Origin of the sequence: Photobacterium chitinilyticum (assembly GCF_004104355.1) — a bacterium.
GTDB classification, from domain to species: Bacteria; Pseudomonadota; Gammaproteobacteria; order Enterobacterales; family Vibrionaceae; genus Photobacterium; species Photobacterium chitinilyticum.
The window spans coordinates 172,208-402,893 of record NZ_RJLM01000001.1 but is presented as its reverse complement, the minus strand read 5'-3'; the positions used below and the strand labels follow the sequence as shown (position 1 = coordinate 402,893).

General features: G+C 47.2%; 197 protein-coding genes, 1 tRNA gene and 1 riboswitch (1 of these 199 only partly in view). Of the genes, 89 read left to right on the top strand and 109 right to left on the bottom strand.

All coding sequences use genetic code 11. The features are described from left to right. On the top strand, positions 1-339 hold the 3' portion of the coding sequence (locus EDI28_RS01830) for a hypothetical protein (RefSeq protein ID WP_128782131.1). Its footprint begins 207 nt before the window's first position; only the last 339 of its 546 coding nucleotides appear in the window; the start codon falls outside the window, past its left edge; the stop codon is at positions 337-339. Positions 340-413: 74 nt separating this feature from the next. Here the strand turns inward: EDI28_RS01830 and dsdC are convergent, their stop codons facing one another. Together dsdC and EDI28_RS01820 are read right to left on the bottom strand one after the other, a co-directional pair. Then, the gene (gene dsdC / locus EDI28_RS01825) at positions 414-1,319 is read right to left on the bottom strand and encodes a DNA-binding transcriptional regulator DsdC (RefSeq protein ID WP_128782130.1); all 906 of its coding nucleotides are present in this window, start codon (positions 1,317-1,319) and stop codon (positions 414-416) included. Between the two features lie 99 nt (positions 1,320-1,418). Next, positions 1,419-2,006: a TfoX/Sxy family DNA transformation protein gene (locus EDI28_RS01820; RefSeq protein ID WP_128782129.1), complete on the bottom strand. Its 588-nt coding sequence runs from the start codon at positions 2,004-2,006 to the stop codon at positions 1,419-1,421. A gap of 295 nt (positions 2,007-2,301) precedes the next feature. Between EDI28_RS01820 and EDI28_RS01815 the strand changes: the two genes are divergently transcribed. From EDI28_RS01815 to EDI28_RS01805, 3 genes are all read left to right on the top strand, one after another. Next, on the top strand, positions 2,302-2,901 hold the full coding sequence (locus EDI28_RS01815; protein ID WP_128782128.1) for an LON peptidase substrate-binding domain-containing protein: 600 nt from the start codon (positions 2,302-2,304) through the stop codon (positions 2,899-2,901). A 104-nt stretch (positions 2,902-3,005) separates the two neighbouring features. Further along, positions 3,006-3,929, top strand: coding sequence for an HDOD domain-containing protein (locus tag EDI28_RS01810; protein ID WP_128782127.1), 924 nt, complete (start codon positions 3,006-3,008; stop codon positions 3,927-3,929). Positions 3,930-4,070: 141 nt separating this feature from the next. Beyond that, entirely contained in the window at positions 4,071-4,970 is a 900-nt protein-coding gene (locus EDI28_RS01805) for a LysO family transporter (RefSeq protein WP_128782126.1), read from the top strand. A gap of 72 nt (positions 4,971-5,042) precedes the next feature. On the opposite strand, the gene ptsG is transcribed toward EDI28_RS01805, so the two are convergent. The 14 genes from ptsG to yceD form a co-directional block, all read right to left on the bottom strand. Beyond that, positions 5,043-6,473, bottom strand: a complete 1,431-nt coding sequence (ptsG, locus tag EDI28_RS01800; RefSeq protein ID WP_128782125.1) for a PTS glucose transporter subunit IIBC — start codon at positions 6,471-6,473, stop codon at positions 5,043-5,045. A gap of 433 nt (positions 6,474-6,906) precedes the next feature. Further along, the gene (locus EDI28_RS01795) at positions 6,907-7,683 is read right to left on the bottom strand and encodes a TatD family hydrolase (protein WP_128782124.1); all 777 of its coding nucleotides are present in this window, start codon (positions 7,681-7,683) and stop codon (positions 6,907-6,909) included. Positions 7,684-7,712: 29 nt separating this feature from the next. Beyond that, entirely contained in the window at positions 7,713-8,675 is a 963-nt protein-coding gene (holB, locus tag EDI28_RS01790; RefSeq protein ID WP_128782123.1) for a DNA polymerase III subunit delta', read from the bottom strand. Between the two features lies 1 nt (position 8,676). Continuing rightward, complete coding sequence (tmk, locus tag EDI28_RS01785) at positions 8,677-9,306, bottom strand: dTMP kinase (protein WP_128782122.1); 630 nt, start codon at positions 9,304-9,306, stop codon at positions 8,677-8,679. Further along, positions 9,306-10,319 (bottom strand): endolytic transglycosylase MltG, encoded by a 1,014-nt coding sequence (gene mltG, locus EDI28_RS01780; protein WP_128782121.1) that lies wholly within the window; start codon positions 10,317-10,319, stop codon positions 9,306-9,308. The genes tmk and mltG overlap by 1 nt, the downstream gene beginning before the upstream one ends. Next, complete coding sequence (gene pabC, locus EDI28_RS01775) at positions 10,313-11,122, bottom strand: aminodeoxychorismate lyase (RefSeq protein WP_128782120.1); 810 nt, start codon at positions 11,120-11,122, stop codon at positions 10,313-10,315. The genes mltG and pabC overlap by 7 nt, the downstream gene beginning before the upstream one ends. A gap of 93 nt (positions 11,123-11,215) precedes the next feature. Next, on the bottom strand, positions 11,216-12,451 hold the full coding sequence (fabF, locus tag EDI28_RS01770; RefSeq protein ID WP_128782119.1) for a beta-ketoacyl-ACP synthase II: 1,236 nt from the start codon (positions 12,449-12,451) through the stop codon (positions 11,216-11,218). An 86-nt stretch (positions 12,452-12,537) separates the two neighbouring features. Next, the gene (gene acpP / locus EDI28_RS01765; RefSeq protein WP_128782118.1) at positions 12,538-12,774 is read right to left on the bottom strand and encodes an acyl carrier protein; all 237 of its coding nucleotides are present in this window, start codon (positions 12,772-12,774) and stop codon (positions 12,538-12,540) included. Positions 12,775-12,931: 157 nt separating this feature from the next. Then, positions 12,932-13,666 (bottom strand): 3-oxoacyl-ACP reductase FabG, encoded by a 735-nt coding sequence (fabG, locus tag EDI28_RS01760; protein ID WP_128782117.1) that lies wholly within the window; start codon positions 13,664-13,666, stop codon positions 12,932-12,934. A gap of 56 nt (positions 13,667-13,722) precedes the next feature. Next, positions 13,723-14,646 (bottom strand): ACP S-malonyltransferase, encoded by a 924-nt coding sequence (fabD, locus tag EDI28_RS01755; RefSeq protein ID WP_128782116.1) that lies wholly within the window; start codon positions 14,644-14,646, stop codon positions 13,723-13,725. A 170-nt stretch (positions 14,647-14,816) separates the two neighbouring features. Then, positions 14,817-15,773 carry a beta-ketoacyl-ACP synthase III gene (locus EDI28_RS01750; protein ID WP_128782115.1) on the bottom strand — a complete coding sequence of 319 codons (957 nt, stop codon included), beginning with the start codon at positions 15,771-15,773 and terminating at the stop codon, positions 14,817-14,819. Between the two features lie 5 nt (positions 15,774-15,778). Continuing rightward, positions 15,779-16,804, bottom strand: coding sequence for a phosphate acyltransferase PlsX (gene plsX, locus EDI28_RS01745; protein WP_128782114.1), 1,026 nt, complete (start codon positions 16,802-16,804; stop codon positions 15,779-15,781). Positions 16,805-16,813: 9 nt separating this feature from the next. Beyond that, the gene (gene rpmF, locus EDI28_RS01740) at positions 16,814-16,984 is read right to left on the bottom strand and encodes a 50S ribosomal protein L32 (RefSeq protein ID WP_006231206.1); all 171 of its coding nucleotides are present in this window, start codon (positions 16,982-16,984) and stop codon (positions 16,814-16,816) included. Between the two features lie 23 nt (positions 16,985-17,007). Continuing rightward, positions 17,008-17,523: a 23S rRNA accumulation protein YceD gene (gene yceD / locus EDI28_RS01735; RefSeq protein ID WP_128782113.1), complete on the bottom strand. Its 516-nt coding sequence runs from the start codon at positions 17,521-17,523 to the stop codon at positions 17,008-17,010. A 363-nt stretch (positions 17,524-17,886) separates the two neighbouring features. Between yceD and EDI28_RS01730 the strand changes: the two genes are divergently transcribed. Then, positions 17,887-18,468, top strand: coding sequence for a Maf family protein (locus tag EDI28_RS01730; protein ID WP_128782112.1), 582 nt, complete (start codon positions 17,887-17,889; stop codon positions 18,466-18,468). A gap of 112 nt (positions 18,469-18,580) precedes the next feature. Here the strand turns inward: EDI28_RS01730 and rluC are convergent, their stop codons facing one another. Further along, positions 18,581-19,525 (bottom strand): 23S rRNA pseudouridine(955/2504/2580) synthase RluC, encoded by a 945-nt coding sequence (gene rluC, locus EDI28_RS01725; protein WP_128782111.1) that lies wholly within the window; start codon positions 19,523-19,525, stop codon positions 18,581-18,583. A gap of 447 nt (positions 19,526-19,972) precedes the next feature. Between rluC and rne the strand changes: the two genes are divergently transcribed. After that, on the top strand, positions 19,973-23,215 hold the full coding sequence (gene rne, locus EDI28_RS01720) for a ribonuclease E (protein WP_164918480.1): 3,243 nt from the start codon (positions 19,973-19,975) through the stop codon (positions 23,213-23,215). A gap of 258 nt (positions 23,216-23,473) precedes the next feature. Continuing rightward, positions 23,474-25,030 (top strand): SulP family inorganic anion transporter, encoded by a 1,557-nt coding sequence (locus tag EDI28_RS01715; RefSeq protein WP_128782109.1) that lies wholly within the window; start codon positions 23,474-23,476, stop codon positions 25,028-25,030. Positions 25,031-25,118: 88 nt separating this feature from the next. Here EDI28_RS01715 and EDI28_RS01710 read toward each other — a convergent pair whose 3' ends face one another. Then, positions 25,119-25,580, bottom strand: coding sequence for a low molecular weight protein-tyrosine-phosphatase (locus EDI28_RS01710; RefSeq protein WP_128782949.1), 462 nt, complete (start codon positions 25,578-25,580; stop codon positions 25,119-25,121). Positions 25,581-25,702: 122 nt separating this feature from the next. Between EDI28_RS01710 and EDI28_RS01705 the strand changes: the two genes are divergently transcribed. The 4 genes from EDI28_RS01705 (at position 25,703) to cobO (ending at position 29,300) form a co-directional block, all read left to right on the top strand. After that, positions 25,703-26,614: a D-alanine--D-alanine ligase gene (locus EDI28_RS01705; RefSeq protein WP_164918457.1), complete on the top strand. Its 912-nt coding sequence runs from the start codon at positions 25,703-25,705 to the stop codon at positions 26,612-26,614. Between the two features lie 257 nt (positions 26,615-26,871). Continuing rightward, complete coding sequence (cobT, locus tag EDI28_RS01700) at positions 26,872-27,900, top strand: nicotinate-nucleotide--dimethylbenzimidazole phosphoribosyltransferase (protein ID WP_128782107.1); 1,029 nt, start codon at positions 26,872-26,874, stop codon at positions 27,898-27,900. Continuing rightward, positions 27,897-28,670, top strand: coding sequence for an adenosylcobinamide-GDP ribazoletransferase (locus EDI28_RS01695; protein WP_128782106.1), 774 nt, complete (start codon positions 27,897-27,899; stop codon positions 28,668-28,670). The genes cobT and EDI28_RS01695 overlap by 4 nt, the downstream gene beginning before the upstream one ends. A gap of 24 nt (positions 28,671-28,694) precedes the next feature. Beyond that, a complete protein-coding gene (cobO, locus tag EDI28_RS01690) occupies positions 28,695-29,300 on the top strand; it encodes a cob(I)yrinic acid a,c-diamide adenosyltransferase (RefSeq protein WP_128782105.1) in 606 nt (201 codons plus the stop codon). A 56-nt stretch (positions 29,301-29,356) separates the two neighbouring features. Here cobO and EDI28_RS01685 read toward each other — a convergent pair whose 3' ends face one another. From EDI28_RS01685 to EDI28_RS01655, 7 genes are all read right to left on the bottom strand, one after another. Further along, positions 29,357-32,281, bottom strand: a complete 2,925-nt coding sequence (locus EDI28_RS01685) for a cytochrome D1 domain-containing protein (RefSeq protein WP_233353246.1) — start codon at positions 32,279-32,281, stop codon at positions 29,357-29,359. 43 nt (positions 32,282-32,324) lie between these two features. After that, positions 32,325-33,785 carry a hypothetical protein gene (locus tag EDI28_RS01680; RefSeq protein WP_233353245.1) on the bottom strand — a complete coding sequence of 487 codons (1,461 nt, stop codon included), beginning with the start codon at positions 33,783-33,785 and terminating at the stop codon, positions 32,325-32,327. Between the two features lie 6 nt (positions 33,786-33,791). Next, a complete protein-coding gene (locus EDI28_RS01675) occupies positions 33,792-34,379 on the bottom strand; it encodes a hypothetical protein (RefSeq protein ID WP_128782103.1) in 588 nt (195 codons plus the stop codon). A gap of 27 nt (positions 34,380-34,406) precedes the next feature. Beyond that, the gene (locus EDI28_RS01670; RefSeq protein ID WP_128782102.1) at positions 34,407-35,828 is read right to left on the bottom strand and encodes an FAD-dependent oxidoreductase; all 1,422 of its coding nucleotides are present in this window, start codon (positions 35,826-35,828) and stop codon (positions 34,407-34,409) included. After that, positions 35,825-36,643 carry an FTR1 family iron permease gene (locus EDI28_RS01665; protein ID WP_128782101.1) on the bottom strand — a complete coding sequence of 273 codons (819 nt, stop codon included), beginning with the start codon at positions 36,641-36,643 and terminating at the stop codon, positions 35,825-35,827. The genes EDI28_RS01670 and EDI28_RS01665 overlap by 4 nt, the downstream gene beginning before the upstream one ends. 48 nt (positions 36,644-36,691) lie before the next feature. Then, the gene (locus EDI28_RS01660) at positions 36,692-37,177 is read right to left on the bottom strand and encodes a hypothetical protein (protein ID WP_128782100.1); all 486 of its coding nucleotides are present in this window, start codon (positions 37,175-37,177) and stop codon (positions 36,692-36,694) included. Between the two features lie 133 nt (positions 37,178-37,310). Then, positions 37,311-39,332, bottom strand: coding sequence for a hypothetical protein (locus tag EDI28_RS01655; protein ID WP_128782099.1), 2,022 nt, complete (start codon positions 39,330-39,332; stop codon positions 37,311-37,313). Positions 39,333-39,726: 394 nt separating this feature from the next. Here EDI28_RS01655 and EDI28_RS01650 point away from each other — a divergent pair, with 394 nt between their 5' ends. After that, complete coding sequence (locus EDI28_RS01650; protein ID WP_128782098.1) at positions 39,727-40,161, top strand: phosphate-starvation-inducible protein PsiE; 435 nt, start codon at positions 39,727-39,729, stop codon at positions 40,159-40,161. 393 nt (positions 40,162-40,554) lie between these two features. Here the strand turns inward: EDI28_RS01650 and EDI28_RS01645 are convergent, their stop codons facing one another. Together EDI28_RS01645 and EDI28_RS01640 are read right to left on the bottom strand one after the other, a co-directional pair. After that, positions 40,555-41,877: an anaerobic C4-dicarboxylate transporter gene (locus tag EDI28_RS01645; protein ID WP_128782097.1), complete on the bottom strand. Its 1,323-nt coding sequence runs from the start codon at positions 41,875-41,877 to the stop codon at positions 40,555-40,557. A 307-nt stretch (positions 41,878-42,184) separates the two neighbouring features. Beyond that, positions 42,185-43,225 carry a metal-dependent hydrolase gene (locus EDI28_RS01640; RefSeq protein ID WP_128782096.1) on the bottom strand — a complete coding sequence of 347 codons (1,041 nt, stop codon included), beginning with the start codon at positions 43,223-43,225 and terminating at the stop codon, positions 42,185-42,187. 217 nt (positions 43,226-43,442) lie between these two features. On the opposite strand from EDI28_RS01640, the gene EDI28_RS01635 reads away from it, so the two are divergent. After that, positions 43,443-43,895: a CBS domain-containing protein gene (locus EDI28_RS01635; protein WP_128782095.1), complete on the top strand. Its 453-nt coding sequence runs from the start codon at positions 43,443-43,445 to the stop codon at positions 43,893-43,895. 77 nt (positions 43,896-43,972) lie between these two features. On the opposite strand, the gene EDI28_RS01630 is transcribed toward EDI28_RS01635, so the two are convergent. The 3 genes from EDI28_RS01630 to apbC form a co-directional block, all read right to left on the bottom strand. Next, positions 43,973-46,123: an AsmA family protein gene (locus EDI28_RS01630; RefSeq protein ID WP_128782094.1), complete on the bottom strand. Its 2,151-nt coding sequence runs from the start codon at positions 46,121-46,123 to the stop codon at positions 43,973-43,975. A gap of 209 nt (positions 46,124-46,332) precedes the next feature. Beyond that, positions 46,333-46,977 carry a uridine kinase gene (udk, locus tag EDI28_RS01625; protein WP_128782093.1) on the bottom strand — a complete coding sequence of 215 codons (645 nt, stop codon included), beginning with the start codon at positions 46,975-46,977 and terminating at the stop codon, positions 46,333-46,335. 205 nt (positions 46,978-47,182) lie between these two features. After that, positions 47,183-48,274, bottom strand: coding sequence for an iron-sulfur cluster carrier protein ApbC (gene apbC / locus EDI28_RS01620; RefSeq protein WP_199287370.1), 1,092 nt, complete (start codon positions 48,272-48,274; stop codon positions 47,183-47,185). Positions 48,275-48,440: 166 nt separating this feature from the next. On the opposite strand from apbC, the gene metG reads away from it, so the two are divergent. From metG to EDI28_RS01605, 3 genes are all read left to right on the top strand, one after another. Beyond that, complete coding sequence (metG, locus tag EDI28_RS01615) at positions 48,441-50,486, top strand: methionine--tRNA ligase (protein ID WP_128782092.1); 2,046 nt, start codon at positions 48,441-48,443, stop codon at positions 50,484-50,486. Positions 50,487-51,003: 517 nt separating this feature from the next. Further along, on the top strand, positions 51,004-52,326 hold the full coding sequence (locus EDI28_RS01610; RefSeq protein ID WP_128782091.1) for a dicarboxylate/amino acid:cation symporter: 1,323 nt from the start codon (positions 51,004-51,006) through the stop codon (positions 52,324-52,326). Between the two features lie 241 nt (positions 52,327-52,567). Beyond that, the gene (locus EDI28_RS01605; RefSeq protein WP_128782090.1) at positions 52,568-53,434 is read left to right on the top strand and encodes a hypothetical protein; all 867 of its coding nucleotides are present in this window, start codon (positions 52,568-52,570) and stop codon (positions 53,432-53,434) included. Positions 53,435-53,490: 56 nt separating this feature from the next. On the opposite strand, the gene serS is transcribed toward EDI28_RS01605, so the two are convergent. The 5 genes from serS to lrp all read right to left on the bottom strand — a co-directional run bounded on the left by serS (position 53,491) and on the right by lrp (position 61,056). Further along, positions 53,491-54,783 (bottom strand): serine--tRNA ligase, encoded by a 1,293-nt coding sequence (gene serS, locus EDI28_RS01600; protein ID WP_128782089.1) that lies wholly within the window; start codon positions 54,781-54,783, stop codon positions 53,491-53,493. 126 nt (positions 54,784-54,909) lie between these two features. Next, positions 54,910-56,250, bottom strand: a complete 1,341-nt coding sequence (locus tag EDI28_RS01595; protein ID WP_128782088.1) for a replication-associated recombination protein A — start codon at positions 56,248-56,250, stop codon at positions 54,910-54,912. 76 nt (positions 56,251-56,326) lie between these two features. After that, positions 56,327-56,941 carry an outer membrane lipoprotein periplasmic chaperone LolA gene (gene lolA, locus EDI28_RS01590; RefSeq protein ID WP_486875469.1) on the bottom strand — a complete coding sequence of 205 codons (615 nt, stop codon included), beginning with the start codon at positions 56,939-56,941 and terminating at the stop codon, positions 56,327-56,329. A 104-nt stretch (positions 56,942-57,045) separates the two neighbouring features. Continuing rightward, positions 57,046-60,168 carry a DNA translocase FtsK 4TM domain-containing protein gene (locus EDI28_RS01585; protein WP_128782086.1) on the bottom strand — a complete coding sequence of 1,041 codons (3,123 nt, stop codon included), beginning with the start codon at positions 60,166-60,168 and terminating at the stop codon, positions 57,046-57,048. A gap of 393 nt (positions 60,169-60,561) precedes the next feature. After that, positions 60,562-61,056 (bottom strand): leucine-responsive transcriptional regulator Lrp, encoded by a 495-nt coding sequence (gene lrp / locus EDI28_RS01580; RefSeq protein WP_007467256.1) that lies wholly within the window; start codon positions 61,054-61,056, stop codon positions 60,562-60,564. Positions 61,057-61,213: 157 nt separating this feature from the next. Between lrp and ald the strand changes: the two genes are divergently transcribed. From ald to cydC, 4 genes are all read left to right on the top strand, one after another. Continuing rightward, positions 61,214-62,335, top strand: coding sequence for an alanine dehydrogenase (gene ald / locus EDI28_RS01575; RefSeq protein WP_128782085.1), 1,122 nt, complete (start codon positions 61,214-61,216; stop codon positions 62,333-62,335). Positions 62,336-62,594: 259 nt separating this feature from the next. Continuing rightward, positions 62,595-63,557 carry a thioredoxin-disulfide reductase gene (gene trxB, locus EDI28_RS01570; protein ID WP_128782084.1) on the top strand — a complete coding sequence of 321 codons (963 nt, stop codon included), beginning with the start codon at positions 62,595-62,597 and terminating at the stop codon, positions 63,555-63,557. An 82-nt stretch (positions 63,558-63,639) separates the two neighbouring features. Next, entirely contained in the window at positions 63,640-65,412 is a 1,773-nt protein-coding gene (gene cydD, locus EDI28_RS01565; protein WP_128782083.1) for a heme ABC transporter permease/ATP-binding protein CydD, read from the top strand. After that, positions 65,405-67,126 (top strand): heme ABC transporter ATP-binding protein/permease CydC, encoded by a 1,722-nt coding sequence (cydC, locus tag EDI28_RS01560; RefSeq protein WP_128782082.1) that lies wholly within the window; start codon positions 65,405-65,407, stop codon positions 67,124-67,126. The genes cydD and cydC overlap by 8 nt, the downstream gene beginning before the upstream one ends. Before the next feature lie 94 nt (positions 67,127-67,220). On the opposite strand, the gene EDI28_RS01555 is transcribed toward cydC, so the two are convergent. Further along, positions 67,221-67,679 carry an outer membrane lipoprotein gene (locus EDI28_RS01555; RefSeq protein ID WP_128782946.1) on the bottom strand — a complete coding sequence of 153 codons (459 nt, stop codon included), beginning with the start codon at positions 67,677-67,679 and terminating at the stop codon, positions 67,221-67,223. A gap of 77 nt (positions 67,680-67,756) precedes the next feature. Here EDI28_RS01555 and aat point away from each other — a divergent pair, with 77 nt between their 5' ends. The 3 genes from aat to infA all read left to right on the top strand — a co-directional run bounded on the left by aat (position 67,757) and on the right by infA (position 69,579). After that, positions 67,757-68,461 carry a leucyl/phenylalanyl-tRNA--protein transferase gene (gene aat / locus EDI28_RS01550; RefSeq protein WP_128782081.1) on the top strand — a complete coding sequence of 235 codons (705 nt, stop codon included), beginning with the start codon at positions 67,757-67,759 and terminating at the stop codon, positions 68,459-68,461. Positions 68,462-68,465: 4 nt separating this feature from the next. Further along, positions 68,466-69,164, top strand: coding sequence for an arginyltransferase (locus tag EDI28_RS01545; RefSeq protein ID WP_128782080.1), 699 nt, complete (start codon positions 68,466-68,468; stop codon positions 69,162-69,164). Positions 69,165-69,360: 196 nt separating this feature from the next. Continuing rightward, positions 69,361-69,579: a translation initiation factor IF-1 gene (gene infA / locus EDI28_RS01540; RefSeq protein WP_006231244.1), complete on the top strand. Its 219-nt coding sequence runs from the start codon at positions 69,361-69,363 to the stop codon at positions 69,577-69,579. 115 nt (positions 69,580-69,694) lie between these two features. On the opposite strand, the gene clpA is transcribed toward infA, so the two are convergent. Both clpA and clpS read right to left on the bottom strand, forming a co-directional pair. Then, complete coding sequence (gene clpA / locus EDI28_RS01535) at positions 69,695-71,959, bottom strand: ATP-dependent Clp protease ATP-binding subunit ClpA (RefSeq protein ID WP_128782079.1); 2,265 nt, start codon at positions 71,957-71,959, stop codon at positions 69,695-69,697. A 47-nt stretch (positions 71,960-72,006) separates the two neighbouring features. Then, positions 72,007-72,327: an ATP-dependent Clp protease adapter ClpS gene (gene clpS, locus EDI28_RS01530; RefSeq protein ID WP_128782078.1), complete on the bottom strand. Its 321-nt coding sequence runs from the start codon at positions 72,325-72,327 to the stop codon at positions 72,007-72,009. A gap of 226 nt (positions 72,328-72,553) precedes the next feature. Between clpS and cspD the strand changes: the two genes are divergently transcribed. Further along, positions 72,554-72,775, top strand: a complete 222-nt coding sequence (gene cspD, locus EDI28_RS01525; protein WP_128782077.1) for a cold shock domain-containing protein CspD — start codon at positions 72,554-72,556, stop codon at positions 72,773-72,775. Between the two features lie 398 nt (positions 72,776-73,173). On the opposite strand, the gene icd is transcribed toward cspD, so the two are convergent. Beyond that, positions 73,174-74,424 (bottom strand): NADP-dependent isocitrate dehydrogenase, encoded by a 1,251-nt coding sequence (gene icd / locus EDI28_RS01520; RefSeq protein ID WP_128782076.1) that lies wholly within the window; start codon positions 74,422-74,424, stop codon positions 73,174-73,176. A 142-nt stretch (positions 74,425-74,566) separates the two neighbouring features. Here icd and rluE point away from each other — a divergent pair, with 142 nt between their 5' ends. The 7 genes from rluE (at position 74,567) to EDI28_RS01485 (ending at position 83,053) form a co-directional block, all read left to right on the top strand. After that, positions 74,567-75,202, top strand: coding sequence for a 23S rRNA pseudouridine(2457) synthase RluE (gene rluE / locus EDI28_RS01515; protein WP_128782075.1), 636 nt, complete (start codon positions 74,567-74,569; stop codon positions 75,200-75,202). A 368-nt stretch (positions 75,203-75,570) separates the two neighbouring features. Further along, on the top strand, positions 75,571-76,686 hold the full coding sequence (gene mnmA / locus EDI28_RS01510; RefSeq protein ID WP_128782074.1) for a tRNA 2-thiouridine(34) synthase MnmA: 1,116 nt from the start codon (positions 75,571-75,573) through the stop codon (positions 76,684-76,686). A gap of 14 nt (positions 76,687-76,700) precedes the next feature. Further along, positions 76,701-77,318, top strand: a complete 618-nt coding sequence (hflD, locus tag EDI28_RS01505) for a high frequency lysogenization protein HflD (RefSeq protein WP_128782073.1) — start codon at positions 76,701-76,703, stop codon at positions 77,316-77,318. A 149-nt stretch (positions 77,319-77,467) separates the two neighbouring features. Then, positions 77,468-78,838 carry an adenylosuccinate lyase gene (gene purB, locus EDI28_RS01500; protein ID WP_128782072.1) on the top strand — a complete coding sequence of 457 codons (1,371 nt, stop codon included), beginning with the start codon at positions 77,468-77,470 and terminating at the stop codon, positions 78,836-78,838. Between the two features lie 254 nt (positions 78,839-79,092). Beyond that, positions 79,093-80,622, top strand: coding sequence for an anaerobic nitric oxide reductase flavorubredoxin (norV, locus tag EDI28_RS01495; RefSeq protein WP_128782071.1), 1,530 nt, complete (start codon positions 79,093-79,095; stop codon positions 80,620-80,622). A gap of 11 nt (positions 80,623-80,633) precedes the next feature. Further along, positions 80,634-81,779, top strand: coding sequence for an NADH:flavorubredoxin reductase NorW (gene norW / locus EDI28_RS01490; protein WP_128782070.1), 1,146 nt, complete (start codon positions 80,634-80,636; stop codon positions 81,777-81,779). A gap of 140 nt (positions 81,780-81,919) precedes the next feature. Beyond that, positions 81,920-83,053 (top strand): ribosomal protein uL16 3-hydroxylase, encoded by a 1,134-nt coding sequence (locus tag EDI28_RS01485; RefSeq protein ID WP_128782069.1) that lies wholly within the window; start codon positions 81,920-81,922, stop codon positions 83,051-83,053. A 142-nt stretch (positions 83,054-83,195) separates the two neighbouring features. Here the strand turns inward: EDI28_RS01485 and oppF are convergent, their stop codons facing one another. The 5 genes from oppF to EDI28_RS01460 form a co-directional block, all read right to left on the bottom strand. Next, positions 83,196-84,185, bottom strand: coding sequence for a murein tripeptide/oligopeptide ABC transporter ATP binding protein OppF (gene oppF / locus EDI28_RS01480; RefSeq protein WP_128782068.1), 990 nt, complete (start codon positions 84,183-84,185; stop codon positions 83,196-83,198). After that, a complete protein-coding gene (locus tag EDI28_RS01475; protein WP_128782067.1) occupies positions 84,185-85,150 on the bottom strand; it encodes an ABC transporter ATP-binding protein in 966 nt (321 codons plus the stop codon). Before EDI28_RS01475 ends, oppF begins: the two co-directional genes overlap by 1 nt. A 72-nt stretch (positions 85,151-85,222) precedes the next feature. Beyond that, on the bottom strand, positions 85,223-86,134 hold the full coding sequence (gene oppC, locus EDI28_RS01470) for an oligopeptide ABC transporter permease OppC (RefSeq protein WP_128782945.1): 912 nt from the start codon (positions 86,132-86,134) through the stop codon (positions 85,223-85,225). A 15-nt stretch (positions 86,135-86,149) separates the two neighbouring features. Beyond that, a complete protein-coding gene (gene oppB, locus EDI28_RS01465) occupies positions 86,150-87,070 on the bottom strand; it encodes an oligopeptide ABC transporter permease OppB (RefSeq protein ID WP_128782066.1) in 921 nt (306 codons plus the stop codon). A 114-nt stretch (positions 87,071-87,184) separates the two neighbouring features. Beyond that, the gene (locus tag EDI28_RS01460) at positions 87,185-88,816 is read right to left on the bottom strand and encodes an ABC transporter substrate-binding protein (RefSeq protein ID WP_128782065.1); all 1,632 of its coding nucleotides are present in this window, start codon (positions 88,814-88,816) and stop codon (positions 87,185-87,187) included. A 59-nt stretch (positions 88,817-88,875) separates the two neighbouring features. On the opposite strand from EDI28_RS01460, the gene EDI28_RS26840 reads away from it, so the two are divergent. Next, entirely contained in the window at positions 88,876-89,022 is a 147-nt protein-coding gene (locus tag EDI28_RS26840) for a hypothetical protein (RefSeq protein WP_164918456.1), read from the top strand. A gap of 243 nt (positions 89,023-89,265) precedes the next feature. Here EDI28_RS26840 and EDI28_RS26835 read toward each other — a convergent pair whose 3' ends face one another. After that, positions 89,266-89,442: a hypothetical protein gene (locus tag EDI28_RS26835; RefSeq protein ID WP_164918455.1), complete on the bottom strand. Its 177-nt coding sequence runs from the start codon at positions 89,440-89,442 to the stop codon at positions 89,266-89,268. A 679-nt stretch (positions 89,443-90,121) separates the two neighbouring features. Here EDI28_RS26835 and EDI28_RS01455 point away from each other — a divergent pair. After that, positions 90,122-90,520 carry a MerR family transcriptional regulator gene (locus EDI28_RS01455; RefSeq protein WP_128782064.1) on the top strand — a complete coding sequence of 133 codons (399 nt, stop codon included), beginning with the start codon at positions 90,122-90,124 and terminating at the stop codon, positions 90,518-90,520. 118 nt (positions 90,521-90,638) lie between these two features. Here the strand turns inward: EDI28_RS01455 and EDI28_RS01450 are convergent, their stop codons facing one another. The 7 genes from EDI28_RS01450 to moaA all read right to left on the bottom strand — a co-directional run bounded on the left by EDI28_RS01450 (position 90,639) and on the right by moaA (position 95,820). After that, positions 90,639-91,721 (bottom strand): porin, encoded by a 1,083-nt coding sequence (locus tag EDI28_RS01450; protein ID WP_128782063.1) that lies wholly within the window; start codon positions 91,719-91,721, stop codon positions 90,639-90,641. Positions 91,722-92,150: 429 nt separating this feature from the next. Then, on the bottom strand, positions 92,151-92,687 hold the full coding sequence (locus tag EDI28_RS01445; RefSeq protein WP_128782062.1) for a hypothetical protein: 537 nt from the start codon (positions 92,685-92,687) through the stop codon (positions 92,151-92,153). A 367-nt stretch (positions 92,688-93,054) separates the two neighbouring features. Continuing rightward, positions 93,055-93,507, bottom strand: a complete 453-nt coding sequence (moaE, locus tag EDI28_RS01440; protein ID WP_128782061.1) for a molybdopterin synthase catalytic subunit MoaE — start codon at positions 93,505-93,507, stop codon at positions 93,055-93,057. Positions 93,508-93,509: 2 nt separating this feature from the next. After that, a complete protein-coding gene (gene moaD, locus EDI28_RS01435; RefSeq protein ID WP_128782060.1) occupies positions 93,510-93,755 on the bottom strand; it encodes a molybdopterin synthase sulfur carrier subunit in 246 nt (81 codons plus the stop codon). Then, complete coding sequence (gene moaC / locus EDI28_RS01430; protein WP_128782059.1) at positions 93,752-94,231, bottom strand: cyclic pyranopterin monophosphate synthase MoaC; 480 nt, start codon at positions 94,229-94,231, stop codon at positions 93,752-93,754. Before moaC ends, moaD begins: the two co-directional genes overlap by 4 nt. A gap of 4 nt (positions 94,232-94,235) precedes the next feature. Then, a complete protein-coding gene (moaB, locus tag EDI28_RS01425; protein ID WP_128782058.1) occupies positions 94,236-94,748 on the bottom strand; it encodes a molybdenum cofactor biosynthesis protein B in 513 nt (170 codons plus the stop codon). Between the two features lie 82 nt (positions 94,749-94,830). Then, the gene (gene moaA / locus EDI28_RS01420; RefSeq protein WP_128782057.1) at positions 94,831-95,820 is read right to left on the bottom strand and encodes a GTP 3',8-cyclase MoaA; all 990 of its coding nucleotides are present in this window, start codon (positions 95,818-95,820) and stop codon (positions 94,831-94,833) included. Next, positions 95,809-95,957: riboswitch (molybdenum cofactor riboswitch) on the bottom strand. (Overlaps the previous gene by 12 nt.) A 180-nt stretch (positions 95,958-96,137) precedes the next feature. On the opposite strand from moaA, the gene EDI28_RS01415 reads away from it, so the two are divergent. From EDI28_RS01415 to yvcK, 3 genes are all read left to right on the top strand, one after another. After that, positions 96,138-96,365: a hypothetical protein gene (locus EDI28_RS01415; RefSeq protein WP_128782056.1), complete on the top strand. Its 228-nt coding sequence runs from the start codon at positions 96,138-96,140 to the stop codon at positions 96,363-96,365. 167 nt (positions 96,366-96,532) lie between these two features. Further along, the gene (locus EDI28_RS01410) at positions 96,533-97,108 is read left to right on the top strand and encodes an LON peptidase substrate-binding domain-containing protein (protein ID WP_128782055.1); all 576 of its coding nucleotides are present in this window, start codon (positions 96,533-96,535) and stop codon (positions 97,106-97,108) included. Between the two features lie 190 nt (positions 97,109-97,298). After that, the gene (yvcK, locus tag EDI28_RS01405; RefSeq protein ID WP_128782054.1) at positions 97,299-98,195 is read left to right on the top strand and encodes a uridine diphosphate-N-acetylglucosamine-binding protein YvcK; all 897 of its coding nucleotides are present in this window, start codon (positions 97,299-97,301) and stop codon (positions 98,193-98,195) included. On the opposite strand, the gene EDI28_RS01400 is transcribed toward yvcK, so the two are convergent. The 4 genes from EDI28_RS01400 to pepE form a co-directional block, all read right to left on the bottom strand. Next, positions 98,157-98,516, bottom strand: coding sequence for an Hpt domain-containing protein (locus EDI28_RS01400; protein ID WP_128782053.1), 360 nt, complete (start codon positions 98,514-98,516; stop codon positions 98,157-98,159). The two genes, yvcK and EDI28_RS01400, sit on opposite strands and share 39 nt — an antisense overlap. Beyond that, positions 98,517-99,971 (bottom strand): quorum-sensing sigma-54 dependent transcriptional regulator LuxO, encoded by a 1,455-nt coding sequence (gene luxO / locus EDI28_RS01395; RefSeq protein WP_128782052.1) that lies wholly within the window; start codon positions 99,969-99,971, stop codon positions 98,517-98,519. A 408-nt stretch (positions 99,972-100,379) separates the two neighbouring features. Next, positions 100,380-102,404, bottom strand: coding sequence for an excinuclease ABC subunit UvrB (gene uvrB / locus EDI28_RS01390; RefSeq protein WP_128782051.1), 2,025 nt, complete (start codon positions 102,402-102,404; stop codon positions 100,380-100,382). Positions 102,405-103,076: 672 nt separating this feature from the next. Then, positions 103,077-103,814, bottom strand: a complete 738-nt coding sequence (pepE, locus tag EDI28_RS01385) for a dipeptidase PepE (RefSeq protein WP_128782050.1) — start codon at positions 103,812-103,814, stop codon at positions 103,077-103,079. A gap of 414 nt (positions 103,815-104,228) precedes the next feature. Here pepE and rsxA point away from each other — a divergent pair, with 414 nt between their 5' ends. From rsxA to gloA, 9 genes are all read left to right on the top strand, one after another. Continuing rightward, positions 104,229-104,810 (top strand): electron transport complex subunit RsxA, encoded by a 582-nt coding sequence (rsxA, locus tag EDI28_RS01380; protein WP_128782049.1) that lies wholly within the window; start codon positions 104,229-104,231, stop codon positions 104,808-104,810. A gap of 1 nt (position 104,811) precedes the next feature. Continuing rightward, entirely contained in the window at positions 104,812-105,393 is a 582-nt protein-coding gene (gene rsxB, locus EDI28_RS01375) for an electron transport complex subunit RsxB (protein WP_128782048.1), read from the top strand. 2 nt (positions 105,394-105,395) lie between these two features. Next, positions 105,396-107,807 carry an electron transport complex subunit RsxC gene (gene rsxC, locus EDI28_RS01370; protein WP_128782047.1) on the top strand — a complete coding sequence of 804 codons (2,412 nt, stop codon included), beginning with the start codon at positions 105,396-105,398 and terminating at the stop codon, positions 107,805-107,807. 2 nt (positions 107,808-107,809) lie between these two features. Beyond that, positions 107,810-108,859, top strand: coding sequence for an electron transport complex subunit RsxD (gene rsxD / locus EDI28_RS01365; RefSeq protein ID WP_128782046.1), 1,050 nt, complete (start codon positions 107,810-107,812; stop codon positions 108,857-108,859). 8 nt (positions 108,860-108,867) lie between these two features. Beyond that, entirely contained in the window at positions 108,868-109,503 is a 636-nt protein-coding gene (gene rsxG, locus EDI28_RS01360; protein WP_128782045.1) for an electron transport complex subunit RsxG, read from the top strand. Further along, positions 109,500-110,198, top strand: a complete 699-nt coding sequence (locus EDI28_RS01355) for an electron transport complex subunit E (RefSeq protein ID WP_128782044.1) — start codon at positions 109,500-109,502, stop codon at positions 110,196-110,198. The genes rsxG and EDI28_RS01355 overlap by 4 nt, the downstream gene beginning before the upstream one ends. Before the next feature lie 118 nt (positions 110,199-110,316). Further along, positions 110,317-110,958 carry an endonuclease III gene (nth, locus tag EDI28_RS01350; RefSeq protein WP_128782043.1) on the top strand — a complete coding sequence of 214 codons (642 nt, stop codon included), beginning with the start codon at positions 110,317-110,319 and terminating at the stop codon, positions 110,956-110,958. A gap of 234 nt (positions 110,959-111,192) precedes the next feature. Next, entirely contained in the window at positions 111,193-112,827 is a 1,635-nt protein-coding gene (locus EDI28_RS01345) for a methyl-accepting chemotaxis protein (protein WP_164918454.1), read from the top strand. 75 nt (positions 112,828-112,902) lie between these two features. Continuing rightward, positions 112,903-113,295, top strand: coding sequence for a lactoylglutathione lyase (gloA, locus tag EDI28_RS01340; protein ID WP_128782041.1), 393 nt, complete (start codon positions 112,903-112,905; stop codon positions 113,293-113,295). A 71-nt stretch (positions 113,296-113,366) separates the two neighbouring features. On the opposite strand, the gene EDI28_RS01335 is transcribed toward gloA, so the two are convergent. Beyond that, a complete protein-coding gene (locus tag EDI28_RS01335; protein ID WP_233353244.1) occupies positions 113,367-113,699 on the bottom strand; it encodes a hypothetical protein in 333 nt (110 codons plus the stop codon). A gap of 167 nt (positions 113,700-113,866) precedes the next feature. Between EDI28_RS01335 and EDI28_RS01330 the strand changes: the two genes are divergently transcribed. Continuing rightward, the gene (locus EDI28_RS01330; protein ID WP_128782040.1) at positions 113,867-114,481 is read left to right on the top strand and encodes a superoxide dismutase; all 615 of its coding nucleotides are present in this window, start codon (positions 113,867-113,869) and stop codon (positions 114,479-114,481) included. Between the two features lie 14 nt (positions 114,482-114,495). After that, positions 114,496-114,939, top strand: a complete 444-nt coding sequence (locus EDI28_RS01325) for a DUF2753 domain-containing protein (RefSeq protein ID WP_128782039.1) — start codon at positions 114,496-114,498, stop codon at positions 114,937-114,939. A gap of 103 nt (positions 114,940-115,042) precedes the next feature. Here EDI28_RS01325 and motY read toward each other — a convergent pair whose 3' ends face one another. Then, on the bottom strand, positions 115,043-115,933 hold the full coding sequence (gene motY, locus EDI28_RS01320) for a flagellar protein MotY (protein ID WP_128782038.1): 891 nt from the start codon (positions 115,931-115,933) through the stop codon (positions 115,043-115,045). A gap of 148 nt (positions 115,934-116,081) precedes the next feature. Between motY and rnt the strand changes: the two genes are divergently transcribed. The 3 genes from rnt to EDI28_RS01305 all read left to right on the top strand — a co-directional run bounded on the left by rnt (position 116,082) and on the right by EDI28_RS01305 (position 121,132). Continuing rightward, the gene (gene rnt / locus EDI28_RS01315) at positions 116,082-116,753 is read left to right on the top strand and encodes a ribonuclease T (protein WP_128782037.1); all 672 of its coding nucleotides are present in this window, start codon (positions 116,082-116,084) and stop codon (positions 116,751-116,753) included. Between the two features lie 602 nt (positions 116,754-117,355). Then, positions 117,356-118,600 carry an outer membrane protein transport protein gene (locus tag EDI28_RS01310; protein WP_128782036.1) on the top strand — a complete coding sequence of 415 codons (1,245 nt, stop codon included), beginning with the start codon at positions 117,356-117,358 and terminating at the stop codon, positions 118,598-118,600. A gap of 51 nt (positions 118,601-118,651) precedes the next feature. After that, on the top strand, positions 118,652-121,132 hold the full coding sequence (locus EDI28_RS01305; protein ID WP_128782035.1) for a VolA/Pla-1 family phospholipase: 2,481 nt from the start codon (positions 118,652-118,654) through the stop codon (positions 121,130-121,132). Positions 121,133-121,213: 81 nt separating this feature from the next. Here the strand turns inward: EDI28_RS01305 and EDI28_RS01300 are convergent, their stop codons facing one another. Then, positions 121,214-121,819 (bottom strand): peroxiredoxin C, encoded by a 606-nt coding sequence (locus EDI28_RS01300; protein WP_128782034.1) that lies wholly within the window; start codon positions 121,817-121,819, stop codon positions 121,214-121,216. 302 nt (positions 121,820-122,121) lie between these two features. Here EDI28_RS01300 and EDI28_RS01295 point away from each other — a divergent pair, with 302 nt between their 5' ends. After that, the gene (locus tag EDI28_RS01295; RefSeq protein ID WP_128782033.1) at positions 122,122-123,444 is read left to right on the top strand and encodes a Na+/H+ antiporter family protein; all 1,323 of its coding nucleotides are present in this window, start codon (positions 122,122-122,124) and stop codon (positions 123,442-123,444) included. A gap of 188 nt (positions 123,445-123,632) precedes the next feature. Beyond that, positions 123,633-124,958 carry a response regulator gene (locus EDI28_RS01290; RefSeq protein WP_128782032.1) on the top strand — a complete coding sequence of 442 codons (1,326 nt, stop codon included), beginning with the start codon at positions 123,633-123,635 and terminating at the stop codon, positions 124,956-124,958. Positions 124,959-125,352: 394 nt separating this feature from the next. On the opposite strand, the gene EDI28_RS01285 is transcribed toward EDI28_RS01290, so the two are convergent. Then, positions 125,353-125,694 carry a Grx4 family monothiol glutaredoxin gene (locus EDI28_RS01285; RefSeq protein ID WP_128782031.1) on the bottom strand — a complete coding sequence of 114 codons (342 nt, stop codon included), beginning with the start codon at positions 125,692-125,694 and terminating at the stop codon, positions 125,353-125,355. 372 nt (positions 125,695-126,066) lie between these two features. Here EDI28_RS01285 and sodB point away from each other — a divergent pair, with 372 nt between their 5' ends. Next, on the top strand, positions 126,067-126,651 hold the full coding sequence (gene sodB / locus EDI28_RS01280) for a superoxide dismutase [Fe] (RefSeq protein ID WP_128782030.1): 585 nt from the start codon (positions 126,067-126,069) through the stop codon (positions 126,649-126,651). An 84-nt stretch (positions 126,652-126,735) separates the two neighbouring features. Here sodB and asd read toward each other — a convergent pair whose 3' ends face one another. Then, positions 126,736-127,851: an aspartate-semialdehyde dehydrogenase gene (asd, locus tag EDI28_RS01275; RefSeq protein WP_128782943.1), complete on the bottom strand. Its 1,116-nt coding sequence runs from the start codon at positions 127,849-127,851 to the stop codon at positions 126,736-126,738. An 804-nt stretch (positions 127,852-128,655) separates the two neighbouring features. On the opposite strand from asd, the gene nhaC reads away from it, so the two are divergent. From nhaC to fldA, 5 genes are all read left to right on the top strand, one after another. Next, complete coding sequence (nhaC, locus tag EDI28_RS01270) at positions 128,656-130,095, top strand: Na+/H+ antiporter NhaC (protein WP_128782029.1); 1,440 nt, start codon at positions 128,656-128,658, stop codon at positions 130,093-130,095. A 397-nt stretch (positions 130,096-130,492) separates the two neighbouring features. Beyond that, the gene (locus tag EDI28_RS01265; RefSeq protein ID WP_128782028.1) at positions 130,493-131,629 is read left to right on the top strand and encodes a M20 family metallopeptidase; all 1,137 of its coding nucleotides are present in this window, start codon (positions 130,493-130,495) and stop codon (positions 131,627-131,629) included. Between the two features lie 481 nt (positions 131,630-132,110). Beyond that, a complete protein-coding gene (hcp, locus tag EDI28_RS01260) occupies positions 132,111-133,460 on the top strand; it encodes a hydroxylamine reductase (protein ID WP_128782027.1) in 1,350 nt (449 codons plus the stop codon). A 166-nt stretch (positions 133,461-133,626) separates the two neighbouring features. Next, positions 133,627-137,199 (top strand): pyruvate:ferredoxin (flavodoxin) oxidoreductase, encoded by a 3,573-nt coding sequence (gene nifJ, locus EDI28_RS01255; RefSeq protein WP_128782026.1) that lies wholly within the window; start codon positions 133,627-133,629, stop codon positions 137,197-137,199. 86 nt (positions 137,200-137,285) lie between these two features. After that, positions 137,286-137,780, top strand: coding sequence for a flavodoxin FldA (gene fldA, locus EDI28_RS01250; RefSeq protein WP_128782025.1), 495 nt, complete (start codon positions 137,286-137,288; stop codon positions 137,778-137,780). A 119-nt stretch (positions 137,781-137,899) separates the two neighbouring features. On the opposite strand, the gene EDI28_RS01245 is transcribed toward fldA, so the two are convergent. The 3 genes from EDI28_RS01245 to yejK all read right to left on the bottom strand — a co-directional run bounded on the left by EDI28_RS01245 (position 137,900) and on the right by yejK (position 141,472). Then, entirely contained in the window at positions 137,900-138,247 is a 348-nt protein-coding gene (locus EDI28_RS01245) for a nitrous oxide-stimulated promoter family protein (protein ID WP_233353243.1), read from the bottom strand. Positions 138,248-138,489: 242 nt separating this feature from the next. Then, positions 138,490-140,133: an Hpt domain-containing protein gene (locus EDI28_RS01240; RefSeq protein ID WP_128782023.1), complete on the bottom strand. Its 1,644-nt coding sequence runs from the start codon at positions 140,131-140,133 to the stop codon at positions 138,490-138,492. A gap of 325 nt (positions 140,134-140,458) precedes the next feature. Next, entirely contained in the window at positions 140,459-141,472 is a 1,014-nt protein-coding gene (gene yejK / locus EDI28_RS01235; protein WP_128782022.1) for a nucleoid-associated protein YejK, read from the bottom strand. Between the two features lie 74 nt (positions 141,473-141,546). Between yejK and EDI28_RS01230 the strand changes: the two genes are divergently transcribed. Further along, positions 141,547-141,765 (top strand): YejL family protein, encoded by a 219-nt coding sequence (locus EDI28_RS01230; protein WP_075764867.1) that lies wholly within the window; start codon positions 141,547-141,549, stop codon positions 141,763-141,765. Positions 141,766-141,811: 46 nt separating this feature from the next. Next, positions 141,812-143,680 carry a DUF3413 domain-containing protein gene (locus tag EDI28_RS01225; protein ID WP_128782021.1) on the top strand — a complete coding sequence of 623 codons (1,869 nt, stop codon included), beginning with the start codon at positions 141,812-141,814 and terminating at the stop codon, positions 143,678-143,680. Positions 143,681-143,748: 68 nt separating this feature from the next. Here EDI28_RS01225 and EDI28_RS01220 read toward each other — a convergent pair whose 3' ends face one another. Continuing rightward, complete coding sequence (locus tag EDI28_RS01220; RefSeq protein WP_128782020.1) at positions 143,749-144,024, bottom strand: hypothetical protein; 276 nt, start codon at positions 144,022-144,024, stop codon at positions 143,749-143,751. A gap of 214 nt (positions 144,025-144,238) precedes the next feature. Between EDI28_RS01220 and EDI28_RS01215 the strand changes: the two genes are divergently transcribed. After that, entirely contained in the window at positions 144,239-144,934 is a 696-nt protein-coding gene (locus EDI28_RS01215) for an SDR family oxidoreductase (RefSeq protein WP_128782019.1), read from the top strand. Between the two features lie 787 nt (positions 144,935-145,721). Further along, positions 145,722-147,344, top strand: a complete 1,623-nt coding sequence (locus EDI28_RS01210; protein ID WP_128782018.1) for a GGDEF domain-containing protein — start codon at positions 145,722-145,724, stop codon at positions 147,342-147,344. Here EDI28_RS01210 and EDI28_RS01205 read toward each other — a convergent pair. The 5 genes from EDI28_RS01205 to EDI28_RS01185 form a co-directional block, all read right to left on the bottom strand. Next, the gene (locus EDI28_RS01205; protein ID WP_128782017.1) at positions 147,341-149,326 is read right to left on the bottom strand and encodes a DNA topoisomerase III; all 1,986 of its coding nucleotides are present in this window, start codon (positions 149,324-149,326) and stop codon (positions 147,341-147,343) included. The two genes, EDI28_RS01210 and EDI28_RS01205, sit on opposite strands and share 4 nt — an antisense overlap. Positions 149,327-149,455: 129 nt before the next feature. Next, positions 149,456-150,550 (bottom strand): tRNA 2-selenouridine(34) synthase MnmH, encoded by a 1,095-nt coding sequence (gene mnmH, locus EDI28_RS01200; protein ID WP_128782016.1) that lies wholly within the window; start codon positions 150,548-150,550, stop codon positions 149,456-149,458. Beyond that, positions 150,550-151,587: a selenide, water dikinase SelD gene (gene selD / locus EDI28_RS01195; protein WP_128782015.1), complete on the bottom strand. Its 1,038-nt coding sequence runs from the start codon at positions 151,585-151,587 to the stop codon at positions 150,550-150,552. Before selD ends, mnmH begins: the two co-directional genes overlap by 1 nt. 138 nt (positions 151,588-151,725) lie before the next feature. Beyond that, on the bottom strand, positions 151,726-152,274 hold the full coding sequence (locus tag EDI28_RS01190; protein WP_128782014.1) for an NAD(P)H nitroreductase: 549 nt from the start codon (positions 152,272-152,274) through the stop codon (positions 151,726-151,728). A 228-nt stretch (positions 152,275-152,502) separates the two neighbouring features. Beyond that, positions 152,503-154,515 (bottom strand): NADPH-dependent 2,4-dienoyl-CoA reductase, encoded by a 2,013-nt coding sequence (locus tag EDI28_RS01185; protein WP_128782013.1) that lies wholly within the window; start codon positions 154,513-154,515, stop codon positions 152,503-152,505. Between the two features lie 264 nt (positions 154,516-154,779). On the opposite strand from EDI28_RS01185, the gene sppA reads away from it, so the two are divergent. The 3 genes from sppA to EDI28_RS01170 all read left to right on the top strand — a co-directional run bounded on the left by sppA (position 154,780) and on the right by EDI28_RS01170 (position 158,573). Beyond that, positions 154,780-156,633 (top strand): signal peptide peptidase SppA, encoded by a 1,854-nt coding sequence (sppA, locus tag EDI28_RS01180; RefSeq protein WP_128782012.1) that lies wholly within the window; start codon positions 154,780-154,782, stop codon positions 156,631-156,633. Positions 156,634-156,717: 84 nt separating this feature from the next. Next, on the top strand, positions 156,718-157,728 hold the full coding sequence (ansA, locus tag EDI28_RS01175; protein ID WP_128782011.1) for an asparaginase: 1,011 nt from the start codon (positions 156,718-156,720) through the stop codon (positions 157,726-157,728). Positions 157,729-157,901: 173 nt separating this feature from the next. Beyond that, positions 157,902-158,573, top strand: coding sequence for a glutathione S-transferase family protein (locus EDI28_RS01170; protein WP_128782010.1), 672 nt, complete (start codon positions 157,902-157,904; stop codon positions 158,571-158,573). 40 nt (positions 158,574-158,613) lie between these two features. Here the strand turns inward: EDI28_RS01170 and EDI28_RS01165 are convergent, their stop codons facing one another. Then, positions 158,614-158,907, bottom strand: a complete 294-nt coding sequence (locus EDI28_RS01165; RefSeq protein WP_128782009.1) for a YeaC family protein — start codon at positions 158,905-158,907, stop codon at positions 158,614-158,616. A 246-nt stretch (positions 158,908-159,153) separates the two neighbouring features. Here EDI28_RS01165 and EDI28_RS01160 point away from each other — a divergent pair, with 246 nt between their 5' ends. Beyond that, positions 159,154-159,981, top strand: coding sequence for a DUF2989 domain-containing protein (locus tag EDI28_RS01160; protein WP_128782008.1), 828 nt, complete (start codon positions 159,154-159,156; stop codon positions 159,979-159,981). Positions 159,982-160,065: 84 nt separating this feature from the next. Here the strand turns inward: EDI28_RS01160 and msrB are convergent, their stop codons facing one another. Further along, entirely contained in the window at positions 160,066-160,473 is a 408-nt protein-coding gene (gene msrB, locus EDI28_RS01155) for a peptide-methionine (R)-S-oxide reductase MsrB (protein ID WP_128782007.1), read from the bottom strand. 348 nt (positions 160,474-160,821) lie between these two features. Here msrB and gap point away from each other — a divergent pair, with 348 nt between their 5' ends. Beyond that, entirely contained in the window at positions 160,822-161,817 is a 996-nt protein-coding gene (gene gap / locus EDI28_RS01150) for a type I glyceraldehyde-3-phosphate dehydrogenase (RefSeq protein ID WP_128782006.1), read from the top strand. A gap of 307 nt (positions 161,818-162,124) precedes the next feature. After that, a complete protein-coding gene (locus EDI28_RS01145) occupies positions 162,125-163,000 on the top strand; it encodes a D-hexose-6-phosphate mutarotase (protein ID WP_128782005.1) in 876 nt (291 codons plus the stop codon). 115 nt (positions 163,001-163,115) lie between these two features. On the opposite strand, the gene EDI28_RS01140 is transcribed toward EDI28_RS01145, so the two are convergent. Then, a complete protein-coding gene (locus EDI28_RS01140; protein ID WP_128782004.1) occupies positions 163,116-163,496 on the bottom strand; it encodes a VOC family protein in 381 nt (126 codons plus the stop codon). 572 nt (positions 163,497-164,068) lie between these two features. Between EDI28_RS01140 and EDI28_RS01135 the strand changes: the two genes are divergently transcribed. The 3 genes from EDI28_RS01135 to EDI28_RS01125 are packed head-to-tail and all read left to right on the top strand — an operon-like array spanning position 164,069 to position 168,873. Then, a complete protein-coding gene (locus tag EDI28_RS01135) occupies positions 164,069-166,003 on the top strand; it encodes a PrkA family serine protein kinase (RefSeq protein ID WP_128782003.1) in 1,935 nt (644 codons plus the stop codon). 38 nt (positions 166,004-166,041) lie between these two features. Further along, the gene (locus EDI28_RS01130) at positions 166,042-167,313 is read left to right on the top strand and encodes a YeaH/YhbH family protein (RefSeq protein WP_128782002.1); all 1,272 of its coding nucleotides are present in this window, start codon (positions 166,042-166,044) and stop codon (positions 167,311-167,313) included. Positions 167,314-167,343: 30 nt separating this feature from the next. Continuing rightward, positions 167,344-168,873 (top strand): SpoVR family protein, encoded by a 1,530-nt coding sequence (locus EDI28_RS01125; protein ID WP_128782001.1) that lies wholly within the window; start codon positions 167,344-167,346, stop codon positions 168,871-168,873. Between the two features lie 111 nt (positions 168,874-168,984). On the opposite strand, the gene fadR is transcribed toward EDI28_RS01125, so the two are convergent. After that, positions 168,985-169,836, bottom strand: a complete 852-nt coding sequence (gene fadR / locus EDI28_RS01120) for a fatty acid metabolism transcriptional regulator FadR (RefSeq protein WP_128782000.1) — start codon at positions 169,834-169,836, stop codon at positions 168,985-168,987. A 470-nt stretch (positions 169,837-170,306) separates the two neighbouring features. Here fadR and nhaB point away from each other — a divergent pair, with 470 nt between their 5' ends. Together nhaB and dsbB are read left to right on the top strand one after the other, a co-directional pair. After that, positions 170,307-171,899, top strand: coding sequence for a Na(+)/H(+) antiporter NhaB (nhaB, locus tag EDI28_RS01115; RefSeq protein WP_128781999.1), 1,593 nt, complete (start codon positions 170,307-170,309; stop codon positions 171,897-171,899). Positions 171,900-171,990: 91 nt separating this feature from the next. Then, positions 171,991-172,512: a disulfide bond formation protein DsbB gene (gene dsbB, locus EDI28_RS01110; RefSeq protein WP_128781998.1), complete on the top strand. Its 522-nt coding sequence runs from the start codon at positions 171,991-171,993 to the stop codon at positions 172,510-172,512. 58 nt (positions 172,513-172,570) lie between these two features. Here the strand turns inward: dsbB and EDI28_RS01105 are convergent, their stop codons facing one another. Together EDI28_RS01105 and EDI28_RS01100 are read right to left on the bottom strand one after the other, a co-directional pair. Continuing rightward, positions 172,571-172,984: a (deoxy)nucleoside triphosphate pyrophosphohydrolase gene (locus EDI28_RS01105; RefSeq protein WP_128781997.1), complete on the bottom strand. Its 414-nt coding sequence runs from the start codon at positions 172,982-172,984 to the stop codon at positions 172,571-172,573. After that, the gene (locus EDI28_RS01100) at positions 172,984-173,631 is read right to left on the bottom strand and encodes a YecA/YgfB family protein (protein WP_128781996.1); all 648 of its coding nucleotides are present in this window, start codon (positions 173,629-173,631) and stop codon (positions 172,984-172,986) included. Before EDI28_RS01100 ends, EDI28_RS01105 begins: the two co-directional genes overlap by 1 nt. Positions 173,632-173,827: 196 nt before the next feature. On the opposite strand from EDI28_RS01100, the gene EDI28_RS01095 reads away from it, so the two are divergent. Continuing rightward, positions 173,828-174,526 (top strand): NAD(P)H-binding protein, encoded by a 699-nt coding sequence (locus EDI28_RS01095; protein WP_128781995.1) that lies wholly within the window; start codon positions 173,828-173,830, stop codon positions 174,524-174,526. 82 nt (positions 174,527-174,608) lie between these two features. Beyond that, positions 174,609-175,559, top strand: a complete 951-nt coding sequence (gene dusC, locus EDI28_RS01090) for a tRNA dihydrouridine(16) synthase DusC (protein ID WP_128782942.1) — start codon at positions 174,609-174,611, stop codon at positions 175,557-175,559. Between the two features lie 61 nt (positions 175,560-175,620). Here dusC and EDI28_RS01085 read toward each other — a convergent pair whose 3' ends face one another. Beyond that, positions 175,621-176,478 carry a VirK/YbjX family protein gene (locus EDI28_RS01085; RefSeq protein WP_128781994.1) on the bottom strand — a complete coding sequence of 286 codons (858 nt, stop codon included), beginning with the start codon at positions 176,476-176,478 and terminating at the stop codon, positions 175,621-175,623. Between the two features lie 465 nt (positions 176,479-176,943). On the opposite strand from EDI28_RS01085, the gene EDI28_RS01080 reads away from it, so the two are divergent. After that, positions 176,944-178,710 carry a bifunctional glycosyltransferase family 4 protein/polysaccharide deacetylase gene (locus EDI28_RS01080; protein ID WP_128781993.1) on the top strand — a complete coding sequence of 589 codons (1,767 nt, stop codon included), beginning with the start codon at positions 176,944-176,946 and terminating at the stop codon, positions 178,708-178,710. A 34-nt stretch (positions 178,711-178,744) separates the two neighbouring features. Here the strand turns inward: EDI28_RS01080 and EDI28_RS01075 are convergent, their stop codons facing one another. Beyond that, positions 178,745-179,230: a WbuC family cupin fold metalloprotein gene (locus EDI28_RS01075; RefSeq protein WP_164918452.1), complete on the bottom strand. Its 486-nt coding sequence runs from the start codon at positions 179,228-179,230 to the stop codon at positions 178,745-178,747. A gap of 83 nt (positions 179,231-179,313) precedes the next feature. Further along, a complete protein-coding gene (locus EDI28_RS01070) occupies positions 179,314-179,751 on the bottom strand; it encodes a YcgN family cysteine cluster protein (RefSeq protein WP_128781991.1) in 438 nt (145 codons plus the stop codon). Between the two features lie 228 nt (positions 179,752-179,979). Between EDI28_RS01070 and EDI28_RS01065 the strand changes: the two genes are divergently transcribed. Next, positions 179,980-180,228: a YkgJ family cysteine cluster protein gene (locus tag EDI28_RS01065; protein WP_128781990.1), complete on the top strand. Its 249-nt coding sequence runs from the start codon at positions 179,980-179,982 to the stop codon at positions 180,226-180,228. Between the two features lie 25 nt (positions 180,229-180,253). Here EDI28_RS01065 and EDI28_RS01060 read toward each other — a convergent pair whose 3' ends face one another. Both EDI28_RS01060 and EDI28_RS01055 read right to left on the bottom strand, forming a co-directional pair. Continuing rightward, positions 180,254-180,499: a TIGR02647 family protein gene (locus EDI28_RS01060; RefSeq protein WP_128781989.1), complete on the bottom strand. Its 246-nt coding sequence runs from the start codon at positions 180,497-180,499 to the stop codon at positions 180,254-180,256. Positions 180,500-180,691: 192 nt separating this feature from the next. Next, positions 180,692-181,564 carry a Tim44 domain-containing protein gene (locus tag EDI28_RS01055; protein WP_128781988.1) on the bottom strand — a complete coding sequence of 291 codons (873 nt, stop codon included), beginning with the start codon at positions 181,562-181,564 and terminating at the stop codon, positions 180,692-180,694. Between the two features lie 207 nt (positions 181,565-181,771). Here EDI28_RS01055 and EDI28_RS01050 point away from each other — a divergent pair, with 207 nt between their 5' ends. The 3 genes from EDI28_RS01050 to EDI28_RS01040 all read left to right on the top strand — a co-directional run bounded on the left by EDI28_RS01050 (position 181,772) and on the right by EDI28_RS01040 (position 184,927). Next, positions 181,772-182,167, top strand: a complete 396-nt coding sequence (locus EDI28_RS01050) for an NINE protein (protein WP_128781987.1) — start codon at positions 181,772-181,774, stop codon at positions 182,165-182,167. A gap of 276 nt (positions 182,168-182,443) precedes the next feature. Beyond that, complete coding sequence (locus tag EDI28_RS01045; RefSeq protein ID WP_128781986.1) at positions 182,444-183,040, top strand: TetR/AcrR family transcriptional regulator; 597 nt, start codon at positions 182,444-182,446, stop codon at positions 183,038-183,040. A gap of 12 nt (positions 183,041-183,052) precedes the next feature. Continuing rightward, positions 183,053-184,927, top strand: a complete 1,875-nt coding sequence (locus tag EDI28_RS01040) for an MFS transporter (protein ID WP_128781985.1) — start codon at positions 183,053-183,055, stop codon at positions 184,925-184,927. A 128-nt stretch (positions 184,928-185,055) separates the two neighbouring features. On the opposite strand, the gene menE is transcribed toward EDI28_RS01040, so the two are convergent. Genes menE through EDI28_RS01010 form a run of 6 tightly spaced genes read right to left on the bottom strand, consistent with a single transcriptional unit; the run spans position 185,056 to position 192,141 of the window. Further along, positions 185,056-186,459 carry an o-succinylbenzoate--CoA ligase gene (gene menE, locus EDI28_RS01035; RefSeq protein WP_128781984.1) on the bottom strand — a complete coding sequence of 468 codons (1,404 nt, stop codon included), beginning with the start codon at positions 186,457-186,459 and terminating at the stop codon, positions 185,056-185,058. Further along, the gene (gene menC / locus EDI28_RS01030; protein ID WP_128781983.1) at positions 186,447-187,421 is read right to left on the bottom strand and encodes an o-succinylbenzoate synthase; all 975 of its coding nucleotides are present in this window, start codon (positions 187,419-187,421) and stop codon (positions 186,447-186,449) included. The genes menE and menC overlap by 13 nt, the downstream gene beginning before the upstream one ends. Positions 187,422-187,437: 16 nt before the next feature. After that, complete coding sequence (menB, locus tag EDI28_RS01025) at positions 187,438-188,304, bottom strand: 1,4-dihydroxy-2-naphthoyl-CoA synthase (RefSeq protein WP_128781982.1); 867 nt, start codon at positions 188,302-188,304, stop codon at positions 187,438-187,440. 3 nt (positions 188,305-188,307) lie between these two features. Then, positions 188,308-189,096 carry a 2-succinyl-6-hydroxy-2,4-cyclohexadiene-1-carboxylate synthase gene (gene menH, locus EDI28_RS01020; RefSeq protein ID WP_128781981.1) on the bottom strand — a complete coding sequence of 263 codons (789 nt, stop codon included), beginning with the start codon at positions 189,094-189,096 and terminating at the stop codon, positions 188,308-188,310. After that, a complete protein-coding gene (gene menD, locus EDI28_RS01015) occupies positions 189,080-190,828 on the bottom strand; it encodes a 2-succinyl-5-enolpyruvyl-6-hydroxy-3-cyclohexene-1-carboxylic-acid synthase (protein ID WP_128781980.1) in 1,749 nt (582 codons plus the stop codon). Before menD ends, menH begins: the two co-directional genes overlap by 17 nt. Beyond that, the gene (locus EDI28_RS01010; RefSeq protein ID WP_164918479.1) at positions 190,825-192,141 is read right to left on the bottom strand and encodes an isochorismate synthase; all 1,317 of its coding nucleotides are present in this window, start codon (positions 192,139-192,141) and stop codon (positions 190,825-190,827) included. The genes menD and EDI28_RS01010 overlap by 4 nt, the downstream gene beginning before the upstream one ends. 452 nt (positions 192,142-192,593) lie before the next feature. Between EDI28_RS01010 and EDI28_RS01005 the strand changes: the two genes are divergently transcribed. The 3 genes from EDI28_RS01005 to EDI28_RS00995 all read left to right on the top strand — a co-directional run bounded on the left by EDI28_RS01005 (position 192,594) and on the right by EDI28_RS00995 (position 195,889). Then, positions 192,594-193,808 (top strand): pyridoxal phosphate-dependent aminotransferase, encoded by a 1,215-nt coding sequence (locus EDI28_RS01005; protein ID WP_128781978.1) that lies wholly within the window; start codon positions 192,594-192,596, stop codon positions 193,806-193,808. Between the two features lie 138 nt (positions 193,809-193,946). Further along, a complete protein-coding gene (gene yfbR / locus EDI28_RS01000) occupies positions 193,947-194,531 on the top strand; it encodes a 5'-deoxynucleotidase (protein WP_128781977.1) in 585 nt (194 codons plus the stop codon). Next, complete coding sequence (locus tag EDI28_RS00995) at positions 194,531-195,889, top strand: anti-phage deoxyguanosine triphosphatase (protein ID WP_128781976.1); 1,359 nt, start codon at positions 194,531-194,533, stop codon at positions 195,887-195,889. Before yfbR ends, EDI28_RS00995 begins: the two co-directional genes overlap by 1 nt. 58 nt (positions 195,890-195,947) lie before the next feature. Here EDI28_RS00995 and EDI28_RS00990 read toward each other — a convergent pair whose 3' ends face one another. Further along, positions 195,948-196,580 (bottom strand): tRNA-uridine aminocarboxypropyltransferase, encoded by a 633-nt coding sequence (locus tag EDI28_RS00990; protein ID WP_128781975.1) that lies wholly within the window; start codon positions 196,578-196,580, stop codon positions 195,948-195,950. A 10-nt stretch (positions 196,581-196,590) separates the two neighbouring features. On the opposite strand from EDI28_RS00990, the gene rrtA reads away from it, so the two are divergent. After that, entirely contained in the window at positions 196,591-197,163 is a 573-nt protein-coding gene (gene rrtA / locus EDI28_RS00985) for a rhombosortase (RefSeq protein WP_233353242.1), read from the top strand. 251 nt (positions 197,164-197,414) lie between these two features. Here rrtA and EDI28_RS00980 read toward each other — a convergent pair whose 3' ends face one another. The 7 genes from EDI28_RS00980 to tig all read right to left on the bottom strand — a co-directional run bounded on the left by EDI28_RS00980 (position 197,415) and on the right by tig (position 206,411). Then, positions 197,415-197,681 carry a ComEA family DNA-binding protein gene (locus EDI28_RS00980; protein ID WP_233353283.1) on the bottom strand — a complete coding sequence of 89 codons (267 nt, stop codon included), beginning with the start codon at positions 197,679-197,681 and terminating at the stop codon, positions 197,415-197,417. Between the two features lie 182 nt (positions 197,682-197,863). Beyond that, the gene (gene ppiD, locus EDI28_RS00975) at positions 197,864-199,753 is read right to left on the bottom strand and encodes a peptidylprolyl isomerase (protein WP_128781974.1); all 1,890 of its coding nucleotides are present in this window, start codon (positions 199,751-199,753) and stop codon (positions 197,864-197,866) included. 217 nt (positions 199,754-199,970) lie between these two features. Next, the gene (hupB, locus tag EDI28_RS00970) at positions 199,971-200,243 is read right to left on the bottom strand and encodes a nucleoid-associated protein HU-beta (protein ID WP_128781973.1); all 273 of its coding nucleotides are present in this window, start codon (positions 200,241-200,243) and stop codon (positions 199,971-199,973) included. A 224-nt stretch (positions 200,244-200,467) separates the two neighbouring features. Next, positions 200,468-202,840 carry an endopeptidase La gene (gene lon, locus EDI28_RS00965; RefSeq protein ID WP_128781972.1) on the bottom strand — a complete coding sequence of 791 codons (2,373 nt, stop codon included), beginning with the start codon at positions 202,838-202,840 and terminating at the stop codon, positions 200,468-200,470. A gap of 137 nt (positions 202,841-202,977) precedes the next feature. Further along, positions 202,978-204,258, bottom strand: coding sequence for an ATP-dependent protease ATP-binding subunit ClpX (gene clpX / locus EDI28_RS00960; protein ID WP_128781971.1), 1,281 nt, complete (start codon positions 204,256-204,258; stop codon positions 202,978-202,980). 114 nt (positions 204,259-204,372) lie between these two features. Beyond that, positions 204,373-204,996 carry an ATP-dependent Clp endopeptidase proteolytic subunit ClpP gene (clpP, locus tag EDI28_RS00955; protein WP_128781970.1) on the bottom strand — a complete coding sequence of 208 codons (624 nt, stop codon included), beginning with the start codon at positions 204,994-204,996 and terminating at the stop codon, positions 204,373-204,375. Between the two features lie 107 nt (positions 204,997-205,103). Then, on the bottom strand, positions 205,104-206,411 hold the full coding sequence (gene tig, locus EDI28_RS00950) for a trigger factor (RefSeq protein ID WP_128781969.1): 1,308 nt from the start codon (positions 206,409-206,411) through the stop codon (positions 205,104-205,106). Between the two features lie 593 nt (positions 206,412-207,004). Here tig and EDI28_RS26830 point away from each other — a divergent pair. Continuing rightward, a complete protein-coding gene (locus EDI28_RS26830) occupies positions 207,005-207,169 on the top strand; it encodes a hypothetical protein (RefSeq protein ID WP_164918451.1) in 165 nt (54 codons plus the stop codon). 81 nt (positions 207,170-207,250) lie between these two features. Here the strand turns inward: EDI28_RS26830 and EDI28_RS00945 are convergent. Continuing rightward, positions 207,251-207,327 (bottom strand) — tRNA-Arg (locus tag EDI28_RS00945). Positions 207,328-207,683: 356 nt separating this feature from the next. On the opposite strand from EDI28_RS00945, the gene folD reads away from it, so the two are divergent. Then, positions 207,684-208,541 carry a bifunctional methylenetetrahydrofolate dehydrogenase/methenyltetrahydrofolate cyclohydrolase FolD gene (folD, locus tag EDI28_RS00940; RefSeq protein ID WP_128781968.1) on the top strand — a complete coding sequence of 286 codons (858 nt, stop codon included), beginning with the start codon at positions 207,684-207,686 and terminating at the stop codon, positions 208,539-208,541. Between the two features lie 91 nt (positions 208,542-208,632). Here folD and galU read toward each other — a convergent pair whose 3' ends face one another. Both galU and rfaH read right to left on the bottom strand, forming a co-directional pair. After that, the gene (gene galU, locus EDI28_RS00935) at positions 208,633-209,541 is read right to left on the bottom strand and encodes a UTP--glucose-1-phosphate uridylyltransferase GalU (RefSeq protein ID WP_128781967.1); all 909 of its coding nucleotides are present in this window, start codon (positions 209,539-209,541) and stop codon (positions 208,633-208,635) included. A gap of 83 nt (positions 209,542-209,624) precedes the next feature. After that, the gene (gene rfaH / locus EDI28_RS00930; RefSeq protein WP_128781966.1) at positions 209,625-210,122 is read right to left on the bottom strand and encodes a transcription/translation regulatory transformer protein RfaH; all 498 of its coding nucleotides are present in this window, start codon (positions 210,120-210,122) and stop codon (positions 209,625-209,627) included. 411 nt (positions 210,123-210,533) lie between these two features. Here rfaH and EDI28_RS00925 point away from each other — a divergent pair, with 411 nt between their 5' ends. After that, a complete protein-coding gene (locus EDI28_RS00925; protein WP_128781965.1) occupies positions 210,534-211,925 on the top strand; it encodes a peptide MFS transporter in 1,392 nt (463 codons plus the stop codon). An 83-nt stretch (positions 211,926-212,008) separates the two neighbouring features. On the opposite strand, the gene EDI28_RS00920 is transcribed toward EDI28_RS00925, so the two are convergent. After that, the gene (locus tag EDI28_RS00920; protein WP_128782939.1) at positions 212,009-213,058 is read right to left on the bottom strand and encodes a response regulator; all 1,050 of its coding nucleotides are present in this window, start codon (positions 213,056-213,058) and stop codon (positions 212,009-212,011) included. Positions 213,059-213,406: 348 nt separating this feature from the next. On the opposite strand from EDI28_RS00920, the gene EDI28_RS00915 reads away from it, so the two are divergent. Next, positions 213,407-214,282: a LysR family transcriptional regulator gene (locus EDI28_RS00915; RefSeq protein ID WP_128781964.1), complete on the top strand. Its 876-nt coding sequence runs from the start codon at positions 213,407-213,409 to the stop codon at positions 214,280-214,282. 271 nt (positions 214,283-214,553) lie between these two features. Continuing rightward, entirely contained in the window at positions 214,554-215,153 is a 600-nt protein-coding gene (locus tag EDI28_RS00910) for a Yip1 family protein (RefSeq protein ID WP_128781963.1), read from the top strand. A gap of 156 nt (positions 215,154-215,309) precedes the next feature. Here EDI28_RS00910 and purF read toward each other — a convergent pair whose 3' ends face one another. From purF to fabB, 10 genes are all read right to left on the bottom strand, one after another. Next, the gene (purF, locus tag EDI28_RS00905) at positions 215,310-216,827 is read right to left on the bottom strand and encodes an amidophosphoribosyltransferase (protein ID WP_128781962.1); all 1,518 of its coding nucleotides are present in this window, start codon (positions 216,825-216,827) and stop codon (positions 215,310-215,312) included. A gap of 129 nt (positions 216,828-216,956) precedes the next feature. Further along, complete coding sequence (locus EDI28_RS00900; RefSeq protein ID WP_128782938.1) at positions 216,957-217,448, bottom strand: CvpA family protein; 492 nt, start codon at positions 217,446-217,448, stop codon at positions 216,957-216,959. Positions 217,449-217,512: 64 nt separating this feature from the next. Beyond that, positions 217,513-218,076 carry an SPOR domain-containing protein gene (locus EDI28_RS00895; protein WP_128781961.1) on the bottom strand — a complete coding sequence of 188 codons (564 nt, stop codon included), beginning with the start codon at positions 218,074-218,076 and terminating at the stop codon, positions 217,513-217,515. A 2-nt stretch (positions 218,077-218,078) separates the two neighbouring features. Next, complete coding sequence (gene folC / locus EDI28_RS00890; protein ID WP_128781960.1) at positions 218,079-219,350, bottom strand: bifunctional tetrahydrofolate synthase/dihydrofolate synthase; 1,272 nt, start codon at positions 219,348-219,350, stop codon at positions 218,079-218,081. Between the two features lie 161 nt (positions 219,351-219,511). Continuing rightward, on the bottom strand, positions 219,512-220,453 hold the full coding sequence (gene accD, locus EDI28_RS00885) for an acetyl-CoA carboxylase, carboxyltransferase subunit beta (RefSeq protein WP_128781959.1): 942 nt from the start codon (positions 220,451-220,453) through the stop codon (positions 219,512-219,514). A 168-nt stretch (positions 220,454-220,621) separates the two neighbouring features. Further along, a complete protein-coding gene (gene truA / locus EDI28_RS00880) occupies positions 220,622-221,407 on the bottom strand; it encodes a tRNA pseudouridine(38-40) synthase TruA (protein WP_128781958.1) in 786 nt (261 codons plus the stop codon). 214 nt (positions 221,408-221,621) lie between these two features. Beyond that, positions 221,622-226,499 (bottom strand): FimV/HubP family polar landmark protein, encoded by a 4,878-nt coding sequence (locus EDI28_RS00875; protein WP_128781957.1) that lies wholly within the window; start codon positions 226,497-226,499, stop codon positions 221,622-221,624. A gap of 229 nt (positions 226,500-226,728) precedes the next feature. Beyond that, on the bottom strand, positions 226,729-227,742 hold the full coding sequence (locus tag EDI28_RS00870; RefSeq protein WP_128781956.1) for an aspartate-semialdehyde dehydrogenase: 1,014 nt from the start codon (positions 227,740-227,742) through the stop codon (positions 226,729-226,731). After that, positions 227,739-228,911, bottom strand: a complete 1,173-nt coding sequence (locus tag EDI28_RS00865; protein WP_128781955.1) for a 4-phosphoerythronate dehydrogenase — start codon at positions 228,909-228,911, stop codon at positions 227,739-227,741. The genes EDI28_RS00870 and EDI28_RS00865 overlap by 4 nt, the downstream gene beginning before the upstream one ends. 546 nt (positions 228,912-229,457) lie before the next feature. Further along, positions 229,458-230,672 carry a beta-ketoacyl-ACP synthase I gene (fabB, locus tag EDI28_RS00860; RefSeq protein WP_128781954.1) on the bottom strand — a complete coding sequence of 405 codons (1,215 nt, stop codon included), beginning with the start codon at positions 230,670-230,672 and terminating at the stop codon, positions 229,458-229,460. Positions 230,673-230,686: the final 14 nt, after the last annotated feature.

Below are 230,686 nucleotides of genomic sequence, written 5' to 3'. Positions count from 1 at the left end.
TGGGATTTAGCACTGGGTGTCGGCTTCCATGCACCAATCAATAACTGGGCTGATATTACCGGTGAGATTAAAGCACGAAACGCTAAGAACAATAGCGAGTTTAACAGCTCTGGCGGGAAGCTAGGTATGGAAGTAAATGTTGGTGTCCGTCAGTGGCTTGGTCCTCAGCTAGAAGTTGGCGGCCAGATTGGTCACCTAAATATTAGTGACCATGAGAAAACAATTGGAATGGTTTATGGCCGATTCCATGCAACCGAACTGTTTTCTATTGGCGCTCAAGCACGCTTTAACGAAGTCTACGGCGACCAGATTATGCTAACGACTCGTTTCAAGCTCTAATTAGCGCTTGAACAGAAACAGCCCCTGCTGGGGGGTTGTTTCTTTGTAAAACCTCTCATATCGCCGTCAACAAGCTAGTCAACCTGTACTTTCAGCCAGTCAAAAAATGCCTCAATTCTTGGTGACGATGCCTGCTCGCGTCGGCAAACAATGTAATAACTCAGCGGCGACAGTACCGACATGGCAAAAGGAGCAACCAATCGTTCTTCTTCAAGCATCTCGGCAATAAAGCCCTTCCTTCCCATTGCTACGCCAATCCCTCGCTCGGCAGCTTGCAATGCCAAATCGGCTCTATCGAAAGTGCAGCCGGCTTCCGGCAATAGTACGCCATGTCGCTGCGCCCAATATTGCCACTCATCATTGCGCCCCGCTCGAGCCCACGGTGCAGCATCGTGAAGCAACATACAGACACTCAGCTTTTCCGGTTTTCCATACAAATCATGAGCAATCGCGTATTCATGACTGCATACCGGTATCATACTTTCATCCATGAGCTTTACCGAATGAAGGCCCGCATACTTGCCGTGGCCGAAATAAATTGCGCAATCAAATGTTTCAGTCTGAAAATCGATTAACTCATTGCGAGTACGTAGATGAAAACGCAGAGCCGGATATTTATCGATAAACAGCTTCAGCCTTGGCAACAACCATGTCTGGGCAAACGTCGGAGGAACAGCTACATTGAAATCACCACTCAGTTCGAGTGTTTTTAGATCCCTTATTTCATGGGCTATATCGCCAAAGTTATGAGCGACGACCGTTTTTAGGCGCTTGCCCTCTTCGGTCAATGTCAACTTTCTTGGCTGGCGAATGAAAAGCTGCACTCCAAGGCTATCTTCTAAGTTCTTGATTTTATGGCTAACAGCACTTTGGGTTAGGCACAGGATTTCTGCAGCCCGAGTAAAGCTCATTTGATCGGCAGCAATCAAGAAGCAATGTAACCCGGACAGAACCGGACCAGTCAGTTTGGGTAGTCGCATATGGGTTTATAAAAAAACAGGATATTGCGGCTATCTTACAATAAAAAAAGCCACCAAAATATGGTGGCCAATAACTACCTACTCTGTAGTAATTACGCGTTATTCAATATCGCGCAATAATCGCTCTTTATGATCATCTTTCAGCAACGTCCAATGGCAACCATCAATAGCTCCAGCAAACATCCACAACAGTTTTAAATCTAAATCCTTGCCATGTGAGCTACGTACTTTCCGGTAAACTTCCGCGGCACCAAGCGAAATAAAACTACTGACGTCCGGGACACCAGCCTTCTTGACCATACGCTCTAAGGTCAAGCGCATATTCGGCAAGTCGCGCAGACGCTTGCTCCGTTCTGATGATTTAAATTCTTTTTCTTTTGTTGAAACTTGTATGGACTCTTGCACCAATTCGTCACATTGAGCTCTGTAATCAATATACAGACGAGTAACATCATAATAATTAACAACAGCTGTCGTACTACGCTTTATGTGTTTGAATTTACTGCAGTCAAAAGACGCCAACTTTGTATCCAGCGTTTCACCTCCGCGCAGAAACATCGACTGATCTGTCAATATGGCATACATGGCACCTTTGATAAAAATACCGGTGCCACCAAACATTGAACGTTTTTCATAATGGCCAAATTCGCGAAGATAATTAAATAAGTCATCCTTGATCGATCGCACAGGCTTCTCCCCCCGCTAAACGTTATTGGTCGTCTAATTTCAAGTAACTTAAGACAAAATGCGTCAACAAATTGACAATGACACATTGAATTAATTATTTCCACATATGAAACAGCGAACATTTGAAATTGAGATTTGCTGCATATTATCTATCGCAAATTAAGTTAAAAGTGACAAAATTTGACCATTTTTTTTGCGTATAACCTCCCAAAAACAGCGGGACAATTCGCTATCACACTATCGTTATTCTTGTCAGTCGCGACTATGGTTATAAATAATAAGTGGAGGGTATATCATGGTAGGCATTGCACTCTTTCCGTCATCCAGCCATCTCCTGCCAAATGGAAGGCTTGAAATAACGATTGCTGAAGAGCGATATATCCGAATGATCAAGCAATCTTTGGCATCAGAAAGAAGCTTTGCCCTTTGTATGCTCAATGAGTCTGAAGAACACGATGAAATAAAGAAAATTCCAGCCATTTCGACCGAAGTTCATATCATCGATTTCAATGCTCTAGATGGAGGGTTGCTAAGTATCTTGGTTGAAGGCAGTCAAACGGTTCGCTTATTGGCCATTAAAGTAGAGGACGATGGGTTATTGCGGGCAGATTATGAGCCTTACCCACACTGGAAAGCGGCTCCCATTGAGCCAGCAACCTTGTGCCTATCCGAGAAGCTGAAGCTCTTTTATGCCACCATGCCTGAAATTGGCTCTTTGTACTCAAAGCCGGAGTACGACAATCTTACTTGGGTCTGTCAGCGATGGATTGAAATTCTCCCGTTGGAAGTCCACTACAAACAGTTGTTGCTCACCCAAGAAAATATAAAACTTACCGTGCGCTTTTTACTTAAATTGTTAGACAACGACAACCTTCCGATCGCAGAACTTGTATAAGCCTAACATTTAGAAACAATTTCAAATTTTTTTATATTATACATCTGTCTATCAGTTACAGCTCAAGATAGAATAAAGACCTCGATATCAAGTTAGTAGTTGTAATGGCACACGTATCTTTTTTTTGGCTCAAACCAGAGAATGACAAAATCGTAAAAGGACTGGAATCTGAATTCTGTTCTTTAGTAAAAGACGCAGTCAAACAAAACCGTCTTACCCTTCCCCCTATTCCTGATGTTCTCGTTAAATTGCACGCTCTGTGTAACGAAGAAGATACAACCATCCGTGATGTGGCTGATTTATTGCTGGATGATCCCGGTATGGCGGCTTCGATTGTCAAAATCTCGAATACCATGATGTTTAACCGACGTAATGTCGTTTGCCATGATATTCAAACGGCAGTAAGCCGACTTGGTATTTTAAGAGTTCGCGACATTATTACTGCCCAAGCGATAGAAGAGCTTAAACGTAAAAATAGCTTCAGCCTTGGATGCAATGCCCTGTTGAGACAGAGTGCAATGCGTTCACGGCAACTCGCTGCAACAATGGCAATTGTGAGTCAGGGGCTCATCAACCACCCGGAAACACCGGCAAAAGTTGAGCAGGAAAAATCACTTCTGGCTGGTTTATTTGCTGATATTGGTCTGTTTAGCCTGGTACACGAATACCAGAGCTATTTGGACAGTGGTAATTACCTCGATATTGATATCGCCAAGTTTGTATTTGAGCATTGCTGCCAGGATGTCAGCCTCATTATCCTCAAACACTGGGGCTTTGATGATGATTACCTTGAAGTCGCTAGCAATACAGCCTCGCCTTATCGCGGTCAGCGCTCAAAGACTAGCTATCTGGATATTGCCCGCATGGCGAATCACCTATTGCTATTCAAAAGTAATGACGAAGCCATCGAGGAGCATCATGTCGAACTTGATCTCGCAGGTGCCGAAGTCATGTACGAGCTCACCAATTTGCCTGAGGCTGAATTTGATTTCCAAATTCGCAATGTGATCAAAAATAGCGGCTTCTAATTTCTACCTTTGCTAGAAATATATCCCGCTTAATTCTTTGCCGGCATGTTGTATTGACCCTATCTTATTGATACTGATAAGCTGCTTATCTCATTAAGAAATAGTAGCTTATTTGAATAAATATTTGCCGTAAGGATACACATGTTTTCAGGGATGCTTTATATCTTCCTGCCACTGGTGATCGGATACCTTATCCCAGTCAGCAAGGACTCAGTTCTGACATTCATTAATACGCAGACTAGCCGTCTTGTACTGGTAATCCTCGCGTTGATGGGCCTGAGCCTGGCAGGGCTCGACAATTTGGGGCAGAACCTGAATCAAATACTGACCTATACTGCTGTTTTTTTTATTTCTATAAGTGCCTGTAACCTACTTGCATTACCAATCATCGACAAGATCTGGCCCACGGCTACCAGCCAAGATCACCGCCAGCTACCTTTCATGAAAATGATGATGGAATCAGTCAAGCTGGTACTAGTTGTAGCCGGGGGGTTGGTTGTCGGCCTCTTGGCTGGTATTGATCTCAGTTGGGTCGACCAGGCTAGCGAAGTTATTTTGCTGATCCTGTTGTTTTTAATCGGTATCCAGCTTCGCAATAGCGGGATGACCTTACGACAGATCTTGCTCAACAAAAAAGGCATGACCATCGCGCTGATTATTGTACTGACCTCCCTGCCTGGCGGTATCATCGCAGCCGCAATCCTTGGTATTCCTGTAACCCACGGCCTCGCAATGGCATCAGGGTTTGGCTGGTATTCGCTGGCAGGAATATTGATGGGAGACGGCTTGGGACCTATTTTTGGCGGTGCCGCCTTTCTCAATGAGTTACTCAGGGAGCTCATCGCATTAAGCCTGATTCCAGTTATGATCAGCCGTTACCCAAGTACCGCGATTGGCTATGCCGGCGCAACAGCAATGGACTTCACCCTGCCTGTGATCCAGAATTGTGGCGGGATCCGCTGCGTACCAATTGCAATTGTCAGTGGGTTTATTCTCAGCCTATCGGTACCGGTTCTGATGTTGTTCTTTCTGTCGCTTTAACGACGGGACAGACAATAAATACCAAAAGGGAAGCCGAAGCTTCCCTTTACAATCAGATAATTTGATATCGTCCTAGTGACTACGGATCCACTCGTCCATATCTGATTTCAGGTTGTCAGACTTAGTTCCGAAAATTGCCTGAACACCACCGCCAGCAACCACAACACCTGCAGCACCCAGCTTCTTCAACTGTTCTTGGTTAACTTTTTCAACGCTGGCGACCGACACACGCAAACGCGTGATACAGGCATCAAGCCCTGTAATGTTATCTTTACCACCAAAGGCCATGACAAGTTCTTTTGCCAACTCAGATCCTTCTGCAGCAACACCCACGTCTTCGTCTTCGTCTTCACGACCCGGCGTTTTTAGATCTAAAGTACGAATTACAGTGCTGAAAACAATGTAATACAGCACCGCGTAGCCAAGACCAAGTGCAACTAACAGTAACATGTTATCCGCACGTGGCGACTGTACTACGAAGTCAATGAAACCATTCGAGAATGTATGCCCGTGTACAACACCTAGTGAGTTAGTTAGCACGTATGCTAGACCAGAAAGTACGGCGTGAATACCATACAGCACAGGTGCGACAAACAAGAATGAAAACTCAATTGGTTCTGTAATACCTGTCAGGAATGATGTCAACGCTGCTGACGCCATGATACCCATGACTTTTGCGCGGTTCTCCGGCTTAGCACAATGAGCAATTGCGAAAGCAGCAGCTGGCAGACCAAACATTTTGAATAGGTAACCACCCGCGAGCTGACCGAAGCCGTTACCTGCAACTCGAGATGCATCATCAGCCGTCAGGAAACAAGTCATAATACCGTTGACTTGCTCACCAGCATTATTTGTGCAACTACCGGCTTCATAGAAAAACGGAACGTTCCAGATATGGTGAAGGCCAAATGGGATCAAAGAGCGTTCAATCACACCGTAAATACCAAATGCTGTCACTGGGTTCTGGTTTGCTGCCCAATCAGAGAATGCTGCAATTGCAGAACCAATTGGTGGCCAGATGAAAGAAAGAAGAATGCCTAGTGCAATTGAGACGAAGCCAGTGATAATTGGTACTGCGCGTTTACCAGCAAAAAAACCAAGGTACTCTGGAAGTTTAATACGGAAGAAGCGGTTAAATGCCCAGGCAGCAACACCACCGGCAAGAATACCACCCAATACGCCGGTGTCGATTTTGTCAACACCTAGCACGGTTGACATTACAGCCAGTGTCGCAGCCATAATACCATAACCAACGATAGCGGACAGACCTGCTACACCATCGTTATTTGTAAAGCCTAATGCTACACCTACTGCAAACAGCAGCGGCATCTGACCGAATACAGAACCACCTGCCTGCTCCATAATTTGAGAGACTACATCTGGCAGCCAGCTAAAATTAGCAGCGCCAACCCCCAGCAAAATGCCGGCGACCGGCAAAACCGATACAGGCAACATAAGCGCCTTACCGACTTTTTGCAGGTTAGCAAAAAGGTTCTTAAACATAGTGTGCTCCTGAGTGAGATTGTTTTAGTTAGATATCAAGTCAGTGCAAGCGACCTACCCCCGTAGTCATAATGCTAGCACCACTTTCCTTTTTTATTGCGGCAATAGTATAAAATGCCACATTTTATAAAACTTGATAACCATCAATAATACCCAAAAGGAATGAAATTAAATTTCATAACTATCAGTAAGATATAGACACTCATCTCAGGAAAACAACGATACCCCCATAAGCCATTGATAGTTAGGCATATAATAACTATTCGCGAGAAGTGCAAGATGTAACTATATTTCAGTTACGTAAGAAATATTTCTTCATGTAACAAAACTAACGCATCCTAATTTGTTTAGAAAACAAGCAGAAGAAGCAACAGCAATAAAAAAAGGAGCAAAAGCTCCTTTTTTATTCACTGGATGTTCGAAGATCGAACGACTAGCGTTCGGCCCGCGAAAAAAGAGTGAAGAAATTATTGGAGGTTATTTCTTCAACCTCTTCTACCGATACCCCTTTTAGCAGGGCAATATACTCGGCAACTTCACGTACATAGGCTGGCTGGTTTTGTTTTCCGCGGTACGGAATAGGTGCCAGGTAGGGAGAATCCGTCTCTACCAACAAACGCTCCAGCGGCAGGCTGCTAACAACATGCTTTAATTCGCTGGCTTTGTTAAAGGTGACAATACCCGAGATTGAAATATAAAACCCAAGTTCGATCGCTTCCTGAGCCATCTCCAGGCTCTCTGTGAAGCAATGCAAGACACCACCACACTTCTCGGCACCTTCTTCACGCAAGATCTGCATGGTGTCTTCTCGCGCCATCCGGGTATGAATGATGAGAGGTTTGTTCAGCTCCACCGCCAGACGTACATGCTGGCGGAAAATTTCTTGCTGCTGCTCGGCCAGCTCAGGCTGATAATGATAATCCAGGCCTGTTTCACCAATAGCAACCACCCGCTCATGCTGCGCGAACACCTTCAATTGTTCGAAGTCAAAACCAGCCTCAATATCTAATGGGTGCACACCACAGGAAGCAAACACATTCTCATGCGGCTCAATCATTTCCATCATAGCCGGGAAGCTTTCAAGGGTTACGCCAACAGACAGGAAATAATCAATTCCCCGTGCCTTTGCTTTGGCTAACACATCATCAATCCCTGTATGAAGTTTCTCATAGTCCAGTTTGTCCAGGTGACAATGTGAATCAACTAACACAATCCTTTCCTCAATTCTATTTATCTACATTAATCGGCAATAAAGCCAGTCAACCACTCAACAATCAGCAGCTCTTCATTCAGACCCGTATGTTTTTCCAGCTTCCGGTGCAACTCATTAGCCTTGCGTACCTGGCTCAACAGGACTGCCGGGTTTATCTGTGAGGCTACTGCTTGTACCTTATCAAGTGACTCATTATGAACAAAATGTGTGCTGACGCCTTGCTGTAGTTTAATACAATCGACAAGGAAGTAACTAAGCCACTTTAAGCTTACTATTCCCTCGCCGGTGCAAAGCGCGGCAACATCATAAATACCGGTAAAAGGCGGCAGCAGAAAGTTGCTCAAAGCCTCAAGCAGATTTCCGTGGCGAATATCCTGCCCTTGCTCAATGAACTGTTTTGTCGCCAACGGCGCGCCACCGTTCAGTCGTACCGACTCCAGTTTGACCGTTTGCATCATCTGCCGTTCGACCCAACGCTGTGTTTCCTGCTCATCGGGAGTAGTCAGGCGCCACTTGTTACAACGGCTATTGATCGTCGGCAGCAGACTATCCAGAGACTGGGCCGTCAAAATAAACTGACATCCCGACGGCGGCTCTTCCAACGTTTTCAGCAAAGCATTGGCCGCAGCCTCACCAAGTGCGTCAGCATGCTCTATCATGATCACACGCTGTCCGGCCAACTGCGACGTTTCGACTGCCCAACGGTTACATTGACGGACCGCATCAACCCCAATCTGCTTTCCTTCCTGCAGAGGGGCAATGATATGAAAATCGGGATGCGTCTTGGCGGCGAACAGCTTGCAGCTATGACACACGCCGCAAGGCTCAGTATCGCAATTTTGGCAAAGTACCGTTTGAGCTAACTGTTGTGCCAGGACTTCGCGCCCGCTCCCTCTTACCGCGAGCAGTAAGATTGCATGATGAAGGCGCCCCTGGCCAAGCAACAGCTGCCAGTTCTGCCACAAACTCTGCTGCCATGGGTAAAGCATACTATTGTTGCTCCAGCCAAGTCGTCAACGCCAGGGAAATATCTGCCGTAACGGCTTCCAACGACTGGCTCGCATCAATGATGGCGACGCGAGGATCATTCTCTGACAACTCGAGGAAACGAGCACGGGCACGATGGAAGAAATCAATATTCATCTGCTCAATACGGTCAAGCTCGCCTCGCCCGCGGGCACGTTCAAGACCTAGAACCGGATCGATATCCATATAAATAGTAAAATCTGGACGGAAATCGCCGAGGACGGTATTGCGCAGATTTTCCATCAAAGCGATATCGAAGCCACGGCCTCCTCCCTGATAGGCCTGCGATGACATATCGTGACGGTCACCAACCACCCAGCGACCTTGGGCTAAGGCTGGCTTTATCACATTGTCGACCAGTTGGATACGTGCAGCATAAAGCAGCAATAGCTCAGCCATATCGGTCAAAGGCTCATCTGGGTGGCCTTCCTTAACCAACGCCCGCATCTGCTCGGCAAGCGGAGTACCGCCAGGCTCTCGCGTTAGCTCCGGCGATTCAATCCCGTGCGCTGACAATACCGCAGCAACTTGGTTGATTGCCGTACTTTTGCCGGCCCCTTCAAGGCCTTCAATTACAATAAATTTTCCAGTCATTATTTTTTCTTTAATGTTCTTAGGTAGGCACGCACAGCACGATTATGCTCGCTTAGCGTTTTCGAAAACTTGTGGCCGCCCTTGCCGTCGGCAACGAAATAATAGTAATTGCTGTCTTCAGGCTTGACTGCAGCAAGAACCGACGCCTTGCTTGGCATTGCTATCGGCGTCGGCGGCAAGCCGAAGATGGTATAGGTGTTATACGGTGTAGGGGTGCGTAAATCACGCTTACGGATGTTACCTTTATATTTGTCACCCATGCCATAAATAACGGTAGGATCCGTCTGAAGCCGCATCCTTTTATTGAGACGGTTCATAAATACTGACGATACTACAGTACGCTCATCATCAACCGCCGTTTCCTTTTCGATGATCGAAGCCATGATCAAGGCTTCATAAGGTGTCTTCAAGGGGATATTCGAATCACGAATCTCCCAAGCCTCATCCAGCAAGCTCGTCATCTGACGATATGCACGCTTAAGTAACTCAAGGTCGGTGGTACCCGACGTATAGTGGTAGGTCTCCGGCAGCAAATAACCTTCCAGTTTGGCGATATCCGCACCGATTGCCTCGGCTATCTCGCCCTCGGACATGCCTGCTGTCTGATGGATCACCTCGGGTGCCGTACTAAGCTGCGCTAGCCAATCACTAAATCTGTCGCCTTCAACAAGGGTAATCGCAAATTGATGTTCCTTTCCTGAAGCAATCAGAGCCAGCACATCATGAAGCGTGCCGCTATTCGGAATTTGATAGGTACCTGTCTTAATACGTGTTAGTTCAGGTTCGATACGATAGATCCAACGGGTCCATTTAGAAGCCGGTACAATTTGCTTGCCGACAAGTTGATTCAGCAAGCCACGAAAACTGGTGCCCGGATTTACCGTAATAAATATTTCAGTATCATGAGTAACCGGTTGCTGGAGCGACCCCTTCACCTGCTGATATGCCCATCCAAGCCCACCGGCAGCAATCATTCCCATCAAAACAACTGCTATTACCAACTTCTTTAACACGTGTACAACCTCTTGTTTAACACTTTCAGCGCTGTGTGCGCTGCAAATCGAGTTCCGTTTATTTCTGTAACTGGCACCAACGCCATCAGGGCATTAGTAATAAAGACTTCATCGGCACAAAGCAATACATCAAGTGGCTTTTTGACAAACTCTATACAATAGCCGCAATCCGCTGCCAGTGTGATCACATGGGCACGCATCACCCCATGGACACCTGACATATCTAACTCAGGCGTATAGAGCGTCTGGCCCCTGCGCCAGAAAATATTCGAGGCCGTTGCTTCTACTACATCACCGTTGACGTCAAGCGCAACAGCATCCAACCAGCCGGCTTGCTCAGTTTCCTGCTTCAGTAACACCTGCTCGAGACGGTTGAGATGCTTGAAACCCGCCAACATGGGTGAAAGAGCCAATCGTTGCTGACAGACACCCAAGGCAATCCCCTGCTGCTGCCATGCCGTATAATGAGCAGGCCAAGCAAAATCGGAGATCACCACCTGAGTAGTCGTACACCCTACAGAGCTATATCCACGCCCTCCCGAGCCACGGCTAATCAGCACCTTCACACCACCGTGGTCCGGGTATTTGGCAGCCAAAAGGTGAACCGTTTCGGTTACCTGCGCCCAGTCCGGATCCGTGATATGAAATGCCGCCACATTGTTCTGTAATCGCTGCAAATGCAGAGGCCATAACCTCGGCTTGCCATGCTCAACAAGGATGGTCGTAAAACAGCCATCACCATATTGCATAGCCCGGTCAGTAACGGCAACGTTACTCTGCTCTATGCCGTTTACCAGTATCATTCCGATATCAACCCAGTCCCAAATAACAAAAGAGTAACCAAAAAAAACGGCCCGGTGCAAAACACCAGGCCGCTCAATGATAACAGGTTATCGTTAGATTTTCTTAAATAGCAACGAACCGTTGGTGCCGCCGAAACCAAACGAGTTACACAAAGCGTACTCAAATTTAGCCTGACGAGCCTCGCCTGGAACATAATCCAGGTCACAACCCTCATCCGGATTGTCTAGGTTGATTGTTGGTGGAACAACCTGATCAACCAGTGTCATTGCTGTAATGATGGACTCGACAGAACCCGCAGCACCCAGTAGGTGACCAGTCATAGATTTAGTAGACGAAACCATCACTTTATCTGCCGCCGAACCCATAGCACGCTTGATGCCTAGAGTTTCAGCCACATCACCTGCTGGAGTCGATGTACCGTGCGCGTTTATATAGCCAATATCTTCTGCGTTGATACCAGCATCGCGGATTGCCGCTTCCATCGCCAGCGCACCACCAGAACCATCTGCACTTGGTGATGTCATGTGGAAAGCATCACCACTCATACCAAAACCAACAAGCTCAGCGTAAATTTTTGCACCACGCGCTTTCGCATGTTCGTATTCTTCAAGCACCATCATGCCGGCACCGTCACCCAGTACAAAACCGTCGCGGTCTTTATCCCACGGACGAGAGGCTGCTTGAGGATCATCATTTCGGGTTGACAGTGCTTTCGCTGCGGCGAAACCACCCATACCTAGCGTCGATGCTTTTTCTGCACCACCAGCTAGCATTGCATCTGCATCGCCGTAAGCAATCATACGCGCAGCATGGCCAATATTGTGAAGGCCAGTTGTACATGCCGTAGAAATAGCGATGTTCGGACCACGAAGACCGTGCATGATAGACATGTGGCCGGCGATCATATTTACAATCGTTGACGGAACAAAGAACGGGCTAATTTTGCGCGGACCTTTTTCCATCAGAGATTTATGGTTAGCCTCAATGAGACCTAGACCACCAATACCAGAACCGATAGCCACACCAATACGTGGGGCGTTTTCTTCAGTTACTTCAAAACCAGAGTCTTTTAACGCCTGTACACCTGCTGCAATACCGTATTGAATGAACAAGTCCATTTTGCGGGCATCTTTTTTGGTCATGTAATCTTCACAGTTGAAGTCTTTGACCAGACCAGCAAAACGAGTAGCAAATGCGCTAGCATCAAAATGCTCGATAGTGCTAATACCGCTAGTGCCGGCCAGTAGGGCTTTCCATGAAGATTCAACAGAATTGCCAACCGGTGACAGCATACCCATGCCAGTAACAACTACGCGACGTTTTGACACGATTAATTTCTCCGGGAATTGAGGATAAAACAGATTTCGATATAAAATCAGGCGGTCATGGTGACCGCCTGGAGGGAGTTCTTTAATTACTCAGATGCGCCAACAACGTAGTCGATAGCAGCTTGAACTGTAGTAATTTTTTCAGCTTCTTCGTCTGGAATCTCAGTATCGAATTCTTCTTCAAGAGCCATTACTAGTTCAACAGTATCTAAAGAATCTGCACCTAGATCGTCAACGAAAGAAGCTTCGTTCTTAACTTCAGCTTCGTCTACACCCAGTTGCTCAATAATGATTTTTTTTACGCGATCTTCGATGTTGCTCATTAATCTATTTCCTTAAAACAAGAATTCGCTAATGCGATTTGCTGTAGTTTATTCATTACTGCAAAAGTTGCAATACTCAACACGCTGGTCAAACCACGATTTTCATTGAAAACAAGACGAGTTTGACCTGCATCATCAACTAATGCAACTTTTTTGGTTAAATCATGTACATGCCGCCGTTAACATGTAGTGTTTCGCCGGTTACATAACCTGCATCTTCCGATGCCAAAAATGCGACTGCTGCCGCAATTTCACGCGGATCACCCAAACGACCGGCAGGAACACCTGCTAGTGTAGCAGCACGCTGCTCATCGTTCAGTGCTTTGGTCATATCTGTTTCAATAAAACCCGGAGCAACGGCGTTTACTGTAATCCCGCGCGAAGCAACTTCACGTGCCATCGACTTGGTAAATCCAATCAAGCCGGCTTTCGCTGCTGCATAGTTTGTCTGACCTGCATTACCCATTGTACCGACTACAGAGCCAATACTGATAATACGACCATGACGCTTTTTCATCATGGCACGCAAAACAGCTTTAGACAGGCGGAAGATAGACGTCAGGTTAGTATCCATGATGTCTTGCCACTCGTCATCTTTCATACGCATCAGCAAGTTATCACGAGTGATACCCGCGTTGTTAACCAAGATATCAATGTCACCGTACTGTGCTTTGATTTCTTTCAGTACCGCTTCGATTGACTCAGGGGACGTTACGTTCAGCGCCAGGCCCTTGCCGTTGTCACCTAAGTATGCACTGATGGCTTCTGCACCGTTTTCAGATGTTGCAGTACCAATAACCGTAGCACCACGTTCAACCAAAATTTCAGCGATAGCACGGCCGATACCACGGCTCGCACCTGTTACCAGAGCAATTTTACCTTGCAGGCTCATTGTCATTCCTCTTCTATAAATAGCATGCAGCCTGCCCCCAGAAGCAGGCTACAACCTTACTTGGCAGCGTCCAGACTCGCTGGATCATTCACTGCAGCACTACCAAGTGCGCGATTAATACGTTTTGTCAGACCGGTCAATACTTTGCCCGGTCCCATTTCTAGTAGCTTCTCGATACCTTCTTCAGCCATGCGTTCAACAGATTCTGTCCAACGAACAGGACCATATAGCTGCTTAACCAAAGCTTGCTTGATTGCAGCAGGAGTGGTTTCCGTCGCAACGTCGGCATTGTTGATCACAGGAACTGTAGGCGTACTAAATTCGATGCTTTCTAGCGCTACTGCTAGCTTATCAGCGGCTGGCTTCATAAGCTCACAGTGAGATGGTACAGAAACCGGAAGAGGAAGCGCACGCTTCGCACCTGCTTCTTTACATAACACATTGGCGCGCTCTACTGCTTCTTTATTACCTGCAATAACAACTTGACCTGGCGAATTGAAGTTCACAGGAGAAACAACCTGACCTTCTGCAGCCTCTTCGCAGGCTTTTGCAATCGCATCATTGTCTAGACCGATGATCGCAGACATCGCACCAACACCCGCTGGTACGGCTTCTTGCATTAGCTGACCGCGAAGCTCAACTAGCTTCACCGCTGCTTTAAAGTCAATCACACCGGCACAAACCAACGCTGAGTACTCACCCAAGCTATGGCCTGCCAGAACAGTTGGCTGTTCGCCACCCTGTTGTTGCCATACTCGCCAGATTGCAACAGAAGCTGTTAGCAACGCAGGCTGGGTACGGTGAGTCTGGTTTAGAGCATCGGCAGGACCATCCTGAACAAGTGCCCATAGGTCATAACCAAGCGCATCAGATGCTTCAGCAAAAGTCTGCTTCACAACATCAAACTGCTCCGCTAACTCTGCTAGCATACCTACGGCTTGAGAGCCCTGACCTGGGAATACAATCGCGAACTTAGGCATTCGAGAATCCTTATTCGTTATTTCTGATTAATCAATATATTGACGAGCTATTCGCTTTAACAAAACATGCTGCTAAACAATAAGCCAAAATACGGCGGTGTAGCAGAAAGCGAATAGCTACCTAGTAATTTAAAAACTGCAAGCTGCTTTTTCTAATCCTGAGAACCGAATTAGAACTTCACCAATGCAGAGCCCCAGGTGAAACCGCCACCAAAGGCTTCCAGCAACAAGGTTTGACCTCGTTGGATGCGACCGTCACGAACGGCTTCGTCTAGCGCCGTTGGAACCGTTGCAGCAGAAGTGTTGCCGTGACGATCAAGGGTAACAACCACTTGATCCATCGACATCGACAGTTTCTTCGCTGTTGCCGAGATAATACGCAGGTTAGCTTGGTGCGGTACCAACCAATCAAGCTCAGACTTATCCATGTTGTTGGCAGACAACGTATCTTTAACAAGGTTTGACAGCTGCGTTACCGCTACTTTAAACACTTCGTTACCAGCCATATACAACCACTTGTCCTCACTAAAATCCTGACCGTGTTCGGGAATGCCAAGACTTAGCAGACCGCCAAAATGGCCATCAGCATGCAGGTGGGTCGAAATAATGCCCTGCTCTTCGCTTGCGCCAACGACAACCGCACCGGCGCCGTCACCAAACAGAATAATCGTCGAACGATCATCCGGATCACATTTATGTGATAGTGCATCAGAGCCAATTACCAAGATGTTCTTGGCCATACCTGTCTTGATATGCTGATCAGCGATACTCAGGGCATAAACAAAGCCTGAACATGCTGCTGCGATATCAAACGCCGGGCAGCCCTTTATGTCCAGCATGCCCTGAACCTGGCAAGCCGCAGACGGAAAAGAGTGACTCGCACTGGTAGTCGCTACGATAATGAGATCAATGTCATCTTTATCAATGCCCGCCATTTCGATAGCGTTTAAAGAAGCTTGATATCCCATTACAGCTACAGTTTCATCTGCAGATGCAATTCGACGTTCGCGAATACCGGTACGAGCTACGATCCATTCGTCTGTGGTATCAACCGTCTGTTCTAAGTCGGCGTTAGAACGTACCTGTGCTGGCAGATAGCTGCCAGTACCTAAAATTTTGCTATACATGAAGACTAATAATGCCTCTCGAGTAAGACTTCTTCCAAACGGTCACTGATTCTTGTCGGTATTTGCCGTTTGACCTCGTGCACCGCTTCACCAATTGCATTTGAGAAAGCGGCAACATCAGCACTTCCATGGCTTTTGACCACAATACCGCGCAATCCTAACAGACTTGCACCATTGTACTGGTCGGGGTTCAACTGTTTAAGACTAATGAACAGGTCATTAAACAACCACTTGGCAACTAAACGCTTAAGTGGATTACTGGATATTGCACTTTTGATGCTGTCTATGAATAAATTAGCGACCCCTTCGCTGGTCTTTAGACTCACGTTGCCGACAAATCCGTCACATACAATGACATCGGCTCGACCGCTATACAGTTCGTTACCTTCAAGATAGCCGATGTACTCTATATCGGGTGAGTTTGCCAACATTTCAGCGCAACGTTTGACTAAATCATTACCTTTTATCTCTTCCTCGCCGATATTAAGTAAAGCCACTCTTGGAGAAGCGGCAGTATTCTGTTCGGCCAGAACGGCGCCCATCACCGCAAACTGGAACAAGGTATCGGCATCGCATGACACATTTGCGCCCAAATCCAGCAGCCAAGTCTTATTCTCTGTTTTCGTCGGGATCGCGGTAACCAACGCAGGCCGGTCGACACCAGGCAGCTGCTTCAAGATATAGCGAGACAGGGCCATCAGAGCTCCGGTATTTCCGGCACTGATACAGGCATCAGCCTTCCCTTCAGAGACGGCATCTAGCGCCATACGCATCGATGTTCCCTGACTTCGGCGCAGGGCCTGAGACGGACGGGTATCATTGGCGATGACATGTTCACAGTGAACAATACGAATTCGAGGGTGTTGGAGCTGATTTAGAAGAGACAGTTGAGATGTGATCGCACTTTGATCACCATAAAGAATAACTTTGAGCTCTGGGTATTGTAACAATGCCTGCACGGAGGCAGGCACTATTACTTGGGGACCGAAATCCCCACCCATTGCATCGAGTGCAACGGCTAGACCACTCAAGGTTCAACCTTATTTGTTGATAACCTTGCGGCCACGGTAGAAACCGTCAGCTGTTACGTGGTGACGTAGGTGAGTTTCACCACTTGCAGAATCTACAGATACAGCTGCAGTTGTTAGTGCATCATGAGAACGACGCATGCCACGTGCTGCACGTGATTTTTTGCTCTTTTGTACGGCCATTAACCCTACTCCTGTTAAATTACTTACTTAGTTTTCTTCAATACTGCAAACGGATTCGGACGCTCATCAGCAACGGGGATCTCACCAAACGTCATGTTTCGTCCACTGGCTTTACACTCAGCGTCTTCATGCATGGCAATTTGAGGCAGTTCCAAAATCAATTCGTCTTCGACGATTTGAATCAGATTGATCTCTCCGTTTTCGTCGACGTCTGCCGGCTCATAAGCTTCCGGAAACTCATCAACTTCCTCTGGTTTGAGGAGCGGACTGTAACAGAATTCAACACTATAAGTGTGATTGAACCCTTCCTGGCATCGCTGACAGGTCAACATCACTTCAACATCTGCACTACCGCGCATAAATGCAAGGTGACGTTGGTCAAAGTCAAATGATAAGGTGACGTTTGCATCACGTGTTACGCTCTGTGTTGATTCGGCCAGTCGCTCAAGTAATTCGGCTTTGATGATGCCATCATAATCGAGTTTTTTTTGAGCTGCGCGAACCGGATCAACCGTTAGCGGCAATTTTACCTTTTGCATAGGGCGCGAATATTAGCCTTCTAATTTGTTTGAGTCAAAGGAAATGTGCGCGAATTAACAGCATTCAGCCAATTCACTTGCTTCCAATAAAGCGCACTTCGCCAATTGGGGACATTTCCACCTTTTTGTCTGTTATCTGCCTGACTCACAACAAGTTGACACCAGCCTTATGAGCGGTCAAATAACACACAAAAGATGACTAAATTACGAACATGCTTGTTCATTAGTAGACACACCTTCAGTATGGTGTGAGTTTGAAATTACAAACTGCTTTTCTTACATTAGTCAGAGTAATTATCAAACGTGGCCTCATGAAAGTTTGGCCGCTAGATTAACATAACCCTAGATAACCTTGGTACAACTATGACTCAACCTTTGCTCCTAGCCTCTACCTCTCCCTTTAGAAAGGCCTTGCTTGAGAAACTGCAGTACCCTTTCGAGACAGCCAATCCGGAAACAGACGAAGCAACGCTCCCCAATGAAACTGCCGAGCAGCTGGTCACACGATTAGCCGAAGCCAAGGCAAGAGCCTGTGCACATGATCATCCCGAACACCTAATTATAGGCTCAGACCAAGTGTGCGTAATTAACAACCGCATCATCGGCAAGCCCCATACTGTCGAAAATGCTTTCCTTCAACTACAGGCTGCCAGCGGCCAGGTTGTCACCTTTTATACAGGCCTTTGTCTGCACAATGCAAAAACCGACGACAGTGAGGTGATCTGCGAGCCCTTCCATGTTCATTTCAAAACACTGACCGAACAGGAAATTCGGCACTATATCAAACGAGAAAACCCATTAAACTGTGCCGGTAGCTTCAAAAGTGAAGGGCTTGGCATTGCCCTGTTCGACAGACTTGATGGGCGAGATCCCAATACTCTGGTTGGTCTGCCCCTGATTGCCCTGCATGAGATGCTCGCCAAACAAGGGGTCGCTATTCTGTAAACGAACAAGGGAATATTCCCGATAAAAAGGCGAGAAGCTAAAATCAGCCTCTCGCCTCGGTGAATACAACAGCCCATTACCAACAGCACGTAACAAACAACATCACGCGCGATTATTTTTTCCTTAGCTGTTCAATGGCTCTCGTCAGTATCTGCTCCATCGGTGCATTGATGTCCATCATCTCTTCCGTCTTAGGGTGCTTGAACTTAATGTTCGCCGCATGCAGGAAAAGACGGCTGAGGCCCGATTTTTTTGTGTAAGCATCGAAGCGAGGATCACCGTAGCGGTCATCCCAGGCAATCGGGTGGCCTGCATACTGGCAGTGAACCCTGATCTGGTGGGTACGTCCCGTCACAGGGCTGGCCTGAATCAAAGTTGCCTGCTCCAGACGCTCTATCACCTTGAAACGTGTGTCCGATGCCTTACCATTTGGATTAACTCGTACAATACTGTTCACTTCATTCTTGAGCAATGGAGCGGTCACTTTCTTACAGCTGGCTTTCCACTCCCCCATAACCAAAGCAAAATAATATTTCTGCACCGTCTTATTGCGGAACTGCTCCTGAAGCTGGCGCAACGCAGAACGCTTCTTCGCCACAAGGAGGATCCCCGAGGTATCACGGTCAATTCGATGAACCAGCTCGAGGAAACGCGCATCCGGACGCAACGCGCGCAACGCTTCAATAGCCCCGAACTTCAAACCACTACCACCATGAACTGCCGTTCCTGATGGCTTGTTCAAAATCAGCATCTGGTCATCTTCGTAGATAATGCACGATTCCAGCTCGGCAACCTTGTTCAGTTTGGTACTGACCGGAGCCTGATCTGCTTTTTCCGGCAATTTAACCGGCGGCACCCTCACCAGGTCACCATCCTGCAATTTATATTCAGGTTTTATACGTTTTTTGTTTACTCGGACCTCACCCTTGCGCAAAATACGGTAAATCATACTCTTTGGAACGTTTTTAAGCCGAGCTCGGAGAAAATTATCGATCCGCTGGCCTGCAAAGTCATCTGTAATCTCGATGAATTGCACTTTTGGTTTATCATCTTTCATAGGTTTTGATTGTATCACGCATACAAAGCAGATTGCCGCAAAAAAGTCACCCTGCTATCATTGCGTGCAGGAGTAGGAGAAAGTGCCTACTTTTGTAACACGGTGAACAGAATATCACCTAACAGACTATTATTCATACAGCTCTGGCGAGAAGCGCAGCAAATGGCGTAAGACGTTATAATCTCCGGAGTGTTTTTTAGCATGCTCGATTATAGATTTTTTATTGGTGTGACAGATACCGCCGCGTGAAACGGTGATGCCAGCTGTATATTTTCTGATCTAATCATCTTGATACTGTTGGACAATACGTGTTGCCAGATAGCACTCCTGAATTCCAGCCGTGAGGCTGCATTTGTAAATCAGACTTGGAGTCAGGCGCCACCAATACGAACTCACTAATCGAGTCGCTAGCACAACGACAAAAACGAGTACAATATAATGAAAAGAATGTTGATTAACGCAACTCAAAAGGAAGAGTTGCGCGTCGCATTAGTTGATGGGCAGAAGCTATTTGATCTCGATATCGAAAGCCCTGGCCACGAATCTAAAAAAGCTAATATCTACAAAGGTCGCATCACCCGTATCGAACCAAGCCTGGAAGCAGCGTTCGTTGACTATGGATCAGAGCGACACGGTTTTCTTCCTCTCAAAGAAGTTGCCAAGGATTACTTTCCTGCCGACTATAGTTACCAAGGCCGCCCGAACATTAAGGAAGTGCTTAAGGAAGGTCAGGAAGTCATCGTTCAGGTCGACAAAGAAGAACGAGGTAACAAAGGTGCAGCACTGACAACCTTTATCTCGGTTGCCGGTAGTTACTTAGTATTGATGCCTAACAACCCTCGTGCCGGTGGTATTTCTCGCCGTATCGAAGGTGAAGAACGTACCCAGCTAAAAGCGGCATTAAGCACGCTTGAACTGCCACAGGGTATGGGCTTGATTGTACGTACTGCAGGTGTTGGCAAGTCAGCGGAAGATCTGGAATACGATTTAAACTACTTGCTCAATCACTGGGAGCGAGTGAAAAATGCGGCTGATTCGGCACCGGCACCTTTCCTAATCCATCAGGAAAGTAATGTTATCGCACGTGCTATCCGTGACTACCTGCGCCGAGATATCGGTGAGATCGTCATCGACAGCCCGAAGATTTTTAACCGCGCACGTGACCATATCCAGCAGGTTCGTCCAGACTTCCTGTCTCGCGTAAAACTTTACGAACACAGCGAAACACCGCTGTTCAATCATTACCAGATTGAGAACCAGATTGAATCTGCGTTCCAGCGTGAAGTTCGCCTGCCTTCTGGCGGCTCAATTGTCATTGACCCAACAGAAGCATTGACCTCGATTGATATCAACTCCGCCCGTGCAACAAAAGGCGGCGACATCGAAGAAACCGCACTTCAAACCAACCTTGAAGCGGCGGATGAAATTGCTCGCCAGTTGCGTCTTCGTGATCTCGGTGGCTTGGTTGTTATCGACTTTATCGATATGACGCCTGTACGCCATCAACGTGAAGTTGAAAATCGCCTTCGTGAAGCTGTCCGTATGGATCGTGCCCGTGTTCAGATCGGTCGCATTTCACGTTTCGGTCTACTTGAAATGTCTCGCCAGCGCCTAAGTCCGTCTCTGGCTGAAGCGAGCCATCATGTGTGCCCTCGCTGTACTGGTACCGGTGTGATCCGTGATAGCGAATCACTATCACTGTCTATTCTTCGTCTAATTGAAGAAGAATCGCTGAAAGACAATACGTCTCAGGTTCTGGCTATTGTTCCAGTGGCGATTGCTTCCTACCTGCTAAACGAAAAACGCCGTTCAGTACAACACATCGAAAAATCTCATGATGTACGCGTTATTATCGTACCGAATGCAGAAATGGATACACCACACTTTGAAGTGCTTCGTGTCCGTAGCGGTGACGAGCCAGATACCTTGTCTTACCATCTTCCACGCACGCTTGAAGCGCTAAAAGAGGCAGAAGCCGCTGAAGCTCCTCAACAAGATCGTGTTGTGAAGAAACGTGAAGAACCTGTTTTACAGGGCTTTGCAGCACCAACAGAGCCAGCTGCCGCGAAGAAAATAGCTCCAGCGAAGAAAGAGATCACAGCGAAGAAAGAAGAAGAAAAACCTAACTTCTTCAACCGTATTTTCTCTGCCCTTGCAAATCTGTTCTCTGGCTCACCAGAAGCAGAAACAAAAACAGAGCAGCAGCCTAAAGAATCCCAGGGTAATCGTAACCGCCGTGACAATCGCCGTGGAGAACGCCAAGATAACCGCAGGGGTGATCGCCAAGACAAGCGCCGTGGTAAAGACGGAGCTCGCCAAGGCCGTAAACGCCAGGACACTGATCGTGATAGCCGTGATGGTGAACAGCGTCAACAGCGCCGTCGTAACGAAAAACCGAAGCAAGATCGCCAGCAGCAACAGCTAGATAAAACAGCTAAGCCGCAACGTCCTCAACGTGACGAAGAAGCAAAAGAGCAGAAACGCCAGTCTCGCCGTGAAGAAATTCAGGCACAGAAGCAACGTCGTCAGGAAGAGCAGCCAAACAAAGCTGATAAACCCGTAACGGAAGAGAAGCGTGAGCAAGAGCAGGAAAAGGCAACGAAAATAAAACAGCGTCGCCAACGCCGCCAGCTACGTAAAAAGATCCGTATCGGCGATGAAAAGGAAGCAGCACCAATTCAAGACCAGCAAGCAGAGCCTGTTGCTGAAGAGAATAAAGCTGCCTCCCCTCTGCAAGAGCTTGGTACTGCTGTAGCCAAAGAAGCGTTCGCTCAAGAACCTCAGGCTGAAGAGCAGACACAGGCAGAGCAAAACAACGAGCAGGAAAGCGGCCAGCGCCGTAACCGTCGTTCGCCACGCCACCTGCGCGCAAGCGGTCAGCGTCGTCGTCGTATTCGCGATACTCGCCCAGAGAAAGCAGAAAACGTCGATACTGCAGTAACAGAAGCTGTCGGCCACGCCGTTGAAGAAGCAACTGATACGCTGAATGATATGGAAAATGTGGTATCTGTAGTTGAGAAGCCAAAAGCTAGCCGACCAACATCAGGTGTTGCATCACCAGAAATGGCGATGGGCAAGGTATGGGCACCAGCTCCTAAACCAGCGGTTGAAGCCGTCGTTCCACAAACTGAAGCTACAGAGCAACCAGTTAGCGAAGTGAAAGCTGAAGCAGCGGTACTAGGTGGCGTTGCAATGCCTGAGCTTGCAATGGGTAAAACCTTCCCGTTACGCACGCCTGCTGATGTTGAGATTGTTTCAGAAGAAACAGCGAAAGAGGCTGTAACTGAAGAAGTGACCACGGAAAGCCCTGCAATTGCTGAAATTCAGGCTGAGCCTGTAATTGAAGCTCCTGTAGTGGAAGATGTTAAAGCTGAAGAACCAGTACGTGCATCAGAAGTGGCTGACGTTATAACACCAGTTGCTGTAGAAACGGCTGTTGCAGAAGAACCTGTAGCTGAATTGAACCTCGAAACAACATCTGAGGACAGTGCAGCAGTAACAGTAACCTCTCCGCGCGGTCGTCATGCCGTTGCACCTATGGCTAAAGCACCTGCACCTGAAAAAGCGACTAGCGGCACTGTTGTTGCGATTGCCTCTTTACGTGAAGAGCACATAGCAACCCGCCAGGCTGGTAGCCAAACTGCAACCAATGTTGCATCAGCACCAATGACTAAGCCTTCAATGGACTAAGCCGTCATAAACACAGCTAAGTTACTCAAAAAGCCATGCTTATAGCATGGCTTTTTTTTGCCTAATCTATTCCCAAGCAGAAATTGTAATTTAAGCCTGTTTTTCACAATTAACCCTATTGACATCAAAGTTTCCTATAGTTAATGACAATTATGTACTCAGATCACGCTTGAAAGTTGAACTAAATCACATATTTCTGTAGGATCCGCGTCTTTCCTACGCTCTTTACATAACCGAACCGGAACAAAACTAAATAAAATGTTTGAATTCCCACAATTTTCACGTCAATCCGTCAAAAATGACGTACTTTCAGGGCTTACCGTTGCCCTGGCTCTGATCCCTGAAGCCGTTGCCTTTGCCTTCGTGGCTGGTGTCGACCCAATGGTAGGCTTGTACGCAGCCTTCATCGTTGGCCTCGTTACCGCAGTGTTAGGTGGCCGCCCGGGTATGATCTCTGGTGCGACAGGCGCGATGGCTGTTGTGATGGTAAGCCTTGTTGCTGAGCACGGTATCCAATACTTATTCGCGGCCATCATGTTGGCAGGCGTACTGCAGATCTTTGCGGGTGTATTCAAGTTAGGTAAATTCATCCGTATGGTTCCCCATCCAGTGATGATCGGTTTTGTAAATGGTTTGGCGATTGTTATTTTCCTCGCTCAGCTTGGTCAGTTCCAAGTGCCGGATGCGGCAGGCGTTATGCAATGGATGCAAGGCTCACAGCTTTACATCATGCTTGGCCTTGTTGCTCTTACCATGTTCATTATCCACTTCTTGCCAAAAGTCACGACAGCCGTTCCGTCTTCGCTGGTTGCCATTATCACTGTAACCGCACTGGTTCACGGTTTGGATCTTGACTCTCGCACTGTTGTCGACTTTGTACGTAGTATGAGCGGCGATGAAAATGCCACTCTAGCAGGTAGCCTACCCACTTTTGCGATTCCTGAAGTCGGCTTCAATATGGAAACGCTGCAGATCATTCTGCCTTACTCCTTGGTTCTTGCTGCTGTTGGCCTGATTGAGTCACTACTAACTTTGACTGTCATTGACGAAATGACTGGCACTCGTGGTCAGGGTAACCGTGAGTGTGTGGGTCAGGGCCTCGCAAACATCACCTGTTCTATTTTTGGTGCGATGGGTGGCTGTGCCATGATCGGCCAGTCAATGATCAACATTAACTCTGGTGGTCGTGGTCGTTTATCCGGTATTACAGGTGCTGTTGGTCTGTTGCTATTCATTCTGTTTGGTTCAGCTCTAATCGAAATGATCCCGCTTGCAGCACTGGTTGGTGTCATGTTTATGGTAGTCATCGGTACCTTTGAGTGGGCAAGCTTTAAGATGGCGCGCAAAGTACCGAAGCACGACTTCTTCGCAATTATTTTGGTAACCTGCGTCACCGTTGCGGCCGACCTTGCGCTGGCTGTGATTGTTGGTGTGATTTACTCGGCTCTTGTTTTTGCCTGGGATCATGCAAAGCACATCTATGCCGCAAGCCACACCAACGAAGCTGGTTCAAAGATATACGCAGTTAATGGCCCGCTTTTCTTCGGCTCAGCGTCACACTTCCTTGAGCTATTCGATGCCAAAAACGATCCTAGCGATGTCATTATTGATTTTGCGGGTTCGCGAGTTTCCGACCATTCGGCAATCGAAGCCATAGATACCATCGCTGAGCGTTATGCCAGCCAAGGGAAAACCCTGCATATCCGCCATTTAAGCCCAGAGTGCCGCTCTCTGCTAAAGAAAGCTGGCAACTTGGTTGAGGTTAACATGATGGAAGATCCAACCTATAAGGTTGCTACTGATACCTTAGGTTAATCAGTACTTTTATCATTAAAAAGACGCCCGCAAATGTAGCGGGCGTTTTTATACCTGTAGCTCATAATCTTGTTACCATAAACAGGCCCTAGATCCTCTTCAACAAGCACTCTGTCGCTTCTTCTATCAAATCCAGCACATTCTCGAATCCATTCAACCCACCATAATAGGGATCTGGAATTTCGCTAATGCTGCACGGAGAATAACTAAGATACAAAGCCAATTTATTCTGGTATTCAGCTGGGCAAATGGCTTGTAAATCTCGCAAATTTGCTCTATCTGCTACCAATATCTGATCAAAATATTCAAAATCTCTGGCTCTCACCTGTCTAGCGCGGATACCAAAGAAGCTATAACCTCTCGCCTCAGCCGCTGCTTGGGCACGGGAATCCGGCTTTTCTCCCTGGTGGTAACCGATAGTTCCTGCGGAATCAACTTCTAAATTTATCCCCTTCTCAGCAGCTTTTGCACGAAGAACAGCTTCAGCAGAGGGAGAACGGCAAATATTTCCCATGCAGACCACAAGTACTCTGTAGGTATTATTAGACATATCAATTTCCAATGATAATATCCTTACTAGCAATAAAAAGTATGATTGCTTAGCTACTAATTGCATTTAATTTGACACTTTAAACACTATACCTTTCATCTTACCTAAGAGAGAACATCATCGTGGTAAAAAAAGTCGCTGTTTTATATGGTGGTTCTTCAAGTGAGCGCAACGTCTCACTAATGTCTGGCAAGGCCGTTTCTCAAGCCTTAAAGCGAAAAGGCTATGATGTGATAGACATCGACGTTGATCACAGCTTCGACATCACATCGCTTCCAAGTCTGAAAATCGAAAAAGCCTTTTTGGCTTTACATGGGGGGGATGGTGAAGACGGAACCCTGCAAGCTGCACTGCAATTGCTAAAAATTCCTTATACAGGAAGTGATCACAGGGCATCAGCTGTTGGCATCGACAAAGCCATGACCAAAAAAGTCTGGCAAGCCTCCGGAATTACGACTCCCCGCTTCTTTGAACTAAACCTATCAAGCTACAACCCGGATTCTCTACTTGAGCATATCCAAGATTATTCCTTCCCTCTCGTTGTCAAACCGGCCACCCAAGGTTGCAGCATTGGCATCAATAAAGCCCATAATATCGAAGAACTGCACAGCTTCATTGAAGAGGCTTTTATATATGAGGATAAAATACTGATTGAGCAGTATATTTCAGGGCGAGAGTTCACTGTGGGGATCCTTGATCAGCAGGTATTGCCAACTGTAGAAATCACCCATTCCCACTCCTTCTTCAGCCATGAAGCGAAGTTCAAAGCCGCAGACACCCAGTACCATTGTCCTGCTGAGCTATCCGCCGATCAGGAGGAGATTATCCGTGCCTTGGCTCTCTCTGCGTTCAGGGCGATCAACGCCTCTGGCTGGGGACGAGTTGATATCATTGCTGACGAAAATGGCTACTTTTACGCGATTGAAGTCAATACGGCACCCGGAATGACAACACGGAGTGTATTTCCTTTAGCAACAGAACAACTAGGTATCGACTTCGATGATACCGTTGAAGCTATTCTTCGTTGTGCTTAACACACTAGTTTGAGCGGGGAGTCATCCCTGCTCGCTTTCGTTCATCGTTACCCCACGAACAGAGCGTTATCCCACTTACAGGCTTATAGTTATATCGCCTCAAAGCTGTTATTGGCTTCAATTCAAAAATTTTATCGCTTTTCCATTGCCTTAGTTTCTGACCTAGCGCAGAATTTCAGCTCACTCAAAGTCGCACTGCAGGCTAACGCAAAGTTCAGCGTCAACGCCTATTGCCAGAAACAGGGAGAATGGCATCCATGTTCACCATCACTTCACCCAATACCGCAACCTTAGAGCAGATCCAGCATAAGATTGATGACAAGACCAAGCCCCTGGGAGCACTCGGTCAGCTTGAGGTTATCGCAACCCAACTCGCCCTTATTCAGCAAACGGACACCATCACTGTTAACCAACCACATTTACTCGTTTTTGCTGGCGATCACGGTATTGCGCAGCATGGGCTGAGCATTGCGCCAAGTGAGGTTACAACCCAGATGGTGATGAACTTTCTTGCCGGTGGCGCCGCAATCAACTGTTTCTGTCGAACTAATGGCATGGCGCTAAAAGTCATTGATGCAGGGACAAAGCTAGAAGCCGATGATCATCCCCAGTTGCTAAAACAGCGTCAGGGTAACGGTACCGAAGACTTCAGTCAGCAGGCTGCGATGTCAGTTGCCATCGCCCAGCAAGGGTTAGAGCTCGGGGGCAGTATTGTTGCTAATTTACACCAGCAAGGCTGTAATCTAGTTGGGTTTGGAGAGATGGGGATAGGAAATACCAGCAGTGCTGCCGCTATTATGGCTGCCATATTGAGTATTCCTGCCGATGAATGCGTTGGCCGTGGTACAGGAATTTCCGATGAGCAGCTAGAACGAAAACAGGCATTAATAACCCAAGCGCTGGATTTACACCAAGCACAGCTTGATAGCCCATTAAATATCCTTGCCTGTCTCGGCGGATTTGAAATCGCCCAGATCACCGGAGGTATGCTTAAAGCCGCCGAGCTAAAAATGACAGTATTAGTCGACGGCTTTATCTCGACAGCAGCAGCGATGTTAGCCACTGAGATGCACCCCGAGGCAAACCACTACTTCATCTATTGCCATTGCTCTGAAGAGTCCGGCCACCAACGAATGCTGCAGCACCTCAATGCCAAACCACTGCTTGATCTGGGCCTTCGCCTCGGTGAGGGTACCGGAGCAGCACTGGCACTACCGATGATCCGTTCTGCCTGCGAGTTTTATAACGAGATGGCAAGCTTTAGCGAAGCGGGAGTGACGGTGTGAGTACAAGCCTGAAACGGCAATGGCAAATTTTCCTGATCGCACTGGCATTTTTCACCCGAATCCCTATCCCGGCAGATACACCCTACTCTGCCAAACGGCTCAATCAGGCTAACCGTTACTTCGGTGTGGTTGGCATTATTGTCGGTATTGTCAGTGCCGTCGTCTACTTACTGGCTGTGGCCCTATTCCCTCCTGCTATTGCTGTTGCTTTGGCGATGATCAGCAGCCTGCTGGTCACCGGGGCTTTTCATGAGGATGGGCTGGCAGACGTATTCGATGGTTTTGGCGGTGGCTGGGAGCCGGAACAAAAGCTGGAAATAATGAAAGATTCTCGGCTCGGTACCTATGGTGCAGCCGCCCTCATAATGGCACTTGGTATGAAATGGCTCACACTGGCTGCTATTGCAGAAGCCGAACCATTCCTACCAGCCTTGATGTTGGTTGTCATGCATTCGCTCAGCCGGATCTGTGCCGCCAGCCTAATTTTTTCATACCCGTATGTCAGGGCCGATCAAAATAGCAAGGTGAAACCGCTGGCAAATCAGCAAAGCCAACAGGATTTGTGGGTTTTAATTGCGACAGGATTGATTATATTATTTCTTCTGCCTATCAATGTGGCGCTTGCAGTAACGCTGGTCATCACAGCCGCTCGCTTCCTATGCGGCAAATGGTTTGAACAGCAACTCGGCGGTTATACGGGTGATTGCCTGGGTGCCACACAACAAATCACGGAACTAGCGGGATATATAACACTACTCGCATTACTCTAGGTTCAGAAAAATTAAGGGAACCCTATGGTTGATCAAACCAATAAGGACGAAAGATACAAAGCACGCCAACAAAAGGTACAAGAAAAGGTTAATGCGCGGGTTGAAGCCGCTCAGAAAGAAAAAGGGCTTTTTCTGGTTATCACCGGCAACGGTAAAGGGAAGACGACCTCAGGGTTTGGTACCGTTGCCCGCGCAGTCGGCCATGGGCAAAAATGTGGGGTTGGCCAATTTATCAAGGGGACCTGGGACTGTGGCGAGAGAAACTTGCTAGAGTCACACGGTGTTACATTTGCAGTCATGGCAACGGGCTTCACCTGGGATACCCAGGACAAAAAAGCCGACACAGCAGCAGCACAGGAAACATGGGCTGAATGTAAAAAGATGCTGGCAGACGGCAGCTACGATGTAGTGCTACTGGATGAACTGACCTATATGGTCACCTATGGCTATATCGAGCTGGACGAGGTCGTGGCAGCGATTAACAACCGCCCGGTGATGCAATCAGTGATCGTTACTGGCCGCGGCGCGCACCGTACCTTAATGGAGTTGGCCGATACGGTATCCGAAGTTCGCAACGTCAAACATGCTTTTGAGAACGGGGTCAAAGCCCGTAAAGGCGTCGATTGGTAAATATCCTTTAAATCCAGTAGAGGTGCTCATAAGCACCTCTACTGGGCTAGATCTCCCTACTCTGTTACCGATAAGTAGGTTTTAACCACTTTCTGCAACTCAATCACTTCCGGCTCCGGAATATTCTCATCTGGATAGGCCCGGCGAACTTTGTCGCTCAGTCCCTTGGCAAAGACTTGGTAAAGCACTCGAGTTGATACCGTCAACGGGTACTCGGCATTCTTCGGCAACTCAAACACCTCATTACGGGTTTCACCCGACTTAATCCGGGTATCTTTACCAATTTTCACATAGCGCCAAAAACGCAGACCCACCGGTTTGCCATCCTTGTCGACACCGATCTTAATAAACTTATGGGCATCTTTAGGGATAACACCGTTTTTCATTACACCACTGCTGTAGACTTGCTGGCCGTTGACATCCGTAGCAATGACTTCCAGCCAGACCTGACGACGAGCACCGCCCGGCATGTCATGCCCCGAATTGACATTGGTAACCTTGGCAGTTAGCTGGCTCCCCTGTTTTTCCACCTCAAGACTCAGCGCCGTTTTCAAAATATCGATGCTCATCTTCTTATGTTCAGGATTTCGCATTCCGGTAAAGAAGTAGTTACCACCCACCAGATGGTGCGAACGAAGGTTCGACTTCATCGGGCCGTTATCGGTCGACTGACCACCAACTTTATTGTCAAAGTCAGTAACATCCTGGGTCATATGGCAGTCAATACAGGTTTTATGTTGCTTCGGATCATCCGGCGCATTAAACGGTGATGCCAGCCACTCACCAAAGTTATCGTTCACATTCGCACCCTGCCCAGTTGTAAACTCGTTATGACAAGTCGCACAATAGAGCGAGCTTTGGTACAGCTCAGGCTTGGAATACGACGCCTTATGCTGCTCCGGCAAAGCATTGATTTGTTTTTCCGATAGCCACTTCAGCATACTGTTCTTGGCATCTTCGAACACGTAACTATCACGGTCTTTGATGTTGACCGTCATATCAGTATTGCCTCCGGCATTTTCTGCCTTGGTGACCCGGTGGCAGAAAACACACCCTGTACCACGCTCGCTGACCGACTGACCGTGGGCAAAGGCTTCTTTAAGTGACGACCCGCCTTTTTCCCACATATCGCCAAAGTCAGTCATTGGCCCGTTGTCACCATTGATCACCATCTGCGGCGCATGGCAGCCACGGCAAAGCACCCGGAATTCCTCGCCTTCCGTTTTCGCGGCGAAATCCTCCTGGAAACGATAATAAGGATGATCCATGTTCATACCATGATTAGAATCGGCCCACTGATCGTAAATGGTGGTATGGCAATCAGAACACTCGGCAGAGTTAATCCACTCGTCTGGGTGGGTATAGCGCTTATCGTCATCAAGTCGTAACCAGGTTGAAAGATACGGCAAGTTCTCTGGTGCGCGGACATACTCGTTCAGGGCAGACATCATTTTTGCCGCTTCAAGCGGCGGGGTTTCAATATTGACAGGCGGTAGCGCTTCTTCTCGAGGATCACCGCCCATCCCGCCCTGAGTTTTCTGGATAATATCGATATAGGCACCAATCGGATCACCGGCAATCATTTTGCGGACATCGACATGGCCGGTAAGTGCATTGCTGAATCGATCCTTTTTACCATCTTCCATCAGCTGGCGATTAGTAAAATTAAAGCCATCAAGGTGGCATGAATTACAGCTCATCCAAAAGTCCCCGGCCATTGGGAAGTCAGGCGAATCGGCCATATTGGCACTATTGAACAATGTTTTGCCCTGGCGCAATTGCTTCGGTAACGGATCGGCTTTAACCAGATCGGCAAAATGTCCCTGAGTCAGTTTGACCTTGGCAAACGGCCCCACCGCACCGGTATCGAACTTGGCAATATCCAGCGACATCGCGTTCTGGACATACAGCTCACGTCCGGTTACCAGCAACCCGCGCGGGTTATCACCCGGAACATTACGATAAATTTGGGTTGCCTTCACCCCACCCTGAAATTTCTTACGACGGTGACGCTTTTTGTTTTTCTTGCCCTGACGCGACAAGTCGAACACCATCAAATCCTCGGAGCCCGCCAGGGTGAAAATGATTTTTTTACCATCATCGGTAAACACAGCATCATGCGGGTTAGAGACTATGCGGATCTTGTTGCCGCTTTCGATAATATTGATCTGCTTGAATAGCTGCTTTCGCTCGTCAATAATTTCTTGCTCGTTGCCCGGTTCTAGATCCACCAAAGACACGGTTGGAAAAACCGTTGATTGGAATTGGAAGTCATGTCCGAATGACCATAAAACATGGGGAAGCCAAGCCTGACGCCCGTCTGGAGAAATCGCAATATTGTCCAGCAGACGCGGTTTACCTTGCGGGTTCGTCTTGACAGGATCTGACTCACTGTCTGCTAGCTGTATCACTTTAATCAATTGAGGCTGCTCGCCACGTACGTTGTAGATAGAGACCTGACCAGATAGCGAGTGGGTCACCAGCATACGGCCGTCATCGGTCAGCGCCAGACCACGTGGTGTCGATGCCGTATCTAGAGTCTGGGTAATTTCACCTTCTGTATTGATAACCAGCAGCTTATCACTTTCAAAACTGGTAACGAAAAATCGTTGATGCAGAGAATCATAGACAACACCAAAGGGACGTGAAGGCACAGCAGTTACACGCTTGGTTTGTAGGTTTTTTGCATCAAGCAGCACAACTTGGTTGTTCAGATAGTCTGTCGCCAACAGCAGCCTGCCGTCATCCGTCAGCGCTATACGGCGAATATCTCGACCAATTGTCGACTCAGCAATTAGTTCGCCATTGTCTCTGGCAAGAATACTGACACTACCTGCATCAAAGTTAGCACTGATAATCTGTGTCTTGTCCAAATTAAACAGCATTGAGCTACTTTTCTCGATCGCCCATGCCGGTTGACTGAGCAATACTAGCATCAGCCAAATAAGTTGCTTCGCAGGCTTATATTTACTTATTAACATCATTCGCCTTTACACTCACACTACTTCAGGCCAGCAACCGGGGTCACTGACTAATTTGATATAAAAAGAGACGCCTTTCACCAATAAATCTTGGGCTGAACTCGGTAACCAATTGCTGATCAGTTAGCCGTGTACCCGACAACCGCCATGCACTCTGTGGAGTACGCTTATGCGCATTGACCAGAGCCAATTTGCTACTGGGGTAATACATGTCATAAATAGCATGGCTGCCGAGTTGGGCACGCAGCAAATTCACGCTGTAATTGGTTCCGACAACCGTCACTTTAGGGTTGGCCCTAATCCAGGACATTGCCTGCTGAATCGGTGCCTGCGACGGAGCGCTCTGAACATTCTGATAGCCTAAAATCAGGCAATAGAACACAGGGCAGATACCAAGCACACTAACAGCAACCACTCCCAATCGGCTAGCTTCGAATATTTTCTGTAACCCGGCTAACTGCACCGGCAGCACGGTCAAAAACAGAAAAAGTACCGGCGCCCAATGGCGCAGGTTATCAGGGTTCTGACCGAACGTGATCCAAGCCCAGTACAGCCAAGCAATTACGGCAGTGAGTGCCAACTGTTGTCTTCTGCTAGCCTGATTCCTAAAATTCAAACTCTTACTCATGGGAGCAGATGCAAGCCCAATAACAGCGCTAAATAGTGAAACCAACACCACGATCAAGCCAAGCCAGCCGAACCCTTTCCCCAGAGCCTCTACCCATTGCCATAAGCTGGCGTTATCACCTTCAACCGTATTGCCCCAAATCGTAAAATGTCCCTGGGTAAAACGGATCCCTTCCTCGAAATAGGCAGCGCCATCGTGAAACCAGATAAAACCCAAGCTCAGTGAACCAATCGCGGCAATGGCAATACTTGCCTGTAGGTATGCCCGGATTTTCGATCCGACGTAATTCCCCCAGCATGGCAACATCGCCATGCCCAACGCCAGTGGCAGGTAAGACGGTCGGGTGGCAAGCATAAGACCAATCCAGAACCCAACCATGCTATGTTTCTGCTGCAATGCTGCAATCAACGCCAACAGAAACACCATGATTGCAGCTGAATCCGACAACCCGCTCAGTGCCATTGAGGCAAGCAGCGGCTGCATCAGCGCCAATACACAGCCCAAGGTTGCCGCAGGCCACGAACTCGACAGCAGGTACACCAACCTGGCAACAAGGAGCGGGATCAACATTGCCGATAACATCGAGACCCAAATAGACGCAACAGCCGCTTCGATCCAGATTGCAGCCAGCCGGGATAAACCAATGAAGGCAGGATATCCTGGGAAGTGCGGTCGAAACTCCAGTACCGAAAAGCGCTCAACGCCCCGAGAGAAGTTAAGCGCATCATCACTGGTCAACTCCAGAGGAAAACGCCCCATCCACCACCACCAGCCCATGCAAGCCGACGCGATAATGATCACGTAGCATAGCTTACTGGCCGTCATTAAAACGGCAGCGTTGTTAACCAAAACACAGCTAGGAAAGGGACGGCTCATCTGGTGCTATTTCAACGAATTAATTGCATCAGTAAGCAACTCACGCTGCTGTTTGAACACCGCCGGATCAGCTGGTGCCTGACCCACACCAAATACGCCCGGGTTACCGATAGCATTCAGAACGCCCTGGATAGCTTCAGTCGCCTGTTTCCTGCTACTTTCATCGAGCTTTGGCATGATTAAATCAAGAAAAAGCTTACTTTTGACTACCAGTACTTTGGCTACCTGGTAATCGCCAAGGTTCTTCTCGGCACCGTCAAGGCGCCGGACGATCTCCTCTATCACGGCGTGATCCATCACCGCCTCCACCTTGGCCGCATCTTTATCAGCCAGTGCTTGATTCATCGGGGTTAACAGGTCGACCTGGTGCTCATTAAGCAGGTAGGTGAACTCTTCGTGTAAGCCATCAACAGCCACTTTCGCAGCCACAAAATCATTATCGGCCAACGCTTGCATTATCGCTTCACGCCCGTCGATAACAGGCTCCTTTCCTGCCGCCGCATACGAATACGCGTGGCTTGACGTACTGACAACCAAACCCAGCAAAATAGCCAGGCAGGTACGCAAAACACAAGTAAACGTTGTTAGTCTCATATATCTCTCCATGTGCAGCAAATAGCGCTAAGCCACGCTCTGAACTTCAATCACGGTTTTTTCATTACGAAAATCGAATATTTCACGTCGACGGTCTTTGCCGTCAATGACGGACTGTGCGGCCATCATGCCCATTTCCATTGCGGTATCGGTAAAAATGTAACGGAAGGTTCCCTGACGACCGGTCATGATCAGATTATCGAACTGTGACAAATGGGTGATCGCTTTTTCGCGCTTGGCCTGATAGGTCATATCCATCAGCGGATAGGCATGCTCGGTATAGGAGGTGAAGTACTCTCCCGTTGCCAGCTTAGGATCGACCCCCAGCGATTCGAGATCGTTAAAGACACGCTGCTGCAGGCTGTCGCCATCCATCGACCAGACGTCATCCCCTTTGTTGCATGGGATTTCAATCATCACCGATGAACGCCCCTCGGGAGCCATATACGATGAACGGCGTTTAGGCTCTTGCAATCGAGTACCTAATAACTCGGGATCAGAAAGGTACTGCCATGTGTTATCGGAGATATTTTCTGTTTCCATCGGCATATTTATAAAGCGTAATGCCCTAAATTCCAGTCCGCTATCAAACCCTGTGAGTTTACACATCAGCGGTAATGGCAAGGTTGATATCACCTCGTCGCAGTTTAATGAAATCACTTCATCCTGGTGCCGGTATTCAACCGCTTCAATTCGGTTGTTAGCATCGCGTGTCAATCCGCAGACATCGCTGTTAAGAACAATTTGAACCCCTTTCTTTTCCAGCTCTTCGGCCAAACGGGTATACAGCTGGCCAAACCCCCACTTAGGATAACGATACTGGCGGGCATAGGTACGAACCGACGAGCGACGTCCCGGCAATAAACGGCGGGCAACATCTTTGAGATCCATCAGACTAATTCGCTGCGATGCCCAGTCTCCCGACAAGAAGGCCGGATCAATCCCCCACAGCTTGGCGGTATAGCCTTCAAAAAAATGCTTGTATAACGTAGTGCCGAACCGGCTTTCAATCCATTCGGCAAAGCTGACCGCAGACTGATCTTGCGGTTTGGCCTTAAATAGCTGCTTGCCAAGATCAATAGCTCCTCCAACCAACAGAGGCAGAGGCGCGTTCTTAATTAGATCGACCATCGCCAACGGATATTGATAAATTCGACCACGGTAACGAATAACGCTTTTGCGCTGTGCAAAGAGCAGCTCGTCTCCCATCAACTCATCAACAAATTCAAGCAATTTGGGGTTTTTAGTGATGAAACGATGGCCACCGAAATCAAAACGGTATTCACCATGCTGGCCGCTGAATGTTTGGGTCGCACACATCCCGCCGACATGATCGTCTCGATCAAGAATGGTGACCTGATAACCGGCTTCGACCAGCTCCCATGCAGCCATCAAGCCTGCAGGTCCAGCCCCGAGTACAGCAATATGTTTGTCTGATGTTATGCTCATGCCTGTTTGTATCCACGATTCCAGAAAAAGACAAAGGTCAGCATATAGCCGCCCCAAACCACGAGCTGCAACAAGCCCGGTGACGAGTTATAGCCAAATAATGCGCGCAGGAAGGTGCCAAATACCCCACGGTCATCGAGAATATGCGAGATATCAAAAAGCTGAGCATGAACAATAGGTAGTACATGGGCGGCCTGTAACATGTTTATAGCAGATGACAACAAACCGGCCGCGATAATGATAATAAATAGACTTGTCCAACGGAAAAATGATCGTAGCGGCACATTTCGGGTACTTTTCAGCATCATCCAAACCAGTGCTATTGACAGGACTAGTCCAGAGATCGCACCGATCAGTGCATCTTGCGTACTGAACTCACCAAAGTTCGAATACATCAAGGCAGAGAAAAACAAAATCGTTTCGAAACCTTCACGCAGCACCGCAAGGGTCGAGAGGAAAACCAGCCCGAGCAGGTTACCGGTACTGACCATATCCGTCAGGTCTTTTTGTACTTGTGCAACTTGATTCTTGGCCTGCTTCTGCATCCAAATAGCCATATACGTCAAAACGACAGTGGCAAATATCAAGATCCCGGCCATCAAATAATTTCGGTAAAGCTCGTTGCTAAACTGATCAACCACCACCTGGAAGACAACCGCAACGGCTAAAGAAAGCAACAAACCGACAAACACGCCGAGGTAAATATACTTGTTGTAATGACGGGCATTCAGCTTGGCGAGATATGACAAAGCGATACCGACTAACAAAAACGCTTCTAACCCTTCGCGCAGGGTAATTAAAAAACTGGCTAACATGGGATCCCCAATGTAAATAAATTCAATGTAATACGGCCTTTCTGGCTCTTATCGACGACGAAACTTGTTCAGATTCAATACACTCCATCTCATCGCATGGCGAAACACGAGTGGTGCCAGCAGCCATGATGAATAAAAGTGCACGTCCTGAATGAAAACACCTAATGTATTTCCCGGATTACCATAAAAAAACAGATAAAACCCGCTGAGGCAGCAAGCAATCAGCAGCCATTCGATTGCAGTCCCAGTTTGGCGCAGGAAAGGCTTGTTGCTAGAGGTGATCAAACGCCGGTGTGCGGCCCAAAATGCGCCGACAATAACAGTAAATAACGTGGCACCAACCACCATATGTACCAATAATGTCCAGCGTTCTAGCTGCCAGCCGACACCAACAACATCCCACAGCAGCAATCCGCTAAAAAACATCACATACAGCAATGACTCTGCCCATTTATGATGGTAAGCCAAGCGTTGCCACCGTAGGTTAAATCCACCAGCAACAGGCTTTTGATCTGAACTCAGGGATACTGACATAACTACAACCTATGTATGAATGAACACTTTCTACGCGGATATCATTATAAATATCAATAATTTAAATAGTGACGAAACAACAAAGGCAGCGACTTAACATCGCTGCCTGATCAGTAACAAGTAAGCTTACCCTTTACTTAACGCTGGCCTTGTTGGCCATGGTCATTGCAGTACCGAACTTGCCACCAGCAGCGATAATCTGGTGAACACCGTCCTCGTCGGTATCAGTAGAACTGCTACCTTTGATTTGGTTTTCGCCAGAATCACCCATCCACTCGGCAAGCTGCATACCGCCGTTAATAACGCCACGGAACCAGCTTACATAACGGTCCGTTAGTGCTGTTAACTCCAGCGCAGGCTCGTTTTCGCCTTCTTCATTTTTCAGGTGAAGAATTGCTTCACGTAGACCGCCTGAGATAGCCGCTTCAGTATATGGGGTATGAATCGTTGCTTTACCCGGTACCGTTGCCCATGTGTCGATATTCTCATCAAACATGTTTTTCTCTACCGCAAGGTAAATTGAACGTGCTGCCTGCTTGTATTTCATATCATCAGTTGCAAGGTATGCCGCAACCAAACCACGAATCGCTGCAAACTGCGCATCCAGTGATTTTTCTTTTGTTAGCTTGTTAACGGTATTCAGAGTCAGGCCATCAAACACCAGACCGTCTTTGCCTGTTAGCTGGTTGACAATGAAATCAGCCTGGCCTTTGATCATTGCCAATGCCTCTTTACCAGCAGCCGTCTTCAGATCGACATCGCCAGATTCCGCCGAGGCGTAACCAACTGGCAAAGCATCTTTTGCACGCTGATAGATAGACAGTGCAACAAGAGAATATGCCGCGTCGTAGGTATCGACCTTGCTGCCCTGCTTGCCATTTTTGTACTCGGTAACAAATGTACCCTGCTCTTTGTTGTAGTGCAGAGCAGCAATATTTTTGAACAGCAGATTAGAGATATTGTTAGCCAGTGAGAATGCATCACCAGCGACTACATCATTGCTCTCGCTCGCATCGGTATTGGCTGCTGGCGCTGCAGCAAATGGCGCACCATCGAACACAGCCAGGAATGCAGGGTTCTGAGCGCTATTCGCCGTACGCTGATCACTGTATGCGAAGAATTCCGCAACAGGCCATAGTGCTGACCAAGTATCACGCAGTGTTGACGCGCTGTCTGTCACTTTCAGGCCGGTGATAGATTTCACACCGTTGCGAGTACCTTCAGTCACGGCAACTTTATGCGCAAACCAGATAGGTCCTTTGGCAGGGTCGTAATCCGGGCCAAATTTAACGCCCAGACGCTTACCGTCAAAGCCAAGCTGCTGTTGCATGATTTGCAGCTTATCAATAGACATTTCAGTCAGCATCATGCCGTTAAAGCCATCGGCAGCGGAAACGCCGAGGCTGTGCTTGCCATCGAGATCCATTGTCGCGGACTCAGCTTCAACTTCTTCGTCTGTCGCAGTAACGTGCATACCACCAAGGAAATCTTGAGACCACATCACTTCTTTCAGAAGAATGCCGCCTGTCGCTGCCGGATTAAACGACTTATCAAATGTCGTTTCATCCCAGGCTAATGTTTTGTAATCGCGGAAGTAGGCCGGAACAACCGTCTGAACGGTTTTGCTGTTGCCTTTTGCAGTAACAATTTCCACTTCGTCACCATTTACCGTGGTGATATCTGGTTTTTGTACAAACTCCGGGCTACCTGAAGCATAAGGGATAGAAATGGGGTACATGTTCTGCGGAATTTCGCTCGCCGGGAAGCCCACAGCTGCGGCCATTTCGATAACACGCTTACCTAGATCTGCCAACTGGCCGCCACGAGCACGGTTAACCGGACCATTGACAAGGTGTGGACCCATTGTCGATTGGTAGTTAAGTGCATACATCGCTTCTTCAGAATACTCGTAGCTTTCAATACCGGCAGCAAAATCAAAAGGTGTTGGATCATTGGCCAAATTTGGATCGAGTACATCCAAATCCAAGCCAAGTGATTCAGCTAGCGGTTCACCCGACAGCTCAAATTCGGTATAGGCTAAAAAGCTTCCTGCTGGTTGATGTGTTTTATCTAAGATTTTCACTTGGGCTGTCGCACTCGCAGCTGTTGTAAACACAGCAGCCGCAACAGCAACACTAAGAACTGACTTCTTCACTACTTTTCCTTCTTATTCTATCCATTTACAACGAATGTAAACTGAGAATTATTATTGGACAGGATCTAAAACGAGAACGATTTGCATTCTATATGTTTCAGAATGTAAATCAAGGTAGTGAGAGTAATTATCATTTTTATTCTTGATCAAAATCAACATTTAAAATACATGTTATAAATCAGCATGCATATTATTCATTTTCTTTCTATTTACGACCAACGCTCATCATTTCTTTAAAAAACAAACTAATAGGTAAAAAAATAGGGAGCCAAGCCCCCCTGCCATTAACCCACTGTGATATTCGAATATATATTCCTTCATCACATTTCCTTTGTACTGCAAAATACCTCTATATAATGGATTTATCATAATAATTACGCATAAGAGAGTTTAGATGCCTTCAAGTCTACCCAAAGGCTTTAGCCGCCCATTTTTAAAAGTATTTCACATTCTCGAGGCAATTCTCCTAGTCGCGATCACCCTTGCGACCATTGCCGCTATGGGAACAGAATTTATTCATGTCTATACGAATAAAGAAATAGCATTGACCGATATCCTGCTGATGTTTATTTACCTGGAAGTGCTTGCCATGGTCCAGCAGTTTGTCACCAACGGTAAAATCCCGGTCCGCTACCCGATCTATATTGCGATTATGGCTATCGCCCGATACATCACTCTCGGTATGAAAGAGCTCGATGGATTATTCGTCGTCTGGTTGGCATTGGCAGCGTTCATTCTGGCAGCGGCCACCTTAATGATCCGTATTGGTCACCATTACTGGCCGTATGAACGTGTTACAGATCCGACGAAAAACCTGCCTGATGACTAATTTTACAACATAGCATACTTAAAAAGTGCAAACTAAAGGGAGCCTCTGCTCCCTTTGTTATGATCAATTTGTACACGATCATTGCCTCACATTTTTCTGATGCTTCTTCCTGTAAAACTCCAGAGCCCGCTCCAGCGCCCTTTCGTGCATCTTTTCTCTTAATTTTTCGTAATCGACCTTTTTATCCATAAGCTTTCCCAGTAGTAAACAGAGAACATCTAACCTACAAGACTAAGCTTAGTATAATACGCTGAACTATATGACTTTTTCTTTATTTACTTAGTAGAAAATAAGACTGGCATGTCAAAATGGTATACAAACACTGTATTAAACAACAAAAAAATGCCAGCCAGATCAAACTGGCCGGCATTGAAAGCATACTTTTTTCTATGTTTATACAATCACTTGGGCAATGGTATAACCGATAGTACACGCCGACACCACACCAATAAGGCCCGGTGCCATAAAGCTATGGTTGAAATACCATTTACCGATTTTAGTCGTACCCGTTACGTCGAAATTACAGGTCGCAATATCAGACGGGTAGTTTGGAATGAAAAAGTAACCATAGGTCGCAGGCATCAAACCAATTAACAGTGCTGGATTTAATCCCATCGCCAAACCAACCGGCAGCATCATACGCGCTGTCGCTGCCTGACTGTTTACGACAACGGACACAATGAATAGTGCCAGCGCAAAGGTCCACGGATAGCCCTGAACCATTTCGGTAATGCCCGACTTAAAGGAAGGCATCGCATACTGGAAATATGTATCACTCATCCAGGCAATACCAAAGATCGCAATAGCTGCCACCATGCCGGACTTAAACACGACGCCTTCAGGTACTTTCTGAACATTGGTACGGGTAACCAACAAGATCAAACCACCGAATGCCAGCATCATCATCTGAATAATGACAGACATTTTAATCGGCTTGGCATCACCAATCGTTCGGATCTCAGGCACCATCGCCACAACAACGATAGAAGCCAGTGCCAGAATGAAAAGTAAGACCGCATGCTTAGCTGACGCCGGTAGCTTTTCATCAAGCGAGGTCGAAGTGGTATGCAAAATCTTATCACGCCACAGCGGATCTCTCAGACGGCGCTGATACTCAGGATCCTCATTCAAGTCTGCACCACGGCGAAGGCTGTACAATGATAGCAACAGTGTACCAATCAACGTCGATGGCACTGTTACCATCAAGATCGTTAGTAGATGAATGCTGTCTTGGATACCAGAAATCTGCGCCAGATAATACACAACCGCGGCAGAGATCGGGCTGGCAGTAATCGCCAACTGGGAAGCTACCGAAGAAGCAGCCATCGGGCGTTCTGGTCGGATACCATTTTTCAGCGCAACGTCACCGATAATAGGCATAATTGAGTACACCGCATGACCGGTACCCAGCATAAATGTCATGGTGTACGTCACCAACGGACCAAGGATAGTGACACGCTTGGGGTTGCTGCGCAAAATTCGCTCGGCAACTTGCAACATGTACTTCAGACCACCTGCCGCTTCCAGAATCGAAGCACAGGTCACAACCGCAAGAATAATTAGCATCACAGTGATAGGCGGTGATGTCGGCGGCATCCTGAAAATGAATACTTCAACCAACAGGCCTAGGCCAGAAACAACACCTAAACCGATACCACCAAAGCGACTGCCAGCATACAACACGAGAAGCAGGAATAAGAATTCCAAATACAGCATACTCGTTATCTCCCTATATCGAAAAACGCAGATCTCACAATGAGACCACCAATACTTTAGGGGTAGATTGCCAGCAGTATTAAGCTTTGATTTTGATGAAAGTCAAATAAAAACGGCTATTGACCAATGACTCACTGTTGTGTGAAGACCACCTAGAAAATGGCATACTGTAAAGATATATGTGCTACATGTTTTGCTGCATATATTCACCGTTTATTCAATTGTATGCAACATGCTGTAGGGTGTTTTTTTTGTGCTATATAATATATCGCCTGTCAGTATTGCAATCCATTGCTAGCGCTCAGGGTTAAACATCTGACTTACTTGGCTTAGAACACTCTTTGGCATGGCACAGGTTAGCATCTATATTTTGGTTTCCCAGCAACCGCAACCACAACGCCGGTAAGTGCTTAGGCCGGACATTAGGGCTCTCAAGCTGAACAGGGAGCGCAGAAGACCAAGTACCGTCACCTTCGAGGGTGGCGAACACAAACTGAAATGGCAAGTAATCGACCATCCCCAGACGCAGATCAGTGACAGTCAGGCTATCCCCTACCTGCTCATATTTTACAAACTGACGAGTAAAGTCCTCTAACATAACAAGATGCTGTGGTTTTTCTTCCAGCTTCCACTGCCCGCGTTCCTTGGCTATAAAATCGATAGTGACCTCGTCATCGAGCAAGGATGTTAAGCCTTCCCAATAGGTATCACCATCTAACACCACAACACGCCACAGTACGGTATTGACAGGCGTCGGGGTGATAAAAACAGGTTTACCTGCCATAGGAGTATCAGCCAGCTGACTCTGTACCCTATCTTCAATAACATTGAGTGCGATAACTGACCAGAGTAGGTACAGGCTGGATATCGCCAGTCCAATACCGCACAACCTTGCCATTTTTCTTCGCCATAGCAAACTCGCTGCAACCACCACCAGTAACGGAACAGTATAGAGCGGGTCGATAATAAAGATGCTGGAGACAGCCACACTAACCGAAAGAGGCCACAACAGTTGTGTACCGTATGAGGTAAAAGAATCCAATAACGGGTGTGTAATAAGACAAGCGGCCACTAAAAACCATAACTGGTTAAAGCTAAAGGTTGTGGCTCGCCACTTTTGCCAACACCATGCCAGCAAAAACGAAAACGGTAACAGGACAAGTATCGAATGGCTGAAGCCGCGGTGTTTCACCATATCCGATACGGGATCACCATAGCTCACAAGCACATCCAGATCTGGCAGGGTACCGAGGGCGGCCCCGGCCAATAATACTTTTGGCGAACATTTCTTGCCTGCCACCAAGCCCGCAACAGCGGCACCTAACGCGGCCTGAGTAATTGAGTCCAAATTTTCTCCTTTTCGACCAGGTTATATAATATTTTTATGGTCTTCATCCTCGGCTGATTCGGCACACCTTACCAAACTTACGCACCAAAGAACAAAAAGCTCAGTACGAGTAAAGTAAACAAAAGTAAAAATATGGGTTTGGTCGCAGTTCAGCCAAACTGAATTCGCTACTTTAAATCAGGCAACATCAATTCACTCTGACAAAGGGAAGATGTATATGCCAACAAAAGTTTCTGAATACATGACACGAAAAGTCATCACTATCCAGCCTGAAGCCGGTCTCCGTGAAGCCTTCTTTTTAATGCGCGATGAAGCTATCCGCCATTTACCCGTCACAAATGAAGCAGGCGAACTGATAGGTATTGTCAGTGACCGCGAACTCCGCCGACCGGGCTGGGTTGATGAATCACCGGATATCGGCCATGAATACGACCTAACCGATGATCTGCATATTGGTGATGTCATGATCAGAGATATTGTACACGTTCGTACCTATGACACGCTGACCAAAGCTGTCAGAACCCTGCTTGACTATCATGTGGGGGCGGCGCCTGTGTTGGATAAAACAGGGGATTTGGTCGGAATACTGTCAGCTGTTGACCTGCTCAAAGCCTTCCAGAACACACTGGAATCACAAAAATCGAGCAAAAAGAACAAGAGCCTTGCCTGACGCATTAATATCGTTAGACCATGCGTTTCACCAAGAAAAAAGGCTTGCCAGGATGGCAAGCCTTTCAGTTTAAAGCGTTAGTTAAATAACCCTTTCAATAATTTATCGGCTACCTTCTTAACATCGTCATCTTTGGCCTTGTCACCCAGTAACTTTTCAAGCCCGCGCTCGACTTCCTTATGGGCTTTTTCCTCCAGCTTGTTGTTTTGCTTCAGAAGCCCAGCTAGATCCATCGAGAACTTAGGTTCCGTCCAGTCACCTTTGACATCAATCGGCAGCGTTAAATCGGCAACTTCATCGACTTGCTTGCCACCTTGACCTTTGCTGGTTGCAACAACCGAGGTATTCACCTTGAAATCAATCGCTTCACTAACAAGATTAGTCTGACCTTTACCTGCTATACGCAGCAGCGGAGAATCAAGATCCAAATTAGTCGTTGATGCCTTGCCCGAACCCAGCTTGATCGTTGCTGTCAGTCCAGAGAAATCTGTTTTCTTCTCTTCTTTTACATACTCGGCTTTCTTGCCTTTCAATGTTGCTCTGGCTTCACGGATCATCTCAGGCACGTTCACCCCGTAAACCGCCCCATCGGCAAACTTGATATCCACAGTACCGGCAACATTCTCTCGGATACGTTTTTCGGCCAATCCAGTACCGGCCAGACTCATCGTGATATTACCTTTACCGGCGAGTACATCATTGTCGACAACATCGACCATCAGCGGTTGGATCTGTACTCCACTGATCTTGTTAGTCACTTTATAAGTTGGCAGCTTACCGTTGGCATTCAACATGGCTTGCATTTTAATGCTACCGTCATACAGTTCAGCGTCTAAGTGGTTAAGCTTAAGTACCCCTTTGGCTACTTTTACATCCACCAGCACATTGGCCAGCTTGGCGTTGGCGGCTTTAAATTTACCTAGCTTCACCGTGCCTGCAACATCAAGACTCTTCAGGGCCGACAGGTCTGGTTCTTGGTTCTTGTCCGCTGCAGAGGCAGTCTCCGGAGCGGTACCGGCGGTTGTCGAACCTACGTCTTCTGCTCCGGCTTGCGACGATGTTTCTTTCTTGTCGAGGCCGAGGAAAGCATCTAGGTCAATGTTGTCACTGTTAACGGCAAAGCGGATCACCGGAATATCAGCCGCCTTGAACGAAGCGTTTCCGTTCACACTGATCTCATCAATATCCGCCTTAAACTGCGACAAGGTCGCCATGCCCTTATTGACGTCATAGTCAGCATCGGCACTTAGCTTGACTGCCATTTCTGGGCGAGGCAATGTGGCCCCTTTCAGGCCTGACTCCAGTGCCAACGCCTGCAGCTGAACAAAATCAAAGGCCTCACTGAGCTTCAAGCGTGTTTCGCCCTTAGCATCAAAAGCAAGAGCAGGCACTTCCCCTGTTACAGCAAATGTGACTGCCGACCAATCACCTGCTTTGAACTTATCCATGGTTACTGTCAGCGACTGGATATCATTCAGTTTGTCTTTTGCCGTTGCAGACAATTGCATATTCTTCAGCTCGGCATTATTCATCTCCGGCACGATAAATAGCTCAGAGGCGCCGTTAGCAGTAAAGGCCAGCTCACCATTTTGGCCAGCCACATCAAACTCGGCCTGGGTCCATTCGCCAGGCGCAAACCGGCTCAGGGTAAAGTTCAGCGCGCTGATGGCAGTAAAAGTCCCGGCTTGATCATCACGGATCTCGGCACTGGCATTGACTAACTCAACGCCTTCAAGGCTGATTGTCCATGGCTCGGCGCCACCTTGATTCTGTGGGGCTGTTTCCGTAGCTGCAGTTGGCTGATCAGCGACTGTATTATTTTCAGCTTGCTTGCTTGATTGGCCTAAAGCATCAAGGTTATTCACCCCATCTTTGCGAGTCTGGATAAACACCCGACCATCCTGCAAGCTAATGTGCCCGATCTCAAGATGACGAGAGAACAAAGGCACAACAGATACAGAAAGCTCAGCGCTGCCCAGCTGAATCAAATTTGGCTCGGCAAACCCTTCCGGATTACGAAACTCTGTCTGGCCTAGCGTAAAACCTATACTCGGAAAGAAACGCCAGCCAATGTCACCGCGGATCACCAACTCTTGGCCTGTGGCTTTCTTTACCTGCTCGGCAAGTAATGGCTTAAACTGGTTAGGGTCGACCAATGCCAACAATGCACCAACCCCCACTACGATAACAATTACAATTGCCAGTACGGCATACAAAAGCTTTTTCATCGTGTCCTCGTGTTATCCGTCCACATTGAATTGGGTTATACCCAAGCGACATCTTCTTGGGGTTGCTTGGCTATACGACAGCGAATAGAACTATAAGTTTTTAATTATCTGTGATTAAAGCAAAAAAATAGGCAGCCGTTAAGGCTGCCTATTCAAATATCATCATTATCAATTCAAGACTGACAGTCTCAACCTTGTTTGGCTGGTTCTTATGATTTCAGCAATTTGGCAATATGCGCTTTCAACACGTCAATCGCAATACGGTTTTTTCCGCCACGAGGAACGATAATATCGGCATATTGTTTAGACGGTTCAATAAACTGCATGAACATAGGACGCACCGTCTTTTGGTACTGCTCAAGTACCGATTCCATTGTACGATCACGTTCAGCAACATCACGCTGCAAGCGACGCAGCAGACAGATATCCAGTGGAGTATCCATAAAGACACTTGCATGCATGATCTCGCGCAGGCGAGGATCAGTCAGTAGCAAGATACCTTCCAGAATAATCACCTTTTTCGGTGTCATTGGTGTGGTTTCTACCAGACGCGTGTGTTCGCTGTAGCTATACTGCGGCACTTCTACCGCATTACCTTCAACCAACATCTGCAGATGATCACAGAGTAAGTTGTGATCAAGCGCATTCGGGTGATCGTAGTTAGTTTTGACCCGCTCTTCCATGCTCAGGTGACTTTGATCGCTATAGTAACAATCTTCCGTGATAACACCGATCTGATGATCGCCGACCTTTTCTTTTAGCTCTTTGTAAACTGTACTGGCAATCAGGCTTTTACCGGACGCAGAAGCGCCTGCGATACCGATAATTACGCATTGGTGAGAGTTTTCAGACATATCAGAAAGCACCTGTAAGACAACGTAGCGAGGTGGAAATACTCATTTAAACAACTATCTGCCATTTGATGGCTAACCAGATAATTGTGCGAATAGGTATAATTAAACCGCCTGATTATAGGGATTTACGCGGCCAGATGCCAGCAAAAATGCGACATCTAGCACTATTGGTTATAAACCTTTCAGAATTGTTGCAAGTAAAGGTTTACATTGTACGAATTGCAATCTGCTCAGCAACAGGCTCACCCTGCCAGAATAAGCGGCTGGCAACCTGCCCAGCCAGGTCAATGTAGGCGCTAGCCTGCTCCGAATCAGGTGACGATGCGACCGTTGGTTTGCCGCTATCAATATCTTCACGAATCTTAATATGCAGAGGGAGTTGCGCGAGCAGTGGCACAGAGTAGTTCTTTGCCATGCGCTCTGCCCCGCCGGTGCCAAAAATCGCCTCGTGATGGCCGCAATTACTGCAAATATGATAGCTCATGTTTTCGACAACGCCCACAACAGGAACATTGACCTTGTTAAACATATTGATCCCCTTGATGGCATCAGCCAAAGCCAGATCCTGCGGAGTGGTAATAACCACAGCACCTGTTACCGGGATCTGCTGGGCCAGCGTAAGCTGGATATCCCCGGTACCTGGTGGCATATCAATCACCAGATAATCAAGATCCGGCCACCAGGTCTCTGTAATAATTTGGGTAAGTGCCTTTGAAGCCATCGGCCCGCGCCAGATCGTTGCACTGTCAGCAGGAACCAGATAACCGACCGAATTGGTGAACAATCCACACGACTCTATCGGCATCATCATCTTACCGTCAGGAGATTGCGGCTTCTCATCGACCGTACCCAGCATCATCGGCACTGATGGGCCATAGATATCGGCATCTAGCAAACCCACTTTGGCACCTTGTTTTTGTAGTCCCAATGCCAGGTTAACCGCTGTGGTCGATTTGCCTACCCCGCCTTTGGCAGAGCTAACCACAATAATATTCTTCACCCCTTTCAACGGTGACTTGTCTCCGGCAGCCAGAGGCGCAACTCGGGTAGTCACAGTAAAAGTCATGCTCTGCGCGACATGGTGGAGCTGCTGCTGTGTAATAATCCAATGCTCAAGCAGCTCGGTTACTGATCCCGCAGCAAACGGCAAGGTGATCGATACGACACCTTGTGCTGATACCGATACCACATTCGGTGTTTCGGCCCACTCATGATGCAGCCACGGATGCTCGAACTGATTAAGCCATCGGCAAATATCAGCAACACTCTCAAATCGGATCATTGAATCACTACTCATCGTTTTTAGCGCTCCATTCTTATCGTTCCCGTTCATCGTACCACCAAAGCCTATTTATCGCTGCTATTTAGCGGGATTATCACTGGATGATGCTAGGCAACACGCTGTCCATCAGGTAATATTTGAGGCTACGTTTTTTTACCCATCACGAGCGAAATAAGTAATTATGGCTGCAAATCCAAGAAAAATTCTGGTGACCTGCGCCCTGCCGTACGCTAACGGTTCTATCCACTTGGGGCACATGCTTGAGCATGTACAAGCGGATATCTGGGTGCGCTATCAGCGCCTTCGCGGCAACGAAGTTCATTTCATCTGTGCAGACGATGCACACGGCACTCCAATCATGCTTAAGGCCCAGCAGATGGGTATGGAACCTGAGCAGATGATTGCCGAAGTGAGCAAAGAGCACCAGGCCGACTTTGCTGGCTTCGATATTAGCTTTGACAACTACCACAGCACGCATTCCGACGAGAACCGTGAGCTGGCGTCGTTCGTTTACAATCAGCTAAAAGAGAAAGGCTTTATTACTAGCCGCACAATTTCTCAGCTATTTGATCCTGAGAAAGAAATGTTCCTACCAGATCGTTTCGTAAAAGGCTCCTGTCCGAAGTGTAAGGCAGAAGACCAATACGGTGACAACTGTGACAACTGTGGCGAAACCTACAGTCCAACAGATTTGATCAACCCGAAATCTGCAGTCTCTGGCGCGACACCAGTCATGAAAGATTCCGAGCACTTCTTCTTCGACCTACCTCAGTTCGAAGGGATGCTAAAAGAGTGGACCCGATCAGGTGCACTTCAGGATGAAACTGCCAACAAGATGCAAGAATGGTTCGAATCTGGTCTACAACAATGGGATATCTCGCGTGATGCGCCATACTTTGGCTTCGAGATCCCGGGAGAGACAGGCAAATACTTCTATGTATGGCTGGATGCACCTATCGGCTACATGGGTTCATTCAAGAACCTGTGTGACAAACGTGATGACCTGAACTTCGACGAGTTCTGGAACAAAGACAGCTCTACCGAACTTTATCACTTCATCGGTAAAGACATCGTTTACTTCCACAGCCTGTTCTGGCCGGCTATGCTCGATGGTGCCGGTCTGCGTAAACCAAACAATGTATTTGTTCACGGCTACGTTACCGTAAACGGCGCGAAAATGTCGAAGTCAAAGGGTACCTTTATTAAAGCAGGTACTTACCTACAGCACCTAGACCCAGAATGCCTACGTTACTACTATGCTGCGAAACTGAACAACCGTATTGATGATCTTGACCTTAACCTTGAAGACTTCACCCAGCGTGTAAACAGCGATGTAGTGAACAAGATTGTTAACCTGGCATCACGTAATGCTGGCTTCATCGCCAAACGGTTCGAAGGCAAGCTGTCAGACAGCTTTGCTGAACCAGAGCTATATGCTGAGTTTGTTGCGGCTTCTGACCGTATCGCGGAGCTTTTCGAAAACCGTGAATACAGCCGTGCTATCCGTGAAATTACAGCTCTGGCAGACAAAGCTAACCAATACGTTGATGAAAAAGCGCCTTGGGTTGTTGCTAAACAGGAAGGTAAAGATCAGGAACTACAGGAAATATGCTCTGTGGGAATCAACCTGTTCCGCGTCCTGATGACCTACCTGAAGCCTGTAATGCCACATCTGGCAGAACGCACTGAGGGCTTCCTGAACGAAACCCTGACATGGGAAGGTATCGCCCAGCCGCTGACAGGCCACGAAGTCACTAAGTTCAAAGCACTGTTCAACCGTATCGATCCTAAGCACGTTGAAGCAATGCTAGAATCTTCAAAAGAAGATGCAGCAGCAGAAAAAGCAGCCTCTGAAGCTGCAGCAAAGCCTACTGGCCCACTGTCTGAAGAGCCTATCGAAGCAGAAATCGAGTTTGACGACTTCGCCAAAGTTGATATGCGTATTGCGAAGATTGTTTCCTGCGAAGAAGTGCCAAAAGCAAACAAGCTACTTAAATTCCAATTGGATATCGGTGGCGAGATGCGTCAGGTATTCTCGGGTATCAAATCTGCCTACACGCCTGAAGAACTGATTGGCAAGCACACTGTTATGGTTGCCAACCTCAAACCTCGTAAGATGAAGTTTGGCATGTCTGAAGGCATGATCCTGGCTGCTGGCCCGGGTGGTAAAGATCTGTGGATCCTTGAGCCGCACGAAGGCGCACAGCCTGGTATGCGAGTGATGTAAGTAGCATCATCATTAAATAAGGAGCTTCGGCTCCTTTTTTATTGCGCTAAACCCACTCACAATAACCGACAGTTTATTCATAGGGGCGATAAACAACTAAATCATCCCTATTTACTTTCAAACTACTGATAGTTCACCGCTTATCTTATTCTCTTAACCTTCTCATTACCTATCAAAGTGCATATCGCTTTACAGAATAATTTATCGACAAGAACAGATGTTAACGACTACTTTTATCATGACGATAAATCACGCTTTTACTAGGTGTAAACGCAGGTAACATTCGCTAATTTCGAAGTGGCAGCACAAAAACTGTATAGTTATCAACCAACAGGTTAATATTTGGTTAATTTTGATGTTTTCAGAACAGCATTCTGTCGTAAAAAGTGTGATCTGAAACATACCTTTTAATTTTGTACGGCATTTTACTTCGCATTAACACCTAAACTGCTGTTAACCTGCTCCGCGCTCTGGTGAATGATTTACAGAGTGAATAATTATAAGGAGTGTTCATTTCATGCCAACACAAAAAAAGAAAATGTCCCTGACTGGCCGAGTGATCCTCGGCATGTTGATGGGCATCTTGACAGGATTCGCTATTCGCTCCCTTTTTGCAGAGACCTCATTTGTACACGAATATCTAGTGAATGGCCTGTTTGACGTTGGTGGTGCAATCTTCATTGCTAGCTTGAAAATGCTGGTTGTGCCTTTAGTCTTTGTTTCCCTAGTTTGCGGTACCAGTACGCTGAATGATATCAGCACCCTGGGACGTCTCGGGGGCAAAACGCTGTTGTTCTATCTAACAACAACCGCAATTGCTATCACCCTTGCACTAACCATGGGTAACCTGTTCCAACCAGGAGCCGGCGCCGATCTTTCCGCTGCAACGACGTTTGCAGCCAAAGAAGCACCTTCCTTGGGTGATGTGATCATCGGGATGTTCCCGACTAACCCAATCAACTCCATGGCACAGGGCAACACGCTACAAATTATCGTGTTTGCAATTCTATTCGGTGTCGCTATTAGTGCTGCCGGCAAACCCGGTGAACGTATTGCCGCGGTCTTCGCTGACCTCAACGAAGTCATCATGAAGCTAGTTGCCTTGTTGATGCACATTGCACCTTTCGGTGTATTCTTCCTGATGGCGAAATTGTTTACAGGAATCGGCCTTGATGCCATCTACAATCTATTTGGCTACTTCGTGGTATTGACTTGTACGCTGTTAATTCATGGCCTGGTTGTATACAGCACCATGCTTAAAGTGTTCACCGGTTTAAGTCCGAAAGTGTTCTTGAAAAAGATGGAGGATGCAATCATGTTTGCTTTCTCTACTGCTTCATCAAACGCGACAATTCCGGTAACCATGGAAACAGCGACCAAGCGCCTAGGTGTTTCTAACCGCATTGCATCATTCACCGTACCGCTTGGTGCAACCATCAACATGGATGGTACTGCAATCATGCAAGGTGTTGCGACGGCGTTCATTGCACAGGCATTCAATATTGACCTGACAATGGGCGACTACATGGCTGTTATCGTAACCGCCACCCTCGCTTCTATTGGCACAGCCGGTGTACCAGGTGTCGGTTTAATCATGCTGGCAATGGTATTGAGTCAAGTTGGCCTGCCTGTCGAAGGTATCGCGATTATCATGGGTGTCGATCGACTACTTGATATGATTCGTACTGCAGTTAATATCACCGGTGACAGTGCCGTAACGTGTATTGTGGCTAAATCGGAAGGTGAAATGGATCTTGACCGATTTAATGATCCAGCCGCTGGCGAGAAAGATGAAGAAGTACATCTTCACCCGCAAGCTAAAACAGCAAATTTCGACTAAAGACAATTGCTGGCTACGGTTACTTAACCTAACAAAAGCCCCGCAAGGGGCTTTTTGCACCACCCTCTTGCACCACGGCGATACAAACCTGCCCAATCAATGCGCAGTATTCTTTCCTTACAACAAACGCCAGCATTAAGATATTGATATTTAATAATAATTAATTTAAATATACAATTTTATCAGCGGCACAATTATTGCTGTTCTACCTCTACGATGCATTCTTTATCCTGGAGGGAATATGCTATTCATATCGCTATTCGTTGGGTTTGCTCTTGGCCTTGGCTACTACATCTACCATACAAGACAAAGCAATTCACTACTGCAAAACCGCTTTAATCAAGTGATCGGACTACGCCAGCTTATCCACCTACTACGCTTTCATCGCCGTCAGACCCACCTGCTACTTTATAGCGAAAGAGCAAATGCCGTCGTTGAGCAGCCCTTGAACGAGTCTCTGGCGATTCAGAACCTGCTTCGTACCCTAATAAGCCAGGCGGAACAGTCACAAAGGCCCATGTATCGAATACTGATGAAGCGTATCACCGTTCTGCTGGACGAGTGGCCGCGCTATTCAGTACAAAGAAATCAGGCTGTTCATGGAAAAACGATACGCCACGTCCTGTACCTGATTGATGATACTGTTACCCAGAGCTTACTAGTGACAGACAAAGAACAGCTATTTAAGCAATACCAGTCAGTCTGGCCCATCACCTTAAACGCTATCGATAGCCTAAGCCGCTTTCGACATACAATTTACAATTTTACCCCCAACAGTCTGGCTATGAAGCGCGAGCTCAGATTGCATAGCCAAATCCTACGACGACGCCTGGACCAAATGAGTATCCTGAACAGCGAGCCCGTATCACCGCTTATAGTTGAATCACTATTTGACCAATTCGAAAAAATTGACCTAGACAACTCAAACAATGCCCAAAGCAAAGAACAGCTTTATCACTTTTCACAGCTGGTTTCCGAGACACTTTTCAACCTGTTTGATTTGGTGCTTGCTGACATTGGTAAGGAGATATCAGTCCGGTTGCCTGAACTTCCTGTCGATGGAGGCAAGGTTGTACGACTATCACAACATAACCAAGCAGTTGATTAGCTCCATAAAACAAAAAACCCAGCCTAAGCTGGGTTTTTCTGACTCACAATTGGCAATTAACCGATGTGAGTTTCGCCGTTCATGTACTTACGTAGTACTTCAGGGATCATAATACGGCCATCAGCTTCTTGGTTATTCTCAAGAATAGCAACCATAGTACGGCCAACCGCAAGACCTGAACCGTTTAGTGTGTGAACAAGCTCAGGCTTCTTCTCTGCCTTACGGCGGAAACGAGCTTGCATACGACGCGCCTGGAAATCCCACATGTTTGAACAAGAAGAGATTTCACGATAAGTTTCTTGAGCTGGAACCCAGACTTCAAGATCATATGTTTTCGCTGAACCGAAGCCCATATCACCAGTACAAAGAATAACTTTACGATAAGGAAGCTCTAGCAACTGAAGAACTTTCTCAGCATGGCCAGTAAGCTCTTCTAGTGCTGCCATTGAATCTTCTGGCTTCGTGATCTGAACAAGTTCAACTTTGTCAAACTGGTGCATACGAATAAGGCCACGAGTATCACGACCATAAGAACCCGCCTCAGAACGGAAACATGGCGTGTGTGCAGTCATCTTAAGAGGAAGATCCGCTTCATCTGTAATGGTATCGCGAACCATGTTTGTCACTGGTACTTCCGCAGTAGGGATCAGTGACATGCCAACACCTTCTTCCGTTGCCGGCTTAGTGTGGAATAGATCTTCACCGAACTTCGGCAGCTGACCGGTACCAAACAAACTGTCTTTGTTGACCAGGTAAGGAACATACATTTCTGTGTAGCCGTGCTCATCGGTGTGAAGATCCAGCATAAACTGGGCAATCGCACGATGTAGACGGGCAAATTTGCCCTTCATCACGATAAAACGCGAGCCAGAAATCTTAACTGCGCTTGCGAAATCAAGACCGCCAGCGATTTCACCCAAATCAACATGATCTTTAACTTCAAAATCATAAGTCTTCGGCTGGCCCCAACGAGAAACTTCAACATTCTCGTCTTCGTCTTTACCTGTTGGTACAGCGTCATCTGGCAAGTTAGGAACAGAAAGCGTAATATCCTGAAGCTCATTTTGCAGATCAGCTAACGCTTTTTTTGCTTCGTCTAGATCGCTGCCAAGGTTGGCTACTTCAGCAAGAATCTTTTCAGCGGCTTCATGATCGCCTTTAGCTTTAGCTTGACCAATCGACTTCGATCGCGAGTTACGCAAAGCCTGTAGCTCTTCAGTCTTAACTTGAAGGGACTTACGTTGCTCTTCTAGGTTGCGTAATTTTTCAACGTCAAGGGTAAAACCACGACGCGCGAGTTTTGCAGCTGTTTCATCCAGCTCAGTTCGAAGTAATTTAGAATCTAGCATGCTAATCCTGTGCTCTTAATATTCTGAAATGCACGTTATTTAGACAATTCTTGTCAAAATAATCTTAGGTTTACGGAACGCCAGTCAATCCGGCGCCAATCCATCAACGATACCCAAAAAGCCTTATTATTGGTAGCGCTTTAATGCGCTTTTTGCATCTAAAGAAGCAAGATAATCCAACTTTTCGGTAATTTTAGTTTCCAAACCGCGATTTGTTGGATGATAGTAGCGAGTACCTTCCATTTCCTGCGGGAAATAACACTCTCCAGCCGCATACGCTCCCGGCTCATCATGGGCATAGCGATATTCTTCACCATAGCCCAAATCTTTCATCAGCTTGGTCGGGGCATTTCGCAAGTGGTTCGGAACTTCATAGTCGGGATGGTTCATGGCATCTGCCTTAGCCTGGCTAAAGGCAGTATAAACGGCATTACTTTTTGCTGCGCAGGCTAGATAGACAATCGCCTGGGCAATGGCACGCTCGCCTTCATAAGCTCCTACCCGGGTAAAACAATCCCATGCCGATATTGCTACCTGCATCGCTCGCGGATCGGCATTGCCTATATCTTCCGATGCAATTGCCAATAAGCGGCGCGCTACATAAAGCGGATCACAGCCGGCCTGCAGCATACGGGCAAACCAATACAGAGCACCGTCAGGGTTAGAACCTCGGATAGACTTATGGACAGCGGAAATCATGTCATACCAAAGATCCCCTTTGTTGTCGAAACGGGCAATTTTTTCTCCTGCCACTTCGGCCAGCAACGACAGAGTGATCGGCTTAATGCCTTTATCGTTCCCTTCCGCCATATCGATTAACTGCTCAAGGTAGTTCAACGACATACGCGCATCACCACAAACTAGCTCGGCCAATCGCTTCTTCACATCATCGACAAACTCAAGATTGGTTTCGCGGATCCCCCGATCTGAATCAGTTAACGCCTGCTCGATGACCTCAAGAATCTCTGCAGCCTCTAGTGATTTAAGTTTATAAACCCGAGCCCGGGATAACAGTGCGTTATTAAGCTCAAACGACGGGTTTTCCGTCGTCGCGCCGATAAACGTCACGGTGCCATCTTCGATATGAGGCAAGAAAGCATCCTGCTGACTTTTATTAAAACGATGCACCTCGTCGACAAACAGGATAGTCCGTCGTCCGGCCATCTTGTTATCACGCGCCTTCTCGATAGCAGCGCGGATATCTTTAACACCAGAGGTTACGGCAGACACCCGCTCAACCTCAGCATTGGCATAGTTTGCAGCCACTTCTGCCAATGTCGTCTTACCTGTACCCGGCGGTCCCCATAGAATCATCGAATGGAGATGTCCGGCTTCAAGAGCTCGCCTAAGTGGCTTTCCCTCACCCAGGATATGACGCTGACCAATATACTCCTCTACAGTTCGAGGCCGCATGCGTGCTGCCAGCGGACGAAAATCTGAAGAAAAGTCGAGGCTGAAGTTATTCAAAATAACGGCTCCTTAAAACAAAATTAGGTGGCACAAATGTGCCACCTAAAATAACTGTGCGAGTATCAGATAGTATTTAGTTGCGCTGGTCGTCAAGCTCAACACCTTTAGGGGGCGTAAATTTGAACAGATCATTCGACTGCGCTTGGCCACTGAATTTACTGAACGAGAAATTACTACGCTGCCCGTCTTGCTCAACAACCGAGAAACCGCGTACCTCACCACTCTTAGCGACTGTAACGACAAACTTGCCCATTGAAGAAGTGCGATCTTTTGGGGTCAGAGTGAAGGTATCGGCCGTCTGGGCAACATTGTACTTCGTCCAATCAGCTGCACTGTTACGAGTCAGCAGCACAAACGGGGTTTGTTCTGTCGCATCCGTTAGCCACATTGCTGTTACCTGCTCGATAAACGGGCTGTAATACCAAAGTGTCTTGCCATCCGATATCAAAAGATTTTCATCAGGTACAACAGTATTCCAGCGGAACAGATTCGGCCGCTGAATCGCCACGTCCCCTTCCCCTTCCACCAGCAAGTCACCTTCCGGGCTGATGACTTTCTGTGTGAAGTCAGCACTGAATGAATTCACTTTCCCCAGTCGGGAACTCAGCTCCTGCTGTGGGGTTGCCCATGCAGCAGAGGACAGAAAAATAGGTGCTGCAACCAGCAGGCTTACTAATACTTTTTTAATCATTATTACTTAACCTTCTCGGTTTAAATCGGTATTCAACCGTTTCCAGAACGATCCGGAAACGATTTTTGGCGCCTGTTGCCTATATGCAAGACTCAAGTTATTCAGTCCTGCGGTGGTGGCGGTGGTGCCAACACCTCACGGTTACCATTATGACCCGGAGCACTAACAATGCCATGGGCTTCCAGCTGCTCGACAATTCGAGCAGCGCGGTTATAACCAATCTTAAATTTACGCTGTACGCCCGATACCGAGCCTCGGCGTGACTCGGCAACAAAAGCGGCGACCTGATCAAATAACTGGTCAAGATCATCATCACCGGCTACGGCTTCACCAGGCAGCAAACCCTCTGCTCCCTGATCAGAATTCAAAATGCCATCAATATATTGCGGCTTTCCGCGCGCTTTCCAGTCATTAACCACATTATGTACATCATCATCCGAGGCAAATGCACCATGTACACGAACAGGGTGGTTTTTACCGGCAGGCAGATACAACATATCACCCATGCCAAGCAAAGATTCCGCCCCGCCCTGATCCAGAATCGTTCTCGAATCCGTTTTAGTCGATACGGTAAAGGCCATCCGGCTTGGGATATTCGCCTTGATCAGGCCTGTTATTACATCAACAGACGGGCGCTGTGTCGCCAGTACCAGGTGAATACCAGCTGCTCGGGCTTTCTGTGCCAGACGGGCAATCAGCTCTTCGACCTTCTTGCCAACAACCATCATCAGATCGGCAAACTCATCGACAATTACCACAATACTTGGCATCTTTTCCAAGATTGGCGGATATTCATCCATGCTATCACCCGGCTTCCACAACGGGTCGTGAATAGGATGGCCAGCCGCAGCCGCTTCTGCCAATTTAGCGTTATAACCCGCTAGGTTACGCACTCCGACCGCTGCCATCAGTTTGTAACGTCGTTCCATTTCCCCGACACACCAGCGCAGGGCATTGCCTGCATCTTTCATGTCCGTAACCACCTCGGTAAGCAGGTGCGGAATACCTTCGTAAATTGAAAGCTCCAGCATTTTCGGGTCAATCATAATGAAACGGCAGTCTTCCGGCTTGCACTTATACAGCAAGCTAACAATCATCACGTTTACACCAACCGACTTACCCGAACCTGTCGTACCTGCTACCAGCAAGTGAGGCATCTTGCTCAAATCGGCCACAATCGCTTCACCAGCGATATCATAGCCCAGCACGATAGGCAGTGCCGCCTTCATTTCCTGGAACCGCTCACTGCCTACGACTTCCGACATATAGACCGTTTCGCGATTTACATTAGGCAACTCCAAACCAATATATGGCTTGCCAGGGATCACTTCGACCACCCGTACTGCAGATGCCGACAGTGCTCGGGCCAAATCTTTTGCCAGACCTGAAATGCGACTGACTTTCACACCCGGTGCTAAGTCCAGCTCATACCGAGTGATCACTGGGCCTGGGTAGACACCAACCACTTTGGCTTTAATCTTATAGTCAGCCAGTTTGGACTCGACCAACATTGCCGTTCGTTTCAGCTCTTCTTCACTGGCCGGCTCTACCGTCTGACGAGCTGGCGCGAGAAGCTCAAGGGTCGGCATCGGTGTTGTCGGTACAGGCAAGTCCGCTTCCTTTTTCATCAAGAACGGATTGTCCAAACCTGCCGCATGAGCCTGGGCCTTTTGGGCATCCCGGATCTTCTGTAAGAATGCCTCTTCGTCAGTGACATCCGCAGGCTCGCCATTTTCCTGTTCAGCACGCTCCAGCTCCGACATTCCATCATGAACACCAATCTCAATATCACCTAAAACAGGCATATCGTCTTGGGCCAGCTCTGGTTCCAAGTCGGCTTGACGTGGCATTACCTGACTTTCTTCAGATATTACGGATCCCATCTGAACTGAATGTGAATCAGGCTCGGGAGAAACAAGTTCGGAAACAACAGGTTCAGAATATGCTGGTTCGAACGAAGCATGCTCAGGTATAGCGGGAGCAAGTGTGACTTGTTCGGATACTGCTGGTTCCGATGAAACTTGTTCAGGTGTAGCAACAGGCTGTTCAGTAACTTGCTCTGATACCGATTCATCCATATAAACCGTGAAATTTTCGTCCTTATCGAGCTCTCGCTCAAGCTCAGCAATCGTCAGCCCCTTGGCCTGTGATGTTGACTTATTCGCCATAACTTCCGGAGCCAAAGGCTCTGGTGCTAATGATTCAGATGCTAATGGGTCAGTTGCAAATCGTTCAGATGTAAGCGATTCATTAAACGTATTTAGCCCTGGTTCTTCATGGGCGGCCGTCAGCTCAACACGTTCTTCCACCTGACCGTCCACCAACACATCTTCCACCGTGATGGCATCAGGCTGTACAATTCGCTGGGGTCTTACACGTTCAGGGATCACAATCTTGGGTGAAGACGGTGCATCATCCCACTCGGGCTCTGCAAACTGCGGTTCTTTGCGGTCTATCGCACTGTCAGCGATTTTAGACTCACTGAGCGAGGCCAATAGCACATCATCGGCATCAGGCGTTTCAGCCTGCTGTGCAAGTTTTGGCGCATAAGCAGTCTGCTGCTCATCGGGAATATCGGCGGCAAAAGGCGTCAAAACCTCTGACTTGTCTGAGCGAACCTTATTTAATAACCACGACAGAGTACCCAGGGTGGTTTCTCCCAGGATATCCACAATGGTCAGCCAGGAAATACCGGTAAACAAGGTAAAGCCCACCGCCCAGACAAACATCAAGACCAAGGTCGTTCCCAGCAGGTTGAGCATTGGCAGGGCCATATTAGAGACCACATCACCGATCACACCACCGGATGAAAAATACCAGATATCATCGAAATTCAAATCAGCCAAGCCGCAACTGGTAAGGAACAACAGCAACAAGCCAAGCAATCGGGTACCATAAATCATGAAATCAATAGATTCACGTTCGCCACGCCGGCGAAATACCACCCATGCCCCTAACACAATAGCGACAGGCAAAGGATAAGCCAGCGATCCCAGGGTAAACAAAAAGGTATCCGCCACGAGCGCCCCTAGAGCGCCAGCCTTGTTTTGGACCGGTCCCTCCCAGGCCGTTTGCGACCACGATGGATCGGCAGGATCGAAACTGACCAGGGCCACCATGATAAATATTGCGGCCAATATACCTATGATCAGAAAGCTTTCTAGCAGACGCTGTCCCCCAGAAAGGCGTAATTTTGGCTGCTGTGTGCCTTTAACTTTCCTCAAAAAACACTCCGGTGTAACAATTGTTGTCGCCTGACTCCAGACAGCCACTAGCGGCTAGCTTACCTTTGCACGATTAATTGTCTTCGTTAATTGGTGCAAATAGTTGTCGGTCAGGCCATTTTAAATCTAATGCCCTATCTTATACTACTTGTCGCAATTTTTTGACTAATACAAGAAAAGTGGGAGCAAAGCATTAAACTCACGAAGTTTCTCTGCCGCGCAGAAAACCGAGTCTATTGTAGACGTTAATAGATGGGAAATATTCATCACAGTGTTAATTCACCCTAGCAGGTGACTGATTTTTGAGCATACGATAGGGTATTCAGGGGAAGAAACAAATCAAGCGGCCTAAGCCGCTTAATTTATGACCGTGTGTAACAGCATTATTGAGAATTAGCGAGTCTTGATAACCAGGTTATTGGTCTGCTTCACTTCTTCCATAACAACATAGGTACGGGTGTCATTTACGCCAGGTAAGCGAAGTAGGGTTTCACCCAACAGCTTACGATACGCAGACATATCTGATACGCGGGTTTTCAATAGGTAATCGAAATCACCAGAGACGAGGTGACATTCCTGGATATCTTCCAGCTCTTGAACAGACTTGTTAAACTGCTCAAACACATCCGGCGCACCACGATTAAGCGTGATTTCAACAAAAACCAGCAGTGATGCATCGAGAAACTGAGGATTTAGCAGTGCCGTATAGCCACTGATGTACCCTTGACGCTCCAGTCGACGAACACGCTCGAGACATGGAGTTGGAGATAAGCCTACACGTTTTGACAACTCAACATTTGAGATACGACCGTCTTTTTGCAGTTCATTCAATATGTTACGGTCAATTCTATCCAATTCCTTGGATGGTTTCTTTTTGGTATCTACCATTTTTTATTCCACCTTCTTACTTCCTTGCAAAAAAATATACTACAACTTTCTATTATTTAGAATCAAATACTCTGATAGTCAAACTATACTGCCAATAGATCCGCATTTACAACCTTGTCAATAGCTAATTGTACTATGATGCCAAGGGAGAAGCAGGATGATCATTGGTGTACCCAAAGAAATCAAAAACCACGAATATCGCGTTGGGCTGGTTACCGGCAGCGTCCGTGAACTCGTCTCGTTAGGCCATCAGGTTCTCATCGAAACCAATGCCGGTAGCGGAATTGGTCTATCTGATTCAGACTATCAAGCTGCTGGCGCTTCAATTATTTCAACTGCTAAAGAAGTTTTTACCAGATCAGAGATGATTGTCAAAGTAAAAGAGCCTCAAGCAGCAGAAAGAGCCATGTTGCATGAAGGACAAATTTTATTCACTTATCTCCATCTTGCCCCAGATTTTCCACAAACAAAAGACCTAATTGACAGCAAAGCTATCTGTATTGCTTATGAAACAGTCACAGATCATCTAGGAAGACTGCCATTATTGGCACCAATGTCTGAAGTTGCTGGCAGAATGTCTATCCAAGCCGGAGCACAAACCCTAGAGAATTCTAATGGCGGACGCGGACTGTTACTTAGCGGGGTTCCCGGGGTAGAACCTGCCAAGGTAGTGATCCTTGGAGGCGGTGTTGTCGGCTCTAACGCAGCAAGAATGGCTATAGGTATGCGTGCTGACGTCATTATCCTCGACCGTAATCTAGACACGCTGCGTGCCCTTGATGTCGAATTCCAGGGCAAGGCCAAAGTCATCTATTCTACCCATGAGGTAATTGACCAACTCGTTCCCGAATCCGACGTCATCATTGGTGCCGTACTGATCCCTGGTGCTGCAGCCCCGAAACTAATCACAGCTGAGCATGTAAAGCAGATGAAACCAGGCTCGGCACTGGTTGATGTTGCTATCGACCAAGGCGGCTGCTTCGAAACGTCACACCCGACGACCCACACTGATCCGACTTATATTATCGACGGCGTCGTTCACTACTGTGTCGCGAATATGCCCGGAGCCGTTGCCCGTACCTCTGCCTTTGCCTTGAACAATGCGACCTTGCCCTATGTGATCAAATTGGCCAATGACGGTTACAAAAAAGCCCTATTGGATGATCCCGGATTCCTTGCCGGCATGAACGTGATACACGGCAAGGTGACCTGCAAGGAAGTTGCTGAAGCATTCGACCTGCACTATACCGATCCCGAAGTTGCAATCAGCATGCATTAAAATATGCGACTCATTTATTAGAACCAGCTGAAATAAGCAAGTCGAAACTATCATAAGGCATAATCATTCCTTATTGGGAAGCGAGGTTACCACTTCTCAATAAGGACATTTTCCCATTCTCAACAAGACCGCAGACAAGATGGCCTCTATCTATAAAGACAATCTAGGCGCTTAAGTTCGAGGGTGCTTTCCTTACGTCCTCAATTTACCTACAATCATCCTCCTACATGATAATAATCTCATTCAGCCTGGAGAAGTAATGAGTAACGTAAGACACTGTAAACTGCTCATCCTTGGTTCTGGTCCTGCTGGCTATACGGCCGCTGTCTATGCCGCACGCGCAAACTTAAGTCCTGTGATGGTAACAGGCATGCAGCAAGGCGGTCAGCTGACAACCACAACCGAAGTAGAAAACTGGCCAGGTGATGCGGAAGGCCTAACCGGCCCAGCTCTGATGGATCGAATGAAAGAACATGCTGAAAAATTCGATACAGAGATCATTTTTGACCATATTAACGAAACTGACTTTAGCCAGCGTCCGTTCCGCCTAAAAGGTGACGACGGCGAATACACCTGTGACGCCTTGATCATTGCAACAGGTGCTTCAGCTAAATACCTCGGGCTAGAATCAGAAGAAAACTTCAAGGGCCGTGGCGTATCAGCCTGCGCAACCTGTGACGGGTTCTTCTATCGCAACCAGAAGGTTGCGGTTGTTGGCGGCGGCAATACTGCGGTTGAAGAAGCCCTTTACCTGTCAAACATCGCATCGGAAGTGCACCTTATCCATCGCCGAGATTCATTTCGCTCCGAAAAAATTCTCATCAAGCGCCTGATGGACAAGGTCAAGAACGGAAACATTATTCTTCATACCGACCGTACCCTGGACGAAGTGCTGGGTGACGATATGGGTGTAACGGCGGTTCGCATTAAAGATACCAAATCAGATGCAACAGAAACACTTGAGGTCATGGGTGCTTTCATTGCTATTGGTCACCAACCGAATACCGGCATCTTCGAAGGACAGCTTGATATGGCAAATGGCTATATCAAAGTACAATCAGGCACTGAGGGCAATGCTACCCAAACAAGTGTAGAGGGTGTCTTCGCTGCCGGTGACGTCATGGATCACATCTACCGTCAGGCCATTACATCGGCAGGTACGGGATGTATGGCGGCACTTGATGCTGAGCGCTACCTTGACGCCCTAGAAGAACAACAATAATCAAATTCGGCCGCTACCAATGTAGCGGCTATTTTAGCCTTCTACATTTCTGCTCATTGCAACTTGCAGCTCAAGATATCTTATGGACAAACAATTACAACGCGACTTGACCAAGTGGTTAAAGTCACAAAGCAAGCTCGCCAAACGCTGGCTGATGCTCAGCATCGGGCTTGGGTTCCTTTCAGGGGTGCTATTAGTCGGTCAAGCTGCGCTACTCGCACATATTCTCCATCAACTGATCATCGAACATACAGACAAGTATGAACTGGTTGATAGTTTCATCGGCCTGATCCTGATTGTCGGCCTGCGCGCTGGCTGCAGTTGGGGACGGGAGATATTCGGGTATCGTTGTGGCGAACAAATTCGTCTGCATATTCGCCAACTGATCCTCAATCGTCTTCATAACCTTGGTCCTGCTTACATCAAGGGTAAACCGGCCGGTACCTGGGCCAGCTTGGTACTTGAGCAGGTCGAAGAAATGCAGGACTTCTTCGCACGCTATATTCCGCAGATGTCTATTGCGGTACTGGTTCCGCTCGTCATCCTGTTTGCCGTATTCCCGCTAAACTGGGCAGCAGGCCTGATCTTCCTGATCACCGCCCCGCTAGTGCCGATTTTTATGGCATTGGTCGGTTTAGGTGCGGCAGATGCTAACCGACGCAACTTTAAAGCCCTACAACGCCTTTCAGGCCACTTTTATGACCGCCTGCAGGGGTTATCAACCCTTCGCCTGTTTAGCCGCGCAGAAGCCGAAGCAGATAACCTACATGCGGCTTCTCATATTCTGCGTAAACGTACGATGGAAGTATTGAGATTAGCCTTCCTCTCCTCAGCAGTTCTGGAGTTTTTCTCGGCCATTTCAGTCGCAATCGTTGCTGTCTATTTTGGCTTCGCCTTCATCGGTGAGCTGAACTTTGGCAACTACGGCGTACCGCTTTCGCTATTTACCGGTTTGTTTGTTCTCGTGCTGGCGCCTGAGTTTTATCAGCCACTGCGTGATTTGGGGACTTTCTACCATGCCAAAGCCCAAGCAATTGGTGCTGCCGAGTCGATTGTCGAGTTCCTCAATGCGGAAGCCGATGAAATGGCTCAGGGTGACGAGGAGCTCCCTTCACCGGAAACCATTCACATTAGTGTTAGGGACTTGGAGGTGCTGAGTCCTCAAGGTCAGGTACTGGCAGGCCCGCTCAGCTTTGATATTCAGGCCCATGAACAAGTTGCTCTTGTCGGCCCAAGCGGTGCCGGTAAAACCAGCCTGCTCAATGCACTACTCGGTTTCCTCCCCTATCGCGGTAGCCTGAAAATCAACGGCGTCGAACTCAAGCAGCTAGACCATAGCGAATGGCGCCAGACTATCAGCTGGGTGGGCCAAAACCCGCTGCTGGTACACGGTACGGTTCGTGACAACATTACCCTTGGCAACCCGCTGGCTACCGATGACCATGTTACCCAGGTCGCACAGCAGGCATATGCCGATGAGTTTATTAGCCGCTTGGAAAAAGGTTACGATCATCAAGTCGGTGATCGCTCCGGCGGCCTGTCAGTCGGTCAGGCCCAGCGTATCGCTGTGGCTCGTGCCATGTTGCAAAACGGTGCCTTCTGGTTGCTGGACGAACCCACAGCCAGTCTCGATGCCAACAGTGAGCACTTGGTATTGGAAAGTCTCGCAATGGCAGTAAAAGAGCAAACCACCCTGATGGTCAGTCACCGTCTCGACCAATTGACAGCTATGGATCGCGTACTGGTGCTAGAAAACGGCAAACTGGTACAGAACGGTCACTTCGATCACATTCGCCAGCAGGGCCTTCTGGCCGATATGCTCGCTCACACAGACAAGAGGGATCTCGATGCGTGATTTAATCCCTTACCTAAAGCTTTATCGCAAACACTGGTTCGGCCTAACCTTAGGTATGCTACTTGGCTTGGCCACCTTGTTATCAGCGCTTAGCCTGCTGACGCTTTCAGGCTGGTTTATCGCCGCCTCCGCCGTAGCCGGCCTGACCATTGCGAGGGAAACCTTCAACTACATGCTACCGGGAGCCGGTGTCAGAGGTTTCTCGATGGCACGTACCGCTGGTCGCTGGGGCGAACGTGTGGTCAGTCACAATGCCACCTTTAAGCTACTTGCGGATTTACGTCTATTCTTCTTTCGCAAACTAACGCCACTGATCCCTGGCCGTCAGGCAAACCTCCGTGATGCCGATCTGCTTAACCGTCTGGTTGCCGATGTCGATGCCATGGATCATGTCTACCTGCGTCTTGTCAGCCCGCTGGTGATCGGTGTTATTGGCCTGCTTGCCATTACCGGTTTCCTGGCTTGGTTTGATCTCGTTATCGGTCTGACACTAGGCTTCATTTTACTAACTCTGATGCTCGCCTTGCCTGTACTGTTCTACCGCTTGGGTAAAACCAATGGTGAGGCGCTGACCTATGCCAAGGCAAATTACCGGATAAAACTGCTTGATTGGATTCAGGGGCATGCCGAGCTGCTATTGTTCAATGCCGAGGATCGCTACCGCGAACAAGCCATTGCCGAGCAAGATGCTTTGCTGGCAGCACAACGCAAAATGGCCAGCCTGACCGGCTTTGCCAATGCCATCCTGATGGCGGCAACGAGCTGGACACTGGTTCTGATCACCTGGATTGCAGCAGACGGTATCGGCGGTGCAGCACCCGATCCGTTCATTGCCATGGTCGCCTTTGCCACCATGGCAAGTTTCGAGATGATGATGCCTGTTGCCGGTGCCTTCCAATACCTTGGTCAGACACTGACGTCTGCCCGTCGCTTGAATGAAATTATTGAAGCGACACCAGATACGCCATTTGATCCAAATGGCCATCACGCCCAGGTTAACGGTCATATAAATATTAGCGATATCAGCTACACCTACTATGGTAGCGATGAACCGGTATTGAAGAATGTATCTGTTGACCTGAAAAAAGGCGAAAAGCTGGCACTTCTTGGCCGCACCGGCTGTGGTAAATCAACACTGCTGCAGCTACTAACCCGTAACTGGGATCCGCAGCAAGGTAGTATCAGTATTGATGGTATTGCTCTGCCATCATGGCGTGAAGAGTCACTGCGCAAGGCTATCACGGTCGTCAGCCAGAGAGTCGATGTCTTCAACGGGTCACTACGAGAAAACCTGGTTCTCGCCAAGCCAGAAGGCTCTGACGACGAGTTCAGGGACGTACTGGAAAAAGTTGGCCTTGTGTCACTGCTTGAAGGCAAGGGCTTGGATGCCTGGCTGGGAGAAGGTGGCCGTCAGATATCGGGAGGCGAACGCCGCCGAATCGGTATTGCCCGTGCTCTGCTTCATGACGCCCCGATTTTGCTTATGGATGAACCGACCGAAGGGCTGGATCGCCGCACTGAACAGCAGATCATCTCGTTGCTGATTGAACATGCGAAGGACAAAACCGTATTGTTCATCACCCACCGTCTTGTAGGTTTGGATCAAATGGATCAAATTTGCCTGATGGATGAAGGGGAAATTATAGAACGCGGCAAACATGATGAGCTACTAGCCACAGGCGGCCGCTACGCCGAGCTTTGCAATCGGATCTAGAAACTAGTATCGAGATAAATAAAGCGAGAGGTGAAAACCTCTCGCTTTATTTTTTGCCTGCTTTCACGCGACATTCTCCCCTCAAAACTCGCGGTTAAAAAGCCTTATCCACCCGCACGCCATCGTCAAAATAGAGGATCCGCACACTATCGCCGCGCTGGAAGATCATTTGCTGGTCGACATCCTGAATCACATCAATCAACCTGCCATCCTCGGCTTTGATCAGCAACTCAACTAAACGATAATCGATCACTTTTTGATTTGGCTGGCGGGTATGAGCAATACCGGCGCCGGCAACAACACCGACGGCAGTAGCGACTTCACGGCCTGTGCCGCCACCAAATTGATTACCAATCAATCCCCCGACCACACCTCCGAGCAGAGTTTCCCAGCCATTGCGTTGGGAATTAATCACTTCTTGATGTGAGATATAACGTACAGAATCCACGTCACCAAACACGATTTTGTTGACAGTACGTGCCTCATTACGATTATAAGGAGCTGCTGTCGCCACAAGAGGAAGCAATAGCAGTAACATTAAGAACTTTCTCATCATATAATTTCCTCAATGGTGGTAACTAATACCTATTTTATTCATTCTTATTTAAAGCACCCACGACTACAGTATTTATGGCTATTTATCTGCCGGAGCTTGATCCGGTCAATACACACTTTCCTGTGGCAGAGACAGCGCTTGACGATCCCAATGGGTTACTGGCGTTTGGCGGCGACCTACGCCCAGAGCGTCTAGTCTCGGCTTATCGCCAAGGTATTTTTCCCTGGTACTCAGAAGGAGAGCCGATCCTCTGGTGGAGTCCTGCTCCGCGTGCTGTTTTTCTTCCTGATAAATTCAGGCCAAGCAAAAGTTTACGCAAATTCTTCCGCAAGTCAGGGTATCAAGTCACACTGAACCAAGCCTGTCACGATGTTATTCGCCAGTGCGCCGACAGCCGTGGCCCTACAGAAACCTGGATCACCGCCGATATGATGCAAGCGTACCAGCTAATGCACAACCTCGGCCATTGCCACTCTGTCGAAGTATGGCTGAACGGCAACCTTGTCGGCGGACTCTACGGGGTTCAAGTAGGCACCGTGTTTTGCGGTGAATCGATGTTTTCACTGGCCGATAACGCCTCTAAAATTGCCCTGTGGTTCTTCTGCCAACATTTTAGTGCCCATGGCGGCACCTTAATCGACTGCCAGATCATGAACGACCACCTGGCCTCGCTAGGTGCGGTTGAGATTGAGCGATCTCCATTTATGCAGTTCTTGCAATTGCAAAGAGATGCCATACTTGAAGAAGGCTGTTACCAACCGCGGGAGCTGCACCAGTAGACTAATGACCAGCTATAATAAACTTTCGCTACGAATAGGCCTGACACCTACATCGGAGTGTAACTACTTGCCAGATGAACAAGAACAGCTTGGCGTGGTCATGGACCACCAATGGCTGGCACCATCAGGTTATGGTGTGCTGATTGCTTCTGGCTACCGTCGCAGTGGCAACGCGGTATATCGACCAATGTGCAAGTACTGTCAGGCCTGTACTCCGCTACGAATTGATTGTGAACAGTTTACACCGTCGAAAAGCCAGAAGCGTCAACTGAACCAGATGAAAGCATTGCGCTGGGAGTTTAAGTCCGAACTCGATAGTAACTGGTTCATTCTCTACGAGAAATATATCCGGCTCAGGCATTCTGGGGGGACAATGTACCCAGCGAACAAAGAACAGTTCTTTGATTTTTGTACAGCAGAATGGATGGATACGCTGTTTTTACACGTCTATGATGGAGACGCCCTGATTGCTGTTGCCGTGACCGATGTATTCGACGATGCACTCAGCGCGGTCTACAGCTTCTTTGAGCCAGATTCAGTGCTCTCCCTCGGTACTCTCTGTGTGCTATACCAGATTCAACACGGCGAGCAAACCGGCAGAAAATGGTTATATCCCGGTTATCAGATAGATCGCTGCCAGGCCATGAACTACAAAGTTCGCTTTAAGCCCTATCAGAAACTGGTTAACGGTTGCTGGAAATAAGCCACCGATTATCTATATTAGCGCTCTGATTCGTCTCAGAACCTGATAAAAACCGAGAAAATACGTTTTAATACGTCACAATAGCTGACAAAGGGTAGCGGCAAGGGTAAAATTGCGACCTAAACTTTACACTCAAACAGTTTCAAGGCATTATCCGGCCCGATCAGAAGCATGGCTGGTAGCCTAAGAGGATTCAATGGCAAAAGAAGACGTAATTGAAATGCAAGGTACTGTACAAGATACACTACCGAATACAATGTTCCGCGTTGAGCTGGAAAACGGTCACGTAGTTACCGCTCATATCTCTGGTAAAATGCGCAAGAACTACATCCGTATTCTTACTGGTGATAAGGTAACTGTGGAACTGACTCCATACGACCTGACTAAAGGCCGCATCGTCTTCCGCGCACGTTAATCTTAACCAAGATTAAAGAATGCAAATAAAACCCGACCATGTGTCGGGTTTTATTTTATTACGCATAAAAAGAACCGCCGTTATGGCGGTTCTTTTACAATCAGAACACTAACAATTAGTGAGCCGGTTCCATTTCACTGCTGAACTGGAAGTCCAGTTCATCGTTGACAATATCGACACGCACCGAACCACCGTTAACCAAACAGCCAAACAGAAGCTCATTCGCCATCGGTTTTTTCAGATTATCTTGAATGACACGTGCCATAGGACGAGCACCCATTGCTTTATCATATCCTTTATTAGCCAACCACTCGCGTGCTTGAGATGATACTTCCATCGAAACACCGCGGGCATCAAGCTGTGCCTGCAATTCAACGATAAACTTATCAACCACTTGCGAAATGACATCTTTTTCAAGATGGTTGAACCAAATAATACCATCTAGACGATTGCGGAACTCAGGGGTGAAGATTCGTTTGATTTCCGACATTGCATCTAGACTGTGGTCCTGCTGAATTAAGCCAATTGACTTGCGTACTGTCTCTTTAACACCCGCATTTGTCGTCATAACTAAAATCACATTTCGGAAATCGGCTTTGCGACCGTTGTTATCTGTCAACGTACCGTTATCCATTACCTGTAGCAACAGGTTGAATACATCCGGATGAGCTTTTTCGATCTCATCCAGCAGTACGACGGAATGTGGATTTTTGATCACTGCATCTGTCAGCAAACCACCTTGGTCATAGCCTACGTAGCCAGGAGGTGCACCAATCAAACGGCTCACCGTATGGCGCTCCATATACTCGGACATATCGAAACGTAATAGCTCGATACCCAGTGTTCGTGCCAACTGTACTGTCACCTCAGTCTTACCGACCCCTGTCGGGCCAGCAAACAGGAAGGAACCAACAGGCTTGTTGTCTGCCCCCAGTCCTGCACGGCTCAACTTGATCGCTTCAGTCAGTACATCGATAGCGGGATCCTGACCAAATACCAGCATTTTCAGCTTGCTGTCCAGTTTCTGCAGTACATCACGATCACTCGATGATACCGATTTCTCCGGAATACGTGCCATCTTGGCAATCATTGCCTCGATGTCACTGACATTAACGGTTTTCTTACGACGGCTTGCAGGTGCCAAACGGCAACGCGCTCCCGCCTCGTCAATCACGTCAATTGCTTTATCCGGCAAATGGCGCTCGTTAATGTATTTTGCAGAAAGCTCTACCGCAGCACGGATGGCTTTATTGGTAAAGCGTACCTCGTGGTGAGCTTCGTATTTAGGCTTCAGCCCCATCAGGATTTTGGTGGTATCGTCCAATGATGGCTCGACAATATCAATTTTTTGGAAACGGCGTGATAATGCACGTTCTTTCTCAAAGATATTGCTGTATTCCTGGTAGGTCGTCGACCCCATACAACGTATCTTACCGCTGCTTAACAGTGGTTTGAGTAGGTTCGCCGCATCGACCTGACCGCCAGAGGCTGCACCAGCCCCGATGATAGTGTGGATCTCATCGATAAATAGCACCGCATGATCTTCTTTCTCTAGCTGCTTCAAAATGCCTTTAAAGCGCTTCTCGAAGTCACCACGGTATTTAGTCCCTGCAAGCAAAGAACCAATATCCAATGAGAAAATCACACAGTCTTTGATAATTTCCGGCACTTGGCCTTCAACGATTCTCCATGCCAGGCCTTCTGCGATAGCCGTTTTACCGACACCAGCCTCACCCACCAGCAGTGGATTATTTTTTCTTCGACGACACAGAACCTGTACTGTACGCTCTAGTTCATGATCTCGACCGATTAGCGGATCGATACCACCAGCTCGCGCCAGCTGATTAAGGTTTGTTGCAAAATTCTCTAGCTTATCTTCTGAACTCTGCTCGGCACGCGGCTCGTCACCACCGACATCAGGACCGTTAAGGTCATCATTGTCACTGTCTTTGACTGTACCGTGGGAAATAAAGTTAACCACATCAAGGCGGCTAATATCACTCTTCTTCAGTAGATAGGCAGCATGAGATTCCTGTTCGCTGAAAATGGCAACCAGTACATTAGCACCGGTGACTTCACTTCGACCAGAAGACTGAACATGGAAAACAGCACGCTGAAGCACGCGCTGGAAACTCAGCGTAGGCTGGGTCTCGCGGCTTTCATCATCAGCTGGGATCAGCGGTGTCGTTTGCTCGATAAAGGAATCAAGCTCTTTGCGTAATGTATCAAGATCAGCTCGGCAAGCTAACAGCGCCTCTTGGGCGGCTGCATTGTCTAACAATGCCAAGAGCAGATGCTCAACGGTCATAAATTCATGGCGCTTTTCCCTTGCTCTTGCGAATGCACCGTTCAGACTTGCTTCAAGTTCTTTGTTTAGCATAAGGCACCTCCCCTAAATACCACTCAAAATGGTGTGCCGGAAAAAGTTCAAGCTTTTTCCTTAGTACACAGTAGCGGATGTTCATGCTCCCTTGCATACATCATCACTTGTGCCACCTTCGTCTCGGCGACTTCAGCGGTAAAGGTTCCACATACTGCTTTCCCTTCGTAATGCACAGTAAGCATCAACTGTGTGGCTTTCTCCAGATCCATGGAGAAGAACTTCTTTAACACTTCTATCACAAAATCCATCGGTGTGTAATCATCATTGTTCAAAATAACTTTATACATCGATGGTGGCTTAACCTGAGTATCCTCCTCGTCTAATACGTCAGACTCAGGAATAATCCATTCATATAACTTGCTCATAATCTCATCTTAGTCATTTGTTCAAGCGCTTGCTACATCATCTGCATAGAAACAAGGATTTTATGAAAATGTTATAATATGCACTTGACTGTCTAGCTCTTTTTACTAAAGTGTAACCTGTAGTAGATATTAACTGCATCAAAATAGCATTAGTATGCAAGTCGTGGTAAAAAGGAACGGCACACTGATGCAAAATGGAACTTGAATGCAAAGAGGGATGTAAAGCATGGCAACAGGTACAGTTAAATGGTTCAATAACGCAAAAGGCTTCGGTTTTATCTGCCCAGAAAGTGGCGAAGGCGATATTTTTGCACACTATTCAACTATCCAGATGGATGGATACCGAACTCTCAAGGCTGGCCAGCAGGTCAACTATACTGTTGAGACGGGTCCTAAAGGGTTCCATGCCAGAGAGATAGTCCCTGTCGAAGGTGAAATGGTAAAATAATCCACTTTCAACTTTGTACATCAACTTCTAAGGTGAGCACTTGCTCGCCTTTTTTGTTACCACCTAAAACCACCCTTACAACCTGCTTATAATTCACTCATCAACAGGCAGTTCCGGATAGCTCGCCACATGCTTAAAGTGAATATTCATTGAATAACCCAATCGCACAACTATTAACATTTCTATTAACAATTACAAGCTCTTTGCAGCCTTACCTTCTATCATAAGCTAAAATAACGCCGGCGAACATCTTGCCCTTACTTCACAGTAGCAGAAATGAGGAGCTCAGCGTCTGTTTCAGACAGTTACAGCTAAAGATGCTAAGAGCATACAAACCGCGCCCAATAAAAAGGCCCAGCCAAAGCTGAGCCTTTGTTTATCCGAATGGATAAAACGTATTACATTTGCTCAATCATGTCATCAGCAAACTCAGAACACTTACGCAATCTTGCACCTTCCATCTGGCGCTCAAAGTCATAAGTTACTGTCTTGTTACTAATTGCCGACTCCATCGAGCTGATAATCAGATCTGCCGCTTCTGTCCAGCCTAGGTGACGAAGCATCATCTCAGCAGAAAGGATCAGTGAACCTGGGTTTACTTTATCCTGGCCAGCGTACTTAGGCGCAGTACCGTGAGTTGCTTCGAACAACGCTACACCATCACCAATGTTTGCGCCCGGAGCAATACCAATACCACCAACCTGTGCAGCCAGTGCATCAGAGACATAGTCACCATTAAGGTTCATCGTTGCAATCACATCATACTCCGCTGGGCGAAGTAGGATTTGCTGCAGGAAGGCATCAGCGATACTGTCCTTGATAATGATCTCTTTACCCGTATTAGGGTTTTTCAGTGTCATCCACGGGCCACCATCGAGTAGCTCAGCACCGAATTCCGCAGCCACTTCGTAACCCCAATCCTTGAAGGCACCTTCGGTGAACTTCATGATGTTACCTTTGTGAACCAGCGTCAACGAGTCACGATCGTTGTCAATCGTATACTGAACGGCAGCACGCACAAGACGCTTAGTACCTTCTTCAGAAACAGGCTTAATACCTACGCCACACTGTTGTGGGAAGCGAATTTTGGTTGCTCCCATTTCGTCTTGTAGGAACTTAATAACTTTGTCTGCTTCCTCAGTACCCGCCTGGAACTCAACACCCGCATAGATATCTTCCGAGTTTTCACGGTAGATAACCATATCAGTTAGATCAGGGCGTTTAAGTGGGCTTGGTACGCCATCAAAATAGCGAACCGGGCGAACACAAATGTATAGGTCAAGCTCTTGACGTAGGGCAACGTTAAGTGAACGAATACCACCACCTACCGGTGTAGTCAAAGGACCTTTAATTGCAACTTTGTAGTCACGAATGAACTCTAAAGTTTCTTGTGGTAACCATGCGTCTTCACCGTAAACCTGAGTTGATTTCTCACCAGTGTAGATTTCCATCCACTCAATTTTACGATCGCCTGCATAGGCTTTTTCTACTGCCGCATCAACAACTTTGATCATTGCAGGGCTTACATCAACACCGATACCATCGCCTTCGATGTATGGAATTACCGGGTTGTTAGGAACGACCAGTTTACCTTCTGAGTCAAGAGTAATTTTCTGACCTTCAACTGGTACAACTACTTTACTATCCATTTAAATCTCCTAGCGTCCATTTGTTATCTTTTTGTAAGATGCGGGCAAATCATACTTGAAATTTTATCGATACGCCACTCGGGTTATTTTTAGCGTATAATAGGCGGGTCAATTTAGTCACCCCCAGCACAGCACGCTATTTATGAAGCCAAACACCTCATCGCGTCAACCAAAACGTTCTAACAATGAGCGTAGAGCATCAAGAAAATTTAATAAACCCAAACGGCCTCGCGGCCCGCAAAAGATCATATTATTTAACAAACCATATAACGTTTTGACCCAGTTCAGCGGCGAACTGGGGGATAAAACTCTGTCTGATTTCATCCCGGTTAAAGACGTTTACCCGGCAGGAAGGCTCGACAAGGACAGCGAAGGTTTGTTGGTTTTGACCAATGACGGTGTGCTGCAAGCCCGCCTCACGCAACCGAAATCCAAACAGCCCAAAACATACTGGGTCCAGATTGAAGGCGCGCCAAGCGATGAGCAACTCGACCAACTCCGCAAAGGCGTTACACTGAAAGATGGCCCGACCCTCCCAGCCGGTGTCGAGCGTATGGAGCAACCCACAGTATGGGACCGTAACCCACCGATCCGCGAGCGTAAAAGCATCCCTACCACCTGGCTTGCAATAACCCTGAAAGAGGGACGCAACCGCCAGGTAAGACGTATGACAGCGCATATAGGCTTTCCGACCTTGCGACTCATCCGCCACAGAATGGCAGACTGGACAATCGACGACTTGCCTCCGGGCGAATGGCGTGAAGTCACTCTACCTTAAGCAGCACAATAGATACTTTGCCGGCAGTCATTGTCACGGTTGCCGGCTTACACCAATCTCTTCAAGTTTCCACGCGAAAGACCATACCGAAAAAACTACACATTGGCCCCGGGTTAATCTATCATAGCCACCACAAGGCAAACGTTTGCGTCAGCATGGGGCATCAACTGGTGATGCATGGATACCATCGTATTTTTGCTATGTTCTTGTCGTTTATAACACTCATTTTAATTACTTTTTTGCACACCTGGTTGGTAATACGAAAAGACGATAAAATTATTAAAGTGTGATTCTGCTCTCGCTCTGTTTCGCGAAAAAGCTTTCTGTTAGAATTACGCTCTTAACACTATTAACGACTGAAGAGAAATATGTCAGATAACAGCCAGAAAAAAGTCATTGTCGGTATGTCCGGCGGCGTTGATTCCTCAGTATCAGCTTACTTGCTACTTCAACAAGGCTACCAAGTTGAAGGCCTGTTCATGAAGAACTGGGAAGAAGATGATAATGAAGAGTACTGTTCTGCCGCAGAAGATCTCGCTGATGCACAAGCTGTATGTGACAAACTGGGTATTCACTTGCATACCATCAACTTTGCAGCTGAGTACTGGGACAATGTGTTTGAATACTTCCTCGCGGAGTATAAAGCAGGGCGAACCCCGAACCCGGATATTCTTTGCAACAAAGAAATTAAATTCAAAGCGTTTTTGGAATTTGCCGATGAAGTTCTGGAAGCTGACTACATTGCTATGGGTCACTACACCCGCCGCAGCTTCCCGAGTGTGGAAGGCGAGAAGCCTCAAATGCTGCGCGGCGTAGATAACAATAAAGATCAGAGCTATTTCCTGTATACCCTTAGCCACGAGCAGATCGCTCGCAGCCTGTTCCCTGTCGGTGAACTGGAAAAACCAGAAGTTCGCCGTATTGCTGAAGAACAAGGCCTAATAACTGCGAAGAAAAAAGATTCAACCGGTATCTGCTTTATTGGTGAACGTAAGTTTACCGAGTTTCTAGGCAAATACCTGCCAGCGCAGCCAGGTAACATCGAAACGGCTGATAACGGCACCGTGATTGGCCAGCACCAAGGTCTGATGTACCACACTCTGGGGCAGCGAAAAGGTCTTCACATCGGTGGCCAAAAAGGCGGTGGCGGCAACGAGGATGCATGGTACGTGGTCGATAAAGATGTCGAGCGTAACGTACTTATCGTTGGTCAGGGTAAAGATCACCCTCGCCTACAATCAAATGGTCTGATTGCAGCACAGCTTGACTGGGTTGATCGCCTACCAATTCGTGAGCCGCTAACATGTACGGTAAAAACTCGTTACCGTCAGCAAGATATTCCTTGTACCATCATCCCTATCGATGATGAGAACATCAAAGTGATATTTGATGAACCTCAAATTGCAGTTACTCCGGGCCAGTCTGCTGTGTTCTACAGCGGCGATGTTTGTCTGGGTGGCGGTATTATTGAGCAGCGAATCTAAGGGAGTTGTCGCACGTGGCACAAACTTTATATGACCGTACCATCGCGTTTGCCGGCATTTGTCAGGCAGTCAAACTAGTTCAACAGATTGCCCGAGACGGCACTTGTGATCGCGATGCATTGGAAGCCTGTTTAAACAGTATTGTGGTAACAGACCCATCCAACACAATCGAAATCTTTGGCTGTGAAGCCAATCTGCGTATTGGCTTGGAAACATTATCAGCAGAGATTGACAGCACACCATCAGGTAACGAAATTACCCGTTACCTTGTCAGTGTCATGGCACTGGAGCGTAAGCTATCCAGCCGCCGTGACAGTATGGCACAGCTGGGTGACCGAATAGATACAGCCAAGCGCCAGATTGATCATTTCGAATTGCTCGATGATCAAATGGTAAGCAACCTGGCTAATGTTTACCTGGATATAATCAGCCCTCTTGGGCCTCGTATCCAAGTAACAGGCACACCGGCTCACCTGCAGCAACAAAACGTACAGCATAAAGTGCGAGCCCTGTTGCTTGCTGCAGTACGTGGTGCGGTACTCTGGCGTCAGGTCGGAGGTAAGCGCCGCCACCTGATTTTTGGCCGTAAACAGATGGTCGAGCAGGCAAAAATCTTACTTGCCCGCAGCTAAATACATACTAGGAGCTTATCGAGCCTATCGATGAGCACCAGAAACAATAACGGTTTAGTTCGCTGTGAGTGTTCGACAGACATCACTCACAGTTCACTAACGGTTACAGCAACACATTGTTTAAACCCCTTATTAATCAGGAGAGCAACATGGAACTGTCAGCATTGACTGCTGTTTCCCCGGTAGACGGCCGCTACGGAAGTAAAACTAGTGCACTACGCAGCATTTTCAGTGAATATGGACTGCTAAAGTACCGCACAATCGTTGAAATCCGTTGGTTACAAAAACTGGCTGCTACTGACGCTATCGTGGAAGTTCCTGCATTCAGCAACGAAGCAAATGCATTTCTAGATCGCATTGCTGCTGAATTTAGTGAAGAAGATGCGCAACGTATCAAGACGATTGAGCGCACAACTAACCACGATGTTAAAGCTGTTGAATACTTCCTGAAAGAAAAAGTAGCTGAAGTACCAGAACTGCACGCAGTGAACGAATTCATTCACTTTGCTTGTACATCTGAAGATATCAACAATACTTCTCACGCCCTAATGCTACACGAAGCGCGTGAGACTGTGATCCTTCCTGAAATCCGTAACGTTATCGATGCGATTAAAGCATTGGCTAACGAGTACCGTGAAATTCCACTACTGTCTCGTACACACGGTCAGCCAGCTTCTCCATCGACTATGGGTAAAGAAATGGCAAACGTGGCGTACCGCATGGAACGCCAGTTCAAGCAAATCGAGAGCGTTGAAATTCTGGCGAAAATCAACGGTGCTGTAGGCAACTACAACGCACACATCTCTGCTTATCCTGAAGTTGACTGGCACCAGTTCAGCGAAGAATTCATCACTGAATCTCTTGGCGTAACGTGGAACCCATACACAACGCAGATCGAACCGCACGATTACATTGCAGAGCTATTTGATGCAATCGCACGTTTCAACACCATTCTTCTAGACTTCGATCGTGATGTTTGGGGCTACATCGCTCTTGGCCATTTCAAGCAGAAGACAATTGCCGGTGAAATCGGTTCATCGACCATGCCGCATAAAGTTAATCCAATCGACTTCGAAAACTCCGAAGGTAACCTGGGCCTAGCAAATGCCATCTTCTCTCACCTGGCACAGAAACTGCCTGTTTCTCGCTGGCAGCGAGATCTGACTGACTCAACGGTTCTGCGTAATCTGGGTGTTGGTTGTGGCTATGCCATTATTGCTTACACTTCTACCCTGAAGGGTATTAGCAAGCTGGAAGTTAACCAAGCTGCACTTGAAGCTGAATTAGATAGGAACTGGGAAGTATTGGCTGAGCCAGTACAGACAGTTATGCGTCGCTACGGCATCGAAAAACCTTATGAAAAGCTAAAAGAGCTAACTCGAGGTAAGCGTGTTGACGGTGAAGGCATGCGTAATTTCATCGACGGCCTTGAGCTTCCTGAGCACGAGAAAGTACGCCTGAAAGAGATGACACCTGCAAATTACATCGGTGATGCAGTTAAGCTAACAGACCAACTATAAGTTACAGTCTGTTTAAAATACGTAAGGATTAGTCTTGTGGCTAATCCTTTTTTTGTGCCTGTTTTTTATACTGCCCATTTCGTCTGTTCCGGTTTCCGTCTAAAACCACCTTTGCCAAAATTGATTTTAAATTATAAAAAACAATGATATGAAATTAACATGCATTTTTTATGCGTGTTTAACTTGCCAACAAAAGCCCCCGAGGTATAACATGCACTCAAAATACACCTTTTAAAAACACATAGGTAGCAGTTATGTCTATTCACGTTAAAAACAATATTCACTGGGTTGGCCAACGCGATTGGGAAGTGCGGGATTTCCACGGTACCGAATATAAAACGCTTAAAGGAACAAGTTACAATAGCTACCTCATTCGTGAAGGTAAGAACGTGTTAATCGATACCGTTGATCATAAATTTAGCTATGACTTTGTTCTGCAACTTGAGCAAGAGATCAACCTCAACGATATCGACCTTATTGTGATCAACCATGCTGAAGAAGATCACGCTGGTGCGTTATCGCTACTAATGAGCAAAATCCCTAACACGCCAATTTATTGTACTGAAAATGCCATAGACTCAATCACCGGTCACCATCACCACCCAGAGTGGAATTTCAATGTTGTTAAAACCGGTGACTCCATTGATATTGGCAACGGTAAGTCATTAGTCTTCATTGAAACACCGATGCTGCACTGGCCAGACAGCATGATGACTTACATGACAGAAGATGCAGTACTCTTCAGTAACGATGCTTTCGGTCAGCATTACTGTGATGAGCGCCTGTTCAACGACGAAGTCGAATATACCGAACTCATGGAGCAATGCCTGCGCTACTACGCAAATATTCTGACGCCATTTAGCCCGTTGGTAACCGCAAAAATCCATGAAGTTCTTGGCTTTAATTTACCGGTAGATATGGTAGCGACTTCACACGGGGTGATTTGGCGTGATAATCCAACTCAGATCATTGAGAAGTATCTGGAGTGGGCCGACGAATATAAAGAAGACAAAATCACCATTTTCTATGATTCAATGTCAAACAACACCCGCATGATGGCCGATGGCATCGCACAAGGTATCACTGAAGTCGACCCAAATGTGGCAGTGAAGATCTTCAACGTGTCACGTCATGACAAAAATGAAATTCTAACCAATGTCTTTGGCTCTAAAGGAATACTGGTTGGCTCATCAACCATGAACAACGTAATGATGCCTAAAATCGCAGGCATGCTGGAGGAAATTACCGGCCTCCGTTTTAAAGGTAAAAAAGCAGGCGCATTTGGTAGCTACGGCTGGAATGGTGGTGCAGTTGACCGTATCCATGCACGTCTTACCGATGCTGGTTTCTTTACCACGATTGGCATGAAAACCAAATGGCGCCCGGATGGCAAAGCATTGGAAGAGTGCCGTGAGCACGGCCGACAGATTGCACGCGAATGGGCATTGCAACCTATCACAGAAACTCCGGAATCAGTATCACACGTCAAAGCGAGCGCAGCACCTGAGGTATCTCTTGCTCAACCTATGGCTCAATCTATGGCTCAATCTACGGCCCAACCAGCAACACCTAGCAGCCATAGCCCTGCGTCTACCACGCAAGACAGAGCCTCAGCAGGAAACAAACAAAAACAGCTTTGCACCGTCTGCCAATGGGTTTACGACCCAGAACAAGGCGAACCGAACCAAGATGTTGCACCGGGCACCGCTTGGGCTGACGTACCCGATTATTTCCTCTGCCCTGATTGCGGCATCGGTAAAGAAGTCTTTGAACCTATTGCCTGAGGATATAAGTCATGGATAAGCACATTATTATTATTGGGAGCGGCTTTGCCGCTTACCAGTTGGTAAAGTCTCTTCGCAAACTCAATGCTGAAACCCCAATCACCGTCATAACAGGTGACAATGGTGATGATTACTCAAAGCCTGATCTCAGTCATGTCTTTAGCAAACAACAGACTGCTAATGATTTGGTTAAACAGACGGCCAGCGAGTTTGCCTCAGCAAATAACATCTTACTCATCAACAACACCCGTGTTGATGCAATTGATACAGAGAACAAAACAGTTCACTACGATAAGCAATCTATAGTTTATTCGGACTTAGTTCTGGCAACCGGATCATCAGCATTTGTTCCTAGTTTTGCAGGCAATGCAACCGAAGATATCGTGACACTAAATAGCTTAGCGGAATACCAAAGCCAGCAAGACAAGCTTGCCCGTGCAAAATCAGTGTTGGTATTAGGCGCAGGTTTAATCGGTACCGAGATTGCGATGGATTTGGCAAGTTCGGGCAAGCAGGTAACGCTTTGCGATAAAGCCCCCAACTTGATGCCAACGCTGCTACCACCATTTATCAGCTCCAGCCTGTATCAGGCTATGGCACAAAAGGGGGTTAATATTCAGCTAGATAACACGGTAGCAAGTATTAATCGCCATCATCAACAACTCGTGACTTCTCTGGCTGATAAACAGTACATTGAAGCCGACGTGGTTATCGCCGCAATGGGGCTAACACCGAATACTCAGTTAGCCCAGCAAGCCAACATTGCCGTTAACCGAGGGATTGTCGTCGATAGAATGATGCAAACATCTGCACCGAGTGTATTTGCATTAGGTGATTGCGCCGAACTCGATGGCAAGGTACGCGCATTTATTCAGCCAGCAATGCTGTGCGCTATGACATTAGCAAAAACATTGCTGGGCACACCAAGTCCGGTTCATCTTCCGGCAAGTTTGGTGAAGGCGAAAACCCCATGGCTACCACTGCACCTATCGGGCAATACAACCGATGAGAATGCCTCCTGGGAAGTGACTAACGAGCCAAACGGCTTAATTGCCAAGGCCTACGATAAAGAAACTGCCAACCTGATTGGGTTTATCGTCAGTCACAACCAGTTAAAAGCAGCCTTCCCGTTGTTACGCCTATTGCCAGCTGAATAACCTTAGTTTTGATAAAACACTGCACGAAATGGATTTCAGTTAGGGAAGCTACCTCAGCTTCCCTTTTTTTCATCTCAACCAATAGTCACAATACACTTTGCGCTATACTCGGCACTTAGCTCAACGATATAAGACTGTACATGTACCAGCTTACTTTCTCATTTGCAGAATTCCTCTCCGAATACTGGCAGAAAAAACCCACGATTATAAAGGGGGGCTTCAAGGACTTTGTTGACCCAATCAGCCCAGACGAACTTGCCGGACTGGCAATGGAAGAAGAAGTCGATTCACGTTATATCGCCAAACATGGTGAAGAGTGGGATGTTTCTCACGGTCCACTGAACTTCGACAATTTACCGGAAGACAACTGGTCATTTATTGTACAAGCAGCGAACCACTGGCACGAGGGAGCAGCGGAGCTTGTCACTCCTTTTCGTCAGCTGCCTAATTGGTTATTTGACGATCTCATGATCAGCTACTCTACTCCAGGGGGCGGTGTCGGTCCGCACATTGATCAATATGATGTATTCATCACCCAGGGCTCCGGTAAACGGCGCTGGCGCGTCGGCCCGAAAAAAGACAACTATGAAGAAGAGTTTCGTCACCCGGCACTACGCCAAATCAAGGAGTTTGAGCCAATCATTGATGAGATTATGGAACCTGGTGATATTTTATATATTCCTCCGGGCTTCCCACATGATGGCTATGCCCTCGAAACCTCAATGAGCTTTTCTGTCGGTTTCCGTTCACCAAAAAAACAAGAGCTTCTGAGCAGCTTCGCTGACTTTGCCATCGCCAATGAAATTGGTGATATTCATTATCATAACCCCGACTTACCAGCTCGTAATAACAGCGGCGCTATTCTAGACGCTGAATATCAGGATCTGGAAGCAATGATGCGCAGCTTGCTGAACCACCCCCACCTAATAAAACAATGGATGGGTGAGCACCTGAGCAACAGCCGTCATGAGCTGGATATCATTTCAGCCGAGCCGCCATGGCAAAACAGCGAAACTTATCAGTTCCTAGAAAGCGGTGAGATAATGAAACGCCTTGGCGGTCTGCGAGCATTTTACTATCCCGAGCAGCCACATATTCTCTACATTAACGGCGATCGTTTTGAACTTCCGGAAGAATGTGGCTCTGCAGCCACGTATCTATGTGACGAGGAACAAATCACCAGTGCCTCACTAGGCAAGCAACTCGACCACCCGGCATTCATTGCCCTTCTAACTCAGTTAGTCAACTTGGGCTATTGGTATCCAGTAGACTAACCACTGAAATTAAACAGGCGCCATCGTTCATGAATGTGCTGCGGCGCCTGCTACCCTGTTGGATAATAAAACAACATTGAAAAAATCAAACAAAAAAAAGCGCGGCTTTGACACCGCGCCTAAAGCCTGTCACAGGCTTAAATTAATGGGCATTCAGACAAGCAACCGCATGAATATCTCCGCCTTCTAGCTGAGGTTTCTTATCAGCACAAGATGGTGTTGCCTGAGGACAACGCGTGCGGAAAACACACCCTGATGGCGGATTCATCGGCGAGGGCAATTCACCCTCCAGCAATTCAATATGCTTCTTTCGTTCCAGATCCGGATCCGGGATTGGAACTGCTGACATCAACGCCTTGGTATAAGGATGCTTAGGCTCGGCACACAATGCTTCCCCTTCACCCATTTCTACCGCATTACCCAAATACATCACCAAAACGCGGTCTGAAATGTGTTTTACCACTGATAAATCATGAGCGATAAAGATCAAGCTCAAACCCATCTCTTTCTGTAAAGATTTCAGCAAGTTCACAACCTGAGCCTGGATCGAAACGTCTAACGCAGAAACTGGCTCATCGCAAATAATCAGTTTGGGCTTCAAGATCAATGCACGAGCAATACCGATACGCTGACACTGGCCACCGGAGAATTCGTGAGGATAGCGGTTGATTACGTTAGGCAGTAGTCCAACTTTTGCCATCATCGCTTTGACTTGCTCTTTTACATCGTCAACAGCAAGTTTTGGATAGAATGCCTTCAGCGGCTCAGCGATAATCTCGCCGACAGTCATTCGGGGGTTCAACGAGGCCAGCGGATCCTGAAAAATCATCTGAATCTCTTTGCGCTTTTCTCGCATAGCAGCGTGATCCAGCTTTGTCAGATCCTTCCCTAGCCATACAACATTACCCTCGGTGGCTTCGACCAAACCAATTACCGCACGGGCAAACGTCGACTTACCACAACCAGATTCACCAACAACACCTAACGTCTCACCTTCATAAAGACGAATACCAACCCCATCGACCGCCTTTAGCTTTGATGGCTTGCTCCATGGCCATGCTGATTTAGGCGCAATATTGAAGTGGACTTTCAAATCTTTAATATCTAACAGTAGGTTTTTTTGAGCTTCCATTACCACGTCCCCATATCAGAAAAACACGCACGTAAACGACCTTCGGCAAAGTCTTTCAAAGCAGGAGCTTCCTGCGTACAGCGACTTGATACCCTATGGCATCGTTCCTGGTAAGGACAGCCAACCGGCAGGCGTAGTAAGTTAGGCGGATTACCAGGAATGGTTGGTAACTCCTCCCCGTCAGTATCTAGGCGAGGGATAGCTTTAAGCAAACCTTCGGTATAGGGGTGCGATGGCTTATAGAAAATTTCGTTGATTTTACCGTATTCCATCGTACGGCCAGCATACATCACCAGCACTTTGTCACAACTACCGGCAACCACACCCAGATCGTGGGTAATCATGATGATCGCGGTATTAAAATCATTTTTCAGCTCATTCAGCATTTCCATGATCTGAGCCTGAACTGTTACATCCAACGCTGTGGTTGGCTCATCGGCAATCAACAGTTTAGGGCGACACAGTAATGCCATTGCGATCATTACACGCTGACGCATACCGCCAGAAAACTCATGCGGATACATGGTAATACGCTTGCGCGCTTCAGGAATTTTAACCGCATCCAGCATGCGAACACTTTCTTCAAATGCCTCAGTCTTGCCCATCCCTTTATGTAGCATCAGCACTTCCATAAGCTGATCACTCACTTTCATATAAGGGTTAAGCGAAGTCATTGGATCCTGGAAGATCATAGCGATCTGTTCGGCTCGAATTTTATTCAGCTCGCGCTCCGACAGGTTAAGAATTTCACGGCCTTCAAACTTGGCACTACCGCTGATAATACCGTTCTTGGCAAGCAGGCCCATAATGGCAAAAACAGTCTGACTTTTACCGGAACCTGACTCACCCACAATACCCAGGGTTTCACCCTGCTGTAGGGAAAAATTAAGATCGTTAACCGCGGTGACGATACCGTCTTGTGTTGTAAATTCTACGCGTAGATCGTTGACATCTAATAAGCTCATAATACTTCCTTATACTTCCGCCTTCAGCTCATGACTTCATTCGTCTGCCATGAGCCAAAGAGCGATTCATTCTTATCTGTCTTTTGGATCCAGTGCGTCACGCAAACCGTCACCCACATAGTTAAAGCAGAACAAAGTTACCACCATAAACGCAGCTGGGAACATCAATTGCCAGATAGCAACCTCCATCGTTTGAGAACCTTCCTGCAGCAAGGCTCCCCAGCTTGTCATTGGCTCCTGGACACCAAGGCCTAGGAAACTTAAGAATGATTCAGTCAGGATCATTGAAGGTACAAGTAGGGTTGAGTACACAGCAACAATACCTAGAACGTTCGGTACAATATGACGAGTAATGATTCTCCAACGGCTCACACCTGATACATGCGCCGCTTCGATGAACTCCTTACTCCGCAGCGACAATGTCTGCCCGCGGACGATACGTGCCATATCTAGCCATGAGATTGCCCCGATAGCGACAAAGATCAGCATGATATTTCGGCCGAAAAAGGTAACCAGCACGATCACGAAGAACATAAACGGAATAGAATAAAGGATTTCCAGAATACGCATCATTGCGCGGTCGGTTCGACCACCAATGAAACCGGAAGTCGCACCATACAAGGTGCCAATTACAACGGCGACCAAGGCCCCAAGAATTCCCACCATCAAGGAAATTCGGCCGCCCATAAGCGTACGGGTATATAAATCACGACCGAGACTATCGGTGCCAAAGAAGTGTCCCTCGGCGCCAAGGCTCGGTGCCACATGCAGCGCATACCAGTCGGTATCATCGAAAGCATACGAGCTGAACATAGGACCAAAAATAACCGCGAGTGTAATACAGGACAAAATAGCAAGGCTGATCATTGCTGCCTTGTTTCGCTTAAAACGAATACCCGCATCCTGCCATAGGCTGCGACCTTCAATTTCCAATTGCTCTGAAAACTTCTCAACAGCCTCAACATTGTCTTTTTTAGTAAGCATCATCTGTTCGGCCCCTTAGTAACGGATTTTCGGATCAATGTACGCTAGTACAATATCGACAATGGCATTGAAGATAATCGTCAGTGTACCGATTAGAATTGTGATACCAAGAACCAGAGAGTAATCACGGTTAAAGGCAGCGTTAACAAAGAGCTTACCGATGCCCGGCAAACCAAAGATCGTTTCAATAACAACCGAACCGGTAATGATGCCGACAAAAGCGGGACCCATATAAGATACAACCGGCAACAGTGCAGGCTTCAACGCATGCTTAACAATAATGTACGGATAACTCAGGCCTTTCGCTCGTGCAGTACGGATAAAGTTGCTGTTCAACGTTTCAATCATACTACCACGGGTAATACGAGCGAACGTAGCAACATACAGCAACGACATACCGAACATTGGCAGTAGCATGTATTTCAACGAACCATCAAGCCAGCCCCCTGCGGGCAGCCAACCGAGGTTAATCGAAAAGATATAAATCAATACCGGAGCGAGGATAAAGGACGGCATGACCACACCGGCCATGGCGGTGGACATTATCGTGTAGTCTATCCAGCTGTTCTGTTTCAATGCTGCAATGGTGCCGACGGTGACCCCCATCACCAATGCAAAAATAAAGGCAAAGAATCCGATTTTGGCTGAAACTGGCAGGGCCTTAGTTACCAGCTCATTAACCGTAAAGTCTTTGTATTTAAATGATGGGCCAAAATCACCCTGGATAATATTTCCTAGATAAGTTGTATATTGTTCAAATACAGGTTTATCTAGACCATATTTTGCTTCGATATTAGCCATCACTTCAGGAGGAAGCGGGCGTTCGCTTGAAAAAGGGTTGCCTGGTGCAAAACGCATAAGGAAAAACGAGATCGTAATTAATACCAATAAGGTTGGTATTGCTTCAAAAATCCGTTTTGCGATGAATTTAATCATAAACTCCACCGTGTTATTTAGTCTGTGACAGTTAAGAAGATTGTACGTAGCAAATACGAACAATCAGCACTGCCCCGATCCCGGAGCAGCGCTTATTATTTATCTTGCTGTTTATTAATCAGCAATGATGTACATATCTTTACTAAAGATATTATCTTCAGGGTTTTTCTCTGGATAGCCACCTAGCTTAGGGTTTACCAGGCGCGCATTCACATAGTGATAGATAGGCATGATAGGCATGTCTGTTGCCAACTGTGCCTCAGCTCCCTTATAGGCAGCAGAACGATCGGCATCAGAAGCAGCAGCCAACGCTTTGTCTAGTTGAGCATCATATGGCTTGCTTGCGTACTTAGGATAGTTTTGTGAGTGTCCGTCACGAAGAATCGCCAAGAACGTTGATGCTTCATTGTAGTCACCACACCAACCAGCACGTGATACATCAAAATCACCTTGACGCTTGCTGTCTAGGTAACTCTTCCACTCTTGGTTTTCAAGAACGGCTGTAACTCCCAATGCTTTTTTCCACATGGAAGCAATTGCAACTGCAACTTTCTTGTGGTTTTCGCTAGTGTTATATAACAGATCAAACTTCAGAGGGTTCTCAGAACCATAACCTGCTTTGGCCAGTAGTTCTTTCGCCTTGGCAACACGTTCTTTTTGCGAAAGTGTTGAGTACTGAGGCATATCAACATCCAGTCCATTCGTTGCTAGCGGCGTGAAGTTATAAGCTGGCGTCTCGCCCTTACCAACAATAAACTTGGCAATCACATCACGATCAATCGCATAGGATAACGCTTTACGAACGTCTTCGTTGTTAAACGGTGCTCTGGTTGTATTGAATTCGTAATAGTACGAACACAGATAAGGCGTGACTTTAACGTCTTCAGGATATTCTTTTACCAAGCGCTTGAAATGCTCGTTCGGCATTTCATAAGTCACATCGACCTCCCCCGCCAGGAAACGATTCATTTCAGCGACCTGATTCTCGATTGGTAAGTAAGTAACCTGGTTCAGAACGGTTTTATCGTTATCCCAGTACTTTTCATTTCGAGTAAGTACGATTCGCTCGTTAACAACCCATTTCTCAAGCGAATAAGCACCGTTACCAACGTAATTCGCTGGACTTGTCCATTTATCACCCAGCGCTTCAACAACTTTCTTATTTACAGGCTTCAGCGAGGTGTGCACCGTCATTGATGCAAAATAAGGGACAGGCTTTTCAAGGGTAACTTTAAGAGTGTGCTTATCAACGGCCTCAACACCCAAAGTATCAGGGCTTTTCTTGCCAACAATAATGTCACTGGCATTCGCCATGGTGGTCATTTCAAGGTAGGAGGCGTAAGGAGAACCTGTCTTTGGATCGGCTAGGCGTTGCCAAGTGTAGACAAAATCTTCGGCGACTACTGGATCTCCATTAGACCATTTAGCGTCTTTTCTGAAATGGAAAATCCAAGTCTTGTTGTCCTTCGTTTCCCACGATTCAGCAACACCGCCTACCAAGGCACCATTTCCATCTTGGTTTACAAGACCTTCAAGCAGGTCACGAAGTACATTTGATTCTGGAACACCAGAAACTTTCTGAGGATCAAGAGACTCAACTTCTGTACCGTTACCGCGAACTAATTCTTGCTTCGCAGCTAGCTTAACGCCAGCCGGTACATCGGCCGCAAGAGCAGAGAAAGAGGTCGCTGCTACGGTCATACCCGCGCCTAATAATAGCGCCTGAGTAATTTTATTCTTATACATGCATTAACTCCAATACATTCTATCGATACGTCCATGACGTTCTTCAGTTGGCGCATAAAATGTCAGCAATGTCTGCATTATTAATCCTCAACAATACAGAGCAAACCGAAGAATTGGTCAAAACCTTATCAGGCATTGAAGCAATTTGCCACATTTCCATTACAAAAAGTGATATTATGCTTAATATGAACCCACAAAGCAGCTGAATAATCCAGATGTGGGTTTTGTTGCAGTTCAATCTGTCATAAAAGTCTTGCAATAGAGAAAAATCCGCCAAAAACGCTATGAAAACGCTAGTTTTGCATTAAATATTGCAGAGATGAATAAATATTCAGCATAAAACACTCACAGGAATAACAAAAGACCGCAGAGTCAATAACATTAGTGCAAAATCATGACACGCAGACATAAAAAACGCCCTGACAGGGCGCTTCGGAAAGAAATGACTTTTATTTATTTTCACTGTCTATGTCGAGATTTGGGGTCATATCACTATTTGACTGTTTTCTCTTTTCAGTTAGTGCTTCATCAATATCTCCACTATGCGACTCAGTATGCATATCGTCGTAAATTATCTCACCCAGCATCTGTTTGATTCGTCGGTTTGATACGCGTTTGTGCTTCATAAACCCTCCGATATTAACCTCAAAAACAAAAACTCAATCAGATTTTACATCAATGGTATCGACTGCCAGCTATCAGTAAGAACCTCTAATTGAATAATTATTCCAACTTCCAAAAAAATTCGTTGGGAAATTTTCAGCCAGATTTTAAATATGGCACAAAAGCCAAAATTGCGCCTGTAGCACATGCTTAATAACGAAAGAGAATAAAAAAAACGCTGATAGATTAACTTTTCACAAAGGCTTTTATTAACAATTTTCAAGTACCTATAACAGGTCAATAACGCTACTATCGTCACTATTGAGACGAGTTACTTCAGTAATATATGAGGTGCCAGTTTCAATATCCGTTCCCGTTCCGTTCTACCTTGAGAGTTGATTATGAGACCAGCAGGTTGTTTCTCACGTCCAAGTCCTTCCCGTGTTCGCCATGGTTATGTGCCACCATCACATAAAGCAAAAGGCAACTCTAACGGTGTCAAATAAGCTCGCGATAACAGCTTAAATTCACCATTCTAGCCCCTTTTCCAAGGGGCTATTTTCTTACTTTTCTCCGACTCCGCTACATTCTTTGCTCCCCCCCGTGCCGCAAGCTCTACTTGTCAACTTCAACATGGTATGAAATGATCAACACGCAGGTTCAGGGACTTGAACCACATAATAGTAAATGGAAAGATGATCAATGAACAAAGACGCCTATGATAATGCAGAGACTTATACCATCTCGCAGCTGGCACAAGAGTTTTCAATAACACTCAGAAGCATTCGATTCTATGAAGCTCAAGGGCTACTTAAACCACATCGAGACGGCAAAAGCCGAGTCTTTTCACGCCAGGATCGAGTTCGCTTGAAGCTTATATTAAGGGGGAAACGGCTCGGTTTCAGTCTTACCGATATTCATGAGCTATTCCACCTTTACGATGCAGAGAAACGTAACAAAAAACAGCTTCAAGCCATGTTAAATGCAATACAACACCGGCAAAAAATCCTGCTGCAACAACAAGTCGATATCCAGTCAGTCATGATGGAGCTTAATTCGGCTGAGCGCAGTTGCTATCAGCAACTCTCAAAATTTGACTAACTCCCCCCCCCTTTTCTGACAACTTTGAAGAAATGAAGATGATAACTATGGCTACCGTTACAGGAAAAGCCCGGCAGATCGCCGGGCACAAAGCAGTTACGCGATGAAGATATAATGCTTACCAGTAAACTCGTGCACCAATAGCAAACTTGCTTTCTGAGTCAGTTGACTTAACCCCAACAAAACTATCATTCGCTTTGTTTGTATAACCAAGCGTATCACCGTCTTCATAGCCATATTCAACATAAATACGTGACCAGCTATTAAAGTTGTAGTCAGTTCCTAGATAAAAGATCTTTCCGTCACCGTCCGCCCCCAGTGCGTTGGACTCCTGAGCAGCATAACCAACACCGGTATAAGCAGTGGCATTATCTGCCCAGCCATACGTCGCACCAAAGCTAAAACCATCTCCATCGATTGTCACGTTGGAGCCTTTTTTCTCGAGTTCAGAATTGTAATAAGTAAAGCCCAACAACACCGAGCCAACCGTATATTCAAGCGTGCCCTCAAAAAAAGTATTTTCAATATCGGCAGTAATTTTCTCTTCTTTGGTAAATTCCGGAATCGCTGGATTTGGTGTGACTGTCTTAGTTCCAATGCTAAATGACTTATCACGGTTAACACCGCCACCGAAATGGAAATTAAAATGACCAACACTCGAAGACACGAACAGTTCAGCCAATTCCTGATTGCTGTCATCTTCTGCCAAACCATAGTTGGCCGCAAGTAAGAAGTTTTCGCCTTCATAATTATACTTGATCAATGAATCATGACGAGCACCAGACAAAGTTGCATGAAGGATCCCGTTTCCTCCAAAGAAGTATGAATATTCCGCACCATAAATGTCATCCGAAACTATCCACTGGCGACCGATGGAAACCTTACCAAAATCGGTATCAACTCCAATATAATGCAAACGGTTTTTCATCGTATAGTCAGAACCGTCAGCTTTATAGTTCAGGCCAAATTCAACTTTACCAAATACATCCACTGTATCGGTAAGTGCATAATCAGCCTTAATACCTGCCCGAGAAGAGCCAGCATTTAAAGTGACATCTTTGTCTTCATATTTTTCGATTTGAGTACGAAGCTGGCCGTAGAAATCAACCGTTGCTTCATCTGTTTTTAGAAGCTCTACTGCGCTAACAGCGTTACAAAAAATAACGGCGGGAACCGCTACTGCTAATAGTGTTTTTTTCATTATACTTTCCTGTAATATTTTGTTGTGTTTTTCAACCCTTCCTGAGTTGAAAAGAAACATATCAACAACAAATAAACACCGCAACACCATCAAACACTATACAGACAGCAGCTTATACCGTATTAAACACTCGACACAGAGAATATAAAGCCAATCAATTTGTAAAAAAAACACCAATGATAACATTTAACTTAATTTCTTATGAAATAATTAGAACTTTGTATCAATATCACAATGGAATGCCAAAGAAGAAAAAAGACAAAATAAGTATAAACTATTTTAACTAAAGACCACAGACGATATAAATAAGGGTCAAAATTAGGACAAAGCTATTAACTATTTAATAAAAACAAAAACAAATCACTTAAAGTAAAAATCGGCGCTCTATAATCGAACGCCGCTATATTCCAATTACGTATACTATAAACTTTAATGAAGTGAAATACGTGCCAACCATATATTATGTTTATCCTTTACATAGCTGCCGTTTTCAACAAGTGATTTTAAATAACCAAGACGGTGATGACCTTCGAGTAAATTAAAAGGCGCTTTTAATACTCTCCCGTTTGTCGTATACAAATCCCGCTCATAATGCAATACAATCGGTGCAACAGGCCAAGATCCTTTTTCCTGCATATTCTGAACCAACCAGCTTCGTTGAAATAACGGATTATTCATACGGCTAGAAAACTTACTAACCAAATCATCATGCGGAGTTTTGATTTGGCTAATCACTTCGTCAGTACTCCAAGTTTCATTCGAGAAAGACATTGCTTGGAAGTCCAGCCACCCCCAATTACAAAGCACCCCTTTCCAATGCCGGTATACCCATTGCTCGAGAACTTCTTCAGGAAACTGGGGTAATACACCTTGTACCCTTTCCCGCCATTGTTCCCAAGGTTCACAATGACGGCTGCCAAAGCCATCTGGTGCTATGTCATAGAGTAATCGATCGCTTCTGATCATAACTACATCTCCCCTTTTTCCAAATTACAGCAACAAACACAATAACCATTCACTAATAACGATTATTTATTCTGATACTTTGAAATTAGCACACAGAAGAATGAAAGAACACCTGAATATTAAAGAAAGATTATTCACATTGACTCAAACAAAAACTGGCAGCCACTCACGGTCAAGACGTTTAGATAGAACGCCAATTTGACCACTTTCCTTTCAGAAGAAAAAGCGATAGTTATGCACAAAGGAAGCAACAATAAAATATGGGGTTATGCAAAGGGGAGAGAAACGAGCAACTTTAAATGATGGAAAAATCATATTAGAGCAGGGCAGAAAATTGCTTCTGCCCTACTTCATCAGGATAACGCTATTACTGCTCTTCCTGCCAGCGATCTGCAGCAGAGCTATCGGTTTCACGAGCGTCAACCCAACGTGATTCATCAGGCGTCTGCTCTTTTTTCCAAAATGGTGCGCGAGTTTTCAAATAGTCCATGATAAATTCGCATGCCTGAAAGGCAGCACCACGGTGAGCACTGGATACTCCGACAAAAACAATCTGATCGCCCAGATCCAAATCACCAACCCGGTGAATGACACGAGTTTGCAGCAACGGCCAACGCTCACAAGCCTGCACGACAATTTCTTCCAACGATTTTTCCGTCATTCCCGGATAATGCTCAAGGGAGAGACCTGTAACAGCCTCTCCTTGGTTGAAGTCACGCACCTTGCCTATGAAGGTAACCACCGCACCGGCATCAGTACCTTCCGCCAATTTGGCGTATTCTTCTGCAACAGAGAAATCTTCAAACTGTACTGAAATCATTGTTAACCTCCGGTCACTGGTGGGAAGAAGGCTATTTCATCACCGTCGTTAATGGCAGTCTCTAGCGGGCAGATAGTCTGATTAACGGCCACCAGTAACTTACCGGACTCCAACGCCAACTGCCACTTATCACCACGCTCACAAAGATGAGCTCGTAGCGTTTCAGCCGTTGAAAACTCAGCTTCTACTTCAAGGCGATCAACGCCGACCAGCTCTTTTACCTGAGCAAAGAAAAGTACATTAATCATGCTTTCACCTTAAAATGACCTGATTTACCACCCGTTTTCTCAAGCAGGCGTACTTGATCAATGACCATATCTTTCTGTACAGCCTTACACATGTCGTAAATAGTCAAAGCGGCTACTGATGCCGCTGTCAATGCTTCCATCTCGACACCGGTTTTACCAGCCAGCTTACAGCAAGACTCGATGCGTACCATATTTTCAGCTTCGATGGCTTCCAGCTGTACCTCTACCTTCGAGAGTAGTAATGGATGACAAAGCGGGATCAGATCCCAGGTTTTTTTCGCCGCCTGAATACCGGCAATACGTGCCGTCGCAAATACATCACCTTTATTATGATTACCGGAAACAATCAGCGAGAGTGTCTCCGGAGCCATATGCACAAACGCTTCTGCTCGTGCTTCACGAACCGTCTCTGCCTTAGCAGAAACATCGACCATATTGGCCTCACCGGAAGCATTAATATGTGTAAATTGAGTCATCGTCTTATTTTCCTAGGTGAGGCATAAAGTTACATGGGCGGTGGCTGGCATCCAGCTGCTCTTTAATAATTTTTGTCCATCCGGTACGGCAAGCCCCCGTTGAACCAGGCATTGCAAATATCACGGTTTTATTGGCCATTCCAGCAACAGCCCGTGATTGAATCGTTGAAGTGCCAATCTCTTGGTAGGATACCATCCGGAATACCTCGCCAAAGCCCTCAACCTGCTTATCAAATAGCGGGATCAGCGCCTCGGGAGTATTATCGCGTGATGTAAACCCTGTTCCGCCTGTTATCAGTACGGCCTGAACTTTCTCATCGGCAATCCACTGAGAAACAATCGCACGGATCTGGTAAACATCATCAATAACAATTTTCTTATCCGCTAGCGTGTGGCCAGCTTCTTGAAGTGACTCTGCAAGGTAGTGCCCTGAGGTATCATTCTTTTCGGTGCGCGTATCTGACACCGTCAATACAGCCACATATGCTGGCTCAAACGCAGTCTCTGCATGACCCATTACGGTAATTCCCAAACTGAAAGTATTAATAGATAGAAGTAAGACGATTTGACCAACGGCAAGCGCTGATCAAATTCGAGCATTATCCGCCGATTGAAGCCAGGTGAGGCGTCATACCGGAATTGCCGTCATCAAGAAAGTGGCCAACAGCTTTTTGCTGTAATCCACTTTGGATACGGTCAATTAGCGCCGTCCGTTGTTCGTCGGCCTCCAGCAGATCACGTAAATCAACACCATGATCACCGAACAGGCAAAGGTGAAGTTTGCCATTGGCCGAAATTCGCAAACGGTTACAGCTTTGGCAGAAGTCTTTCTCATAAGGCATGATAAGACCAATCTCACCTTGATAATCTGGGTGGCAAAATACCTGGGCCGGACCATCATTGTTGCTTCTTATCTTTAGAAGCCAACCATTGGCAATCAGGTGGTTACGGATACTCACTCCGGAAACGTGATGATTATTGAACAAGTCGTTCATTTCACCCGTTTGCATCAACTCAATAAAGCGCAACTGAATCGGTCGAGTCTTAATCCAATCTAGGAATTTAGGTAACTCCTGCGAATTGAGATCCTTTAAAAGAACGGTATTGATTTTAACCTGTTCAAAGCCAGCCTCAAACGCAGCATCGATACCCGCCATCACCTGATGAAACATATTTTCACCGGTGATCTGATAAAACATCTTCGGGTCAAGGCTATCGACACTGACATTAATATGAGTCAACCCAGCATCACGCCATTCTCCGACATGCTTCGCCATACGATAGCCGTTTGTCGTCGTTGCCACTTTGCTAATACCCGGCTGGGAGGCCACTGTACGAATAATATCGGTGAAATCACGGCGCAGGCTTGGTTCGCCGCCTGTAATACGTACTTTTGTCGTACCACAGTCAGCAAATGCCCCTGTCACGCGCTCAATTTCATCAAGCGTCAGAAAAGAAGGCTTCTTCCTTTCAGCAGGTTGGTAGCCATCAGGCAAGCAGTACGTACATTTGAAATTACAAACGTCAGTAACTGATAGTCGTAAGTAATAGAACTTACGATGGAAATTATCTTCAAATTGATTCGCCACGGAACACCTTTCCAAATACGGGAGGCCGATGCATTTCTTTATCGACCCTGGTGACAACATGTCACTGGCTTTATTCACCTATTGTCATCCCCAAAAGGCTGCAACTTAGTGAATAAAGCTCGGAGTTATGGCAGCTGCACACAATTAATTATCGCCAAGCGACATGTACAGCGGCTTAATTATTATAACGTATCAGAGAACTTGTCTTATTGACAAATCTCTAAAAAAAACGCTTTGCATTCTACCTTTCGAAAGAATTCACGACAATACTACTAAAGGGAAGATAGCGAAAAATTCTCATAAAAAGTGGGGGAATTATGTCCAATATTATCGAATCTGCGACAGTTGAAGATATTGCACTCTATTTACAGCGAGAAGAAGGGCTGGAGGCAAAACTTGCCCATGAGCAAGCGGTACGAGTAATTAATGGATTTCACGACATGATGGAGAAGGGAATCATTAAAGGCTGGTACTTCAATGAACAAAGTCATTTAGAGCTACTTCCTAGCGATAGTGCGCTCAAAATCATAGCGAACCAGAAGTGACTTGCAAATTGCACAATGCAAATTGCAGCGATATTTGCAATATGCCAATAATTGCATTGTGTGGTACCTACCACCCTGTATTACGACAAAATAGCGGTATGAATTTCCGGCATCACAATTGCATTGTCTATATAACCAGACACCAATAACGACAGTTGGAGCCGATCATGAAACAGTCTATACCGCTACTTTTTCAACAGCGCCATGTTTTGCCTGGTGGAAGAATGCCAATCCGTGTCGCACCCGGCCCACAAATGGAAGCATTCAAAGTTGCTCTAACCTGCTGCAATGGCTTCGGTATCTGTATGTTTGATGAAGCCGAACATGGTCATCACTTCTTCCATATCGGAACTCGGGTAACTGTCGAAGACTTTGACACGTCAGCTCTAGATGGCTCACTCATAGTAACGGTCTACGCCCATGAGAATTTTCGAATTAACTCCCTAGAACAAGACGACAACGGAGTCTTCTCTGGTGAATATGACGTTATTCCGCAGTGGCCCGAAGTCGAAATTCGCAACGATCAGCGCATCCTTGCCGAAAAACTCAAACAGATGTTTAACAAGCATCCTGAACTCAACCAGCTAAACCTGGAAAAAGAATTCAATAATCTGAGCTGGCTCTGTCAGCGCTGGCTAGAGATATTGCCAGTCCCTGCCTGTGAAAAACAAGCACTGCTGAATACGCCTAACTGCCAAGATACCTACGATTACTTAATGAGTATCATGCAAAAACCCCATTAGCATGCTTCACCCCGTACACTGTCGTTTAAATGTGTCGCTTACCTCCCGATTCTAAATACGGGAGTTTTTTTGTCACATTGACACCGTGCGTGACTTATAGTCCATCTTGCTATGGGTTATTTGAAATGAACATAGCGATTTGTATAAACTGGCGCTTCTATTTTGATAAATGATTGATGCAACTACGGCTATGACTACAACAAATATTGCTGACGTTAAAATTGTTGCCATCGGCGGCGGACATGGCCTTGGTAGGATCCTATCGGCGCTCTCAGACTATGGATCGCAAATCACAGGCATTGTCACCACGACGGATAATGGGGGGTCCACTGGCCGTATTCGAGCCTGTCAGGGAGGAATTGCCTGGGGAGATACTCGAAATTGTATTAACCAGCTCATCACGGAACCTTCAATTGGCTCAATGATCTTTGAATACCGATTTCGTGGCAATGGTGAGTTAAGTGGCCATAATCTTGGTAACTTGATGCTAAAAGCGCTGGATAACCTCTCTATCCGCCCTTTAGAGGCAATCAACCTGATCCGCGACATGCTCAAAGTTGAAACTCATATTGTCCCAATGTCTGAGCACCCAGCGGATCTTTCGGCCATGATACAAAGTGGTGAAGTGATTTGTGGCGAAACCAGCGTCGACGAATTGCAAGAAGTTCCGCAGCGTCTATATGTCGAGCCGGCTGTACCGGCAACAAAAGAAGCAGTGACCGCGATCGAGGATGCTGATTTAATCTTGCTCGGACCAGGCAGCTTCTTAACCAGTGTGATGCCACCATTACTACTTAAAGAGATTGAGCTAGCGCTAAAAGGTTGTAGTGCCAAAATTATCTTTATTACCAACCTAGACAAAGAAAAGGGGCCGGCAGGTATGATGTCTCTCGATGTCATGCTGCATTGGTGTGAGAGATCAATGGGAGGACGCCAAGTCGATGGCGTCCTATCTGACCAGCGCTGTTCAGAATTAGATCCTCGATATCGTCAGATTATTGAAGACTTAGCATCGAGCAACCACGAATGGCGCCATGACCGCGAAAAATTAAAGCATGCGATTGATAAGCTCATCGTTGCTTGCTAGTTGCTTATATTTTACCGCCATGCCCTGCACCATCTGTCGAAATTCAGGCAGATGGTCATTCATCCACTGGTCCTGTCCCTGCTTCATCCGAGACTCACACTCTTGCGCCATTTCCGCTAATTCATCGGCACCAAAGCTTGCTGCGCTGCTTTTAATCGCATGGCTGATTTCTCTAACCTGACTCACCGACGGTTGATCAGATAACTGACGTAAGTACTGCTCCAACTCGTCACTGAAGACATTCAGCAACAATGTTACCGTATCTTGACCGACTTCCTCAGATAAGCGTTTGATTGTAAATGCATTAATACTCGCTGCCATTTATTTTATCTCCCTGTTACTACCTGCCGCTTCCTGCCAGGCTTGTAATTTTCTGTATATCGTCGATGGGCTGACTTCCAATAACCCCGCAGCTCGCGGAATATTCCCCTCACAAGCATCAATCGCCGCCTGAATAGCTCGCTTTTCAACAATCCACAGCGGTTCAATTTGCGTTTTATCAACTGGATGATGATGAGAAACGCCATCGCGAATGTCCGCACTTTTCTGCGGTTCAGCCGTTAGTTGAACTGTATGTGCAATTTCTGCGCCAGCTCCACCAATTATCGGTGGTGGCACCATTTGCATCGTGACCTCTTCACCCGTATTCAATACCACAATGTTACGGATCACATTCTGCAGCTCACGTACATTTCCCTGCCAGCTATGCCTTTGAAACAAATTGATAACGTCAGGAGAGAAGCGGCTAAAATTCTTTCCCTCCTCTACCGACATCAAAGCCAACAAAGCATGTGCTATTTCAATCACATCCTCACCACGGTCTCTTAGTGGTGGCAGCGTGACAGGAATCACATGAAGGCGATAATAGAGATCTTCACGGAAACGTCCCTCCTGAACCTCAACCCATGGGTTACGGTTCGTTGCACATACAAAACGCACATCCACTGTACTCGTTTTGGATGAACCTACCTTTTGATATGTTCCCGTCTGGATAAAACGAAGTAACTTACTCTGCAAATCCAAATCCATTTCGCAAAGTTCATCGAGGAACAGTGTGCCATTACTAGCCAGCTCAACGGCCCCTTGGCGTTCCGTCGAGGCTCCGGTAAATGCACCCTTTACATGACCAAACAGTTCGCTTTCAATCAGTTCTTTTGGAATCGCTGCACAGTTCAAGGCAACAAAAGGCTGATCATTTCGTGGGCTTGCCGCATGAACAGCCTCCGCACAAACCTCTTTACCGGTTCCACTTTCACCGGTAATAAACACTGTCGCTTTACTGGCAGCAGCAGACTCAATAACCCGGTACACGGCCTGCATCGGTAGACTATTACCAATGAAGCCCTGATACTGTGCCCCGCCCTGCTTGGACTTCTGACGCTCTTTCGGCGCTTTATTTTCTTCTTTCAGTGCATTATTTACGGTGATCCGCAAGCGGTCCGCTTCGCATGGCTTGATCAAAAAGTCCTGAGCACCGTGGCGCATCGCCTCAACAGCAACGTCGATTGAGCCATGTGCTGTCATAATTACAACAGGTATATTGCCGTGATCACGACGAACAGATTCCAGCACTTCCATGCCAGTCATGTCCGGCAGGCGTAGATCGAGCAAAATTAGGTCTGGAGTAATATCTTTGACGAAGGTAAGTGCTTCCGTCCCCGTCCCGACAATATTGACCGTTAAACCTAGGGGGTTTAGGTAAGATTTGTACAAGGCCGCTACCGAGGCGGTATCTTCTACCATTAATACTTGTCGTTGAACTGACCTGCTTTCCATTGCCCCTCCAAAGCCTTTCTCTCTAAACTAATTGTAATCAAAAGAGAAAAAACTGTTATGAGAAATTTCATTATTTCCAAATTCTCATTATGAATCGCATATTGATTTGCAAAATGCAAATAACAAACCAATAGATAGAGAAAATGGTGACAAATTACTCGGCAAGCGTCGCAAAAAAGTGCAATTTGGTGCGATAAAAAAGTTGGCACGATGCCTGCATTATATAAAGTGACTCTTTCCTGAGAGTCAACCTAGCCAACTGACGTTGTTTGTGGAATTATTTCACTAAAACAATGACGCCAACCGAATCTATTATCGGTTGGCTTTTTTTTTGCGGGTAGAAAAAGAAAGGGGCAAGAAGCCACTTCGAGAAGCCATACCAAAAGCCCGTACAGGCTCCTAACAACTTTAGCTATTTACAATGAACTGCTCTCGCATCGTATGTATCTTGTCGCGTAGTTCTGCGGCTTTCTCAAACTCTAGATTCTGCGCCAAATCATACATTTCAGATTCAAGCTGTTGAATTCTAGTTTCCAGCTGTTGTGGCGACATCGTACTGTAAGTTCCTTTTTGCTCGGCAACTTGATGAAGTTGTGCAGCCTTATTTGGTTTACTGCGTTTACCTGGCTGGCCCAGCTCCATGATATCGGATACAGCCTTGTTCAGCGCCTGAGGAACGATACCGTGTTTCTCGTTATGCTCATGCTGCTTTTCCCGCCGGCGATTAGTCTCGTTCATCGCCCGCTCCATTGAACCTGTAATTTTATCGGCATACAAGATTGCCCGACCTTCAAGGTTTCGTGCCGCACGACCGATAGTCTGGATCAACGAACGTTCAGAACGCAGGAATCCTTCCTTATCGGCATCCAAGATAGCCACCAGAGAAACCTCTGGCATATCCAAACCTTCTCGCAATAAGTTAATCCCGACCAATACATCAAACTCGCCAAGACGTAAGTCACGAATAATTTCAACCCGCTCGACTGTGTCTATATCAGAGTGCAAATAACGCACTCTGACACCATGCTCGTCAAGGTACTCGGTCAGATCTTCTGCCATCCGCTTCGTGAGTGTTGTTACCAGTACCCGCTCGCCCTTCGCCTCGCGGATCCTAATTTCAGACAGCAGATCATCAACCTGAGTGGCGACAGGACGCACTTCAAGCTGGGGATCCAGTAACCCGGTAGGTCGAACAACCTGTTCGGCAATGTCACCTCCGGATTGCTCAATCTCATACTTACCTGGCGTCGCTGAAACATACAGGGTCTGCGGGGCCAGCGACTCGAACTCTTCGAATTTGAGTGGACGGTTATCCAATGCCGACGGTAATCTGAAACCGTACTCAACAAGGTTCTCTTTACGAGATCGGTCACCGCGGTACATCGCCCCAATCTGCGAAACGGTGACATGGGATTCATCGATAATAAGCAGGCCATCAGCCGGCAGATAGTCAAACAGAGTCGGGGGCGGCTCGCCTTCAGCACGACCACTTAGGTAGCGCGAGTAGTTCTCGATACCGGAGCAAAACCCAAGTTCATTCATCATTTCAATATCAAACTGGGTTCGCTGAGATATTCGCTGCTCTTCCACCAGCTTGTTGCTATCCATGAGCTGTTTTTTACGAGCGTCAAGATCAACCTTGATCTGCTCTACAGCTTCTAGAACACGTTCTCGAGGGGTCACATAGTGGGTCTTGGGATAAATCGTACAACGAGGCAAATCACGCTGTAACACAGCGCCTGTCAGCGGATCAAAGGCACTGATACAATCGACTTCTTCGTCAAACAGTTCGATACGGACAGCATCTTTCTCCGATTCTGCCGGAAAAATATCAATCACTTCTCCCCGAACACGGAATGTTCCTCGCTCGAAAGCAACATCATTGCGTTTGTATTGCAGCTCAGCCAGACGGCGTAAAATGTCACGCTGATCCAGCACATCGCCTCGGCGAACATGCAACATCATCTTAAGATAGGAGTCCGGATCACCAAGGCCATAAATCGCCGACACAGAAGCGATAATAATGACGTCGCGTCGTTCCATCAACGCCTTGGTCGCCGATAGCCGCATTTGCTCAATATGAGCGTTGACCGACGCATCCTTCTCTATAAAGGTGTCAGTTGTCGGAACATACGCTTCCGGCTGATAATAGTCATAATACGAAACAAAATACTCTACGGCATTGTCAGGAAAGAACTCTTTCATTTCACCATACAGTTGTGCCGCCAGTGTTTTGTTTGGTGCCATGATCAACGTCGGCCGATTAGCCTCTGCAATAACATTGGCAACGGTGAAAGTCTTCCCCGAGCCGGTCACCCCCAGCAACGTTTGGTGAGCAAGACCTGCATCCAACCCTTCCAGTAACTGATTGATCGCAGTAGGCTGATCGCCGGAAGGGGAAAAGCGGGACGATAGATTAAACGTTTTGCTCATGCTGAAGTTCCGTAGTAATGACCATAAGACATTTTGCTATTATGAATGGACATGTCAATAAACAAGCAAAAGACCGTACTATGAATTCTCTGCCGAAGACAAAAAAATCACAAAAAAGGCAAGTACAAGGATTGAACAATTTCATTCATAGGCGTATTATCACCGCCCACGGGCAAAAATGACTTTGTTCAGCTATGCTTCAGACAGCTTGCAACGAGCATATAAAATTCCTCTAAATCATTATCCGCAAGAGGGATCATCCACAGCTTTTCCAACAATTGATTCAAATCAATTCACAAGTAGAATTATATCTAACATTCTCTAAAGCATTTATTCTAATTGATTCATATATATTCAAGCTCTTTTTCCTATATCGCTATATTACAACTATTTATTGCCCCGCCCTCTAACCGCTCAAAATATAACCACCCCGCTATACCTATAGCCAAAGCAGGATTTCCCAAGTATCCATCAACATACTTATCCACAGTTTCCGTGGATAAGTCTCCTAAACCCTTGCAGTCTATAGGCTGACCAAAATCAAGTGAATTTTCTTCGTAATTTTAGATGTCAGTTTTGGAGGGAATGACTACTGATGTCTGCTAGACGAAATCAAAACGGCAGACCGAAGTCTGCCGTTATCTTATGCTAAGTGCTATCTAACAACGCAGCCTAACAGCTATGTTCCATCAGGAACTGAATATCTTGATGTGCTGAGTAGTAAACAGGCTCGCTGTCATAGCTAAAGAGTTTTAGATCTTTGCCATTTGCACAGTGGTAGCTTAATTTCCCATCATGCAGGTGAAGCCAGGTCCCTTCAGGGATACCCACTACAGGTTCGTGCTTGTTCACTTCCAGGAATTCTTGAATACGCTCATCTCGGGTTTCTCCGTTATGGCCTTCAACTTTCGCTTCCAAGTAGTGCGGATTAATTTGGAACGGCACCAAATTCAAAGAAGGTAATACAGCACCGGTAATAATCGGCATATCATTCGTCGTCCGGATAGTCGGGCATGTAATATTCGTACCGGCACTCCATCCTATATAAGGTACACCACTGTCAAGCACCGCCTTACGTATTGGGCCCACAAGACCTAGATCGTGTAATGTCTTGTTCAACACCCAGGTATTACCGCCGCTAACCAAAATACCATCAGCAGCTTTTAGTGCTGCAACCGGATCATCAGCTTGATGTAGGCCAGACACGTGGCAGTCAAGTCCAAGTGCATCAAATGTCTGTTGCACCATTGCCACCCGATCATCATGACTTGAACGAATAACGGCGTAAGGGATCAAAACCCAATTCCTGGCGCCAGTCCGTTTTACTTGCTCTACAATCGCTTCACTCGCAAAACCCATCACATGTTCGTTACCGGCAATTTTGCCGTTACTCAACATTAAAATATCCATCTTTAAATCCTTACGAGTATTCAATAACTGTCAGTACCAATGCCACTAGCATACTGCCAACCAGTGGTGCTAATTTTTGATTTTGCGCACATAGGCAATATAAAGAACTGCCAGTTCTGCAATTATTTAATATATATCCCCAAAATACAGCTCATCGACAAAAGAATAAAAACAACACAATTACATTCGCAAGTAGCTGGATACAACAGGCAATCACAATTGTCATACATAAGCTCAACAAATACTCGGTATTCTGAAGCATGTGGATGCTGTTATCTCTTTGACGCCTTATCATCAAGCAATAACTGATGGAAAAATCAGCAATCTTAAAAAACCCTGCAAGACAGGAGTTGTTATAGCTTGTGCAAAGGAAGATAATATGCAGATCTCTAGAGCAATTATAATTAAGACGGTATGACTGAATACCTACTACTACTCGTAGGTACAGTGTTGGTTAACAACTTTGTACTGGTAAAATTTTTAGGCTTATGCCCGTTTATGGGTGTATCTAAGAAACTGGAAACAGCAATTGGCATGGGTTTGGCAACAACGTTTGTACTCACCCTGGCATCGGTGTGTGCCTATCTTGTCGAGGCATATATTCTCGTACCTCTTGGTATTCAATACCTCAGAACTCTCAGCTTTATCCTGGTGATTGCTGTCGTGGTTCAGTTTACCGAGATGGTGGTCCATAAAACCAGCCCGACTCTATATCGTCTACTGGGAATATTCCTGCCACTGATCACGACTAACTGTGCGGTTTTAGGTGTTGCACTCCTTAACATCAACGAACGACACAACTTCATTGAATCCGTAATTTATGGCTTCGGTGCTGCAGTTGGCTTTTCTTTGGTATTGGTACTATTTGCGTCTATGCGTGAGCGTATCGCAGCAGCAGATGTTCCTAGTCCATTTAAAGGAGCGTCTATCGCCATGATCACCGCCGGCCTGATGTCTCTTGCCTTTATGGGCTTTACTGGATTGGTGAAACTTTAAAATGAGCGGAATTTTAATTGCAGTTATTGCAATCGCAGTCCTTGCCGCGATTTTTGGCCTTGTGCTTGGCTTTGCCTCTATTCGCTTCAAAGTCGAAGCCGATCCAATCGTCGAGCAAATCGAAAGCATTTTGCCACAAACCCAATGTGGTCAATGTGGCTATCCTGGCTGCCGCCCCTACGCGGAAGCCATTGCAAACGGTGATGATATTAACAAATGCCCTCCTGGCGGCCAGCAAACAATAGAGAAACTGGCTGATCTTATGGGGGTAGATGTTCAGGATTCGGTTCATGACGACGACAAAGGCCTGAAAAAAGTTGCATTTATCCATGAAGATATGTGCATCGGCTGTACCAAATGCATCCAGGCATGCCCTGTTGATGCTATCGTCGGTGGCACCAAAGCCTTACATACTGTTATTAAAGATGAATGTACCGGTTGCGATCTCTGTGTCGCGCCTTGTCCGACCGACTGTATCGAAATGGTCCCGGTAGAAATGACCCCGGAAAGCTGGAAGTGGGAGCTCAACCAAATCCCCGTCGTCAATATTCCAACAGATACTATCGCCAACAAGGTAGAGTAACCATGCTGACAATCATCGAACAAATTAAACAGGGTCAGCTGTGGGATTTCCCGGGTGGAATTCATCCACCAGAGCAGAAAACCCTATCCAGCCATTCGAAAATCGCCGAGGCCCAGCTCCCATCTGAGCTAATATTGCCCCTGAAACAGCACATTGGTGCGGTGGGCGATATGCTGGTATCTGCCGGAGATAAGGTGCTCAAAGGCCAGGTACTGACACATGCTGACGTTGCAATGAGCGTACCTATCCATGCACCGACATCGGGTACTATCAAAGCCGTTAAACCTCATACTATCGCCCATCCTTCCGGCTTATCCGATCTCTGTATTATTATTGAGCCCGACGGCAATGATTGCTGGGGTAGGAAAACGACTATCACAGATTATCGTCATACCGAGCCGGCGGATCTTATTGATCATATCCGCCTGCACGGGATCTCGGGCATGGGGGGAGCTGGCTTTCCTACCGGGCGAAAACTGCAAAGTGGTTTGGGAAAAACAGACGTCCTGATCATCAATGCTGCGGAGTGCGAGCCTTATATCACAGCCGATGACAGGCTGATGCAGGACAACGCACTTGATGTCGTAGAAGGTATTCGGATCCTAAACCATATTCTTGCCCCTAAACTCACTATCATCGGTATTGAGGATAACAAGCCAGAAGCCATCGAAGCGCTGCAGCGCTGCATTTCTAAGGAGGACGGTATCGTTATTCGAGCCATTCCGACTAAGTATCCTTCTGGTGGCGAGAAACAATTAATCAAGGTTCTGACGGGCAAAGAGGTCCCGGCAAAAGGGATACCTGCTGATATTGGCATTATGATGCACAATGTCGGAACAACGCATGCGATTAAACGTGCCGTTATCGACGGAGAACCGCTGATCCAGCGTGTCGTTACCGTTACGGGCCAAACGTTCAAACAGCCAGGTAACACCTGGGCTTTACTAGGAACACCTGTCAACTTTCTACTGGAGCGTTTTGGCTATAAAGCCGATAAAAAGCTACCTCGTGTGATCATGGGTGGCCCGATGATGGGCTTTACCCTGCCTCATTGTGATGTTCCGATCACCAAAATCGCCAACTGTATTCTGGCCCCGACACGCAAGGAAATATCGCCGACCAACCATGAAATGTCCTGTATCCGCTGTACGGCGTGTGCTGAAGCATGCCCGGTATCACTGCTGCCGCAACAGCTACAGTGGTACGCAAAAGATCAGGATTTTGCCAAGTGTGAAGAATACAACCTGTTTGACTGTATTGAATGTGGTGCCTGTGCCTATGTCTGCCCAAGTGAAATCCCGTTAGTTCAATACTATCGCCAGGCCAAAGCTGAAATCCGTCTTCGCAAGCAAGATGAAATTAATGCTGAACGAGCCAAACAACGCTTTGAGGCCAAAAAGGCACGTTTGGAACGAGACAAGGCTGAACGTGAAAGCCGCTTTAAGAAAGCCGCCGATGATCGCCGCAAAGAGATGTCCTCCTCTGGTGGTGATGATGCCGTGGCAGCCGCTATTGCACGTGTAAAAGCCAAGCAGGCTGCTACTACCAACACAGAGGCCGAGACAAGCAAGAAGCCAGCTGTTGCTGCTGCTATCGCCCGAGCGAAAGCTAAACAAGCGGCTGCTCAATCCGATACCAGCCAAGAATCAGTCCCTGACAATACTGAGATGGCAAAACTTCGCGAAGAGCGCAAGCGTCAGGCCCGTGAACGCAAAGCAGCTAAGCAAGCAGAAAGTTCAGCGGTTCTAACCGAGCAAAGCGCGAGTGGTGATGCCAAGAAAAACGTTGATCCGAAGAAAGCCGCTGTCGCTGCTGCCATTGCTCGAGCCAAGGCTCGCAAGGCTGCTCAGGCATCCGAGCAAACAACAGTTGATAAAACTCAGGACAAACCAGCCAATACGGCAACTGAGGAAGACGTTGATCCGAAGAAAGCCGCAGTCGCTGCGGCCGTTGCTCGAGCCAAAGCTCGCAAGGCTGCTCAGGCATCCGAGCAAACAGCTGTTCAAGCTCAGGACGAACCAGCCAATACGGCAGCTGAGGAAAACGTTGATCCAAAGAAAGCCGCTGTCGCTGCTGCCGTTGCTCGAGCCAAAGCTCGCAAGGCTGCTCAGGCATCCGAGCAAACAGCTGTTCAAGCTCAGGACGAACCAGCCAATACGGCAACTGAGGAAAACGTTGATCCGAAGAAAGCCGCTGTCGCTGCTGCCGTTGCTCGTGCCAAGGCTCGCAAGGCTGCTCAGGCATCCGAGCAAACAACAGTTGATAAAGCTCAGGACAAACCAGCTAATACGGCAACTGAGGAAAACGTTGATCCGAAGAAAGCCGCTGTCGCTGCCGCCGTTACTCGTGCCAAGGCTCGTAAAGCTGCCCAACAGGCAGCAAAAGATACACAACAGAATAGCGAGGAAAACTAACCGTGGCTTTTAATATTGCCAGTTCCCCCCATACACATAGCCGACGCAGTACCAGCGATATCATGCGGACTGTCATTCTCTGCTCGGCTTTTGGTATTGCCGCCCAATGGTTTTTCTTTGGCTGGGGTGTGCTGATCCAGGTTATTCTGGCTTCTACTGTCGCGATTGCTTCTGAAGCCGCGATACTGACATTACGTAAGCGCCCGGCATTCCCTTATCTACGTGATAACAGTGCCCTGCTTACCGGTATTTTAGTCGGGATTTCAATTCCGCCCTTAGCGCCTTGGTGGATCACGGTGATCGGGGTTGTCTTTGCTATTGTCATCGCCAAGCACTTATACGGCGGTCTTGGGCAGAACCTTTTCAACCCGGCGATGGTAGCGTATGTTGTCCTGCTGATTTCATTTCCGGTACAAATGACCACATGGCTGCCGCCATCGTCGATCATAGCCGAACCTGTTTCACTGCTTGATAGCCTATACACCGTCTTTACCGGCTTTACCCAGGACGGTTTCAGTGTTCACCAACTACGTATGTCCGTTGACGGGGTTACCATGGCTACGCCATTGGATACCTTGAAAACATCACTGACAACCGGTCATACCACAACCGAAACGCTAACGAATCCGATTTTTGGAATAATTGCCGGTGTAGGCTGGGAATGGGTAAATGCAGGCTTCCTGCTTGGAGGCTTATTACTGCTGAAAATGCGCATAATTCAATGGCAAATTCCTGCAAGCATGCTGGGTTCACTGTTTGTGATAAGTACCATCGTCTTCCTGTTCAACCCTGACGGGACGGCTTCACCTATCATCCACCTGTTCTCCGGCGCGACCATGCTAGGAGCATTCTTCATTGCAACCGATCCGGTATCAGCATCGACCACAGTTAAAGGACGCCTAATCTTTGGTGCATTAATAGGCATACTCGTTTATCTAATCCGCACCTGGGGAGGCTTCCCTGACGGTGTCGCATTCAGCGTCTTGCTGGCAAATATGTGTGTACCTTTAATCGACTATTACACACGTCCACGAACATACGGCCATTCATAGGAGCAAGCATGCTGATTGCAATGAAAAAAAACAGCGGAGTGCTGGCAGTATTTGCTTTGCTTGCTACGCTACTTGTGTCTGTCACACACTTGCTGACTGCCGGAAAAATTCAGGAACAGCAACAAAAAGAACTTCTTAAAGTTCTGAACCAGGTTATACCGGCTGAAAGCCATGACAACGAGCTTTATAAAAGCTGTACGCTTATTACCAGCGAGCAATACCTCGGAACACCAGCGCCTATGCCTGCGTATCTGGCAAAGAAAGAAGGCAAGGTTTCAGGTGTCGCCATTGAAGCTATTGCTCCCGGCGGTTACAACGGCGCAATTAAGGTGATTGTCGGCCTTGATACCTCAGGTGTTGTCACTGGCGTGCGCGTACTAAGTCACAATGAAACCCCCGGACTCGGCGATAAGATAGATACTCGAATAACCGACTGGATATACAGCTTTACCGGCAAAAAACTCCAGGGAGAGAAAGATGCCAACTGGGCTGTACGCAAAGACGGTGGCAACTTTGACCAATTTACCGGGGCAACCATTACTCCGCGCGCTGTAGTCGGTGCTGTAAAAAATGTGTCGCTGTATTACCAGCGCCACCAGCAAGAACTATTTAATCAACCTCTGAATTGTCAGGGCAACTCATGAGCATGAATAAAGAACTGATGAAAAATGGCCTGTGGACCAACAACCCGGCTATCGTTCAACTACTGGGGCTTTGCCCTCTTTTGGCAGTATCGGCAACCGTAACCAATGCCCTCGGTCTTGGGCTTGCAACAACTGCGGTGCTGATCGGCTCCAACCTAATCGTCTCTTTGGTACGCCAATGGGTACCATCGGAAGTCCGGATCCCGGTTTTCGTTATGATCATTGCGGCACTGGTTACCTGTGTCCAGCTATTGATGAACGCCTTCACCTACGGACTCTATCAATCACTGGGGATCTTCATTCCTCTGATTGTGACCAATTGCATCATTATTGGTCGAGCTGAATCTTTTGCCTCTAAAAACGATCCGATCCCCGCGGTATGGGATGGATTGTGGATGGGCATGGGATTAACTTCAACGCTAGTTGTGCTTGGCGCAATGCGTGAAATCTTGGGCAATGGTACCTTATTCGATGGTGCAGATCGTCTGCTTGGAGACTGGGCGGCATCATTGCGTATCGAAGTCTTCAGCTTCGACAGCAACTTCTTGCTGGCCATGTTGCCACCCGGCGCCTTTATCGGCGTAGGGTTCATCATCGCACTCAAAAATGTTATTGATAAAAAACGCGAGCAGAAAACGGCTGATGCACAAGCCAAGCCGGCGATTGAACGTGCTCGGGTAACCTCGGCAAATTAAAAACACAATAATAAACCGCAGTTAGCTTTATTCATTAACAGGCAGCTCAACCTGTTTCTGGCCCTACACCAGATGGATAACTCGCTGCGGTATCAGCCAAGAATTATTAGGAAGCAAAATGAACAATGAAAAACGCGTTCAGATACTTGAACGCCTGCGAACTGAAAATCCCCACCCAGAAACCGAACTACACTGGAGCTCTCCTTTCGAACTGCTTATCGCTGTACTTCTATCTGCCCAGGCAACGGATGTCAGCGTCAACAAAGCAACAGACAAACTCTACCCGGTAGCCAATACTCCTCAAGCGATATTTAATCTAGGTGTTGAAGGGGTCAAAGAATATATCAAAACCATCGGCCTGTTTAACTCCAAGGCTGAAAACGTCATCAAAACGTGCAGAATCCTACTTGAACAGCATGGTGGGGAAGTACCTGAAAATAGAGAAGCCTTAGAAGCTCTACCTGGTGTCGGCCGCAAAACGGCAAATGTCGTCCTCAATACCGCCTTCGGCTGGCCGACCATTGCTGTCGATACCCATATCTTTCGTGTATCAAACCGAACCAAGCTCGCGATGGGCAAGAATGTTGATCAGGTCGAACAGAAACTACTGAAGGTCGTCCCTAAAGAGTTCAAGGTCGATGTGCACCACTGGCTGATCCTACACGGCCGCTATACCTGTGTTGCCCGCAAACCCCGTTGTGGCAGCTGTATTATTGAAGATCTTTGTGAATACAAAGATAAAGTTTATCCAGACGAATAACACTGCCTAACAAATCAAATTAACGGCTGTCAATTTGAAGCCATTAATTTGATTATGCGTTCAAAATGACACATCAAATCAACTTATGAGTGAATTACGAGGCAATTGTCGCACAATATAATCCACCGCACGCACACCACATATAAAACCACGCGCATAAGTAATACAATTTGGGCCTGATATCTTTCTTTTCTTGTTCTACCTTCAGCGTAGATGAGCTTTAGTGGTAATATTATGTTCATTAACTTATCAATTTCCCAGCGCTTACTTTTTCCTAGCCTCGTAATTTCTCTGCTTATTCTGCTTGGGAGTTTTATCAGCACCAGACAGATCGAACAACAAAACCAAATTACCGGATTTATCTTTGAAAAAATAAGTCCAGCACTACTCCGCCATGAAGATGGAAACAAAGATATCTTTCAGGCTATGGATGCAATGAAAAGCTATGTCTTAGCCTCTTCAGATAAGCAGAGACAAAAAGCGAAGGAAAACTACGATAGCAATATTTTCAAAGCGGCCCCCCGTATTGGATTCGCAAAAGAAGTCGCTGCGATCCCTGGAACCTCTATCTCAATTAATGTTATAGAAGCAACACTTCGTAATATTGAACAATTAAAGCATGAGATGGACATCATCATGAATACTCCTCATGAACTGTCTGAAGAAGTATACCAACAAAGAATTGATCGAATTAACCAGACTCTGGATACCACGATTTCTTCAGCAAAAACTGTTCACAGAGAGCTATTAGACTCAGAGCAGGTGCTACTATCGCAGTCAGCGACAGAATCCGCTCAATCTTATTATTATATTCTGCTAATTGGCGTCTTAACCGCTTTCATCGTTATTTTAACCGCCGTAGGCATCGCTCGTTACCTCAGCAAGCGTATCAAGCTATTGAGCAATCAAGTAGTTGATCTAACAAAAGGTAATGGTGACCTGACAGTTCGCCTTGCCGTAACTGATAACGATGAACTGGGCCAACTTTGTCATACTTTTGATTATTTTATTGATTCGCTTCATCACACTTTAAAAAGTGTTGTAGATGAAAGCAAACAAGTTTCAGCAAATCTGATTGAACTACAACATCAGGCACATCAGACCAATACTTTAATGACAGTTCAGCAGAATGAAACTCAGAGTGTGGTGTTATCCGTTCAGGAATTTACCAACTCCGCTCAAGATGTCACAACCCAAGCACAAGATGCCAAAATGTATTCAGAACAAGCACAAGTACAGACAAGTCTCGGCAATAATGCGATTAACCTGACATTCAATGCGATTACCAAACTTGAACTGGATATAAACGAAACATCTTCAATGGTCAAGCAATTAGAAAATGACATCTCCGGTATAAATCATGTGATTGATGTTATTCGGACCATAGCAGAACAAACCAATTTGTTAGCTCTGAATGCCGCGATTGAATCTGCTCGTGCTGGAGAACAGGGTCGCGGATTTGCGGTTGTTGCTGATGAAGTTAGATGCCTAGCTTCTAAAACACAAGCTAGCACCCGTGAAATTGAATCGATGCTACACAGCCTTCAACTGTCGGCTTCGCAAGCAGTCGATAAAATGGCATCCAGCCAATCGTCATCAGAGATAACGCTCAATGAGGCACATAAAACAAAGGATGCCTTCCAGCACCTAGTAACTGTGATTGAAAAGATCAAAGAGAGCAATGAACAGATAGCGACCGCCGCCAACCAACAACATACTGTAAGTGATGAGATAAATGCCAATACACAACGTATCTCAGAGATGACCCTAGGGTCTTTAGAGCAAGCCATAGCTTCGGCAAATACTGCCGATAATTCTCAGGGGCAGATGCAAATCATGAAACAGCATTTAGAGCGCTTCAAAATCTAAACGCAATTGATCACCATTAACAATGCTCTATTATAATACCCACCCTGACTATAATTACGTACCACCGGAGGCACTATGGCAAACGGACGCATTCTTCATACTATGTTGCGCGTAGGCGATCTCGATCGCTCTATTCAGTTTTATACCGATATCATGGGCATGCAGCTACTTCGCAAACATGACAATGAGGCCTATCAATATACGCTTGCTTTTGTTGGCTATGGCGATGAATCAGAAGGAGCTGTCATCGAGCTAACCTATAATTGGGGCACCACAGACTATGAAATGGGAAATGCTTTTGGCCATATAGCTATTGGGGTTGCGGACATCTACGCAACCTGCGATGCCATTAAAACAGCTGGGGGCAACGTTACCCGGGAGCCTGGCCCAGTAAAAGGCGGAACAACACACATTGCATTCGTAACCGATCCGGATGGGTATAAAATCGAGCTGATCCAGCGCGGTTAACTTTCATTAGTTCAGCTATCACTGTAAGCAAAGCCTGTATCAGGCTTTGCTTACACAGACCCCAGTAGCAACTACTCTACTTTACCGAAATATTCCGTAACAGTGGCGCGATATTCATTGTCTTTATTCGGATCATTAAACTCAATTGAATAGAAAGGCATCACGCTGTCTTTCAACCTCTCAGCAATTAGCAGCTCTAGATTTTCAACACTTACCGTGCTGGTCACTTCATAAGTGTCTGCACGATTGAGTTCCATCTCATCAGCTTGATCTTGCGAGATCTGCTTCGCGGCAACCTCACTGGCTAAATCTTTCTCGACTTTACTTGCTTCGCTGCCTATTACCGAATCATCGGCAAAAACTAAGCCGGAACCGAACATTAGTATCAACAAAAGCTTCTTCATAACCACCGCCTTTTCTTAATATGTATTTTTATATTCCCCTCTCAATTTAGCTCTTTCGGTAGTTACTTCAGTTCCAAAAATAAGAAAGGCGAGTAGCACCACAAAACACAAGGTTGATAATGGTATTGATTCTCATTAAGATAAATAAAAACTAAGAGAGAACGATCATGTCATTCAATTTTCCTGAACTCCCTTACTCCTACCATGCACTCGAGCCATATATTGACGCCAAAACAATGGAGATACACCATAGCCGCCATCATAAAACCTATTTCGACAAGTTTATGACTGCGATTGCCAATACCGCGCTCGAACAACAATCCCTGCATGATATTTTTGCCACTGTGTCCCAACAATCACCGGCAGTCAGAAATCACGGGGGTGGTTTTTTTAACCACAACCTTTACTGGCTGTGTATGTCGCCCAATGGAGGCGGACAGCCTGGCGGCCTGCTAGCAGAAGCCATTAACTGCCACTTCGGCAGTTTTGCACATTTCAAAGCTGCTTTTTCCGATGCCGCTGCCAACCACTTTGGCTCAGGTTTTATCTGGCTTTCCGTCAATGATGGTCGGCTAGAAATATCCTCTACCAGCAATCAAGACAACCCTCTGATGGATGTCGCCGACAACCGTGGTGAACCCATATTAGCGCTTGATGTCTGGGAACACGCTTACTACATCAGTTACCAAAATAAACGCCCTGACTATATTGAAGCCTGGTGGCATGTTGTCGACTGGCAACAAATCGAATTACATTTTATCGAGGCATTACAGCAGCAGTAACTAAGGGAATAATCATGAATGTATCACGCTGGGAGCGACATACCTTGTTGGCAGCAGAAGCCGAGGAGAGTAATAAGCCAATGATGTCTGTGATCCACTACCAACTGGCTTTGGCTGAGTCACAGCAGTTAGAGCCCGTTCTCGGAACACGTGAAGAGCTAGAGGACTTATTGACTATCAAAATCACGTCTTGCCACAATTTGGCTTCATTTTGGCGCAAGGCTGGGGACAACGAATATGAACTGAAGTACTTGCAGCTCGCCTCAGAACAAGTGATGGCACTTATTCCACAATGCCCGCGTAAAGAGTGTGATGCATTTGTTGATACATTGGGATGCTGTAAATCGGCCTTGGTCTCGTTTCTAAAACGCCATCCTAACCCAGCGGTTGCACGGCAACTCGAACATATCAGTGACAGTAACCAATGCGAGCTGATCGCCAAGTTCCGCCTTCATTGATCGCAGAACGACTCATAAGTCGGAGACTCAAAAACAAAAAGCGAGATACCATCGATATCTCGCTTTTTGTTCTTGTCACCGTCAAAGAATACTCACTTACGTGCTAGATAATTGTTCGACCTAACGAAATCACAACACGACGGTTTTGGTTACGCCCGATAGGCGTTGAATTATCGGCAATAGGACGGCGCTTACCATAAGCCTCAACCTGAATCCGGTTTTTTGGCAGTCCCATTTCCATAAAGTACGCTTCCAGCTTCTTGGCCCGCCGCTCCGACAGAGCCTGGTTCACGTTCTTCCCTCCCCGAGAATCGGTATATGTCGCCACAAGCACTAAATCGACATCATCGCTATAGCGAACAAAGTCTGTGATCTGAGCCAAACGCTGGCGTGATGATTTATTCAGCTCGTCACTATCCTGATCATAATGCAGAATGGTAAAGGCGATATCGTCAAAACTGTATGGCAGCAAATTATCAAGGCACTGACTAAATTGCTGATAAGGTGACTGGAACGCAACAGCAGAAAGCCCGACTTCTATTCGCTTATTTCGATGTTGCCAATCCTGGTAGCTCAATGTCGGGTAGCGTCCGCTTTCAAGCTCAGCCAACATTGCCCAAGCCATCTGCCCACCGATATAGCCATCAAATTGTTTGAAGAATGTAATTTTGGTGATCGGCTCGGCCGCATCACCCGGCATCCAGCGCGGCGGCATCGACACTAAGCTCACATTTCGCGTTTCCCCCATTGGCCGGCGCATTTTAAGCTCAAAATCAAGATTGATTTTCTTGCTCGCACGGGAGGTAAACTGCGCTTCGCCAAAGTTTGGAATTGAATGGAGCATTCTACATTCCAATGGCGTATCAACGGCAACTTTCCAGCTCGATTGCGCTGGCGTGGCCACATATTGCTTATTTGCCATAACAGGGCTACTTGCTGTCGCAACGGCCAGCAATGCCCCTGCCAAGCACAATAATGTTGTTGTTTTGCCCATATTCCTACCACCGGCTCAATCGTAATGCTGACTATTGTATCGGATCTGACAGAAAAATCTTTAGTCACCTGCCGTGTTGTGAATTAGGGTTTAGCTCCAGTTATGAATCTGACATAATGCGCTCTTCATTTTTATCAACCACAGTGCTATGAGCCAAGATAACGAACTAAACACCTTAAAAAGTCGCTTTCGCGGCTACTTTCCCGTCGTCATTGATGTTGAAACTGCTGGCTTTAACGCCAAAACAGATGCCCTGCTCGAGATCTGCGCAGTCACCCTGCAAATGGATGAAGAAGGCTGGTTAAAGCCTGCTTCTACTATCCATTATCATGTGGTGCCGTTTGAAGGTGCCGTGATTCACAAAGAAGCATTGGAGTTCAACGGCATCCGTGATCCGTTCAGTCCGCTCCGAGGGGCTGTATCTGAAGAGACGGCACTGAAAGAGATCTATAAGCAAATCCGTAAGGAACAAAAAGCCGCAGGCTGTTCCCGTGCGATCATGGTCGCTCACAATGCAAATTTTGATCACAGCTTTGTTATGGCCGCCTCTGAACGAGCCAAGCTAAAACGCAATCCCTTCCACCCATTTGCAACATTCGACACGGCGGCTTTGAGTGGTTTGGCATTCGGACAAACGGTGTTGGCCAAGGCCTGTAGCACAGCCGGAATTCCATTTGATAACAAAGAAGCGCACTCCGCTCTCTACGACACCGAACGAACTGCAGAACTATTTTGCGAGATTGTTAACAAATGGAAGAAATTAGGTGGATGGCCACTTTTCGAACCTCAAACTGAAAATAGTGAAGAACCTCAAAATTAAAACACGCCGAACTCATCGGACCACTTAAAGCCCCGCACCCTGTGGGGTTTTAGAGTGATGTTTCCAAACGCTCAATTTATTTTTGTGAGACTGTTAACAAATGAAAACATTAGACAAATAACCACTTTCTGAACCTCAAACAGAAAAAAACACAGTGTCTCAAAAATTAAACACGCAAAACTCATCAGACCTCCTATGGACCCAGTTATGCTGGGCTTTTAGAATCATGTTTCTAAACGGCCATTTTATTTAAAACATACGTTTAAAACATAATTATATTGCATACCATTCGATTGTCGATTTTCCACAAAAACAACGTGTTACAACGGGTTAACATTTTTATTTTTCATCCTTATACTGATTAATACTGTTTCATATCGTTTCAGATTGATTCTATGAAGGAATTCTCGCGTGCGCATAATCACCCTGTGTCATAACAACACAAAACCAACATGCCAGAGCAACATGCCTTGTTCTGAACGCGTTAAACATAGAGCCTGTTTTATCTGACTCGGCGTGGAACCGTATCTCACTTATTTGTTTTTCCTTCATGGAATGAAGAACAAGAACAAGAAGCAAAGATCAGAGAGGCAAATATAATAATGTCCAGAAAAATAACACTAACCGCCGTTGCCGTAACCGCGGCATTAATGTCTATCAATGTCAACGCTGCTGGCTTTCAGGTAAACGAACATTCTGCTTCTGGCTTAGGCAGAGCGTTCTCAGGGGAAGCAGCTGTCGCAGATAATGCGTCAGTATTAGCTCGCAACCCTGCCGCAATGACCCTTTTTAAAACCGCTGAGTTGTCTGGTGGATTAACCATTGTCGATCCTAATATCGAAGTTAGAGACAATGATTTCGGTCAAACGGCAAAAGATGTCGCACCTCTAGCTTTAGTACCCGCAGGTTATTATATTCATCCCGTCAACGATCGCTTCGCGGTCGGGCTGGCACTGTTTACCAGCTACGGTGTTGCAACTGAATACCCGGCAGATTTTAACGCAGGCTCCGCTGCCGGTGAGACCTCGCTGATAACACTGAACTTCAACCCCAATATTGCCTACCGCATTAATGAAAATTTCAGCATCGGCGGTGGTGTCAGCCTCGTCTACGGCGATGCCGAGCTTACGCGCTTTTTGGGGTCACTCGCTACCGTTGCAGGTGGTGAACCTAGTGATCAAAGTATGAAAATGGAAGGGGATACCACAGGCTGGGGCTGGAACATCGGCGCACTCTATGAAATCAATGACAACCATCGTTTCGGGCTGAGCTATCGCTCGCAGGTTGACCTGGATTTTGAGGGCGATTTTACCGATTACACTGGCCTCATTACCGGTACAGCCAATAATACGGTTCCCGGTGACCTTTCTGTTGTTCTACCCGCTATTGCAGAATTCTCCGGCTACCACGCTCTGAATAACCAATGGGCTGTTCACTATAGTATTCAGTGGATTCAATACAGCAAATTTGAAGAACTGCGAGGTACCGGAGACCAATGTAACCCTGGCTATAATGGACAAGCCGGTGTTTGCCTTCTGAAAGAAGAAGATTATGACGATAATGCCCGTTACTCAATCGGGGCAACCTACACCCTCAATCCGGAATGGACCCTTCGTGCCGGTTTTGCCTTCGACGAGCAAGCAGGCAAATCAACCCTAAGTATTCCTGATACAGACCGTTACTGGTACTCAGCAGGAGCTACCTATGCCTACAGCAAAAGCATGTCATTTGATGTTGCCCTGACCTATCTAGACGGTAAAGAAACCACCTTTGTGGAAGATGGTACCTCATTCACCTCTTCCGGTGGTGCAATTATCAGCGCCGCGCAAATCAATTATAAATTCTAGGACTCTGTAGCCCCACAAAGCTGCAATATGATTTGAAGATAGGGATATAACATGAAAAAGAATATTCTAGCGATACTCATTGCATCAAGTATTGGCTTATATGGCTGCGGTAACGAAGGAGAAGTTACAGGCAAACCAACAATTGATCCAATCATCGAAAAGAGCCTGAAAGCAGAAACTAAGATCAAATTTGACTTAATTTCCAATCCAAGTGCTCCGGTTGTAATCAAACCGACCTACCTGGCCATGGATAAAAACGATGGAACCCTAGCCACCGAAAAATTAGCAAAAGATCCGACTAAATGGTCCGATCCGCTTGTGACTATGGGTAAGACCGACGGTTGGAGTACCAACCAACCAATAATCATCGACTTTACCGGCAATGATTTGGACAGCGCAACCGCCGCTGATGGATTTTACTTGCTAGAAACTGGCGATCCGACATCCAAAGATTATGCCAGCATACCCCCCAAGCGACTGACCCAGGCTAACGGTGATTTCAAAGTTTTTGCCTCAGGAAAAACCTTGACTGTATTGCTGACCAAGCCATTAAAACCGGCTAGCCAATATCAATTTGCTGTCACCTCTGATTTAAAAGATATCAAAGGCAACGAAGTCGGTATGACTAACAGCTATGCCGTTTTGAAATCAACGACAAAAGCGCCAGTCAAAGAACTCGAACCAGCACAGGATCTAACCCATGCTAGTGAGGCAACGTTTGCAGTAGCCGGGATTGATAAAAACAAGATCATCTTTACCAGCTGGTTTACTACCGCCTCGGCGGGTGACGTTCTGTTTGCAGGAAAAGCCGCAACAGCGCTTGCATTGAAAAACGGTGCAGCGAGTGTATGGCAGGGGTCCGCAATCGGTGATGTCTCCGCGACAGATTTAGCCAAGCTTTATACAATGACCCCCCCTACATCAGCGGGGAATACTGTCGGTGGAACGAACGAAGTCTATACCGGAAAAGTATATCTGCCTTACTTCCTCGAAACAGCGGCTGACAAGTTCTCGACCACTCCGTGGCAAAGCGGCATGCCAAGCTTGGCTGCCATCAAGAACCTGCTGGGAGACGAAACGGCAAGCAGCGCTGACAAAGCCATCGTAATGCAGAAGCTGACAACCTGGGGCATCACCCAGGACGACCTTGAAAATGTAGGCTCCGATCCGGCTGTGCAGCTAAAAGTCCTTCCTCTGTTAACAGGAAAGACGATCACCCTGTCCGACGGAAACCAGCTTGATAGCGATCGCCTAATAACACGCTACAGCCCGGTACCAAAACTCAAATCAGTGCAGGAAGTTGAGTACACCTTAGTCCTGCCACCGGCTGCCAGCGGTTGCCAAGCGAATGAAAAAAACACCGTCAGCATATACCAGCACGGGATCACGGCAAGCAAAGAAGAGCTGAAAACCAGTTCATTGCCAGATACCATCATCGACAGCACCTGTAACGCAATCTTTGCGATTGACCTGCCTTTACATGGTACACGTGGCGTAACAATTCCAGGAGCAGGTACGATTACAGCATCGACCAAGCCTGAAATCTTCCTAAACCTTGAAACATTACCGGTAGGACGAGACAACCTGCGCCAGAGCGTCATGGACCAAATCAACCTTCGTGTTGCTATCGGCAGATTATTTGCCTCCATTAAGCAAGGAAATGCGGGTGCGATGGGAACATTTGGCTGGCTAAACCCAGACAAAGGCGTCAGTTACATCGGCCACTCTTTAGGTGCAATGACCGGGGTTGCTTTAGGCAACGTTGCCAACCGCCCACTCGGCACATCTGCTGCAGACCAGCAAAATGATGCGCTGTTCTTTAATATCAACAAACTGGCACTTGCCAACCCGGGCGCCGGTATTCCATATCTTCTTTTGGAGTCCGGAAACTTCGGCAACTTTGTAAAAGGCAACCTGCTGGCAGGGGCCAAGCCTAGCTTCAAAGCATTTTGTAGTGCAAAGGGTTGGGACTATAAAACCTGTTATGGAAATTATGAAGCGGCTCTGATTGGTAATGGTGATCCCACATCCATTGCAACCCTAACCGAGGTATATAAAAACTTCAGTGACTTTGCCTATGCCGCACAAACGATTCTGGATACCATTGATCCTCTCAACCATGCTCCGCAGATCAGCAGCGGGCTGCCGGTCTACCTATCAATGGTGAAGGACGACAACACAATTCCAAATCAACTTACGTTCGGGAGTACAGTCCCTGGCACAACAATCAAAAAGCCTTACTCAAAATTTGGCGGAACCTTGCCATTGGCCGACGAAAGCCTACTAAACCTGACGGTCACCAATAGCAATGTATTGTCTTTGGTCAAACATGTTACCTACTTCACGGAAGGTGTTCATAACAGCCAGAAGCAAGATCGTGATGATTCTGGTGCAGACAATGCAACCGGCGAAATGCAAGATCACATTGCCAGCATGGCCAATGGTGACGGTACAAGCCTAACGGTCCCGAATAACAACTCAGTTCTTTCGGCAACCTTACCAGAATCCTCAACTAAGCAATTTGGTTTCTAACTTGGACCAAAAACAAAAAGGCTAGCCATCCGGCTAGCCTTTCCTTTATCCAATAGCGATCAAAAATCGCCTGTAAGTTACTTACAGATCATCGGTATGCTCAGACAGGTACTTCGCCACCCCTTGCGGTGACGCATCCATTCCTTCCTTGCCTTTTTCCCACTGCGCCGGGCACACTTCACCGTTCTTTTCATGGAACTGAAGCGCATCAACCATTCGCAGCATTTCATCGATATTACGGCCCAACGGCAAATCATTCACCACTTGGTGGCGAACCATACCTTCTTTGTCAATCAGGAATGAACCACGGAATGCCACACCGGCTTCAGGATGCTCCACATCATACGCCTTGCAGATCTCATGTTTGGTATCGGCAACCAAAGGATACTGAACCGGGCCAATACCGCCATCTTCCACCGCCGTATTGCGCCATGCGTTATGAGAGAACTGTGAATCAATCGAAACTCCGATCACCTCCACACCTTTGGCTTGGAAGTCAGCAAAACGCTTGTCGAAAGCAATCAGCTCAGAGGGACAAACAAAGGTAAAATCCAGCGGATAGAAGAAAATAACCGCCGCTTTCCCCTGCGTGTGCTGTTTCAAATTAAACTGCTCGACGATTTCGCCATTGCCGAGAACTGCTGCAGCAGTAAAGTCAGGGGCAGGACGGCCTACTAGTACACTCATAACAAACTCCATTTAGTGAATCCCCTACCAAGTGATGACAGGCAAGGCATTGCGTTCGATAATCAGCGCTAACATATTGTTATCGCTAACGGTTATACATAGTGTTCATTGCAGGAACAGTATAGGCACAGCTTTGCGACAAGGCTGAGACACCGGGCAGAAAAAATAAAATACCTTGCCAGCATCAAATTTTTCTCGACATGTCGTAAAATTTCAGCAAACTGAATGTTTTTGAGCGAAACAGCCAAAAATAATAATAACTTTACACATATGCCATAACACAACGGATGGATCTTAGTTTTATGAACCCAGTAGTTATTTCGGTATGCGTCATGCTTGTCCTTGCTTTAATGCGGGTCAATGTTGTCGTTGCGCTTACCTTCAGTGCCATTATAGGTGGCCTTATCGGCGGGATGCCCCTGGCAGAAACCGTTTCCGCATTTGAAGGCGGTTTAGGTGGCGGTGCCACTACCGCCCTGAGCTATGCCATGCTCGGTACGTTTGCCGTCGCAATTTCACGTTCAGGCATCACTGATGTACTGGCGCAAAAAGTGATTAAACGTATTAGCGGCCATGAAAACGCAGCGACTGCAACAGGTGTGAAATATTCCGTTCTTATCATTTTAGTGCTTCTTGCCATATCTTCTCAGAACGCAATCCCGGTTCATATCGCGTTTATTCCAATTGTGATCCCACCCCTGCTGCATGTATTTGCAAAATTGAAACTGGATCGTCGCCTGATTGCCTGTGTACTGACATTCGGTCTGGTAACACCGTATATGGTTCTGCCTGTCGGCTTTGGCGGTATTTTCCTCAACAATATCTTGCTGAAAAACTTACATGACAACGGCCTGGATGTAACGGCTGGTCAGGTTCCGTATGCAATGCTATTGCCTGCCCTTGGAATGATTTTCGGCCTACTTGTTGCTACTTTCTTTAGCTACCGCAAACCTCGTGAGTACTCTGAAGAGAAGATCCTTGCCAACGAGCCAGAGCATGCTGAAATCAACATGCAGCATGTCTATATTGCCATCGGTGCGATTGTTGCTGCTCTAGGTGCCCAGCTATACAGTGGCTCCATGATTATCGGCGGCCTGATTGGCTTCATGGTGTTCACATTTGGCGGCGTGATCAAATGGAAAGAGACCCATGATGTGTTCACCAAAGGTGTTCACATGATGGCAATGATTGGCTTCATCATGATCGCGGCGGCGGGCTTCGCCTCGGTAATGAAGGCTACTGGCGGTGTTGAAACACTGGTTAGCTCTTTGGCTGATGTCATTGGCGATAACAAACCATTGGCTGCGCTACTGATGCTGGTTGTCGGCCTGCTGGTCACCATGGGGATTGGCTCTTCATTTTCGACGATCCCAATTCTGGCAACTATCTATGTTCCGCTTTGCCTGACTTTCGGCTTCTCGCCACTGGCGACTGTCGCGCTCGTCGGTACTGCAGCAGCTCTGGGCGATGCGGGTTCTCCGGCGTCAGACTCAACACTGGGTCCAACGGCAGGTCTGAATGCCGACGGTCAGCATGAACACGTTTGGGAAACGGTCGTGCCGACTTTCATCCACTACAATCTGCCTCTGATTGCCTTCGGCTGGTTAGCCTCTATGATTCTGTAGTGTAAGTAATACGCACCATATTAGATGCAATAATAAAAGACCGCGAATGCGGTCTTTTTTTGTTTCGTATCAGTTACATTCACTTCTGTTAATTAGCGCAAAACATAACCAATATATTTCATATGCTATTTTTTCTAAACTATAGTTGATTCATACGGATACATGTTTTTTCGTGATGGAGCTCCTATATGGAAATACTTGCTCAATCCACTTACTTGATCGTCGATGACAGTAACATAATTCAAAGTGCTACCCGTGCATTGCTCATGAATCTCGGAGTACCGATGAATAATATAATTAGTACTGCCAGCGCCAAGGGAGCAATTGCAGCCTGTAACAAACAAAAATTCGATATTCTGCTTATCGACCATAACCTTGGGACGGGCAGTACCGGATTGCACCTACTCGAATATTTACGTTACAAGGACATTCTCAAACAACAGACGCTGGTTTACATTGTTACCGGCAATGACAGCCAGGATGTTTTCCTCGGCTACTCCCAACTCGAGCCCGACGGTTACCTGATCAAGCCTATCCGTTCAGACGATATCATTAAGCGTGTTTCTTCCGGACTGTTAAGACGTGAGTTCTGCCAACGCCTTGAGCAGGCTTTCAATAAGAAAGGTCTAGCTGAAGTCAAACCACTCTTTGCCAGTGCGCCAGATACCATGGCACTGAAGAGCGGCATCATTCATATTGCCAATCTGCTTTGTAAAAACCAGCAATACGATGAAGCCCAGGCGATGCTGTCTGGCTTGCTCCAACTACATAATCACCTACCGGCAAGAATCAAACAGGTTGAGATATTACTGAATAAACAGCAATACAAGACAGCACTTCAGCAGATCAATATGTTAATTGAAGAGAACAAGTTTAATGTTCGCCTTTTAAACCTCAAAACGGAAATCTGTATTGAAGCAGAACGGTGGCCTGACGCCGAACAAACTATTCAACGCGCATTGCAATTGCATAACAGTAGCGTCGAACAGACTCTCAACATCGCATGGCTGCATATTGCCGGTAATAATTTTGAAAAAGCCATCCCGCACTTGTTACAGGTTGCAAACCTACTGCCTCACTCCATGTGGGACACACCAGGCCAACGGGGTTTATCCATCTATGCTGACATGTGCAATACAGATAAAAACGCCTTGCAAAACTGGCGTGCAGATACCGTGTGGCACCGGATCAGCAGAGGAAACGAAAGTAGCCTAACCTCTAAAGCGATCCAAAAAGCTCTTCAGGCGCTACGCTTGGCGCAGATAGGAAATACAGCGTTGGCTGCTGAGCTATTAGCCCAGATCCCCGAGAATGACATTACTGATTTTGAAACCGGCTTTCTTATTTGTATAGGTTATCGTGATCTTGAGCTAAACGAAGAACTCAGCCAGATGAAACAACAACTTGATAGCACCAATACACCGGCAGCAGCCAGTTCTCTCTCTCGGTTACAGTCCCTGGCCCTGAAGGTTCTGGTTAAAATCGATACGCCCTCGCTAACGGTGACAAGCTAAAGGCTCTTTTTTATAAGGCAGTGTCACAAACCAAGGATTACAAGGTATTCACTTATAAAACAACGCCTTACAAGGATGTGAGTAATGATAACTAAACTAATCTACCACTAGGCAGGCGCATTATCATTGCCTGTTGTTTTAGCTTTCCTCCCTACATATACATCACCACATCTACATCACCAAGAAGAGTTCTCCTCTTGCTACCAAAGACACAACAACTGACAACAGGCAGGCACATCCGGGACATAAAACCGCAACGTTTAGTCGCTACGTTCGATAATGCCGGTACCACCAACCTTTCAACCTACTATGTCAACCAAAAGTAACTCATAATAAAAAGCCCCGACTCTAGTCGGGGCCCTTAGTAATGTTAGTGCTAGCCGGACTGGAGAGATTACTCCGCAGCCGCTTCACCGTCACGACGCTCAGCCGCTTCTTTGATCAGTGGCTGCAGTTCGCCTTTCTGGAACATCTCAAGGATAATGTCACAACCGCCAACCAACTCGCCTTCAATCCATAATTGAGGGAACGTCGGCCACTGTGCATAGGTAGGAAGTTCTGCACGGATATCTGGATTTTGCAGAATATCGACATAAGCAAACTTCTCACCACACGCCATTAGCGCCTGAGATGCCTGAGATGAAAAACCACAGCTAGGCAGTTTTGGTGACCCCTTCATGTATAACAGAATTGAGTTTTCAGCAATCTGTTGCTTAATCTTGTCGATAGTTTCCATAGCTTCCTCTTGCGACACTTATTTATAAGTTGAGTTTCACAGACATCATTCTACTTTGTCATGCCGAGGAAAAAAACGCCTAATATCTGTATGGGTATTTTTAATACAAAGTGCACAATTATCCGGGCGTATAATTTAGCTAAGTTTCACTGCAGATCCCTCGACGAGGTGCTATTTTTTATTGGACAGGGGGTTTTAATAAAGTAAAAACTTGCTAAAATACCTCAGCAGTCACATTCTGCCACCATGCCAGTGAGTATAGTGGCGTAATATGATTGATATCAGTCAGTTTCAAAACAATAAGTAGACCCGAAGTCTACTGGAAGCAATGTCGGGGGCTTGTCCCCAAAAATCAAAATGGAGAACCGAGCAATGGCATTTCAACTACCAGCTCTACCGTACGCAATTAATGCTCTTGAGCCGCACATCTCTCAGGAAACGCTTGAATACCACCACGGCAAGCACCACAACACCTATGTTGTTAAGCTAAACGGCCTGGTTGAAGGTACAGAGCTCGCTGAGAAGTCTCTGGAAGAAATCATCAAGACTTCTACTGGTGGCGTATTTAACAATGCAGCTCAAATCTGGAACCACACTTTCTACTGGCACTGCCTAAGCCCTAACGCAGGCGGTGAACCTACAGGTGAAGTTGCAGACGCAATTGTGAAAGCATTCGGTTCTTTCGAAGAATTCAAAGCGAAGTTCACAGACTCAGCAATCAACAACTTTGGCTCTTCTTGGACTTGGCTTGTTAAGAAAGCAGATGGCTCTCTAGACATCGTAAACACATCTAACGCAGCAACTCCTCTTACAGATGAAGGCGTTACTCCGCTGCTTACTGTAGATCTATGGGAGCACGCTTACTACATCGACTACCGTAACCTACGCCCTGACTACATGAGCGCATTCTGGGCACTGGTTAACTGGGAATTCGTAGCGAAAAACCTAGCTGCTTAATTCTTGCATCGATTTAAATAAAAACGCCTGCAATTCAATTGCAGGCGTTTTTATTGATGTTCAAATACTTATGTGAATTTAACCCTATTGCTTCTCGGCCAGAATAATACGTAATGTTCGGCGTAATGGCTCAGCAGCACCCCACAATAGCTGATCGCCAACCGTAAAGGCATTGAGGTAATCATCACCCATCGCCAGTTTGCGCAGGCGACCTACCGGGACAGACAACGTACCCGTTACCTTGGTTGGGCTTAGTTCCTGAACCGTCACGTCACGATCGTTCGGGATCACTTTCACCCAATCATTGTGAGAAGCGATCATCTCTTCGACTTCGTCTAACGGGACGTTCTTCTTCAGCTTCAGGGTCAGCGCCTGACTGTGGCAGCGCATTGCGCCGATACGTACACAAGTGCCGTCAATTGGAATCGGGTTATTATCAAGACCAAGGATCTTGTTCGTCTCAACCGAACCTTTCCACTCTTCCTTGCTCTGGCCGTTATCACGCTTGACATCAATCCAAGGGATCAGCGAACCGGCCAGCGGAGATCCAAACTCCTGGGCAGGAAAGTCTGCCGAACGCATTGCGTCTGCTACCTTGCGATCAATATCGAGGATCGATGTCGCCGGGTTAGCCATTTCGCTAGAAACCGCATCGTTAATCACTCCCATCTGGCTGATCAACTCACGCATGTTTTTGGCACCCGCACCTGATGCAGCCTGATAGGTTTGAGAAGTCATCCACTCAACCAGACCCGCCTGATACAGCCCGCCAACCGCCATCAACATCAAACTAACAGTACAGTTACCACCGGTGAAGGTGTTAGTACCAGAGTGAATACCCTGCTTAATTTGTTCACAGTTCACCGGATCAAGAGCGATAATAGAATCTTCTTTCATCCGCAGCGTAGAGGCAGCATCAATCCAGTAACCTTTCCAGCCCGCCTGACGCAAAGCCGGGAAAACTTTCTCGGTATAACTGCCGCCCTGACAGGTAATAATGGCATCAAGTTTCTTCAGGCTCTCAATATCGAAAGCATCATGTAATACGCCAGCTTCTTTACCAAAATTGGGGGCCGGAATACCAACTTGAGAAGTAGAAAAAAATACTGGCTCGATAACGTCGAAGTCTCCCTCTTCAACCATTCGCTGCATCAGCACCGAACCAACCATACCACGCCAACCAACCAGACCAACTTTCATCATTGTAACTACACTCCCTGTTCAGAATTTCATATTCGACATACCAATCGGCAGAACTATCTGGCCACGCTACTCACAGAACAAGCAGCAGATAGTTATGCCTACTGGTATTACTCCCATCTATAGAGATTTAGGCAATGAAAAACAAGCATAATCTGCATGAAATGAGCAAAAAAGTGCCTAACCGTAGAATAACGGTCATTTTCGCTGGGTAAAAATGCCCCACCGGCACCTTCTCACTCACAACCACCAATAACGGTAATTCTGGGCCAGAAAACAACCTAACCACCACTTATTCGCCACTAAAGCACTCCATAGCTGATTCTTTTATGAGCCAGAAAGCAAAAAGTATCTTTAACAAATAAAAATATATTAACCCACTATTTTTGAAAAACTTTCCACACCCTGATAACCTGCCAACAACGAACTGTTTAGTTTTTTCATCTAACAAACAGTCAAATAATCGACAATAAAGCCTGACATTTAGAGGAGCGACGATAATAAAGCAACGTTTCAGAACAGTTAAAAAACAACCAACGCACAACAAAAGAACTAATAATTAACACTTTTTAAAAGAGTTAATATGTATTTTTTCTTAGTTAACAGCACTGGTTGGACAAGGTCACAGAAAGGCACAATATCTATCGCGGTACTCAGCGCATTCGGATAGAGTAGCGCCGAAACAACATGAGCACCCTAAATGAGTGACTCAATAGTCATAAGAATTATTATTATTAGCCTCTGATTAATGCTAATTCAGGGGCTTTCCACATTTTACAGGCTCGAACTAACAAGGTTAGAAGTATGAACAAACAGACTGTGAAACTCCCATCGCTAATACAGGTCATTGTGGCGTTGGGTATTTTTCTTGCACTGGCATTCTCTTTCACCGCAAAACTAGACTTACCTATTCAACTGGCGCTATACATTGGCTGGTTCATTATCATGGCACTTGGCATCAAGCTGGGCCATAACTATAAATCTCTTGAGCAAGCCGCTACCAAAGGTATTTCAAACGGCTTGGGTGCCGTACTGATCCTACTTGCCGTTGGTGCGCTAGTCGGTACCTGGATTGCCGGTGGTATTGTTCCGACCATCATTTATTATGGTCTGAAAGCTATTCACCCTTCGATTTTCCTTCTGGCGACGATGATCATTTGCTCCCTGACTGCACTTGCGACAGGCACATCTTGGGGTGCAGCAGGTACAGCTGGCATTGCAATGATGGGGATTGGTCAAGGTCTGGGTATTCCAGCCCCAATGACAGCCGGTGCAGTACTGTCAGGCTGTTACTTTGGTGACAAGATGTCTCCGCTATCAGATTCGGTTATCCTTGCCTCTTCTATGTCTAACGTAGAAATCATGGAACACATCAAGGGAATGCTACCAATTGCGCTGATCAGCTACATCATTACCGGTATTCTGTTCACCGCTGTCGGCTTCCACTATGCAGGCAACGTTGACATGTCTCAGGTTGAGTCTGTCATTGTCGCAATGGATCAGCAGTTTGTTATCTCTCCATTCTCCTTTGTGCCGGTCATTATTGTTCTAGCATTACTAGCCATGCGTCTACCTTCATTCCCGGTTATTTCGCTAGGCTCTCTGCTAGGCATTGCTTGGGCCGTTATGGTTCAGGACATGGATCCATTAGTTGCTTTCAACACCGCGTGGGCACCGTTCTCTATTAGCTCGGGTGTGGACTTTATCGATGCCATTCTAAACCGCGGCGGTATGTCATCCATGCTGGGCTCTGTGGCAGTTATCGTATTTGGTCTTGGCTTTGGTGGCCTACTAGACAAAGTTGGCGTACTGCAGACCATTGCCAAGCTATTCGAAAAGCGTGTTAATTCAGCAGGTAGCCTTTCGGTATCGACTATCGCAACGGCATTCCTTGGTAACGTATTTGGCTCGGCGATGTATGTATCGCTTATCTTGACTCCAAAGATCTGCGCCAAGAACTACGACCGTCTGGGCTACCAGCGCAAGAACCTGTCTCGTAACGCAGAGTTCGGTGGTACGCTGACTTCAGGTATGGTGCCGTGGAGTGATAACGGCATCTATATGGCAAGCATCCTAGGTGTAGCGACGTTCTCGTATGCACCGTTCATGTGGCTGAGCTTCGTCTGTATTATCGTGACAATTGTTTCTTCTTACATGGGCTGGTTTGTTGACCGCTGCCCACCATCAGTAACGGCTGAGGCAGAAGAAGAAATTGAAGGTGTTACCCAACAGCAAACAGCTTAATACCTCGCTAAGAAACGATTAAAAGCGCCTCCGGGCGCTTTTTTTTGTGTCTATTAAGCGTAGAAAATTCTGTAGCCTAACTCTCTCCCCCTAAAAGAAAGCATGCTTTTTGCTCTTCCTTGAAACTAAACTCAAGAAACTCACCACTTCATCCGACCAGCTAATGTGTAACCATTTGTTAATGGCAGTAGCACATATTGACCCCAATCAATTTCTTACCAAAACAATCAGCGAGAATAGCTTTGTCTACAGCATATGAATAAGCAGCCATATCAGATGTGTGAGTATGGCGTCTCTTTGAGGGGCACCTTTGGTGCACTTTTATATGCTGCAGCAATTTTTCTCTTCCCTGTCGCCATTCATTCCCTGTTTCAGGGAGCTTTTTTCAGGAGTGATTATGAACACCGCACCACAAAATTTTTCTCTACAAGAGTATCTCGAAGAATTACGTCCGCTTATTGATGTTGATTGCGGTACACTTACCATTGAAGGTATCGAGGTCATTGTCCAGCAAATGGGGAAAAAATACCTAGATATGGGGTGGTACGTTAAACGCGTAGGATGCGGTATCGCTGGAACTGGTTTAGAGATCCGCAATAAACCCGATTGCAAGAACATCGATGTCATGCTGATTGGCCATATGGATACTGTCTTTCCTGTCGGAACAGCCGCAGCCCGCCCGATGACATTCGATGAAAAGCGAGCCTATGGTCCAGGGGTTTCTGATATGAAATCTGGACTGCTAAATGTGGTATACGCCCTGCGCAGTCTGGATAAAAACACGCTAAATAAGTTATCTATCTGTATCTGCATGAATCCAGATGAAGAAATCGGCTCTCCACACTCTGAAGAATGGTTAAAGAGCGTAGCCGTCAATGCCAAGAGCGTTCTGGTGGCGGAGGCTGCGCGTGAAGACGGCTCTCTCATTAAAGCCCGCAAGGGAATGGCTCGCTATCAGCTAACATTCTCAGGCAAAACCGTCCCCGCCGATAGCGAACTCCAGAACGGGCGAAGTGCAATCACCGAAATGGCAAACTGGATCCTTGGTATCAATGCACTTACTAACCTTGAATCAGGCACCACACTGAATGTTGGCATGATTAAAGGCAGTGCCGAAGCCAACATTGTTCAGGATCATGCCGAAGCCATTGTTGATGTGCAGTTCTGGGACAACGACGAATACGCTGATACCGATGCCAAAATCCGCGCCATGGCTGAAACACCATTTATTAACGGCGTTGTAGTAACCGTTAACCGGGCCACCCATAAACCGTCAATGATGCCATCGGAACAAACCGAAGCACTAATGGCACTGGTTGAAGAATCAGGTGATGAGTTAGGTATTAATATCACATGGCAGGCCGTAGGGGGCGGCTCGGATGCCAACCTGACTGCCGTACTGGGTATTCCTACCATCGATGGCCTTGGCCCAGTCGGTGCGGGCTTTCACGGTATCGATGAATACCTTGAGCTTAAAACCATTGAGCCCCGAATTCAGTTGCTGAAAAAAGTACTTACCAAGCTCGCAGGCTAATTACTACCTCCTCAAGATCACACAGGGTGCTAATGCGCCCAGTGTGATTAAAGCGAACAGGTTTATTCATAGTGGGTTTCTTGTCGCTCTACATCGCGTTGAGAGCTTCGATGCCTGTTGCCAGTATATCTTTTCATAAATTTTGCTCTGACTGCACACAGATGCCTTTGAGACTCATGAAGCACTTCTTTTCGTAGCTTTCGTTCTATTTTGCACGCTTTCATTGCCAACCTCGATACATAGCTCTATCAGGGGTCAATAAAAGAATAGAGCCGAGTGCAGCCTGTCTCAACCACTATTACCAAATCCTGACAAAGCCATACAGCCTGTTACTTTTCCGCCCACCTTCAAAAGTTTCATTTCAAATGTGACTTATTGCATCAGATAATGATCCGGATCAATGACCCCGAACATTCAGTACCTATATCCTCCTTCCCTATTATAAAGTTGCACAATAAATACACCTTTAAGGAATGCAATAATGTCGAACCTAGCAATGTTTTGTCACCAGTGCTCGATGGCCCAAAGCGGCGGCTGTGGCAGCACCGGAAAAACTCAGGGTACATGCGGTAAAGATGAAACCCTATCTCGCCTTCAGGATATTATGATTTTCGGCCTAAAGGGCCTGTCAGCCTACCGTACCCACGCCGATGACCTTGGCGCGGAAACAAAATCTGTCGACGATGTTATTGCTGAAACACTGTACTTCACACTAACAAACGTTAACTTCAGCTTTGACCAGCATATTGCCCAGCTAATGAAAATCGGCGGTGCCGGTAGCGAAATGATGTCTCGCCTCGGTGAAGCTCACCACGGTCGCCTCGGGATCCCTACTCCTGTATGCGTACCGCAGAACAAAGCCGAAGGTAAAGGTATTCTTGTTACCGGTCACGATCTTGAGCTGCTAGAGCGCCTGCTGATTGCCACTGAAGGCAAAGGCATCAACATCTACACCCACTCGGAAATGCTGCCAGCCCACGGCTACCCTGAGCTACGTAAGTACAGCCACCTTAAAGGCAACATCGGTAAAGCCTGGTTTGACCAGAAACAACTGTTCCAGAAGTGGAACGGTACCATTATTGTAACGACTAACTGTATCGTCCCACCGACAGGCCGTGCCGACTATGCTGACCGCCTGTACAGCTACGGTATTGTGGGTATCGACAACTGTCGCCAGCTGGAAGATGACTTTGCACCGCTGATCGAACAAACGCTAAGTCTGCCTGATATCGAAGGCTTCGATAGCGACGATACCCTAATGACCGGCCATAACTACAAAACGATTCTTGGACTTGCTCCGCAAATTCTAGAAGCCGTTAACGCTGGCAAGATCAAGCAGTTCTTCGTGGTTGCCGGTTGTGACAAACCAGGCAAGCCAAACGACTACTTCCGCGACTTGGCGCTGTCAATCCCGGATGATTGCATTATCCTGACCTCGTCTTGCGGTAAGTTCCGTTTCAACGACCATGACTTCGGTACGATCCCGGGCACAGAAATCCCTCGCTACCTTGACCTTGGCCAGTGTAACGACAGCTATGGCGCCGTGATGATCGCATTGGCACTTAGCGATGCGATGGGTGTGCCAGTTAACGAACTACCGGTTAACATCGTCCTGTCTTGGATGGAACAAAAAGCAGTTCTGATCCTGCTTGCCCTGTTCAACCTGGGTATCCAGAACATCTACCTAGGTCCTAACCCACCGGAATTTGTCAACGAGGCAATCTTCGAATTCCTGCAGCAGCAGTTCAACCTGCAGCTAACTGGCAATGTTGAAGACGATCTTGCCAAAATGCTGAACCCTCAGCCAGAGATTGAGGTAGTCAAAGCCTAAGTCGCTTCGCTCCCTTCGCTCAACCGGACCGGCCTCACCCTACCTACACAGAGACCGGTCCGATTCAAAATAATAAGACAGCCAAGCTGAATCCCTGACGGTATCCGATTATCAGACACCATCAGGTTCTGCTTAAACACACAGTGCTTGTTCGCTGGAGTAAGTTATGCCTAAAAATCCACGGATTGATAATCAAAACATCACCTATACCACGATGGACGGCAATGAAGCCGCTGCTTCCGTCGCCTATCGCTGCAATGAAGTCATCGGCATTTATCCCATCACCCCTTCTTCCCCGATGTCGGAAGCGTGTGAAATATGGGAAAGCCAAGGACAAAAAAACCTATGGGGACAAGTACCTCGGGTTATTGAAATGCAATCCGAAGGTGGTGCTGCAGGTGCGGTTCATGGTGCATTGATGGCTGGTTCGATGGCCACAACCTTTACCTCGTCTCAGGGCTTACTGCTCAAAATCCCGAACATGTACAAAATTGCCGGTGAACTGACGCCATTTGTCATGCATGTCGCAGCACGGACGCTTGCCACCCATGCCTTGTCAATTTTTGGCGATCACTCCGATGTGATGGCGGTACGCCAGACCGGTTTTGCCATGCTGGCGGCCAATTCTGTCCAGCAGGCCCACGACTTTGCTCTGATCAGTCAGGCTGCAACTCTGGAAAGCCGGATCCCGTTTGTCCACTTCTTCGATGGCTTCCGAACTTCACATGAGATCAATAAGATCGCGATGATCGACGATGACACGATCCGTCAGATGATCGCCGAAGACCATGTCGATAGTTTCCACCAGCGCGGACTGACACCCGATGCCCCAAGCATTCGCGGGACGGCTCAAAACCCGGATACCTTCTTCCAGGCACGCGAAGCAGCCAATGGTTTCTACCACGCCTGTCCGGATATCGTGGCCGATAAAATGGCCCAGTTTGCCAACCTGACCGGCAGGGAATACAGGCTATTTGACTACTATGGTCACCCAGAAGCCACTGATGTGGTCATCATCATGGGCTCAGCGAGCTCGGCCGTAGAACAGGCCATTGACCACCTGCTGACGACCGGCCGAAAGATCGGAATCATCAGTGTCCATCTTTACCGCCCGTTCTCGCTCAAGCATTTCATGTCGGTACTGCCAGCCAGCGTTCAGCAGATCGCGGTCCTGGACCGTACCAAAGAACCTGGTTCCGTCGGTGAACCACTTTACCTCGACGTTGTTTCGACCATCCAACAGGCACACGCAGCTAAACAATACCCGCACCTGCCTGCAATAAAGGGCGGCCGCTACGGCCTGTCATCGAAAGAGTTCAATCCGGGCCATGCCGTCAGCATTTTCAATGCCATGGCCGACGAGCAGCTCAACCATAACTTTACGGTGGGGATCTGCGACGATATCACCCACCTCTCACTGCCGACAGCCCCTGCTGTCGATGCAGAGCCAAGCAGCCGCCTGCGCGCCCTGTTCTATGGCCTGGGTGCCGACGGAACCGTCAGTGCCAATAAAAACACCATTAAAATCATTGGCGAAAACACCGACCTACACACGCAGGGGTATTTCGTCTATGATTCCAAAAAATCAGGCGGTACCACTGTCTCACATTTGCGTTTCGATACGACTCCGATTGAAGCACCGTATCTCATCGAGCAGGCGGAGTTTATTGCTTGCCACCAGTTCCAGTTCGTCAACAAACTGGAGATGTTCGAGCACGCTGCCGAACAGGGAACTCTGCTACTCAACAGTCCGCATTCCGCAGATAATATCTGGGAGCACCTGCCGCAGGAAGTTCAAAAAATCATCATCGACAAACAGCTCAACCTGTATGTTATCAATGCCGTAGAGCTGGCCCGTGAGCTCGGGCTGAAGAACCGCCTGAACACCATCATGCAGACGGCCTTCTTTGCCCTCAGCGAGCTGATGCCTCTCGAGCAGGCAATTGCCCAGCTCAAGCAGGCAATTGAGAAAAGCTACAGCAAACGCGGTCCGGCTATTGTCGAGGCCAACCACAGAGCTGTCGATGCAACGGTTGCCCGCTTGCAGCAGGTCGACGTCCCGCTGCTGACCACCAGCCTATTCCGCCGTCCGCCTGTCGTTAATGAAAAGGCCCCCGATCTGGTCAAGCGCGTCAGTGCCATGATGATGGCAGATAAAGGTGATCTGCTGCCGGTGAGTGCATTTCCTGTCGATGGCTGCTGGCCAACGGCCACCAGTCAGTGGGAAAAGCGCAACATTGCCCAGGAAGTGCCGGTTTGGGAAGAAGACCTGTGTACCCAGTGTAATATCTGTACCCTTGTCTGCCCGCACGCTGCAATCCGTGCCAAAACGGTCAGTGCCGATGCTCTGGAACTTGCACCTGAAGAGTTCAAAAGCGCCGAATACAAACAGCGAGACTTTAAAGGCCAACAATACACATTGCAGGTTTCGCCGCAGGATTGTACCGGGTGTAACCTCTGTACCACGGCTTGCCCGGCCAGTGACAAGGCCGATCCATCGCGTAAAGCCATCAACATGGCGCCGAAACAACCGATACTGGAATCTCAGAGCAAGAACTACGAGTTCTTCCTTGATCTGCCAGAACTTGAACGCATTGATATCAAACGTATCGATGCCCGTACCAGCCAGTTGCTGCAGCCATTGTTCGAGTATTCCGGAGCCTGTTCGGGGTGCGGAGAAACGTCCTACGTGAAACTGCTGACCCAGCTGTTTGGCGATCGCCTATTGGTTGCCAATGCCACTGGCTGCTCGTCAATCTATGGCGGTAACCTGCCGACCACACCGTATACCGTCGACAAACACGGACGCGGACCGGCATGGGCGAACTCCTTGTTCGAGGATAACGCTGAGTTTGGTCTAGGTATGCGCCTGGCACTGAACAGTAAGCGTGATAATGCACTGGGGCTGTTGGAGACGACAGCCGACTTCTTACCGGCCGAGCTGCTAGAGCAAATCAAGCAGGATGCCTTTGACAGCAGCGAAACCGCTGTCACACGCCAGCGCCAGAACCTCAGTCGCATACGTGCCGAGCTACCTTACAGCCACCGTCAGCTCAACGAGCGAGCAGACGATCTGGTGGCAAAGAGTAACTGGATTGTCGGTGGTGACGGCTGGGCCTATGACATTGGCTTCGGCGGCCTGGATCATGTTCTGGCCGGTAGTGACAACGTCAATGTACTGGTCATGGACACCCAAGGCTATTCCAACACTGGTGGGCAGCAGTCAAAAGCGACCCCAACCGGCGCTGTTGCCAAATTTGCCACTCAGGGTAAAACCAGCAACGGCAAAGATCTTGCTCTGAATATGATGATGCACGGCAATGTCTATGTCGCCAAAATTGCCTTGGGTGCCAATATGAACCAGACCATCAAGGCCCTGCAGGAAGCGGAAGCATACCCAGGTCCGTCGCTGGTCATCGCCTACTCACCATGTATTACCCATGGCTTTGACATGGCCGAAGGCGTCGAGCATCAGCAGTTACTGGTAGAAACCGGCCTATGGCCGCTGTTCCGCTTTGATCCGCGCCGGACAGACAAAGGCCGAGCCGCTCTGCAAATGGACTCCAAGGCACCGAAAAAAGACGTTGAGGAGCTGATCGGCCGTGAGGCCCGTTTCACGCAGATCCTGCGACGTAACCCTGAACAATATCAGGCCAATCTGGAACGATTACGCCAGCAAGTTGCCCATAAGTATCTGTTGCTGGAACAACTCGGCCAGTGGAAGCCAGAAAAGAAATAAAACATAAAGCGTGGCACCTCTCTGCTACGCCTTACCAAACATAAACAGACTGAACCATCAGCAAAACAAGTTAGCTGGAGATGAACATGACTAATATTGGTATTTTTTTCGCAAGTGACACAGGCAATACAGAGAAAATCGCAGAGAAAATCGCAACCCGGCTAGAGCTGGAAACCAACGATATTGCAGGCTGCAGCAATGAAGTTTTTGATGACTTTGATCTGCTGATCCTCGGTACACCAACCGCTAACTATGGTGAAATGCAACCGGACTGGGATTGCTTTGTACCTGAGCTGGAAGATGCCGACTTAAGCGGAAAGAAAGTTGCCCTGTTTGGTCTGGGCGATCAGGTTGATTATCCGGATAGCTTCCAGGATGCTATGGGTGATCTTGCCGATCTGATTGTTGAAGCCGGAGGCGAACTCGTCGGCCAATGGCCAACTGACGGTTACGAGTTTAATGATTCACGTGCAGTAAAGGATGACAAATTTGTCGGTCTGGCACTTGATGAAGATCGTCAACCTGAGCTTACCGACGATCGTATTGCAACCTGGCTGGCTACTCTAGGGCTTTCAGCTTAACACCAAGCTATTATCCCACTGCCAGTGGTAACGTTTATAACCAACAAAGGCTGCATTTTGCAGCCTTTGTTATATAAAATATACTATGTAGCGCGTCTTGCTTACCTTATAAACACCGACTACCTGACAGACATGGACTGTGCATCCACCGTCCGCTCTGAACGAAAGCTGGCAAGTTTGAATTTCAATGCTTGTAACGGGCGTCGCCAGGCAAATTTTGGCGAAGACCAACGAAGCACGTGGGAAAAGTGCAGCCGCTTGGCTGGATGGTAACACTGACTTTTACATTGCAGACAGTTAGGCTTATCTTCTCCTAGGCGACAGCTTGCCACCCGCGTTTCGACATATTCAATAAGCCCTTCACATTCAGGGCAGATAATCGCCCCACGGTGCAGCGTTTTACAATATAGGCGAATCATCGCTTTTGCGGTGTCCAGTTCACGCTGCTTACGAACTGAATGTTTCATTTGAACTATCATAGGGGCGGTATTATCCATTGCAGCCGATAACAACCTTTGATAAAGATCAATTTTGCCTATCGAATGAATTAATTCGCCAAATCAGTCGTAAAAGCAGCATAAACATCTAACCAAAATTAAACTGAATGGCTGTTATTCTGCAAAAAGTCAATCTCCCACTAAACTTTTGGGTCAAAACAACACCTTTTAGTCTGCCGACAATACCTCATTAAGCGAAGCGGCACAGAAGATTAGGCAACCACGGCCGCTTGCTGTGTCAGGTAACGAGTTGCAGCGACGATGGTATCGTCCAGCACGCTCGCCAGTTTCCGGTATTCAGAATCAGCGACAACCTGTTTTTGCTTAAAATGCGATTCGATAACTTCTGCCTGCCGTTTTAAGGCCTCGGCCCCCAAACTGCTCGCTACCCCTTTGAGACTGTGAACGAGCCTAAATGCCGTCTCACTTATTTCATCTGGCGCACATTGATAGACCAACTGCTGGAGCCTCTTGGCATCAAGCGCATGCTCCCCAATAAATATCTCCAGCAGCATTTTGACGGATTCTACGTCATCATCCATAGACTCCAGTACATAAACCACATTCAGCAAGGCCAAATGCTCATCCGCTTTAGGCGAAGAAGCTTTAGCTGGTTGTAGTTCAGCATCCGAAATATCTTCAGGCTCAACCACAGTAGCTTCTTCTTCACGGGTGTACTCTTCAATCTGAACAGCATCTTCTTCTACAGTTTCGGCTTCCTCCGCCAAATACATTAAGATGGCTGCTTTTAGCTCTCCTAGCGCCTCATCTAGTTGCTCGATATCTTCGGCGCTTATTGCAATGCCTTGTTTACAACAATGCTCGATAAATTCGGTCCGCTGTCGCAACCGCACTGCGCCAAAGCTGCCGGCGACACTTTTTAAGCTATGAGCAATTAAGCTCGCTTCGTCATATTGTCCACGCTCTAGGCTAGCAGAAAGTCGCTTGGCATCACCAACATGCTCTTTCATGAAGATGTCCAACAACAGAACGACAGATTCTCTGTCACCATCCATACTGTCGAGCATCTGCTCCGTGTCCAACACTGTATCATTCCTGCCGACTTGATCTTGTTTCGTCGGCACAGACATTTTTTTAAATACAACGCGAGTAGTTCCAGCGTCATTAGCAATCAAACCAGAATCCTTTTCAGAGTCGGCCACTACCCCACCAGAAGCTGATACCAACAAGGCTGACGTTGCTGACACTTCTCGTTCTCTTCGCTCTCGCCCCAGTAGCCCGACGCCATAACTCACTCCGCCAAAACCTGTGAGAGCCACCAGAACGGCAAGTAACAACGTTAGCCAGGTCAGCTTTGTCTCTGCTTGAACTAAAGATGATTGCAGCTGGTATAGCGAGCCGAGGAAAGGATTTATATCGACGTTTTCAATTGCTGCCATATTATCTGCATAGCGAAAACGATCACGGGCAAGCCAGGCGTATTCAGCTTGATCAGCAAATTGCCTGCCTTGTCGTACTAAGTGGCGCATCTTATCCTGTGCAGAGACTGGGATATCACCATTTTGCCACTCGACTAAACGGCTGCGAAATGAGACTGTCAGCTCTGAGTGTGTACTGGCAAGAGGTCGGGATGAGTCTGCTGATAGAGTGATAATTCGCCACCTAAGCTGTTCAGCTTCATTCTGGAGCTCTGAGGTCGAACTGATAAAACTCAGGGTGGAGGCAGAAAGAACAGACAAATAAGCGATAACGCCAGTTCCGATCAAAAGCAACACCAGGCCAAACGCTAAAATGCCTGATGACAAACTATTACCCCGACCAACCGTCAATCGCACGGACTCCTGTTGGCTTGAATCTTCAGCAAGATCCGATACAGGCTTTTCTTTGTTTTCCATATTAACCCCTATCTACGCATCACAAGATCCCGTTGGTAAACCTCTCTCCAACTCAAGTAGAACAAAGCACATTATTTGCCAGTCTCCGAACAATCCCGGCAACGATAGGCTCGTTCTAGTTTTAAATAAGTCGCTCCGACTAAAAAGAAAGCCAGTCATTGCCATCTGGAATTGCTAACAATAACTTTAGTCAACATATTTACCATATTCCAACAAGTGACTATTACCAACAGCCAATTATGCTCACAATGTCATATTGAAGTTCAAGATACAAAAAAACCACCTTCATCAAAGATAAAGGTGGCTGCTTTATTTACGCAAGAACTTAGCTATCGGTATTCAGTCGACGTTGCAACTGATCTTTTAGATTCGGCGGGATCCCCTTGATCGTCAGCGTATCGGTTTCGGCATCATAAAAAACGCGCTCACCTAACAGCATGCTGTCAAAATTAATTGTAATACCACCACCTGAACCAACAAACTTGGTTAGTTTACGCATTGCAGTACGATCGGCAGGAAAACTTTCCTCCAGTTCATAGCCTTGGTTTGCCGTGAACTGATAAAAATCGGTCCCGTCTTCAGTCGTCGGCAACTCTCCAGCTAGCTCTTTCACCGTGACTTCATCACCAGCCTGCAGCTGACCATTGCAGTAATCATAAACTTGCTTGCGGTACTGTTGCTTCTCTTCTTTTTCCAAACGGGAGTCTGCACAGTAGTCCTCAACCGCCTGCATTAGCACCTGATTTTGCTCTTTGACATCCAGTCCGACCTCTGCTTGCAGAAAGTCGAGGAAGAAGTCTGCGATCTTACGACCCACCCGCCCTTTGATGAAAGTTAGGTAACGATTCGATTCGGAATCAGTTTCCCATGACGAGAGATCAATACGGGCAACAATGTCCATTTTGCCGACATCCAAATAATCTGTCGCACTGATATCGAGCTGTTCAGTAACCTTCATACTATGGCAAGTCGGCAACAGGCCAATAAACAAATAGTCGGTAGCCAGAGACTGATACTCGGCCATAACCAACGTACCGGCATCAGCAAACGGATATTTTGCCAGCTCTGTTTGTAGCTTTTGTGCCGATTGATTAGAAAATGTCAGGAAATCGAGCTCACCGGTACGACTTTGTTTCAGCCAATGGCTGAATTCACTGTCTTCTGCGAAGTGGGCGAAACCTTTTGCTCCTTTGCTACTATAGACCCGGTGTAGTTCGGCAACGAGGTCCTCAGTTGATTGGTTATTTTCAAGTGTTTGTTTTCTAAGATGAACGTCAAGCTCATCCTGTTCATTTTTTGTCAACTGGTGAAGGATGACATTCGAAAGCGTAAGACTCATAATGGAAATGTTTCAGTTAATCTAAAGTGTAGGTTATTATAAGTCGCTTTCTTTAACATTAAACAAGACTTCCTATGCCAATTACTTCAAAATACACCAATAAAAAAGTTGAACAAATCATTGATGACGTGTTCGATGTACTAGAGAAGCATGATGCTTCAGCAGAACTGGCGCTAATGATCGTCGGTAATATCGCTACCAACGTTATCAATGCCGATGTTCCTGCATCGCAAAGGAAAGCAATCGCAGAAAAATTCTCTCAAGCTCTGCTCTCCTCAATTAAGGAAGATTAAGTTTGTTTGTTAGCGTCACAATCAAGACTGGGAATTACTGACATCTATGGTCACCAGCGGTATCAATTATAAAGACAAAGTGTCCCAGCTGATCAGCTGGGGGCACTGGTTCAGTTTTTTCAATATCATCGCTGCCATGTTGCTTGGCACGCGATATATTGCATATTCTGAATGGCCTGAGACCATTCTGGGACAACTTTATCTCGGATTAAGTTGGATCGGACATTTCGGGTTTCTTGTCTTTGGCTTTTACATTCTAATTCTCTTTCCAGCCAGCTTTCTAATCCCCTCACAGCGCCTGATGCGGTTGTTTGCGGTATTGGTCGGAACTATTGGCCTAACAGGGTTGCTTCTAGACACACATGCCTATGAGTCTCTAGATTTGCATCTGAGTCCACTCGTTTGGGACTTACTGTTAAGTGGAGAGAAAACAGAACTTAATGCCCGCTGGCAATATCTGTTTATTGCAGTACCCGCTATATTCCTCATGCAGTTAATTCTGTCGGAATGGTTGTGGCGCAAACTCAGGAAACTCACGCGCAAACACGTCGGCGTGCCTATTGCCGCTATTTTCGGCTTCTGCTTCCTGAGCAGCCATCTGATCTATATCTGGGCGGATGCAAACCTATACCGCCCCGTTACAGTACAACGCTCTAACTTCCCGCTATCCTATCCGATGACGGCCAAGTCCTTCATGGAAAAACACGGCTGGCTGGATCGCCAAGAGTATGCCAAGCGCTTAGATGCGCAAGGTATTGCCGAAAGCGAACATATTCGTTATCCGCTCAACAAGCTAGCGTTCAATGATCAGGGTACTGGTCAAAATGTGCTAATCATCATGGTTGATAGTTTACGCGGTGACATGGTCGACAATGAAACCATGCCGCACCTTGCAGCCTTTGCCCAGCAAAACCTGAACTATAGCAACCATTACAGCGCCAGCAATGAAAATGCTGAAGGCATCTTCGGGCTCTTTTACGGCTTGCCGGCCGGATATATGAATAGCGTTCGTTTTGCGAGCTCCTCTCCCGTATTATTAGATACGCTTAAAAAGCGCGACTATCAATTTGGTTTGTTCAGTGGTGATGGATTCGAGACACAAATCTACTCGGATGCCATTTTCTCTCGCCGTCAGCTCCCTGAGCAGACAGACAAAAACGACAGTAATGGCAGCAGTAATAGCGACAAAAAAGCCATTGCTGATTGGAAAAAATGGCTCGGCACACAAAACAGTGACACGCCATGGTTCAGTTATATTGAACTGGCATCAATCGAGAACTTTGAAGAAGGGGGGGCCTATGTCCCGCAATTTGAACCTTCTCTTAGCAGTACCAACGCGAACCCGGCAGGTGTCGATACCAACCAGCTGTTAAAAAACAGCTACCGGAATGCGGCCTATTATATCGATGAGCTACTTATTGATATTTTTGAGCAACTAGTGGCCAACAACGCGTTTGAAAATACAGTAGTTATCGTTACCGCCAATCACGGTAACGAGTTTAATGAAACCGGCACCAATAGCTGGGGGGCAAACTCCAACTACAGCCGCTATCAGCTCAAAGTGCCATTAATCATGCACTGGCCGGGAACTGTTCCGACTCAAATCACGCGTGCTACCAGTCATTTAGACCTTGTGCCGACACTGATGGAATCACTATTGGCGACAACCACGCCAGCCTCTGACTATAGCAGTGGTGTTAACTTATTTGAAAACACCCCCAAGCGTCGCTGGGTATTGGCCGGAAGCGGCCGAGACATCGTCGTGTTGCAGAAAAACACGACCACGGTGGTGGATAAACATGGCAACTATCGAGTATACGATCAGGACTATAAGCTGAAGAGTGAGGGGAAGCCAAAGCTTTCCACACTGATGCAGGTCATGCATGAACTAAAACGCTTCTATCAGCCCAAATAACTATAGCCAGACATTAGTTTCAATAACATCAAAAGGCAGCCTCCGGGCTGCTTTTTCTCAACCTACACCTAGAAAAATTCTGCATTATCTGCATAACACTGGTCAAAACCATCGCTCCAGCCATTGGCATATTTCCTATCCGTCAGCAGGCGTTCCGGATCGCGACGAAAACCATCGTGATAAGTCAGAGCCTCCTCTTTCCGACTACTACAGCCATCTTGATAACCATCGAGGTAATTTCGGGTAAACCCCAAATCAGCCAGCCTTTCGTGACGGGTATCGGCACAGCTGACAATCAGTATCACAATGCCGACAACCCAGCTCCCACGCCAAAAGAGAGTCATATAACACCCCCAAAATAGGATAATTATAGGCAACACACATCATAATAAGTTAGCTAACCTTTCACGGTAGCGTTGTCTTAGTTTCGATACTTCACCAAATTGATACAACACGATGTACGCCAGCCATCATCAGAAATCCAGCATTAATACCGTTACACCGACAAAGATCGTTTGCTTGGTATACACTTGGCGAAAAATGCACAGGAATATAAAAATGAAGAAGAGTGTACTTATTACCGGAGCAAATCGAGGAGTTGGCCTTGCACTGGTAGAAGTCTACCTTGCTGCAGGTTGGCAGGTAAACGCCTGCTGCCGCCGGACAAACCATGCTTCTGAGCTAAAGCATTTACAAGCACATACAGACTCTCTGACACTGCATGAACTGGATGTCACCGATCACCAGGCCATTACTGCGTTAAGCCAGGAGTTGGCCGATATCCCCTTTGACTTACTTATCAACAACGCTGGGTACTATGGGCCCAAGAGCTATGGCTTCGGTAACACAGATGCGGATGAATGGCGCAAAGTTTTCGAGATCAATACCATCGCACCGCTTAAACTGGCCGAAGCCTTTTATCCCCAGCTCATCGCCAACACACCCGGAATTATCGCCAATATATCTTCCAAGGTAGGGAGCATGACAGAAAACACCAGTGGTGGTGGCTATATTTATCGTTCATCCAAAGCCGCGCTCAATTCCGTCGCCAAGAGCTTGTCTAACGACCTATCACCTCAGGGGATCATCTCTGTTGCACTTCATCCCGGCTGGGTACAGACAGAGATGGGCGGGCCGAACGCCATCTTGTCTACATGCGATTCAGCCCAAAAGCTTAAAACAGTAATTGATAACCTTACCACTAAACAAAGTGGCGGCTTTTACAACTATGATGGTTCTGTAATCCCATGGTGATATCAATAATGACTCGTTAATACTGCTGCCTTGTGTCTATTCGGTCTAAATAAACAGGAATAAAACATGCCATTTTGTACAAAATAGCAACCTCTTCTAATTTTAATCCTATGGCTTTGTTTCAAATCAAACACTGAGGATGTTCCAGTTACGACCGGATAAGCACAACCGGATTTGTACTACTATTAATATGCACACAGTAGCAAACCTTAACTACAGCATGAAATTAACCATAGCAATAAAGTGGTTAAATATCTGGTGATTGTTATGTTATTGCTAAACGACAATGTAGCTCGTGTCTTTTGTTCTGTTTTTTTCGGAAGAAAATCTATCCAAGGAAAAGGGGAAACAGTATGAATAGAACAGCAGTAATTCTATTAGTAGTGGCAGCCGCCCTAACAGGCTGCGAAGCAACCACAGCTAATCATCAATACGCGGGAGTTGAGTGTCAGCAGTTGGGCTCTGGCGCGTCACCAGCCACACACCCTGGTTGTGCTCCGATTTGGGGTGCACAAAGCTCAGAAAGTAACTCTTCACCAAGGTAACTTCAGAAAAGTCCTACTAATTAACGTACCAATAACCTCAAGCTGAAAATCTTGAGGTTATTTATTTCCGCTATCCTACACAATCCCCCTTTCCCACCGAGATACGGTGTGTTTTGAGTCGCAAATTTATAAACCTGCCTAACTTTATGACCATAATGCGGGCTAGGTGCCTAGCTTTATTTCTGTGATAGACAAAAATAGATGCTCAACACAGACTTGAATATCGACATGGACTGCCTATATTGATCCAAACTGAACGGTTAAATAACTTTTATCAACGTATTCTTAGGCAATGGAGCAAGGCCCACGGACTTCGTACTGTCTGCGAACTCACCTGCCGGAATTTAAGTGAAAGCTTTGCAGCCAGCCAAGCCCAGCTTGTCGTTGCCTATAAATCTCGGTGGAAAATCCTACTCGAAATGAATGATTCGGGAATACACTATCAATTCCCACCCACTGACATCACAGACCGCAACTGCATTCCATTCTTTCAAGTCACCAGAGCAATTCGAGAGAAAAAACCCAAAGTTGATTTTCGTGATGGATTCACTCGCTTATGTCTCCCTCTGGAGCGTCGCTCACATATTATCGGCTGCCTGATCGTCGACTTTCCAGGGCAACCTATCCCTGATGGTAACGAATTCTCTTTTCTGGCGACCTTGATGGCCTCCGAACTCGATGCCTGTCTGCTCAGTGAAAGCATACAGGACGAACATGACGGCCGCCGTTCAGCAGAGCGAGAGTTGCAGATCAGCCAACAAGAGCAACAAGTATTACAAGATCAGCTTCAAGCGTTACATGATATTTCCTTCAAGCTTTGGCGCGCAGGCACTATGGACAATATGTTGTTTACAGCCGTCGATGAAGCAAAGAAACAGCTCCTTATCGACCGAATGGCCATCTTTCTGTTCAAAGGAAAGCACCGGATGCAAGGCACATACGGAACAGATATTCATGGAAATACCGTTAATGAACACTATTTTGAAGAAGAAATTCCGGACCTCTGGTTTACTAAAATAAATCAGGACTACAGACAGAAAGAATATCTTGCCATTGAAGACAATACCCCGCTCTACCATGAACTCAAGCAGGTAGGATTTGGTTGGAGTGCCTATATTTCACTGTGGGACGAAGACACTCCAGTTGGCTGGATTGCCTGTGACAATCTGCTAACTGGCACACCACTTCATAACTACCACCAGCAATTGCTAAAGCAATTTGGCTTTATAGTTTCTCAGCACCTGGTTCGACGCCAGGCGGAAGAAAATCTTATTAGCTTAAACAGAGAACTGGAACAGCGTGTATCCGACCGCACCGCAGAACTGGAGAGCGTCAACCGCAAGCTGGAAAAGATTTCTCGACTCGACCCACTCACATCTGTTTCCAACCGCCGAGTTTTTGATGAAAGAATAAACGAAGAGTGGCGCCGGGCAGAGCGCCACCAGCTGCCACTGTCCTTGTTGATCATTGATGTCGACCTATTCAAGGCCTATAACGACTGCTATGGTCATGCCGCCGGTGACCAGTGCCTAAAAATCATTGCCAACACCCTGGCGACATTAGAAAAAAGAGCGGGGGCGCTGTTTGCTCGTTTCGGTGGAGAAGAGTTTGTATTATTGCTTCCTGGTCAAGATAAAATCGCCGCTCGCTACGCAGCCCAAAGGGCTATACATGCTATCCGCGAACTGCAGCTGCCCCGTACCCAGGGAACAGACTGCGCCCCTGATATTGTCACCATCAGTATCGGCCTCAGTACCAGCATACCGTCTATGCAGGGATCTGCTGAAGAGTTATTCAAACAAGCTGACACCGCATTATATAAGGCCAAATCTCTGGGGCGAAACCAGTATTTCGAGTACACCTAGTCAGCTTTTTTCCCTGATTTGCGCTTCACACCAGTTCGGTTTCCAGCCTTAGATCCGTTTTTGGTTCCTCCCTTGCTGTAACGCCGCTTCTTGCCGCCTTTGAAAGGCTCAGGCGATTTAAGCTCTCGCAAACTAGGAGGAACCTCGCTGTGTTGCACTTTATCCATGATCTGCTGAACTTGGCTCTGCAAAGCCTCTATAAACGGCTGATAGGCACATTTTTTTTCTGCCATATCTTGCAACTGGTGCTCCCAGTGTGCCGTCATATCTGGATACGTTGACTCGTCCGGCAGCGCATAAATAAGCCCCCGCCCGGCCTCTGTGGCATGGATACTCTTGCCCTGTCGCGTAAGCAGCTGACGCTTGAACAAAATATCAAGAATACCTGCCCGGGTTGCCTCGGTACCCAGACCATCGGTATCGCGGAGAATTTTTTTCAACGAAGGATCAGAAACAAAACGGGCGATACCTGTCATCGCCTGCAGCAGCGTCGCTTCGGTAAACGGTTTGGGAGGCTCCGTCATTTTGTCTTTGATTTCACCATTCTTACAGGTAAGTACCGTACCTTTTTCCAACGGCGGTACCTTATCAGCCAAGTCCTGATCATTGACGGAATCATCACGCCCCAGCAGCTCTCTCCAGCCTGCACTCATCAATTGACGCCCTTTGGCAACAAACAAGCCGCCCGCAATAGTAAAGACTAACTTCGCCTCGCTATAGACTGCCGCAGGATAAAACTGCATCAGATACTGCCTGGAAATCAGCTGATAGATCTTACTCTCGCTTCCACTCAACGCATTACTGTTAAGCGCTTTAGGCGTCGGAATAATTGCATGATGGGCATCGACCTTCTTATCATTCCAGGCCTTTGACTTGAGAGAGGTATTAGCCCCCTTGACTGCTGAGCTTAGCTCATTGGCCGTACTGGCTATCGCCTGGCACACTTCACCCGCCTGCCGGAAATGGTCCAGCGGCAAATACCGACAATCCGAGCGAGGGTAAGTGATTACTTTGTGTTTTTCATAAAGGGACTGGCAGGTCGCCAGGACATCAGCGGCACTCATCCCAAACCGCTTCGCGGCATCAATCTGCAAAGCTGAGAGCGAATAGGGCAAAGGGGCGGCCTGGCGGGTTTCTTTACGTTCGGATTCAGTCACCTCTGCCGGCTGCCCCTTAATCCGGTTTACGATATTTTCACAGAGTTTCCGATTCAGTACTCGTCCGTCGTCATCCTGCCACGGCTTGCATGCCTCGCTGGGTTTCCACCGGGCACGAATGATATTGTCCTGATAAGGGATGAGGGCAAATAACTCATAAAAGGGCTTGGGTACAAAACTAGCAATCTCATCATCCCGCCGGGTCACCAACCCCAAGACGGGCGTTTGTACCCGACCGACCGATAGTACTCCCCGGTACCCCCCTTTCTGCCCCAGCAGGGTATACGCCCGAGTCATATTCATCCCGTAAAGCCAATCGGCTCTCGAGCGTGCCAGCGCGGAAACTGACAACGGAATAAAGTCACGGTTGCTCCGCATCTTGCCCAGCGCCCGCTTTACGGCTGCCGGGTTGAGATCTGAAATAAGCAAACGCTGCATATTGGCTTTTTTGGTAGCCGAAAGCTTTACGTAGTCAATCACCTCATCGACCAGCAACTGCCCTTCTCTATCTGGGTCTCCGGCATGCACAACGTCAGTTGCCTGCTTGGCCAGCTTGCGAACCACCCCTAACTGCTGCCTAGCCGATTTTCTCGGCGCCAACTGCCATTGCTTCGGAATAATCGGCAAATCCGCCAAATTCCACTTTTTGTATTTTTCATCGTAGACGTCGGGCTCAACCTGCTCGAGCAAGTGTCCGATACACCAAGTCACGATGTCGCCATTTCCGACTTCAATATAACCATTGTTATTTTTATGAGGACGCGGCAGCACCGCTGCAATCGCACGGCCTAAGCTTGGTTTTTCAGCAATATAGAGACGGGTCATTGAAATTATTAGTTAGTTTTTTTGGAACTATAGAGAAAAGAAGAAAAAAGGACAAGGAAATACTGGATATATACACAGGCAATAAGCAGCGAGAAGCGAGAACAGGATCATCGCTTCTCGTCACTCTCTTTAGCGGGTTTTCTCAATCAACCAGGCTTTCACCTCATCGTATTCACCACGGAATACAATACGCTCGGATTTCTTACTTAGCTGATAGGTATACATTGGATCGTAATACTGTTCCAGCAACGGCTGTAGCCAGCCCACATGACCTTCCAGGGAACCTGAACTCTGCATAGTCCGGACAGCACTTTGCTGGACTTGCAACAACTGCTCGTAGCGCTCTAAACCAAGGCGCTTACGGATACTGAACATCCCGCGCTCCAGGTATTCAGCAAAACGAATCCAGCCCTGCTCTTCACCATATTGGGCAACGAAGTCACGCTGCATGCGCACAACGTAATCATCCATCAGGCGTGTTAGACGAATTTCCATGGGATCATCAACAATGGCAAGCGTAGCCTGCTGCATCGCACTATTAATCGGCAAAGGCACACTGGCCGAACCAATGGTCTTGCCCTCATCTTCAAGGACAAAATGGTTGATACCGAGGGCCTGCTTTTTCAACATCGACACAGCCAGTACGTTCTCGAAATCGATCTGGGTATGTTGTTCGGTGACATAACGGCCAAAGGAAGAGCCTCGATGGTTGGCTGCCCCTTCAAGATCAAGGCCGTTTTCCAGCTCGTTGACCATAATGGTTTTTCCGCTGCCGGTATTGCCGCCAATCAAGGTTATTGGCTGCCGAGCAACTTGTTCGATAGTCTCAATCAAAAAGCGACGCAGTGCCTTATAACCACCAACAACCCGCGGATAATCAATCCCCGCTTCCTTCAGCCATTGCTGGGTAATACAAGATCGCAAGCCACCACGTAGGCAGTATAAGTATCCCTGAGGGTTGGCCTCACAAAAGGCTTTCCACTGGGCTATACGCTCGGCTTTTATTTCACCGTGAACCAGCTTATGGCCAAGTGCGATAGCCGCTTCCTGACCTTTTTTCTTATAACAGGTACCGACAGCCTCGCGTTCGCTATCTTGCATTAACGGGCGGTTTACCGAGGTTGGAAATGCGCCCAGACCAAATTCAACTGGCGCGCGCATATCCATTAACGGTGTATCATTGACAAATAACTGTCGGTAATCTTCACAATTCGGGCGTGACATTAACAAATCTCAATCAGGGTAGTATCGCCGTCAGTCGGGAGCAATTCACCAATAGCATTTAGCTCAATACCGTGACGGGCGGCAACAGCCTGTACTTCTTCTTCGGCTTCTGGTGCGACTGCCAGCAATAAACCACCTGAGGTTTGCGGATCACATAACAGGGCTTTCTGCTGTTCGCTCATTTTACCGAGTCGGTGGCCATAGCTATCAAAATTGCGCCCCGTTCCGCCCGGTACACATCCTTGCTCGATGTAATCAAAAACACCGGGAAGATATGGGATCTGATCAAACTGTACTTTTGCTTTAAGTTGGCTTCCTTCACAAATTTCAGTCAGGTGGCCCATCAGGCCAAAACCGGTGACATCAGTCATCGCTTTGACACCGGCAACATCGGCAAAATCTGCGCCCGGCTTGTTCAGCTTGCACATCCAATCACGTGCCAATCCCTGATGATGCTCGGCCAGCTTTGATTTTTTCTCGGCAGTCGTCAGCACACCAATCCCTAGCGGCTTGGTAAGATACAGCTTACAGCCCGCTTCGGCCTGGTTGTTGCGCTTCACACGATCAGTATCGACAATACCCGTTACCGCAAGACCAAAAATAGGTTCAGGCGCATCAATTGAGTGTCCACCCGCAAGCGAGATACCGGCCTCACGACATACTGAACGACCACCTTCGATAACCTGCTGGGCAATCTCTGGTGCCAACACATTCACAGGCCAACCTAGAATAGCAATCGCCATAATTGGCTTACCGCCCATGGCATAAATATCACTGATGGCATTCGTCGCGGCAATGCGCCCAAAATCAAACGGGTTATCGACGATAGGCATAAAGAAATCAGTCGTACTGATCACCGAGGTACCATTGCCGAGATCATATACTGCAGCATCATCTTTGCTTTCATTGCCCACCAGAAGATTCGGATCTGAGAAGGGGGCTAGTTGAGTTCGGAGAATAGTATCAAGAACTTGAGGAGAAATTTTACAGCCGCATCCTGCACCGTGGCTGTATTGAGTAAGGCGAACATTTTCCATGACACGCTCCGGAATAATGACAAGAGCGGAGAATTCTACTCCTGCGACTAAACCCTGTCACCACTCTGGATCAATAAAGGAGAGAAACTGATGGGTATCAGCTTCCCGGCAAACGTTTTCTAGTCGACAACTGAATAATTAGAGATATTCAACAAACTGGCTCAGATCTCTCTCAGACACTTTCGCTTCGCGGCAACCCGGTGTCCCGATGTACAAAAAGCCGACAATCATATCATCGCCTTGTACCCCCAATGCCTCACGTACAACCGGGTGATAGGCCCATTTGCCAGTACGCCAAAAGCCGGAAAAACCCTGTGCCACTGCTGTCATCTGCATAGCCTGAGCAGCACAGCCAGCCGAAAGGTGCTGTTCAATCACCGGCACCTTGTCATGCTCAGTGACCTTGGCAATGACAGTGATCACCATCGGGGCACGAAACGGTGCTTTGGCCGCTCTTTCAAGTACCGCCTCTTCGGCACCATCGGCTTTCGCGGCTTCAACCAGAATATCCGCCAGCCTGTGTAAGCCTTCACCATGAGAAACGATAAACCGCCATGGTGTCAAACCAGCATGATCCGGAGCTCGCAGGCCTGCTCGAAAGATATTATCCAGCTCATTACCGTGCGGAGCCGGTTCCATCAGCTTTGGCAACGAACGGCGGTTTAACAATAATGATAGAGCATCCATAACAACCTCATGATGATAATAATTATTGTTTTACAATATCATAAATACGGTGCAGTAGAACCCCACCCTAACCCTCCCCTTCATAAGGGGAGGGGACTAGAAGCCTGTCCGAAATTAGTTACCCTCTACAAATCAACGAGGCAAAGAATGCTCCTCCCCATTTTCAAGGGGGAGGCTGGGAGGGGGTTCGCAGCCAAATCCGTATCCCCCCAGATCTAACAACGCCTCCTACAGCTTCGATACCAATTCAATCCCCTGGCGGATCACCCGCTTGGCATCGACTTCACCGGCAACATCGGCACCGCCAATCACATGTACGTTGACATTCATAGCACGTAGCTTGTCAGAAAGTACTTCCACCGACGTCTGGCCGGTACATAGCACGATATTATCGACATCCAGCAGACGAGGCTGACCTTCAACAATAATATGCAGCCCCTGATCATCAATCTTGTCATAGCTCACGCCGCTAAGCAGTTCCACACCGCGCTTTTCCAATACTTTGCGATGGATCCACCCCGTGGTACGTCCCGGCCCTTTGCCAACTTTGCCCGGCTTACGCTGCATTAACCATACCTGACGCTGGCTGACATACTGCTCGTGCGGATACAGGCCACCAGCGTGCTCAATCGCCTTATCAACCCCCCAGTCCTGAAGCCAGCTGTCTAGATCCTGATTTTCAGGCTCTGTCAGCATTGTCGAAACATCAACGCCAATACCGCCAGCACCAAGCACCGCCACCTTCTGGCCAAGCTGCACTTTATCCCGGATCAAAGTCTGATAGTCGATCACTTTTTCATGGCCGACACCGGTAATACTCGGATGTCGCGGCTGAACGCCCGTGGCCACAATCACTTCGTCATACCCTTTAAGCTCATCCGCATCAACGGAATGGCTGAGCTTAACGTTGACGCCTGTTTGCTCCAGACGACGGGAAAAGTAGCGAATCGTTTCCTTGAACTCTTCCTTGCCGGGAATTTGCATGGCCAGGTTAAACTGACCACCGACATAATCATTTTTCTCGAACAAATCGACATCGAAGCCGCGCTCTGCAGCCGCAACGGCACTTGCCATTCCGGCAGGACCTGCACCGACAACAGCCACACGCCGCTTGGTTGCCGTCGGTGTCAGTACCAGTTCTGTTTCGTAACAAGCTTGCGGATTCACAAGACAACTTGCCCGTTTACCGACAAACACATGATCCAGACATGCCTGATTACAACCAATACAGGTATTGATATCATCGGCACGGTCTTGCTCTGCCTTCACAACAAAATCGGGGTCGGCAAGGAACGGCCGTGCCATCGACACCATATCCGCTTGCTGTGATGACAGAATATCTTCAGCCACCTGAGGTGTATTTATCCGGTTACAGGTTACAAGGGGAATATTTACTTCATTTTTAAGCTTCTCGGTCACCCAGGTAAATGCAGCACGCGGGACCTGCGTCGCAATGGTCGGCACCCGGGCTTCATGCCAGCCGATACCGGTATTTAAGATCGTCACACCAACTGCTTCCAGCTCTTTTGCCAGCTGGACAACTTCTTCATGGGTACTGCCCTGCTCGACCAGATCCAGCATTGAGAGACGGAAGATGATAATAAAGTCTCGCCCGACACGTTTACGTACCGCTTTAACCAGCTCGATAGGGAAACGGATTCGGTTCTCATAGCTACCGCCCCATTCATCGTAACGATGGTTGGAGCGCTTACAGATAAACTGGTTGATCAGGTATCCTTCCGAGCCCATCAGCTCGACCCCATCGTAGCCCGCCTCGCGCGCCAGCTCAGAGCTACGCGCAAAAGCTTCTATCGTTTTATTGATCTGGCGCGTGCTCATCTTGCTCGGGGTAAACTTTGAGATCGGCGCTTTAATTGCCGATGCGCTCACCGCAAACGGATGCATTGCATAGCGGCCGGCATGCAGTAACTGCAACGCAATCTTGCCGCCCTCCCCATGCACTGCATCAGTGATTGTCCGATGGGCACGGGCAGCACGGGCTGAACTGAACTCGGCACTGAGTGGATGAAGCCGGCCACGGAAGTTAGGCGAGAAACCGCCAGTCACAATCAAGCCAACCCCACCTCTGGCTCGGGCAGCGTAGAAGGCAGAAAGTTTCTTAAAGCCGTCTCGGGACTCTTCAAGGCCAGTGTGCATAGATCCCATTAACACACGGTTCCGTAACTGAGTGAAACCAAGATCTAGGGGCGCTAACAAATGAGGGTAAGATTTATCGTCCATGGCTTCCATTCTTTTGTTGTTATGGTCTGACCAGTATATTAACGACTGAAACTTTTATCAAACACTTGTTTACATTATTACAACATCCACCACATTGCGTGAGTCATGATTGTCATATAATTCAGCCTTAAATTCTCTTCCGACGACCGTTGAACCACGCAATACTTAAGGGAAAGGATACATTGTAAACAAGGATTCTTACTGTAATTCCTTGTTTACTAAGTTAGGATAGAAACAATATCGATCGCATCATCAGGAACGTTCATGAAAGTGGTACTCAAAGGAATAGGAAAACTATTCCGAGCTATCTGGAAACTGATCAGTTTCACCCGGCAGCTGATACTCAATTTGTTTTTTTTATTCGTTATCGGCCTGCTTTTCTTCGCTTTTAACCAAAGCGGAGACCAACCGGCACTGCCCAATGAAGCCGCACTGGTACTTGATTTATCCGGCCCAATCGTCGAACAGCGCACCTACGTCAATCCTATCGACCAACTGGCAAGCAATGCGCTAGGCCAGCCGCCGGTACAGGAAAATGTATTATTCGATATCGTTGACACTATCCGAGCCGCTTCGACGGACAACCGAATCACCGGCCTGGTACTTAACCTTAAGGGCATGTCGGAAACCAGTTTGACCAAGATGCGCTACATCGCCAAAGCGATAGAAGAATTCAAGCAAGCAGGTAAACCCGTCTACGCTGTGGGTGATAACTACAAGCAGAGCCAGTACTACCTATCGAGCTATGCTGACAAAGTATTCATGTCAGCCGATGGTGGTGTATTGCTCACTGGCTATGGTAGCTATTCCCTGTATTACAAGAGCCTGCTGGAAAAGCTTGATGTTAATACGCATGTATTCCGTGTCGGCACCTATAAGTCTTTTGTCGAGCCGTATACCCGAAACGGTATGTCAGCCGAAGCACGTGAAGCCAATACAGTATGGTTAAACCAGCTGTGGGGAGCCTACACGGCGGATGTCGCCAAGAACCGCCAAATCGATGCTACCGCACTGACCCCCGAACTTGACAGCTTTGTCGAACAACTCAAGGCCGTTAATGGTGACTTTGCCAAGCTGAGCCTCGAAATGGGGCTGGTTGACGAGCTCATCAACCGTCCGTTGCTAAACCAGAAACTGATTGAACAGTTCGGCAGCGACGGTGAAAACAGCTTTAACCAAATCAGCTATTATGATTACCAGCCAACACTGTTCAATACCGATTTACCTAGCCCGAACCAAATTGCCGTTGTTGTTGCCAGCGGTGCAATTGTTGACGGCAACCAGCGTCAGGGAACGGTTGGCGGAGATTCGACTGCGGCACTGCTGCGCGAAGCACGTCTAAACGACGAAGTGAAAGCGGTGATTCTACGCGTCGATAGCCCGGGAGGCAGCGCCTTTGCTTCTGAAGTGATCCGCAGCGAAGTCGATGCCTTGAAACTGGCCGGCAAACCGGTTGTCGTATCAATGTCCAGCCTGGCCGCTTCAGGTGGCTACTGGATTTCGTCCAGTGCCGATAAGATCTTGGCCCAGCCAACAACCATCACCGGCTCTATCGGCATCTTTGCCATCCTGACCACCTTTGAAAAAGGTCTGGAAAACATGGGCGTCTATAGCGATGGTGTCGGCACAACACCGTTCTCTGGTGTCGGTGTAACCCGCGAGCTGCCAGAAGGCGTTGCCGAAGTTTTCCAACTTGGCGTCGAACATGGCTATCAGCGCTTTATTGGCCTTGTTAGCCAATACCGTGATATGTCACTCGCACAAGCTGACAAGATTGCCCAGGGGCGCGTATGGACAGGCCAGGATGCCCTGCAATTAGGCTTAATCGATCAGTTGGGTGATTTTGATGACGCTATCGCTGCTGCAGTTGAGCTGGCGAAACTAGACAGCTACGAGCTTCGCTGGATGGAAGAGCCATTGAGCCCGGCAGAATTACTGCTGCAGGAATTTGCCTCAGAGGCCAGTACAAAACTCGCCTCAATAGCATTTGGCCAAGTCCCCGCCGCTCTCCGACCGGTTACGCAACAAGTTGTAACAGACTTCACGACGCTCAGTAACTTTAACGACCCAAAAGGTCAGTATGCTTTCTGCCTAAACTGCAGCAATATTGAAAATTGAGATCAGCCCGGCACATGCCGGGCTTTTTTTACTGAGCGTTAGCCGTATAATGCGCCCACCAAACCGATATGTCTGTACCCGATTATGGAAAGAAAACACATTTACATTGCTTACACCGGCGGCACCATTGGCATGCAGAAGTCAGACCATGGCTATGTCCCTGTTGCAGGCTTTATGCAAAAGCAGCTGGAAAGCATGCCCGAATTCCATCGTCCTGAAATGCCGAGGTTTACGATCCACGAGTACGAGCCACTTATTGACTCGTCGGATATGACGCCAGCGGATTGGCAGCGCATTGCGGATGATATTAAAGCAAACTACGACAAGTATGACGGTTTTGTCATTTTACATGGTACGGACACCATGGCTTATACCGCTTCAGCATTGTCGTTTATGTTTGAAAACCTAGACAAGCCAGTGATTGTCACCGGCTCGCAGATCCCATTGGCCGAACTGCGTTCCGATGGCCAGAGCAACTTGCTGAATTCACTTCACATCGCGGCAAACTACCCGATCAATGAAGTAACGGTTTTCTTCAACAACAAGTTGATCCGTGGCAACCGCAGTACCAAGGCCCATGCTGACGGTTTTGGCGCATTTATTTCGCCGAATCTTCCGCCCCTGCTTGAAGCAGGCATCAACATTCAGCTAAACAATGTTGAGCTGAGCAAACAGCCTGAAGGTAAGTTTAAGGTTAATGCGATCACGCCACAGCCAATCGGTGTGATCACCATGTACCCGGGTATCTCACCGGAGGTCATCCGCAACACCTTACGTCAGCCGGTCAACGCCATGATCCTGCTAACGTTCGGGGTAGGTAATGCGCCGCAAAACCCTGACCTTCTCGCTCAACTGAAAGAAGCGACAGAGCGCGGAGTGATCGTGATGAACCTGACGCAGTGCCTGTCAGGCAAAGTAAACATGGGGGGATACGCAACGGGCTGTGCACTGGCTGAAGCTGGCGTACTCAGTGGTTATGATATGACTCCTGAAGCAACCCTTGCCAAGCTACACTACCTACTAAGCCAAGATCTCCCGGTTGAGACAGTTCGCAGCATGATGCAGCAGGACTTGCGCGGTGAGCTGACTCACTGATAGTAAATAGTGACAAATAATACAATAAAGCGAGAATCGGCAACGGTTCTCGCTTTTTATCAAACTAAACTCCCCCACTTCCTATTCCCTCATCTCGGCTACACTTTATACCAATTAGTCCTGTTCATCGGCTCCGCCTGCGCATTGCCGATCCATTAGCCCGAGACAACACTATGGTTTTACACGGTGCCTCTATTTCTCCGTTCGTCAGAAAAATCATGCTCGCGCTCTCTTACAAAGGGATTGCTTATGATCTACAGCCTCTCAACCCGTATTTAGAAAAAGAACTGGCCCAGAAGCGTCACCCTATGGGTAAGGTTCCAGTGCTGGAGCATGAAGGAAGCAACATCATGGATTCAACGGTCATCGCCCATTACCTCGATGATATTTTCCCCATTCCTCCCTTATATCCAGGTTCAGCCGCCTCACGAGCCCAGGTTCGCTGGCTAGAGGAATATGCCGATACCCGGCTAACGTCACTCATTGGAGGAGTGCTTTTTTACCAGAAAATCATGCGCGGAAAGATGCTTGAGAAAGAGGTGGACCAACAGGCTATAAAACAATGCCTTGAACACCACCTTCCCCAGGTTTTGAATTACGTCGAAGAACAACTACCAGAACAAGGTTATGTGGCCGAACACTTTTCGATGGCTGAAATCAGTTTATGGAGCGTGTTCCGCAGTGGTTGGATGGCCGGGCTAAGACTGACGCACTACCCAAAACTGCAGGCCTATCTCACGAACATTGAGCAGGAGCCTTGGATTGCCAACTTAATCAGCGAAGAAGATCATGAACTCAGTAGCTTTTACTGTGAGCCCATGATCTTTGATAACCACGTCGGTTAACTTGCTGAACATAGGTGGTCGATGAGCCTAAAGACGAGGCTCAGATTTGGTTGTGATCAAAGCGGGCAATATCGTCACGCTCGGGCTCTTCTATCCCAAAATCACGTTTTAACTCAGCTTTCGATTTAAACTTGATTTCCCCGCCTGCTTCTACCGACATATGCTCGGCATCAGTATTATGGCGAGACTGATAAATCATCACGGCCTGCATGGCCGAATCTCGTTGCTCCTGAGTAAGCAGCGTTCCATCAGGCCACTTGCCAATCTCTACTGCCGTAGTAATACGCAGGTAAACTTCCGGGGTCATTGCATTTAATAATTGTTGTAGATCCATATGCAGGCTTCCTATCCAATGGGCAAACTGCCATTGGTTTAATTCTAACGAGTTTTATTCGAGCATAGAGCTAGCAGTAATACCAACTTCAACCCAAACCGCCAACTGTCAGTCGCTTTTTTGCTTCACGGATCACACTGCGAAAAAATACTAAGCCTTTGGCTTTTTTTCGATGTATATCAGTTAAGATAACATCACATCAGTCGCTAATATCTAATCAACACTCAAAGTAATCTATTACCCTGTATGAGCATTGCCCGTAGATCAACAACATTAATAAAAATATCATTGGCAGCAGCAAGCCTAACGCTGCTCAGTGGTTGCTTTGAACGTCACCGCTCAACAGACAGCCTATGTGAGAACTACCCGGAGATTTGTGCAGATACCAATCTTAATGACGGTCAATGCCGACTCCAGCGTACGAACCTGATCTGGCAACGCTATGATGTGCTAAAAAACCCAGTTTCCGGAGAGAAATTCAAAGAGCTCAAATTTACCTACGATTATCAAAAGTGCCTTGAGTTCGCCGCTCGAATTGAACCAACGGAACTGAAAGAGCGAAAAACCCGACGTACTTCAGCCCTGATCAAAAGCTACGAATCGATCCGGAGACTCTCCGAGGAACTCGCAAAATCTGATGACCCTGAGATCATCTATTACCGCTGGAGCCAGGGAGATAAAGGGGCACTACGTCAGTTTCTACGACTCGAAGGCAGCCCCGCCCTTGAAACGCCCGAGCTACAACTTGCATTGGCAACCTATTACACCGAAAAAGATAAAGAAAAAACAATCCAGCTGCTCAAACACGCATTGGAACTGTATGAGCGCGGACAAAGTATAAAGCCGGAAATCATTCAATCACTAGCGACCTTGTCTCATCAGACTAAATCGATCGCCAATGCCTATCTTTGGTCAAGAATTGGCACAGAACTCGGGGCCTCGGTTGTGAGCCAGGAAAAACTCATCAGTTTTTACCCCATGCCTGAAGAGCAACGACAACAGCTTGATATAAAAGCCAAGAAAATATCAAAATCGCTTGAGAAAGGAAACTTCAGCGCACGAATGGTCAATTAGAACAAAGGCAAGCAAGAATGAAGAGCCGATCAGCCCTTCTTCGACGATACTAATAACCAGTTCGAGCAGATAGATTTGGGGGAATTATTTATCAGCCGATACCTCGGGCTCGGATTGGAAAGCCAACGAAACAGAATTTACACAATAACGCTCGCCTGTTTTTTTCGGGCCGTCAGAAAAGACATGGCCGAGATGGCTGTCACAACCCGCACAGCGGATCTCAATGCGCTGCATCCCGAGGCTACTATCTTCTAGGTAGCGAATCGACTCTGCACGAATCGGTGCATCAAAGCTTGGCCAGCCGCACCCAGAGTCATATTTGTTCTCTGATAGAAACAACGGCTTGCTACAACAAGTACAGTGATAAACACCCGTCTCTCTGTTGTGAAGCAACGTTCCTGAAAAAGGAGCTTCTGTTCCTCGTTCACGGCAAATATGATATTGCTCCGATGTTAAATTCTCACGCCAATAAGCGTCTGATTTATCTGACATTACTTATCCTCTCTATATAATTCCACTATCGAACCAAACAAATTTTATTGTCAATTACCCGAACTGTGGCACATACTTCCTGCTCTAAAGGATTTTACATGTACTCGTTCATTTAAGCATATTTTAATTGAACTGAGTGTGGATATTAAAAGTTAACAACAGCAATGATGAATATTCATACTAGTTTTGTATGAAATTGCATCGTTGTAGTAGGAATGTAAAAAAAATCCGAACTTTTTTTTGACCTCACGCAATTTAAGTTCGTTTTTGGCTTGCAGGGTCACAAAAGATTCTGTAATTTTACTACCAGTTATCTTTCATTAGAAATTAAGTTGTGGAGCAACTGTAATGACTATCAAAGTAGGTATTAACGGTTTTGGCCGTATTGGACGTTTTGTTTTCCGCGCAGCGCAAGAGCGCAACGACATCGAAGTTGTTGGTATCAACGACCTTATCGACGTTGAGTACATGGCATATATGCTTAAGTACGATTCAACTCACGGCCGTTTCAACGGTACTGTTGAAGTTGAAGGCGGTAACCTAATCGTTAACGGTAAAACTGTTCGCGTAACTGCTGAGCGTAACCCAGAAGACCTTAAGTGGGATGCAATCAACGTTGACGTTGTTGCTGAAGCAACTGGCCTTTTCCTAACAGACGAGACTGCACGTAAGCACATCACTGCTGGCGCGAAGAAAGTTGTTCTGACTGGTCCTTCTAAAGACGCTACTCCAATGATCGTTATGGGTGTTAACCAAGACACTTACAATGGTCAGGATATCGTTTCTAACGCTTCTTGTACTACTAACTGTCTAGCACCTGTTGCTAAAGTTCTTAACGACAAGTTCGGTATCGAATCTGGTCTTATGACAACAGTTCACGCTACAACAGCAACTCAGAAAACTGTAGATGGTCCTTCAGCTAAAGACTGGCGTGGTGGTCGTGGTGCTTCTCAGAACATCATCCCATCTTCAACTGGTGCTGCTAAAGCTGTAGGCGTTGTTCTTCCAGAACTAAACGGCCTTCTAACTGGTATGGCTTTCCGCGTACCAACTGCAAACGTTTCTGTTGTTGACCTTACAGTTAACCTAAAAACTGCTGCATCTTACGAAGCAATCTGTGCTGCTATGAAAGAAGCATCAGAAGGCGAACTTAAGGGTGTACTTGGTTACACTGAAGACGCTGTTGTTTCTCAAGACTTCATCGGTGAAGTTCAGACTTCAGTATTCGATGCTAAAGCTGGTGTTGCTCTAACTGACAAATTCGTTAAAGTTGTATCTTGGTACGATAACGAAATCGGTTACTCAAACAAAGTTCTTGACCTAATTGCTCACATCTCTAAGTAATGTAAGCTTTTAGCTAGAATGATAAAAGGCGGCTTTATAGCCGCCTTTTTTGTATGTGCTCATTATGAACAAGCGCTACCATGATAAAAAGAATCGGCTTTCAGCGGTGATAATCGGCTACCAACCAATAAAAATATGGAGCAAAATCAAAAATACACCCACAAATTTAACAAATATATTTTAATTTTTACTGATATTTTTTAAATAAAAATAAGTCCTTATTTTATTGGTGCTTCCTTTCATCTTGCCGAAGAATCAATCAAATAAGCACTGACCTGATTAAATACTGCTAAGGAATGAAGATCTAATGGATTTACGTAACCTTTCGACAATTTCCGTTCTCTCTGATGCTGTCACTGTCTGTGACTACCAAGGCATCAAAGTTGTCCGTGTTATTCACGAGTTGGCAGAAGCCGGTATTTCTCTGCACGGCGGCCACCTCATTTGGTTCAAGCCAACAGGCTCAGATGACATCATCTGGCTCAGCGAAAAGGCTGAATTCGACACAACAAAAGCAATTCGGGGGGGAATACCCGTCTGCTGGCCTTGGTTCGGCAAAGCAGCCACTCCCTCTCATGGCTTTGCGCGCACTAGCGAATGGACTCTGCACCAGCACCGTGAAAACGAACAAGGTGTAATTGTTTCCCTGACTCTGGAAGATACAAATGCGACTCGTGCTATCTGGCCGCACAGGTTCCATAACCAAATCACCTTTGAGATTGGCCGTGAACTGAAAGTTAGCCTCATTTCGACCAATACGGATGATCATGCTTGGTCTTTCAGCGGTGCGCTTCATACTTATTTCAATATCGCCACCATCAACGATTTAGAAATCACAGGTATGGGAGAGACATACTTGGATAGCACCCAGGGCAACCAAATGTTCGCAGGTGGAGATACGCTCACTTTCAACACGGAAACAGATCGTGTCTACACTTCACCGACCAACCCGGTTGTCATTCATGATAAACCGCACCAGCGAAAAATTCTGGTTACCAACCAGGGTCATGATGCTGCTGTGATTTGGAATCCTTGGCAGATGCTTTCAATGAGCATGGCTGATATGGCTGATGACGGCTTCGAGACAATGGTGTGTGTCGAATCCGCCATCCACGAACAGGCAATTACATTGTTACCTGGCGAGTCTCATACGCTTAGTACGCAGATTTCAGTAGAAAAATAACATCAATTGCAATTACCAATGCCGCCAGAGCAGGCGGCATTGTAATAACAGCGCACCGTGCAAAAACATATGGAGCATCTGTTCATCCTATATCTGTCTCGCTCGGAGTCTCCTCCTAGGCCAGCATATGCGAGTTAGCTTCTATCAATACCCAGCCATTACCATCGGGATCTGCAAACGTAGCAAATCGTCCACCGATAATAGTCACAATTTCTGATAGAGGCACTCCCCTATCGCTCAATTCACTGTGCGTACTATGAATATCATCAGTTTGCACAACCAACCCCTGGACAGAGCCAGCTTCCATACCTCCAAACGGTATCACTAGGCTAATTGTTGTCTCGGCCCCCTTCGGTGCCAATTGAATCCAACGCTTTTGGTTATCGGCGTGATGATCACGAATCAACTCAAACCCCAATGCATCACGATAAAAAAGCAATGCCAAGCTCTGATCAGAAACCGGAATCGAAACTGTATCAACACGTGAAATACCCATCAATTTGGCTCCCCCCTTCCTACCTTTACTTTTCTAGCTTAAGTCAGGGGTTTTGATTTCGCTCTCAAAAAAAGCCGCTATCGCAATTATTTGACAGTGTGTGACAATTTTATATTTCTCCCCTGACTTCAAAATTCTCTCTGCAAGACGAAAAAAACACCTCATAAAACTCAACTCGCACAGAAAGCCATTTTGAGCTGAATAAAATTGTTTTTCGGATATTTTTACACACTGAAATGCTTTACATTTAGCCAATAAGTCCAACAATGAAATAATATTCCTGATTTGCGACTTATCTTTCTCGCCACAACCCAGATCACACTTTCGCAACAAAACCAGCGATCTTTTTTAAACAAATCCTCTTGCGCATCCCAATTTATAGGAGGATAGTAAGATTATGTTCAAAAAACATTCAGTTCGTTAGGCAAGAACAAAAGGGAAATTTAGTTTATAAACCAACAACTCAGTGAAGCAATTTGATCAGTTGGGTCTAGTCTTAAGATATGAGGGATGTGAAAGTTATTTGTTTTCGTCCTTTCTAATTGATTGAAGAACGATTCAGGGGGCATACCATGAGTATTTTTGACCACTATCGTCAACGCTATGAAGAAGCCAAGGATGAAGAGCTTTCATTGCAAGAATTCCTTGAAATCTGTCGTAATGACCGTAGCTCATACGTCAATGCAGCAGAGCGCTTACTAATGGCAATCGGCGAACCAGAAATGATAGATACCGCTCAAGACCCACGTTTGAGCCGCCTTTTCTCCAACCGTGTCATTTCACGCTACAAAACGTTTGAAGACTTCTACGGCATGGAAGATGCCATCGAGCAAATCGTCTCTTACCTCAAGCATGCCGCACAAGGCTTAGAGGAACGTAAGCAAATTCTTTACCTATTGGGTCCAGTCGGTGGCGGTAAATCATCACTCGCTGAAAAACTCAAGAGCCTGATGCAGAAAGTGCCTGTCTATGTGCTGACTGCCAATGGCGAGCGCAGCCCGGTTAATGACCATCCATTCTGCCTATTCGATAAAAATGAAGATGGAGATATCCTCAATAAAGAATTCGGCATCCCAGAGCGCTATCTGAACAATATCATGTCACCATGGGCAGCCAAACGCCTGCACGAATTTGGTGGCGATATCACTAAATTCAAAGTAGTCAAGGTTCGCCCGTCTATTCTCGATCAGGTCGGTATCGCCAAAACCGAACCCGGAGACGAAAACAACCAGGATATCTCGTCACTGGTAGGTAAAGTCGACATCCGTCAGCTAGAGCATTTTGCCCAAGACGATCCGGATGCTTACAGCTACTCAGGCGCATTGTGTAAAGCCAACCAAGGCTTAATGGAATTCGTCGAGATGTTTAAGGCACCGTTAAAAGTACTACACCCGTTACTGACAGCAACACAGGAAGGTAACTACAACGGTACTGAAGGGCTTTCGGCACTGCCGTTTGACGGTATCATCCTAGCCCACTCCAACGAATCAGAATGGCAGACATTCCGTAACAACAAGAACAACGAGGCGTTTCTCGACCGTGTCTATATTGTCAAGGTGCCTTATTGCCTTCGCGTCTCGGAAGAAATGAAGATCTACGAGAAACTACTGCAAAACAGTGAGCTATCCTCAGCACCTTGCTCGCCAAGTACGCTGGAGATCCTGGCGCGCTTTACCGTGCTGTCCCGTCTGAAAGAGCCAGAAAACTCAAGTCAATACTCTAAGATGCGCGTCTATGACGGTGAAACCCTGAAGGACACGGATCCTAAAGCTAAGTCTTACCAGGAGTATCGTGACTATGCCGGTGTCGACGAAGGGATGGCTGGCCTGTCTACCCGATTTGCCTTCAAGATCCTATCGCGAGTCTTTAACTTTGATCACTCCGAAGTGGCTGCTAACCCCGTTCATCTGTTCTATGTGCTGGAACAGCAAATCGAACGTGAGCAGTTCCCGCAGGAGCTGGCTGAGAAATACCTTGAACACCTCAAGGGCTATCTGACACCGAAGTATGTTGAGTTCATCGGCAAGGAAATTCAGACCGCTTATCTCGAGTCTTATTCAGAGTACGGCCAGAATATCTTTGACCGCTATGTCAGCTATGCTGATTTCTGGATTCAGGATCAAGAATACCGCGATCCAGAAACCGGTCAGTTGTTTGACCGCTCTGCGCTGAACAATGAGCTTGAAAAAATTGAGAAGCCTGCCGGTATCAGTAATCCAAAAGACTTCCGTAATGAGATTGTGAACTTCGTATTGCGTGCCCGTGCGAGTAATGCAGGCAAGAACCCGAACTGGACCAGCTACGAAAAACTGCGCACCGTTATCGAGAAGAAAATGTTCTCGAATACGGAAGAGCTGCTTCCGGTCATCTCGTTTAATGCCAAGACATCCACCGATGAGCAGAAGAAGCATGATGACTTCGTGGCTCGTATGATGGAGAAGGGCTATACCCGCAAGCAAGTACGTCTGCTATCCGAATGGTATCTGCGCGTACGTAAGTCTTCGTAGCCTGCCACGGAATTATGGGATGAATAAGGGGAGAGCTTATGGGGAATTTTATAGACCGAAGGCTCAACGGTAAGAACAAAAGCACGGTAAACCGTCAGCGTTTTCTGCGCCGCCATAAACAGCAAATCAAGGAATCGATTGCTGATGCGGTTAACAAACGCTCGATTACCGATGTCGAAAGCGGGGAGGATATTACTATTCCTTCCCGTGATATCCGCGAGCCGAGCTTTCACCAAGGCCGTGGTGGGCAACGTGAAGTTGTCCACCCGGGTAACGACCAGTTCAGCCCCGGAGACCGCATTGAACGCCCCCAAGGAGGGGCGGGACAAGGCGGTGCCGGAGAAGGACAGGCCAGTCAGGATGGTGAAGGCCAGGATGAATTTGTTTTCCAAATATCCAAAGACGAATACCTCGATCTGCTTTTTGAAGATCTGGAACTGCCAAACCTAGAAAAGAATCAGCTCAACAAAATTGTGGAATGGAAGACATTCCGCTCCGGGTATAAATCTTCCGGAGTACCGGCCAACATTGCCATCGTGAAGTCACTTCAAAATTCACTGGCACGCCGGACAGCGATGACAGCAGCCAAGCGACGCCAACTAAGAGAACTGGAACAAGTATTAGACTACTTGATGAACACCGAGCCAGCCCAGCCTCTCGAAGAAAAAAGAGTGAAGCAGGAAATTCAGGCCCTGCGAGAAAGAATCAGCAGCGTGCCTTTTATCGATACATTTGATTTACGCTATAAGAATTACGAACGCAGGCCGCTACCAACCAGCCAGGCTGTTATGTTCTGCTTGATGGATGTGTCCGGCTCAATGGATCAGGCCACCAAAGATATGGCGAAACGCTTCTATATCTTACTGTATCTGTTCCTGAACCGAACCTATAAGAATGTCGATGTGGTTTTTATTCGCCACCACACTCAGGCCAAAGAAGTCGATGAACATGAGTTTTTCTACTCACAGGAAACTGGGGGCACCATTGTGTCCAGTGCGCTGCGGATGATGGATGACATAATCAAAAAGCGTTACTCACCGGCAGAATGGAATATATACGCGGCGCAAGCGTCGGACGGTGATAACTGGGCGGATGACTCACCCGGCTGCCGCGAACTGCTGGATAAGCATATCCTGCCAGTCAGCCGTTACTACTCATACATTGAGATCACTCGTCGAGCACATCAGACACTGTGGCGGGAGTATGAGGCACTACAGGCAAGCCACAGCAACTTTGCGATGCAAAACATAAGGAGTGTGGAAGACATCTTCCCGGTATTCCGGGAGCTATTCAAAAAGCAAGTAAACTAGATGTCGGCAAGCGCTATAGGGGAGTGTGTTATGGTTACAACCACTAAGTCAAAGACACTCAGTGATGGTCCGGATTGGACGTTTGACCTGCTTGAGCAGTATCACAAAGAAATTAAGCGCGTCGCCGATCATTATCGGCTTGACGCCTATCCAAACCAGATCGAGATCATCACTGCCGAACAGATGATGGATGCCTATTCCAGTATCGGGATGCCCATCAACTACCATCATTGGTCTTTCGGAAAGCGCTTTATCGAAACAGAGCGTGGTTACAAGCATGGCCAAATGGGGCTAGCTTACGAGATTGTGATTAACTCCGATCCCTGTATATCTTACCTGATGGAAGAGAATACCATCACTATGCAGGCATTGGTGATGGCCCATGCCTGTTATGGCCACAACTCGTTTTTCAAGGGCAACTACCTGTTTAAAACCTGGACAGATGCCAGTTCCATCATCGATTACCTACTCTTTGCCCGTAAATATATTACCGATTGTGAAGAGAAATACGGTGTTGATGAGGTCGAAAGGCTGCTCGATTCCTGCCATGCGCTAATGAACTATGGTGTGGATCGGTATAAGCGACCACAAAAAATTTCACTCATCGAGGAAAAAGCCCGGCAAAAGGCACGTGAAGATTACCTGCAAACTCAGGTAAACTCACTCTGGCGCACTATTCCTGTCCTGGAAGAGAAAGAACTCAAAACAGAAGAAGCCCGTTTTCCACATGAACCTCAAGAAAATATTCTGTATTTCATCGAGAAACACGCGCCATTATTAGAGCCATGGCAGCGTGAAATAGTACGTATCGTGCGAAAAGTCAGCCAATATTTCTATCCGCAAAAACAGACCCAGGTCATGAACGAAGGCTGGGCAACATTTTGGCACTACACGATCCTCAATCACCTTTATGACGAAGGCCTCGTCACCGACCGATTTATTATCGAGTTCCTCCACAGCCATACCAACGTGGTGGCCCAGCCGGAGTACAATAGTCCGTACTACAGCGGAATCAACCCGTATGCGCTAGGTTTTGCTATGTTTCAAGATATTCGCCGGATCTGTGAGAACCCAACTGAAGAGGATAAATACTGGTTCCCGGATGTTGCCGGTAAAGACTGGTTGGAGACCCTGCACTTCGCTATGGAGAACTTCAAGGACGAGAGTTTCATCAGCCAATACCTGTCACCAAAGTTGATGCGCGAGTTTAAGTTCTTCGCAGTGGATGACGATGACCGTTACAACTATGTTGAAGTCAGTGCAATTCATAATGAAGAAGGTTACCGAGCAATTCGCGAGAAGCTCTCTTCCCAGTACAACCTCAGCAACAATGAACCAAACATCCAAGTATGGAATGTCGCATTAAAAGGTGATCGATCGCTAACCCTGAGGTATGTTCCGCACAACCGGATCCCTCTGGCCGAAAGCCATTCAGAAGTACTGAAGCATATGCACCGACTATGGGGCTTTGATGTCACGCTAGAAGAAGAGCTACCCGATGGCAGAACCCAGATCCTTGGCACCTGCCCTGTCCGCAATCAATATGATTCGGAGATATAATCACTTAGGGGGACACGATTCTAGTTTAGAGAATAAAAAAAGGAGATGCTTCTGCATCTCCTTTGTTTTAAACAATTCCAGCTCTCGAACCGCATTTCGCGACTCTCTAGCTTATTGCTCTTCTTCATATAGGTAACGAGCAATCTCAATGCGGTTGCTATACCAAATCGCCCCACTTTCACGGCCATATTTTTTGATGCGATCAGCAACCAGCTCTGGCTGATGATTGTCACAGTAAGACTTCATGTCACGATAGAAACTAAGTGCAAGCTCACAGGCTTCCTTCGACATAAAGTAATAGCCGCCTACACGGGTATAAATCTTACGTAAACCATTAATCGTCAGGACGTACAAGGTATTGCCGGATTTTGCCGCCATCCCTTGGAACATACGGTAGTCATAATAGTTAAACGCACGGGCACGGCAAACCGCTTCGCAAAGCTCTGGCTGATCTTTACCGTATTTATCCACGATCTTTTTCACTTCCTGCATCAGCACAGTTTTTTCTTCGTTTGATTCAACGAAGTCAACAAAGCTATCGGCTTTTAACAGCGCCTCACAAGAAGTAATCACTTCACCCAGCAATTGGCTGGCTTCTTCATGATTCCCTTTTACGGCATATCGCATGTAAACACTGCTAATATCCGTACGAGCAGACAGCAAATCTTCAAGCACCCCTTGGACATCTTGTCCATCTAAAGTGATTAAAGTATCGAGAATACTCAGCCCTGACGTGTCCATATAATTGTTAACACGTGTCGGCTTACCATGCTGGATAGTCAGCCAGCCATCACGAGCAAGGCGTTGCAACACCTCACGCAAAGTCGTTCGGGTAACACCGATCAGTTCGGAAAGTTCCCTCTCTGCCGGAAGAATCGATCCCTGTGGGAAATGATTATTCCAGATACTCTCTATGATATATTTCTCAGCAAATGTTGCTGGGCTATCAGCCTTTATGACCATCTGATTATTTTTCCAGTTGCTTCTTGCTTATATATTATTAACTCATCATACCACTAGTTATGCATTGGGCGAAACTCTGCTGGGTACGCAAAAGACATGTTTTACTTTACGCCTCGAAATTTGACGATGCTCAACGTTTCCTGCGAATTGTAAGCAAATATTTCAGAGCATGGTAATCTAGCGACCTAAATCCCCAGTTTAGAGATGAGTTATCAATTAATTCAGCATCTTCTCGTCTCTCTACTTGACTGATCTAGATCAAACGTTACAGTTAGCACGATCGAACACTGGGAGCTAAATGGATGCTGCTGCCTACTTTAAGTTAAAAACCATCAAGGATATGATTTTTAGCTTAGAGGGTCCGTAAGAACACTTAACCAGACTAACAATGGTTATCCTGCTCTCAGACTACAAAGGCATGTAGCAACCAGCTCATCGAATAATTAGCGCATTTTGAGAGATCCAAGAACATGGCTATTTCGCTAGGGAACGCCTTAATTAAAAACTTTTTAGGCAAGGCTCCTGACTGGTACAAATTGGCAATCATTGCCTTTCTTATCATCAACCCAATCGTCTTTTTTCTAATCGACCCCTTTGTTGCGGGCTGGCTACTGGTAATTGAATTTATCTTTACCCTGGCCATGGCCCTGAAATGTTATCCACTACAACCCGGTGGTTTGCTGGCCATCGAAGCGGTTGCGATAGGGATGACCAGCCCCGAGCAGGTCAAGCACGAACTGGTTGCCAACATCGAAGTATTGTTATTACTGATCTTCATGGTTGCCGGTATCTACTTCATGAAACAGCTGCTGCTGTTTATCTTCACCAAGATACTGATAGGCATTCAGTCAAAAACGCTGCTCTCGCTGTCTTTTGTTGTTATGGCAGCCTTTCTGTCAGCATTCCTTGATGCACTGACCGTGATCGCAGTAGTAATCAGTGTGACTATTGGTTTCTACAGCATCTACCACAAGGTTGCCTCGGGCCAGGAGCCTCACGCCTCTCACGATCACACAACCGATATGCATATTCGGGAAGTTAGTCGTAATGACCTTGAAAACTACCGTTCATTTCTACGCAGCCTACTGATGCATGCCGGGATCGGTACTGCGCTAGGTGGAGTTATGACCATGGTGGGTGAACCTCAGAACCTAATTATCGCCGATCAGGCAGGTTGGATGTTCGGTGAATTCATTCTACGTATGGCCCCTGTAACTTTGCCGGTTTTCTTCTGTGGTCTACTCACTTGTATACTTGTTGAGAAGTTCCAGATTTGTGGCTATGGCACTCGCCTACCGGAAAACGTTCGTAAGATTTTGGTCGATTTTGACGAAGAAGAACGCAAACGCCGTACCAACATCGATTACGCCAAGCTAGGCGTTCAGGTAATTATTGCGGTTTGGCTAATTCTTGGCCTTGCTCTTCACCTTGCGGCTGTCGGCCTGATCGGTCTCACCGTAATTATCCTGGCGACATCTTTTACCGGTATTACGGAAGAACATGCGCTAGGCAAAGCATTCGAAGAAGCACTGCCATTCACCGCGCTGCTTGCCGTTTTCTTCTCTATTGTTGCGGTTATTATCGATCAACATTTGTTTGCCCCGATTATCCAGATGGTGCTGAGCCTTGAAGGCAGTGCTCAAATGACAATGTTCTACATTGCCAACGGCCTGCTATCAATGGTATCGGATAACGTGTTCGTCGGTACTGTTTACATCAACGAAGTAAAAACAGCACTTACAAACGGTGTCATTACCCGTGATCAGTTCGACATGCTGGCCGTTGCGATCAACACCGGTACCAACCTACCATCAGTGGCAACACCAAACGGTCAGGCGGCGTTCCTATTCGCATTGACCTCAGCACTGGCTCCGTTGATTCGTCTGTCTTACGGCCGCATGGTCTATATGGCACTGCCATATACTATTGTGCTGTCACTGGTCGGCCTAGCCGGTATCGAGTTTATGCTGGTACCAATGACTGATTGGTTCCATGACATGGGCTGGCTAAGCCACCATATTGCGGAAGCTGCCTCACAAATTGCACCGGCAACTGGACATTAATTGAATCTTTAGCAAAGATAAGTGTCAGAAATAACAACTTCAAAGCCCTGATTTGTCAGGGCTTTGTTTTACGTTTAGGTGAGATCATTCCATGCAATTTCTGAATACCTTTTCCAAAAGCCGGTTATCATGGCTGTTACTGCTCATTTTCATCATTTTCTTTGAGGCATGTGCCCTGTTCTTCCAGCATGTAATGAAGCTAGATCCTTGTGTCATGTGTATTTATGAACGTGTGGCGATGATGGGAATTGGCTTTGCCGCACTGCTTGGTTTGATTGCACCTAAAAATCCCGCGATCCGCTGGGCCGGACTTACCGCATGGGGCTACAGCGCTTATCAGGGTTTTGCATTAGCTAATGAGCACGTTGGCTATCAATTCAACCCGTCACCTTTTGCCACCTGTGATCTATTCGTCACGTTTCCGGACTGGGCACCATTAAACCAATGGGTTCCTTGGATGTTTGAAGCAACAGGCGATTGCAGTAAGGTGGTGTGGTCATTCCTTGGTCAGTCAATGCCACAGTGGCTGGTTGTTATTTTTGCCGCCAATCTTATTGTGTTGGCTTTGATTGTTATTGCGCAATTTTTTGGCAAAAAGAAACAAAGGTTCTAGAGGCTAGAACAGAAATCGAGAATAAAAAGCGAGAGGCGAAGGCCTTTCGCTTTTTTGTTTAGTCCCCCAGAGCAGCCACAATCGGATAATCCGCAGGACACAGCGGATAAGACATCATTTCGTCATGTTGAAGCCACACCGCATCCTGATGGCTATGCAGCTTCAGCTCTCCGGTTTGCCAGTGGCTCAGGTAACCTTTCAGATGAATAACTTTGTCACCGTAGTCAAACACGCTATCAGCTAGCCACCGGCCAGTTCGCGTAGTAATTGCTAACTCTTCTTGCAGCTCACGCTCAAGGGCTTGCTCGGGTGTTTCTCCATCTTCAACCTTACCGCCAGGAAACTCCCATAAACCGCCCTGGCTAGCATGGTCAAAGCGTTGGGCTAACAGAAAACGGCCTTCTTTTTCGATAACGGCAGCAACAACCAGGATCACCGGTTTATTATCAGATAACAGGCTATGCTCACCCATTACTTACCGCAACACTGTTTGAACTTCTTGCCGCTACCACACAGGCAGGCATCATTTCGACCTGTCTCTTTATACGGATTAACGGCCTGAGCTGCCGCACCTTGCTGAAGCTCATCTGCCGCCATAACGACTTCGTTCAACATCAACGGCAACTGGGTATATAGTTCAGCTGGCTGTGGCATACCCTCAACACCGGCTTCTTTCATCTGAGCCAACGTCGTTTTCTCGTCAACTATCAGCATACAAGTTGTCAGCAAAGCCGAGAGCATACGCATGGTACCATCAGACATAACCTGATCGGCCCAGCCAGGCTCAATATAAGGCCACACTGCAAGAAACCCCTCGGCAAAGTGACTCATACTATCGCTAACACCAGACACCTCCTGCCAACAGACCTGTTCCGGCAATACATATTCGCCAGCCTTGATATATCGGTATTGCATTTCAAAGTGATTCAAGATGGCCATTTTTGATTCACCAGCCACCGTGATCTGTTCATCTTCTACCACCCCACCGTGCACGAGTACGGGTAACCACGTCTCAGGCTCCAGCGGTTTAGGGTTGGCATTAGCAGCCAGCAAGGCACCTTCAATGAAAGCGGCAGGCATGCCTTCCCAGTCTGCAGGTAATGTCATTAATTCTGTCATCGTGTGTTCCGGTTTATCTAGCAATACAGATTAGGCGCAGATTATATACCCAAACCACTTTAATATGCTCGTTTCAGCAAGTACGATAAATCCCACAAAATGCACAGACTAGGCATAAGCTGATATTTTTTGTTGAATTTTACTGCTAATACAGGCAAAAATGGAAAAATTAACGACAAGTATCAGGACGATGTCGATGTCTCAAGGGAAAGCAAACGCCATCATTGCCGGTGCCAGTGGCCTAGTTGGGGATGAATTGCTCCACCAGCTGCTTGCACACCCACATTTTCATACCGTCTATTCACTCTCTCGCCGTGAGTTGCCTTTTCACAGCAAAAAGCTCGTTCAAGTCATACACCCAGAACTAAGAGTCACAGCCTGGGGTGAAACCGATCCAATACCGACACATGGCTTTATCTGCCTGGGTACCACCAAAAAACAGGCAGGCAGCAATCAAGCTTTGGAAGCTGTCGATTTTCAGTTGGTCAAGGATGTGGCCACGACAATGCATTTACTGGGAGTCCGGCATCTCGTTGTGATATCCAGCCTGTTTGCTCATCCATGGTCACCTTCGCATTACTTACGCTGCAAGGGAAAGATGGAACAAGCCATCAAAAAAATGGGGTTCTCCCACTGTATCTTTGTCCGTCCTGGTCCGCTAAAAGGCGAGCGCTCTGTTCCTCGGCATGATGAGCAGGTTGTACAGGGCGTTTTCGATATTATCAAACCATTGACGATTGGCCCTATAGCTCATCTGACACCCATTCCAGCCGAGCAAGTCGCTCGCTCAATGCTGTCTCTCTCTTTGCTCGCAGAAGACAAGCTTATTGACGCGGTAACGATTGTCTCCGGGAAGGCTTTATTCCCTGATTCGCACCATATACTGCAGGATTAGGTGACAAGCTCGTTATTCCGGACTAAAATCTCGCCCCTTATATAGACAATGGTGCAGTGCGAGAAAGCGAATGCCAAAAGCGATGCGTGTAATATTAGGCCCAATGGAAGGTGTTCTCGATCATTTGATGCGTGAGATGCTAACCGAAATTAACGATTATGATCTTTGCGTCACCGAGTTCGTGCGCGTAATTGATCAATTACTGCCTAATAGCGTCTTTTATCGTCTGTGCCCGGAGTTACGTCATGGCGGCCTAACGACTTCCGGCACTCCGGTACGAGTTCAGCTGCTGGGACAAGATCCCAACTGGCTGGCTGAAAACGCCCACCGCGCTGTACAGCTGGGATCGGCCGGAATTGATATCAATTTCGGTTGTCCTGCCAAAGCCGTCAACAAGAGCCGTGGTGGTGCTGTCCTGCTTCAGGATCCGGAACTTATGTACCGCATCGTTAAGGCTGTTCGCCAAGCAACGGACCCAAGAAAACCAGTAACAGCCAAAGTCCGGCTTGGCTGGGATGATCCGGCGCACTGCTTTGAAATTGCCGATGCTGTCGCCCAGGCAGGTGGCGATGAGATAGCTATCCATGCACGTACCAAAGTCGACGGTTACAAAGCAGAAACCATCAAGTGGAACTACATCCGCCAAATCAAAGAAAAAACACAGATTCCGATCATTGCCAACGGTGAAGTGTGGAATTATCAGAACGGTCAAGACTGCTTACAGGCTACACAAGTTGATGCCTTAATGGTTTGCCGCGGCGCACTGAACCTACCGAATTTGTGTAATGTAGTAAAACACAACGATACCCACATGAGCTGGTTTGAAGTTCTGGAGTTGCTTCTGCGCTATTCTCAGTACGAAATCAAAGGGGATAAGGGCCTTTACTACCCGAACAGGGTCAAGCAGTGGTTTGCCTACCTACGCCATGAATACCCCGAAGCCAAAGAGCTATTTACCGATATTCGCCGTCTCAATAAAGCGGCTCCGATTGTCGAGATCCTGCAGTCCGCTCACCGGCATCTTGCTGCCTAGCTCCCAATTTAGCAAACATACCCCAGCCCAGGGCTGGGGAAGTTGTCTAGGGTGTGTTGACCTAGCTAGCTAAGGCCTTTTTTACGGCATGATTATAGCTATCAAGCCATGCATAGCGATCTCGATACATTTTACGTTTTGTCCGTTTTAGATCTTCGACCTTTCTTCTCTCCGAATACAGCGGTATTGCATACAGGTTTTTGTTATATGAAACGCCCGCATGCTCCTCCCAGAACTGATCATAATCAAAATGAATTTTTTTGCTCAAATAGCGGACTGATGTATAAGTATGAGACCGATTTTTAACGCCATATATTTTATTCACAGACAGTGATTGCAACACAAAACGCAACGTTTCCAACATCAATGATTTTGGCCGAAGACCGAATAGACCTTTTGTGGCCAGCCGGCTAAAACCATTATCTATATCAGGTCCCTGTACCCCACCTATATAGGCATTATTTCGAAAGACCGTAAAAGATAATACGTAGTAGTTTATACCCATATTATCCGTCAGCCTGAGAGTTAACTCCCCTTCTTTCCAATAGCGCCCCTCATAGGATAACGTCATATAATAAGTATTATCACCAATGGTAAATTCATCAAGAGTAATGCCCTCTTGATAGATTAAATTCAGCTTTTCTTTAGAAAATGAATTTTTCACCCAACGGTGGTGATCAATTAGCATATTCACAACATCTAACTTTTTTAACCCCATATGCAAATATGGTCTCATGCATTTTGTTAAAAAGTCTGGTTGTTTTGAAAAGAGAAGCTCTTTATATGGTCCCTGAAAGTTTTTCATTAACCGGGTTAAATGCGGATAATAAACTAGTCCTCTTAATAAAAACTTACTAACATGTTTTACTATTTTCGGATCGTTAGGATAACTCATTACCGCAGCACTAATGATATTCAAAATAACACCAATTCATCACATTAATTACTAACACGCTGAAAATAAACCAAATAACCGTTCATTAAAACAACTAAACCTATTCAAAAAGTGAATAACCAGACACACTTAAAAACAGTATGTAACTAATAAATCAATTTATTACCGATAACTCTTATAGTAGCGACAATAAATATAACCACCGAACCTATCACATTCCGACCACATATAATTTAGACTCAATCTTATTGCCTTGGCTATTATTTTGAACAGTGTACTTTTTGCAGGCGATAACAAACAACAATTACAGTGAAACATTTTGTACGCATTTGTACATACAGGCCTACATATTAATACACCCTAATACTTCAAACCATTAATACACTGTATTATTGTTCATCAAAAACCACTACTGATAACAAATAAATCATTAACAACCTGTTTCGTATAAGCCAATAACACTCTGTTTTAATTGAATATGGATTTGATATGAATATCTTAATGGCTCTTTCACAACTTGAGGTTACGGGTGCAGAAGTCTACGCAACGACAGTCGGCAACGAACTAACAACACGCGGACATCGGGTTTATTATACTTCCGATACTCTCACCAAGCCTCATCAGGGGTCATTCTTCAAATTACGTTTCAACAAACGCAGTATTCCAAGACGCTTTTGGCATGTCGGATACCTAATCTATCTGATTAAAAAGCATAATATTCAGCTTGTTCATGCCCATTCACGAGCATCCAGTTGGAGCTGTCACGTAGCATGCAAACTAACGGGCACACCGATGGTAACAACGGTACACGGACGGCAGCCTGTACATGCCTCCCGCAAGAAATTTCATGCCATGGGCAACAAGGCATTACCCGTTTGCGAAGCCATTAAAGACCAGTTAGTTCAAGATCTCGGCGTACCCAAGGAACAACTTGTCGTTAGCCGCAACGGCATTGAAACCGACCGGTTTCAGGTAATGACACCACCAAATAACGCACGTCCAGTTGTCACTATTATAGGTCGGTTAACAGGCCCTAAAGGCGAATTATGTTACCGGTTGCTAGACAAGTGTTTAGACTTAGATAAATACGATGTTCGTGTCGTATCCGGTTCACAACTTGACGCTCGTTTCGAGGCTTTTAAAAACAAAGTAACCTTCACAGGTTACACTCACAATGTACCCGAAATGCTTAGCGGGGCAGATTTGGTGATCGGTGCAGGTCGCGTAGCGATAGAGTCACTGATGTGTGGGCGTCCCACCCTTGCTATTGGCGAAGCCACCAGTATTGGTATCGTAACATCAAAAAATATCCAACACGCCATAGCAACCAATTTTGGCGATATTGGCCCAACAGATTTGGATATTGAGTTTAGTACTATCGCCAATGAAGTCGAACGAGGACTTGGCCAAAAACAATGTGATCCAGAGGTAACTGAAACCATCAAAGCCAGCTATGACTTATCTTCCGTTGTTGACCATATCGAACACGTCTACCAAGACGTTTACATCGATACGCTACGACGCGAGATGCCCGTCATTATGTATCACCGTTTCATACAGGATGAGAGCGAAAAGGGCGTACACGGTACATACCTCCATATTAAGATGTTCGAAAAACACCTTAAACTTTTAAAACGCATGGGGTTTGAATCGCTTACGTTTGAAGACTTAGCGGAAGCTAACGTCATTCGCCGCTTAGAACCGGGGAAGCGCTACATAATGCTTACCGTAGATGACGGATATGCTGACAACTACCACTTAATGCTGCCGTTACTCAAAAAATACGGATTTAAGGCAGTGGTGTATGTGGTAACTGGAGAAACCTTCAATCGCTGGGATGTCGAGAATCCTGACAATCCCGAAAATCAGGTTTCTCTGATGACAGCGGATCAAGTCAAGGCATTGGCTGAATCTGGCATTATTGAAATTGGCGGCCATACAATAACTCACCCGAAATTAGATACCCTATCTCACAACGAGCAGTATCAAGAAATAATCGGCAACAAACAGCAACTTGAAGAGCTGCTTGGCAAACCATTAACGTCTTTTGCCTACCCGTTTGGCCTTCATAACGATGATTCCAAACATATCGCGAAAGATGTTGGTTACCAATTTGCAGTCGCCACCAATTCAGGACCGCTGCAGTTTCATCAGGATCCTTATCAGATCCGCCGTATTGGTATTTTCCCCCGCACCGATGTCTTTGGATTATGGCGGAAAATTCGCGGCAACTATCTTTTTAGAAAAGTAAGGTAATTGAGGTATAGATATAAGGGCTGAAGGCGGCGGGTTAATTATACTGATCATTAATCTGTGCAGTTTCAGCCCAAAGAAGGAAATGAGCAACGCCTGTACTGCCTTCTTCAGGAGACCATTGCGCAAACTCAGTAACATCAGACGGGTTGTATGGACCTTGTTTTATTTCCATTATCACCGACTCATTTTCTAGAGGAAGAATGGTATGCCATGTCCCTGGCTTCATTTCCGCGCCAAAAACTGAATTATTCTCCGATAAGATAACGCGCTCTTCGACTACGCCTTGCTGATCAAAAATCAATAGTAATGTCTTTCCTCTAATACCTAAAAGCATCTCCCATTTATTCGACTGAGGGTGCATATGGGGCCGGACGTAAGTTCCAGAAGATAAACCAATCACCATTCTCTGAACAGGGTCGTCAAAACCTGAATGGAGCTGATGATGGCTCCTTTTTCGAGCGCTCTCGCGGGCTTTAAGCGTTAACTCGTTCAGTAGCTTGTTATCAATAAATCTATACATCTCGCCCCCTAAATTGGTGAAAATAATTTCCAACCGATCAGTACCGCCACAATTGTAATATGAGGAATTGTCCCCTGTATCACCTAGCTTCGTGAGGGGTGATTTAGAATGTGGTCTTCCCAGTCAATCACGTCAATCTCATAGACAATCTTATCACGTACAGATTCATCGGCTTTATGCATTGCCTCTTTGGAACCGGTCAGCAATGGGTGCCAATCGGGTATGTCCTTGCCTTCAGCCAGCAGGCGGTAAGCGCACGTTTCAGGAAGCCATGCAAACTCGTCGATACGCTCGCGGGTTAACTTCAGACACTCTTCTCCGGATTCAAAGCGATTTGGGTAATCTTTGCATGAACAGGTCTTTTCATCCAAGAGGCTACAGGCGACGTTGGTGTAGTAGATTTCATCGGTATCATCATCAATCAATTTATGAAGGCAGCACTTACCACAGCCATCACAGAGTGATTCCCACTCTTGATCTGTCATTGCCTTTAAGTCTTTCTCTTGCCAAAAACGTACCATATACCCCGCCTTTTCTGTAACGCCCCTTAACCCATATGGTTAAGAAGGCGGTTTTATAGCCGTCCAGCAGGTAAAGTGCAAGTGTTTCATTGAGATCAGAGGCCACAAACTGCCGTAATAATAGTCATTATTATTTGTGGTCTGATAAACCAATTTTTTTTGATCCAATTGCTTTTGAATGGTAACTTTCGCACCCGTTTTGAGTGACTAATTAATTATAGGTGGGTTATGGAGTGTAGATTAGGTTGTGGAGCGTGTTGTATCGCGCCGAGTATCACTTCCGCAATCCCGGGAATGCCTAGCGGAAAACCGGCTGGTATACGTTGCATACAACTCAATGACGACAACCTGTGTAAGCTATTTGGCAAGCCTGAGCGCCCTGCAGTCTGTCACCATTTCAAAGCTTGTCCTGACCTTTGCGGTAAGACATCAAAACAAGCATTAGAGAATATTACTGAATTGGAAAGCATGACCTAAAGCCATGCTCTACCCATTAAATTAGTTATACGGCTGTTTTACCCGTTAAAATACGTAATACTGACTTGGCATGCTCTACCGCCTGATGACCAGAGTAGGTCAGGTAACCACCATCTTCACTTGTCACCAACCCCTTTGCGTACAATCGCTTTGCTGCGTCCACCAACTCTGGCCCAGCATCACTACGTACCTTTATTCCTTCCATATCGCTGTGCATTGGAAATTTTACTAGTAAATTCATTTCATTAACTAGTTCAGCTGTATATGGCATAGTCACCTCTTTATTTCTTTGGCCTGCCTTAATACTAGCGGCTGGGCTGAATAAAAGTAGGTGACGAGATCATATCTGTTGCAATCATCGAGCGTAAAAAGAGACATAGTTCAAAGAAATGAATATTACCAGAGAATAAAAAACCGCTCAGATGAGCGGTTTTTTCAATCAGATTAGCTTGTTGTTCAAATATTAAGCTTGAATACCAACAATAAGCCATGGCGCATTAGGAGTGCGTAAATCACGCTCAAGATGCCAGACATCAGTAATATCTTCTTCGACACCCTCGTTGCGATCCTTATAGCGACCAGAGAACTTAATGCTCAGCTGTGCCGTGCTCGAATCGTAGTCTGCACGTACCAGCTCTGCATCAACATACATCACTTCGGTATGCTGCTCACCATCAAGCTTTGCACGTTCCGCTGCCAGATCATTCAATAGCGCAGGGCTAACATACTCACGAATTTTATCTAGTTCGTTATGATTCCAGGCACCCTGGATAATACGATAATGGTCACGCGAACCATTTAGAAACGCATTCATATTAAAGCCAGGAGGCAGGTTAAAAGGCACATCGCTATCTGTTGAAGCATATCCGCCTTGCTGCGAAAAACCAGTATTTGCATCACTAGCTGCCTGGCGATGCTGTTTATGCTGGGGCGAATTGCCGGCATAGGCTTCACGATGGCCCATAGGGGTACGCTTCGTGCCACGCATTGTCTTAAATAGCTTGAAGACTACAAACGCGATCAGACCAAAAATCAGAATATCCATAAACTGGATACCTTCAAATGCGCCGCCAAAGAAAGCAGCTAGTAGGCCACCCGCCAATAAACCACCCAGCAAGCCGCCCATTAATCCTTTTTTGCTCGACTTTCCAGCTTGGTTTGCACCAGGCTTTTGTTGTTTTAGCGTGTCAGTTTGTTGCGGTTGCTGTTTTTTAACAGGTGCCGTTTTAAAGCTTTTACCAAACGACTTACCACCGCCAAATTTCTTTGCCTCTGCATGCGGAGTCATAAAAGACACCGTCAAGATCAAAGCAAATACTGTGAAGAAGCGTTTCATTGATATGAATACCTTTGCCAAATATATGCTTCTGCATCCTAACGTGCTACTTCTGAATGTCAACTAAACAGCCGGAGCAAATTGTTACTAACAATTATCAGCAGTCTAGGGGCCACGAGCCCGAACAATTATATTATCTAGTTGGTATTACTGCACTTATTGCTATTATCAGTGTCATATTCATGAATCACAACAACAGGAAACGTTATGCAAGACACTCACAGCAAACTCATTGGCTACCTATTGTGGATTTTTGGTTTCACGGGTGCGCACCGTTTTTACTACGGTAAGCCTGTTACAGGTACCATTTGGTTTCTGACACTGGGCTTATGTGGGATAGGCTGGCTAATAGATTTATTCCTGATCCCCTCAATGGATCGCGAAGCTGATATTCGCTTTCAGAGCGGTGATATTGACTATACCGTAGCGTGGTTATTGCTCACTTTCCTCGGCGTGTTTGGTATACATCGAATGTACATGGGAAAATGGCTAACAGGTATTCTTTACCTATGCACTTTCGGCTTTTTCCTCATTGGTATCCTGGTTGATTTCTGGACGTTAAATGATCAGGTATCCATTCGTAATGCCGAAAACAAAAGGTAGCTCCCAATACTTTGTATACATGAAATTGGTCAATTTTGCGCTGAAAATGCATTCAGGCGGTATGATTTAAGTCACAACAAGCTCAGTAACAGTAAGCCTAGCTTTGTTTCTGCTTGACCAGTTAGAGCAAGAGCAACTAAAATATCGAACATCGTTCTATAATATCTGGCTGGCTTAATGAAGTCAGAACACTATGCTTACTGTGCAACCACCTCTCGGTGAATATCCGTATTACAATTAGCTAAGTAAGACTATCTTCGATTAAGAGTAAATTCGATGGCAAGACGAAATGACCACACTCGTGAAGAGTTGGTAAGTATGACACTGGAGCAAGTCAAAAACTTTCTCGATGAACATCCGCATCATGAACTGAGCCTACGCAAAGTCGCGGCGATGATTGGCTATGTGCCGAGTACACTGGTTAACGTTTTTGGTAACTATAATCTTTTGCTGCTACATGCTGTTGCCCAAACCCTAGATGAGCTGTTTGCTGAGGCAGAAGAGCAAATGAAGGATGTATCTTCACCTGAAGATGCCCTACGTAAGCTTGCCTACTGCTACCTGAATTTTGCTTCACAGCACCCATACCGTTGGCAGCTGATTTTCCAACATACCATGAACGGTGAAGAGCTGCCTGAATGGCAATCTGAGCGTATCGACAGTATGACAGGCATGCTTGAAAGCCTGATACGTCAAATCACGCCAAATAAAACAGACGAAGCGATTCTTGAGGCAAGCCGAGTATTGTGGGCCGGCGTACACGGTATCACCCTGCTGACAGTAGATGACAAATTATTTACCTCAACCCCTGTTGATGGCAAAGCCCTGATCGACAACCTTATTGACACCTATCTGAACGCTTGGCAGGCATAGGCGGAGAGATCAATGAGTGTAAAGCCCCAGTCTCGCCTATTAACTAAACAGCGTTTTTTACCGTACTTTCTTACCCAGGCATTTGGGGCTTTCAATGATAATGTGTATAAGAATGTTCTGCTCATTCTTATCGCATTTGCCGCCCCCGGCACTTTGCCCATAGATTCAGATCTGGTTATCAATCTTGCCGCAGGCTTATTCATTCTGCCATTCTTTCTGTTCTCTGCCTCTGCCGGTGTGCTTGCCGATAAATATGACAAGGCACTAATCATGAGAGTGGTCAAAATGGCTGAAATCGTGATCATGTCGTTGGCCGCCATCGCATTCGTCACCGAAAGCTATATGGCATTATTGGTACTGCTGTTTCTGATGGGAACGCAATCAGCCTTCTTTGGCCCGGCCAAATATGCCCTGCTCCCACAGCATTTGAAAAAGGAAGAACTTGTTTCCGGCAATGCGCTGGTTGAAACAGGTACCTTTCTGGCTATATTGCTGGGCACCTTGTTAGCAGGGGTCATTGCCAATCAATCTCATGCACCGGCCATCGCAGCTACGAGTGTTATCTGTTTTGCAGTAATCGGCTATCTGAGCTCGCGCTGGATCCCCGAGGCGAAACCGAGCAACCCCAATATCCAATTTCAATGGCGTCCTGTCCGCCAAACCCGCCATACACTAGCGATTGCTCGCAAGGACAAAACGATATTTCAATGCGTACTGGGGATCAGCTGGTTCTGGTTTTTAGGTGCTTGCTACCTGACTCAATTCCCCAATTTTGCCAAGCTACACCTAGGGGGCGATGCCGCTGCTGTTTCGTTTTTGCTAACCCTCTTCTCCATCGGTATCGCTATCGGTTCATTGTTGTGTGACCGCTTGTCTGGTCATCGAATTGAGCCGGGGATTGTTCCTTTGGGCAGCTTGGGGATCACATTATTTGGGGCAGACCTCATGTTTGCCACTCCGGAGGTGATCCCGGCAACGCAAACCTTCTTGGAGTTTATGACTCACCCAGAGCTATTTCGGGTATTCGTTTCTCTGACAATGTTGGGCGTTTCTGGCGGGATTTTTATTGTTCCTCTTTACGCGATGATGCAGAGTCGAGCCAAGGAAGAAGAGCGCGCGCAAATTATCGCAGCAAACAATATTTGGAATGCCATTTTTATGGTTGCCAGCGCCATCACGGCAATCGTCTTTTTGTCAGTCATGGGGCTGTCGATTCCGCAGTTCTTCCTGTTCCTATCGCTGGTTAACTTTGTTGTTGTCCTCTATATCTATATTCAAACACCCGACTTTTTCTGGCGCTTTGTCGTCTGGCTGGTCAGCCACACCATGTATCGGGTACGCCACAAGGATCTGAGCAATATCCCTGCCAATGGCGGCGCACTGATTGTCTGCAACCATGTGAGCTATGTGGACGCCCTGCTACTGGCTGGTGCATACCCACGTCCAATACGTTTTTTGATGGATAGAGATATCTATAATCTTCCGTTCATCAAGGCCTTCTGCAGGGCCTGCAAGGTCATTCCAATAGACTCTACGGATCGCAGATCTATTCTGAAGGCTTTCGTCAAAGTAAATGGCTACCTGGAACAAGGGGATATTGTGTGTGTATTCCCAGAAGGAGAACTAACCCATGACGGTGAAATCGGGCCATTTATGCGCGGTATCGATCTTATCATTAAGCGCTCGAATGTACCGGTAATACCGGTTGCCCTTCAAGGGTTGTGGGGCAGCTACTTCAGCCGTGAAGGCGGGCGGGCATTATTGAAGCTCCCTAAGCGATTTTGGTCGAAAGTATGCATTGTCGCGGGATCCCCAATTCACGCCGAACAAGCCAGCAGTACGATACTAAGAGAGCAGGTATTGGCATTGCGGGGAGATAATAGATAAGAGCAAGGGATAGAGCAGGAGGTAACCACGCTCTTAGGCCGCGGCAAGTATTGACGGTTTCGCTTACCCCCTCCCCTTCAAAAGGGGAGGGAGCAAAAGACTCTTTCCCGAGACTCGGTACTAGCAACTCATCCCTGCTTTTTTAGCCACTCCGCCAGCCGCTTGCGTGATACTTTGATCCCGCCTCCAAGCGTGTCAGGTAATGGCATATACTCAACGGGGCGACGAAATGCCGTAACTTGAGCCTCCATATGGCTATGCAGCCCCTTTTTCAGATTTTCATCGAGTGCTTTATCGGTCTCTACAACCGCCACAGGACGCTGGCCGAATTCGCTATCATCGACAGGCAGCACGAAAGCCTGTTTCACAACAGGATGTGTCAGTAACACCTTCTCGATTTCTTCAGGCTGAATGTTCTCGCCACCGGAGATAAACATGTTATCTATCCGGCCCAGAATATGCAGCTCTTCATCTAACCAACGACCAAGATCTTTGGTTGCGAACCATTCATCCTCTGCGACAGGAAAAATAGTCTTGTTGCGATAATAACCAATGCACAGCGTTTTTCCTCGTACCAGGATCTCGCCGTCTTTCAGAGTAAGTTCACGGTTAGGTAACACACTACCGACACCAGCACTGGCATCTGCCCGCTTAACCGTTACCGTTGACCCCATTTCGGTCAAGCCATAACCGCACCAACAATTGATCCCGAGCTTTTCGGCCTGATCAGTCAGGCTAACCGGTATTACCGCGCCGCCCAATAACACCTCCTTTAGCGCCAGCGAAGGCGAATCAGGATCTTTCTGTGTAGCCAGCAAACGCTGAAGCTGAGTCGGAACCAATGAGGCATGAGTCACTGCTGCCAATGCTGCATCAAACATCGCGGTTTCAGCAACAACCAATCTAGCCCCCCGGTATAACCACCGCCAGACAATTGCCAGCCCAGAGATATGAAAGAGTGGCAATGACAGCAACCAGCTATCCTTTTCACTAAAATCCATCCACTCCAATAGTCCTTCGGCACTAGCCAGCTGGCTCTGTGCAGAATGCACTACCGCCTTAGGCTGGCCGGTTGAACCGGATGTTAATGTCAGGGTCGCGGGACGAGTCGGCTGCCAAGTCACTGGCACCAAGCGGTGCTGTTGAGGAGGCAGCAGCCTCACTCTTTGGTATTGTTCGAATACGTGCCCAGTCTTGGCAGGGTACCAGATATAATCACAGTGCAATAACTCAAGCTGCTGATCCAATTCAGACTGGGTACTTCTTGGATTAAGCCCGACATACCTCGCCCCGACCCGAATTATGGCCAAAATCAACCACAGTACCTGAATTGAATTCGGCGCAACAACGGCAATAACCTGATCACGCTTCACACCCTGCTCAACAAGGCCTTGTGCATAATCATCAACTCGTGCCGCTACTTCTGTCCAGCTAAATGTTTGTTCACCAAAACACAAAGCGGCCGCTGACGGCCGCTTTGTTGCCCAATGTTGCCAGGGCCATGTGGCAAAGTATGACGTTAGTTCTGCCATACCACCTCAAGTTCTGACAGTGCAGTTACCGGCAGATTGCTATTCGGCCACGGTGTTTCTAGCTGTGCCTTAAACAACTGCATAGTATCAAGCCCCGGGATCACCGCAGGTGTCTGCCAAGCAGCAAAACGAGCAAGCTGATTCAGACCCAGGCTCGATTCCATGCTGGAACTGATCACAGCGGTTAGGCCGGCATCATGAGTTTGTTTAACCAACTCAAGACACCGCTGCACCGTGCCAACCAGCGTCGGTTTGATCACGATCGCCACAACACCAGGTTCAGCTTTAACTTCGAACCCTTCATCACGGACAGTTTCGTCCCATGCGATGTTAATGCCGGTTTCCAGAGCAAATGCCAGGCTATCCTCAGGCGTTTTGCAAGGCTCTTCGAGAAATGCTATACCAGCACGGTGCTCTGGTTTGACATACTTGGCGAACTGCTGCGCTTTAAGTGGTGTCCACTTACGGTTGGCATCAAGACGCAAGCGAATTGCCGGGATCGCCTCGATAAACATATTGGCAACCATGCCATCGCGAACCGCTTCGTACATACCGACTTTGATCTTGGCAACCTTGTCGCCAGGCATTTTGCTGAGCTCTTCAACCAGATCGTCCGGATCACCGGAGCATAACGGCGCAACCTGATAGTTGCCTTCTGACGGTAGGCCACCAGCCAATTCAAGCTCGGCCATACTCAGGCCAAATGCCACCGACGGGAAAGCAGATGCCAGCTCCAGAGCCTCACCTTTAACCCAGCTCTCCAACATTTTCTGGGCCTGTTCCCCAGCTTGTTCGGCTGTTTCCTGGCTAAACTCCGGCAACGGTGCAATTTCACCGTAGCCGACAGTATCACCGTTACATAATTCAACAATCCAGCCTTCACGAGTAACCAGGCGCTGATCACGCAGGATCACACCGGTGTCCATCGGCAGCTGGTACTGATATAACTTTGCACTACGCATATCTTCAGTACTCGCCCTATGGGTTACGTTTGAATTTGCTGAAGTCCGGACGACGTTTCTCGTTGAACGAGTTACGGCCTTCCTGACCTTCCTCGGTCATATAGAACATCATAGTCGCATTACCTGCCAACTCTTGAAGGCCTGCCTGACCATCACAATCGGCATTCAGCGCCGCTTTCAGGCAACGTAGTGCCATCGGGCTATGCTGTAGTGTTTCACGGCACCAGCGTACAGTTTCACGCTCAAGCTCGGCATAAGGAACAACATGGTTTACCAGGCCCATATCAAGCGCTTCCTGTGCATCGTAGAAACGACACAGGAACCAGATTTCACGCGCCTTCTTCTGGCCAACGATGCGAGCCATATAAGATGCACCCCACCCACCGTCAAATGAACCTACTTTAGGACCAGTCTGACCAAACTGTGCATTCTCTGCGGCAATTGTCAGATCACACATCATATGCAGCACATGGCCACCGCCAACGGCATAACCCGCCACAGACGCAATAACCGGCTTCGGACAGGTACGGATCTGACGCTGGAAGTCCAGGACATTCAGGTGATGGGTACCTTCATTGTCACGGTAGCCGCCGTAGTCGCCACGGATCTTCTGATCACCGCCAGAGCAGAACGCATCTTCGCCCTGCCCCGTCAGAACAATAACGCCAACCTGCTCGTCATAGCGGGCATCGGACAGCGCATCAATCATCTCTTTGACGGTCTGAGGGCGAAATGCATTACGCACCTGTGGTCGGTTAATGGTGATCTTCGCGATACCATCTGCTGATTTTTCAAAAAGAATGTCTTCATAACCTTCTGAACAATCTGTCCATTCTACTGGTGCATACAGTTCTTCTTCAGTCAGACCTACGGTTCTTGCCATGATTTATTCCAATCTATCTAAAAAATGAGTGACAGCCATACTGAACTCATGAGGCAGTTCAACATGGACATTATGCCCCGCAGTCGGGATAACCGTGAGTTCTAATCCCGAATTCTCAGCCAGGCATTTGAATTTGTTATCGTTCTCGCCACAAATATAGCGAACCGGGAACGACAGGTTTCCAACCTTCTGTTGCAGCTCAGGTTGTTTGGCTAATGATGTAGCCAGTAACATACGTGCTATACCAGACCCAAGGTTATCACTGCGTTTCCAGATCAAACTTTGTCTTTGGTCATGATTTAGTGATGAAAAAACGGGTTGCTGATACCAATCGGCCAGAACTTGCGGTAACGGTTCAGAGGCAAACCGCTGGGCCCATTTCTGATCATTGGCGAATCTCGCGGCACATTCTGATTGTGGAAGCCCAAAATGGCCACCTTCGAGTACCAAGCCAGCAAGGTTCGCCTGATTTTCTGAGCCAGAACAACAAGCATGATACATTGCGAGCCGAGCCCCCAGAGAATAACCAACCAGCACATAGGAACGAACATTACGGTGGTGCAAGGTTTGCTGAATCTGTTGGTTAACCTGCTCGAAATCAGACGGTGCCAACAATTGGCTATGGCCATGCCCAGGCAAGTCAATCGTCAGACAGTAATAGGATGCCGACAAACAATTGACCACCTGACGCCAATCACGTCCGGAACCAAGCAAACCATGCAAGAAGACCAACACCGGACGATCCATTTCAGTAGTATTCTTATGACCATAGGTTTCAGAGTAAAGTGGCATTCCTCACCTCAGCAAATAGTGCTTTCAATAACTCACCACTTTGACCTGAAGGCGTTGTGATTTCAACCAGAGTCGCCCCCGGTTGCATCAACCCCTGACGGCAGGCATGCTCTGCCTCATCCAAAGAGGCTGGGCACTGATAGTCCAGCCCGAACATCGCTGCCGCATGACTAAACTCCAGCCCGTGCGGCATGCGGTACAGTGATTCCCTTTGCTGCTCAGGAACAGGCAGCAAATCAAAAATAGCCCCGCCGTCATTATTCGTGACAAGCACAACAATAGGATAAGGGGCTTGTTTCAGCAGTGCCAGCGAGTTGAGATCATAAAGCAGCGAGGTATCTCCCAGCACACAAAGCAAAGGAGCCTGCCGCGCCTGCTGTACCCCTGCTGCCGTCGCAATCAGGCCATCAATACCCGATGCGCCGCGATTGGCAAATGTCGCAGTCAAGGGCAGTTTGCCACACATATCCAGCAAGCGGACAATCAGACTATTGCCGAGAAATACCTCGGTTTGCTCTGGAAGCCAGTCAGGCAGGTTTGCCGCCAAACTCACTTCATTCAGGCTCTTTTCTCGTCCGGCCAATAATTCAAAATACCCCGCAGAGGCATGCTTTAGCGGATCTGCCCAGCCTTTATGAACCGAATTGGCCATATGCTGGTAGGCCATATCAGCCCACTCTTTTACGTTGGCCTGAATTCGCTGGCTGCGGCGATGAGAAGGGTCTAAGCGAGTTGAAAGCGGATCCACCAACCAATATTGTTGCCACTGGCGCTCAGCTATCAGTTGCAACAAACGCTTGGAAACCAGCCGGGCCCCAAACTGCAGCAAGACCTCGGCCTGTTCAATATATCGACGACACTCGGGATTTTGCATCCAGACGTCAAATCCGGCCCAGTCGCTAGTTCCTCCCGCCTGGGGATCGACCAATAGCGGCCAACCCAGGCAGTCTGCCAAAGACTGGACAGCAGACAGTTCACCCGGAGCCATCCTGCCGGCAATAATGATGCCTTTCTTGGCTATCAACGATGACAATGCTGCAGAATCCAACACTACCGGCCCAGAGACTGCCTGCTGATATTGGGTATACGGTTGGCCATCATTCTGCCAATTGCTTAAAGGTGCCAGATAGCAAGAAAAGTCGGTGTCATCACCGTACAGTGGCTCGGGGTAGCGGCAGTTAAAATGGATTGCACCGCCATGTAACGACTGCTGATACATGGCAGCATCAATGGTTGAGAGCAGCCAGTTTGGTGCGATATCAAGCGTCGGGGATGGGATATCATGAAACTCGGTAACATGATCAGAGAAAATGCCATGCTGACGGATTGCCTGATTAGCCCCGCACTGGATAAGCTCTGGAGGCCGGTCTGAGGTCAGTAGTACTAGCTTTTCCCCAGTCAGGCCAGCTTCGGCAACAGTTGGCAATAAATTAGCAACGGCGGTTCCCGAGGTAACAATAACGGCAACAGGCTGGTGGGAGGCTTTCGCTATTCCCAGCGCCAAAAAGCCCAATCCACGTTCGTCAAAATGGGTGTGCAACGTAAGCTTGTCGTTTTCATCCGCGGCCAAAGTCAACGGCGTCGAGCGCGAACCGGGGGCGATACACACATGTTTCACCCCAAGCCGTGCCAACTCTTCGAGCATCAGCTCGGCCCATTGCTTATTCAGGGCAGCCCGGTATGTCGATTGATTAGGAAGATCCGGTAACGATGTCATTCCTGCCTGAGTCATGCCGTTTTACGCTCCAATTCAGGCTCCTCGGAGCCAAGCAGGCTACATAGAGTCGATGTTTTGCGATCCAGCTCCTGCCACTCACTATCTGCGGTAGAACCCGGAACAATCCCGGCACCGGCAAACAAGTGAAGCTCCTCCCCCATGATCAGGGCACTGCGGATCGCCACACAGAATTCACTGCGCTGACGACTAAGAAACCCCACCGCTCCGCTGTACCAACCGCGGGCAAAAGGTTCATGCTCGGTAATAAAATCCAATGCCTTGTCACGGGGCAAACCGGCAATTGCAGCAGTAGGCTGCAGGCTATCTAACAGGTCGGCGCTGTAAACCTGCTCGTTCAGCTGGGCATCAATGCTGCGCTTTAGGTGCTGTACTTTTCGCAGACGAACAAGCTCCGGGGTATGGGCAACATTCATCGATTCACAGCGGGGAACCAGGCGACTGACAATATCATCAACCACCAGTCGATTCTCATAGCGATTTTTATTGTCGTCCATTAGCCATTGGGCCAATTGATTATCTTCCGATGAATCCTGTCCCCTGCCTATCGTCCCCGCCAGCGCTTCGGTTTGCAGGTCACGTTCCTGGCGTAAAAACAGTCGCTCTGGCGTAGAACCGACGAAGCAGTGCTTGGCATCCATCGCCATCATAAAATGAAAACTACTGATATTGCGGCTTCGGCTGGCCTTGAGCAATTGTGCCGGGGCAACAGGTGTGTCCAGATGCAGCGTCGTACGTCGCGCAAGGACCACTTTCTCGAAAATATTCTGTGAAATCGCATCTAACGCATTGCCAATCATCGTTGACCAGCCTGAATAGTCTGGCGCATAGGAACGTCCGAGGATCTTACTTTTAATCTCAGGAATTTCCGTTGCTTCCGATGTTACCTGCAACAGCGTCTGCAATATCTTTTCTTTGTCATCGACAGAAATATTGACTGCCAGCTGCCAGCTGCCGTCAAAACGGGTCACTTCCAACAAGGGCAAAAAAAAGAAAGAAGAAAGGCAGCGACGATTGCGGCTGGTACGTCCATCAAAAGAACGCCCCCCCCAAATTCGCTGTTCATCCGACAACACTTTTTCTGCTGCCATCGGATCAGTAAATGTTTTGATCTGACCTAGTGCCACCACCTCTTCACGGCTATCTCGAGACTGCCAGTAAAATTTCGGGAAAAGGGGCTGCGACTCCATCCAGTCGATAAGATCGGTATTGACTGGTAAATCCAGCGTCACCGTCAATCGTTGAGTATTTTCTGTCGCTTGTTGAATTTTCTTAATTAAAGACTCAACTGCAGTTTGTAACGCGGTCAAGGTAACCTCACTCAGCTCTAAGCACCCTAGCGGCTCATCCCTGGCTGATTTTAATATGCCAATCACTTGGCACATAGTTCTACCTTTATGTAGGTTAAATGCTTAACCACATAGTGAATGCGCCATTCTACCTCACTAAATGTAATCTGACTAATAAAGTCATGACTCAACACTAATCTACACATCTCATCACAAATGGTCATCATTTCGACCACTGATTAGCCAGTTTCACAGCCGCTGCTCCTCATTGTTGTTCGATGGTGCTAGCGAGGGTGTTACTGGCATGAAGCCCTCGATGTCGCATATGAAAGCAGTGGATAGCACCTAACAAAATAGAATTTAATTATATAAAACACTATTTTCCCCGATTTTTTCCTGCATGCTATTTATTTTATACGGATTCATAGTGTAATTTGTTGTCATAACATAATAATTTGCGCAGGAACCAAGCAATGCACAACATCGGGATGTCATCCAAGTTAAATAATGTTTGCTACGACATACGAGGTCCCGTTCTTAAACATGCCAAACGCATGGAAGAAGAAGGCCATAAGATTCTGAAATTGAATATCGGCAACCCTGCCCCATTCGGTTTTGACGCCCCGGACGAAATTCTGGTGGATGTGATCCGCAACTTGCCGACATCACAGGGCTACTGTGATTCCAAAGGCATTTATCCGGCCCGAAAAGCGGTTGTGCAGCACTACCAAAAACGCGGGATGCTCGATATCGATGTCGAAGATGTCTATATAGGTAACGGGGTGTCCGAGCTCATCATGATGTCAATGCAGGCGCTGCTAGACAACAACGATGAAATTTTGGTTCCTGCGCCGGATTATCCGCTCTGGACAGCAGCCGTTTCGCTCTCTGGTGGTAATCCGGTTCACTATATTTGTGACGAAGAGTCCGACTGGTATCCGGATCTTGATGATATTCGCAGCAAAATCACGCCAAACACCCGCGGCATTGTTCTTATTAACCCGAACAACCCGACAGGTGCCGTCTATAGTCGTGACTTCCTGTTGGAAATTGTTGAAATAGCCCGCCAACATAACCTGATCATTTTTGCCGACGAGATTTACGACAAAATCCTGTATGAAGGAGCCCAGCACACTTCCATTGCACCGCTGGCCGAAGATGTTTTCTGCGTTACCTTTAACGGTCTGTCCAAATCGTACCGTGTATGTGGTTTTCGCGCCGGCTGGATGATCCTCTCCGGGCCGAGACACTTGGCCAAGTCCTATATCGAAGGGCTGGAGATGCTATCGTCAATGCGCCTGTGCGCCAATGTACCGATGCAGCATGCGATCCAGACTGCGCTTGGAGGTTACCAGAGTATCAATGAGCTTATCCTGCCCGGCGGACGACTGCTCGAGCAGCGCGACAAAGCCTATGACATGATAACTTCGATCCCTGGCATTTCCTGCGTAAAACCCAAAGGGGCACTGTATCTGTTCCCGAAACTGGATCAGAAAAAATTCAACATTGTCGATGACGAACGAATGGCGCTGGACTTTCTCCAGCAGGAAAAAGTACTGCTGGTACATGGCACCGGTTTTAACTGGAAGAAGCCGGATCACTTCCGCATCGTGACCTTGCCCCGGGTCGACGATCTCGAAATGGCTATTGGTCGACTGGAGCGCTTCCTGCACAGTTATCGCCAATAGTTAATCCACCTTCGAACACAAGCCTCAGTTTTACTGGGGCTTTTGTTTACCTCTGTATTTTTTCTGTTACCTTTAATTAGATAGTCCTAACTGAATATACCCAATCAGTCTCGCCCCTAGCTGCAAAGAAGTATCGATATGGAAAAAAGTCATTTTTTTGCCCACCTGGCACGTATGAAACTCATCCAGCGCTGGCCGCTAATGCGGAGTGTTTCGACTGAGAACATCTCGGAACATAGCCTGCAGGTCGCTTTTGTCGCCCATGCACTGGCGCTGATCAAAAACCGTAAATTTGGCGGTCATACCAATCCAGAACGAATTGCCCTGCTTGGCATGTTTCATGACACCAGCGAAGTACTAACGGGGGATATGCCGACCCCGATCAAATATTACAATCCGACAATTGCCGAAGAATACAAGAAGATTGAGCTAGCCGCCGAGCAAAAGTTACTGTCAATGCTGCCGGAAGAGTTTCGGGATGATTACGCACCCTTGCTAGACAGCCACACGATAAACAAGGACGACTACACAATCGTCAAGCAGGCAGACAGCCTCTGCGCCTATCTGAAATGCCTGGAAGAACTCAGCGCAGGCAACCATGAATTTGCCCAGGCAAAAAAACGCCTTGAACAAACCCTATCGGAACGTTCCAGCCCCGAGATGGAATACTTTCTTGATACCTTTGTAGACAGTTTTAATCTAACGCTGGATGACATCAGTTAATGACGCAATTTATTCTCAACCCCGACTGGGAAAGCCGTAAAAGCAATGAGCAGAAGATGCGTCGCAACGATCATCGCTCAGCCTATCAACGTGACCGAGCCAGGATCCTGCATTCCGCCGCCTTCCGCCGATTACAGGCCAAAACTCAGGTCCACGGTGCTGGTCACCATGATTTTTATCGCACCCGATTGACTCACTCACTGGAAGCCTCCCAGATTGGTACCGGCATTGTGGCTCAGCTGAAGATCAAACAGCCAACCTTTCGGGATTTACTGCCATCGACCAGCCTGATGGAAAGCCTGTGCCTGGCGCATGATATCGGGCATCCGCCCTTTGGCCATGGTGGCGAGGTCGCACTGAACTATATGATGCGAGAGCACGGCGGTTTCGAAGGCAACGCCCAGACGTTTCGTATTGTGACCCTGATCGAACCTTACACCGAACACTTCGGCATGAACCTGTCGCGCCGCACCCTACTCGGGTTATTGAAATACCCTGCGCTCATCAGCACAACCAGAGCAACGGAGCAACCCGCTGACGTTAGCAACTTTCGTCATCTCAAGGCCAAAGACTGGCATCCGGCCAAAGGAATATATAACGATGATACTGACACCTTTAGTTGGGTTCTCGATTTATTGTCATCGCACGACACCGCTCTATTTAGCCAGATGCGCCATCAGCGTACTAATCCAACCGAACATCTGAAAACACGGTTCAAGTCTCTCGACTGTTCAATTATGGAACTGGCTGATGATATCGCCTACGGTGTTCATGACCTGGAAGATGCAATTGTAATGGGCATTGTCACCCGCGATCAGTGGCATGAAGCTGTCGCCTGCAAGCTGGCCGACTGTGGCGAGCCATGGCTGGAAGCACGTATAGGCAAACTCAGCGAACAGTTATTTGGCACCCATCACCAACGCAAAGATGCCATTGGGGCCATGGTCAATGCCCTGCTGACCTCTATCCATATTGCACCGGCAATACAAAGCAGCTTTGACGAGCCCTTATTGCAGTGGAATGCCTTCCTGTCAGAATCGATGGAACGGGCTCTGGAAGTCCTAAAACAGTTTGTCAGTGACTATGTGGTAAGAAAACCAGAAATCCAACTGGTGGAATACAAAGGGCAGCAGCTGGTGATGGAGCTCTTTGAAGCATTTGCGGCAGATCCTGAACGACTGCTTCCTGCCAATACCCGGGAGCGATGGCTTCAAGCCACCAACAACGGCGAGAATGCCCACCGGATCATCGCCGACTACATCTCGGGGATGACCGATGGCTTCGCCCAGCGGCTCTATAGTACTCTCTTCCAGCCAACCACCGCCGTTGGCGTCGGCCACGAAGGGCATGGGTTTTAGACAAAGCTCCTCCCACTTTTCAAGGGGGAGGGAACTAAAGCACAACACTGACTATAAGTTAGGAATTAAATTCTTGAGTTTCACGTTTATAATTCCTTTCGAAAACCCCCTCCGGCATCTGCTGGATCTGAAACTCAATCATCTGATTAAAAGCATCTAACAGTGGGAAGAACTTTTCTTCCCCTTCCAGCGCAGCCAGAGCCAGATAGCCCGCTTCCACTGTTGAGACTCCCTGATCTTTCGGTGACTTGCGGATCCGATAGTTTCCTCTGTCCGCATTATCTAGATTGACGGTTGGCAAAGCCTGCAGGTTGGTAGAAAGCTGCCACATTTTATAGGCTTTCTTCCAAGTACCATCAAGTAATATCAGTGTTCGTTTTGCCCCCTCATTTCGCGGCTGGCAGGCCAGCCGCGAAATAGGCTTTGAATTCTCACCGGGGTATACTAGATAAATCTCTCGCAGGGGATCTCGCAACAATGCATTTAGTTCATCATGATCAGTAAAATCCTCTCCGACCCACAAGCGCGCATTCGGTAGCGACAGCGTTAGGATACGTGCCGTACCAATTGCACGTTTTACCTCAGACGGGTGTTGTAATATCCACAATTCAGTTTTAGCATCAATGCATTGAATCCAGCTGCAGATACAGGCTTTCTTTGCCTTGCCGCATTGTTCACAATATCGACTCATCGAGGTGACCTTGTCTATTCGTACTTTTCTGATGATTGCCATCACGATTCTGTTCATCGCACAGTGGCCAGACATCCAATCTTGGCTGGCCTGGGATCGCAATGCAATTATCGATGGCGAAGTGTGGCGGATCCTAACAGGAAATCTGACCCATACCAATTGGCCGCATATGATAATGAATACCCTGGCGCTGGCAATCATCACTTTCATTTATCGGATACATTTTTCTGCTCGACCGTATAGCTTGCTGTTGCTGGCACTTGCGCTAGTGGTTGGCACTGGGATCATTGCTACCGACATTCAGTGGTATGCCGGACTATCAGGAGTGCTTCATGGACTCTTTGGCTGGGGGGCAGTAAAAGATATACAGACCAAGCAAAAAGGTGGTTGGCTGCTCCTGTTTGGACTAATAGGCAAGGTCTGCTCGGAGCAATACTTCGGCGGCTCTGCCAGTTCTGAAGCGTTGATCGGAGCCCGGGTAGCCATCGAGGCACATTTACTCGGAGCGATTGCCGGAATCGCAATTGCATTAATTCCTATCGCATTTAAAAAACAATTTAATAGAAACAAGCCATTATATTGACCATTCCGCTTACCACAATACGGCAGAAGGTGTGTCTGGACAGCTCTGCGTTATGGAAGGCCCGTATTGAGCTATCTGATAATGCACAGTTCAATATTAATTTCTGGTCTGAGAAAGAAAAGAAAGACCAACCTTTGTTCAATACCAAAAATAGCAATGAGGTGGGAGCAACACACTAATTAATCCTTTTCTGCCAAGGACGACGAAGAAGAACCACAAACTTCTCTTCTTCAACAGCGACACGATAATTATTAGAGTTTAATCCGCTCCCGGTTCTTGGCAACCGTCGCCGCCCCTACCCCCTTCACATTTTCTAACTCGTCAGCCGTCGCAAACTGTCCATGAGTATCTCGGTATTCGATGATACTCGACGCTTTGTCCGGTCCGATACCTATCAGAAGCTTATCCAACTCTTCAGCGTTCGCTGTATTGATATTCACAGTTATTTCAATGCCTTCATGTTGGTCGCTGCCAGCATGCCCTACAGGCACAAAACACAACGCAGCAATCAGCACTATCGTATGTAACAGTATATTCAAACCAAACCTCCATCAATTAGAACTCATATAGGAATATTGTGATGCTATAGGATGATCAGAATAATGCAGGCGAGAAAGAGGTAAACCAGAATTGAGAGTTATAAGGCAGAAAAACGACGGGCCGCACGATGGCGGCCCGATAACTAATCAATAAATTACAATTAGTTTGCTGGTGTATCCAAAGTTGGATAATTAACTTCTGCAGTATTACGCAGTACATCAAGCGTAGCCATCACATCTTGCTGAGCATTCATTTGCTCAACCTGAGTTGCCAGCTGGCTATCCAAAGCAACCGACTCGACATCAGCCTCAATCACTTCATCCAAAGCAATGATAAGTACATTACCTGACATATCACGAGTCATACCGTACACCGCTTTACCTTCGGCTGGCTTGGCAAGGCCAAATGCAACCTGGGCAACCATACGGTCTGAGCCTGCGCGGCTGATTGTTTGCGCGTCTGAGAAGTTCAGAGCTTCTGTTTCTAGAATATCTGTTTTACCGTCACGAAGAGCAGTAATGATCTCATCAGCTTTCGCCTGAGCAGCCTGCTCGCCCTGCTGAGCCGCTAGCTGCTGTTTAACCGATGCAGAAACCTCGTCAAACGGTAATACCATTTCCTCGCGAGAGTCTTCTACACGCACAACAACGACATGTTCCGGACCAATTTCAATCACATCTGAGTTCAGACCGTCTTCACGTACTTCTGGACTAAATACAGCCTGCATAACAGCAGGGTTAGCCAATACACCCGGAGCATTGTTCTGAGCAAAGAACTCCGTAGTTTGCACGTTAGCGTTTACAGCTGCTGCTGCATCATCCAGAGAATCTGGCATTTCAAAAGCCGTCTCGGCTAGTTGAGTCTGCAGATCATAAAACTCTTCGGCAGCACGCTGCTCGCGAAGCTCGGCTACGATATCATCACGAACATCAGCAAATGGTTTCACCTGAGGCAATTTCACATCGTCAAGCTTGATAATGTGATAACCAAATGATGTCTGGACTAGGGCTGACGTTTCACCTTTATTCAGTGCAAAAGCAGCATCTTCAAACGCAGGATCCATCACACCACGCTCAAACCAATCCAGTTTACCACCCTCTTTGGCGCTAAAGGTATCATCAGAAGATGACTGGGCCAATTTGGCAAAGTCTGCTCCTTCATTCAGCTGTGCCAGCAACTCTTCAGCTTTCGCTTTGGCATCGCTGCTGTCGCCCTGGATCAGAATATGACTTACCTGACGCTTTTCGGCTGTACCGTATTTAGTCTGGTTCTCTGCAAAATACGCTTTCGCATCATCCTCAGAAACTTCCAGCGTTGTTTTCAGGCCTTCGCCAGACAGCTCAATATAAGCTACTTTGACTTGTTCAGGACGTGTAAACATCTGTGGGTTCTGATCATAGAAAGCTTGAATATCGTCAGCTGAAACATCTGCGATTTTCTGGAACTCAGCCACATCCAGCGTTAGGTTACGAATAACACGCTGCTGTTTCTCTAGCTTGGTCAGTGCTGCCAGCTCGTTGCCCAGAGCAAAATCACTGCCCTGAAGAGCAACAAGAAATTGCTGGCGGAGCATGTCAGTTCGCATCGATTCGGCAAACATCTCTGGCGAGAAGCCTGAGCGACGTAACAAAGTATTGTAGACTTCGTTGTCGAACTTTCCGTCACGCTGGAATTCTGGCATTGAGACAATCGCATTACGGATCTGCTCATCGCTGATACGCAGACCAAGTTCTTTAGCGCGCTGCTCAATCAGTACATCATTAACCATACGATCAAGCACGCTACGACGGAACTGCTGCACATAAGCCGGATCGCCCATCAGCGTAGTGAAATACTCACCAAGCTGTGATTGCATGCGGTTGCGCTCATTCTGGTAGGACTGCTCGAACTCGCGTTGACTGATTTCTCGATCATCAATCTTTGCAGCGGCTTGCTGACTGCCACCGGCTAGGTAGCTGCCCACACCGGCAAAAACAAAAGAAAAAATAATTAAGCCAAGAATAATCTTGACCCAAATGCTGCTAGCGCCTTCGCGCATACGCTCCATCATAATCTGCCGTATCTCCTACTAATTCGATCTGGCACGGTGTTGTGAAGAATGCCTTCGTGTACCTAGCCAATGGGCACCAGGCACTGAATATTTCACACTGATACAAAGTAAAAAAAGCGCATCAACCCGATGCGCCCTCATTTCATGCCAAGTTGTCAGTTACTCTGACAACCCGCATCGATGTTTGTTCAATACAAACAGCGGGCCAAAGCCACTGTTAGTTTACAGAATCCTTAAGCGCTTTACCTGCTTTAAAGCCAGGTACTTTTGCCGCAGCAATCTGGATTTCTTCACCCGTTTGTGGGTTGCGGCCAGTACGCGCTGAACGCTCACGTACAGAGAAGGTACCAAAACCAACAAGTGCAACCTGATCACCTGATTTCAAGGTGTCTGAAACAGCGTCAATGAATGCATCCAGAGCACGACCAGCTGACGCTTTAGAAATATCTGCATTTTCAGCAATTTTATCAACTAACTGAGTTTTGTTCACGATTTCATCCCCTCTATGAACCTTGTCCGCAAGCTACCTTGTCAACAAGCTTAAAACTTGTAACGGACAAAAAAATTGTATCAGGCCTAATTATACCAACACAGAACACCTGAGATACGGGTAAGTGTTGATATTATTGAGCTTACAGCGAATTAGACCTAACTTATAGCGATACAAAAAAACGCTGACAAGGCTTTTCGCACTTGAAAGCGTCTTTTCTTTACTTAACTTTGCTGCATGTCACTGTTTTGGGCGTTTACCAGCTCAATGCCCGTCGGATTATTCTGCAGTGCAACTGTCAGCACTTCATCAATCCAGCGCACCGGACGCACTTCCAAATCAGCAATAACGTTATCAGGGATCTCTTCTAAATCACGCTCGTTCTCTTTCGGGATAAGCACCGTCTTGATACCACCACGGTGTGCGGCCAGCAGTTTTTCCTTCAGACCACCAATTGGCAATACCTCACCACGCAAGGTGATTTCACCCGTCATGGCAACATCACCACGCACCGGGTTACCCGTCAGGCTTGAAACCAGTGCCGTACACATAGCAATACCCGCACTAGGACCATCTTTCGGTGTTGCACCTTCCGGCACGTGAACATGAATGTCACGCTTCTCGTAGAAATCAGCGACCACACCAAGACGCTCCGCACGAGTACGCACGACCGTCATTGCAGCCTGAATCGACTCCTGCATCACGTCGCCCAGCGAACCAGTATAGGTAAATTTACCTTTACCCGGCATCGACTCGGTTTCGATAGTCAGCAAATCACCGCCCACTTCCGTCCAGGCCAGGCCGGTTACCTGACCAATGCGGTTGTTCTCTTCGGCTTTACCGTAGTCAAAACGCTGAACACCCAGGTATGCCTTCAAGTTTTCCTGATTAATTGTCACTTTTTTGGTACCAGGATTAAGCAGGATCTCTTTCACCGCCTTACGACACAGTTTAGAAATTTCGCGCTCAAGGCTACGTACGCCCGCCTCACGGGTGTAATAGCGAATGATGCCTATCAGGGCAGAGTCATCAACCTCAACCTCACCAGGCTTCAAACCGTTGCGTTTGATCTGCTTATCCAGCAAATGACGCTTGGCAATATTGAGCTTCTCATCTTCGGTATAACCCGACAGACGGATCACTTCCATACGGTCCAGTAACGGCCCCGGAATATTCATCGAGTTAGATGTCGCGACAAACATGACATCAGACAGATCGTAGTCCACCTCGAGGTAGTGATCGTTAAAGGCGTTGTTCTGCTCGGGATCAAGCACTTCTAGCAAAGCCGATGACGGATCGCCGCGCATGTCCGACGACATCTTGTCGATCTCATCCAGTAGGAACAGTGGGTTTTTTACTTCCACTTTCGCCATTTTCTGGATCAGCTTGCCCGGCATCGAGCCGATATAGGTACGACGGTGACCACGGATTTCCGCTTCGTCGCGTACACCACCGAGTGCCATTCGCACATACTTACGGCCTGTTGCAGCGGCAATAGACTGGCCCAGCGAGGTTTTACCCACGCCCGGAGGACCGACAAGACAAAGGATCGGACCTTTTAGCTTGTTGATACGGCTCTGTACCGCCAAGTACTCAAGAATACGTTCTTTAACACGCTCTAGGCCGTAATGATCGGCATTCAGAACTTCCTCTGCTTTGGCGAGGTTCTTCTTCACCTTGGAGCGCTTGTGCCAAGGTACGCTTAGCATCCAGTCGATATAACCGCGCACAACCGTTGCTTCTGCTGACATCGGTGACATCATCTTCAGCTTCTGTAGTTCCTGCTCAGTTTTCTCGCGCGCCTCAACCGGCATTTTCGACTCTTCGATCTTCTTCTTCAGAGACTCGAACTCATCCGGTGCATCATCCAGCTCACCCAGCTCTTTCTGGATAGCTTTCATTTGTTCGTTGAGATAGTACTCGCGCTGACTCTTTTCCATCTGCTTCTTGACGCGGCCACGAATGCGCTTTTCAACCTGTAGCAGATCGATTTCAGACTCCATCATCGCCATCAGGAACTCGAGGCGTTCCGTGATATCAACGATCTCGAGTACTTTCTGCTTATCAGCCAGCTTCAACGGCATATGAGCAGCAATAGTATCAGCAAGGCGTGCCGCTTCATCAATACCGTTGAGTGAAGTCAGTACTTCCGGTGGGATCTTCTTATTCAGCTTGATAAAACCTTCAAACTGATTAATTGCAGTGCGAACCAGCACTTCCTGCTCGCGCTCATCCATTTCCTGGGTCACCAGGAATTCAGCATCAGCCGTAAAGAATTCATCATCCTTAAGGTTTTCAACTTTGGCACGCTGCTGGCCTTCAACCAACACTTTCACCGTACCGTCAGGCAGCTTCAACAACTGAAGAATGGTCGCGACCGTACCAACATCATACAGATCTTCAATCGAAGGCTCGTCAGTAGCCGCTTCTTTTTGGGCTACTAACAAAATTTGTTTATTGTCATCCATTGCCGACTCAAGACAACGAATAGATTTATCCCGGCCTACAAACAATGGAATAACCATATGAGGGTAGACCACCACATCACGCAGTGGCAGAACGGGAATTTCAAGGCGTTCCGAACGCTCCAAGTTCATATTCTTCTCTCTTCCGTTCAATCTCTCTACTGAGTATATGGGGGTAAAGCGGAAAGATTCAACGGGATAAGTAACAGAAAACAAAAAAGGAGGCAAAAGCCTCCTTTTTTTCAACATTATGAGCAGTTATTAGACAATCACTCAGCGCCAGCTGCTTGATTTTCAGTATTTTCATAAATCAGTAGCGGCTCAGACTCGCCTTTAATTACTGATTCATCGATTACAACTTTACTCACACCTTCGGCAGAAGGGAGTTCGTACATGGTATCAAGCAGAACCGCTTCAACGATTGAGCGTAGACCACGAGCACCGGTTTTACGTTGCATCGCCTTGCGGGCAATCGCTACCAATGCATCGTCACGGAACTCAAGTTCGACGTTTTCCAACTCAAGCAATGCTGCATACTGCTTGGTCAACGCGTTCTTCGGTTCACGCAGGATCTGTACCAGTGCATCTTCGTCCAGCTCGTTCAGAATAGCTGTCACAGGCAGACGACCAATAAACTCTGGGATCAAGCCGTATTTCACCAGATCTTCCGGCTCAACCTGCTCAAACAAGTCGCTCAAAGTACGAGATCCGTCTTTTGAACGAACATCGGCGCCAAAGCCAATGCCTGTACCTGTTGCAACACGCTGATCAACCACTTTATCCAGACCGGCAAACGCACCACCACAGATAAACAGAATCTTAGAGGTATCAACCTGCAAGAACTCCTGCTGTGGGTGCTTGCGGCCGCCTTGCGGCGGAACAGACGCAACCGTACCTTCAATCAGTTTCAACAGTGCCTGCTGAACACCTTCACCCGATACATCACGAGTAATAGAAGGATTGTCTGACTTACGTGAAATCTTATCGATTTCATCGATGTAAACAATACCACGCTCTGCTTTTGCTACATCGTAATCACATTTCTGTAGCAGCTTCTGGATGATATTTTCCACATCTTCACCAACGTAACCCGCTTCAGTCAGCGTGGTTGCATCAGCCATAGTAAACGGAACATCCAGCATGCGTGCCAGCGTTTCCGCCAACAGAGTCTTACCACTACCGGTCGGGCCGATCAGCAGAATGTTACTCTTACCAAGCTCAACACCGTCACTGGTGGTATCGCCATTTCGAAGACGCTTGTAATGGTTATATACCGCTACAGCCAGTACCTTCTTCGCATGGTTCTGACCAATAACGTAATCATCCAGGTTCGAACGAATTTCCTGTGGCGTAGGTAGCTCGCTGCCGTCACGCTTTGGCATCACTTCTTTAATTTCTTCACGAATAATATCGTTGCATAAATCAACGCACTCATCGCAAATATAAACAGAAGGGCCTGCAATCAGCTTGCGAACTTCGTGCTGACTTTTGCCGCAGAAAGAGCAGTACAGCAGTTTTCCACTACCACTCTCTTTTCGCTTATCTGTCATTCGCTAACCTCTTTTTGGGATTCAACCCATCATTGCCTTGTTTTGAGTGTATAACAACTCTTATCATTTTGCTCCGCGTCTCAGCAAACCTGTGCCACGGAGCCAAAAACAGAGTTACTCACGGTTACTCAAAACTGCATCTACCAAACCGTACTCAACTGCTTGCTCTGCTGACATGAAGTTATCACGGTCAGTATCGCGCTCAACCACTTCGAGTGGCTGGCCAGTATGTTTGGCAAGCATACTGTTTAGTCGTTTCTTGATAGTTAAAATTTCTTGTGCATGAATCTGAATATCAGATGCCTGCCCCTGGAAGCCACCTAGCGGCTGGTGAATCATCACACGCGAATTCGGCAGACAGAAACGTTTGCCTTGCGCACCACCAGCGAGCAGGAATGCCCCCATTGAACAAGCCTGCCCCATACAAAAAGTGCTCACGTTCGGCTTAATATGCTGCATCGTGTCATAAATTGACATACCTGCAGTTACCGAGCCACCCGGAGAATTGATGTAAAGGAAGATATCTTTGTCTGGATTTTCAGACTCAAGGAATAAAAGCTGTGCAACCACTAGGTTGGCCATGTGATCCTCAACCTGACCGGTCAGAAAAATCACACGCTCTTTTAGTAGTCGGGAATAGATGTCGTAAGAACGCTCACCACGAGAAGTCTGCTCGACCACCATAGGTACCAGCGCATTCATAATTGGCGACATGGCGTTGTTTTCTTGGTAGCTCATAACGTTATTTCCCTAAAATAAATGGCCCGAATGAAATTACTCTCACACGGACCATTGTTAGCAGAAGATTTGAAACAAAGTCAAATCTCTACAGTAATTTCAGCAAATTAAGCTGCAGGTTGCTGTTGGTTCATTAGCTCGTCGAAGCTAACTTCTTTATCAGAAACCTGTGCTTTAGCTAGAAGTGCGTCAATCGCCTGCTCTTCTAGAGCAACGTTACGCATGTTGTTCATCATCTGCTCGTTCTGCTCGTAGTAAGCAACAACTTCTGTTGGATCTTCGTATGCAGAAGCCATTTCAGTGATTAGCGCTTTAACACGCTCGTCATCTGCTTTCAGCTCTTCAGACTTGATCACTTCACCAAGAAGTAGGCCAACTACTACACGACGCTTAGCCTGCTCTTCGAACAGCTCACGTGGTAGCTCAGGAGTGTTCTGAGCATCACCGCCGAAACGCTGAGCCGCCTGCTGGCGAAGAACGTTGATTTCCTGATCGATAAGTGCAGCAGGAACTTCGATGTCATTTTGTTCGATTAGGCCGTTAAGAACCTGATCTTTGATGCGACCTTTAACTGCTTGCTTAAGCTCGCGCTCCATGTTCTTACGAACTTCAGCTTTCAGACCGTCAACAGAACCGTCTTCAACACCAAACTTAGAAACAAACTCTTCAGTTAGCTCAGGTAGCTCCTGTGCTTCAACTTTATGCAGTTTGATAACGAAAGAGGCAGCTTTACCTTTTAGGTTCTCAGCGTGGTACTCTTCTGGGAAAGTTACTTCTACAGTAAACTCGTCACCAGCTTTCTTACCAACAACACCGTCTTCGAAACCTGGGATCATGCGGCCCTGGCCCATTGCTAGAGCAAAGCCTTCCGCTTTTCCGCCTTCGAATTCTTCACCGTCTACAGAACCTGTGAAATCGATAGTTACACGGCTATCAGCAACTGCTGCAGCGTCAACCTCAGACCAAGTTGCCTGTTGCTTGCGTAGTGTATCAAGCATAGTCGTAACATCTTCGTCTTTAACGTCTACTGCTGGTTTTTCAACAGTGATTTTGTCAAGACCAGATAGTTCGATCTCTGGGAAGATTTCGAAAGACGCTTTGAATACTAGGTCTTTGCCTTCTGCGATTTCCACAGGAGCAAAAGTAGGCGCGCCAGCTGGGTTGATTTTTTCTTTAACGATCGCTTCGATGTAGTGACGCTGCATCACTTCACCAAGGATGTCTTGACGTACAGAAGCGCCAAACATACGAGCAACCATTTTAATTGGCGCTTTACCTGGACGGAAACCATCGAAACGACGATTTTTAGCAATTTTTTTCAGTTCTGCTGTTACTGCATCTTCAATGTTAGCAGCAGGAACTGTGATAGTTAGATGGCGTTCTAGGCCTTCAGTGGTTTCAACGGTAACTTGCATTTTATTTAACCTCAAAACTTACTCAGTAATTCTCTGAGTGATGTTGCCGATCAGTCATATGCTGACGGTGGCATCCTTTCGTGTTATGGCGACGACCGAGCCGAAACCATAACGCCTTAATTCTGATAATTTCTGTTTCTGCTGGCCTTGAAGCCACTGATCCAGAAATTAAAACGCGGTATTATAACGGGCCTACAGCCCGCCGTCGAGACAGAGTCGACTCAACCGCACTCAAACCTTTCACACAAGATAGGGGCAAAAATTCCATTTTCAAGGGTAAATAGTAAAAATTGCCCTACCTTTTCTGTTTTTTTGACAATGAATTGGAATATCGCCACCAAACGCTACGCGAATGCTGCTTTTGTGCTCAGGACACAACACATTCAAATGACTACATTTTGAGCAGGAACTACGCACAGACAAGCCGACAGCTTTCTATTTTGGGGAGGGAATGACATGAAACGGGTAACTAATGAAAAAATCAAAAACATTCTAAATAAGCAACAGCAAGCACATAAGGTGCAAGCGATCGAGGATATCATTCTTGTTAGCAATAACAGGTAAAAATTTGCCCGTATATAAGGAGATCCATCATGAAAAGGAACAAAGCAAAAATAATCGCTTGTTGGCAACCGTCAAACCCGAGGGAAATAGCCGCATTAAAAGCACTTTTAGTTCAAGAGATCGGCGGACAACCCAAACATCACCCAGGCGGAACAGGGAAAATGGGTAATAACTCAGGGCGAGTTATTCGCTAATCGGTAAAATGACAACGAACTTTCACCAAGGAATCAAAAAATAAATTGGTTGTTCAGAGAAAAGTGTTACTGAAAGGGGAATGGCGCGCCCTGCAGGATTCGAACCTGCGACCACATCCTTAGAAGGGACGTGCTCTATCCAGCTGAGCTAAGGGCGCTAAATAAATGCGTAACGCTAGGTTACGGGACGGGATTATACGTCCCCTGACAGTTACGTCAATGCTTTTTCTCTGAATTTACCGTCCTCTCGCACCAAGTGCTCAAAGTAGCAACAATTCGCATTAAATTCAGTAAGTAACTGAGATAAGAATGCGATTCCCCGTAATAACCAACACACTATCGAAATGTAATAAAACGCCACGAACAGGTACTCAGCACTGACTTAGAACGCAAAGCCAACATATCATACTGTTTTTACTTTTCCGCAAAAAGCAAACGTTTGCGCTGTAGATCTCAGTCACATTCTTTGCGACAATGTCAACGATCCGTTAACTACACAGCCCAAAGGATAATCATGGCCGCTCAAATAATTGATGGAAAACTTATCTCCCAAACTGTTCGTCAAGAAGTTGCTGCCCGTGTAAAAGCGCGTGTTGAAGCGGGATTGCGTGCTCCTGGTTTAGCCGTAGTACTTGTCGGGCAGGATCCTGCCTCACAAATTTATGTCGGCAGCAAACGGAAAGCATGTGATGAGGTCGGTTTTGTATCCAAGTCTTTTGACCTTCCGGCGACAACTTCAGAGACTGAGTTGCTGGCCCTGATCAACGAGCTTAACAGCGATAGTGGAATCGACGGCATTTTAGTTCAGCTGCCGCTACCTGCAGGCATCGATACCACTAAAGTACTTGAAGAAATCGATCCGGAAAAAGATGTCGATGGCTTCCATCCCTACAACGTAGGCCGTCTATGCCAGCGTATTCCTAAGCTACGCTCTTGTACGCCCAAAGGCATTATGACGCTGCTTGAACGTTATAATATTGCCGTTCGAGGCAAACATGCTGTTGTTGTCGGCGCATCAAACATCGTCGGTCGTCCGATGACCCTCGAGCTGTTACTGGCTGGTGCAACGACCACTACCTGCCACCGCTTTACCAAAAGCCTGGAGCAGCATGTTCGCCAGGCAGACATTTTGATTGTCGCAGTCGGCAAGCCTAACTTTATCCCGGGAGAATGGATCAAAGAGGGAGCCACGATTATGGATGTCGGTATCAACCGATTAGACAGCGGAAAGTTGGTCGGTGATGTCGAATACGATATCGCCCGCGAGAAAGCCCGCCATATTACACCAGTTCCCGGTGGTGTCGGTCCGATGACAGTCGCAACTCTGATTGAAAATACGCTACTTGCGTGTGAGCAGTATCATTCGGATTAAAAAGGTTCGAGTTGATAACTTCTAAAAAAAGATATCCCACCCTAGCCCTCCCCTTCATAAGAGGAGGGAACAAGAGCCTAGGGCTTACTACCTAAAGCGTCTTTACCACTTCTTTCAGGTAAGCAGTAAAGTCTTCGCCTAGGGTTCCGTGACGCATACCGTACTCAACAAAGGCCTGCATGTAACCTAATTTACTTCCACAGTCATGGCTCTTGCCCGACATATGGAAGGCATTCACTTGTTTCGATTCCATCAGCATATCAATGGCATCAGTTAGCTGGATTTCATCACCCGCACCGACAGGTGTTCGCCCAAGCAAATCCCAAATTTCAGCAGGAAGTACATAACGACCAACAATTGCCAAGTTCGAAGGAGCTTCTTCCAGAGTCGGCTTTTCAACCACCTTGGTCATCGGTGTCGTTTCACCCGGCTTAAGCTCAGCACCGTTAATGTCTGCCACACCATAGCTAGAAACATCTGACATTGGCACTGGCTCAACCATAACTTGGCTGATCTCAGTCTCGTTGAACGCGCTCACCATTGCAGCCATATTTTCCTTGCGCAGATCGCTGGCAACATCATCGAGAATGACATCAGGAAGAACGACGGCAAACGGCTCATCACCTACCAATGGACGGGCACAAAGGACGGCATGGCCCAAACCTTTTGCCTGCCCCTGACGAACATGCATGATCGTCACATCCTTCGGGCAAATGCTTTGTACTTCATCAAGCAGCTGACGCTTGACACGCTTTTCAAGCGTCGCTTCCAGTTCGAAAGACGTATCGAAGTGATTCTCAATCGAATTTTTCGATGAATGGGTTACCAGTACTATTTCTTTGATACCCGCGGCAACACATTCGCTAACTACATATTGGATCAAAGGCTTGTCGACGATTGGCAGCATTTCTTTTGGAATCGCTTTGGTTGCAGGCAACATACGCGTACCAAGGCCGGCAACCGGAATCACCGCTTTACGAACAGGGGAAGTATTAGACATTCTTAATTCCATTAATAATAATTGGGCAACTATAACAAACAGGCAGAAAACTATCGATACGGTTTCTGACAGTCATACTGCCGTCATTTCTTCACAAGATCTTCATTTTGCACACTGACTTTAACCGGTTTACCCAGCAAGTTAATCATCATAAACGACCGCTTCTCGCCGTCAGGCTCCTGGTAAATGGCTTCGATGCCCTTGAACTGCCCCTGGGTCAATTTCAGGCTTTCACCTGGCTGAGGCAGGCTCGATAGCTTCGTCTGATGCTCTTCATTATCCTCATTCATCATTAGTCCATAGATTAGATCTGGCTGAACCGTCTGGGGGGTGGCTCCTTGTCGAATAAAATTAGCAACCCCCCGCGTTGACCGGATTGTTGTATAACTGATATCTTCCGGATCAAAATAGACAAACATATAGCCCGGGAATAAAGGTTCTGCGCATTCAATTCGCTTGCCTCTGACAATTTTTTGCACCGTTACCTGAGGGTAGTAGCACTCAACACCTTGGCGATCGAGATTGATCACTGCGCGTTCCTGCTCACTGCGCTTACAATATAGGAGGTACCAGTCTTTCATAATATTTTTTGCCTAACTTACGCCAACTGTCATTCTCCCTAAATTATAAGTACTGGTAAACAAAGAACAACTTATTCCAAACCGATTGATATAACGTAAATTTATAGTTTCCCGCCGCCACAAATGTAACAACTGTTAAAAACACAAAAAACCAGCAAAAAGAACCACAAAAAACACAAAAAACAGCACGCCAGACCAGTCCATAACAAAAACACAAAATCATAATCCAAATACCCTCTGTAAATCTGAGTTTTCATTTTTGAGCAAATGATATGCAACTCTTGCTAAATCAACAACTTGCATTGTTTTTCATTTGTTCTGCAAATGTGAAAATTTGCAGTTTAAAAGTTTGTGCTTTATAAAAAGAGCCGAATTTGCAAACACACATACAACTCAATACAGAGAATAATTATGAGCAATCTGAGAAGTGGTACATTGCTTGGCCACCCAAAAGGTTTGTTTTTACTGTTTGGAACAGAACTGTGGGAACGATTTTCTTACTATGCCATGCGCGCAATATTGGTGCTTTATCTCACTGATAAAACCATCAACGGCGGCCTAGGCTGGTCGACTCAAGACGCACTTAACCTCTACGGCATCTACACCGGTCTCGTCTACATCACTCCTCTAATTGGTGGATGGATTGCCGACAACTTCCTTGGACAACGCCGCTCTATCATCATTGGTGGTCTCCTGATGGCGCTAGGTCAATTTACTTTGGCGCTACCAAACAGCATGGTTGACCCTCACTCAGTCACCGCTTTCTACCTAGGTTTAGGTCTACTAATCATCGGTAACGGTATGTTCAAACCGAACATTTCTACCATGGTGGGTGACTTATACCAGGAAGGTGATAACCGTCGTGACGGTGCTTTCACTATCTTCTACATGGGTATCAACCTTGGTTCGTTAATGGCAGGTATCATTGCTGGTGCCGCTTCTGCTGCATATGGTTGGAAAGCTGGCTTCCTGACAGCAGGCATCGGTATGCTGCTAAGCCTAGTTACTCAACTGGTGTTCGCAGAACGCCTGCTGGGTGATATTGGTAAAGTACCAGCAGCAAAACGTGCAGCTGCAATGAACAAATCTGGCAAACAAGAGCCAATGACCAGACAAGAACGTGATCGCCTGAAGGTTATCATGATCATGGGTCTGTTCGTGGTTATCTTCTGGGCTGGTTTCGAACAAGCCGGTGGCCTGATGAATATTTTCTCTCAGCAGTACACTGACCGTATGATAGGTAGCTTTGAAGTACCTGCGGCATGGTTCCAATCGCTGAACCCGTTCTTTGTTATCACACTCGCTCCAATTATTGCCGGCATCTGGGTGAAATTAGGTCCAAAAGAGCCAAGCTCTCCAATTAAATTTGCAATGGGTCTGTTCTTCCTTGCCATTGGTTTCCTATGCATGATTGGTGCGGTAATGCAGCAGGGTGGCGACATTACAGTTAAGACATCTATGATGTGGCTAGTTGGCGCATACTTCTTCCACACGCTTGGTGAGCTTTGCCTGTCTCCAATTGGCCTGTCAATGGTAACCAAGCTTGCTCCGCTTCGTCTGGCTTCTCTGATGATGGGTGCATGGTTCGGCTTTAACGCTATTGCTAACTATGTAGCCGGTATTATTGGCTCGCAAGTTGGTGAAGCTGGCCCAATGGCTATCTTTAGCGGTATCGCGATTGCAGCAACAATCGCAGGTGTACTACTGCTACTTTGCTCAAACCAGCTTATCCGCTGGATGCACGGTGCTGAAGGAAAAGCCGTCGAAGAAGATACAACCGACGCTCAGCCTGTTGAAGCATAATAAACATTGATAACTAGTTTCTAGAAATTAGTTTCAGGTAACAGCAAAAAGCGAGAACTTTTGGTTCTCGCTTTTTTATTCTCTTAAAATCCACACCGCTTTAATGTAAGGCTAAAACTTGCCGATCCAATCTCGCTCAGTGACAATCGGCCACCAGATTCTGACAGCGGCAGAGCTATCGTATCGTTTTGGTATGCCTTCATCCCAAGCCAAGGCTGGGCTACCAGTTCTTTATTACCATCACTGGTTTGTAACACAGCCGCCAGCCCCGTTGAAGTCACCGACAGGCTTTTATCACAGGCATCAAATATCCCGAACAACGCTTTAATAGGCGCAGCATAACCGGAGTGTTTCATGCCCTTTTCAATTAATTGGATTAAGCTTCTAATGTCGTGTTCTTCTGACATTCGTGTTCGCAGGTAATCGTTAAAAAAAGCGCGAATAAGCAAGGTGGTTGCCGTTCCATTATCGTTATCTGAGGATGAGTCTACTAAATAAAAAGCCAAGCGCCCATCCATCAGCCAAGTGTAATCCAACAAGACAGGCTGAACATCAGTTGATTGCAATACACAGTAATTCAGCTGCCAGTCTCCCTGCTTTGATTCCGTTTCGGGCATCAACCCCAACAACAATTCTCGAGCTGCTCGCGGGTTGGCTTTGAGCTCATCAATATGCCATTCCAGCTCTTCATCAATACAACTTTCATCTTCGCCAATGCCAAACCACTGACTAGAGAAGTCCCTATTTTCCATAGCAGAATCTTGAGACTTTAGAACTGATAACATTGCTGACTTTAGCACCATGATGTTATCAAGAGGCTTGACAAGAAAATCTTTGACACCGTGTCGGAGTGCCGTTGCAACATCACCCATGTCCCCTGTGCCAGAAATAACAATAATTGGCAGCATCGGGTACTGAACGGAAATCTCTTCGACAAACTCCATACCTGTCAGCACCGGCATTGCCAAGTCACAAAGCAGTACATCAGGAATACTGTCTCTCAGGGCCTGTAATCCAGCAAGACCATCTTCAGCTTCACGCACGTTACATCCCTGACTTTTAAGGAAACCAGTAATCATTCCGCGAAAAACAGGATCATCTTCGACCACGAGAACATCTTTATCCTCAAGCAAAGGTTGTGCCCTCCATGAATGATGATTTACTCCCTCCTGAGCTTGCTCAGGAGCACGAACAGATTTGCCGGATTGAGTGTGCATAAAGACTCGAACTGCTAACCAATCTATCAAAAGCATAGGCCGGAATTAATATTCCGTCATAACTATCGCACCTTTCAATCTGTAAAAAATTTGATTATGCAACCTACTTCAAAAATTAACCTTTTCAAGGCGTAAAGGTTGGTGGGTTGATAGGTAGAACTGTGATGATATTGATTTACAGCAAAACTTATTGGGATAATGACATCTCGTAGCACAATTTGTTATACCATTCTCCGATTATAAGTTTTCAGTGATTGTATAACTATGAAGCTTGACGATTTAAATTTGTTTCGTATGGTTGTTGAACACGGCAGCTATACTGCCGCCTCTCGAAAAACTCAGGTACCTGTCGCTACCTTAACACGACGGATCCAAGCCCTGGAAGAATGCCTTAGCATTCGTCTGTTAAACCGTCATGCCCGAAAGCTTTCACTAACAGAAGCCGGACAAAAATTTTACGACGACTGCAGTCCTTTACTCCAGCAGTTAGTTGATACTACCGAACATATCAGTGAGGAATGTAAAGGAGCCACGGGAAAACTAAGAATTGCCGCTCCTTCTAATCTCACAAAAGTAATGCTGCAGCCAATGCTCAATGCATTTATGCAAGATCACCCAGCTATCAATATCGAACTGCATATGAGCAGCGAACCTGAGCAGCTTGATCCAACAGATTGGGATGCCATTTTTAGGGTAGGCCCACAACGAGACTCAACCCTAATTGCCAGGCGCATCAGTGCAGTCAAAGATATTTTGGTTGCCAGCCCTGAATATTTGAGAAACAACGCTGAACCCAAGCATGCCCAGGATCTCCACCAACATTCACTACTTAAAGGCAAGCCACTGCTTCGCTGGCGCCTAACTGACAGTAATGGCGAGACGATTGCCGTTAATGAGCGGGGACGCTTTGAAGCCAATCAGCTTAATGTTGTTCGCAAAGCATGTGTAAGTGGTTTAGGGATCACTCTTATGCCGGATGTGATGCTGGAGAAGTATATTGAATCTGGTGAGCTGGTACGTATTTTAGAAAATTGGTCTGCCAACCCACGTGAAGTTTATTTACTCTATAACCACCGCGATTATCAACCAGAAAAGCTTCGTCTGTTTATAGAATTCGCCAGCGAATACTTCAAGTTATAACCCCCGTCTACCTATCATATTCCCAGCCGGGCTCCCCGGCTGGTTCGTACCAATTTCTTGCCAAGCCAGATAACCCAGACTAAACGTTAATAGACTGAATAGAACAATTGGCGGCCCCCAAACGAGGCCTTCGAGTCAGTAGACTTTTGCGTCAAGGGTTACTAATTATTTTATCAGTAAGACCAAGAGCACAATCGTGATTAGGGGAAAGTGTTCTTTGAACCAATAACTTTATCGTGCGAACTTTCGCACCTGATAACGAGGAAACGTTATGATTCTGGGACATTTATTTGGGCTATATACTCACCCGAAACAAGAGTGGCGTACCATTGACAAGGAGCATGAAGGCGTCCAAAGCAGCCTTTCTCATATCTTGCTGATCGCCTTGCTGCCGCCGACCTTTGCCTTCATCTCAAGCGTCTTTATCGGCTGGCGAATTGGAGTCGGCGAACCAATCTTCCTTACTCAGTCCAGTGCCTTGGGCATGTCAGTTGCCATGTATTTCGCGCTCATTGCGGGTGTCTTTGCCCTCGCCTACCTAACGTACTGGATGAGCCATACATTTGGTTCTACGCCAACCTATACCCAAGCATTGGAACTCGCGGCCTATACTGCGACACCGCTGTTTATGATCAGTATTGCGGCTATCTACCCTCAAGTCTGGTTCTTGATGATTGCCGGTCTTATCGGGGTCGCCTACTCCGTGTACCTTCTCTATACCGGCGTCCCGATTTTAATGCATATCCCTGAAGAACGGGGGTTCATCTACGCCAGTTCGATTGTAACCTGTGGGCTTGTTTTACTGGTCTCGATTATTGCAGGATCGGTGATTCTGTGGAATCTCGGGCTGGGTCCGCAATTTAGTCATTAGGCGGCGAGAACCAAGATACGAAAACCTAGTTCGTAGAAGCGAGTTAAAGCGAGAGTAAAAAAACGCCTTCTTTTAAAGAGGAGGTTGGGAGGGGGTTATTCGTACAAACCCCTCCCTAACCCTCCCCTTCCCAAGGGGAAGGGACAAGGCGCTACACTAGCCCCCTTCGTTGTGTAACTCTAGGTTCGCTAAGCCCTGCTGAATAACACGCTTTGTCTTTGAATCTTCGCTACGCAATGACTCCAAGTATTCCAGGTACTCTTGGTTTACATCACCTGTCACGTAAGTACCACTGAATACCGAAGCTTCGAACTGAGGGATATCCGGATTTCCTTCATACACCGCCGCAACCAAATCTTCGAGATCTTGGAAAATCAGTCCGTCAGCCCCAATCATCTTGCTAATTTCATCCACCTCGCGTCCATGAGCAATTAACTCGTTGGCACTTGGCATATCAATCCCATAAACATTCGGGAACCGTACTTCAGGCGCTGCCGATGCCAGGTATACCTTACGTGCTCCGGCCTCACGAGCCATTTCGATAATCTGCTCGGAAGTTGTCCCACGAACGATCGAATCATCTACCAGCAGGACACTTTTGTCTTTAAACTCTGAACGGATAGCATTAAGCTTGCGACGAACTGACTTGCGGCGCATTTGCTGCCCCGGCATGATAAACGTACGACCAACGTAACGGTTCTTAACAAAGCCCTGACGATAAGGCTTGTCGAGTGTACGGGCGATTTCCAACGCACTATCGCAAGATGTTTCAGGGATTGGGATCACCACATCGATATCCAGATCATCCCATTCCCGCTTAATTTTCTCACCCAGCTTGGTTCCCATACGAACGCGCGCACCATACACCGAGACCTTGTCGATAAAAGAATCAGGTCGGGCGAAATACACAAACTCAAAGATGCATGGATTCAGGACCGGGTTATCGGCACATTGCTCAGTATAAAGCTCGCCGTCGAATGAAATATAAACGGCTTCGCCCGGTGCAACATCACGGACAAAATCAAAACCGACAGCATCAAGAGCGACGGATTCTGAAGCAACCATATATTCTGTTTTACCATTAACCTCACGCTTGCCCATACATAGCGGACGAATACCGTGAGGGTCTCTAAATGCAATAATGCCATGACCGATAACCATCGCCACAACAGCATAGGCACCTTTCACAATCCGATGGACTTCACGTACAGCTGTAAATATATCGGCGGGGTTTATCGGATAGGATTGGGCATTTTCTAATTGATTGGCGAGAACGTTGAGAAGTATTTCTGAATCAGAGGTCGTATTAACATGACGCCTGGCTTGTTCAAACAGTGTCTCCCTGATATCGGCAGCATTGGTAAGGTTACCGTTATGCGCCAAAGAGATGCCGTATGGCGAGTTTACGTAAAACGGCTGCGCTTCTGATGCGCTTGAGCTTCCCGCCGTCGGATAGCGTACATGACCAATACCTACATTGCCCTGAAGACGTTGCATATGCCTCGCTTCAAACACATCACGTACAAGACCATTTGCTTTACGCAGACGGAAACGATTGCTTTCCAGGGTAACAATACCGGCAGCATCCTGGCCGCGATGCTGTAGCACGGTCAGTGCATCATAGATAGACTGGTTTACCGGGGTTGAACCCACGATTCCGACAATACCACACATGTCCTAAATCCTCGTCACGCATTAAGTGCAATTATAACAGTTCACCCAAATCACTCTTTCCTGCCGAGACCCGGAATAACCGCTCCCAACAGGAAAAAAATGAATCAATAAACTGTCTAAATACCGATGCTACAGTGCACCGGGCAAAAAGCTTGATGTGTCTTTGAGGTAAGTGAAAAACCACTCAATCACGACGCCGAACTGCGGGATCAGCTGCGACTCTTTCCACCAGTCGGCACTTGAAAACCCTGTAAACGCATCGATGAAGAACAGTAGGGCCGATACGATAAGTACCCCCCTCACTCCACCAAAGACAACTCCCAGAACCCGATCTGTCCCTGACAGACCCGTTTTCTGTACTAACTGTCCTATCACATAGTTCACCACGGCACCGACAATCAGTGTGGCAATAAACAATGCGGCGATGGCGCTACCGTTTCGTAGCATCTCATCCTGAATATTCGTGAAGTATGCCGCTAGCTCGATATAAAAATTACTGGCAATAAAAAAGGCAGCAAACCAAATTACCAGTGACAACGCTTCCTTAACAAATCCACGGATCAAACTGACCAGTGCCGAGAAGCCTATTACGCCTAAAATTACGTAATCAATCCAGATCATCATTTGTTGTATTCGTCTTGTTGGTGCGTATTCTAACAGAAAAAATGAGAACGCAAACGTTTACCTAAGGGTTAAGTGGGTTAAATCTGAGCAATCGGCCCTTTAATCCCGTTAATTTTTCCAAATCTTTGAGCTGAGTAGATAGCTTCGTTTTGGATATATCAGGCCCAACAACAACTCTCGCCAAATCGCCCTGTTGAGGCTCTTTAGGAAAAACATGCGCCTGATAACCAGCACCTCGCAGTTTGGCCACGAGCTGATTGGCATTATCAAAATTTCGAAAAACGCCAAGTTGAACGACCCAACCGCTATCCTTGTTGCCTGTTTTTGGCTCTGTCACCGGTGAAGGTTCAACATTGACCGTTCCACTGGCCGAAACCGATGCTGTACCCTGCTGCTCATCAACGACAACGGTAACAGGTTCAGGCGGCAAGTCGACCTCGGCAAACTCGGGCTCGGGGATCGTCACAAACTCATCTTCCTCGCCAATTTCTGGCTGAAGAGGAATACTGGCGAACTGCTCTTGATAATGCTGCTTCTTGCCATCAAATAAATCAGGCAGAAAAATAACGCCGATTGCCACCAGAATAATGGTTCCGACTAATCGGCTTTGAAATTTACTTGCCACATCTACTCCTGTGTTGATGCTAAGTGACTGGAGATCTGGCCGACAGTGTAAAACGAGCCAAATACGATTACCATATCCTCTTCACCGGCTTCTGTCAGCGCTGTGTCATAAGCCTGCTCTGGCGTTTGGTAAGGCTGAATATCACCGGGCAAATAGGCAATGATCTCATCGGCTGTCGCTGCCCTAGGGCCTTCTAGCGAAGCCGGATACCACACATCCACAATTGAACGCATCTCAGCGACAGTGGCTGCAATATCTTTATCATGCAGCATTGCCACAACGGCATGAATTCGCCCTTTCTTTTCTCGCTGCTTCACTATTTCGAGCTGCTTGGCAAAATACTGGGCCGAGTGAGGATTGTGTGCGACGTCTAAAATCGTCAACGGTAAATCGGAAATCTGCTCCATACGACCAGGCAAAGAGGCACTCGCCAAGCCTTTGGCAATATTTTCATCGCTAATATCCAGCTCAGCCGCTCCCAGCGCCATCAACGCAGTTGCTGCATTGGGAAGAGGAAGTGCAGGAAGTGGCAAGTTATTGAGATCAAACGCTCCGCAATGCCAGCTCCAGCTGGTATCTGATTGTTTGTAATCAAACTGATAGCCAACCTGATATAGCTTGGCGTTAATATCATCAGCGTGGGCCGGAACACTTGCCGGAGGGTTGGGCTGACCACAAATCGCAGGCTTCTGCGATCTGAAAATACCGGCTTTTTCATAACCGATCACTTCAATGTCATCACCCAGCCAGTCAACATGGTCAACAGCCAGGCTGGTGATCACCGATACATCATGATCAACGATATTGGTGGCATCAAGACGACCGCCCAGGCCCACTTCCAAAATAGCCACGTCCACCTGGTGCCGCTTGAAAAGCTCCAGTGCTGCCAGTGTACCAAACTCGAACAGGCTCAAACTCACTTCTTGGCGATACAGTTCAATGGCTGCAAAAGCCCCACAATTTTCATCATCGGCCAGCTCTTTGCCATTAATACGGACACGCTCGTTATATCGAACCAGGTGAGGCGAACTATAGACACCGACCTTGTAACCGGCATCAAGCAAGATGGCTTCCAGAATCGCGCAGGTAGAGCCCTTACCGTTAGTACCGGCAACGGTGATGACATGCTGTGCAGGTTTTGTCAGCTGACCACGTTGAGCAACACGAAGAGCTCGGTCTAATCCAAGATCAATGGAACTGGTGTGGAGGTTTTCTAAATAAGTCAGCCAGGAGGCTAATGGGGCGGTGGCTTGTGGTGCTGTCAATCCGGACATTTGCTATCGTTCTAAATTAATACCTATGATAGCTACTAATTTAACACTGAACCGAGTTTGAATTCATGTAAACACACTAATAAATTCACTCAAAACACTACTCTGTGAGCATGACTGATAGTTTTACTGTCTGCCAAACCCGGTTCAATGGTAGAAAAACGTTATTCCTGCTCGTTCTCTACTTTTGTCTCTGCTTCGTCTTTTGCGTCCTCGACAGCAGCCGCCGGCGGTACAACCGGTACAACCATAGGCGACGTTGCATGAGTTAGCTTGGCAATAATGCCACCAATACGCTGACGCATCTCTCGACGGTCAACAATCATGTCAATCGCGCCGTGATCTAGCAGGAACTCACTACGCTGGAAACCTTCAGGTAGCTTTTCGCGCACAGTTTGCTCGATAACACGCTGACCAGCAAAACCAATCAGTGCTTTGGGCTCACCGATGTTGATATCACCCAGCATTGCCAAACTTGCCGATACACCGCCCATAGTAGGATCTGTCAGTACAGAGATAAACGGCAGGCCATTGTCAGAAAGGCGCTCCAGTGCAGCACTGGTTTTCGCCATCTGCATCAAAGACATCAACGCTTCCTGCATGCGAGCGCCGCCACTGGCAGAAAAACATACCAAGGCGCACTTGTTAGCAATCGCTTCATCGACAGCGTGGACAAATTTAGCCCCGACAACAGAACCCATCGAGCCGCCCATAAAGGAAAACTCAAATGCACATGCCACTAGAGGCTGTTCCAGCAGGGTACCTTTCATTACCACCAGCGCATCTTTTTCACCGCTGTTTTTCTGTGCCGCCGAGATGCGATCCTTATATTTCTTTGAATCGCGGAACTTCAGCTTATCTTGTGGCTCCAGCTCTCCGGCAATTTCTACCTGACCTTCAGCATCAAGAAAAGTTTCAAGGCGACGACGCGCCTTCATACGCATATGGTGATCACACTTAGGGCAGACTTCTAGGCTACGTTCCAGGTCTGCGTGGTAAAGCACTTGTTCACATGAAGTACATTTGGTCCATACCCCTTCAGGGATAGATGCTTTTCGAGAGGAAACAATGTTGCTCTTTGTGAGGATCTTTTCAAGCCAGCTCATGAATGACCTTTCATCTTCTTATTTCCCTGCCAGATAGCAGAGAATTATAAATTCGTTAATTTACCGAGGTGGAATTAAAGCACAAAGTTGTCGATCTGTAGATAAAAAACTGGTTGTACTAGTTGATAAAGGGGAGCGAGATCCTAGAACCTCTACCCTAAATCCTGCTTAATCCGGCAAAAACAACGGACCAATCGATGCCCTAGGCAGGCCGCACTCTTGAGGGTAATCAACATCAACCAAATACAGACCTTCCGCTTTAGCCGTTGCACCAGCCAAGGTTCGGTCTTTCTGCTCCAACAACCACTTCATCCATTCCGGTTTTTCTTCACCGCGGCCAACCTTGATCAGACTCCCGGTGATATTTCGTACCATATGGTGAACAAAAGCATTCGCCTTAACATCAATAATGACAAAATTGCCCTGGCGAGACACATTCAGGTGCATTAGGTTACGCCAAGGACTACGAGATTGACAATGCACAGCACGGAAGGATGTGAAGTCATTCTCACCAAGCAAATATTGACCGGCCTCTTGCATTTTGTTCACGTCGAGCTCGCCGTGGTAATGGCTCACCCCTGCCCCCAAAATAGCCGGGCGTAATGCATGATTATAGATGATATAGCGATAGCGGCGCGCAGTCGCAGTAAAACGCGCATGAAAATCATCATTGACCTCGACAGCCCAACGAACAGCAATATCTTTCGGCAGGTTTGCATTGGTTCCCATGGTCCAGGCAACCATCTTACGCTCAACATCCACATCGAAATGTACGACCTGACCAGTACCATGTACACCAGCATCAGTACGTCCTGCGCACTGAACCTCAATAGGTTGATTGGCAATTTTGCTTAGCGCTTTTTCTAAGCGCTCCTGCACACTGTCAACATCTCGTTGACGCTGCCAACCATAATATTTGGCCCCATCGTATTCGATACCTAAAGCTATTCGCATAATTTACTTCGTTCTTACTGTCGGCACAGCGGCCTGTTATCAAGGAGTGAGGGATTATAGGGAAAAAAGCGAGAATAACAAAGATACGAGATTCCAGAGTCGAATTCCTAGACCCAGAAAAAAGAGCTTACCTCACTCATAAATACAAAAGCGAGAGCCATTGCTCTCGCTTTTCCTCGAACCTAGGTCCTGATCTTCCTTCTGTTCAAAGATACTAGGACCTACGAACACCTATCTTCTCTAACAGCCCTTTCGCTTCACGCTTGATCTGTGCATCGCCGTTGCTGGCAACTTCTTCCAGTAAACTTAGCGCACCTTCGCTATCATTCATTTCTAGATATGCTTTGGCCAAATCCAGCTTGCTGGCATATTCACCCTGGCTGTCTACATCAAATGCGGCAACATCGGAGAGTACATCAGGAAACTCATCAAGCCCTACTTCAAGGTTTAACGGCTCATCATCCAGTTCAATAGGGGTTTCAGGCTCCAGATCCTTCATAAGCTCATCAATGCTGATATATGATGGTGAACTCGGTTCATCAACCAATTCACTGCCAGCCACATCTTGTAGCAAAGCTTGCGATTCCGCTTCAGCCAACAACATTTCGGTATCAAAGGCTGCGACATCCTCAATTAGCATCTGCGGCTGATCAGCCCAATTTTCAGATTCCAGAACGGGTTCAGGGCTTGTCTGAGCCCAAATTTCCGAATCTTCTTCCGGCATTTCAAGATCAGAACCAGTAAAGCCTGAAAATTGTTCGTCACCCTCAAAAGAATCCGATAGCAGTTGTTCACGTTCGGCCTCAAGCTCATCCTGAAAACCCAAGTGAGTATTGGGAACGATATCGTCAGCCTTATCAAATCCATGTTCAATCGGCTCTGGCTGACCAGGCTCACGTACATCCTCGCTAGCAACATCTTGCTGTAACGATTCGGCTACAGACTCAGACTCAATAACAGCATCCCGCTCTGGCTCAATGACCGCTGCCTCTTCTGACTCAGTATCATAAGCCGAGTGTTCCTCCTTCAATGCCTGAAGCTCAACAGGTGGCGCTTCCGGCATACTGTCAGCTATCACACCGCCTTCATCCGCGAATATTTCTTCGGGATCACTCAATAGAGCGGCCATATCAAGCCCGGCAGAATCAACCAGCTCATCGTCAAACATATCAGCAGGTGACATTGCAGGTGATATTGAAGGTTGTTCCGCCTTAGCAGTTTGAGGCTCTTTCAGCCCTTGCTCTACTTCATACTGCTCCAGCTCATGCTGTTCATCGAAAGACGCCTGTAGTGCTTCATCTTCACTAAACTCAGGTAATGAGTCAGGATCGATACTCTCGAACGCAATCTGCTGCTCACCATGAATTGATGCTGGCGCTAATGATGCTGGCTCGGTAGCTAACGCAGCACTCTCCGGCTGAGCCGCTTCGGCCGCCTGCTGCACTTGCTTGACAATATTATCAAATGCAACCTGCTCTTCGTCATCTGAAAGCGGACTTAGCATTTCCTCAGGCGCTTCCGCCTCAGGATCGTTAAATGCCGCCTCTTCATCAAACTCCGGCAAATCATCCAGGCTCAGCGGCTCCACCGCATCGCCAGCAACTGACTCTGGTGCTACTGGCTCTAGATTTACAGGCTCAGAAATTTCAGGTTCAGATGGCAGCTCAGTTGCCGTCGGCTCCTCAGAAAACTCAGTTTCTGATAACTGTTCTTCCAGACTTTCAGCAACAGGTAGTGAGGCTTCTGGTAATGCTTCGACCGGTTGCGCAGCCTCCGCAGCCTCCGCAGCCTGCTGCAATTGCTTAACAATATTATCTAGCGCGACCTGCTCTTCGTCATCCGAAAGCAAACTCTGCATTTCCTCAAGCGCTTCCGCTTCAGGATCGTTAAATGCTGCCTCTTCATCAAACTCTGGTAAATCATCCAGACTAAGCGGCTCCACCGCATCGTCAGCAACTGGCTCTGGTAGCCGCTCTTCCTGACTACCGTCGACTAAAGACTCTTCAACTAAAGGTTGTTCCTCTAGTAGAGCATCTTCTTCCAATACGACTTCCGGTGACAGAGCGTCTAGTGGTTCATCAACAGCTAATGTGGTTTCTGGTAATTCATCCAGGCTAAGCAGCTCCACCGCATCATCAGTAACAGACTCTGGTGCTACTGACTCAAGTTGCTGCTCGGCGAGTGCTAGATCCTCAGGAACCTCTGCTTCCGGCAACCGTTCTTCAAGACTCTCCTCGACTGAAGGCTCTGTCGCTAAAGGTTCTTCCGCTGAAGATTCTGTCGCTGAAGGCTCTTCTACTTGAGGGTTTTCTTCTTGTAACGCGTCTTCTACTGATAAGAATTCCGGTGACTCTTCAACAGATTGCGAGATATCCAGTGCTTCTTCGGCAGACAGTGATTCTGGCTCTGCCAGCACCACTTCTTCATCAGAAACGGGTAAATCATCATAACCGGCCCCCGAGAGTATCGCTTGCTCAAGATCCGCCTCTGCCTGAGCATTATCATCGGCATGAACAGGTTGTTCCGGTTGATGCTCAATACTATCCAGTAACTCATCGACACTGCGCTCAAGATTATCGACATCATCGACGTCTGGCTCATCAAGCAACCCTTCAACGTCCGCCAGCAGTGCATCTATCTCTTCGGGTTCCTGTATCAGCTCGGCCTGAGGCTCCGACGTCGGTTCTTCGGTCTGTTCCGGCTCTGAATCTGCAACACTCGATTGATCATCCAACACATCATTAAAAATCTCAGCAAAAGCCGACTGTTCTGACTCAGGGAAGTCGGCATCAGGCTCTGATTGTGATTGTTGCGATGATGCTACTTCGCTGTCGGATACCGGCTCAAACTCAGGATCTGAAAAGTCAGTACTAAACGCCTCAGGTTCCGGCTCTTGGATCTCGGATTCCGCAGTGGAAACTTCGGGATCGGTTTCAGTTTCAGTTTCAGTTTCAGTTTCAGTTTCAATTTTAGGTTCAAAGTCAGGGTGGCTACCGTACTGAGCAAGAATATCATCCAAGAGATCAGTGCTATTCTCATCAATAACCACGTCATCGATACTTGGTGATTCATCATCCTCTATTACGGCACCGGGGACGACTGAACCATAACTATCCTGGTCAACCAGTTCGGTATCGAGGCCATCAACCAACTCATCCAGCAAAGCTGTGCTGTTTTCATCAATTGATACCTTCGGATTAAGCAAATCCTTCGTTCCACCGTCTTCGAGTAATTCGTCAAGCAGCGCAGTACTGTTTTCCTCGACCTCAATATCACTGCTCAGCTCGTCATCTTCAATCAGATCATCGAGCAATGCCGTGCTGTTAGCCTCGAACAAAGCATCAATATCATCTTCATCAACGTCACCTTCATCAACGGCCTCTGTCTCAACGGCAAACATAGCGTCAGCTTCAGCAAGAGCCTGATCAATGGCGGCCTGCTGGGCCAGCTCTTCAGTCTCTTCAACGGCTTCTTGAACTGCTTCTTGTACGGTGTCTACCGCCGGTTCCGCGACATCAGCCCCCCCAGCCATATCAAACAGCGAATCCAGCTCATCTTGATCAACGACTTGCTGAGAAGCATCTTCTTCTACAGCCTGAGCTTGGCTTTCCTGCTCCATATCGACTTCAGACAGCAGGTCATCAAGGATCGACTGGTCGAGGAGCCCGTCTTCAATTTTCTGCTCGTCGAGTAAATCATCATCCAGGCTTGACAAGCTATCGTCGGAAAGGTCAAAGCTCTCTTCATCATCACTCTCGCTCTGAAGCGACTGCTCCCACATCGCAGCCAGTGCTTCGTCTGAGCTTTGCTCCGTGCTCTGCTCCATCTCATCCAGAGCCCGCTCCATATCCTGGAGCCCGATAGCCTGCTCATCCCCTTTCACGGAAATGCTGCTCGGTGTCAGACCACTGTCAATCTCAAATTCATCACTATCAACAGACAGATCAAGCATATCAATGGAATCGGACGACTTATCCGTTTCGGACGGGAACAGGCTCTTCTCTGGATCGTCAAACAGCGACTCATCATCCCCCCCGAACAAGTCATCAAGGCCGCTGTCATCGCTAAGAGCAAGATCCGGAATCGCATCATCGCTATCCGCCGGAGGAGGCACCATCGCAGGCTTTTGTTCCGGACTGTCTAGTGATTTAACGTCATCGGCATCGTCTTTCTTACGTCTGAGCATAAAGAAAGCAAGTAAACCTGCAATCAGTGAACCAGGAACAAATGCTACAGCAGCTAATGCCCAAGGGTTGGCAATCAGGCTATCAAGCCATGATGTTTCTGCGACAACCGGCTCAATCGGCTGGGCCTTCTGTTGTTCGATAAAGCCTTTAATCTGATCTCGAAGGACGTCATCACTGCTGACCTGATCTCTTAATGCAGTGACCTCGTGTTGCATTTCAGCCAGACGCACCCGCAGTAGATGGTTACTTTCCAGTAATTTTGTCATTTGTACATCAGAAGCATCCAGTTGCTCCTGAAGGGCTGTCGGCTTGAGTGGAATACCGCCTCTTGTACTCTGTGATGTTGCGGCGGACTGACTCACAACCTCTTCTTTTGCGACATCAGGTTTAGGAAGAGGCTGGGCAACAACCGTTGGCTCTTGTTTGTTAACATTCGGGGCTGGTGCCCTAGAAGGTGCAGATGTTGGTGCCTGACGTGACTGGCGACGCTGGTCTGCGGCCAGTCTTCGTTTAACGCTATCGATATTTTCCTGACGGATCTGTGCCAGGCTAGGAATTGTCAGAACACTTCCCGGGAGCAGGCCATGGATATTGTTTTGTTCGAAAGCCTGTGGATTGGCGCGGTGTATCGCCCCAATCACCTGATAGACGGAAACCTGATCATTAGGACGGCTACGTGAGGCAATAGACCACAATGTTTCACTATTCGCAGTCGGGCCGTAACGCGTCGCGGAGGAGCGATTCTGGGTGGAATTCTGAGACGCCCCTACAATCGTAGCAGGCTGCTCATCAGCAGCAGGGCCAAGAATACGTATCGTATTGGCCTGAACCGGTATCTGGAAGGCTGCACTGGCGAAAATAACCGGTAATATAAAGCGTTTTATCATAGTCGATAAGTCAGACACTGCCTGCTGTCCTCTCTGGCAGAGAATAATAAAATAGTTTCGAGTATCAAGTGAAGTGAACCGATAATCGAAGTTACGGCGCTAAGCATAATGAATCTATCGACCACACATCAAGACTCTTGAGCTGTAATTGAGGGTTGTTGCCCAAAGGATATAGAAACGAGTCTCGAGTATCGAGGTATTAGCTTGTTAGCATCACTCGATACTCGAAATTCAGTTTTCGTACCTACTACAGATACTCTTCAATCAGCTTTTCGGCGATCTGTACGCTGTTTGTCGCGGCACCTTTTCGGACGTTGTCGGCCACAACCCACATGTTCAGGCCGCAAGGGTGGCTGATGTCTTCACGGACACGGGCTACCATAACGTGATCTTTTCCTGTTGCATCGCTAACCTGAGTCGGGTAATCGTTACCATGGAACACTTCGATGCCTTCCGCATTTTCAAGCAAGCTGATCGCTTCCTCGACATGGACTGGCTGACAGGTTTCAACATGGACAGCTTCTGCATGACCATAGAAGACCGGTACACGAACACAAGTCGGATTGACACGAATATTATCATCACCCAGAATTTTCTGAGTTTCCCACACCATTTTCATTTCTTCTTTGGTGTAGCCGTTATCCATAAAATCATCAATGTGCGGCAGGCAGTTGAATGCAATTTGTTTGTCGTATGCCTTGTTTTCCGCAGGTAGGCCATTTAGCAACTTCGCCGTCTGACCTGCCAGTTCATCAATCCCTTTCTTGCCTGAACCCGAAACTGATTGATAAGTGGCGACATTGATGCGCTCGATACCATAGGCTTCATGAATTGGCTTTAATGCCACCAGCATCTGGATCGTTGAACAGTTCGGGTTGGCAATAATGTTACGGTTACGATACTCAGCCAACGCGTGCGGGTTCACCTCTGGAATAACCAGCGGGACGTCATGCTCGTAACGGAAGCGTGATGTATTATCGATAACGACAACACCAAAATCTGCCGCAATCGGAGCCCAGCGATCAGACGTTTCTGCACCGGCAGAGAAAAGGGCGAGCTGCACCTGGCTCCAGTCAAATTCTTCTACATCTGTTACACGAACGCTTTTGCCTTTAAAGCGCAAGGTTTTCCCTGCACTACGCTCAGATGCTAGCAAATATAGATTGCGAACAGGAAAATTGCGTTCCTCTAGAACTTCTACGATGGCTTCACCGACAGCGCCTGTTGCGCCGAGTACTGCAATATCAAATTCCTGGCTCATGGAGTTTCCTCTACTGTAAAACCTAATTTAGCCAGCGACTCTACCCCAAAACCCGTCTCTCCGGCTACTGTAATCGCGCTATATTCACGCCGATCCCAATAATTTTTTCTCATCTGGTCAAAAGCAGCGGCCATCTGATGATCATTGCCTGCACAGCGGCTCATTTCACGGCGGAAAAGGGCATCATCCTTACGTACGTCATAGATGAGCTGGATCAGCGTAAATAAGTCGTCCTCCTGCCATGGCTGACTCAATGTAACGAACGGGATCGGCGCTACAGGCAGCAAGCTAGAGGCACTTACATGGTCATCCCGCTTAAGGAATTCGGAATAACGGTTAAACACCATAGTGGTTCCACGGGCCTTGCCTTCCAGGCCATAACCGGCAATGTGGGGGGTCGCAAAAGCAAGCTCCGGCAACAACTCGACATCCACCAGCGGCTCATATTCAAACACGTCCAGTACCGCTGTTAATGCCTTGCCCTCACCGCTTCTCGCTTGCTGCAACGCCGCTTTCAATGCCTGATTGTCAACAACAGGGCCACGGGCAGCATTAATCAGTATTGCTCCCGGAGCCAAGTGGCACAAAAAGGCGTCGTCAACCAAATGGTACGTCGGAAACTCACCATCACGCGTGATAGGGGTATGCAGAGTGATCACATCACACTGCTGCTGCAACATTGCCAGTGAAGAAAACTGTCGGCTATCGCCTTGTTGCTCTTTTAGCGGATCGTTAAGCAAATAACGAATTCCCAACGCATCAAGGCACTGTGCCAGATAGCTACCGACATTACCGGCACCGACAATACCAATCGTTTTGTCAAAGATAGAAAAGCCCTGTTCCTGCCCAAGCACCATCAAACTGCTGAGCACATACTCGGCCACGCCCACCTTGTTACACCCAGGCGCGGCTGTAAATGTTATACCTCGCTCTGCCAATAATGTCTGGTCGACATGGTCTTGTCCTGCTGTTGCAGTACCAACGAAGCGCAATTTATTGGCTTTTTCCAACAACGACTTATTCACTTTGGTCACAGAGCGGATCATTAGTGCATCAATATCGATCAAATCATCCGAAACCAGCGTCCGGCCCGGCTTGGTAACAACTTCGCCAAGCTGGCTAAATAGCTCTGCCGCATAGGGCATGTTTTCATCAATAAGGATTTTCATGGGAGGTCCTAGGTGCTGGTGTCGAGTTTGAATTCAAGGCGTTAATTGTACTGCTAAGTTCTTGCGTTTCCTAGAGTTCCCGTAAGCCCTGAGAACCTCGACTAGGAGCCTAGCTATTCCGCTCTTAAAAGCCGCCTTTCCTCGCCACTCGTTTCGCGACACTCAAACCTGATATCCATCGGGCCTTAGGCTCATAGGTCCGCTCTTCCCGATTTTTAACCAAAAAAAACCCGGCATAAAGCCGGGTATAAAAAATCCAGGATATAAAAACACTCGCTTCTGCAATAGACAGCTCCCGCAAAAGAAAATACTATTCAGATAAGCTAATGTCGCGTCTGTTTCATAGGCACTGGCTATAGATGCACCAATCTTCGAAGTCTCTCCAAAAGTCGTCTTAGATTAGTCTCTTAGCCAGTGCCGCCCCCGGAAAATGACAAAAGAACGTAAAGGTTCTAGAACCGAATCCCTAGTGTCGAGAAGCTAGGAACCCATTCGACAATCTCGTATGGGCTCGAAACTCGTATCTCTATTCTTGCTTATGAAGGCTTAGCCTTCGTACTTCTTAATGACTAGCGTGGCGTTCGTGCCACCGAAACCAAAGCTGTTTGACATTACTGTCTTAAGCGCTTGCTCGCGGGTTTCAGTAACAACATCCAACCCTTCTGCAGCAGGGTCAAGATTTTCGATATTGATGCTCGGTGCGACAAAGCCGTTTTCCAGCATTAGCGTTGAGTAGATTGCCTCATGAACACCAGCCGCACCCAGTGCGTGACCAGTCATCGCCTTGGTGGCTGAAATTGCAGGGCTATTCTCACCAAACAGCTCCTGAATCGCACCAAGCTCTTTTACATCACCAACAGGTGTAGACGTACCGTGGGTATTGATGTAGTCAATTGGCTCATCAAGATCCTGCATTGCCATCTTCATACAACGCACTGCACCTTCACCAGAAGGGGCTACCATGTCGTAACCGTCTGATGTTGCGCCGTAGCCTACGATTTCACCGTAGATTTTCGCGCCACGAGCCAGAGCATGCTCCAGTTCTTCGACAACCAGCATACCGCCGCCGCCAGAGATAACGAAACCATCACGATCTGCATCGTAAGTACGAGATGCCTTTGATGGATCATCATTGTACTTGGTCGACAATGCACCCATTGCATCGAACATCATGGTTAGGGTCCAATCAAGCTCTTCACCGCCACCGGCAAAGACAACATCTTGTTTGCCCAGCTGGATAAGTTCCAGCGCATGACCGATACAGTGTGCAGACGTTGCACACGCAGAACTCATGGTGTAGTTCACGCCACGAATTTTGAACGGTGTTGCAAGACATGCAGATACCGTCGATGACATGGTACGAGGCACCATGTACGGGCCAACACGCCTCACGCCTTTTTCGCGCAAAATATCAACTGCCGCAGCCTGATTGTAAGAGGATGCGCCACCCGAACCCGCCACTAGGCCAGTACGGTCATTGGAAACTTGTTCTTCAGTAAGGCCGGCGTCTTCAATTGCCTGCTCCATAGACAAATACGCAAATGCTGCTGCATCGCCCATGAAACGCATTTTTTTACGGTCGATATGCTCAGACGGGGTCATCTTTAAGTCGCCCCAAACATTGCTTCGCAGTTTCATTTCTGCGAACTGTTCAGAGAAGTTGATACCGGATTTACCCGTTTTCAAAGACTCCAGCACTTCTTTTACGTTGTTGCCAATGCTGGATACGATACCCATGCCTGTAATTACGGCTCGTTTCATGATGAATTCCTACT

What these genes read in the sequence shown, in the direction of transcription:
- purB (WP_128782072.1), top strand. Translation starts at nt 77,468, where the DNA reads ATGGAACTGTCAGCATTGACTGCTGTTTCCCCGGTAGACGGCCGCTAC.
- ansA (WP_128782011.1), top strand. Translation starts at nt 156,718, where the DNA reads ATGGAAAGAAAACACATTTACATTGCTTACACCGGCGGCACCATTGGC.
- clpS (WP_128782078.1), bottom strand. Translation starts at nt 72,327, where the DNA reads ATGAGCAAGTTATATGAATGGATTATTCCTGAGTCTGACGTATTAGAC.
- selD (WP_128782015.1), bottom strand. Translation starts at nt 151,587, where the DNA reads ATGGAAAATGTTCGCCTTACTCAATACAGCCACGGTGCAGGATGCGGC.
- moaC (WP_128782059.1), bottom strand. Translation starts at nt 94,231, where the DNA reads ATGACTCAATTTACACATATTAATGCTTCCGGTGAGGCCAATATGGTC.
- rpmF (WP_006231206.1), bottom strand. Translation starts at nt 16,984, where the DNA reads ATGGCCGTACAAAAGAGCAAAAAATCACGTGCAGCACGTGGCATGCGT.
- EDI28_RS01080 (WP_128781993.1), top strand. Translation starts at nt 176,944, where the DNA reads ATGAATATCTTAATGGCTCTTTCACAACTTGAGGTTACGGGTGCAGAA.
- rsxB (WP_128782048.1), top strand. Translation starts at nt 104,812, where the DNA reads ATGAGCGGAATTTTAATTGCAGTTATTGCAATCGCAGTCCTTGCCGCG.
- EDI28_RS01680 (WP_233353245.1), bottom strand. Translation starts at nt 33,785, where the DNA reads ATGAGCCGTCCCTTTCCTAGCTGTGTTTTGGTTAACAACGCTGCCGTT.
- moaB (WP_128782058.1), bottom strand. Translation starts at nt 94,748, where the DNA reads ATGGGTCATGCAGAGACTGCGTTTGAGCCAGCATATGTGGCTGTATTG.
- EDI28_RS01485 (WP_128782069.1), top strand. Translation starts at nt 81,920, where the DNA reads ATGTACCAGCTTACTTTCTCATTTGCAGAATTCCTCTCCGAATACTGG.
- serS (WP_128782089.1), bottom strand. Translation starts at nt 54,783, where the DNA reads ATGCTAGATTCTAAATTACTTCGAACTGAGCTGGATGAAACAGCTGCA.
- fabB (WP_128781954.1), bottom strand. Translation starts at nt 230,672, where the DNA reads ATGAAACGAGCCGTAATTACAGGCATGGGTATCGTATCCAGCATTGGC.
- oppC (WP_128782945.1), bottom strand. Translation starts at nt 86,134, where the DNA reads ATGCTTACTAAAAAAGACAATGTTGAGGCTGTTGAGAAGTTTTCAGAG.
- fabD (WP_128782116.1), bottom strand. Translation starts at nt 14,646, where the DNA reads ATGCCTAAGTTCGCGATTGTATTCCCAGGTCAGGGCTCTCAAGCCGTA.
- EDI28_RS01205 (WP_128782017.1), bottom strand. Translation starts at nt 149,326, where the DNA reads ATGACCCGTCTCTATATTGCTGAAAAACCAAGCTTAGGCCGTGCGATT.
- menC (WP_128781983.1), bottom strand. Translation starts at nt 187,421, where the DNA reads ATGCGTAGTGCAAAGTTATATCAGTACCAGCTGCCGATGGACACCGGT.
- EDI28_RS01215 (WP_128782019.1), top strand. Translation starts at nt 144,239, where the DNA reads ATGAAGAAGAGTGTACTTATTACCGGAGCAAATCGAGGAGTTGGCCTT.
- EDI28_RS01130 (WP_128782002.1), top strand. Translation starts at nt 166,042, where the DNA reads ATGGGGAATTTTATAGACCGAAGGCTCAACGGTAAGAACAAAAGCACG.
- galU (WP_128781967.1), bottom strand. Translation starts at nt 209,541, where the DNA reads ATGTCTAATACTTCCCCTGTTCGTAAAGCGGTGATTCCGGTTGCCGGC.
- icd (WP_128782076.1), bottom strand. Translation starts at nt 74,424, where the DNA reads ATGGATAGTAAAGTAGTTGTACCAGTTGAAGGTCAGAAAATTACTCTT.
- EDI28_RS01060 (WP_128781989.1), bottom strand. Translation starts at nt 180,499, where the DNA reads ATGCCATATACAGCTGAACTAGTTAATGAAATGAATTTACTAGTAAAA.
- EDI28_RS01075 (WP_164918452.1), bottom strand. Translation starts at nt 179,230, where the DNA reads ATGTATAGATTTATTGATAACAAGCTACTGAACGAGTTAACGCTTAAA.
- EDI28_RS01185 (WP_128782013.1), bottom strand. Translation starts at nt 154,515, where the DNA reads ATGGACGATAAATCTTACCCTCATTTGTTAGCGCCCCTAGATCTTGGT.
- EDI28_RS01645 (WP_128782097.1), bottom strand. Translation starts at nt 41,877, where the DNA reads ATGCTGTATTTGGAATTCTTATTCCTGCTTCTCGTGTTGTATGCTGGC.
- rsxA (WP_128782049.1), top strand. Translation starts at nt 104,229, where the DNA reads ATGACTGAATACCTACTACTACTCGTAGGTACAGTGTTGGTTAACAAC.
- ald (WP_128782085.1), top strand. Translation starts at nt 61,214, where the DNA reads ATGATCATTGGTGTACCCAAAGAAATCAAAAACCACGAATATCGCGTT.
- EDI28_RS01290 (WP_128782032.1), top strand. Translation starts at nt 123,633, where the DNA reads ATGGAAATACTTGCTCAATCCACTTACTTGATCGTCGATGACAGTAAC.
- tmk (WP_128782122.1), bottom strand. Translation starts at nt 9,306, where the DNA reads ATGACTGGAAAATTTATTGTAATTGAAGGCCTTGAAGGGGCCGGCAAA.
- rfaH (WP_128781966.1), bottom strand. Translation starts at nt 210,122, where the DNA reads ATGAAAGACTGGTACCTCCTATATTGTAAGCGCAGTGAGCAGGAACGC.
- EDI28_RS00865 (WP_128781955.1), bottom strand. Translation starts at nt 228,911, where the DNA reads ATGAAAATCCTTATTGATGAAAACATGCCCTATGCGGCAGAGCTATTT.
- EDI28_RS00995 (WP_128781976.1), top strand. Translation starts at nt 194,531, where the DNA reads ATGACGCAATTTATTCTCAACCCCGACTGGGAAAGCCGTAAAAGCAAT.
- fabG (WP_128782117.1), bottom strand. Translation starts at nt 13,666, where the DNA reads ATGAGCCTGCAAGGTAAAATTGCTCTGGTAACAGGTGCGAGCCGTGGT.
- yfbR (WP_128781977.1), top strand. Translation starts at nt 193,947, where the DNA reads ATGGAAAAAAGTCATTTTTTTGCCCACCTGGCACGTATGAAACTCATC.
- EDI28_RS26840 (WP_164918456.1), top strand. Translation starts at nt 88,876, where the DNA reads ATGTCAGCAATGTCTGCATTATTAATCCTCAACAATACAGAGCAAACC.
- EDI28_RS01190 (WP_128782014.1), bottom strand. Translation starts at nt 152,274, where the DNA reads ATGGATGCTCTATCATTATTGTTAAACCGCCGTTCGTTGCCAAAGCTG.
- EDI28_RS01230 (WP_075764867.1), top strand. Translation starts at nt 141,547, where the DNA reads ATGCCAATTACTTCAAAATACACCAATAAAAAAGTTGAACAAATCATT.
- cydC (WP_128782082.1), top strand. Translation starts at nt 65,405, where the DNA reads ATGCGTGATTTAATCCCTTACCTAAAGCTTTATCGCAAACACTGGTTC.
- menE (WP_128781984.1), bottom strand. Translation starts at nt 186,459, where the DNA reads ATGGCAGAACTAACGTCATACTTTGCCACATGGCCCTGGCAACATTGG.
- yvcK (WP_128782054.1), top strand. Translation starts at nt 97,299, where the DNA reads ATGACTACAACAAATATTGCTGACGTTAAAATTGTTGCCATCGGCGGC.
- EDI28_RS01730 (WP_128782112.1), top strand. Translation starts at nt 17,887, where the DNA reads ATGACTCAACCTTTGCTCCTAGCCTCTACCTCTCCCTTTAGAAAGGCC.
- EDI28_RS01445 (WP_128782062.1), bottom strand. Translation starts at nt 92,687, where the DNA reads ATGATCAGAAGCGATCGATTACTCTATGACATAGCACCAGATGGCTTT.
- EDI28_RS01660 (WP_128782100.1), bottom strand. Translation starts at nt 37,177, where the DNA reads ATGTCAGTATCCCTGAGTTCAGATCAAAAGCCTGTTGCTGGTGGATTT.
- lon (WP_128781972.1), bottom strand. Translation starts at nt 202,840, where the DNA reads ATGAACTTGGAGCGTTCGGAACGCCTTGAAATTCCCGTTCTGCCACTG.
- uvrB (WP_128782051.1), bottom strand. Translation starts at nt 102,404, where the DNA reads ATGAGCAAAACGTTTAATCTATCGTCCCGCTTTTCCCCTTCCGGCGAT.
- asd (WP_128782943.1), bottom strand. Translation starts at nt 127,851, where the DNA reads ATGAAAGTTGGTCTGGTTGGTTGGCGTGGTATGGTTGGTTCGGTGCTG.
- mnmA (WP_128782074.1), top strand. Translation starts at nt 75,571, where the DNA reads ATGTCAGATAACAGCCAGAAAAAAGTCATTGTCGGTATGTCCGGCGGC.
- EDI28_RS01165 (WP_128782009.1), bottom strand. Translation starts at nt 158,907, where the DNA reads ATGGATCTACAACAATTATTAAATGCAATGACCCCGGAAGTTTACCTG.
- EDI28_RS01295 (WP_128782033.1), top strand. Translation starts at nt 122,122, where the DNA reads ATGAACCCAGTAGTTATTTCGGTATGCGTCATGCTTGTCCTTGCTTTA.
- rluE (WP_128782075.1), top strand. Translation starts at nt 74,567, where the DNA reads ATGAAGCCAAACACCTCATCGCGTCAACCAAAACGTTCTAACAATGAG.
- EDI28_RS01050 (WP_128781987.1), top strand. Translation starts at nt 181,772, where the DNA reads ATGCAAGACACTCACAGCAAACTCATTGGCTACCTATTGTGGATTTTT.
- clpP (WP_128781970.1), bottom strand. Translation starts at nt 204,996, where the DNA reads ATGAGCTACCAAGAAAACAACGCCATGTCGCCAATTATGAATGCGCTG.
- fldA (WP_128782025.1), top strand. Translation starts at nt 137,286, where the DNA reads ATGACTAATATTGGTATTTTTTTCGCAAGTGACACAGGCAATACAGAG.
- nifJ (WP_128782026.1), top strand. Translation starts at nt 133,627, where the DNA reads ATGCCTAAAAATCCACGGATTGATAATCAAAACATCACCTATACCACG.
- udk (WP_128782093.1), bottom strand. Translation starts at nt 46,977, where the DNA reads ATGTCTGAAAACTCTCACCAATGCGTAATTATCGGTATCGCAGGCGCT.
- oppB (WP_128782066.1), bottom strand. Translation starts at nt 87,070, where the DNA reads ATGATTAAATTCATCGCAAAACGGATTTTTGAAGCAATACCAACCTTA.
- rnt (WP_128782037.1), top strand. Translation starts at nt 116,082, where the DNA reads ATGAGCCAAGATAACGAACTAAACACCTTAAAAAGTCGCTTTCGCGGC.
- EDI28_RS01225 (WP_128782021.1), top strand. Translation starts at nt 141,812, where the DNA reads ATGGTCACCAGCGGTATCAATTATAAAGACAAAGTGTCCCAGCTGATC.
- trxB (WP_128782084.1), top strand. Translation starts at nt 62,595, where the DNA reads ATGAGTAACGTAAGACACTGTAAACTGCTCATCCTTGGTTCTGGTCCT.
- EDI28_RS01310 (WP_128782036.1), top strand. Translation starts at nt 117,356, where the DNA reads ATGTCCAGAAAAATAACACTAACCGCCGTTGCCGTAACCGCGGCATTA.
- cobT (WP_128782107.1), top strand. Translation starts at nt 26,872, where the DNA reads ATGTTCACCATCACTTCACCCAATACCGCAACCTTAGAGCAGATCCAG.
- apbC (WP_199287370.1), bottom strand. Translation starts at nt 48,274, where the DNA reads ATGAGTAGTGATTCAATGATCCGATTTGAGAGTGTTGCTGATATTTGC.
- msrB (WP_128782007.1), bottom strand. Translation starts at nt 160,473, where the DNA reads ATGTCAGATAAATCAGACGCTTATTGGCGTGAGAATTTAACATCGGAG.
- rluC (WP_128782111.1), bottom strand. Translation starts at nt 19,525, where the DNA reads ATGAAAGATGATAAACCAAAAGTGCAATTCATCGAGATTACAGATGAC.
- EDI28_RS01160 (WP_128782008.1), top strand. Translation starts at nt 159,154, where the DNA reads ATGAGCATTGCCCGTAGATCAACAACATTAATAAAAATATCATTGGCA.
- menB (WP_128781982.1), bottom strand. Translation starts at nt 188,304, where the DNA reads ATGGCAAGAACCGTAGGTCTGACTGAAGAAGAACTGTATGCACCAGTA.
- EDI28_RS00915 (WP_128781964.1), top strand. Translation starts at nt 213,407, where the DNA reads ATGAAGCTTGACGATTTAAATTTGTTTCGTATGGTTGTTGAACACGGC.
- EDI28_RS00900 (WP_128782938.1), bottom strand. Translation starts at nt 217,448, where the DNA reads ATGATCTGGATTGATTACGTAATTTTAGGCGTAATAGGCTTCTCGGCA.
- EDI28_RS01105 (WP_128781997.1), bottom strand. Translation starts at nt 172,984, where the DNA reads ATGGGTGAGCATAGCCTGTTATCTGATAATAAACCGGTGATCCTGGTT.
- EDI28_RS01100 (WP_128781996.1), bottom strand. Translation starts at nt 173,631, where the DNA reads ATGACAGAATTAATGACATTACCTGCAGACTGGGAAGGCATGCCTGCC.
- EDI28_RS01685 (WP_233353246.1), bottom strand. Translation starts at nt 32,281, where the DNA reads ATGTTAATAAGTAAATATAAGCCTGCGAAGCAACTTATTTGGCTGATG.
- nth (WP_128782043.1), top strand. Translation starts at nt 110,317, where the DNA reads ATGAACAATGAAAAACGCGTTCAGATACTTGAACGCCTGCGAACTGAA.
- EDI28_RS01285 (WP_128782031.1), bottom strand. Translation starts at nt 125,694, where the DNA reads ATGGAAACTATCGACAAGATTAAGCAACAGATTGCTGAAAACTCAATT.
- yceD (WP_128782113.1), bottom strand. Translation starts at nt 17,523, where the DNA reads ATGCAAAAGGTAAAATTGCCGCTAACGGTTGATCCGGTTCGCGCAGCT.
- EDI28_RS01675 (WP_128782103.1), bottom strand. Translation starts at nt 34,379, where the DNA reads ATGAGACTAACAACGTTTACTTGTGTTTTGCGTACCTGCCTGGCTATT.
- moaE (WP_128782061.1), bottom strand. Translation starts at nt 93,507, where the DNA reads ATGATTTCAGTACAGTTTGAAGATTTCTCTGTTGCAGAAGAATACGCC.
- aat (WP_128782081.1), top strand. Translation starts at nt 67,757, where the DNA reads ATGGCTATTTATCTGCCGGAGCTTGATCCGGTCAATACACACTTTCCT.
- EDI28_RS01265 (WP_128782028.1), top strand. Translation starts at nt 130,493, where the DNA reads ATGAACACCGCACCACAAAATTTTTCTCTACAAGAGTATCTCGAAGAA.
- yejK (WP_128782022.1), bottom strand. Translation starts at nt 141,472, where the DNA reads ATGAGTCTTACGCTTTCGAATGTCATCCTTCACCAGTTGACAAAAAAT.
- infA (WP_006231244.1), top strand. Translation starts at nt 69,361, where the DNA reads ATGGCAAAAGAAGACGTAATTGAAATGCAAGGTACTGTACAAGATACA.
- EDI28_RS26835 (WP_164918455.1), bottom strand. Translation starts at nt 89,442, where the DNA reads ATGAAGCACAAACGCGTATCAAACCGACGAATCAAACAGATGCTGGGT.
- EDI28_RS00910 (WP_128781963.1), top strand. Translation starts at nt 214,554, where the DNA reads ATGATTCTGGGACATTTATTTGGGCTATATACTCACCCGAAACAAGAG.
- norW (WP_128782070.1), top strand. Translation starts at nt 80,634, where the DNA reads ATGGATAAGCACATTATTATTATTGGGAGCGGCTTTGCCGCTTACCAG.
- holB (WP_128782123.1), bottom strand. Translation starts at nt 8,675, where the DNA reads ATGCTTTACCCATGGCAGCAGAGTTTGTGGCAGAACTGGCAGCTGTTG.
- EDI28_RS01140 (WP_128782004.1), bottom strand. Translation starts at nt 163,496, where the DNA reads ATGGGTATTTCACGTGTTGATACAGTTTCGATTCCGGTTTCTGATCAG.
- EDI28_RS01220 (WP_128782020.1), bottom strand. Translation starts at nt 144,024, where the DNA reads ATGACTCTCTTTTGGCGTGGGAGCTGGGTTGTCGGCATTGTGATACTG.
- EDI28_RS01665 (WP_128782101.1), bottom strand. Translation starts at nt 36,643, where the DNA reads ATGTTAGCCAGTTTTTTAATTACCCTGCGCGAAGGGTTAGAAGCGTTT.
- purF (WP_128781962.1), bottom strand. Translation starts at nt 216,827, where the DNA reads ATGTGTGGTATTGTCGGAATCGTGGGTTCAACCCCGGTAAACCAGTCT.
- EDI28_RS01305 (WP_128782035.1), top strand. Translation starts at nt 118,652, where the DNA reads ATGAAAAAGAATATTCTAGCGATACTCATTGCATCAAGTATTGGCTTA.
- EDI28_RS00990 (WP_128781975.1), bottom strand. Translation starts at nt 196,580, where the DNA reads ATGAGTCGATATTGTGAACAATGCGGCAAGGCAAAGAAAGCCTGTATC.
- EDI28_RS01330 (WP_128782040.1), top strand. Translation starts at nt 113,867, where the DNA reads ATGTCATTCAATTTTCCTGAACTCCCTTACTCCTACCATGCACTCGAG.
- EDI28_RS01070 (WP_128781991.1), bottom strand. Translation starts at nt 179,751, where the DNA reads ATGGTACGTTTTTGGCAAGAGAAAGACTTAAAGGCAATGACAGATCAA.
- EDI28_RS01475 (WP_128782067.1), bottom strand. Translation starts at nt 85,150, where the DNA reads ATGAGCTTATTAGATGTCAACGATCTACGCGTAGAATTTACAACACAA.
- dusC (WP_128782942.1), top strand. Translation starts at nt 174,609, where the DNA reads ATGCGTGTAATATTAGGCCCAATGGAAGGTGTTCTCGATCATTTGATG.
- rne (WP_164918480.1), top strand. Translation starts at nt 19,973, where the DNA reads ATGTTGATTAACGCAACTCAAAAGGAAGAGTTGCGCGTCGCATTAGTT.
- nhaC (WP_128782029.1), top strand. Translation starts at nt 128,656, where the DNA reads ATGAACAAACAGACTGTGAAACTCCCATCGCTAATACAGGTCATTGTG.
- gap (WP_128782006.1), top strand. Translation starts at nt 160,822, where the DNA reads ATGACTATCAAAGTAGGTATTAACGGTTTTGGCCGTATTGGACGTTTT.
- EDI28_RS01170 (WP_128782010.1), top strand. Translation starts at nt 157,902, where the DNA reads ATGGTTTTACACGGTGCCTCTATTTCTCCGTTCGTCAGAAAAATCATG.
- dsdC (WP_128782130.1), bottom strand. Translation starts at nt 1,319, where the DNA reads ATGCGACTACCCAAACTGACTGGTCCGGTTCTGTCCGGGTTACATTGC.
- hcp (WP_128782027.1), top strand. Translation starts at nt 132,111, where the DNA reads ATGTCGAACCTAGCAATGTTTTGTCACCAGTGCTCGATGGCCCAAAGC.
- EDI28_RS01240 (WP_128782023.1), bottom strand. Translation starts at nt 140,133, where the DNA reads ATGGAAAACAAAGAAAAGCCTGTATCGGATCTTGCTGAAGATTCAAGC.
- truA (WP_128781958.1), bottom strand. Translation starts at nt 221,407, where the DNA reads ATGCGAATAGCTTTAGGTATCGAATACGATGGGGCCAAATATTATGGT.
- EDI28_RS01005 (WP_128781978.1), top strand. Translation starts at nt 192,594, where the DNA reads ATGCACAACATCGGGATGTCATCCAAGTTAAATAATGTTTGCTACGAC.
- EDI28_RS01055 (WP_128781988.1), bottom strand. Translation starts at nt 181,564, where the DNA reads ATGAAACGCTTCTTCACAGTATTTGCTTTGATCTTGACGGTGTCTTTT.
- EDI28_RS01670 (WP_128782102.1), bottom strand. Translation starts at nt 35,828, where the DNA reads ATGAGCATAACATCAGACAAACATATTGCTGTACTCGGGGCTGGACCT.
- oppF (WP_128782068.1), bottom strand. Translation starts at nt 84,185, where the DNA reads ATGGAAGCTCAAAAAAACCTACTGTTAGATATTAAAGATTTGAAAGTC.
- EDI28_RS01750 (WP_128782115.1), bottom strand. Translation starts at nt 15,773, where the DNA reads ATGTATAGCAAAATTTTAGGTACTGGCAGCTATCTGCCAGCACAGGTA.
- EDI28_RS01630 (WP_128782094.1), bottom strand. Translation starts at nt 46,123, where the DNA reads ATGAAAAAGCTTTTGTATGCCGTACTGGCAATTGTAATTGTTATCGTA.
- EDI28_RS01545 (WP_128782080.1), top strand. Translation starts at nt 68,466, where the DNA reads ATGACCAGCTATAATAAACTTTCGCTACGAATAGGCCTGACACCTACA.
- cydD (WP_128782083.1), top strand. Translation starts at nt 63,640, where the DNA reads ATGGACAAACAATTACAACGCGACTTGACCAAGTGGTTAAAGTCACAA.
- pabC (WP_128782120.1), bottom strand. Translation starts at nt 11,122, where the DNA reads ATGATACTGGTAAACGGCATAGAGCAGAGTAACGTTGCCGTTACTGAC.
- cspD (WP_128782077.1), top strand. Translation starts at nt 72,554, where the DNA reads ATGGCAACAGGTACAGTTAAATGGTTCAATAACGCAAAAGGCTTCGGT.
- EDI28_RS01355 (WP_128782044.1), top strand. Translation starts at nt 109,500, where the DNA reads ATGAGCATGAATAAAGAACTGATGAAAAATGGCCTGTGGACCAACAAC.
- EDI28_RS01400 (WP_128782053.1), bottom strand. Translation starts at nt 98,516, where the DNA reads ATGGCAGCGAGTATTAATGCATTTACAATCAAACGCTTATCTGAGGAA.
- EDI28_RS01345 (WP_164918454.1), top strand. Translation starts at nt 111,193, where the DNA reads ATGTTCATTAACTTATCAATTTCCCAGCGCTTACTTTTTCCTAGCCTC.
- EDI28_RS01710 (WP_128782949.1), bottom strand. Translation starts at nt 25,580, where the DNA reads ATGTCTAATAATACCTACAGAGTACTTGTGGTCTGCATGGGAAATATT.
- accD (WP_128781959.1), bottom strand. Translation starts at nt 220,453, where the DNA reads ATGAGCTGGCTTGAAAAGATCCTCACAAAGAGCAACATTGTTTCCTCT.
- EDI28_RS01300 (WP_128782034.1), bottom strand. Translation starts at nt 121,819, where the DNA reads ATGAGTGTACTAGTAGGCCGTCCTGCCCCTGACTTTACTGCTGCAGCA.
- acpP (WP_128782118.1), bottom strand. Translation starts at nt 12,774, where the DNA reads ATGAGCAACATCGAAGATCGCGTAAAAAAAATCATTATTGAGCAACTG.
- EDI28_RS01410 (WP_128782055.1), top strand. Translation starts at nt 96,533, where the DNA reads ATGAAACAGTCTATACCGCTACTTTTTCAACAGCGCCATGTTTTGCCT.
- EDI28_RS01805 (WP_128782126.1), top strand. Translation starts at nt 4,071, where the DNA reads ATGTTTTCAGGGATGCTTTATATCTTCCTGCCACTGGTGATCGGATAC.
- pepE (WP_128782050.1), bottom strand. Translation starts at nt 103,814, where the DNA reads ATGGATATTTTAATGTTGAGTAACGGCAAAATTGCCGGTAACGAACAT.
- ppiD (WP_128781974.1), bottom strand. Translation starts at nt 199,753, where the DNA reads ATGATGGAGCGTATGCGCGAAGGCGCTAGCAGCATTTGGGTCAAGATT.
- gloA (WP_128782041.1), top strand. Translation starts at nt 112,903, where the DNA reads ATGGCAAACGGACGCATTCTTCATACTATGTTGCGCGTAGGCGATCTC.
- EDI28_RS01815 (WP_128782128.1), top strand. Translation starts at nt 2,302, where the DNA reads ATGGTAGGCATTGCACTCTTTCCGTCATCCAGCCATCTCCTGCCAAAT.
- motY (WP_128782038.1), bottom strand. Translation starts at nt 115,933, where the DNA reads ATGGGCAAAACAACAACATTATTGTGCTTGGCAGGGGCATTGCTGGCC.
- EDI28_RS01450 (WP_128782063.1), bottom strand. Translation starts at nt 91,721, where the DNA reads ATGAAAAAAACACTATTAGCAGTAGCGGTTCCCGCCGTTATTTTTTGT.
- rsxG (WP_128782045.1), top strand. Translation starts at nt 108,868, where the DNA reads ATGCTGATTGCAATGAAAAAAAACAGCGGAGTGCTGGCAGTATTTGCT.
- nhaB (WP_128781999.1), top strand. Translation starts at nt 170,307, where the DNA reads ATGGCTATTTCGCTAGGGAACGCCTTAATTAAAAACTTTTTAGGCAAG.
- EDI28_RS01810 (WP_128782127.1), top strand. Translation starts at nt 3,006, where the DNA reads ATGGCACACGTATCTTTTTTTTGGCTCAAACCAGAGAATGACAAAATC.
- tig (WP_128781969.1), bottom strand. Translation starts at nt 206,411, where the DNA reads ATGCAAGTTACCGTTGAAACCACTGAAGGCCTAGAACGCCATCTAACT.
- EDI28_RS01635 (WP_128782095.1), top strand. Translation starts at nt 43,443, where the DNA reads ATGCCAACAAAAGTTTCTGAATACATGACACGAAAAGTCATCACTATC.
- EDI28_RS26830 (WP_164918451.1), top strand. Translation starts at nt 207,005, where the DNA reads ATGAAAAGGAACAAAGCAAAAATAATCGCTTGTTGGCAACCGTCAAAC.
- EDI28_RS01065 (WP_128781990.1), top strand. Translation starts at nt 179,980, where the DNA reads ATGGAGTGTAGATTAGGTTGTGGAGCGTGTTGTATCGCGCCGAGTATC.
- EDI28_RS00870 (WP_128781956.1), bottom strand. Translation starts at nt 227,742, where the DNA reads ATGAGCCAGGAATTTGATATTGCAGTACTCGGCGCAACAGGCGCTGTC.
- ptsG (WP_128782125.1), bottom strand. Translation starts at nt 6,473, where the DNA reads ATGTTTAAGAACCTTTTTGCTAACCTGCAAAAAGTCGGTAAGGCGCTT.
- clpA (WP_128782079.1), bottom strand. Translation starts at nt 71,959, where the DNA reads ATGCTAAACAAAGAACTTGAAGCAAGTCTGAACGGTGCATTCGCAAGA.
- clpX (WP_128781971.1), bottom strand. Translation starts at nt 204,258, where the DNA reads ATGACAGATAAGCGAAAAGAGAGTGGTAGTGGAAAACTGCTGTACTGC.
- dsbB (WP_128781998.1), top strand. Translation starts at nt 171,991, where the DNA reads ATGCAATTTCTGAATACCTTTTCCAAAAGCCGGTTATCATGGCTGTTA.
- EDI28_RS01610 (WP_128782091.1), top strand. Translation starts at nt 51,004, where the DNA reads ATGCCAACACAAAAAAAGAAAATGTCCCTGACTGGCCGAGTGATCCTC.
- EDI28_RS01455 (WP_128782064.1), top strand. Translation starts at nt 90,122, where the DNA reads ATGAACAAAGACGCCTATGATAATGCAGAGACTTATACCATCTCGCAG.
- EDI28_RS01045 (WP_128781986.1), top strand. Translation starts at nt 182,444, where the DNA reads ATGGCAAGACGAAATGACCACACTCGTGAAGAGTTGGTAAGTATGACA.
- menD (WP_128781980.1), bottom strand. Translation starts at nt 190,828, where the DNA reads ATGACTCAGGCAGGAATGACATCGTTACCGGATCTTCCTAATCAATCG.
- mnmH (WP_128782016.1), bottom strand. Translation starts at nt 150,550, where the DNA reads ATGTCACGCCCGAATTGTGAAGATTACCGACAGTTATTTGTCAATGAT.
- sodB (WP_128782030.1), top strand. Translation starts at nt 126,067, where the DNA reads ATGGCATTTCAACTACCAGCTCTACCGTACGCAATTAATGCTCTTGAG.
- luxO (WP_128782052.1), bottom strand. Translation starts at nt 99,971, where the DNA reads ATGGAAAGCAGGTCAGTTCAACGACAAGTATTAATGGTAGAAGATACC.
- EDI28_RS01040 (WP_128781985.1), top strand. Translation starts at nt 183,053, where the DNA reads ATGAGTGTAAAGCCCCAGTCTCGCCTATTAACTAAACAGCGTTTTTTA.
- fadR (WP_128782000.1), bottom strand. Translation starts at nt 169,836, where the DNA reads ATGGTCATAAAGGCTGATAGCCCAGCAACATTTGCTGAGAAATATATC.
- EDI28_RS01715 (WP_128782109.1), top strand. Translation starts at nt 23,474, where the DNA reads ATGTTTGAATTCCCACAATTTTCACGTCAATCCGTCAAAAATGACGTA.
- EDI28_RS01325 (WP_128782039.1), top strand. Translation starts at nt 114,496, where the DNA reads ATGAATGTATCACGCTGGGAGCGACATACCTTGTTGGCAGCAGAAGCC.
- EDI28_RS01460 (WP_128782065.1), bottom strand. Translation starts at nt 88,816, where the DNA reads ATGTATAAGAATAAAATTACTCAGGCGCTATTATTAGGCGCGGGTATG.
- EDI28_RS01415 (WP_128782056.1), top strand. Translation starts at nt 96,138, where the DNA reads ATGTCCAATATTATCGAATCTGCGACAGTTGAAGATATTGCACTCTAT.
- norV (WP_128782071.1), top strand. Translation starts at nt 79,093, where the DNA reads ATGTCTATTCACGTTAAAAACAATATTCACTGGGTTGGCCAACGCGAT.
- cobO (WP_128782105.1), top strand. Translation starts at nt 28,695, where the DNA reads ATGGTTGATCAAACCAATAAGGACGAAAGATACAAAGCACGCCAACAA.
- EDI28_RS01145 (WP_128782005.1), top strand. Translation starts at nt 162,125, where the DNA reads ATGGATTTACGTAACCTTTCGACAATTTCCGTTCTCTCTGATGCTGTC.
- menH (WP_128781981.1), bottom strand. Translation starts at nt 189,096, where the DNA reads ATGCCACTTTACTCTGAAACCTATGGTCATAAGAATACTACTGAAATG.
- lrp (WP_007467256.1), bottom strand. Translation starts at nt 61,056, where the DNA reads ATGGTAGATACCAAAAAGAAACCATCCAAGGAATTGGATAGAATTGAC.
- EDI28_RS01555 (WP_128782946.1), bottom strand. Translation starts at nt 67,679, where the DNA reads ATGAGAAAGTTCTTAATGTTACTGCTATTGCTTCCTCTTGTGGCGACA.
- rsxC (WP_128782047.1), top strand. Translation starts at nt 105,396, where the DNA reads ATGCTGACAATCATCGAACAAATTAAACAGGGTCAGCTGTGGGATTTC.
- folD (WP_128781968.1), top strand. Translation starts at nt 207,684, where the DNA reads ATGGCCGCTCAAATAATTGATGGAAAACTTATCTCCCAAACTGTTCGT.
- EDI28_RS01245 (WP_233353243.1), bottom strand. Translation starts at nt 138,247, where the DNA reads ATGAAACATTCAGTTCGTAAGCAGCGTGAACTGGACACCGCAAAAGCG.
- EDI28_RS01125 (WP_128782001.1), top strand. Translation starts at nt 167,344, where the DNA reads ATGGTTACAACCACTAAGTCAAAGACACTCAGTGATGGTCCGGATTGG.
- folC (WP_128781960.1), bottom strand. Translation starts at nt 219,350, where the DNA reads ATGTCCGGATTGACAGCACCACAAGCCACCGCCCCATTAGCCTCCTGG.
- EDI28_RS01335 (WP_233353244.1), bottom strand. Translation starts at nt 113,699, where the DNA reads ATGAAGAAGCTTTTGTTGATACTAATGTTCGGTTCCGGCTTAGTTTTT.
- EDI28_RS00925 (WP_128781965.1), top strand. Translation starts at nt 210,534, where the DNA reads ATGAGCAATCTGAGAAGTGGTACATTGCTTGGCCACCCAAAAGGTTTG.
- EDI28_RS01605 (WP_128782090.1), top strand. Translation starts at nt 52,568, where the DNA reads ATGCTATTCATATCGCTATTCGTTGGGTTTGCTCTTGGCCTTGGCTAC.
- EDI28_RS01650 (WP_128782098.1), top strand. Translation starts at nt 39,727, where the DNA reads ATGCCTTCAAGTCTACCCAAAGGCTTTAGCCGCCCATTTTTAAAAGTA.
- EDI28_RS01135 (WP_128782003.1), top strand. Translation starts at nt 164,069, where the DNA reads ATGAGTATTTTTGACCACTATCGTCAACGCTATGAAGAAGCCAAGGAT.
- metG (WP_128782092.1), top strand. Translation starts at nt 48,441, where the DNA reads ATGGCTGCAAATCCAAGAAAAATTCTGGTGACCTGCGCCCTGCCGTAC.
- EDI28_RS01095 (WP_128781995.1), top strand. Translation starts at nt 173,828, where the DNA reads ATGTCTCAAGGGAAAGCAAACGCCATCATTGCCGGTGCCAGTGGCCTA.
- sppA (WP_128782012.1), top strand. Translation starts at nt 154,780, where the DNA reads ATGAAAGTGGTACTCAAAGGAATAGGAAAACTATTCCGAGCTATCTGG.
- moaD (WP_128782060.1), bottom strand. Translation starts at nt 93,755, where the DNA reads ATGATTAATGTACTTTTCTTTGCTCAGGTAAAAGAGCTGGTCGGCGTT.